The 181,899-nt window shown below is 69.4% G+C and carries 150 protein-coding genes, 11 pseudogenes and 1 riboswitch; of the genes and pseudogenes, 75 read left to right on the forward strand and 86 right to left on the reverse strand.

The annotated features are described in order from the left end of the window. Positions 1 to 178 precede the first annotated feature (178 nt). From ACWD6R_RS03805 to ACWD6R_RS03840, 8 genes are all read left to right on the forward strand, one after another. Entirely contained in the window at positions 179 to 1,165 is a 987-nt protein-coding gene (locus ACWD6R_RS03805) for a S8 family serine peptidase (protein WP_451817219.1), read from the forward strand. A 35-nt stretch (positions 1,166 to 1,200) separates the two neighbouring features. Then, positions 1,201 to 2,115 (forward strand): Kelch repeat-containing protein, encoded by a 915-nt coding sequence (locus tag ACWD6R_RS03810; protein WP_451817220.1) that lies wholly within the window; start codon positions 1,201 to 1,203, stop codon positions 2,113 to 2,115. A gap of 427 nt (positions 2,116 to 2,542) precedes the next feature. Further along, on the forward strand, positions 2,543 to 3,301 hold the full coding sequence (locus tag ACWD6R_RS03815) for a DeoR/GlpR family DNA-binding transcription regulator (protein ID WP_451817221.1): 759 nt from the start codon (positions 2,543 to 2,545) through the stop codon (positions 3,299 to 3,301). Between the two features lie 312 nt (positions 3,302 to 3,613). Then, a complete protein-coding gene (locus ACWD6R_RS03820) occupies positions 3,614 to 4,618 on the forward strand; it encodes an alcohol dehydrogenase catalytic domain-containing protein (RefSeq protein ID WP_451817222.1) in 1,005 nt (334 codons plus the stop codon). Next, entirely contained in the window at positions 4,615 to 5,559 is a 945-nt protein-coding gene (locus tag ACWD6R_RS03825; protein ID WP_451817223.1) for an alpha/beta hydrolase, read from the forward strand. The genes ACWD6R_RS03820 and ACWD6R_RS03825 overlap by 4 nt, the downstream gene beginning before the upstream one ends. 29 nt (positions 5,560 to 5,588) lie before the next feature. Then, positions 5,589 to 6,584 (forward strand): sugar ABC transporter substrate-binding protein, encoded by a 996-nt coding sequence (locus tag ACWD6R_RS03830; RefSeq protein WP_451817224.1) that lies wholly within the window; start codon positions 5,589 to 5,591, stop codon positions 6,582 to 6,584. Then, the gene (locus ACWD6R_RS03835) at positions 6,584 to 7,369 is read left to right on the forward strand and encodes an ATP-binding cassette domain-containing protein (RefSeq protein ID WP_451817225.1); all 786 of its coding nucleotides are present in this window, start codon (positions 6,584 to 6,586) and stop codon (positions 7,367 to 7,369) included. Before ACWD6R_RS03830 ends, ACWD6R_RS03835 begins: the two co-directional genes overlap by 1 nt. 5 nt (positions 7,370 to 7,374) lie before the next feature. Next, on the forward strand, positions 7,375 to 8,388 hold the full coding sequence (locus ACWD6R_RS03840) for an ABC transporter permease (protein ID WP_451817226.1): 1,014 nt from the start codon (positions 7,375 to 7,377) through the stop codon (positions 8,386 to 8,388). Positions 8,389 to 8,714: 326 nt separating this feature from the next. On the opposite strand, the gene ACWD6R_RS03845 is transcribed toward ACWD6R_RS03840, so the two are convergent. Continuing rightward, on the reverse strand, positions 8,715 to 9,263 hold the full coding sequence (locus ACWD6R_RS03845; RefSeq protein ID WP_451817227.1) for a TetR/AcrR family transcriptional regulator: 549 nt from the start codon (positions 9,261 to 9,263) through the stop codon (positions 8,715 to 8,717). 174 nt (positions 9,264 to 9,437) lie between these two features. On the opposite strand from ACWD6R_RS03845, the gene ACWD6R_RS03850 reads away from it, so the two are divergent. Further along, complete coding sequence (locus ACWD6R_RS03850) at positions 9,438 to 10,451, forward strand: zinc-binding dehydrogenase (RefSeq protein WP_451817228.1); 1,014 nt, start codon at positions 9,438 to 9,440, stop codon at positions 10,449 to 10,451. A 425-nt stretch (positions 10,452 to 10,876) separates the two neighbouring features. Then, complete coding sequence (locus ACWD6R_RS03855) at positions 10,877 to 11,776, forward strand: transposase (protein WP_451817229.1); 900 nt, start codon at positions 10,877 to 10,879, stop codon at positions 11,774 to 11,776. A gap of 161 nt (positions 11,777 to 11,937) precedes the next feature. On the opposite strand, the gene ACWD6R_RS03860 is transcribed toward ACWD6R_RS03855, so the two are convergent. Then, entirely contained in the window at positions 11,938 to 12,621 is a 684-nt protein-coding gene (locus ACWD6R_RS03860) for a YoaK family protein (protein WP_451817230.1), read from the reverse strand. Positions 12,622 to 12,651: 30 nt separating this feature from the next. Between ACWD6R_RS03860 and ACWD6R_RS03865 the strand changes: the two genes are divergently transcribed. Next, positions 12,652 to 12,930, forward strand: coding sequence for a hypothetical protein (locus ACWD6R_RS03865; RefSeq protein WP_451817231.1), 279 nt, complete (start codon positions 12,652 to 12,654; stop codon positions 12,928 to 12,930). Between the two features lie 365 nt (positions 12,931 to 13,295). Next, entirely contained in the window at positions 13,296 to 14,270 is a 975-nt protein-coding gene (locus ACWD6R_RS03870; RefSeq protein WP_451817232.1) for an alpha/beta fold hydrolase, read from the forward strand. A 167-nt stretch (positions 14,271 to 14,437) separates the two neighbouring features. Here the strand turns inward: ACWD6R_RS03870 and ACWD6R_RS03875 are convergent, their stop codons facing one another. Together ACWD6R_RS03875 and ACWD6R_RS03880 are read right to left on the reverse strand one after the other, a co-directional pair. After that, complete coding sequence (locus ACWD6R_RS03875) at positions 14,438 to 15,640, reverse strand: alpha/beta hydrolase (RefSeq protein ID WP_451817354.1); 1,203 nt, start codon at positions 15,638 to 15,640, stop codon at positions 14,438 to 14,440. Between the two features lie 490 nt (positions 15,641 to 16,130). Further along, the gene (locus ACWD6R_RS03880; RefSeq protein ID WP_451817233.1) at positions 16,131 to 17,702 is read right to left on the reverse strand and encodes a N,N-dimethylformamidase beta subunit family domain-containing protein; all 1,572 of its coding nucleotides are present in this window, start codon (positions 17,700 to 17,702) and stop codon (positions 16,131 to 16,133) included. Between the two features lie 200 nt (positions 17,703 to 17,902). Here ACWD6R_RS03880 and ACWD6R_RS03885 point away from each other — a divergent pair, with 200 nt between their 5' ends. The 4 genes from ACWD6R_RS03885 to ACWD6R_RS03900 all read left to right on the forward strand — a co-directional run bounded on the left by ACWD6R_RS03885 (position 17,903) and on the right by ACWD6R_RS03900 (position 21,537). Next, on the forward strand, positions 17,903 to 18,358 hold the full coding sequence (locus ACWD6R_RS03885) for a hypothetical protein (RefSeq protein ID WP_451817234.1): 456 nt from the start codon (positions 17,903 to 17,905) through the stop codon (positions 18,356 to 18,358). 313 nt (positions 18,359 to 18,671) lie between these two features. Continuing rightward, positions 18,672 to 19,091, forward strand: a complete 420-nt coding sequence (locus ACWD6R_RS03890; RefSeq protein WP_451817235.1) for a hypothetical protein — start codon at positions 18,672 to 18,674, stop codon at positions 19,089 to 19,091. A gap of 346 nt (positions 19,092 to 19,437) precedes the next feature. Then, positions 19,438 to 21,168, forward strand: a complete 1,731-nt coding sequence (gene ctaD, locus ACWD6R_RS03895; RefSeq protein ID WP_451817236.1) for an aa3-type cytochrome oxidase subunit I — start codon at positions 19,438 to 19,440, stop codon at positions 21,166 to 21,168. Positions 21,169 to 21,207: 39 nt separating this feature from the next. Then, positions 21,208 to 21,537 carry a hypothetical protein gene (locus tag ACWD6R_RS03900; RefSeq protein WP_451817237.1) on the forward strand — a complete coding sequence of 110 codons (330 nt, stop codon included), beginning with the start codon at positions 21,208 to 21,210 and terminating at the stop codon, positions 21,535 to 21,537. 142 nt (positions 21,538 to 21,679) lie between these two features. Here ACWD6R_RS03900 and ACWD6R_RS03905 read toward each other — a convergent pair whose 3' ends face one another. Next, positions 21,680 to 21,865: a zinc ribbon domain-containing protein gene (locus ACWD6R_RS03905; protein ID WP_451817238.1), complete on the reverse strand. Its 186-nt coding sequence runs from the start codon at positions 21,863 to 21,865 to the stop codon at positions 21,680 to 21,682. A gap of 124 nt (positions 21,866 to 21,989) precedes the next feature. Next, positions 21,990 to 23,402 (reverse strand): dihydrolipoyl dehydrogenase, encoded by a 1,413-nt coding sequence (lpdA, locus tag ACWD6R_RS03910; RefSeq protein WP_451817239.1) that lies wholly within the window; start codon positions 23,400 to 23,402, stop codon positions 21,990 to 21,992. 760 nt (positions 23,403 to 24,162) lie between these two features. Here lpdA and ACWD6R_RS03915 point away from each other — a divergent pair. Both ACWD6R_RS03915 and ACWD6R_RS03920 read left to right on the forward strand, forming a co-directional pair. Beyond that, complete coding sequence (locus ACWD6R_RS03915; protein ID WP_451817240.1) at positions 24,163 to 25,185, forward strand: hypothetical protein; 1,023 nt, start codon at positions 24,163 to 24,165, stop codon at positions 25,183 to 25,185. Between the two features lie 151 nt (positions 25,186 to 25,336). Then, complete coding sequence (locus ACWD6R_RS03920) at positions 25,337 to 28,045, forward strand: M4 family metallopeptidase (protein WP_451817241.1); 2,709 nt, start codon at positions 25,337 to 25,339, stop codon at positions 28,043 to 28,045. 366 nt (positions 28,046 to 28,411) lie between these two features. On the opposite strand, the gene ACWD6R_RS03925 is transcribed toward ACWD6R_RS03920, so the two are convergent. The 3 genes from ACWD6R_RS03925 to ACWD6R_RS03935 are packed head-to-tail and all read right to left on the reverse strand — an operon-like array spanning position 28,412 to position 31,239. Further along, positions 28,412 to 29,638, reverse strand: coding sequence for a cytochrome P450 (locus tag ACWD6R_RS03925; protein ID WP_451817242.1), 1,227 nt, complete (start codon positions 29,636 to 29,638; stop codon positions 28,412 to 28,414). A 12-nt stretch (positions 29,639 to 29,650) separates the two neighbouring features. Continuing rightward, positions 29,651 to 31,033, reverse strand: a complete 1,383-nt coding sequence (locus ACWD6R_RS03930) for an NAD(P)/FAD-dependent oxidoreductase (RefSeq protein ID WP_451817243.1) — start codon at positions 31,031 to 31,033, stop codon at positions 29,651 to 29,653. Beyond that, on the reverse strand, positions 31,030 to 31,239 hold the full coding sequence (locus ACWD6R_RS03935; RefSeq protein WP_451817244.1) for a ferredoxin: 210 nt from the start codon (positions 31,237 to 31,239) through the stop codon (positions 31,030 to 31,032). The genes ACWD6R_RS03930 and ACWD6R_RS03935 overlap by 4 nt, the downstream gene beginning before the upstream one ends. Positions 31,240 to 31,714: 475 nt before the next feature. Between ACWD6R_RS03935 and tkt the strand changes: the two genes are divergently transcribed. Beyond that, positions 31,715 to 33,913, forward strand: coding sequence for a transketolase (gene tkt / locus ACWD6R_RS03940; RefSeq protein ID WP_451817245.1), 2,199 nt, complete (start codon positions 31,715 to 31,717; stop codon positions 33,911 to 33,913). Positions 33,914 to 33,997: 84 nt separating this feature from the next. Here the strand turns inward: tkt and ACWD6R_RS03945 are convergent, their stop codons facing one another. The 8 genes and pseudogenes from ACWD6R_RS03945 to dnaK all read right to left on the reverse strand — a co-directional run bounded on the left by ACWD6R_RS03945 (position 33,998) and on the right by dnaK (position 42,863). Continuing rightward, complete coding sequence (locus ACWD6R_RS03945; protein ID WP_451817246.1) at positions 33,998 to 35,701, reverse strand: FAD-dependent oxidoreductase; 1,704 nt, start codon at positions 35,699 to 35,701, stop codon at positions 33,998 to 34,000. Between the two features lie 39 nt (positions 35,702 to 35,740). Then, positions 35,741 to 35,984: pseudogene (locus ACWD6R_RS03950) on the reverse strand (UBP-type zinc finger domain-containing protein). A gap of 18 nt (positions 35,985 to 36,002) precedes the next feature. Then, on the reverse strand, positions 36,003 to 36,458 hold the full coding sequence (gene trxA / locus ACWD6R_RS03955) for a thioredoxin (RefSeq protein ID WP_451817247.1): 456 nt from the start codon (positions 36,456 to 36,458) through the stop codon (positions 36,003 to 36,005). Next, positions 36,455 to 39,088 carry an ATP-dependent chaperone ClpB gene (clpB, locus tag ACWD6R_RS03960; RefSeq protein WP_451817248.1) on the reverse strand — a complete coding sequence of 878 codons (2,634 nt, stop codon included), beginning with the start codon at positions 39,086 to 39,088 and terminating at the stop codon, positions 36,455 to 36,457. Before clpB ends, trxA begins: the two co-directional genes overlap by 4 nt. Further along, the gene (locus ACWD6R_RS03965) at positions 39,079 to 39,462 is read right to left on the reverse strand and encodes a chaperone modulator CbpM (RefSeq protein ID WP_451817249.1); all 384 of its coding nucleotides are present in this window, start codon (positions 39,460 to 39,462) and stop codon (positions 39,079 to 39,081) included. The genes clpB and ACWD6R_RS03965 overlap by 10 nt, the downstream gene beginning before the upstream one ends. Then, the gene (locus ACWD6R_RS03970; protein ID WP_451817250.1) at positions 39,459 to 40,433 is read right to left on the reverse strand and encodes a DnaJ C-terminal domain-containing protein; all 975 of its coding nucleotides are present in this window, start codon (positions 40,431 to 40,433) and stop codon (positions 39,459 to 39,461) included. Before ACWD6R_RS03970 ends, ACWD6R_RS03965 begins: the two co-directional genes overlap by 4 nt. A gap of 6 nt (positions 40,434 to 40,439) precedes the next feature. After that, a complete protein-coding gene (locus ACWD6R_RS03975; RefSeq protein ID WP_451817251.1) occupies positions 40,440 to 40,961 on the reverse strand; it encodes a nucleotide exchange factor GrpE in 522 nt (173 codons plus the stop codon). Between the two features lie 9 nt (positions 40,962 to 40,970). Next, a complete protein-coding gene (dnaK, locus tag ACWD6R_RS03980) occupies positions 40,971 to 42,863 on the reverse strand; it encodes a molecular chaperone DnaK (protein ID WP_451817252.1) in 1,893 nt (630 codons plus the stop codon). Between the two features lie 288 nt (positions 42,864 to 43,151). On the opposite strand from dnaK, the gene ACWD6R_RS03985 reads away from it, so the two are divergent. The 4 genes from ACWD6R_RS03985 to ACWD6R_RS04000 all read left to right on the forward strand — a co-directional run bounded on the left by ACWD6R_RS03985 (position 43,152) and on the right by ACWD6R_RS04000 (position 48,640). Continuing rightward, positions 43,152 to 44,933: a PucR family transcriptional regulator gene (locus ACWD6R_RS03985; RefSeq protein ID WP_451817253.1), complete on the forward strand. Its 1,782-nt coding sequence runs from the start codon at positions 43,152 to 43,154 to the stop codon at positions 44,931 to 44,933. A 455-nt stretch (positions 44,934 to 45,388) separates the two neighbouring features. Further along, positions 45,389 to 46,063: a formylglycine-generating enzyme family protein gene (locus ACWD6R_RS03990; RefSeq protein WP_451817254.1), complete on the forward strand. Its 675-nt coding sequence runs from the start codon at positions 45,389 to 45,391 to the stop codon at positions 46,061 to 46,063. A 343-nt stretch (positions 46,064 to 46,406) separates the two neighbouring features. After that, positions 46,407 to 46,856 carry a DUF2871 domain-containing protein gene (locus tag ACWD6R_RS03995; protein ID WP_451817255.1) on the forward strand — a complete coding sequence of 150 codons (450 nt, stop codon included), beginning with the start codon at positions 46,407 to 46,409 and terminating at the stop codon, positions 46,854 to 46,856. A gap of 284 nt (positions 46,857 to 47,140) precedes the next feature. Then, positions 47,141 to 48,640 (forward strand): glutamate synthase subunit beta, encoded by a 1,500-nt coding sequence (locus ACWD6R_RS04000; RefSeq protein ID WP_451817256.1) that lies wholly within the window; start codon positions 47,141 to 47,143, stop codon positions 48,638 to 48,640. A gap of 140 nt (positions 48,641 to 48,780) precedes the next feature. Here the strand turns inward: ACWD6R_RS04000 and ACWD6R_RS04005 are convergent, their stop codons facing one another. Together ACWD6R_RS04005 and ACWD6R_RS04010 are read right to left on the reverse strand one after the other, a co-directional pair. Continuing rightward, complete coding sequence (locus ACWD6R_RS04005) at positions 48,781 to 50,196, reverse strand: DEAD/DEAH box helicase (protein ID WP_451817257.1); 1,416 nt, start codon at positions 50,194 to 50,196, stop codon at positions 48,781 to 48,783. A 319-nt stretch (positions 50,197 to 50,515) separates the two neighbouring features. After that, a complete protein-coding gene (locus ACWD6R_RS04010) occupies positions 50,516 to 51,079 on the reverse strand; it encodes a PadR family transcriptional regulator (RefSeq protein ID WP_451817258.1) in 564 nt (187 codons plus the stop codon). 56 nt (positions 51,080 to 51,135) lie between these two features. On the opposite strand from ACWD6R_RS04010, the gene ACWD6R_RS04015 reads away from it, so the two are divergent. Together ACWD6R_RS04015 and ACWD6R_RS04020 are read left to right on the forward strand one after the other, a co-directional pair. Beyond that, the gene (locus tag ACWD6R_RS04015) at positions 51,136 to 51,537 is read left to right on the forward strand and encodes a nuclear transport factor 2 family protein (protein ID WP_451817259.1); all 402 of its coding nucleotides are present in this window, start codon (positions 51,136 to 51,138) and stop codon (positions 51,535 to 51,537) included. 87 nt (positions 51,538 to 51,624) lie between these two features. After that, a pseudogene (locus ACWD6R_RS04020) lies at positions 51,625 to 51,969 on the forward strand (HSP18 transcriptional regulator); the annotation flags it as partial. A gap of 34 nt (positions 51,970 to 52,003) precedes the next feature. Here the strand turns inward: ACWD6R_RS04020 and ACWD6R_RS04025 are convergent. Together ACWD6R_RS04025 and ACWD6R_RS04030 are read right to left on the reverse strand one after the other, a co-directional pair. After that, positions 52,004 to 53,224, reverse strand: a complete 1,221-nt coding sequence (locus tag ACWD6R_RS04025; RefSeq protein WP_451817260.1) for a cysteine desulfurase-like protein — start codon at positions 53,222 to 53,224, stop codon at positions 52,004 to 52,006. 213 nt (positions 53,225 to 53,437) lie between these two features. Beyond that, a pseudogene (locus ACWD6R_RS04030) lies at positions 53,438 to 53,608 on the reverse strand (APC family permease); the annotation flags it as partial. A 110-nt stretch (positions 53,609 to 53,718) separates the two neighbouring features. On the opposite strand from ACWD6R_RS04030, the gene ACWD6R_RS04035 reads away from it, so the two are divergent. From ACWD6R_RS04035 to ACWD6R_RS04075, 9 genes are all read left to right on the forward strand, one after another. After that, positions 53,719 to 54,036, forward strand: a complete 318-nt coding sequence (locus tag ACWD6R_RS04035; protein ID WP_451817355.1) for a hypothetical protein — start codon at positions 53,719 to 53,721, stop codon at positions 54,034 to 54,036. A gap of 323 nt (positions 54,037 to 54,359) precedes the next feature. Further along, positions 54,360 to 54,614 carry a hypothetical protein gene (locus ACWD6R_RS04040; RefSeq protein ID WP_451817261.1) on the forward strand — a complete coding sequence of 85 codons (255 nt, stop codon included), beginning with the start codon at positions 54,360 to 54,362 and terminating at the stop codon, positions 54,612 to 54,614. 354 nt (positions 54,615 to 54,968) lie between these two features. Further along, a complete protein-coding gene (locus ACWD6R_RS04045) occupies positions 54,969 to 56,156 on the forward strand; it encodes an ATP-binding protein (RefSeq protein WP_451817262.1) in 1,188 nt (395 codons plus the stop codon). Continuing rightward, positions 56,153 to 56,995, forward strand: coding sequence for a roadblock/LC7 domain-containing protein (locus tag ACWD6R_RS04050; RefSeq protein ID WP_451817263.1), 843 nt, complete (start codon positions 56,153 to 56,155; stop codon positions 56,993 to 56,995). The genes ACWD6R_RS04045 and ACWD6R_RS04050 overlap by 4 nt, the downstream gene beginning before the upstream one ends. Next, entirely contained in the window at positions 56,988 to 57,380 is a 393-nt protein-coding gene (locus ACWD6R_RS04055) for a DUF742 domain-containing protein (protein WP_451817264.1), read from the forward strand. Before ACWD6R_RS04050 ends, ACWD6R_RS04055 begins: the two co-directional genes overlap by 8 nt. A 3-nt stretch (positions 57,381 to 57,383) precedes the next feature. Continuing rightward, positions 57,384 to 57,944, forward strand: a complete 561-nt coding sequence (locus ACWD6R_RS04060) for a GTP-binding protein (RefSeq protein ID WP_037696762.1) — start codon at positions 57,384 to 57,386, stop codon at positions 57,942 to 57,944. A gap of 10 nt (positions 57,945 to 57,954) precedes the next feature. After that, the gene (locus tag ACWD6R_RS04065; RefSeq protein WP_451817265.1) at positions 57,955 to 59,355 is read left to right on the forward strand and encodes a cytochrome P450; all 1,401 of its coding nucleotides are present in this window, start codon (positions 57,955 to 57,957) and stop codon (positions 59,353 to 59,355) included. A 104-nt stretch (positions 59,356 to 59,459) separates the two neighbouring features. Next, complete coding sequence (locus ACWD6R_RS04070; protein WP_451817266.1) at positions 59,460 to 60,707, forward strand: cytochrome P450; 1,248 nt, start codon at positions 59,460 to 59,462, stop codon at positions 60,705 to 60,707. Next, on the forward strand, positions 60,704 to 61,489 hold the full coding sequence (locus tag ACWD6R_RS04075) for an enoyl-CoA hydratase/isomerase family protein (protein ID WP_451817267.1): 786 nt from the start codon (positions 60,704 to 60,706) through the stop codon (positions 61,487 to 61,489). The genes ACWD6R_RS04070 and ACWD6R_RS04075 overlap by 4 nt, the downstream gene beginning before the upstream one ends. A 335-nt stretch (positions 61,490 to 61,824) precedes the next feature. Here the strand turns inward: ACWD6R_RS04075 and ACWD6R_RS04080 are convergent, their stop codons facing one another. The 5 genes and pseudogenes from ACWD6R_RS04080 to ACWD6R_RS04100 form a co-directional block, all read right to left on the reverse strand. Next, positions 61,825 to 62,112: a hypothetical protein gene (locus tag ACWD6R_RS04080; RefSeq protein ID WP_451817268.1), complete on the reverse strand. Its 288-nt coding sequence runs from the start codon at positions 62,110 to 62,112 to the stop codon at positions 61,825 to 61,827. A 38-nt stretch (positions 62,113 to 62,150) separates the two neighbouring features. Beyond that, the gene (gene rbsD, locus ACWD6R_RS04085; protein ID WP_451817269.1) at positions 62,151 to 62,540 is read right to left on the reverse strand and encodes a D-ribose pyranase; all 390 of its coding nucleotides are present in this window, start codon (positions 62,538 to 62,540) and stop codon (positions 62,151 to 62,153) included. Next, positions 62,537 to 62,983, reverse strand: a pseudogene (locus ACWD6R_RS04090) (PfkB family carbohydrate kinase); the annotation flags it as partial. The pseudogene ACWD6R_RS04090 and the gene rbsD, both read right to left, overlap by 4 nt. Positions 62,984 to 62,990: 7 nt before the next feature. After that, a pseudogene (locus tag ACWD6R_RS04095) lies at positions 62,991 to 64,614 on the reverse strand (ABC transporter permease/substrate-binding protein); the annotation flags it as partial. Then, positions 64,604 to 65,218 (reverse strand): annotated as a pseudogene (locus ACWD6R_RS04100) (ATP-binding cassette domain-containing protein); the annotation flags it as partial. The pseudogenes ACWD6R_RS04095 and ACWD6R_RS04100, both read right to left, overlap by 11 nt. A gap of 36 nt (positions 65,219 to 65,254) precedes the next feature. On the opposite strand from ACWD6R_RS04100, the gene ACWD6R_RS04105 reads away from it, so the two are divergent. Together ACWD6R_RS04105 and ACWD6R_RS04110 are read left to right on the forward strand one after the other, a co-directional pair. Next, positions 65,255 to 65,446, forward strand: coding sequence for a hypothetical protein (locus tag ACWD6R_RS04105; protein ID WP_451817356.1), 192 nt, complete (start codon positions 65,255 to 65,257; stop codon positions 65,444 to 65,446). A 372-nt stretch (positions 65,447 to 65,818) separates the two neighbouring features. Continuing rightward, the gene (locus ACWD6R_RS04110; protein WP_451817270.1) at positions 65,819 to 66,157 is read left to right on the forward strand and encodes a DUF779 domain-containing protein; all 339 of its coding nucleotides are present in this window, start codon (positions 65,819 to 65,821) and stop codon (positions 66,155 to 66,157) included. A gap of 266 nt (positions 66,158 to 66,423) precedes the next feature. On the opposite strand, the gene ACWD6R_RS04115 is transcribed toward ACWD6R_RS04110, so the two are convergent. From ACWD6R_RS04115 to ACWD6R_RS04155, 9 genes are all read right to left on the reverse strand, one after another. Next, a complete protein-coding gene (locus ACWD6R_RS04115) occupies positions 66,424 to 66,618 on the reverse strand; it encodes a hypothetical protein (protein ID WP_393305938.1) in 195 nt (64 codons plus the stop codon). A gap of 134 nt (positions 66,619 to 66,752) precedes the next feature. After that, on the reverse strand, positions 66,753 to 67,661 hold the full coding sequence (locus ACWD6R_RS04120) for a phosphatidylinositol-specific phospholipase C/glycerophosphodiester phosphodiesterase family protein (protein WP_451817271.1): 909 nt from the start codon (positions 67,659 to 67,661) through the stop codon (positions 66,753 to 66,755). Between the two features lie 328 nt (positions 67,662 to 67,989). Then, entirely contained in the window at positions 67,990 to 69,105 is a 1,116-nt protein-coding gene (locus ACWD6R_RS04125; protein ID WP_451817272.1) for an acyl-CoA dehydrogenase family protein, read from the reverse strand. Beyond that, entirely contained in the window at positions 69,102 to 70,289 is a 1,188-nt protein-coding gene (locus ACWD6R_RS04130; protein WP_451817273.1) for an acyl-CoA dehydrogenase family protein, read from the reverse strand. Before ACWD6R_RS04130 ends, ACWD6R_RS04125 begins: the two co-directional genes overlap by 4 nt. Further along, the gene (locus ACWD6R_RS04135; RefSeq protein ID WP_451817274.1) at positions 70,286 to 71,251 is read right to left on the reverse strand and encodes an NADPH:quinone oxidoreductase family protein; all 966 of its coding nucleotides are present in this window, start codon (positions 71,249 to 71,251) and stop codon (positions 70,286 to 70,288) included. Before ACWD6R_RS04135 ends, ACWD6R_RS04130 begins: the two co-directional genes overlap by 4 nt. Before the next feature lie 212 nt (positions 71,252 to 71,463). Then, the gene (locus ACWD6R_RS04140; protein WP_451817275.1) at positions 71,464 to 74,139 is read right to left on the reverse strand and encodes a beta-N-acetylglucosaminidase domain-containing protein; all 2,676 of its coding nucleotides are present in this window, start codon (positions 74,137 to 74,139) and stop codon (positions 71,464 to 71,466) included. Between the two features lie 544 nt (positions 74,140 to 74,683). After that, on the reverse strand, positions 74,684 to 74,812 hold the full coding sequence (locus ACWD6R_RS04145; protein ID WP_451817276.1) for a hypothetical protein: 129 nt from the start codon (positions 74,810 to 74,812) through the stop codon (positions 74,684 to 74,686). 85 nt (positions 74,813 to 74,897) lie between these two features. Then, on the reverse strand, positions 74,898 to 75,326 hold the full coding sequence (locus tag ACWD6R_RS04150; RefSeq protein WP_451817277.1) for a TIGR03668 family PPOX class F420-dependent oxidoreductase: 429 nt from the start codon (positions 75,324 to 75,326) through the stop codon (positions 74,898 to 74,900). 88 nt (positions 75,327 to 75,414) lie between these two features. Beyond that, a complete protein-coding gene (locus tag ACWD6R_RS04155; RefSeq protein WP_451817278.1) occupies positions 75,415 to 76,239 on the reverse strand; it encodes an LLM class F420-dependent oxidoreductase in 825 nt (274 codons plus the stop codon). Positions 76,240 to 76,479: 240 nt separating this feature from the next. Between ACWD6R_RS04155 and ACWD6R_RS04160 the strand changes: the two genes are divergently transcribed. The 4 genes from ACWD6R_RS04160 (at position 76,480) to ACWD6R_RS04175 (ending at position 79,805) form a co-directional block, all read left to right on the forward strand. Continuing rightward, positions 76,480 to 76,614, forward strand: coding sequence for a hypothetical protein (locus ACWD6R_RS04160; RefSeq protein WP_451817279.1), 135 nt, complete (start codon positions 76,480 to 76,482; stop codon positions 76,612 to 76,614). A 588-nt stretch (positions 76,615 to 77,202) separates the two neighbouring features. Further along, positions 77,203 to 78,615 (forward strand): rhodanese-like domain-containing protein, encoded by a 1,413-nt coding sequence (locus ACWD6R_RS04165; protein ID WP_451817280.1) that lies wholly within the window; start codon positions 77,203 to 77,205, stop codon positions 78,613 to 78,615. A 51-nt stretch (positions 78,616 to 78,666) separates the two neighbouring features. Continuing rightward, on the forward strand, positions 78,667 to 79,026 hold the full coding sequence (locus ACWD6R_RS04170) for a rhodanese-like domain-containing protein (RefSeq protein WP_451817357.1): 360 nt from the start codon (positions 78,667 to 78,669) through the stop codon (positions 79,024 to 79,026). Further along, on the forward strand, positions 79,023 to 79,805 hold the full coding sequence (locus tag ACWD6R_RS04175; protein ID WP_451817281.1) for a sulfite exporter TauE/SafE family protein: 783 nt from the start codon (positions 79,023 to 79,025) through the stop codon (positions 79,803 to 79,805). Before ACWD6R_RS04170 ends, ACWD6R_RS04175 begins: the two co-directional genes overlap by 4 nt. A 27-nt stretch (positions 79,806 to 79,832) precedes the next feature. Here ACWD6R_RS04175 and ACWD6R_RS04180 read toward each other — a convergent pair whose 3' ends face one another. Beyond that, positions 79,833 to 80,111, reverse strand: a complete 279-nt coding sequence (locus ACWD6R_RS04180; RefSeq protein WP_266978054.1) for a metal-sensitive transcriptional regulator — start codon at positions 80,109 to 80,111, stop codon at positions 79,833 to 79,835. A 76-nt stretch (positions 80,112 to 80,187) separates the two neighbouring features. Here ACWD6R_RS04180 and ACWD6R_RS04185 point away from each other — a divergent pair, with 76 nt between their 5' ends. Next, a complete protein-coding gene (locus tag ACWD6R_RS04185; RefSeq protein ID WP_451817282.1) occupies positions 80,188 to 80,760 on the forward strand; it encodes a rhodanese-like domain-containing protein in 573 nt (190 codons plus the stop codon). 76 nt (positions 80,761 to 80,836) lie between these two features. On the opposite strand, the gene ACWD6R_RS04190 is transcribed toward ACWD6R_RS04185, so the two are convergent. Further along, on the reverse strand, positions 80,837 to 82,132 hold the full coding sequence (locus ACWD6R_RS04190; RefSeq protein WP_451817283.1) for an alpha/beta fold hydrolase: 1,296 nt from the start codon (positions 82,130 to 82,132) through the stop codon (positions 80,837 to 80,839). 106 nt (positions 82,133 to 82,238) lie between these two features. On the opposite strand from ACWD6R_RS04190, the gene ACWD6R_RS04195 reads away from it, so the two are divergent. Beyond that, a complete protein-coding gene (locus ACWD6R_RS04195; protein ID WP_451817284.1) occupies positions 82,239 to 83,402 on the forward strand; it encodes an ABC transporter ATP-binding protein in 1,164 nt (387 codons plus the stop codon). 163 nt (positions 83,403 to 83,565) lie between these two features. Here ACWD6R_RS04195 and ACWD6R_RS04200 read toward each other — a convergent pair whose 3' ends face one another. The 7 genes from ACWD6R_RS04200 to ACWD6R_RS04230 all read right to left on the reverse strand — a co-directional run bounded on the left by ACWD6R_RS04200 (position 83,566) and on the right by ACWD6R_RS04230 (position 90,943). Then, positions 83,566 to 84,519, reverse strand: coding sequence for an ABC transporter substrate-binding protein (locus ACWD6R_RS04200; RefSeq protein WP_451817285.1), 954 nt, complete (start codon positions 84,517 to 84,519; stop codon positions 83,566 to 83,568). Next, positions 84,516 to 85,193, reverse strand: coding sequence for an ABC transporter permease (locus ACWD6R_RS04205; RefSeq protein ID WP_451817286.1), 678 nt, complete (start codon positions 85,191 to 85,193; stop codon positions 84,516 to 84,518). The genes ACWD6R_RS04200 and ACWD6R_RS04205 overlap by 4 nt, the downstream gene beginning before the upstream one ends. Then, positions 85,190 to 85,867 (reverse strand): ABC transporter permease, encoded by a 678-nt coding sequence (locus tag ACWD6R_RS04210; protein ID WP_451817287.1) that lies wholly within the window; start codon positions 85,865 to 85,867, stop codon positions 85,190 to 85,192. The genes ACWD6R_RS04205 and ACWD6R_RS04210 overlap by 4 nt, the downstream gene beginning before the upstream one ends. Before the next feature lie 1,088 nt (positions 85,868 to 86,955). Next, the gene (locus tag ACWD6R_RS04215) at positions 86,956 to 87,618 is read right to left on the reverse strand and encodes a hypothetical protein (protein WP_451817288.1); all 663 of its coding nucleotides are present in this window, start codon (positions 87,616 to 87,618) and stop codon (positions 86,956 to 86,958) included. Positions 87,619 to 88,268: 650 nt separating this feature from the next. Further along, the gene (locus tag ACWD6R_RS04220; RefSeq protein ID WP_451817289.1) at positions 88,269 to 88,712 is read right to left on the reverse strand and encodes an SMI1/KNR4 family protein; all 444 of its coding nucleotides are present in this window, start codon (positions 88,710 to 88,712) and stop codon (positions 88,269 to 88,271) included. Between the two features lie 359 nt (positions 88,713 to 89,071). After that, entirely contained in the window at positions 89,072 to 89,743 is a 672-nt protein-coding gene (locus ACWD6R_RS04225; RefSeq protein ID WP_451817290.1) for a class I SAM-dependent methyltransferase, read from the reverse strand. 198 nt (positions 89,744 to 89,941) lie between these two features. Beyond that, positions 89,942 to 90,943: a PHP domain-containing protein gene (locus ACWD6R_RS04230; protein WP_451817291.1), complete on the reverse strand. Its 1,002-nt coding sequence runs from the start codon at positions 90,941 to 90,943 to the stop codon at positions 89,942 to 89,944. A gap of 406 nt (positions 90,944 to 91,349) precedes the next feature. Between ACWD6R_RS04230 and ACWD6R_RS04235 the strand changes: the two genes are divergently transcribed. Then, a complete protein-coding gene (locus tag ACWD6R_RS04235) occupies positions 91,350 to 92,024 on the forward strand; it encodes a hypothetical protein (RefSeq protein ID WP_451817292.1) in 675 nt (224 codons plus the stop codon). 165 nt (positions 92,025 to 92,189) lie between these two features. On the opposite strand, the gene ACWD6R_RS04240 is transcribed toward ACWD6R_RS04235, so the two are convergent. Then, complete coding sequence (locus ACWD6R_RS04240; RefSeq protein WP_451817293.1) at positions 92,190 to 93,905, reverse strand: CocE/NonD family hydrolase; 1,716 nt, start codon at positions 93,903 to 93,905, stop codon at positions 92,190 to 92,192. A gap of 94 nt (positions 93,906 to 93,999) precedes the next feature. Between ACWD6R_RS04240 and ACWD6R_RS04245 the strand changes: the two genes are divergently transcribed. After that, on the forward strand, positions 94,000 to 94,719 hold the full coding sequence (locus ACWD6R_RS04245) for a TetR/AcrR family transcriptional regulator C-terminal domain-containing protein (RefSeq protein WP_451817358.1): 720 nt from the start codon (positions 94,000 to 94,002) through the stop codon (positions 94,717 to 94,719). A 42-nt stretch (positions 94,720 to 94,761) separates the two neighbouring features. Here ACWD6R_RS04245 and ACWD6R_RS04250 read toward each other — a convergent pair whose 3' ends face one another. Then, positions 94,762 to 96,456: an acetolactate synthase large subunit gene (locus ACWD6R_RS04250; protein WP_451817294.1), complete on the reverse strand. Its 1,695-nt coding sequence runs from the start codon at positions 96,454 to 96,456 to the stop codon at positions 94,762 to 94,764. Positions 96,457 to 96,671: 215 nt separating this feature from the next. On the opposite strand from ACWD6R_RS04250, the gene ACWD6R_RS04255 reads away from it, so the two are divergent. Continuing rightward, positions 96,672 to 97,409, forward strand: a complete 738-nt coding sequence (locus ACWD6R_RS04255; protein ID WP_451817295.1) for a flavodoxin family protein — start codon at positions 96,672 to 96,674, stop codon at positions 97,407 to 97,409. Between the two features lie 350 nt (positions 97,410 to 97,759). Here the strand turns inward: ACWD6R_RS04255 and ACWD6R_RS04260 are convergent, their stop codons facing one another. From ACWD6R_RS04260 to ACWD6R_RS04270, 3 genes are all read right to left on the reverse strand, one after another. Further along, entirely contained in the window at positions 97,760 to 97,981 is a 222-nt protein-coding gene (locus tag ACWD6R_RS04260) for a DUF6381 family protein (protein WP_451817296.1), read from the reverse strand. Between the two features lie 617 nt (positions 97,982 to 98,598). Then, entirely contained in the window at positions 98,599 to 99,045 is a 447-nt protein-coding gene (locus ACWD6R_RS04265) for a nitroreductase family deazaflavin-dependent oxidoreductase (protein WP_451817297.1), read from the reverse strand. A gap of 364 nt (positions 99,046 to 99,409) precedes the next feature. Further along, on the reverse strand, positions 99,410 to 100,168 hold the full coding sequence (locus ACWD6R_RS04270) for a DeoR/GlpR family DNA-binding transcription regulator (protein WP_451817298.1): 759 nt from the start codon (positions 100,166 to 100,168) through the stop codon (positions 99,410 to 99,412). 74 nt (positions 100,169 to 100,242) lie between these two features. Between ACWD6R_RS04270 and ACWD6R_RS04275 the strand changes: the two genes are divergently transcribed. After that, positions 100,243 to 101,439 (forward strand): MFS transporter, encoded by a 1,197-nt coding sequence (locus ACWD6R_RS04275; RefSeq protein WP_451817299.1) that lies wholly within the window; start codon positions 100,243 to 100,245, stop codon positions 101,437 to 101,439. Between the two features lie 5 nt (positions 101,440 to 101,444). Further along, positions 101,445 to 101,639: a hypothetical protein gene (locus ACWD6R_RS04280; RefSeq protein WP_451817300.1), complete on the forward strand. Its 195-nt coding sequence runs from the start codon at positions 101,445 to 101,447 to the stop codon at positions 101,637 to 101,639. A gap of 46 nt (positions 101,640 to 101,685) precedes the next feature. Here the strand turns inward: ACWD6R_RS04280 and ACWD6R_RS04285 are convergent, their stop codons facing one another. Next, positions 101,686 to 102,267 carry a GNAT family N-acetyltransferase gene (locus ACWD6R_RS04285; RefSeq protein ID WP_451817301.1) on the reverse strand — a complete coding sequence of 194 codons (582 nt, stop codon included), beginning with the start codon at positions 102,265 to 102,267 and terminating at the stop codon, positions 101,686 to 101,688. 90 nt (positions 102,268 to 102,357) lie between these two features. Further along, positions 102,358 to 103,077, reverse strand: a complete 720-nt coding sequence (locus tag ACWD6R_RS04290) for a hypothetical protein (RefSeq protein WP_451817302.1) — start codon at positions 103,075 to 103,077, stop codon at positions 102,358 to 102,360. Between the two features lie 167 nt (positions 103,078 to 103,244). On the opposite strand from ACWD6R_RS04290, the gene ACWD6R_RS04295 reads away from it, so the two are divergent. After that, positions 103,245 to 104,324, forward strand: coding sequence for an NAD(P)H-dependent amine dehydrogenase family protein (locus tag ACWD6R_RS04295; RefSeq protein ID WP_451817303.1), 1,080 nt, complete (start codon positions 103,245 to 103,247; stop codon positions 104,322 to 104,324). Continuing rightward, positions 104,321 to 104,800 (forward strand): carboxymuconolactone decarboxylase family protein, encoded by a 480-nt coding sequence (locus ACWD6R_RS04300; RefSeq protein ID WP_451817304.1) that lies wholly within the window; start codon positions 104,321 to 104,323, stop codon positions 104,798 to 104,800. Before ACWD6R_RS04295 ends, ACWD6R_RS04300 begins: the two co-directional genes overlap by 4 nt. Before the next feature lie 3 nt (positions 104,801 to 104,803). Here the strand turns inward: ACWD6R_RS04300 and ACWD6R_RS04305 are convergent, their stop codons facing one another. Further along, a complete protein-coding gene (locus tag ACWD6R_RS04305; RefSeq protein WP_451817305.1) occupies positions 104,804 to 106,447 on the reverse strand; it encodes a GMC oxidoreductase in 1,644 nt (547 codons plus the stop codon). Positions 106,448 to 106,817: 370 nt separating this feature from the next. After that, a complete protein-coding gene (locus ACWD6R_RS04310) occupies positions 106,818 to 107,591 on the reverse strand; it encodes a transglycosylase SLT domain-containing protein (RefSeq protein ID WP_451817306.1) in 774 nt (257 codons plus the stop codon). Between the two features lie 2 nt (positions 107,592 to 107,593). Next, positions 107,594 to 107,781: riboswitch (cyclic di-AMP (ydaO/yuaA leader) on the reverse strand. Positions 107,782 to 108,352: 571 nt separating this feature from the next. Between ACWD6R_RS04310 and ACWD6R_RS04315 the strand changes: the two genes are divergently transcribed. After that, positions 108,353 to 109,306, forward strand: coding sequence for a DUF5996 family protein (locus tag ACWD6R_RS04315; protein WP_451817359.1), 954 nt, complete (start codon positions 108,353 to 108,355; stop codon positions 109,304 to 109,306). Positions 109,307 to 109,317: 11 nt separating this feature from the next. Here the strand turns inward: ACWD6R_RS04315 and ACWD6R_RS04320 are convergent, their stop codons facing one another. Next, positions 109,318 to 109,677 (reverse strand): UBP-type zinc finger domain-containing protein, encoded by a 360-nt coding sequence (locus tag ACWD6R_RS04320; protein WP_398954344.1) that lies wholly within the window; start codon positions 109,675 to 109,677, stop codon positions 109,318 to 109,320. Between the two features lie 256 nt (positions 109,678 to 109,933). Continuing rightward, positions 109,934 to 111,163, reverse strand: coding sequence for an FUSC family protein (locus tag ACWD6R_RS04325; RefSeq protein ID WP_451817307.1), 1,230 nt, complete (start codon positions 111,161 to 111,163; stop codon positions 109,934 to 109,936). Between the two features lie 195 nt (positions 111,164 to 111,358). On the opposite strand from ACWD6R_RS04325, the gene ACWD6R_RS04330 reads away from it, so the two are divergent. Continuing rightward, positions 111,359 to 112,522, forward strand: a complete 1,164-nt coding sequence (locus ACWD6R_RS04330; protein ID WP_451817308.1) for a glycosyltransferase — start codon at positions 111,359 to 111,361, stop codon at positions 112,520 to 112,522. A 356-nt stretch (positions 112,523 to 112,878) separates the two neighbouring features. Here the strand turns inward: ACWD6R_RS04330 and ACWD6R_RS04335 are convergent, their stop codons facing one another. Beyond that, complete coding sequence (locus ACWD6R_RS04335) at positions 112,879 to 113,322, reverse strand: hypothetical protein (RefSeq protein ID WP_451817360.1); 444 nt, start codon at positions 113,320 to 113,322, stop codon at positions 112,879 to 112,881. Between the two features lie 399 nt (positions 113,323 to 113,721). Here ACWD6R_RS04335 and ACWD6R_RS04340 point away from each other — a divergent pair, with 399 nt between their 5' ends. Beyond that, complete coding sequence (locus ACWD6R_RS04340) at positions 113,722 to 114,342, forward strand: L-threonylcarbamoyladenylate synthase (protein WP_266978118.1); 621 nt, start codon at positions 113,722 to 113,724, stop codon at positions 114,340 to 114,342. 268 nt (positions 114,343 to 114,610) lie between these two features. Here the strand turns inward: ACWD6R_RS04340 and ACWD6R_RS04345 are convergent, their stop codons facing one another. Together ACWD6R_RS04345 and ACWD6R_RS04350 are read right to left on the reverse strand one after the other, a co-directional pair. After that, positions 114,611 to 115,078 carry a transglycosylase SLT domain-containing protein gene (locus ACWD6R_RS04345; RefSeq protein WP_451817309.1) on the reverse strand — a complete coding sequence of 156 codons (468 nt, stop codon included), beginning with the start codon at positions 115,076 to 115,078 and terminating at the stop codon, positions 114,611 to 114,613. A 781-nt stretch (positions 115,079 to 115,859) separates the two neighbouring features. Next, positions 115,860 to 116,033, reverse strand: a complete 174-nt coding sequence (locus ACWD6R_RS04350) for a hypothetical protein (protein WP_451817363.1) — start codon at positions 116,031 to 116,033, stop codon at positions 115,860 to 115,862. Here ACWD6R_RS04350 and ACWD6R_RS04355 point away from each other — a divergent pair. Further along, positions 115,992 to 117,215 (forward strand): annotated as a pseudogene (locus ACWD6R_RS04355) (amidohydrolase); the annotation flags it as partial. The gene ACWD6R_RS04350 and the pseudogene ACWD6R_RS04355 overlap by 42 nt on opposite strands. Positions 117,216 to 117,431: 216 nt before the next feature. Here the strand turns inward: ACWD6R_RS04355 and ACWD6R_RS04360 are convergent. The 3 genes and pseudogenes from ACWD6R_RS04360 to ACWD6R_RS04370 all read right to left on the reverse strand — a co-directional run bounded on the left by ACWD6R_RS04360 (position 117,432) and on the right by ACWD6R_RS04370 (position 123,051). Next, positions 117,432 to 121,166 (reverse strand): S8 family serine peptidase, encoded by a 3,735-nt coding sequence (locus ACWD6R_RS04360; RefSeq protein ID WP_451817310.1) that lies wholly within the window; start codon positions 121,164 to 121,166, stop codon positions 117,432 to 117,434. 313 nt (positions 121,167 to 121,479) lie between these two features. Then, positions 121,480 to 122,400: pseudogene (locus tag ACWD6R_RS04365) on the reverse strand (helix-turn-helix domain-containing protein); the annotation flags it as partial. Positions 122,401 to 122,427: 27 nt separating this feature from the next. Further along, positions 122,428 to 123,051, reverse strand: coding sequence for a YcxB family protein (locus ACWD6R_RS04370; protein ID WP_451817311.1), 624 nt, complete (start codon positions 123,049 to 123,051; stop codon positions 122,428 to 122,430). Between the two features lie 703 nt (positions 123,052 to 123,754). On the opposite strand from ACWD6R_RS04370, the gene ACWD6R_RS04375 reads away from it, so the two are divergent. The 4 genes from ACWD6R_RS04375 (at position 123,755) to ACWD6R_RS04390 (ending at position 128,717) form a co-directional block, all read left to right on the forward strand. Then, positions 123,755 to 126,475 (forward strand): SpoIIE family protein phosphatase, encoded by a 2,721-nt coding sequence (locus tag ACWD6R_RS04375; protein WP_451817312.1) that lies wholly within the window; start codon positions 123,755 to 123,757, stop codon positions 126,473 to 126,475. Between the two features lie 297 nt (positions 126,476 to 126,772). Continuing rightward, on the forward strand, positions 126,773 to 127,015 hold the full coding sequence (locus ACWD6R_RS04380; RefSeq protein WP_451817313.1) for a hypothetical protein: 243 nt from the start codon (positions 126,773 to 126,775) through the stop codon (positions 127,013 to 127,015). A 10-nt stretch (positions 127,016 to 127,025) separates the two neighbouring features. After that, on the forward strand, positions 127,026 to 127,682 hold the full coding sequence (locus ACWD6R_RS04385) for a CBS domain-containing protein (RefSeq protein ID WP_451817314.1): 657 nt from the start codon (positions 127,026 to 127,028) through the stop codon (positions 127,680 to 127,682). Between the two features lie 159 nt (positions 127,683 to 127,841). Further along, positions 127,842 to 128,717 carry a universal stress protein gene (locus ACWD6R_RS04390; protein ID WP_451817315.1) on the forward strand — a complete coding sequence of 292 codons (876 nt, stop codon included), beginning with the start codon at positions 127,842 to 127,844 and terminating at the stop codon, positions 128,715 to 128,717. A 45-nt stretch (positions 128,718 to 128,762) separates the two neighbouring features. Here the strand turns inward: ACWD6R_RS04390 and ACWD6R_RS04395 are convergent, their stop codons facing one another. Then, positions 128,763 to 129,641, reverse strand: coding sequence for a universal stress protein (locus tag ACWD6R_RS04395; protein WP_451817316.1), 879 nt, complete (start codon positions 129,639 to 129,641; stop codon positions 128,763 to 128,765). A gap of 640 nt (positions 129,642 to 130,281) precedes the next feature. Here ACWD6R_RS04395 and ACWD6R_RS04400 point away from each other — a divergent pair. Beyond that, positions 130,282 to 130,740 (forward strand): Crp/Fnr family transcriptional regulator, encoded by a 459-nt coding sequence (locus ACWD6R_RS04400; protein WP_451817317.1) that lies wholly within the window; start codon positions 130,282 to 130,284, stop codon positions 130,738 to 130,740. Between the two features lie 41 nt (positions 130,741 to 130,781). Then, positions 130,782 to 131,420, forward strand: coding sequence for a CBS domain-containing protein (locus tag ACWD6R_RS04405; RefSeq protein ID WP_451817318.1), 639 nt, complete (start codon positions 130,782 to 130,784; stop codon positions 131,418 to 131,420). Between the two features lie 122 nt (positions 131,421 to 131,542). Here ACWD6R_RS04405 and ACWD6R_RS04410 read toward each other — a convergent pair whose 3' ends face one another. Together ACWD6R_RS04410 and ACWD6R_RS04415 are read right to left on the reverse strand one after the other, a co-directional pair. Beyond that, entirely contained in the window at positions 131,543 to 133,159 is a 1,617-nt protein-coding gene (locus ACWD6R_RS04410; protein WP_451817319.1) for an MFS transporter, read from the reverse strand. 700 nt (positions 133,160 to 133,859) lie between these two features. After that, positions 133,860 to 134,768 (reverse strand): universal stress protein, encoded by a 909-nt coding sequence (locus ACWD6R_RS04415; RefSeq protein WP_451817320.1) that lies wholly within the window; start codon positions 134,766 to 134,768, stop codon positions 133,860 to 133,862. A 94-nt stretch (positions 134,769 to 134,862) separates the two neighbouring features. On the opposite strand from ACWD6R_RS04415, the gene ACWD6R_RS04420 reads away from it, so the two are divergent. Beyond that, positions 134,863 to 135,081, forward strand: a complete 219-nt coding sequence (locus ACWD6R_RS04420) for a CBS domain-containing protein (RefSeq protein WP_451817321.1) — start codon at positions 134,863 to 134,865, stop codon at positions 135,079 to 135,081. A gap of 499 nt (positions 135,082 to 135,580) precedes the next feature. On the opposite strand, the gene ACWD6R_RS04425 is transcribed toward ACWD6R_RS04420, so the two are convergent. The 4 genes and pseudogenes from ACWD6R_RS04425 to ACWD6R_RS04440 form a co-directional block, all read right to left on the reverse strand. After that, positions 135,581 to 136,513: an Rv1733c family protein gene (locus tag ACWD6R_RS04425; protein WP_451817361.1), complete on the reverse strand. Its 933-nt coding sequence runs from the start codon at positions 136,511 to 136,513 to the stop codon at positions 135,581 to 135,583. Between the two features lie 62 nt (positions 136,514 to 136,575). Further along, positions 136,576 to 136,986, reverse strand: a pseudogene (locus ACWD6R_RS04430) (Hsp20/alpha crystallin family protein); the annotation flags it as partial. Between the two features lie 202 nt (positions 136,987 to 137,188). After that, positions 137,189 to 139,651, reverse strand: a complete 2,463-nt coding sequence (locus ACWD6R_RS04435; protein ID WP_451817322.1) for a glycoside hydrolase family 65 protein — start codon at positions 139,649 to 139,651, stop codon at positions 137,189 to 137,191. After that, on the reverse strand, positions 139,651 to 140,409 hold the full coding sequence (locus tag ACWD6R_RS04440) for an HAD family hydrolase (protein ID WP_451817323.1): 759 nt from the start codon (positions 140,407 to 140,409) through the stop codon (positions 139,651 to 139,653). Before ACWD6R_RS04440 ends, ACWD6R_RS04435 begins: the two co-directional genes overlap by 1 nt. A 503-nt stretch (positions 140,410 to 140,912) precedes the next feature. On the opposite strand from ACWD6R_RS04440, the gene ACWD6R_RS04445 reads away from it, so the two are divergent. Beyond that, the gene (locus ACWD6R_RS04445) at positions 140,913 to 141,371 is read left to right on the forward strand and encodes a cyclic nucleotide-binding domain-containing protein (RefSeq protein ID WP_451817324.1); all 459 of its coding nucleotides are present in this window, start codon (positions 140,913 to 140,915) and stop codon (positions 141,369 to 141,371) included. Between the two features lie 107 nt (positions 141,372 to 141,478). After that, positions 141,479 to 142,186, forward strand: a complete 708-nt coding sequence (locus tag ACWD6R_RS04450; protein WP_451817325.1) for a response regulator — start codon at positions 141,479 to 141,481, stop codon at positions 142,184 to 142,186. A gap of 34 nt (positions 142,187 to 142,220) precedes the next feature. Here ACWD6R_RS04450 and ACWD6R_RS04455 read toward each other — a convergent pair whose 3' ends face one another. The 3 genes from ACWD6R_RS04455 to ACWD6R_RS04465 all read right to left on the reverse strand — a co-directional run bounded on the left by ACWD6R_RS04455 (position 142,221) and on the right by ACWD6R_RS04465 (position 146,323). Next, positions 142,221 to 143,936 (reverse strand): GAF domain-containing protein, encoded by a 1,716-nt coding sequence (locus tag ACWD6R_RS04455; protein WP_451817326.1) that lies wholly within the window; start codon positions 143,934 to 143,936, stop codon positions 142,221 to 142,223. A 613-nt stretch (positions 143,937 to 144,549) separates the two neighbouring features. Beyond that, the gene (locus tag ACWD6R_RS04460) at positions 144,550 to 145,230 is read right to left on the reverse strand and encodes a helix-turn-helix domain-containing protein (RefSeq protein WP_451817327.1); all 681 of its coding nucleotides are present in this window, start codon (positions 145,228 to 145,230) and stop codon (positions 144,550 to 144,552) included. 19 nt (positions 145,231 to 145,249) lie between these two features. Next, positions 145,250 to 146,323, reverse strand: a complete 1,074-nt coding sequence (locus ACWD6R_RS04465; RefSeq protein WP_451817328.1) for a zinc-dependent alcohol dehydrogenase family protein — start codon at positions 146,321 to 146,323, stop codon at positions 145,250 to 145,252. A gap of 234 nt (positions 146,324 to 146,557) precedes the next feature. Between ACWD6R_RS04465 and ACWD6R_RS04470 the strand changes: the two genes are divergently transcribed. Then, positions 146,558 to 147,562 carry a zinc-binding alcohol dehydrogenase family protein gene (locus tag ACWD6R_RS04470; RefSeq protein ID WP_451817362.1) on the forward strand — a complete coding sequence of 335 codons (1,005 nt, stop codon included), beginning with the start codon at positions 146,558 to 146,560 and terminating at the stop codon, positions 147,560 to 147,562. A gap of 388 nt (positions 147,563 to 147,950) precedes the next feature. Here ACWD6R_RS04470 and nhaA read toward each other — a convergent pair whose 3' ends face one another. After that, positions 147,951 to 149,840, reverse strand: a complete 1,890-nt coding sequence (gene nhaA, locus ACWD6R_RS04475) for a Na+/H+ antiporter NhaA (RefSeq protein ID WP_451817329.1) — start codon at positions 149,838 to 149,840, stop codon at positions 147,951 to 147,953. Positions 149,841 to 151,186: 1,346 nt separating this feature from the next. On the opposite strand from nhaA, the gene ACWD6R_RS04480 reads away from it, so the two are divergent. Beyond that, positions 151,187 to 152,632: a glyceraldehyde-3-phosphate dehydrogenase gene (locus ACWD6R_RS04480; RefSeq protein ID WP_451817330.1), complete on the forward strand. Its 1,446-nt coding sequence runs from the start codon at positions 151,187 to 151,189 to the stop codon at positions 152,630 to 152,632. Positions 152,633 to 153,123: 491 nt separating this feature from the next. Here the strand turns inward: ACWD6R_RS04480 and ACWD6R_RS04485 are convergent, their stop codons facing one another. Further along, a complete protein-coding gene (locus ACWD6R_RS04485; protein ID WP_451817331.1) occupies positions 153,124 to 153,543 on the reverse strand; it encodes a PPOX class F420-dependent oxidoreductase in 420 nt (139 codons plus the stop codon). Between the two features lie 391 nt (positions 153,544 to 153,934). Between ACWD6R_RS04485 and ACWD6R_RS04490 the strand changes: the two genes are divergently transcribed. Continuing rightward, a complete protein-coding gene (locus ACWD6R_RS04490) occupies positions 153,935 to 154,834 on the forward strand; it encodes a YihY/virulence factor BrkB family protein (protein WP_451817332.1) in 900 nt (299 codons plus the stop codon). 156 nt (positions 154,835 to 154,990) lie between these two features. Here ACWD6R_RS04490 and ACWD6R_RS04495 read toward each other — a convergent pair. Next, positions 154,991 to 155,388: pseudogene (locus ACWD6R_RS04495) on the reverse strand (hypothetical protein). Between the two features lie 382 nt (positions 155,389 to 155,770). After that, on the reverse strand, positions 155,771 to 156,076 hold the full coding sequence (locus ACWD6R_RS04500; protein ID WP_451817333.1) for a hypothetical protein: 306 nt from the start codon (positions 156,074 to 156,076) through the stop codon (positions 155,771 to 155,773). 23 nt (positions 156,077 to 156,099) lie between these two features. Between ACWD6R_RS04500 and ACWD6R_RS04505 the strand changes: the two are divergent. Continuing rightward, positions 156,100 to 156,225: pseudogene (locus tag ACWD6R_RS04505) on the forward strand (IMP dehydrogenase); the annotation flags it as partial. An 89-nt stretch (positions 156,226 to 156,314) separates the two neighbouring features. Here ACWD6R_RS04505 and ACWD6R_RS04510 read toward each other — a convergent pair. Then, entirely contained in the window at positions 156,315 to 157,424 is a 1,110-nt protein-coding gene (locus ACWD6R_RS04510) for an MGDG synthase family glycosyltransferase (protein WP_451817334.1), read from the reverse strand. 175 nt (positions 157,425 to 157,599) lie between these two features. On the opposite strand from ACWD6R_RS04510, the gene ACWD6R_RS04515 reads away from it, so the two are divergent. The 4 genes from ACWD6R_RS04515 (at position 157,600) to ACWD6R_RS04530 (ending at position 160,734) form a co-directional block, all read left to right on the forward strand. After that, complete coding sequence (locus tag ACWD6R_RS04515; protein WP_451817335.1) at positions 157,600 to 158,433, forward strand: SDR family NAD(P)-dependent oxidoreductase; 834 nt, start codon at positions 157,600 to 157,602, stop codon at positions 158,431 to 158,433. A 42-nt stretch (positions 158,434 to 158,475) separates the two neighbouring features. Next, the gene (locus ACWD6R_RS04520; protein WP_451817336.1) at positions 158,476 to 159,342 is read left to right on the forward strand and encodes a DMT family transporter; all 867 of its coding nucleotides are present in this window, start codon (positions 158,476 to 158,478) and stop codon (positions 159,340 to 159,342) included. Beyond that, positions 159,336 to 160,139: a polysaccharide deacetylase family protein gene (locus tag ACWD6R_RS04525; RefSeq protein WP_451817337.1), complete on the forward strand. Its 804-nt coding sequence runs from the start codon at positions 159,336 to 159,338 to the stop codon at positions 160,137 to 160,139. The genes ACWD6R_RS04520 and ACWD6R_RS04525 overlap by 7 nt, the downstream gene beginning before the upstream one ends. A gap of 139 nt (positions 160,140 to 160,278) precedes the next feature. Continuing rightward, positions 160,279 to 160,734, forward strand: a complete 456-nt coding sequence (locus tag ACWD6R_RS04530; protein ID WP_451817338.1) for a MarR family winged helix-turn-helix transcriptional regulator — start codon at positions 160,279 to 160,281, stop codon at positions 160,732 to 160,734. A 207-nt stretch (positions 160,735 to 160,941) separates the two neighbouring features. On the opposite strand, the gene ACWD6R_RS04535 is transcribed toward ACWD6R_RS04530, so the two are convergent. The 4 genes from ACWD6R_RS04535 to ACWD6R_RS04550 all read right to left on the reverse strand — a co-directional run bounded on the left by ACWD6R_RS04535 (position 160,942) and on the right by ACWD6R_RS04550 (position 169,234). After that, complete coding sequence (locus tag ACWD6R_RS04535) at positions 160,942 to 161,487, reverse strand: DUF1697 domain-containing protein (RefSeq protein ID WP_451817339.1); 546 nt, start codon at positions 161,485 to 161,487, stop codon at positions 160,942 to 160,944. Positions 161,488 to 162,276: 789 nt separating this feature from the next. After that, entirely contained in the window at positions 162,277 to 163,620 is a 1,344-nt protein-coding gene (locus ACWD6R_RS04540) for a nickel/cobalt transporter (protein ID WP_451817340.1), read from the reverse strand. 93 nt (positions 163,621 to 163,713) lie between these two features. Then, a complete protein-coding gene (locus ACWD6R_RS04545) occupies positions 163,714 to 167,115 on the reverse strand; it encodes an outer membrane protein assembly factor BamB family protein (protein ID WP_451817341.1) in 3,402 nt (1,133 codons plus the stop codon). Between the two features lie 313 nt (positions 167,116 to 167,428). Continuing rightward, positions 167,429 to 169,234 carry an ABC transporter ATP-binding protein gene (locus ACWD6R_RS04550; protein ID WP_451817342.1) on the reverse strand — a complete coding sequence of 602 codons (1,806 nt, stop codon included), beginning with the start codon at positions 169,232 to 169,234 and terminating at the stop codon, positions 167,429 to 167,431. Positions 169,235 to 169,622: 388 nt separating this feature from the next. Here ACWD6R_RS04550 and ACWD6R_RS04555 point away from each other — a divergent pair, with 388 nt between their 5' ends. After that, the gene (locus ACWD6R_RS04555; RefSeq protein ID WP_451817343.1) at positions 169,623 to 169,778 is read left to right on the forward strand and encodes a hypothetical protein; all 156 of its coding nucleotides are present in this window, start codon (positions 169,623 to 169,625) and stop codon (positions 169,776 to 169,778) included. 392 nt (positions 169,779 to 170,170) lie between these two features. Here the strand turns inward: ACWD6R_RS04555 and ACWD6R_RS04560 are convergent, their stop codons facing one another. After that, entirely contained in the window at positions 170,171 to 171,025 is an 855-nt protein-coding gene (locus ACWD6R_RS04560) for an ABC transporter permease (protein WP_451817344.1), read from the reverse strand. Next, positions 171,022 to 171,942 (reverse strand): ATP-binding cassette domain-containing protein, encoded by a 921-nt coding sequence (locus ACWD6R_RS04565; RefSeq protein ID WP_451817345.1) that lies wholly within the window; start codon positions 171,940 to 171,942, stop codon positions 171,022 to 171,024. The genes ACWD6R_RS04560 and ACWD6R_RS04565 overlap by 4 nt, the downstream gene beginning before the upstream one ends. Before the next feature lie 225 nt (positions 171,943 to 172,167). Between ACWD6R_RS04565 and ACWD6R_RS04570 the strand changes: the two genes are divergently transcribed. Further along, a complete protein-coding gene (locus ACWD6R_RS04570; protein WP_451817346.1) occupies positions 172,168 to 173,325 on the forward strand; it encodes a sensor histidine kinase in 1,158 nt (385 codons plus the stop codon). Next, positions 173,322 to 173,984, forward strand: coding sequence for a response regulator (locus ACWD6R_RS04575; protein ID WP_451817347.1), 663 nt, complete (start codon positions 173,322 to 173,324; stop codon positions 173,982 to 173,984). Before ACWD6R_RS04570 ends, ACWD6R_RS04575 begins: the two co-directional genes overlap by 4 nt. A 264-nt stretch (positions 173,985 to 174,248) precedes the next feature. On the opposite strand, the gene ACWD6R_RS04580 is transcribed toward ACWD6R_RS04575, so the two are convergent. Next, positions 174,249 to 175,475, reverse strand: a complete 1,227-nt coding sequence (locus ACWD6R_RS04580; RefSeq protein ID WP_451817348.1) for a hypothetical protein — start codon at positions 175,473 to 175,475, stop codon at positions 174,249 to 174,251. Positions 175,476 to 175,771: 296 nt separating this feature from the next. Between ACWD6R_RS04580 and ACWD6R_RS04585 the strand changes: the two genes are divergently transcribed. Next, a complete protein-coding gene (locus ACWD6R_RS04585) occupies positions 175,772 to 176,740 on the forward strand; it encodes a helix-turn-helix transcriptional regulator (RefSeq protein ID WP_451817349.1) in 969 nt (322 codons plus the stop codon). A gap of 89 nt (positions 176,741 to 176,829) precedes the next feature. Here ACWD6R_RS04585 and ACWD6R_RS04590 read toward each other — a convergent pair whose 3' ends face one another. Beyond that, positions 176,830 to 178,317: a carboxylesterase/lipase family protein gene (locus ACWD6R_RS04590; RefSeq protein WP_451817350.1), complete on the reverse strand. Its 1,488-nt coding sequence runs from the start codon at positions 178,315 to 178,317 to the stop codon at positions 176,830 to 176,832. A 161-nt stretch (positions 178,318 to 178,478) separates the two neighbouring features. Here ACWD6R_RS04590 and ACWD6R_RS04595 point away from each other — a divergent pair, with 161 nt between their 5' ends. Continuing rightward, the gene (locus tag ACWD6R_RS04595; protein WP_451817351.1) at positions 178,479 to 178,760 is read left to right on the forward strand and encodes a hypothetical protein; all 282 of its coding nucleotides are present in this window, start codon (positions 178,479 to 178,481) and stop codon (positions 178,758 to 178,760) included. 45 nt (positions 178,761 to 178,805) lie between these two features. Here ACWD6R_RS04595 and ACWD6R_RS04600 read toward each other — a convergent pair whose 3' ends face one another. Together ACWD6R_RS04600 and ACWD6R_RS04605 are read right to left on the reverse strand one after the other, a co-directional pair. Further along, the gene (locus tag ACWD6R_RS04600) at positions 178,806 to 180,587 is read right to left on the reverse strand and encodes a glycoside hydrolase family 3 protein (protein WP_451817352.1); all 1,782 of its coding nucleotides are present in this window, start codon (positions 180,585 to 180,587) and stop codon (positions 178,806 to 178,808) included. 163 nt (positions 180,588 to 180,750) lie between these two features. Next, positions 180,751 to 181,596 carry an MFS transporter gene (locus ACWD6R_RS04605; protein WP_451817353.1) on the reverse strand — a complete coding sequence of 282 codons (846 nt, stop codon included), beginning with the start codon at positions 181,594 to 181,596 and terminating at the stop codon, positions 180,751 to 180,753. Between the last annotated feature and the right edge of the window lie 303 nt (positions 181,597 to 181,899).

Below are 181,899 nucleotides of genomic sequence, written 5' to 3' on the forward strand. Positions count from 1 at the left end.
AGTCCAAGCACACCTGCTCGAACTCCTCGGCATCGACGAAACCCGGCCCCGCTGGCTGGAGACCTAAAACCCCATGTGCGAAGTCACCGACTAGGGCATTTCGGCAACGCGGGAAGCGTGCGTGCCAGGGCGTGGCCGCCCGATATCCTCCAGGTAGTCCAGTCACGCGACCGCGTCGTTGGCCGCTACTTCCTCAACGAAACCGGACTCCGACGTACCTAACCCGAGCGGCGTCTGCGGCTCCCCCTCGCTCGCGCCGTGCGACAACGCCGGACACGGCACCCACACCATCGGCACCATGACCGGCGGCCTGGCCGGCGGCGCCCGTATCGGTGTCGCCCCGGACGCCAAGTGGATCTCCGCCAAGGGCTGCGAGGGCGCGACGTGCTCCGAGTCCGCGCTGCTCGCCGCCGCGCAGTGGATGCTCGCCCCCACGGACCTGGCCGGCAACAATCCGCGCCCCGAGCTGCGGCCCGACATCATCAACAACTCCTGGGGAAGCGACAACGGCATCGCCGTCGAGGACTGGTACCAGGACTCCGTGCAGGCCTGGATCGCCGCCGGCATGTTCCCCGTGTCCTCCAACGGCAACTCCGGACCCGCCTGCAACACCGAAGGCAGCCCCGGCGATTACACCACCTCCTACGCCCTCGGCGCCTTCGACTCCAAGGGCGTCATCGCCTCCTTCTCCTCCCGCGGCCAGGGCGAGAACGGCGTGATCAAGCCCGACATCGCCGCGCCCGGCGTCAACATCCGCTCGGCCTACCCCGGCAACTCGTACGCGAATATGAGCGGCACCTCCATGGCGGCCCCGCACACCGCGGGGGCGGTCGCGCTGCTCTGGTCGGCGGCGCCCGCCCTGGCCGGGGACATCACCGCCACGCGTGAGCTGCTGGACTCCACCGCCGTCGATGTCGACGACACCAGCTGCGGTGGCACCGCGGACGACAACAACGTCTGGGGCGAGGGCAAGCTGGCCCGCAGGTCCGACCGCGACGGCAAGGCCGCCCTGTGGCTGCCCGTCGACGGACAGAGCGACTGGATCACCGTCATCGCGTCCAAGGACGGCCTCAGCTCGGCCACCGACGTGGCCACCGTCAAGCGGTCCGGGTCCGCGCACGTCACGCTGACCCTCAGGCCGGCGGGCGGGTGCCCGGGACAGTGAGACCACCCCACGACGCACACAGCAGGGAGTTTCCCATGCGCCGCAGACCCCTCCTCGGCATCTCGGCGGCGGCCGTCGTACTCGCCGCCGGGCTTGTCACCGGTGCCTCGGTCCAGGCCGACGAGACACCCGATATCACCGTCAGCACCTCGGAGTTGACGGCCACCGCGGAGCTGGGCGGCTCCGCCGAGGCCGCCCTGACCTTCGCCAACCACGGGACACAGGTCCGCAAGGTGATCCTCGGCGAGGCCGCCGGCGACTTCACCAGCCAGCGGGCGGGCGCCGCCCGCAAGGACGTGAAGGGCGCCGCGAACCCGCACCGCCTCACCGCCGACGCCGGCCGGGACGACGGGGGCGACGGGGGCGACAACAAAGGAACGCAGGCTCAACTCGCCGAAGCGCCCTGGGAATCGATCACTGTTCACCCCGAACCCATCATGGACAACCTGGTGTCCGTGGGACCGGGCGGAAAGCTCTACTCGGCGGGCGGCGTCAGCGACTCCACCATGCTGTCGACCATGCGCACCTACGACCCCGTCAGCGGCGCCTGGGACACCGTCGCGCCGATGAGCACGGTCCGTGAGAAGCCCACCGGGGGGTTCGTCGACGGCAAGCTGTATGTCACCGGCGGCTGGGCCAACTCCGGTGACCCCATCGAGACCACCGAGGTCTACGACCCGCAGCAGGACACCTGGAGCGAGGCCGCGGCCAACCCCGAACCGCTGGCCGCCGCCGCACCCGCCGTACTCGACGGCAGGCTGTACGCCATCGGCGGCTGCGACAGCAGCGTCTGCGGACAGACCACCGTCCGGTCCTACGACCCGGCCGCCGACACCTGGAGCGTCCGCGCCCCTACCCGGAGCCGGTGTCCTGGACGTCCTGCGGCGCCATCGCGGGACGGCTTTACTGCGCGGGCGGCTTCACCGACGCGGGCGGGGCGCGGGCCGTGATGGCCGTTGCAGGTCCCGCGTTCGTCGATCATGCGCTGGAGTTTCGCTCGGTTCTCCCCGTACCAGGGCAGCTTCGCCGAGAGCTGCGGGCAGTCCCGGGAGGCGGTGGGGGCGGACGGTGCGGACGTGGCGGCGGCCGCAGGAGTGGTCAGGGTCGCAGCCGCCATGAGTGCGGCGGCTGCGGTCGAAGTCCACGCGAAAACATGTCTGTTACGCATGTGAGTGGACCGTACATCAACCTCCGGGACGTCAGTACCACCGGCTCCAACGCCTCGCCCGCCGGCCTCTTCGAACGCGTACTCTGCTTCACGGTGTTCCTCCCCGGGAGACTCACCAGTCCTAACTGGTGCTCCCTGGCCGGGGGTTACACCACTCTCACCGTACAGACCCTCTTCCCGATCATGGTGGTTGTTTCTAGGCTCGCCGCATGGAGCCCATGGACCGTCAGCGGAGCATCCTCGAACTCGCACGCGCTGAGGGGAAGGTCTTCGTCTCGGACCTGGCGGCGAGGCTCGGTGTGTCAGTGGAGACCGTTCGGCGTGACTTGTCGGTGCTCGAGGCCAACGGCTTCGTCCGGCGGTCGTACGGGCAGGCTTACCCCGTCGAGACGGCGGGGTACGAGTCCAGCCTCCCGACCCGCGAGGTCGCGCACTCCGGGGAGAAGGAGCGGATTGCCGCCGAGGCGGTCCGGCACGTCGGTGGTGCCGAAACAATCTTCATCGACGAGGGATACACGCCCCAGCTCATCGCCCGGGCACTGCCTGAGCGTCGGCTGCGCGTGGTCACGGCGTCACTGCCGATCGCCTCGCTGCTCGGCGGCCGCGACGCTGTGACGGTCTACGTCCTGGGCGGCAGGGTCCGTGGCAACACGCTCGGCACTGTCGACTACTGGGCGACGGAGATGCTCAGCCAGTTCGTGATCGATCTCGCCTTCGTCGGGGCGAACGCGATATCGCGCGAGCACGGGCTCACTACGCCCGATCCGGCCGTCGCGGAGGTGAAGGCCACCGCGATACGGGTTTCCAAGCGTCGCATCTTCACCGGGGTCAGCTCCAAGTTCGGCGCGTCGAGCTTCTGCCGGTTCGCCGAGGTCACCGACTTCGACGCGATCATCAGCGATCGGCGGCTCTCGGCTTCCGAGGCTCAGCGGCTCGCAGCCCTGGGTCCGGTCGTCGCTCGAGTGTGAATCGGTCACACATCGGGCGCCTGAGCTTCCGGATCGGGCGTGTTCCTGGCCCACTGTGACCGATCCGGGCGTGGCTCTCGCGGGCCTGCAGAGCATTAATCAGGTAGCCCTGAGGGTTAAATGTACAGGTCAATGTGCCCTCAGCTCGCATCTCGTTCTTCTGCCGCCCCCCGAAAGCCCCGTGTGACCAATGCTTTTGAATCGGTCATGCGATCCGGCATATCCGGCATTGCTTACTTCGTGTCCAACGCACACGATGTTCAGGCCCAAGTAACCCTGAGCAGCGTCTTGGACACATGAAGCGAGCAGCCCATGCACGCAGTCGTCATCGATCGACCCGGCGCCGTCGATGTCCGGAAGGTGCCCGACCCCACACCCGGCGAAGGCGATCTCGTCGTCGCCGTTCGCGGCGCCGGTATCTGTGGGACCGACATCCACCTCATCGACGGCGAGTTGCCCTACGCCCGGTTCCCGCTGATCCCCGGCCACGAGTTCTACGGTGAGGTCGTCGCCGTGGGGCGCGGCGTCGACGACTCGCGGGTTGGTTCCCTCGTCGCCGTCGACCCGAACATCCCTTGCCACGCCTGCACCGAGTGCCGGCGCGGTCGAAGCAACCTGTGCCTGAACTACGAGGCCCTCGGTATTACTACGGACGGTGCCACCGCCGAACTGGTTCGCGTGCCCGCGCCGCTCGCCTACGACCTGCCCGCCGACATCTCGCATGCCGGAGCGCTGCTCATCGAGCCGTTGTCGTGCGCGATCCACGGGTTCGACGTGTTGCCCCGCAACCTCGGCGACCGTTACCTCGTCTACGGAGCCGGCACCATGGGACTGCTGATGGGTCTACTTGCCGCAGACACCAGCCCCGAGCCGGTCCACATCGTCGAGCCGAACCCTGCCCGCCGAGCGCTCGCCGCGACGCTCGGCCTGATGCCAGTCGCCGGCGCCGAGGAACTCGGCCCGGATGCCCGCTGGGAAACAGTCATCGACTGCACCGGCGTCGTCAGCGCTATCGAGGACGGGCTGACCCGCGTCCGACCGGGCGGCGTCTTCCAGTGCTTCGGCGTGGCCGAGTCCGAGGCGATCGTCAAGATCCGGCCCTTCGACATCTACCGCAACGAGATCTCCATCGTGGGCAGCATGGCCGTGCTCCACAGCTTCGACCGCGCCGTCCGGCTCGCCCAGGCCTGGGGCGAGCGGCTGGCCCCTCTCGTCTCCCACGAGCTGCCGCTTGAGCAGTACGCCGACGCCGACGCCGCGTTCCGCGCCGGCTCAGGACTCAAGATCGCCATTCGACCGAACGGAGCCGTCACGTGACCACGATCGACCCCCACGTGCAGGTTCTCATCGACCAGGCGCCGTTCGGCGTTCCCGCTGCCGGCCAGACCCCCGGTGATCTCCGCGCCCAGATGCGTACCGCCATCCGCACCTTCGAGGGCTCCAGATGCACTCCCGACCTGGTGGACCGCATCGAGGACCGTGTCGTCCAGGGCCAGAACGGCGAGATCCCGTTGCGGGTCTACTCCGCGAGCGACGCTGCGCCGAAGATGGTCATCGTGTACTTCCACGGCGGCGGTTTTGTCGCCGGAGACATTGACACCCACGACAAGATCACGCGCCGCCTGTCCGTCGCGACCGGCGCGGTGGTCGTGTCGGTGGACTACCGGCTGGCACCGGAGCACCCGTTCCCGGCGGGCTTCCAGGACAGCTACGACAGCCTGCTGTGGACGAGTGCGAACTATCCCGACGTGCCGCTGCTCGTCGCGGGCGACAGCGCCGGCGGAACTCTCGCGGCGTGTGTGGCTCTGCGCGCCCGCGACGAGGACGGTCCGGCACTCGCCGGCCAGGTGCTCATCTACCCCGCGATCGACGACGACGTCGACACCGAGACGATGCGCGCGTACTCCACGGGGTTCATGCTGACCCGCGAGGACATGGTGGCGTACGACGACTGGTACCTCAGCCGCAAGGAGGACCGCGCCGACCCCTACGCGATGCCTGGGTTCGCCACGTCCCTTGAGGGCCTCCCGCCAGCCGTGATCGCGACCGCCGGCTTCGATCCGCTCCGCTCGGCGGAGGAGGAGTACGCCGAGCGGCTGCGGCAGGCGGGCGTCCGGGTCATGCTGCAAAGCCACCCCACGCTGATCCACGGGTGGGTCGACTACTTCCCGGTTGTCCCCGCTGCCCAGCGCGCCGTCGACGAGCTGGTCGGCGCTGTCCGCGAGCTTATCGACCCCGCCACCACCACCACGGCATGAGCCGCGTTCGCCATCTCGGAGGAAACCACATGTCAAACACTCCCGCTCCCCTCCGTCGTGTGCGCGTCATCAATGCGCTCTCGATGTCCCTGCTGCTCGTTGGTGGACTCGCCGCTTGCTCCACCGAGGATTCGGCCGCCGGCGGCTCGGCGTCCTCCCATGGCGCCGGCGCGTTGACGATCCAGTTCGTCAACCCGCTGCCCAACTTCCCCGCGTGGCGCAGGATCGGCGACTGCATGAAGGACGAGGCGCACAAGCGCGGCGTCGAGTACACGGAGAGCGGACCGACCGGGCAGGCGCTGGACGCGAACGCGATGATCGGGCAGATCCAGCAGGCGACCGCCAACAAGAAGGGCGCGATCGTCACCTTCCCCGCCAGCACCGCCTTCGCGGCGGTCCTCAAGCAGGCCCAGGCCGATCACATCATCACCGGCACGTTCTACGGTTCCAGCGGGGCGAACAGCGGCGCCGACCTCAACGCCGGTCCGAACTGGACCACGATGGGTGAGAACATGGTCAACGCTGTGGCGGCGCTGCCTGGCAAACACGTCTTCGGCCTGGTGGCGGCCGCTGACACCGGAGTTGGGAAAGCCTGGCTTGACGGGATGAAAGCTGCTGCCAAGAAGACCAACAACGTGACGATCGCGGGCGAGGTCTACACCGGGGACGACGCCGGGCAGGCGCTCCCCCAGGTCAATGCCCTCCTGTCGGCGCACCCCGACATCACCGAGATCGCGAGCCACATGGGCACGACCACTCCGGGGGCCGTGTCGGCCATCAAGTCCAAGGGACTCAAGGGCAAGACCTTCCTGCTCGCCGCCGGCCACGACAACGGGGGCACCGAGGCGTTGAAGGACGGTGAAGCCAACCTCATGTACCTGCAGGACGTCTGCACGCCCGCCAAGGGCATGGTCGACGGCGTCCTGGACGTCCACAAGGGCAAGCCCGCGCCCACCGTCCCATTGCCCATCAAGGTGGTCGGCAAGGACGACTACCAGAGCTACCTCGACAAGGGGTGGAACTGATGAACACCGCCCCGGCCCTCCGGCTGCGCGGAGTGCGAAAGTACTTCGGCTCCGTCTCAGCCCTCGAAAACGTCCGTCTCGACGCGTACGCCGGCGAAGTCCATGCCATCGTCGGAGACAACGGCGCAGGCAAGTCCACGACCATCAAGATCGTCACGGGCATCCACCGGCCTGACGAGGGCGAGGTGGTCGTCAACGGCGAGGAATTCGGCCACGTCCGCTCCGCGGCCGACGCGAAGGACCACGGCATCGCCGTCGTCTATCAGGATCTCGCGCTCGTCGAGTGCCTCGACATCGCGCACAACCTGGCGCTGGGCAACCTGCCGCGCAAGCTGGGCGTCGTGCTGGACCGACGGCGCATGGAACGCGAAGCCGCGCAGGTGCTGAAGGACCTGAAGGTCCGCGTGGGCAACGTGCGCACGCCGGTCGGCCTGCTCTCGGGCGGCCAGCGCCAGGTCGTCGCGATCGCACGTGCCGTTCGCATGGACAAGCCGATCATCCTCCTGGACGAACCGACCGCGGCACTCGGCGTCCAGGAGACCGCACACGTCGGCGAGATCATCGCCGAGCTCCGGGCATCGGGGAAGGCGGTCGTCATCGTCAGCCACGACCTCGACTTCGTCTTCTCGCACGCGGACCGAGTGACCGTACTCCGCCTCGGCCGGACGGTCGGCACCCGGCGGGTCGCCGAGGTACCTCGCGAAGAGGTCATCGGCATGATCACCGGCGCCGTGCCGGCCGACCAGCCCGCAGACGATCCCGGCCACCACTTCGAGGAGGCGTGATGGCCTTGACCACATCAACAAACCCAACGACCCGCGAGCGCCACACCGACCACGGTGATCGAGAGAGCCTGCTGACCAAGATCCTCGTACGTCAGGAGACGACGCTCCTCCTGGTGATCCTCGCCGTCGGCGCTGTGGCGACGTCCCGCAACGGCCTCTTCCTGACCAACGCGAACCTGACCGAGGTCCTCCGCAACAGCGTGATCTACTTCGTGATGGCCTGCGGTGCAGCGCTCCTGATCATCGGAGGCGGCCTGGACTTCTCGGCCGGCGCCATCTTCACGCTCGGTGCGCTGGCGACGTGCAAACTGATGGTCAACGGGACCCCGTGGCCGTTGGCGGTGCTCATAGGGCTGGCGCTCTGCTGCGCGGTCGGTGTCGTGAACTTCGCGATCATCACCTACCTGCACGTACCTCCCATCATCGCGACGCTCGGCACGTCCTACATACTCACCGGCATCGACAACCTCGTGACCGGGGGCAACGACGTGCTGCCGTTGCCGACGGCATTCCAGAGGATCGGACAAGGGAGCATCGCCGGCATCCCGAACATCGTCCTCATCGCGATCGTGGTCGGTGTCGTGTTCTGGTTCCTGCTCGAGCACAGCCGGTTCGGAGTGAACGTCCGCGCCCTGGGCGGCAACCGGCAGGCCGCCGTGGGCAATGGCCTGCGGGTCTTCCGTCTCGACCTGGCGCTCTACGTAGTCGCAGCGGCCACGGCTGCGCTCGCCGGCATGCTCTACTCCGCGCGCGTTGGGGCCGGACAGGTCACCGCGGGCGGGACGTCCACCACTCTCATCGCGATCACCGCGGTCCTCATCGGCGGTGTCAGCCTGATGGGCGGCATGGGCAACATCCAAGGCGTCGCGATCGGCGCCGTCCTGCTCTCGCTCGTCGACAACGCGCTGGTGCTCTCGAAGATCCCTCCGCAGTACAACACCATCGTGGTCGGCGGGATCCTGGTCTGCGCCGTCGCGCTCGACTACCTACGGCGTTCCCGGATCTTCCGCAAGAGGTAGACAGGACGCCCGGCGCAGCGCACGAACCGCGACTGTGAACTCCGGCGGGATCCGCCTGAACCCGGGTCGGATGCCCGGCACCTTCCGCGTCAGGGGCAGCGGCAAGGACCTGCCTGCCAAAGACCTCATGGAGGGCTCCGCCATCGACCTCGGCGGGCTGCCCCAAGGCCGGCGCCGTGGTCCACAGGCTCGAATCCCTCAGTGCTCGCCGGAGCGCTCGCCACCACCCGGCCAGGTGCGCAGCCGCCTACGTCACGCGAGCTGTCCGCCGTTGAGCAGGTTGTCCCGCCGGGCACCTGAGGCCGGGGGCGTCCCCCGGGGCCGGGTCAGGGGCTGGCCGGGGGCCGCGGGAGCGCGCCGGTGAGAGCGAGGGTGACGAGTCGCGCGGCGAGGTCCTCGTCGAGCGGGGCGCCGCTGATGAGGGCGCGGGTGAACAGGGCGCCACTGATGGCCTCGATGACGAGGCCGGGGTCCGTGTCCGGTGCGAGTTCGCCGCGCTCAACGCCCCGGCGGACCATGACGGCGCCGCGTTCGAGGCGCTCGGTCCAGTAGGGGAGGCGGCGGTCCGGCAGGGTGTCGTCGCGTTCGGCGCTCAGCCGGAGCAGCGCCTTGCCCTGCGCCGTCGCGAGCAGCCGCGCCAGCGCGCCGAAGTAGGCGGCGAGGTCGTCGTGGACGTGTCCGGTGTCCGGCACGGGCATCGCCGCGTCGAGCTGTTCGGTCAGCGCTTCCACGATCAGGTTCTCGCGGGTCCCCCACCGCCGGTAGACGGAGGTCTCGTGGACGCCGGCGGCGCGGGCGACGGCACCGACGGTGGTACCGGCGAGCCCGTGTTCTGTCAGGACGTCCACGGTGGCGGCGAGGACGGCGGAGCGCATGCGGGCCCCTCGGCGGCGCAAGGGCGGTGCATTCTGGTCGGACGAGGCCATGGCCCAACCCTAACGCAGGATTACTTGCTTTACCCGGAGGGCGGGCGTACGTTTCTTTGCAAGGTGACTTGCGTTAAGGGGCCCGCGGCCCCGGGGTCGCCGCCGTGTCAAGGAGGCCATGTCATGGAGCAGATGCTCGCCGCCCGGCTGCACATCCCCAGCCACGCTCTGCGGATCGAGGAGGTGGCGAAGCCCGTACCCGGTCCCGGCCAGGTGCTCGTGAAGGTGGAGGCCGCGGGCGTCTGCCTGTCGGACGTCCACCTGATCGACGGCACCCTCACGCCGCTGCTGCTGCGCGGCGACACGGTCACCCTGGGCCACGAGGTGTCCGGCACCATCGCGGAAACCGGGCCGGATGTCACCCGCTGGACCCCGGGGCAGCGGGTCGTGCTGTACGCCGGCGAGGTCCGCGACGGCGTCACGTACACCCGTGGCGTGGACTACGACGGCGGCTGGGCCGAGTACGCGCTCTCCGCCGAGGACGCCCTCACCGAACTGCCCGCAGCCATCCCCTTCGACCAGGGCGCGATCATCCCGGACGCGGTCTCCACACCGTGGGGCGCGATCACCGTCACGGGTGCCGTGAAGCCCGCCGAGGCCGTCGGCGTCTGGGGCGTCGGCGGACTCGGCGTCCACGCCGTCCAGCTGCTGCGGGCCGTCGGCGCGTGCCCCGTCATCGCGGTCGACCCCAATCCCACCGCCCGCGAGCGCGCCCTCGCCCAGGGAGCGGACCTGGCGCTCGACCCCGCCGACCCGGCGCTGCGCGAGCGGATCGGCGAGGTGACCGGTGGGGCCGGTCTCGCCGCCGCCTTCGACTTCGCCGGCGTGCCGGCCGTCCGTGAGCAGGCGCTGTCGGTGCTCGCGCCCAAGGGCCGGCTGGTTCTCGTGGGCCTGACCGACAAGCCGCTGACCGTCGCCGATGGCACCCGCTTCAGCTACCTCCAGCAGCAGATCCTCGGCCACTACGGCTCCGACATGCCGGTCGCGCTGCCGCAGCTGCTGTCCCTGCTCCAGGGCGGCCGACTGGACTTCTCCGGGTCGATCAGCGGTGAACTCCCGCTGGCGAAGGCCGCCGAGGCGGTGGAGCGACTGGAGAACAAGACCGGCGAGCCGATCCGGTTGATCCTGCGTCCCTGACCGGGTGCCGCCGACGCGGGCCCGTGCCGTGGGACAGGGCTGGCTCGGTGCATCGCCCCGCCTCAACTGCAGTCACTCAGCGAGGATCAGCATGACCTGAGCCGTCCACTGCACCACAACAGCGCAGTACCTGACAGCGGTCCACCGGCCTCGAGGCCACAACAGCGCTGTCAGGCCGACGACAACAGCGGTCCAGAAGCAGCCGTAAATGGCCGTACTGGGGACGTGGGCGCAGTTACTGCCGTCCAACCCACTGCTACGGCAACTCGACCGGCCCCTGCTGCAATCGCTGGTCGGCCCGCGCCGGCGCATCCCCGACTTCCTGACGAGCCACCGGCCGGTCACTGAGGGCCGACGGCGTCGAACGCCGGGTGCCGCCCAGCGCGTGCCGTTGCCTCAAGCGCTCCACGCCAGGTGACAAATCGGTGTGCTGGGACGGCACGGCGCTGCGATCATGGAGCGGACACGGATCCGCAACCGATGAGGAATCGCTTCGGGGCAAGGCAGCCGACTCCCGCGGCGCCCCGAAATTCGCTGCCGAGGCCCTGGCCACCGCCGTCGAGGCCGGCTGCACCGGCCTGCGCGTCCTGCGCGTCCTGCGCGCGGACTCCCAGTTCTACAACGCCGGTGTGATCGCCGCCTGCCTCCGCAACGGCGCCCACTTCTCGATCACCACCGGCATGAACCCCTCCATCAAACGTGCCGTTCACGCCATCCCGGACAGGGCCTGGCAGCAGATCAGTTACCCCACCGCCGTGCCCGACCCCACCACCGGCGAGCTCATCTCGGACGCCGAAGTCGCCGAGATACCCGACTACACCGCGTTCGCGAGCCGCAAAAAGAGCGAGCGGGTCACGGCCCGGCTGATCGTGCGCCGTGTCCGTGACCTGGCCAAACCCGCGACCGTCGGCGAGCAGGGAGAACTCTTCCCCGTCTGGCGCTACCACCCCTTCTTCACCGACAACCCCGCCCCGACACTCCAGGCCGAGCGGGAACACCGCCACCACGCGGTCATCGAACAGGTCATCGCCGACAGCAAGAACTCCGCTCTGGCCCACCTGCCCTCCGGGCACTTCCAAGCCAACGCGGCCTGGCTGACCCTGTGGGCCATGACCTACAACCTGCTGCGGGCCGCAGGCGCGCTGACCTCCTCGTTCCACGCCAAAGCCACCACCGCGACCCTCCGGGCCCATCTGGTCCAGGTCCCGGCCCGAATCGCCAGATCCGCACGGCGCATCACCCTGCACCTGCCACACAACTGGCCCTGGCAGCACGCCTGGACACACTTGTTCGATACCGTCCACGGCCCACCCGCACAGGCCTGACCGCCCCTGACCACCCGGCCCGCCAGGGCCCGACCGGAACCGAAACCGTGGAAGAGCTGGGCAGACCAGCAGAAACAACCTGCCCATCCACGGCCACCAACCGAAACCAGCTCAGAAAACGAACAAGAGATCATCTTCAGAGCACGTCGGTGGATCGAGGCTTAGTGGGGCACAGGGCGCCGGAAAGACAGCGTGAGGGCTGCAGTCAGCAGCACCAAGGGCAGGGCCAGAGCAGCCGCCCGTGCGTGGGTGACAAGAAGCGCTCCCAACCCTGCCCCTGTCGGCAGCATCGCGATCACCGCAATGCTGTATCGCTCAACCTCTTTCTTGACGGCGAGTGCAACCAGCGCGCCGGTGAGAGCGCCAGTCATGTAGGTGGTCGAGAGATTCGGCGCGCCGGCGACACGGATCATGCCGCTCTGGCAGCCCATGCACACGACCATGGCCGCCAGGAGGGCCAGTTGGCTGATGCCGGCCGGCTTGCCGTCCAGAGCAGCCCAGGCCGTCAGCGCACCAGTCATGACGATCACCTCTGCGAGCAGTGCGATCCGGGCACCGCTCCATCGCGCGCGGCCCGGAAGGGAAGCAACCCGACTGCCGAGAAGCACGCCGCAGGTGTACCCGATGATCGCCAGTGCTGCGTGACCGGCCAGCAGCACGTTGTGCGTGGCGATGGCGAGACCGAACAGAGCAAGGTTTGCGGTCATCACGCTGGTGAACACACCGCCGAGCGTCATGAAGCTGATCGCGTCGACCGCTCCTGTCGCCATGGCCAAGAGCAGAACGGGAAAAGAGGACTTGAGGCTTCGTGGCTGAGCGAGCCACAGCTCGGGGGCCTGCGTCATGCATCGACTCCACATCGAGGTCGGATTCATGTGTGCACCGCAGAACGTCTGACACTGCACGGCAGGGTCGGCGCGGACGTCATCGGACTGTGCGACAGCAGCGGTCGCGGTGGCCGCTGTCGTAGCGGGCTGGGGGCGCAGTATCCCTACCTGCTGGGGACGCATGTGCCGATCGCGGACGCAGCCGCGCCGGACTCGACGCTCTGGGTTCTTGTCGGCGTCGCATGTGCTGCTGTGGTCCTGATCGTTCCTTCGCTGGTCCTTCTCTTCAGCATGTACGAGCGTGGGCGCCTGGGCACGCGCACGTGAACAGGACTCTCTGCCGTGCAGGGCACTGTGCTCCGACTGGGTCGCCGACATCGTTCCGCACGTGGCCTACGCGCTGGTCACCGTCGCCGTCGTCAGGGGGCTGGGACCTGACCCGGCCGATCACATCGGCGGGCGGGAGCCCAGGTGGCGAGCACGTCGGGCGGTAGGCCGAGCGCTTCCCTGAGTGCGGCGTTGACCGACAACCTGTGCTCCGCCCTGGGGAGCAGCTCCCGGCATGCCTGGCGAGGCCGGCCCTTCACTCCGATGCCTTGCCCCTTTCACCCGGTTGGACGGTGCCGCCGGGCCCGGCGGCACCGATGGGTGAACGCTGAGGTGCTGTTGACCTCAAGGGAAGCGAGAACGGGATGACCGCATGGGCGATCTCCGGCACACGGCGTCGCATACTGCGCGCACACGTCACCGTCGCCGGATGTGCACTGGCCCTGTGCTCGTCCGCGGCGGCTCCGGCTGCCGCGGAAGGCGACACGACCGTCACGAAACCCACCGTGGTCCTGGTGCACGGCGCGTTCGCGGACGGCTCCAGCTGGAACGGGGTCATTTCACGCCTCGAGCGCAGCGGCTACACCGTCATCGCGCCCGCCAACCCGCTGCGCGGCCTGTACAGCGACTCGACCTACATCGCCTCGGTACTGGACAGCATCAAGGGCCCGGTCGTGCTGGTGGGCCACTCCTACGGCGGCTCCGTGATCAGCTCGGCCGCGGCCGGCAACCCCAGGGTGAAGTCGCTCGTGTACGTGTCGGCGCTGATGCCCGACGTGGGCGAGAGCGGCATGTCGCTGGCCGCGCGGTTCCCCACTGAACTGGGCACCGCCACCAGGTCCGTCCCGTACCGGGAGAACGGCCGCAGCGGGACCGACCTGTACCTCAAGCGCGACAAGGTTCACCAGGTCTTCGCAGCCGACCTACCGGTGAGCGAGGCGAATCTGCTGGGGGCCACCCAGCGGCCCGCCGCTACGACCGCGTTCTCCGAGAAGGCCAAGGTCGCGGCCTGGAAGCACATCCCGTCCTGGACGCTCGTCGGCCGGCAGGACAAGACCATCAGCCCGGATCAGGAACGCTTCCAGGCGAAGCGCGCCGGTTCGCACACGGTGGAGATCAACTCCTCCCACGTGTCCTTGATCGCCCATCCCGCGGCGGTCGCCGACCTGATCCTTCAGGCGGCCGGAGCTCCCTCCTCCGCCCGGCCGTCCCGGGCGGTCGCCGGGTCCGCGAATGACGTCCGCGCCAAGGCCGCCCTCGCTGGTTTCGCGGGAGCGTCCCTGGCCGCCGGCGCAGGGGCCGTCCTCCTCGGCCGCCGGCTGCGACGCACCCGCCGCTGACGGCGGGCCGACACGGCGCACCCCTCACGCGTCCTCCTCTTCGGGGCCGACGAGCGGTAGCGCGCCGAGCCGAGCCCTGGCTCGGCTCGGCAGTTCAATCCAACAGTGCTGGATCTCCGTCGTCGCCGCGGCACTCACCGAGCTGACCGCCGCCCACGACGGCGTCCTCACCGCAGATGATCCACGCGCCGCACCCGGGCGCCCCGGTCCGGCTCGCCCCCATCGATCAGATGCGCCTCGCGGGAGCGACGCGGCCCGTGTACGGACGACAGTTCGGCCGTCAGCCAGCGGAAGACCTGCGGCACCTGGCGCTTCCACAGCCCGATGGTGTGCGGCCCGCTCGCCTCGGCCACCACCACCCGTGTCGGGGGCGCTGCCGCCCGCCGCAGCGCGAGGCCGTCGCGGTAGCCGTCGTTGCGCCCGCCCGAGAGGTAGAGCGCGACGCGCGGCGGGGTGGTGGCGTGGCGCAGAATCCACAGCGGGTTGTTGACCCGCCGCAGCTCCGGATCCCCGCCCGTGAGCGAGACCCGCTCGGCAGCCGGGTCGTTGTAGCCGGAGAGGCCCACGGCGGCCCGGTACCGGTCGGGGTGGGCGAGCGCCATCTTCACGGCGCAGTGTGCCCCGGCCGAGTACCCGGCCACCGCCCAGCCACGCGCACGCCTCTGCGCGCGGAAGGTGTCGGTGACCATCTGCCGGACGTCCACACTCAGCCAGGACTCGGCGTCCACGACACCCGGCACATTGGCGCACCCGGTGTCCTGGCCCGCCAGCAGATTGGTGCGCGGCTCCACGAGAATGAACGGGGCGATCTCCCCGCTCCGCATCCCGGCCTCCAGCTGCGACTGCACCCGCAGGCTGCTGAACCACGCCTTCGCCGATCCGGGGAAGCCGCCGAGGAGCTCGACCACGGGGAACTTCCGGTGCCGGAAGGCCGGTTGGTTGTACTGGGGAGGCAGCCATACGTACACCTCGCCGCGCACCCCCGACACCCGACCACTCAGCCGGGTGACGCGGACGCCCCGGCCCATCCGCGCGTCATGCGCCGGACTGAAGTCCTGGACGACCTTCGGCTCGTTCGCCGGTCGTTTGTGGTCCCCGAGTCCGTCGCGCCCGAGGTCCGGCGCGGCGACGATGTGGTGTCCGGTGCCGAGCAGGTCGGCCCAGCTGTCATACAGGCCGTTGGTGTTGTTGACCATCACGAAGACGCTCAGCACGGCCGACGCCTGCGCGAGGACGACCATCGCCAGGCGCGCCGCGCCGCGCACCGGGGCGGGGCCGCGTACCCGGCCCCACAGCAGCAGGGGCAGCAGCACGGTGACCACGGCCAGCGCGATCGTGGCCAGGAAGAAAGGTGTCCCCGTCAGGCTCATCACGCATGGGAGGATGCCGTACGCACTGCGCTGGTTACCCGCTTTTCCACCTTTTTACGTCGAACGCGAGAGATCGGGGAACGCCGTGTTGACGCCAGGAGCTGTCGGCCCGTGTCCTCCTGGCCCGGTCTCCCTGCGCGCGGGAGCACCGACGCGCCGGTGCGCTGCCGTCCCCGGACGAGTCGGCAGGCAGTGGCCCAGCGGGTCAGTTCGTGACGGTTCGAGAGCTGGGCTTGCGCAGGCCGGATGGCCCCGATGACGTTCTCGGCGGCGTCGGAGACCGCGGCGCGAGTACCCGGAAGGGGCGCACAGGTCCTGTCCCGGCCAGTGGCCGCACTGCTCGCCTGCGCCCTCGGCACCTGCATCGGCGTGCGCCCCACCGTCACGGCCGGTGCCGCCCTGCTCCGCTGGGGCCGTTCGTTCGGCACCAGGACCCGGATGCGGAAGACAACGAACGTCTGCGGAACGTCATCGGAGACGGCGGAGAAGTTCAGGGTGGCGGCGACGCGTAGAGGGTGCTCGCGTTGTTCCGGGGCTTCGGCCTGTTCCTGCCGCACGGGCCCTCCGCGAACGCTCGGATCAGGTTCTCCGTCGTGCGGGTGACGAACCGCCCGGTGCGTGCGTCCATTCCATGGTTGCGTCCGTTGTCCTGAGTTCCGGCCATGAGGGCCTCGACCCATCGCATCGTCCCGGAAGCGAAGACGCCCGATCCGCTCGGCACGGTGTAGTACGCGGAGTCGGAATGGCTTGGCATGCCCTTGTAAAAAAGAGGGGAGTGCGCAACGACCTCGAGCGGCGCCGGGGTGGGCATCCCCGGCGTGACCCGGTCGTACTCCACCCCGACCAGATGATCGAAGGAGTCTCCGCGCCTGACCCCGGTCCCTTCGAAGAGCCAGTGGTCGTCGGCATGGACCACATACGGAGCGTCGACCGGATAACCCTCGTAAAGGACGCCGGTGAGGGAGGATTCGGGGTCGGCTCCGGGCGGCTGCCGGAAGTCATGTGTCGGCATGGCCGGATGGTCAGTCAGGTACGGGTCTGCCCGGTAGTCCGATTTGTAACAGACCACCGTGCGTGCGTCGCCGGTCGGTCCCCGCTCCAGCCTGATCCGGCGGAAGCAGGCGTTGGCGCCGAGGAAGGCCACATTGGTACCGGAGTCACGCGCCCGGGTCACGTGGTCCCGTTGCCGGGGGCTCCAGTACTCGTCGTGGCCCAGCGAGAGCGCCGCCCTGGCGCCGTGAAGCACGCCGGGTTCGCGGTGGACGTCCACCCCCGTGGTGTAGGCGAGCGGAATTCCCAGCCGCTCCGCGAGAACGACCACCGCCCTCTCGTAGACCATGAACTTCTCGGCGCCGCTGCGGTCATAGGGCCGGTCGAAGCTGACAGCGAGCGACCGTGTCCCGTACGCACCGTCCTCGCCCTGATAGAGGCTGTACCCGCCCCAGGCGTTGTACGCCTGCCAGGTCGACGCCGCGTGCATCAGCACTGTCCTGCCCGCGCCGGACGCCGAACGGACGATCAACGGCACATAGCGCTGGTGGCCGTTGTCTGCTTCCAGTCGGAGCAGGTACGCACCCTCCGGCCAGCCGTCGGTGCGTACGCCGAGCGTGCGCCTCCAGTCGGCCCGCACTGTACGAGTGACCTCCAGCAGCCGGGGCCGGGCCTGTACCGAGCCGGCGATACGGCGCGAACGCCACACCAGGCACGCCTGCTGCCCCCCGTACCAGCCGACCCGGTAAGCCGAGACCCGGAAGCCGGAAGCGGTCGTGGAGACGTACAGACCGAACTCCTCGCCCGGCAGCACGCTGACTCTGTCGGTGTATCCCTGGACGGCCTCGGGCGTTGCCTCCGAACGGATACGCCAGTCGGGGTCTCCCGCGCGGGTCCGCTCACCGTCCCCGGTGGACCGGGTGGAACCGGGCGGGGTGGTCCCGGTGCTGGGCCCCTTCGCAACGGAGGAGCGGCAGCCGGCCGCCATCGCACCAGCCACGGCAACAGCGAGGAAATGCCTGCGCTCCAGACGACCGGGCGCCCCGTCGTCCTGCCTCTCGGCCCGCTCCATGTGATCCGCCAAGTGTTCCCGCCGCGACACCGTCGCAGCCCATCGTCACCCGGCACGCGCTCGCGGACGAGCCGAATCGGGCACACGGGTCAGCGCCCGTGGTGAGCCCCACCATGCGCAGGGCCGCCTCGGTGACCGAGGGGGTGCGGACGGGCGCATCACGACATGTGGTGCCCCCGCGATGCTCCTACGGTGGAGGCATGCGGGTGCTGGTGGTCGAGGACGAGGTCCGCACGGCGACCGGCGCGACACGATGGGAGGTGCGGCATGGCTGCTGGGACGGCAGTTGTCCCCTGATGCACATGTCCTTCCCCGAATGCGCCGCCGACGAGGGCCACTTCTACGCGGACATGGGGTCGACGGCCAGTGTGCCGCTGCGCAGGGTGCCAGATTGCCATTTGGTCAGTCGGGAGGCCCGTCGAAGCCGATCCGCCCATGGGATCGACTTACGACTCAGCGGGAGCTTCCTGGCCGGGGACGGGGTCGGGCTGTACCTGCCGGCCGGTGACTGCATCGATACGGAGAGCCGCTTGCGCCTCGCCGTTCGTGCCTACGTTGACAAGCCAGAGAGGCCGCCAGGTCCCGTTGACCTTCTCGGCCAGCAGGAAGGTTTCAGCAACGCTGTCCATTTGGTCAACTCTTCGGCGCGGTGCTGAGCCTGGGCACGGCCGAGTACCGACTTGGGAAGGGCGGGGTCATCCGCGGGCCTCACCGTGATTGCCATGATACGGCCCGAAGAGGTAACCGTGATGTCCAATCGCATGGGCATGAGAACACCATCGTGATACCGGCGATAGCTGAGCGCATACGGCCCCTTCCCCCCGCCCAGAGGGTCCCAGGTGACCTTACTGTCCTTCACCTCCTCAGGAAACCAACGCGGCAGCGCGAAGGGAAGGCCCGTCGGGCCGGCCGTGCTCAAGCGGCGCGGCCGAGGTGGCTCGGCTGCTAGGCCTCGAGGACGCGGCCGATGTGACGGAAGACCGACGCGCGCGGCCCCTGGCCCATGCAGCGCGCAAGCCACTGCTCGAACGCGCCAGCCTGCCCGAAGAGTTCTTCGCCCCGTTGATGGCCGCTTCTGTATATGACCCGGAGCCCAGCTTCTGCCGCTGGTTCGTCGAGCCGGCGCTCTACGCATTCGGACGCCGCAGGGTCATGGCGGCCCTGCTCGACTACCTGCGGACGGGCACGGACATGGAGCGAGCAGGCGCCATGCGGGCCTGGTACTGCGCCCACTTGCCGCTCCGCGCGGACCGATCCCCGGCCTACGCACCCGGCGGGAGTCGCGATCCCGTACTGGACGAGTCCCACGACGTGGTGGACGGGTGGCGGGAGGCCTCCGGCGACCAGATGCGTGATTGCGCCGCCTCACTGGACCGCGACGAAGCCTGAGACCGCTCCCGTTGCCTCCCGTTGCCTCCCGTTGCCACAGGGCTGTCGCTTACCTCTTGGAAGTTACGGGACAGCCCTTAATCAGTACTCGGCCGGACACACCGACGAACAGCCCGCGGGAGCGGACGGCGCGGGCAGGGACGGCTTTGGCGGGGCATTTCTGAACAGGAAAACAATTCACTTCTGTTCGCTCCGGTCTTGGGCATATGAAAGCGTAATCACCCCGGGTGCAGCCCTGATCTCTACTCCGATCGGCCGAAAGCCCAGCGACTCATTTCGTCAGCCGGGACCCTCTCGCCTACAGTGCCAGTGTGGCCGGTATGCCGTCGGCCGAAGGAGCGTTGAAGTGGCGAACAGGGTCACCGTCGGACCGGCTGATTCCGACGATTCATACGAGGACGAACTGCCGGCAAAGCAAAAGCGGCCGGGCAGCATCGTCGTGAAATGGGCGAGTACCACCGATCACAAGACCATCGGCACGATGTACCTGGTCACATCGTTCGCGTTCTTCGTCATCGGCGGTGTGCTGGCACTCTTCATGCGCGCCGAGCTGGCCCGTCCCGGCACGCAGATCATGTCGAACGAGCAGTTCAACCAGGCGTTCACGATCCACGGCACGATCATGCTGCTGATGTTCGCGACGCCGCTGTTCGCCGGGTTCGCGAACTGGATCATGCCGCTGCAGATCGGCGCGCCCGACGTGGCGTTCCCGCGGCTGAACATGTTCGCGTACTGGCTGTACCTCTTCGGCTCGATCATCGCCGTCAGCGGCTTCCTCACCCCGCAGGGTGCGGCCGACTTCGGCTGGTTCGCTTACTCCCCGCTGACCGATGCAGTCCATTCGCCCGGCATCGGCGGTGACCTGTGGATCATGGGCCTGGCCTTCTCCGGCTTCGGCACGATCCTCGGTTCGGTCAACTTCATCACCACGATCATCTGCATGCGCGCACCCGGCATGACGATGTTCCGGATGCCGATCTTCGTGTGGAACGTCCTGCTGACCGCCGTGCTGGTCCTGCTGGCCTTCCCGGTGCTTGCCGCCGCGCTCTTCGCGCTGGAGGCGGACCGCAAGTTCGGTGCGCATGTGTTCGACGCGGCCAATGGCGGCGCGCTGCTCTGGCAACACCTCTTCTGGTTCTTCGGCCATCCAGAGGTGTACATCATCGCGTTGCCGTTCTTCGGGATCGCTTCCGAAATCATTCCCGTCTTCAGCCGCAAACCGATTTTCGGTTATGTCGGTCTGATCTCCGCGACGATCGCCATCGCGGGCCTGTCGGTGACCGTGTGGGCGCACCACATGTACGTCACCGGCGGTGTGCTGTTGCCGTTCTTTTCCTTCATGACGTTCCTGATCGCCGTGCCGACCGGGGTGAAGTTCTTCAACTGGATCGGCACGCTGTGGGGCGGTTCGCTGTCCTTCGAGACTCCGATGCTCTGGTCCATCGGTTTTCTGGTGACCTTCCTCTTCGGTGGTCTGACCGGCGTCATCCTGGCGTCGCCGCCGTTGGACTTCCACGTCTCGGACTCGTACTTCGTCGTCGCGCACTTCCACTACGTGGTGTTCGGTACCGTGGTCTTCGCGATGTTCGCCGGATTCCACTTCTGGTGGCCGAAGTTCACCGGCAAGATGCTCGACGAGCGGCTCGGCAAGATGTCGTTCTGGACGCTGTTCGTGGGCTTCCACGGCACGTTCCTGGTGCAGCACTGGCTCGGTGCCGAGGGCATGCCGCGTCGTTACGCGGACTACCTCGCCGCCGACGGCTTCACCGCGCTGAACACGATCTCGACGGTCTCCTCGTTCCTGCTCGGCCTCTCGCTGCTGCCGTTCTTCTACAACGTGTGGAAGACCGCCAAGTACGGGAAACCGGTTGAGGTCGACGATCCGTGGGGTTACGGCCGTTCGCTGGAGTGGGCGACGTCATGCCCGCCGCCGCGGCACAACTTCCTCACGCTGCCACGGATCCGCTCCGAGTCCCCGGCATTCGACCTCCATCACCCGGAGATCAGCACCATCGAGGAGATCGACAGACGTCCGGCCGCCTCGGCGACAGCGTCGCCGAGGGACGAACAGGAGTGAGGACATGTGCCGGAGGACAGCGTGTTCGTAGGGGCTGATATGGAGGACGACGGCCCGCTCGCTCGGCTCAACGACTACCTCCTGTCGAGTGCGGAGGACGAGGAGGCGCGCCGCCGGGCCGTCCGCTTCGCTGAGCGGTTGCCCTGGCTGACGGCTGCTCAGCGGGCCGACATCGAACGTGTCTTCGCTGCCGACTGGGCTGCCGCTTCGCGGGCGATCGACGCCCGGGTCTCCGCTCGGTCGGCAGAACTCGTCATCGAGTACGCCACCCGCTACCGATTTCTCAGAACGCGCTGTCTGTTGGCCGTCACAGCCGGCATCGGCGTGGTGACCGGCGTCCTCGGCGTTGCCCTGCTCGTCGCCCGCTGACGTCCGTCCTCCCCTCGCATCAGCGGAGAAAGGCCGAACCCGCTGACAGGTCCCCGGGTCAGGCGCATCCACGTTCAGTGATCCCGGTGCCGAGCCCGACCGGAGCTGTGACTCCTCCACCCCCTGAGGGGGTGGCTTCTCGCTATGCCGGTTGGGCTTCGCGACGGGCCAGCCCGGCCCGTAGAACGTTCAGGGCGCCCACTGTGTCGGCGTGCGCGGTGTGGCCGCACACGGTGCAGTGGAACTTCTCCTGGGTGGGCCGGTTCTCCTTGGCGGTGTGGCCGCATGTGGGGCACCGCCGGGAGGTGTTGCGGGGGTCCACGGCCATCACTTCCTGGTCCGGCGCTTTCAGCCTTGGCGGGCGAGGTGCCGTCCGGGGCGGTTTCATGGCCTGCCCCGGCCCCCGGGGACGGAGCCGACGGAGTCCGGGGGCAACGTGGGGCGCTGCCTTCTCACATGTTGATCATGTGCCCGGCGAGTCCGTGCACGGCCTCCTTGACCGCCTCGCCGAGCGTCGGGTGGGCGTGGACGTTGCGAGCGACTTCGTGGACCGTCAGGTCCCACTGCTGGGCCAGGGTGAGCTCCGGCAGCAGTTCGGTGACATCCGGGCCGATGAGGTGGGCGCCGATGATCTCGCCGTACTTCGCGTCGCTGATCAGCTTCACGAAGCCGGTCGTGTCGCCCAGGCCGTGCGCCTTGCCGTTCGCGGTGAAGGGGAACTTGGCCACCTTGACGTCGAAGCCCTTCTCGCGCGCCTGCGCCTCGGTCCAGCCGAAGCTCGCGATCTGCGGCTGGCAGTAGGTGGCGCGCGGGATCATCGGGTAGTCGAGCTCCATGGTCTCGGCTCCCGCGATGGTCTCGGCCGCGACCACGCCCATCGCCTCGGCGGCGTGCGCGAGCATCAGCTTCGCGGTGACGTCGCCGATCGCGTAGATGTGCGGAACGGATGTGCGGCAGCGGCCGTCGACATCGATCGCGCCGCGCTCGGTGATGCGGACGCCCGTGCTCTCCAGACCGTAGTCGGTGACGTTCGGTGTGAAGCCGATCGCCTGTAGAACCTTGTCCGCCTCCAGGACCTGCTGTGCGCCGTTCCTGCCGGTGACCGTGACGCGGACCTGCGGGCCGGACTCGTCGATCGAATCGACGCGGGTGGAGGTGAGCACACCAATGCCCAACTTCCGGTACTGCCGAGCCAGTTCGGCAGAGACGTCCGTGTCCTCGAGCGGCGCCATCCGGTCCAGGAACTCAACGACGGTGACCTCGACGCCGTAGTTGTGCAGGACATACGCGAATTCGACGCCGATGGCGCCGGCGCCCGCGATCAGAATGGACTGCGGCAGGTCCTCGGCAAGGATCTGCTCTTCGTACGTCACCACGCGTGAGGTGCGGCGGGTCCCCGGCAGCAGCTTCGGAGTCGCTCCGGCGGCGATGATGCAGTGGTCGAAGCTGACCGTCCGGGTCGAGCCGTCGAAGAGGGCCACGTCGAGCGTGTGCGAGTCCACAAACGTGCCACGGCCGCTGATCTCCGTGATCCCGTTCTTCTTCATCAGGTAGTGGACACCCTTGACCCGGCCGTCCGCGACACGGCGACTGCGCCGGAACGCCTCGCCGTAGTCGAAGGACACCTGCCCTTCGACCTTGATGCCGAAGGTCTTGGCCTCACGTGTGACGATGTGCGCCAGTTCGGCGTTGCGCAGCAAGGCCTTGGTGGGGATGCAACCGACGTTCAGACAGACGCCGCCCCAGTATTTGGCCTCGACGACGGCGACGCGCTTGCCCAGCTGGGCGGCGCGAATGGCGGCGACATATCCGCCTGGGCCTGCTCCGAGTACGACGACGTCGAAGCGCTCACCCTGCTCATCCATGGAAATTTCCTTTCTGATGGGGATCGGCCCGGCCTCCCTTGAGAGCCGGCTCATCCTGGTCGAACAGCCTGTGCACCCAGCTCGGCGGCTGCGGTTTCCGACACCCGTCCGCGGCAGGAATATCACCCGGAAGGCAATGCGGGCGATCGCGTGGCCGGTCACCTCGTCGATCGCCTTTCCGTCTCCAGCAGCATGCTCCATCAGCCACCAGGGCGCGCTCCAGCCCGCACGCCGCTATCGCGAGCTGACCTCTTTGGCCCTTCCCTCGGTCGGCTTCCGAAGCTTCCACGGCACGGTCACGGTTGTCCGTATCCCGCTTCGGCTCGGTGCTGACCCACGGCTGATCGTGACGAGTCCGCCGCCGCGCACGATGGCCCCTGTCGGCGCCATCGCCCTGGCTCGGCAGGTTCTGCGTACACCGACACGGCCGACCCGCGGCATGTGGTGCTGTCCTGCACCACCGCCCGCAGCCGACCGCCCCGAATGGCCTCGTATCACGCACGGAGTCAGCCGGATAATGTGATATCACCGGGCGACGACGGCAGTACGACAAAGGGGCGAGGACAGTGGCCGAGGGTGGGGCAGTGACCGGGGCACTCCGGTGTCGCGGCGTGTGTCCGTTGCGGGCGTCCGGTGTTTCCCGGCGCCACTGCGTCGAAGGACAGCACTGAGCGCCGACGGCCCTCGCCCGTCGGGCGGCGCCCCCGTCGCGCCGGATGCGGCAGAGGCCTCTCTGCTCACGTTCCTCGGCCTGGAGCCGTTGGAGGACGCCGTGTACCGGCTCCTCGTCGACCGGCCCGACAGTGAACCCGCCGCGCTCGCGGGCGAGTCGACCGGGCGTGTCGAGGAGGTCGCGCGCGCCCTCGACGTCCTGGTGGAACGCGGTCTCGCCAGCGCCCAACCCGTCGGCGACGCCGTCGTCCGCTACCGGGCCTCCTCCCCCGTGCTCGCTCTCGGCCCCCTGCTGGAATCCCGGCGGGCGGCCTTGCACCGCGTCGAGTCGCTCGTGACAACCCTTGCCGAACGTCACCGTTCCGCCCAGGCCCATGCCTCGGGAGCGCCCATCGAGGTGCTGTCGGGGGCGGCTGCGATCCGGCGCAGACTCCTGCTGATGCAGAATCAGGCCACCATCGAGGTATGCAGCATGATTCCGCTGCACGATTACCACGCGGTGATCACCTTCGAGGACAACCACGACGAGATCGAGAACGTGCTGATGCGGCGCGGGATCGCCCTCCGGGGGGTCATCGAGCGCGACTGGCTCGAACGTCCCAAAACAGCGGCGACCATGGCCACCTATGCAGCCCAGGGCCAGTACATCTCCGTCGTCGACAAGCTGCCCATCAAACTGATCATCGTCGACCGGCAGATCGCCCTGCTGCCGCTCGCCCCCGGTCGCGAAGGCATCGACCCGGTCGCGCTGGTCGTGCACGGTACCGGACTGCTCACCGCGCTCAGTTCGCTCTTCGAAGCGCATTTCGAGAGGGGCCGGCGCCTGCTTCCCTCCGACACGAATCCCAGGGCCGGGCACGCCGACGGAGCCGAACTCGGCGCCGTGGACCGCCAGATCGTCTCCCTGTTGTACGTGGGACTGACCGACGCGGCCATCGCCCGTCAGCTCGGCATGGGGCACCGTACCGTCCAGCGCCGCCTGCAGTCCCTCATGGTCGAGGTGGGGGCAGCCACACGTTTCCAGCTCGGCTGGCATGCGGCGTGCAGCGGCTGGCTGGACGAGGCGGACTCGCAAATCCCTCCGAACCGGATTGAAAACAACGCTATTTGAGGCGTATTTACGCCGCGGCGTGTTCACGCCAGGGACATCTCTTGTACGCGCCACCGACCGTGCCCAAACATCTAGGCACCGACCGCGTGGGGCTCCCGCACCTCACGCAGCTGGGCGAGTTCACCCATCAGTGCGATAGAGGAGGGTTCACGTGTTTCCGACACGACAAAGACGGCTTCGCCGTGTCCTGGCCGCCGCAGTGGTCGTCGCGGCCACCGGCTCGACACTGCTGACGTCACCGGCCTGGGCCGACGAGGAAGCGCCGCCGGCCACCACCGTGGCCGGCGACCGGGTGCCCGTCGCGCCCGCCATGACTCAGCGTCTCGACGACACGGTCCGTGAGGGCACTCCGGCCCAGGCCGCGCGGGCGCACCTGAAGGCCCACGAGGACACCTACAAGGTTCCGGTCACGGACCTCAAGACCGTGAGCACCAGCAAGGACGGCAAGCAGTCGTCCGTCCGCTTCCAGCAGAAGCACAACGGGGTGCCGGTCTTCGGCGCCGAATACGCCGTGCAGACCGAGGCGGCCGACGGCGGCCAGAGCGTCACCTCCGCCACGGGCACCCTGTACACGGACCTGTCGGTCTCCACCACGCCGAGCGTTTCCGAGGCCGCCGCCGAGAAGCGGATGTTCGCCCTCGACCGGAAGCTGTCGCGGGTCGAGGGCGCGAAGACCGAGGGCCACGGCCTGATCGTCCTGCCGGACGCCCGAGGCGGCAAGCTGGCCTGGCACTTCACCGTCACCGGCGCCGAGGCCGACGGCAGCCCGGTGCGCCAGGAGGTGTACGTCGACGCGAACATCGGCGGCATCGCCCTCTCGTACAACAACATCGACGCCGCGGACGCCGCACCGGCCAAGGGCACGGGCGTGCGCGTGGACGGCTCCGAGGCGGAGCTGGACATCAACAAGGAGACGGGCGGGTCGTACACGCTCGTCGACTCCACCCGGAACATGCACGCGCGGACCGGCGGCCAGATACGCACCTACGACGCCCAGCGCAAGAGCTACTCGCTCGTGGCGGGCGGCCCGGTCACCGAGGACGTTCCCCTGGCGACCTCCGCGAGCGACCGGTTCGACGGCACCAACACCTCATCCGGCGCGGTCGACGCACATGTGAACGCGGCGAAGGTCTACGAATACCTCAAGGACAAGCTCGGCCGTGACGGCGTCGACGGCAAGGGCGGCACGATCTACTCCGTCGTCAACGTCGCGAACAACGGCAAGGACTACGCCAACGCCTTCTGGGACGGCTCCAAGATGGTCTACGGCCACATGGCCGGCGTGCCGCTGTCCGTGGGCCTGGACGTGGTCGGTCACGAGATGACCCACGGCGTCACCGAGCACTCCGCCGGGCTCGTCTACCTGAACCAGTCGGGCGCCCTGAACGAGGCGATCTCCGACTACTTCGGCAACGCCATGGAGACCGCCGACAAGGGCGTCGCGATGAGCGACCCGACGTCCGGCCTCGTCGGCGAGTACCTCTGCAACGGCACCAAGCCGCTGGAGAAGTGCGCGCTGCGCGACCTCAACGACGGCCGCAACGCACAGACCGACTACGAGCCCATCACGCTCGACATCGACAACGGCGGTGTGCACTCCAACTCCACCATCGTCGGTGGGGCGCTGTGGGACATGCGCAAGAACATCGACGCCGGCCTCGCCGACCGGATCACCTACCGAGCAGCCCAGAACTACCTCACCCCGCTGTCCGGCTTCACCGGCATGCGCAACGCGGTCACCCTGGCCGCAAAGTCCCTGAAGGTCTCGGCGGCCGACCTCGACGCCATCGGCCGGGCCTTCGACGACCACGGTATCGAGCAGGGCTGGGAGCAGAAGTCCGGCACCCACGACGGCACCACCATCGGCGCCGACGTCCTGCCCGCCTACGAGGTGTACAGCGGCATCGACGAGCAGGCCGCCCAGATCAACGGCGATGTCTACGCCATCGGCCACGGTGACGCGATCGCCTGGGGCCAGGGCGGCGCCGCCTTCGGCATCACGGTCGGACGATTCGGCAAGAAGCCCCAGCACGAGCTGGCGCAGTCGGACGCCTACCTCATGGACCCGTCCCTCGACGACGAGCGTGTCGTCTTCACCCGGATCTCCGCCGCCGGCGTCGGCATCTACCAGGCCGGCGACAAGGGCCAGGGCGCGATCAAGAAGCTGGTCGACACCCCGGACGCCGACGAGACCGAACCGGTCACGGAGAACGGCGCCCTCGCCTACATCAGCACCACTGCCGACGGCGAGCAGGACGTCATGCTCCTGAAGGCCGACGGCACCACGGTCAACGTGACGCCCGATGCCGGCACCAAGGCCTCGCGCCTCGCCATGAAGAACGGCACCATCGCCTGGGCCGGCGGCGACGGGACGTACCTGTACGTCTACGACATCGCCACGGGAACGACCCAGAACAAGCGGATCCCCGCCTTCCTGTTCAATAGCATCTCGGACATCCAGCTCACCTCAAACCGCGTCTTCTACCGCACCAGCGGCGGGTTCCTGATCCCGAGCACCACCATCGGATCGACGCCGGCCGCCGACGTGACCCAGATGAAGAACCTGACCTACCCGAAGAGTCTGTACGTCGCCCAGTTCTCGGTCAGCGACGAGTACTTCGCCTACTCGACGTACGACATCTGGGGCGCTCTCGGCGCCTGGAACGGCCCGACCAAGGTGAAGGTCTCCACGACGGCGGACGTGCTGGCCGGGCTGAACAACTTCAGCCTCGCCTCCTGCTCCTCCGGTTCGCAGCTGGCCCCGTCGCTCGGTGACGGACAGCGCATCGTCTGGCTGGACACCACGGCCGCTGCGACGGACGTGGTGACGCGCGAGACGTTCGCGGGCACCTGCCAGTAGCATCCGCCACAGGTCTGAGGCGGTCATCGGATCTTCCGGTGACCGCCTCTTCGCGTACGGACCTCGGCCCGCAGCCCCGCTCTGCACATCACCGGCCCCTGCCGGACGTCACGGGGTGAGCTGGTTCCGGGCAGCACGAGGCCGAACTCGGCCGCCCTGGCCGTGGAGGAGGATCGTGCGGGCGAGGCGGCAGCAGGCGCAGTCGTCCGTCCGGTCAGACAGCGGGAGGCCGCCGGAACACCTCGGCGTTGCGCGCGCACCAGTCCGCGGCGTGCGTCCGGGCAGCCGCTCCACGGCGTCGGTCCGGAACCCGACGCACCGATCGGGCAGTCCCCCATCGGTGGCCGGTCGGGCGCGACCGGCAGCCTACGCTCCTGCGGCGCGCTCGATCAGGAGATGGCGGGGACCTCGCAGCACGGGGCTGCGCCGGTACGGAGGCGGGTCCTCGACCAGACGGGGGTCGTCGAGGCGGCGGAGGAGCGCGTCGAGCGCGATCTGCGCCTCGATACGGGCGAGCGGGGCGCCGAAGCAGTTGTGGATGCCGCTGCCGAAGCCGAAGTGCTGATTGTCCTCGCGCATCGGGTCGAACCGGTCGGGGTCATGGAATCGCAGGGGGTCCCGGTTGCCGGAAGCCAGCACGAGGATCAGGGGTGCGCCCTTGGGGACGGTGATGCCCGCGACGTCGATATCGGTGAGCGGTGAGCGCTGTGGCAGAAAGTGGACGGGGGGCTCGTAGCGCAGCAGTTCCTCCACCGCCCTCGGCATGAGTTCGGGCGCGGCGCGCAGCTGCTCGAGGATGTCGGGGTGACGCAGCAGGGTGAGCATCCCGTTGGTGATCAGGTTGACGGTCGTCTCGTGACCGGCGATGAGCAGCAGGACCGCTGTGGCCATCAGTTCCGGATGTGTGAGGCGCCCTTCGGGGCCTTCGTCATTGGTCAGGGCGGAGAGCAGGTCCCCGGACGGGTGGCCGCGCCGCTCTTCGGCGAGTCCGCCCAGATAGTGCGCCATCGCCATCCGTGCCTCCTGGGCCGACCGCCGACGCTGCTCCGGGTCCTCCCCGGGCGTGGGGTCGAAACCGGCGATGATCGCGTTCGTCCAGGCGCGGACACGGGGCACATCCTCCTGGGGCACGCCCAGGAGCCGACAGATCACGGTGACGGGGAGCGGGTAGGCGAAATCGTCGACGAGGTCGATCCGGTCCTTGTCCTGGAACGAGCGGATCAGCTCCTCGGCGATCCGGGTGATGTCGCCGTGCAGGGCGTCGACCCGTCCCGGGGAGTGCGGCGGACCGAAGGGGCGCATGGCGAGGCGGCGGAGCCGGTCGTGTTCGGGGTCGTCGACACCGATGAAGGCCGGCGGCAGTTCGTCCGACCTGGCCAGAGCCGCGTCCGGGTCCGGGTCCTTGCGGTTACGGAGGTCCGAGCTGATCCGTGGGTCATGAAGCAGAGCGGCGATCTCATGGTAGGTGCCCACCAGGTAGCTGCCGTTGTCCTGTCGTACCACCCCGCTCTCGCGCAGTTCCGCGTAGAGCGGATACGGGTCGGCGCGGTTCGCGTAATCGGTGATGCGCTCAAAGAGAGTGTCCGGGGGCATGCGTGGGGCTCCTCATCGACGGTGGGTGGCGGTCGGGGACGGTTCGTTCCGCACCAGAGTCAGGTGCCTGTCCGGCAGATGACCGGTGAGAGCCACGGTCGGGCCGTGCGAGAGCAGCTGTGGGGACGGCACGTCGGAGGGGACGGGACCGGCCGAACCGGGCCGGTCGGCGGCACCGGGCGCGGGGGGAAACGGTGCCGCCGTCTCGATGAGGTACTGGTAGTGCTCCAGCCACTTGGCGCGGTTCACACTGACCGCCGCGGTGATGCGCCCCCGGTAGCCGTAGACGGCGACGAAGCGACCCTCGCGCAACGAGCCCTGGGCGATGACCACTTGGTCGGAGAAGGTCGGTACACCCACGGACTTGATGTTCAGGCCGAACTGGCTGGACCAGAAGGCGGGCACGGTCAGGTGCGGGCGCCTGCGTGGCCCCGGGCTGATCATGTTGTGGGCCGCCACCTCGGCCTGCGCAACCGCATTGCCCCAGTGTTCGAGGGAGAGCATCTGGTACTCGAAGAGCGGGTGCGGGAAGCGTGCCACGTCTCCGGCGACGAAGACATCGTCGGTGACGATCCCGTACATGTCGAAGGCTCGGCACCCCGCGTCGCACGCGACGCCTCGGGGGCCCGCGGCCAGGCCTGATCCGTCAAGCCATTCGGTGTTGCGGAGGGCGCCCAGAGCGACCACGGCGACATCGGCGTCGATCCGGCCGCCGTCGGAGAATTCGGCGCCGGTGAGCCGGCCCTTGCTGCCCTTCAGCGCGGTGACGGTCACGCCGCAGCGCAGGTCGACTCCGTGCGCGCGTTGCAGCTTCCCGGCATAGGTTCCGAGTGTCCCGCCGAGCGCGCCGACGAGGGGCGAGGGTCCGCGTTCGGCGACCGTTACGTCGAGACCGCGCTCCCGGCAGGCGGAGGCGATCTCCGAGCCGATGAATCCGGCGCCGATCACCAGCACCCGGCGCGGTCCGGCGTCGAGGCGTTCGGCGAGGCGGGCCGCATCGTCGTTCGTACGCAGGGTGAGTACGCCGTCCAGGCGGGCTTCGTCGGCGTTCGGCCAGGGTCGGGCCCGGGTTCCGGTGGCGATCAGCAGCCGGTCGTAGGCGAGTTGTTCACCGTCGGCGAGGATCACCCGCTTCTCGATCGGGTCGACCCCAACGGCCCGTACACCGAGCTTCCACCGGGCGTCCACCGCACGACGGCTCGGCAGCGCGACGTCCTGCGCGCGCACCCGCCCGAGCAGCACCTGCTTGGACAGTGGTGGTCTGTCGTACGGGGGGTGCGACTCCTCCCCGACCAGGGTCAGCGATCCCGCGAAGCCTTCCTCGCGCAGCGTCTCGGCGGCGCGCAGACCGGCCAGCGACGCGCCGACGACGACGATCCGGCCCTCGCCGATCATGAGGCGCCGAGGCCTGCCGGCTCGCCGACCAGGATGGCCTGTACCGGACAGGCCGCCGCCGCGCGTCGGACGCGCTCATGCTGATCGTCGGGCACGCTCGGCCTGAACATCAGGGCCTCCTCGCCATGCAGTTCGAACACCTGGGGAGCGAGAAACACGCACTGCGCGTAACCCTGGCACCGATTGAGGTCGACAACGATCTGCATTCCGGTCCACTCCTCCGTGCCACCGTTATCCCTGTCCTATTACCTGCCGGCGTGTGACGCCAACGGTGCTGGGCCGTGCGGGTTCGCACCGGCCGACCGATCAGGAAAGGCAGTGGCTGCAGCAGACCGTGCGCCAGGGAAGCACCGGTGCGATGCGCAACGGCGCACGATGACACTGTCGGCCCGCACACCGCCCGTCGGGCCGGCGCTGCGGTGTCCGAGGGAGTCATCGGCCCAGCCCATCGGTTCGCCGGCCTTCCGCCGCGAGACGTCCGTCAACGGCATGTCGCGGCATTCAGCCACGGCGACGCCTGTTGATAATGACGCGTCACGGCAGAGCGGCGATGGGAGCCCGATGCGGGGCCGACGACTGCGCATCGGACTGCTGGTGCCCCTGCTCGGAACAGTGAGCGCATGCGGCCGTACCGGCGAGCTCACCGAGGACGCTTCAGCCCGTGTCCAGAAAGGCAGTGCCATGGATGAGCGACAGGCAGCCACCGGAATGATTGCGGGTCGTGATACGAAGCTCGCACTTCCGGTCGCGGACACGGTGGGCTGGGGTCCGCTGGATGTACGAGCGGTGGACACCGTACGCGTTCTGGCCGCTGACGCGGTCCAGAAGGTGGGAAACGGTCATCCGGGAACCGCGATGAGCCTGGCCCCGCTGGCCTATCTGCTGTTCCAGCAGGTCATGCGCCACGACCCTGCCGATGACCAATGGCTGGGACGCGATCGATTCGTGCTCTCCTGCGGGCACTCAAGTCTCACTCTGTACATCCAGCTGTACCTCAGCGGGTACGGACTGGAGCTGCAGGATCTCGAGCAGCTCCGTACCTGGGGCTCCGCAACGCCGGGGCATCCGGAATACCGCCACACCCGGGGTGTGGAGGTCACCACGGGTCCGCTGGGCCAGGGGCTGGCCGCCGCGGTGGGGATGGCGCTGGCGGCACGGCGTGAGCGCGGGCTGCTGGATCCCGACGCCCCGCCGGGTGAGAGCCCATTCGACCATCACGTGTACGTCGTCGCCTCGGACGGCGACCTCATGGAAGGAGTCACATCGGAGGCGAGTTCGCTCGCCGGGCACCAGGAACTGGGCAATCTGGTCGTCTTCTACGACTCCAACCACATCTCGATCGAGGACGACACCGAGATCTCGTTCAGCGAGGATGTCGCCGCGCGCTACTCCGCGTACGGATGGCAGGTGCAGACAGTCGACTTCACGCTCACGGGCTCCTATGTCGAGGACGTCGACGCCCTCTCGGCGGCGATCACGGCCGCCAAGCAGGACGCTTCGCGGCCGTCCATGATCGTGCTGCGTACGGTCATCGGCTGGCCCGCCCCCACGAAGCAGAACACCGGAAAGGCCCATGGCGCAGCGCTCGGTGACGAAGAAGTCGCCGCCACCAAGGCCTTGCTGGGCTTCGACCCGGGTCGGAGCTTCGTCGTGGAGGATGAAGTCCTGGCCCACGTCAGGAAGGTGCGGGAGCGGGGCGCTGCTGCACGTCGCCAGTGGGAGGGTGTGTATGAGAGGTGGCGCGCTGCCCATCCTGACCGGGCCGCGCTGCTTGACCGGTTGCGCGACCGGCGTCTGCCCGACGGCTGGGCCGACAAGCTGCCGGCTTTCCCCGCCGACCCTGTCGGAATGGCCACCCGCAAGGCATCCGGCGAGGTACTGACGGCGCTGGCGCCCGTCTTGCCCGAACTGTGGGGCGGGTCCGCCGATCTTGCGGGGAGCAATAACACCACGATGAAGGGGGAACCCTCCTTCATCCCGGTCGCCAAGCAGACGGCCGAGTGGAAGGGCAATCCCTATGGGCGGACGTTGCATTTCGGCATCCGTGAGCACGCCATGGCCGCAATCCTCAACGGCATCGCGTTGCAGAGTCTGACACGTCCCTACGGCGGCACATTCCTCGTCTTCAGCGACTACATGCGTCCGGCTGTCCGTCTGGCAGCGCTCATGCGGCTCCCGGCCACCTACGTCTGGACGCATGACTCCATCGGGTTGGGCGAGGACGGGCCCACCCATCAGCCCGTCGAGCACCTGGCCGCGCTACGGGCGATTCCTGGCCTCGACGTCGTACGGCCGGCCGATGCGAACGAGACCACCGTCTGCTGGCGCACCATCATCGAGCATCAGGACAGGCCCGCCGGTCTCGTGCTCACCCGGCAGCCGCTGCCCGTCCTGGAACGGGGCACCGGCACCCATGCCCCGGCCGAGGAGGCGGCCCGCGGCGCGTACGTCCTCGTGGACCGTGCCGACGGGCAGCCCGACGTCGTCCTTGTCGCGACCGGCTCGGAAGTGCACATCGCTCTGCAGGCGCGTGACCTGCTGGCTGCCGAAGGGTACGAGGCACGCGTGGTGTCCATGCCATGCCGGGAGTGGTTCCACGCTCAGCCCTCTGCCTATCAGAACGCGGTACTGCCGCCCGCTGTGCGCGCCCGCGTGAGCGTCGAGGCAGCCGTCGGTCAGGGCTGGCGCGACATCGTGGGCGACGCGGGCCACATCGTCAGTCTGGAGCACTTCGGCGCCTCCGCCGATTATCAGCGCCTCTACCAGGAATTCGACATCACGCCGCAGGCTGTGGTTGCTGCAGCCCTCAGCAGCATCCGTGCGGCCTCCGGCACGGTGAAGCCGGGTGGAGAGCGGCCCGCCCAGGCCTCCTGGACGTAGGACCTCCTGGACGCCGTGACCGCGGACTCTCCCGGCTGACGACCACCTGCCGGAAGGCATGTCGGAAGAACGTCACCAAGTCATTCACCCTCGGGTCGTCGTGGCCTTCGTCGCGTGTCGACGTATGCCCGGAGAGCCCACCCCCCGGAGGTGCTCGTGCACCAGGCGGACCGCCATCGCGCCCTCGCCCACCGCGGAGGCAACCCGCTTGACCGAGCCGCTGCGGACGTCGCCGACAGCGAAGAGTCCCGGGAGACCGGTCTCCAGGGCGAGTGGGGCACGGGCGAGGTGGCGCCAGAGGTTCGCGGGGACGTCGACCACGTCCTGGCCCGTGCGGATGAAGCCGTGCGGGTCCAGGTCGACGGCCGTGTCGAGCCAGGATGTGGCGGGGCGCGCGCCGATGAAGACGAACAGGGCGCGCGCTGCCAGCACCTGCCGTTCGCCGGTTCTGCTGTCCTGGACGAGAACGGACTCGACCCGGTCGCTGCCGGTGACTTCCCGGACCTCGGTGTGCATCAGCACATCGATCCGGGGGTGCCGTTCTATCCGGTCGATCAGGTAGCGGGACATGCTGTGGGTGAGGTCGCCGCCACGTACGAGCAGATGCACCGCGGGCGACTGACGTGCCAGGAACAGCGCGGCCTGGCCGGCGGGGTTGCCGCCGCCTACGACGGCCACGGGGTCCATACGGCAGTTTCTCGCCTCCCAGAGGGTGGCGGCGTAGTGGACCCCGGCTCCTTCGAGCCGTTCGACGCCGGGCGCGGGCAGACGCCGGTACCGGGCGCCGGTGGCCACCACGACGGTGTGGGCGGAGATCGTGGCACCGTCGGTGAGCGTCACGACGTGGGACCCGTCCCGCTGTTCCAGGACTGCGGCTTCGGCGGGGACGGTGATCCGGGCGCCGAACCGGTCGGCCTGGACGGCGGCGCGTTCGGCGAGTTCGGTGCCGGAGATCCCGGCGGGGAATCCGAGGTAGTTCTCGATCCGGGAGGAGGTTCCGGCCTGACCGCCGGTGGCCACGGCTTCCAGGACGACCGTGGCCAGTCCTTCGGAGGCCCCGTACACGGCCGCGGCCAGACCCGCGGGTCCCGCGCCGACCACCAGCAGATCGCAGACGGCTTCTGTGGGGGTGTCGGAGCGCAGGCCTGTCACCCGTACCAGCTCGGCGTCGGTGGGGTTGCGCAGCACCCGGTCGTCGTGCCAGACCACCACGGGGGTCTCTTCGGGTGTCACTCCCACACGGCGCAGCAGCAACTCGGCCTCGGTGTCCTTCTCCAGATCGATCCAGCGATGCGGGAGCCGGTTACGGGCGGCGAACTCGAGCAGCCTCCGGGTGTCCGGGGAGAACGCGGAGCCGATGATCCTGAAACCGGTGGCCATCCCGGCCGGCAGTGTCCGACGCAGAAGGCAGGCGCGCAGGATGAGGTCGCCGAGCGCGGGTTCGCGGATGAGCAGGTCGCGCAGTTCGGCCGAACCGACCGCCAGGACCTCACCGGGGGCACGGACCACGGCGGTGAGGAAGGCGGCCTGCCCCTCCAGCAGGCCGAGCTCGCCGAGGAAACTCCCGGGGCCATGGAGCTGGTAGGTCCTCTCCCGACCGCCATGGCCTTCTACCACGGCCACCGTGCCGCTGAGGACGACGAAGAACTCCTGACTGGGTCTGCCCGCCTGATAGAGCAGTTCACCTTCGACGGTCGGCCACCGCTGTCCACAGGCGCTGAGCACCTCGATCTGGTCATCCGTCAATTGTGGGTACGCGTCGTACGGCGTGGGCGTTTCAGCGGTCACAGTGCACTTCCCTTGGGGCGGACCTGAGGGCGGGAGAGCTCAGACCATGTCTTCGTGGACGAAACACCAGTGCCAGTCCTCGCCGGGCTCGACCGCACGATGGGATGTCCAGCCGTGGCGGCATGTCCGCGGGCATGGCGCATCGGGGAGGAGTCGCAGCATCCGACGTGACCACAGGTGAGACAGAGCCGCAGATGGACCCAGGAGGAACCTCGCACCTCTGCGGGGTCCTGGCGGTGACGGGTCGGACCAGTGAGATGTGTGGGTCGGGCGGGATGGTCATCGCGGCCTCCAGGGTCGGTCAGGCGGGCCGGGCGCTGTCCGTCAGTGCCTGCTCCACCCACTGGCGCAGCACCGGGGCCGACGCGGCGCCGGCCTGGCGGGCGATGGTCCGGCCCCGGTCGAGGACCAGCAGAGTGGGGACGGCCTGGACCTCGAAGCGCCGGGCGAGCGCCGGTGACTTGTCGATGTCGACCTTCACAAGTTTGATCCGGCCGGCCAGATCGTTGGCGACCTTCTCCAGAGCGGGGCTGACCATCCGGCAGGGGCCGCACCAGGTGGCCCAGAGATCGACGAGGACCGGCAGACCGGCCTGCTCGGCGACGGTACCGAAGTCGGAGTCCCCCGCTTCGGCGATCCAGGGCAGCGGAGCTCGGCAGTTGCCGCACTGGGGGCGGCCCTGTGCGGCGGCGGGGACACGGTTGGTCTTGCCGCAGGTGCCGCAGCGGGCGGTGTGACTGACCGGGGAGGCGCTCATGACGACTCCTGCGGCTCGTCCTGGAGGGTGAAGGCCAGTTCGTCGTCCTGGGCGTCGACCAGGATCGTCACGCCCTCGGTCGCCTCGCCGCTGAGCAGCGCGCGGCCGATCCTGGTCTCGACCTCGTGGGAGATGAAGCGGCGCAGCGGACGGGCGCCGTAGACCGGGTCGTAGCCTTCGGCGGCGATGAGGCGGCGTGCCGGTTCGGTGAGGACGAGGGAGATGCGCTGGTCGGCGAGGCGACGGCGCAGCTCGTCGAGGAGCAGGTCGACGATGCGTTCGATCTGCGCCAGGCCGAGCGGGTGGAACAGGACGATGTCGTCGACACGGTTGAGGAATTCGGGGCGGAAGTGGCTGTTGAGCTCACCCATCACGAGTTCCCGTACCTCGGGCTTGATCTCACCGGCGTCGGTGGCGTCCTCGAGCAGGTACTGGGATCCGAGGTTCGAGGTCATGATGACGACTGTGTTGCGGAAGTCGACGGTTCGACCCTGGGCATCGGTGATCCTGCCGTCGTCCAGGACCTGGAGCAGCATGTTGAAGACGTCGGCGTGGGCCTTCTCGATCTCGTCGAAGAGGACGACGGAGTACGGCTTGCGGCGCACCGCCTCGGTGAGCTGGCCGCCCTCCTCGTAGCCGACGTATCCAGGAGGTGCGCCGACGAGGCGGCTCACGGTGTGCCTCTCCTGGTACTCGCTCATGTCGAGGCGGATCATGTTGCTCTCGCTGTCGAAGAGTGCGGCGGCGAGGGTCTTGGCCAGCTCGGTCTTTCCGACGCCTGTGGGGCCCAGGAAGATGAACGAGCCGATCGGCCGGCGCGGGTCGCGCACTCCGGAGCGGGCCCGGATCACCGCGTCGGCGACCAGCTGTACGGCCTCGTCCTGGCCGATGACCCGCTCGCGCAGGATCTCGTCCAGGCGCAGCAGTTTCTGCCGTTCGCCTTCCTGGAGCCGAGTGACGGGGATACCGGTCCAGGCGGAGACGATCTCGGCGATCTCTTCGGCGGTGACCACCTCGCGCAGCAGCCGTGTCTCGCCCTGTTTGACGGCGAGTTGCTCCTCTTCGGCGGCAAGGCGGCGTTCGAGCTCGCTGATGGTGCCGTAGCGCAGCTGGGCGGCGCGGTTCAGGTCGTAGGCGCGTTCGGCCTCCTCGGCCTCCTGCCGGGCACGTTCCAGTTCCTGACGCAGTTCCTGGACGCGGCGGATGGCCTGTCGTTCGGCCTCCCACTGGGCATGCTTGGCGTCCGCATCGCCCCGCAGGTCGGCCAGTTCACGGCGCAGGTCGTCCAGGCGGGCACGGCTTGCCGGGTCGGTCTCCTCGGCCAGGGCCGCCTCCTCGATCTCCAGCCGGGTCACCCGACGGGTGAGTTCGTCCAGTTCGGCCGGCATCGAGTCGATCTCGGTGCGCAGCCGCGCGCACGCCTCGTCGACCAGGTCGATGGCCTTGTCGGGGAGGAAGCGGTCGCTGATGTAGCGGTGGCTGAGGGTGGCGGCGGCGACCAGCGCGCCGTCCTGGATCTTGACGCCGTGGAAGATCTCCAGGCGCTCGCGGATCCCACGCAGGATGGAGATCGCGTCCTCGACGGTCGGCTCGTCCACGAGGACGGTCTGGAAACGACGTTCCAGGGCGGCATCGGACTCGATGTGCTTGCGGTACTCCTCCAGCGTGGTGGCGCCGATCATGTGCAGTTCGCCGCGGGCCAGCATCGGCTTGAGCATGTTGCCCGCGTCCATGGCGCCCTCGGCGGCGCCGGCACCGACGACGGTGTGCAACTCGTCGACGAAGAGCAGGATCGAGCCCTCGGCACCCTTGACCTCCGCCAGGACGGCCTTGAGGCGTTCCTCGAACTCGCCGCGGTACTTGGCTCCGGCCACCAGCGAGCCCATGTCGAGCGAGAACACCGTCTTGTCCCGCAGCCCCTCCGGTACGTCACCGCGCACGATCCGCTGGGCCAGACCCTCGACGATGGCGGTCTTGCCGACGCCGGGTTCGCCGATCAGAACGGGGTTGTTCTTGGTCTTGCGGCTGAGGATCTGGATCACCCGCCGGATCTCTGCGTCCCGGCCGATCACCGGGTCGAGCCGACCGGTGCGGGCCTCCACGACCAGGTCTCGGCCGTACTTCTCCAGAGCCTCGTAGGCGGCTTCCGGGTTGGCGGAGGTGACCCTCTGGTGGCCACGCACCTGGGTGAGGGCGGCGAGGAAGGTGTCCTTGGTGATGCCTTGTTCGGCGAGCCGTCGGCCGGCGGCGGTGGCCGAGCCCTCGTCCACCAGGGCCACGACCAGGTGCTCGGTCGAGACGTATTCGTCCTTGAGGCGTTTGGCCTCCTGCTCCGCCGTGTCGAGCAATCGGGCGAGGCGCTGGGTGATCATCACCTGGCCGGGGGCGGCGCCCGGTCCCGTGGTGCGCGGGCGCTTGGCGAGATCGGCTTCGACGGCGCCCCGCAGCGCGGCCGGGTCGGCGCCGGCTCCGGCTCTGGCGAGCAGCCGGGTCGTCAGGCCGTCCTGCCGGTCGAGCAACGCCAGCAGCAGATGCTCCCCGTCGACCTCGTTCTGGCCGAGCCGCACCGCCACGCTCTGCGCTTCCTGCAGCGCTTCCTGGGACTTCTGCGTGAGGCGGTTCATGTCCATGACGTTCGCTCCTCGGCGGCTCGTCGGCTGCGCCGCAGCGCCCTCTCCAGATTGTCGATACGGTCGAGCAGGTCCAGTACGACCCCGACGGCCGCGTAGTTGAGCGACAGACCGGTCCGCAGTCGCTGCACGCGGGCGATGGCCGACGGAGCGGTGGTACGGAACCACAGTCGCCCGTGGGCGTCCCGCTCGGCGTCCAGCAGACCAAGGGCTACGAAGCGGCGGACCAGGTCGGGCGAGAGGCCGCTGCGTCGGGCGACACCGGCCAGGGACAGCTCGTAGGGGGTGATCCGGCAGATCCGGACCAGCGGATACCGGGCGACGGCTCGGCCGTGCGCGGCGTCTTCGGCGGGAGAACGCTGATCGTCACTCATGCCTGCTTCCTCGGGTCGAAGGTCGAGACCCCGGCCAGCTCCTCGAACAACTCGCGTTCGCGCGGGCTCGGCGACGAGGGCACGATCACCTGGATCTCGGCGTAGAGGTCACCGGCGGAGCCCTTGGGGTGGGGCATCCCCTCCCCGCGCAGCCGCAGCCGCCGGCCGGTGGAGGTACCCGGGGGGACGTGGACCTTCGCGGTGCCGCCGGGGCCGGTGACCGGCACGGTCGCCCCCAGGACGGCCTCCCAGGGCGTGACCGGCAGATCGACGTGGATGTCGCGACCGGTGAGCCGGTACCGGGGGTGGGGGGCGATACGGACCACGAGGTAGAGGTCCCCCGCGGCGCCTTGACCGCGGCCCCGGCCTCCCTCCCCCGCGAGCCGGATGCGCTGCCCGTCGACGACACCCGCGGGGATGTTCACGTCATAGCTGCGCTCCCCGCCGGGGCCACCCAGGGTGATCTTCCGCCGGCCGCCGCGGTAGGCCTCTTCCACGGTGAGGGTGAACTCGGCCTCCTGGTCGGCGCCGGGTACCGTCCCTGGCCCGCGGCCCGCCCGGCCGCCGAACACACCCCCGAAGAGGTCCTCGAAGTCGAAGCCGGCGGTGGCGAAGTCGCCTTCCGTCCAGACCCGGGCGCCTCCACGGCCCGCGCCCCGGCCCCCCTGGAAGGGTCCGCCGCGGTACGCTCCGGCTCCGGCCCCGCGGAAGCCCTGTGCTGCCGCGACCCGCTCGTCGTAGTCCTCCGGGATCTGCCGGAAGTCGGCGCCGAACCGGTCGTACCTGGCCCGGGTATCGGGGTCGGAGAGGACTCCGTACGCCTCGTTGATCTCCTTGAAGCGCTCCTCGGCGGCCGGATCCTTGTTGACATCCGGGTGGTGACGCCGGGCCAGGGTGCGGAATGCCTGCTGGATCTCGGCCGCGTCGGCGGTCCGGGGGACGCCCAGCACCTCGTAGTAGTCGCGTGCCATGGCGGGTTACTCCTGCTTTCGGCTGACCGCTACCGCCGCCGGTCGCAGTTGGCGGTCGGGGTCGCCGTAGCCGGGGCGCAGCACCTGGACGACGGTTCCCGGGGCGGTGTCCTGGTCCTCGACCACGGAGACCACCTCGTGCAGCACGGGGTCGAAGGGGACACCGGTCTCGTCGTGGCGCGGATAGCCGAGGCTTCTCAGCACGTCCAGGGCCTGATCGCGTACCGCCTGAACACCGCGGACGATCGTTTCGGGGTCCGCGTCGGCATGGGCGAGGGCCAGTTCGAGGTTGTCGACGACCGGGAGCCAGACGGCCGTGGCCCTGGCTCGTTCCGCCTCCAGCTCCCGGGGGCGGTCGCGGGCATACCGCTTGCGGAGGTTGTCCAGATCGGCGAGGGCTCGCCGCCACCGGTCCTCCAGCTCCTCGGCGTCGAGGGCCGACGGGCCCTGCGGTGCGGGTGCCTCTTCCTGCGGATGCTCCGTCCGGGCTGCGTCCTCGGCGGGAGGTGCCTGGTCATGTTCCGACATGACGCCACCTCAGCCCCGGTCGAACTCGGCGTCGATGACGTCGTCGTCGCCACCGGAGGGCCCGCCCGAGGCGGACGTTGCGCCCTGGTCCGCGGTCTGTGCCGCCGCGGCGGAGTGGGTGGCCAGTGCGGCGTAGATCTGCTGGAGTTCGGAGCTGAGGGCGCGGGCGCGGCCCACCGGCGCCTCCTCCTTGACTGCGGTACGCGCCTCCTCGATGACCATTTCGGCGCGGGCGCGCTCGTGCTGCGGCGCGGCGTCACCGAGTTCTCCCAGCCGGCGCTCCACCTGGTACGCGGCGGCGTCGAGTTCGTTACGGGCGTCGACGGCCTGGCGCAGCGCCTGGTCGGCGGTGCGGTTGCGCTCGGCCTCCTCGATCATCCGATCGACCTCGGCCTGGTCGAGGTTGGATCCCTCGCTGATCGTGATCGACTGTTCGGCGCCGGTGTCCTTGTCCTTGGCGCCGACCTTGAGGATGCCGTTGGCGTCGATGTCGAAGGTGACTTCGATCCGGGTCTCCCCGCGGGGGGCGGGCCTGAGGTCCTCCAGCCTGAAGCGGCCCAGCACCCTGTTGTCGGCGGCCAGTTCGCGTTCGCCCTGGAGCACCACGATGTCGACGGCCGGCTGGTTGTCCTCGGCCGTGGAGAAGACCTCGGACCGTCGGGCGGGGATGGTGGTGTTCCGCTCAATGATCTTCGTCATGACGCCGCCCGCGGTCTCCACGCCCAGCGAGAGCGGGGTGACGTCCAGCAGGAGGACGTCCTTGACCTCGCCCTTGAGCACCCCGGCCTGAACGGCGGCGCCCAGCGCCACCACCTCGTCCGGATTGACGCTCATGTTGGGGTCCTTGCCGCCGGTCAGGCGCCGTACCAGAGCCTGTACGGCCGGGATACGCGTCGAGCCGCCGACCAGGATGACCTCGTCGATGTCGTTGTCGCTGATCTTCGCGTCGCCCATCGCCTGCTTGACCGGGGCCAGGCAGCGCTCCACCAGATCCGCAGTGATCTGTTCGAAGGTGGAACGGCGGACGGTCTCGGTGAGGTGTTTGGGCCCGGAGGCATCCGCCGTGACGAACGGCAGACTCACCTGGGTCTGGGTGACCGAACTCAGTTCGGTCTTCGCCTTCTCGGCCGCCTCGAACAGGCGCTGCAGGGCCTGCGGGTCCTTGCGCAGGTCGATGCCCTCGGTCTTCTGGAACGCGTCCGCCAGATAGTCCACCAGCCGGCGGTCGAAGTCGTCGCCGCCCAGATGGGAGTCGCCGGCCGTCGACCGTACCTCCACCACGCCGTCGCCGACGTCGAGGATGCTGACATCGAAGGTGCCGCCGCCGAGGTCGAAGACCAGGACTGTCTCATGGCCCTTCTTGTCCAGACCGTAGGCCAGGGCTGCGGCGGTCGGCTCGTTGATGATCCGCAGAACTTCCAGACCGGCGATCTTTCCCGCGTCCTTCGTGGCCTGTCGCTGAGCGTCGTTGAAGTAGGCGGGTACGGTGATGACAGCCTCTGTCACACGCTCGCCGAGCGACTTCCCCGCGTCCTCGGCCAGCTTGCGCAGCACCTGCGCGCTGATCTCCTCCGGCGCGTACTGCTTGCCGTTCACCTCGAAGCGGGCCACCCCGCCCGGTCCCTCGACCACGTCGAAGGAGACCGCCTTGGCCTCCTCGGGGACCTCGTCGAAGCGACGGCCGATGAACCGCTTCGCGGAGGTGATGGTGCCCTTGGGATTGAGGATCGACTGCCGGCGTGCCAGCTGTCCGACCAGCCGCTCGCCGGTGTCGGAGAAGGCGACCACCGAGGGTGTGGTCCTGGCTCCCTCGGCATTCGGGATCACGGTGGGCTCACCGCCCTCCCAGACCGCGATGACCGAGTTGGTCGTGCCGAGGTCGATACCTACTGCCCTGGCCATGGGATTCTCCTCCGTCGCGGCACTGACCGAACACCGCGGCTGCCGGGATCACGGGCCCGCTCGCGGCCACACAGGGGAAAGGGTGGCGCGGCGGCGCACGCGTTTCCCTGCCCCGGCAGGACCAATCCGGGCTGGCCCGCCCGTCCCGCGAGGTCAGGGCGTCCACCGGGCCAGCTGAGGTGGCCCGGTGCCGGACGGCGTAGCGTGAAAGGCGGAGAGCTGCTGTGTCGAGACACGAATGGATCTCCGATGGATGCTGCCCGCTCCGGATCATCGACGGTGTGTGCTGTGCGCCCGATCCCGCAGCGCTGGGCCGGCCGGCACACGTTCCTCCGTCTCACCACGGCGATGTTCGACGCCACCGACGAACGTGAGGTGGTGTGGGCGGCCATGGCGGCGATCGCCGTCACCGGGCCGTTCGCGGCAGAAGCGGCCTATGCGGCTCACCACGGCGTCGCGCAGCGGTGTCGCCGGTGTTCCACGGCCGGCTCCGGTCATTCCCGGCCGGGCATCGTGGCATCGTCCGTCACGGCGGCCGAGCCCGCCGTGACGGACGACGACCCGACGGCCGCCGACGGCGTCGACCGGTGGGTCGGTGCGCTGGAGGGCCGCAGCGGGCGCTGGGACGACCAGGACGGCCACTGCCTGTGGGCCTTGGCGCTGCGCCACCACGGGCGATGTCTCGGCTACCTCGTCGTTCGCATACTGGACACCCCCTCGGCCGAGGAGACCGCCGACGCCGAGCTGCTCGCCCGGCAGGCCGCAGCCGCACTCGCGGGACTGAGCCGGCCATGGGAGAAGCCCGCCCAGGCCGAGAGGGAACTGTGGCCGACGGCGGAGGAACCCGGACCCGGGGTCGATCTCAGCGCCACCGTGTCCACCCTTTCGTACCAGAACGCCTTTCACCGAGCCCTCACCCGTGTCGGGGCCTCCGGCAAGGGTGAGAAGGGGATGCTCCGGGCCCTGCACGACCACACGGGTTTCTCTGCACTGACCGAGGATCCCTTCGGCAATCTGCGGGCGTGGGCAGGCCCCGGCCGTGGCGGACCGCGCCCCGGATCGGCGAACCGGCCCCGGGACGAGTTGCTGCGGCAGGTGCGGCGCCGGCAGGGCGCCGTCCGCGACCGGGACCGACTGGTCGTCCCCATCGAGGCGGCGGGCGACCTGCTCGGACTGGTCGCCCTGGTGGACCCCGACCGACGTGTGGGGAAGCTGGACACCGCGGCTCTGGAGGAGACGGGCCTGGCCCTGGCCCCCGAGCTCTCCCACGAACGCGCTCTCGCCGAGCTGGAGCCGAGGCTGCGCCACGACCTGGTCGAAAGACTGATCTCCGGTGAGGCGACCGACGGCGTGTTCGTCCATGCCGCCGCCCTCGGTCACGACCTGCACGGGCCGCACCGCATCGCCGTGCTGCAGTGGGACGGAGCAGCGGAGGAGGTGACGCTGGGCGACGCCGTCGCGCGGGCGTCCGAGCGCCTGGGACTGGATGTGCTCATCGGTGCCCGAGAGACCACCACGGTCGTCCTGGTGGCGGGTCCCGATCCCGGCGATGCCCTGTACCGAGCCGTCGCGCAGGACCTCGGCACGGCGACCGGGGCCGTCGGCGTCGGCAGCCGCTGCGACCTCTTCACCGAACTGCCGCACTCCTACGACGAGGCCGTCCGTGCTCTCACCGTACGGCGCAGATCTCCGGAACCGCACGGCAGCACCAGTTTCGAGGACATCGGCATCTGCCGCATGATGGGAACCGGGGACGGCGAACGGGAGACCGACCGCTTCGTCAGGGAATGGCTCGGAGCTCTTCTGGAGTACGACGCCCGACACCACACCGACATGGTCACCACGCTCTCGCACTACCTGGAGAGCGGCGGCAGCTACGACACCACGGCCGACGTTCTGCAGATCCACCGAAGCACCGTGCGCTACCGCCTCCGGCGCATCCGCGAGATCACCGACCACGATCTCGGCGATGTCGAGACCCGGCTCAACCTGCACGTTGCCACTCGCATCCGCAACGTTCTCGGCAAACCAGGAACGGCACGGACATCGCCTCGTTCGACATCCCCTTGACTGCCCTCGGGCGCGAGGAGCACCACCCTGCCGTCGCTTGTCGGGGTGGTGCGCCGTCGTGCGCATGACCGAGAGTCGCGCCGCGAAGTCACGTAAACACAACAGGCCGGGGAAGGAGAAACGCGCCCCCGACGGACGACCGGTGAACTCACACGGCTCCTCCTCCGACGGCGGGCTGGCAGAACGGACCTCCGGCCCGCCGGAGGTGCCGTTCGGTTCGCCGTTCACGGCCGTTCGGTCCGTTCGCCGTCCAACTGAAGTCCCTTACCTGGCAAGGCTGGTGTCGGCCGACACCTGGTTCCGGAAATTCCGCAGCCCAACCCACGGGCAGCTCCGAGACGACGACGATCACGCCTCAGTATGATCGCCTGCTAACTCCGGCGCTCCGCGCCTACGCTCCAAGGATTCGATTCCCCCACCGACTAAAGCCGGTGGCCCCCTCGAAAGAAGGTCTGATGGACGTGAACGCAGGAATCGAGTTGATCGCCACTCCGCCGGGGCGGGTGACGCTGTCGGACCGGCGAACGCAGCGAAGCTGGTCGACCGAGCTCGCGCCCTATCGGTTGGCGGCGTTCCCGATCACTCAGGCGCACTATGCGCAGGTCACCGGTCAGCGCCCGAGCAGCGCCCAAGGCGACCAGTTGCCCGTCGAAGGCGTGTCCTGGTGGGACGCGGTCCGATTCTGCAACACCCTTTCCGAGCAAGAGGGGTTGGCAGCCGCCTATCGCCTCCGCGCTGACGCCGAGGGCATCGAGTGGGACGCATCTGCTGACGGGTACCGGCTGCCGACCGAGGCCGAGTGGGAGCACGCATGTCGTGCCGGTACGGCCGACGCGCGGTACGGGCAGCTCGACGAGATCGCCTGGCACCGCGGCAACTCCCGTGAGCGGATTCACGACGTGGGCGGCAAGCAGCCCAACGCGTGGGGCATGTACGACATGTTGGGCAACGTGTGGGAGTGGTGCTGGGACATCTACGATGCCGAGGTCTACGGCAGCTATCGGGTACTGCGTGGCGGTGGATGGTTTGACGAGCACTGGAGCTGCCGGGCCTCGGTGCGGCGCCGCAGCCACCCGACCTTCCAGATCGACGACGTAGGATTCCGCATCGCGCGTTCCGTGCTGCGCTGACGTGCGTCATGTGCGGCGACTGCTTCGCCCGCAGGACCGGCAGAGTGGTGCATCGGCGCCGATCCATGCGGTAGACCGCCTGCTGCGCCCGGCCGAGGACGGATCGTCCGGGCGTCCGGCAGGGCTCGTCCACAAGAGACGCTTCAGCGCCGGCTGCGGAAGGTACGACGCAGCGGCGACCCAGCCCGTCGGGGATTTCCCAGGGGATGAAGTGGCCGCCGTCGGCGAGAGACGCTCGACCCGGCTTTGTACTTTCTCCCGAACCCGGCAGACAGCTACCACCCGGAATGCTTCAATGGCCCTCGTCGGGGCGGCACTTGATCGGCAGGGAGCTGGCGCGGAGATGCGGAAGTCGTACGTAGCGGCACACGTCTACATGATTCTGGGAGTGATCTCCGGGCTGTTCTACCGGGAGTTCACCAAGGCCCACGATTTTCAGGGCGACACGCAACTGGCAGTCATGCACACCCACTTGCTCGCCCTGGGCATGCTGGGCTTCCTCATCGTCCTCGCCCTCGACAAGCAGTTCCAGCTGTCCGGGACGAAACTCTTCACCGCGTTCTTCTGGTTCTACAACGCGGGCATCGCAATCACCGTCATCATGATGGGCGTCCACGGCACCGAGACAGTGCTCGGCAAGCACGTCCCCGAGGCCGTGCCGGGGATCGCCGGCCTGGGCCACACCCTCCTCACGGTCGGTCTCATCCTGCTGTTCGTCCTGCTCGGCAAGCGCCTCGACAAGCCCACCACGACAGGTACCACGGAGCCGGAGCCCGCGAAGACCTCGACCTGAACCGTCGAGGCCGGGGAGACCCTCGTGGAGGCCCTCGCACGCAAGGTACGAGGTAGCGGACGAGACCGGGTGGCGCCTCCGCCACCCGCGGCAATTCCCTGGCAGCACCCCCCCTGACCGCCTCAAGGGGAACCAGGTGCCCGGAGAGTTCTCGGTCCACGACCTGATCACAGGAGCGGGACCCACCCGGACGGGTCGGAGCCCGCAGGCCGATGAAAGCGGTAGAAAGCAGGCGTAGGCTGGCCGAAACGCCGGTACACCGCAAGGGGCGACGGAGGCGGCGCATGACCGACCCTTTCGGCTTCCTCAAAGTTCCCCGCCGGCCCGCCCCGGCACGCCCCGTCGATGAACGGCTGAGCGACTGGGACGAGGTCTACGCGGGCCAGCCACGCCTTCCGCTCGTGTCCGAGCAAGCGGGACGCTGCATGGACTGCGGCATACCGTTCTGCCACCACGGCTGCCCGCTGGGAAACCTCATACCCGAGTGGAACGCCTACGCGGCACGGGCCGACTGGCGGGCCGCCGCCGAGCGACTGCACGCAACGAACAACTTCCCGGAGTTCACCGGGCGGCTGTGCCCGGCGCCGTGCGAGGACGCGTGCGTGCTCACCATCAATGCCGATCCAGTGACGATCAAGAACGTCGAACAGGCGATCGCCGACCAGATCTGGGCGCGCGGGTACGCGACACCGCAACCGCCCGAGCGGCTCAGCGGGAATACCGTCGCCGTCATCGGCTCCGGACCCGCCGGACTGGCGGCGGCGCAACAGCTCACCCGCATCGGTCACACCGTCGCCGTCTACGAGCGGGCCGACCGCATCGGCGGACTGCTGCGCTACGGGATCCCCGCATTCAAGATGGAGAAGCACCACCTGAACTGCCGCATCGAGCAGATGCGGGCCGAAGGAACCAAGTTCCGCACGGGTGTGGACGTCGGCAGCGATCTCGACGCCACCGAACTCAGAAGACGTCACGACGCGGTGGTCGTCGCCGTAGGAGCCAGGGGACAACGTGAGCTGCCCGTCCCCGGTCGCGAGCTGGACGGCATTCATCAGGCCATGGACTACCTGACCCTCGCCAACCGGGTCAGGGAGGGCGACTACGTCTCGCCTCCCGTCACCGCCGAGGGCAAGCACGTGGTGATCATCGGCGGCGGGGACACCGGCTCGGACTGTCTCGGCACCGCCCTGCGCCAGGGCGCGAGCTCCGTGGTGCAGCTGGATATCAATCCGGAGCCCGGCGAGACCCGGCGGGACACCGAGCCGTGGCCCACGTATCCGAAGGTCTATCGGATCTCCCATGCCCATGAGGAGGCCCGGGGGCGGAAGGGCGCGGATCCGAGAGTCTTCGCCTCCGCCACCCTCCGTTTCGAAGGGGACAAGACCGGCCACTTGCGCGGACTGCGCCTGGCGAAGGTGGAACCCGTGGTCAGAAGGCCGCTGCCGGGCACCGAGCATCTGATGGCGGCGGATCTGGTCCTGCTCGCCCTCGGCTTCTACGGTCCCGAACGGGGCACCGGTCTCATGAAGCAGCTCGGGCTCACCCTGGACGACCGGGGGAACTTCGCCCGGGATGCCGCTTTCGCTGCCGAGACGGTCGAGCAGACGGTCCGCACCAGGACGGACGGGGTCTTCATCGCCGGTGACGCAGGACGTGGCCAGTCCCTCGTGGTGTGGGCCATCGCGGAGGGCCGGTCCGCCGCGGCCGCGACGGACCGGTTCCTGAGTGGCTCCACCGTCCTGCCTGCCCCCATCGCGCCAGGGGACCGGCCTCTGGCGGCATGAGCACCCCCGGCGTGGCCGTGCCCGTCGGGACGGAACGTGGCTCAGGGCCGGCCGGAACGCCTCGATGGTCCGCCCGGCTCGGCACGCGCAGGCAGCCGGTCGCTGTCCACGGTCCGTCCGCTCCCCGGTCCCGGCCCCCGCTACGAGCCCCGGCGCACCCGTGCGGCTTTGCGGGCCTCGGCCAGCTTGCGGGCCTCGCCTCCGCGGCGGGACCCGCCACCGGCGCGCCCGGAATCGCCCCGGGCCGTGCCCATGCCGCGGAACGGGGCGTGGCCGCCGACGGGACGCGCCGCGGCTGGACCGCCGTCGAGAGGAAGGCCGGACGGGACGCGGGCACCGGTGATCCGGCTCAGTTCCGCCTCACCCGAGCGCACCTTGGCGATCTTCGGCGTAATGCCGGCGTCGGCCATCAGCCGGCTCATGTCGCGGCGCTGGTTCGAGAGGACCAGGGTGACGACGCTGCCGGATTCACCGGCACGGGCGGTGCGCCCGGCACGGTGCAGATAGTCCTTGTGGTCGCTGGGCGGATCGACGTTGACCACCAGGTCGAGGTCGTCCACGTGCAGGCCCCGGGCAGCGACATTGGTGGCCACCAGTGCGGTGACCTGACCGTTCTTGAACTGTGCGAGGGTGCGCGTGCGCTGGGGCTGGGACTTGCCGCTGTGCAGCGCGGCGGCGCGGACACCGCTGGCCCGCAGGTGCTTGGTCAACTGGTCGACCGCGTGCTTGGTGTCCAGGAACAGGAGCACCCGTCCGTCCCGGGCCGCGATCTCGGTCGTGACGGCGTACCGGTCGGCGCCATGGACGGTCAGTACATGGTGTTCCATCGTCGTGACCGCCCCTGCCGACGGGTCGACCGAGTGGACCGCCGGGTCGTGGAGGTAGCGGCCGACCAGGAGGTCGACGTCGCGGTCCAAGGTGGCCGAGAACAGCATCCGCTGGCCGTCGGGGTGCACTTGGTCGAGCAGTTCGGTGACCTGGGGCAGGAAGCCCATGTCACACATCTGGTCGGCCTCGTCCAGGACGGTGATGCGCACCCGGTCCAGGCGACAGTCCTTGCGCTCGATGAGGTCGTGCAGGCGTCCGGGCGTCGCAACAACGACCTCGGCCCCGGCCCGCAGTTCGCCGGCCTGCCTGCCGATCGACATGCCGCCGACCACCGTGACCATCCGCAGCTTCAGCTCCCGGGCGTACGGCGTGAGCGCCTCGCCGACCTGCTGGGCCAGCTCCCGGGTCGGTACGAGGATCAGCCCGAGCGGCCGTTTCGGCTCCGCGCGTCGGCCTGCGATCCGCGTGAGCAGCGCCAGACCGAAAGCGAGGGTCTTGCCCGATCCGGTGCGGCCCCGGCCCAGGACGTCCCGGCCCGCGAGGGAATTGGGCAGCGTGGCCGCCTGGATCGGGAACGGGTGGTTCACGCCGAGGCCGGTGAGCGTCTTCAGCAGGGCGGGTGGAAGATCCAGGTCGGCGAACGACGCGGCCGCCGGCAGGGCCGGGGTGATCGTCTCCGACAGGGCGAACTCGTCCTGCGTGGTGTCCGTGCGAGCTGGGTACTTCATGACGAGCCTTCCTCGATGTGCGGCACGTATCGAGGAATTCCCGGCAGGCGGAGAAGCCGGCAAACCGCAAGAACGGGCAAATGGAGATGATGGGATCCGACCAACGGTAACAGCCCGGGCCCACCAGGAGCGCGCCACCTCGATCAGCCGTCGGCGGACCGGCGCGGCGTGGGGAACGACGACGGATCCGGGCCGTCGCGCCGGCCGGGCGAACTCGCGCGTCCCGGCCGCCTGCTCGACGCCGCCGCACAGGGCCTCGGCGCGTGGCGTGCGGTGCGCCCGGGATGACTGCTCCGCCGGTCGTCGCTGACGCCACCACCTAACGGGACACGCCGGTGCGCTGTTCCAGGGCGCGCAGGGCCTGCTCGGCCCATGTGATGTTCTCCTGCTCGAAGGCCCGGCCCCGCATGAGGGTGAGGTAGGGGCCGATGCGCTCGGCGTGGGCCAGGTGCTCCTGCTCCGTCCGCCCGTCGAGCAGGCGGTCACGGAGCCGGTCGTAGCGGGCGAGCTTGGCCCTGGCCGACTCCAGCCGCTCGGCGATGGCCGCGCGCACGGCGTCGGGGTCACCTTCGTCCATGGCATGCACCTTGACCATCAGCTCGTCGCGGATGGCCGTGGGCCTGGGCAGTTCGGCGGTGAAGTCCCGCAGGGCCTGGCGTCCGGCCTCTGTCAGGGAGAACAGCCGCTTGTTGGGGCGCCGTACCTGCTGGACGAGCCGGGCCTCGATCAGGCCGTCGGACTCCATGCGGTCGAGCTCCCGGTACAGCTGCTGTGGGGTCGCCATCCAGAAATTGGCCACCGAGGCGTCGAACCCCTTGGCCAGGTCGTACCCGGAGGCCTCGCCGTCCAGAAGTGCCGCGAGTACCGCATTGCGCAATGCCATGACGGCAGCCTAACATCCGCACCTAGTCAACTATTTGCCTATGAGAGGTGGCCGGGATGCATCCCTTCCGCAAGGCGGTCGAGGCCGAGGACCACGCTGCTATTGAGGCTCTGCTGGCCGAGAACGTCGTGTTCACCAGCCCTGTGGCGTTCAAGCCGTACCAGGGGAAGGCGATCACCGCATCGATCGTGCGCGGCGTCTCGCGCGTCTTCACCGACTTCCATTACGTACGCGAGATAGCGGGAGCGGACGGGCGCGACCACGCCCTCGTCTTCAAGGCGAAGGTCGGCGACCGGGAGATCAACGGCTGCGATTTCCTGCACTTCGACGAGGACGGCAAGATCGACGACTTCATGGTGATGGTTCGCCCCATGTCGGCCGCGCAGGCACTGGCGGCAGCCATGGGCGCCGAGTTCGAGCGGATCACCCGGGAGGCGACGGAGGCGACGGGCGCCTGACGGAGCGCGCCCATGCGCTCGCCGTCGGACCCCCACTCCTGCCCCGGGGTCCGGCTCGGCCCCACCGTTCTTCGCCGACGCCCAGGTCGGCTCGGGGCATGGGAGACGTGCCTCGCCGAGACGGCCCGCGAGGCGGGTGCCGGTTGGGCCGACCTTGCGGGCCCCCTCGGCGTCGCCGGCCGCCCGGCGGCCGAACGCCGCTATCTGCGTCTGCGCCCCGGAGCCGACGGCACCACGGGCGAACAGCGGGGCAAAGCCACCCGGGACCGCCGCGCGGGCGACCGGACCATCACCGCGTGGGCCCGTACCAACACGGCCGACCTGCGCACGCTCGCCGGGCAGATCACCGCCATGACCGATCTTCCCGCTGCTGCCCGCACCTGCCTAGGACACCTCCGCCAGGACAGCACGACCCGGCGCCAGGACACCTGACGCACACCGGCACCTCGCGAGTGGGCCGCCCGCGTCAGCCGGTGGCGGGCGAGGTGCCCAGGAAGCCGGACAGGGCGTCCAGCAGCCGGTCGACGTCCTCGGCGCTGTTGTAGGGGGCCAGGCCGATCCGCAGTCCGCCCTCGTCGCCCAGTCCGAGCCTGCGGGATGCCTCCAGCGCGTAGAACGAGCCGGCCGGAGCATCGACACCGTGCTCCGCCAGGTATCGCGAGGCGGCGGTGGCGCTTCGGTCCGCCAGGGTGAGCATCAGGGTCGGCGTGCGGTGGGCGGCCCGGGAGTGCACGGTGACACCGCCGAGGGCGGCCAGTCCTTGCTCGATACGGGCCCGCAGGGCGTCCTCGTGGGTCTCGATCGCCTCGAAGGCGGCGAGGAGCCGTTCCCGGCGGGTGCCGTCGGTGCTGGGGGCCAGTCCAGCGAGGAAGTCCACCGCCGCGCGGGTACCGGCGAGCAACTCGTAGGGCAACGTGCCCAGTTCGAAGCGCTCGGGAACCGCGTCGGTGGAGGGCAGGAGCTTGTCCGGCCGCAGCGTCTCCAGCAGCTCGGGGCGGCTCGCCAGCACGCCGAGGTGCGGGCCGAGGAATTTGTACGGCGAGCAGACCAGGAAGTCCGCGCCGAGGCCGGGCAGGTCGACGGCGGCGTGCGAGGCGTAGTGCACCGCGTCCACATGCAACAGCGCTCCGGCCCGGTGTACGAGGTCGGCGACAGCCGGGATGTCGGGGCGGGTGCCGATCAGATTGGACGCTGCGGTGACGGCGACCAAGCGGGTGCGCGCGGAGAGCGCCGGTGCGATGTCGTCGGCCGTCAACTCACCGGTGGCCGGGTCGAAGTCTGCCCAGCGGACGGTGGCGCCCACAGTCTCGGCCGCCTGGATCCAGGGGCGGATATTGGAGTCGTGGTCGAGCCGGCTGACGACCACCTCGTCGCCGGGGCCCCAGTTCTTGGCGAGGGTGCGCGACAGGTCGTAGGCGAGCTGGGTGGAGCTGCGGCCGAAGACGATGCCCCGCGGATCGGCGCCCAGCAGGTCGGCCAGCGCGCGGCGGGCGCCGGTCACGACAGCCTCCGCGTTGCGCTCGCCCTCGGTGGTGACGCCCCGGTTGGCCAGCGGGTTGGCCAGTGCGTCCGCGATGGCGTCGATCACCGGTTGCGGCGTCTGGGTGCCGCCGGGGGCGTCGAAGCGGGCGGAGCCCGACTTCAGGGCGGGGAACTGGGCGCGGACGGCGTCGACATCGAAGGTCATGCGGACTCCTCTGGGCGAGATGACGAGGTGGGCGCCACGGTACGGGGAGCGGAAGCACGGCTGCCGGTGGGGGGAGCCCTGCTCTGCACGGGAGTGCTGCATGGTGGTGCGGCGGGTTCGCGCCTGTCCCCCGCCGGCCGGCCGCGTCGTGTCGTCCGTCGCGCGGACAGGGGGAAGGGTGCCCCCTATCACGCGTGCCCCGTCCATTTTCGGTCAGGAAGTGGCCCGCAGATGGTCGACGCCCGAGCGCACCGCCCATACGAACACGATAAGCGCGACGGCGCCCACCGTGACGGAGTCGTACGGCGCCGGCAAGCGCCCGGAACCGCCGAAGGTGCCGAGCCAGGACAGCAGGGTCAGCACGGCCAGATGGCAGACCAGCCAGAGTGGCCGACCACCTGAAGCCGCCCCTCGACGTGGCTCTCGCCAAGACAGTCCGATCGCTGCCGGACGGCCCCGATCTTGCCTTCGAGGCCAAGATGGACGGCCACCGGATGCTCATCTTCCGCGCGGCCGACACCGTTCACTGTCAGTCCCGCTCTGGGCGGATCGTCACCGCGGCTTTCCCCGACCTCGCCGTGGCCGCGACGGACCTGGCACCGTGGTCTGTTCTCGACGGGGAAGCTGCGATTGTTGTCGACGGAACAACCGACTTCGGGGCCGTAGTCCCGTGCGGCAAGCGGTGTCGCCCGAGCCCGCGAGCTCGCCCGCAGGCACCCCGCCTCGTATGTCGCGTGGGACGTCCTGGAGCGATGACAGATTCAGCCGTCACCAGGAGACATACCTGGTCCGTACTGTCCTTGGGGGCGTGAGCTCGATGCCCGCGATGTCCCTTGTTGTAGCTGGTCAGGACCGGCGTGGCGGTGCCGACTTCTTGCGCCGACTGTCGGCCGACAGGGCCCGGGCCCCTGCTTCACTTGCGGTGCAGTGAGTTGAGCCGCGTCCCGCGCGAACTCACACCTGCATCACCCGTTACGGATCTCATGGCATAGATCGTTTAGGCTCTGGTCAGTCTCGGGGTGTACTTAAGTCGTCAACTTCCGGCTCAAAAGGTGCAGTTCAAGACAGTGGGCGTCAATTCCGATCGCCCTTTCGCAGGGGCGGGGGCCTGCGGATCGTCTCAAGAGATGACACAGTGCCGCAATTCACATTCAACCTCCCCTTCAAGGCACCCGTCAGCGAGCACCTCGGGTATGCCCGTGAGCGACACCTGCGCTGGGTATGGGAGATGGGGCTGGTGTGCAGCCAGGCCGGGTTCGAGGAATATCAGTCCTGGGACCTTCCCCAGGCGGCGGCGCGAACCTACCCCCACGCTTCGGCCGACGACATGGTCATCCTCATGAACTGGGCGCCGCCACCTGCCGATGAGGTCCTTCAGGGGTCTGGTTGACGGTGCCGCAGATCGATGTGAGAGATTGTCACTCCTCTTGTGAAGAACCGATTGACGGATCGGTGGCGAGAGGGGTGGCGGATGGCAGATGCGGGGTCGAAAGGTCATGTCAAACCGCTGCTCCGGCAGCTGTGTTGGGCGTATGCGGCGCCATAGCAGGCGTCCGAGGAGGCGAAGATCCGGTGATAGCATCCCGGCATCTGTGATCTTGATCCATTTGACGCAGATGCTGATTTGTGATCGGCGGCAGTCTCTCCGTGTAACAGCAGGTGAACCGTGCCGATCAGCTGTGTTGCGGGTCCTCGCGAGGTGTATCCGCAGCCGTCCGCATGCCATGCGCCGGGAAAGGTTTCCATGAATCGAGACGCACTTGTGTGGTGCTTGGTTGCGGTGGCGGCGATAGCCGTTGTCGCGGTCGTGGCACTCGTCGCCCGCAACAGAGCGCTGGGGGCGAAGAAGCAGCATACCGAGGCCGAACTGAGGCGCCAGCTACTCACGACAGACAGCCACCTGCACTCGTCGCGCGCCGAGCTGCAGAGGTTCCGGAACGAGCAGGACGCCACGCTCCGCGAAGCCAAGGAAGCGGCGGAGGAGAACACCAAGGCCGTCCTCAAGGGTGCCGCCAGCTTCCTGCAGAGCCTCGCGGCCGAGCAGACGACACTTCTGGACGGCATCCAGCGCAAGTACGGCGGAAACGCCGTCCTCAGCGACCTGTTGGACGTCAACCACGCCAACGCCCAGATGGCGCGCAAGGCTCAGGGCATCGCCGTCATGTGCGGTGCGCCGCTCGGCCGTCGCAACAGGCCCGCCAGCGTCTACGACGTGGTGCGCAGTGCCCAGGGCCAGATCCGCAACTTCCACCGGGTCGCCATCATGCAGCAGCCCGGTCTCGCCCTGAAGGCGTCCGCGGTCGCGCCCGTCGCCCTCGCCGTGGCGGAGCTGCTTGACAACGCTGCCAGCTTCTCGCAGCACGACGCGCCGATCGAGGTGACGTTCCAGCGCGTCCAGAACAACCTGTGCATCATCATCGATGACGCCGGTGTCAGCATGAACGACGAAGAGCGGCAGCGGGCGACCGCGCTGCTCTCCGGAGAAGCCGCCCCCCGTCTGTCGCAGCTCGGGACTCAGCCGAAGTTCGGCTTCCCGGTCGTCGGCCTGATCGCGCGTCAGCACGGTTTCAAGGTGGACGTCACCGGAGTCTCCCGATACGGCGGCGTCAGGGCCGTCGTCCTCTTGCCCGAGGAGCTGTGGACCATGGAGGAGATACCGCCCGCCCAGGAGGCTCCGGTCAGCAATATCCGGCGCGCCACCGAGAGCCGGCCCCAGAGCGCGACGTCGCGCACGATGCACGGTCTGCCCAAGCGCGGCGCACGCCAGGCGCCCATCGCGAGCGTCCCCGATCCCGACACCACCTCGCCGGCGCCGCGGACCCCGGGGGAGACAGGCCGCGCTTCCGGGCGCAGCCTGGGGGCCTTCCAGCGCGGCACGCTCTCCGGCCGCAACCTTGACGCCACCTCGCTCGAAGGGTCCGAAGACGCATGACCGCAGACCTGTCGTGGATGCTCGAGGACATCGTGCACAACGTGCCCCGTGCACGGCACGCAGTCCTGCTGTCCGCGGACGGCCTTCCTCGCGGCGCGACGGAAGGCCTGGCCGAGAAGGATGTGCGCACCATCTCCGCCGCCATGGCCGGGATGCAGTCGCTCAGCCGGGCGACGGCCCACTTCGCCGGACCGGAGGAGGACCGGCAGTGGAACCAGACCATCATCGAGTTCTCGCATGGCTGGAGCTTCCTGATCGGGGCAGGGCAGGGCGCCTACCTCGCCGCCGCAGCCGCGCCCGATGTGGACATGCAGCAGATCTCCTTCCGCATGCACCGCCTTGTCGCCCGGCTGGGCAACAACCTCACCTCGCCGCCGAGGGTGAGCGCCGAGGACGCCGGAGGTGCGCGGGGGAGCGCCCCCCGGCAGCAGAGCTCCGGTGACGCGGGATTCGTCCTGGGCGAGCTCGACCAGGTGATGTCCGAGGTCAAGGGTGCCCGCCACGCGGTGCTGCTGGGATCGGACGGCCTTCCCCGCGGGGCGACCAACGGGATGAGCCGCGACCTCGCGGACACGATCTCCGCGGCCATGACGGGCATCCATGCCTACAGCCGGGTCACCTCCCAGTTCGCGGGGGTCCTCGAGGACGCGGAATGGCGTCAGACGGTCATCGAGTTCCAGCACGGCTGGATCTTCCTGATGGCGGCCGGCCCCGGTGCCTTCCTGGCCGCTGCCGCCGAACACGACTGCGACATAGAGGAGTTCACCACGCGTCTGCACGAGGTGGTTCCCAGACTGACCGCGGCGGCGACACCGGGGAAGGGGACAGGCCATGCCTGACGGGCCCGAACAGGATGAAGAGCTGGAACTGACGTCTCCGTTAGTCCCCCTTTTCGTGATCACGAACGGACGAGCGCTGCCCCCGGACCACGAGTACGAGCACACGACGCTCGTGACGGCGGCGGCAGAGGACGGACCGGTCGCGGCGCGCACGCTGTCCCCGGAAGCGGGGCAGGTCATGGACCTGGTCGCGAACGGCTTCCTGTCCGTGGCCGAGGTGGCAGGGCGCACGCACCTGCCCCTGGGCATCGTCCGCATCCTGCTGGCGCAGTTGGAGGAGGACAGACTCATCCTCGTGAGGAGACCGATACCGCGCGCCGAACGTGTCGACAGAGAACTGGTCAGCGCCGTGCTCGAGGGCCTGAAGAATCGATTCGGAGCGTAACGCGTGTACCTGGATCCAGATGTCTCCCACGCGGTGAAGATCCTCATAGTGGGGCACTTCGGGGTCGGCAAGACCACCTGCATCGGCAGTCTCTCCGAGATCGAGCCCCTACGGACCGAGGAAGAGATCACCGAGGCCAGCGTGGGCTTCGATGACCTGTCGGGCACACCCGACAAGAAGACCACCACCGTCGCCATGGACTTCGGCCGGCTCACCCTCAGCGACACCCTGGTGCTCTACCTCTTCGGAACGCCCGGCCAGGAGCGCTTCAAGGAGATGTGGGAGGAGCTCTCCCGGGGCGCCCTGGGCGCGCTGGTCCTAGTCGACCCGGAGCGACTGCACGAGTCCTTCCCCGTCCTGGACCTCGTCGAACGTTTCGGCCTGACGTACGCCATCGCCGTGAACCACTTCGAGGGCACCACGGACTACCCGCTCGACGAGGTGCGCGAGGCCCTGAACCTCACCGCCGAGACCCCTGTCGTGGAGTGCGACGTACGGGACGAGAACTCCTCGGCGCAGGCCCTCATCACCCTCGTGAAACACCTCATGTCCCAACTCGGCTAGGAGCGCAGGAATGCAACAGCCACTTGAACCGCAGGAGATACCCCCCGGCTGCCCCGCGCAGGGGAACGTCCAGATGTACGGCCCCTTGTTCGGAGCCGACCCCGACAGCCACTACGCACAGCTGCGTTCGTTCGGTCTCAGTGCGCCCGTGGACATCGCCCCCGACGTCCAGGCCGAGCTCGTCACCAGCTACGACGCTGCTCTGTACGTCCTGCAGAACCCCGCCTCCTTCGTGCGCGACTCCCGCCGCTGGAACGCCCTCAACGAAGGGCGCGTCCCGGCCGACAGCCCGGCACTGCCCATGATGGGTTACCGCCCCAACGCGCTCTTCAGTGACGGTGCGGCACATGCCCGACTGCGTCAGGCCGTTACCGACAGTCTCGCCACGGTCAACGAGCACCAGCTCATCAGGCAGGCACAGCAGTCCGCCAACTACCTGATCGGCCAGTTCAGTACCGACATCCGCGGCCAGGCGGAGCTGATGGCCGAGTACGCCCAGCCGCTGCCTCTGCTGGTCTTCAGCGACTTGTTCGGCTGCCCGCCCGAGATCGGCGACCGCGTGATCGCCGGGATCAGTGGCATCTTCGAGGGCACACCCGGGGCCGACGAGGTGCTCGGCGGGGCGCTCACCGAGCTGATCGCCCTCAAGCGGCGGCGCCCGGCAGCCGACCTGACGACGCGTCTGATGGAGCACCCGGCCCAGCTGAGCGACGAGGAGGTGCTGCACCAGCTGGTCACCCTGCTCTCCGGTGGCACCGCGCCGCTGGCCGCGGCCATCGGCACCAGTAGCGCCCTGTACCTCGGGGAGGACTGGCAGGTCGGCCTCCCGGTCGAGGACGCGGTCTCCCAGACCCTCTGGAACTACGCGCCGATCGCCAACTACGCGGCCCACTATCCGACTCACGACGTCGAGCTCGGCGGCAGGGTGATCCGGGCCAACGACCCGGTCCTGATCTCATTCGCCGCGGCCAACACCGACCCGAAGCTGACCGAACACCGCGAACAGCTCAGCGCCAAGGCGCACTTGGCGTTCGGAGCGGGCCCGCACGCCTGCCCCGCCAAGGACCCGGCTTTCATGATCGCCGTGACTGCCGTCGAAGCACTGCTCAACCGGCTTCCCGACGTCGAGATGCGTGTCCCGTTCAAGGCGCTCACCTGGGCGCCGAGCCCGTGGAGCCGCTCGCTGGTCACCCTCCCGATCCGCTTCACCCCGAGGGCTGTTTCCCGGGCAGCCGAGTCGGCCGGATCGAACGCGGGCCAGATGCCCCAGCAGCAGACAGCCGCCTCCTCGCCCTCCACCGCCGGACCCTCGCCCTCCACCGCCGGACCCTCGCGCACGAACGCCGGTGTCGCGCCGCAGCCCAAGGGCGGCCTGTTCAGCCGCTTCCTGGCGTGGAGCAGGGGCGAGTGAGGCAAGTGTGATTTTAGTAACCTCCTGAACACTCAGTGGTAGTGGATGCTTTAACGATCATGTGGGTATGCATGGCGGCTGGTTCTCAGAAAGGAGCCGCCATCATGGTGGTTGCCACAACTCCGTCGTACGACCGCCGGGCGTCCGCCTCCCTCTTCTCCCGTCTGCGGACGGCCAGAGGGCAGGCCGACCCCTTCCCGATATACGCCGAACTCCTCTCGCGGGGCGAGGTGGTGCCCGCCCCCTGGGGCGGCTCCGTAGTGACGGGCTTCGCCGCCTGCGACCAGGTTCTGCGCAGCCGTCAATGGCTGGAGCCCGACAGGAAATGGCGGGAGCGTCAGGGGTCCGGGACACGCTGGAACGCGCCCTCCTCACGCGAGATGAGCAACACGCTCGCCGCGCTCAACCCCCCGGACCACGCCAAGGTGCGACGGGCGGCGGGCACCTTCGACCGAGCCACTGTCGAGCGCATCGGCCGCAATGTGAACCGGACCGCGGATCAGCTCCTCGACTCCTTCACGGAGCGAATACGCACCGGCGAGGCGGACTTCTCGGAGCTTGTCTGCGAGGAGCTGCCGGTGGCCACCATAGGTGACTGGCTTGGGCTGCCGCAGGCCGACTGGCCCAGGCTCCGGCAGTTGACACACGATCAGGTCTTCACCCAGGAGCTGCTGCCGTCGGCCAGCCAACTGGCATTGTCCGACGCGGCCACGGCCGAACTCCGCACCTATTTCATGGACCTGGTGCGTGATCGGCGCTCCCACCCCGGTGATGACCCCGTCACCCGGTGGATCCAGACGTGGGACGCGATCGAGCCCGACCAGGACAAGGCCGACGAGGCGGTCTACTTCCTGGTGTTGTTCGTCCTGCTGGCCGCCCTGGAAACCACCGCGACCCTCCTCTCGACGATGACACTCCGGCTCGTCGAAAGCCCGGAACGCTGGGACATGATCGCCGACAACCCGGGCCTCGTACCCGGGTTCGTGGAGGAGACGCTCCGCTACGACCCGCCCACCCACGTGATCAGCAGGGTCGCCTCGCAGGACTCCGTGCTGGGAGGCATCGAGATCCGCCGCGACGAGATGGTCCACCTCATGGTCGGAGCGGCGCACCGAGACCCGGCCAGACACAGCGACCCGGACCGGTTCGACCCCGCACGCACGCCCGGCCACCTCGCATTCAGTGGCGGCATCCACTACTGCCTCGGCGCGCCGCTGGCCCGCCTCGAAGCCCAGACCCTTCTCCGCCAACTGATCCGGCGCCTTCCCCGCCTCACCCTCGTACGCCCCCCGTCGATGGCGCCCCGTGTGGCGTTCCGGCGCCTGCTGAACCTGGACGTAGCCCTCGCATGACCGAATCGACCCCCACCCCCGCACACGCCCGGACGGCTTTCAAGGCGATACGTGCCGAGCAGGACGGCCCCGTACTGCATGTCCGCCTCAACCCCTGGGGGCAGGACGACACGTTGGACGCCGCAGTCCTCGACGACCTCGCCACCCTGCTCGACGACCTCCACGAGAGACCCGACGTCCGGATCCTGACGCTGTCGTCACTGGGTACGGACTTCTGCCTGGGTGCCGACCGCAACGAGTACCAGGAGGCACTGGCCGCCGATCCGTCCGGAGTGGCCCTGCGGCGCATCGTCGACAAGGCGCACCGCCTGTGCCAGGCCCTGGAGAACACTCACGCGGTCACCATCGCCCGGTTGCACGGGCGGGTCATCGGCGCGGGTCTCGCCCTCGCCTCCTTCTGCGATCTGCGCGCCGGTGCCGACACCAGCCGCTTTCGCATGCCGGAGGTCGGCATAGGGCTACCGCCGGCGTGGGGCGGGGCGATGGGACGCCTGGTCTCCGAGGCCGGCACCTCCAGGATTCGCGAGCTCATGCTCACCTGCGACGTCTTCGACGCCGACACGGCCCACCGTATCGGTCTGCTCCACCGGACCGCCCCACTCGACCAGCTGGACAAGGTGATCGATTCCTGGACCAGGCCCCTCGTCCGACGCTCGCCCGAAGCACTCGTCCTGACCAAACGGATGCTGGCCGGCTATGCACGGGCGGACAGGACGGCAGACGTCTCCCTGCTCGACTCCCATCTCCTGGCAGCCACTCTCCACCAGCACGCGAGGGGCTGATCCTCCCAGACTGATGCGAGCGTCCGGCCCGCCACGGGCCGTCGAGGCATGGGGACGGCCGGGTGCCTCGGCGCGTGTGGCGGGCACAGTGCGCGCGGCGAGGTACCTGACCACTCACGATCGGGTCGGGCACCTCGCGCTGCGCTCGCAGCCCCAGCGGATAGTACTCCAGCTGGACTTCGGGGTATGTCCTGGTCAACGGCTTGAGCGTGGGGATTGTAGCGGGATGGTGCCGGGTGCGGGTCGCCCGGCCTGCCCCGTGAACGAGTGACCTCGCCGTGTGTAGTGACAGCGGCGGGCCCGGGCCTGGTGCCGGCGGCGCCATCTCGACCAGTTCATCGCGTGGTTGCCCTGTCGAGCGCGGCGCCCTCTGCTTGCTGTTCGGCCTGCTCCACCACGCCCGTCAGCTGATGGAGTATGGCCTCGTGGGACCGGCCGACCTGCGTTCCTCGCAGGGCCCCGGGAGGCGGCCCCGGTTCCTGGACGGGCTGCCCCGTCAGCAGTGCCTGCACCACGGTGGGCAGTCGGTATTCGGCGAAGTGCAGGACCTCTTGCGTCCTCGGTGTCGGCGGCGCGGGCGCGCTGAGCTGCCGGACCGCCAGGGCATGAGTGAGGCCCGGCACCGCGTCGCGGTGCCGGGCCTCACTTGTATGAACGCGTATCAGAAGAAGAGTCCGCAGCGCAGCAGGACGTTCGCGTAGGGCCGCGCCTCCCCCGCGCGTACGACCAACCGCGCCCCCGCCGACAGCGCCTTGAGCTCGTCGTGCGGAACCAGCCGCAGATCCGGCAGGCATCCTGCCAGCAGCCGGGCGGCCGCCGGATTCGCCTCCTGCACCTCGCGCGCGGCCGTGGCACCCTCGACCACCAGCTCGTCCAACAGCCCTTCGAGTACATCGGCGAACGAAGGTATTCCGGCACGGAAGGCCAGATCGACGACCCGCGGACCGGCCGGGACGGGCATGCCCGCGTCGCAGACGAGGACCCCGTCGCCATGGCCCAGCTCCGCCAGCGCCCCGGCCAGATGACGGTTGAGGATTCCGGCCTTCTTCACAGCGCGGAAACCTCCTCGGCGGTCGGGAAGGACGCCTGCGCGCCTTCCCTGGTGACAGCTGCGGCGCCCACCCGCACGGCGAAGGCGGCAGCCGTCGCGAGGCCCTCGCCCACGCTGAGCCGCCAGGCAAGGGCGGCGGTGAAGGCGTCACCGGCACCGGTGGTGTCCACGGCGTCCACCCGGATGCTCGGGATCCGTACCACGGCGTCCGTACGGCCGTCGGCGACCAGCGCGCCGTCGGCGACCAGCGTGATCACCACCGACTGCGGGCCGAGGGCGAGGAGTGCCCGAGCCCAGTCCTCGGGGCCGGGCCCCGCGGAAGCGCCGAGCACGAACCGGGCCTCGTGCTCGTTGACGACCAGCGGGTCGCAGGCGGCGAGTACATCGTCGGGCAGCGGCGCGGGCGGCGACGGGTTCAGAACGAACCGGGCACCGGGCGGCCGGGTTCGTACTGCGGTCGAAGTCCGCGGGCTGGGAAGCGACCACCTTGATCCCCGGGTACGCCTTGATTCCCTCGGTGAAGCCCTGGCCGCGCTCGCGGCTGGCGGAGGTGCCCGCAGTGCCCTGCAGGACGACGATGTCGCCCTTGCCGCCGAGCTTCTCGGCCAGCGCCTTCGCGGCGAGCCTGCCGCCCGCGACGTTGTCGGAGGCGACGAGCGTCGCGGTGTCCGCCTTGTTGACGCCGCGGTCGGCGGCGATCACCGGGATGTCGGCCTTGTTGGCGGCCCGCACCGCGGGTCCCGCCGCATCCGAGTCCACCGGATTGACAATGATCGACTTCACGCCCTCGCCGGTGAAGTTCTGGAGCTGGTTGGCCTGCTGCGACGCGTCGTTCTGCGCGTCCGTCACCGTGAGGTCGATGCCCGCGTGCTTGGCCTCCGCCTGCGCGCCTGCCTTCATCTGCACGAAGAAGGGGTTGTTGAGCGTCGAGAGCGACATGCCGACCTTGGTCGTCGTACCGGAGGAGCCGGGGTTGAAGAAGGACACGGCCGCGACCACGGCCGCCACGCACACCGCGGCGATCACGAGTTTCGCCGCTCCCTTGCCCCCTGAACCGGATGCACCGGATGCACCGGAGGCTGCCGACGTCGGGGACCCGCCGCCGGCACGCCGACGCACCGTGTCCAGCAGAACCGCCAGCGCGATGACCACACCGATGACGACCTGCTGCCAGAAGGCCGAGACGGACAGCAGGTTGAGGCCGTTGCGGAGCACGGCGAGTATCAGCGCGCCGATCAGCGTCCCGGACGCCTTGCCGACGCCACCCGCGAGGCTGGCGCCGCCGATGACGACCGCGGCGATCGCGTCCAGTTCGTACCCCTGCGCGGCCTGCGGCTGCGCGGAGACCAGGCGGGAGGCGAGGACGATGCCCGCGACGGCGCGAAGAGGCCGGACAGTGCGTAGTGACGAGCTTCTGCCGCTTGACGCGGAGACCCGATAGCCTGGCCGCTTCCTCGTTGCCGCCGATCGCGTACATCGAGCGGCCGATGTACGTGCGCCCGAGGACGAGTGCCGTGACCAGTCCCATCGCGACCATCACGAGGACCGGGACGGGCAGCCATCCGCCGAGCGTGTCGCCGAGCACCGAGACGGAGTCGGGGAAGGCGATCGGGCTGCCCTGAGAGATGACGAGGGACAGGCCACGGCCGATCGAGAGCATCGCCAGCGTGGCGATGAACGGCGGGAGTTTCCCGTACGAGACGAGGGCGCCGTTGACGAGGCCGCAGGCGATGCCGGTGGCCACCGCGAGGATCACCGCGATCCACACGGGCACGCCCTGGGACGTTGCCATCCAGGCGAGTACGGTCGCCGAGAGCGCGGCCACCGAGCCGACGGACAGGTCGATGCCCGCCGAGACGATGACGAAGGTGACGCCGAACGCGAGGATCGCAGTCACGGAGGCCTGCACACCCACGTTGAGCAGGTTCTGAGTGGTCAGGAAGTCGCCGGAGAGCAGCGACATCGCCACCACCAGGACCACCAGGGCGCTCAGTGCACCGTTGTCGAGCAGGATGCGGCGGAGCGCCGAGGCACCACGCGCGCCCGTATTGCTCTTGAGCGTGTCAGTGGCCACAGGAGCCCTCCACTTTATCGTTCACATCTGGGGTGGTTGTCACGGACGGGGCGCTGACGGCGAGCGCCATCACCGCGTCCTGGGTCGCTTCGTGCGCGGGAAGTTCGCCGGCGATCCGGCCCTGCGCCATGACGAGCACGCGGTCGCTCATGCCGAGGACCTCGGGCAGGTCGCTGGAGATCATCAGGACCGCGTGGCCGGAGGCCGTCAGTTCGTTGATGAGCTGGTAGATCTCGACCTTCGCGCCGACGTCGATGCCGCGGGTCGGCTCGTCGAGGATCAGCACCCTGGTGTCGGCGAGCAGCCACTTCCCGATGACGACCTTCTGCTGGTTGCCGCCGGAGAGAGTGCGGACATGCTGGCCGAGGCCCGCCATCCGTACGCCCAGCTGCTCGGCGATCCGGGCGGCGGCCGTGCGCTGCCCCTTGAGGTCCACGAGACCGCCGCGGCTGGCCGAACGCAGCGTGACCAGGCCGAGGTTCTCCTGCACCGAGGCGTCGAGCACCAGTCCCTGGCCCTTGCGGTCCTCGGGTACGCGTCCGATCCCGGCGCCCATGGCGGCGTTCACGTCACCCCTGCCCAGGCGCTGCAGCTGCACGGCGACGCCGCGTACGGGGGTGCGGCGCTCCTCGTCACCGAGCTGCGGGAGCGGTTGCGCGGCATCGAGCACGCGGACTCCCCTGTGGCCGACCTGCACGCGTGGATGTCCGCGCCGCTCGACTGCGGCGCCCCGATCGGCCGCGACCCGAAGCAGGCCCGCGCCGTCCGCATGCGGGCCGCCGCGCGCCTCGCAGGTGGTCCTCATCCGCCGCGCAGGCCGGCAGCCGGATGACTGCTGTGCGCGGTCCAGGCGCCCCTCACGGCGGGCACCGCCTCACCCCGTGCATCCGGGAGGGCGAAACTCGCCCGCCCCACTCGTCAAGCGTCGCAACACCGGGCGTGTTACCGGCCGTGGTCGCCGGAAGCCTCGGTGGCGCCACCTCCGATGCCCAAGTCAGCGGATTCCGGCGACAGGTGAACCGGGGCCAGGCGCGGAACGCGGCCGTCGGTGTGAGCCATACCGCCAGCCGCTGCCTGGACCCCGCGGCCCCCTCGGGAGAATGCCGTGCAACCTTGCCGCAACGTTGCTGGGAGTTGACTGAGTTCACCGCACCGGCGCCGGACAGCGAAAGGCCGACACGTGACACCTTCGGACGCACCACTCGTGGAACTCACGCCCGCAGCCGCCGATCTGGTGCGGCAGCTACGGGAGACCCATGGACCGCTGATGTTCCACCAGTCCGACGGCTGCTGCGACGGCAGTGCGCCCATGTGCTACCAGGACGGCGAATTCCGTACCGGAGACTCCGATGTGCTGCTGGCCTCGCTCGCCGCCGAAGGAGTCGCGGAGCGTGTTCCCTTCTGGATGTCGAAGAGTCAGTTCGAGGCGTGGGCGCACACCCGGCTGATCGTCGATGTGGTGGCGGGGCGGGGCAGCGGGTTCTCGCTGGAGGCTCCGGAGGGGGTGCGGTTCCTGATCCGTTCGCGGCTCGTCGGTGGCTGATCCGCGTGGGCGTGTGGCGGTCTCCGGGCCGTGGACAGGACAGGATCTCGGCGCCCCTGTCCTGGGGACGGCGCCGGGAGCCGTCGGTCCCACATCGCCTCAGACCGTTTCGCGCCCCGGCGGCTGTCGCCCCGGTTGATCGGATCGTGCGCCTCGCCGCCCCGGGTGATCTCTTGCCTGTCGGTACAGGCCTGGATCCGACGTGCTCCGGCCCCCTCTGTGCTCACCCGTGGAATCGGAACGTGCCACAGGCAGGCGGGAGCGCGTCAGGGCTGGAGGCTGCTGACAACATTCGCCGTGGCTGTCAGTCCCTCCTGGATCGTCGGCCCCATGCTCGTACCCGCAAGGAAGAATCCGAGCATCCCACAGACGATCGCATGCGAGGGTTTCAGTCCGCCGTTGCGGAGAAAGAGCACCGCAAGCATCAGCAGAAGCAGCACCAGTGAGATCGAAATGGCCATGGCCAACCTCCTACGCCGCGCCGGAATGCGGCATTCGGCCGCCAGTGTGGCGTAGCGGAGGGACCATCCGGCGGACTGGCATGTCCGCCATCCGGGTGTTGACTGGCTGTCACCACCTCGGGCCGTACGGCCCGTCAGATGCCGCCCCGGGCACCCCTGTCCTTCGCGCGGAGGAAGAGCTTCAGCCCCGCCAGGTCGTCCGTGTTGAGGTGGTCGACCCCGGCGGCCAGCAATTCGGACCAGACGGCGTCCCGTTCGGGGCCCGCCACGTCGGGCGTGGCCCAGAAGCGCACACGCCGGCCCTCGCGATGGGCGGCGGTGACGAGGGCGCGGAGCCTGTCCCGTTCGGCGGTGGGGAAGGCGCCCGCGCCCAGCCAGCTGAAGCTCTGGGTCCAGTTGCTGCTGATGAGCGGGATGAACGAGGCGGTTGCCGCGGTGCCGATGTCGTCCAGCCGGCCGTCGTAGAAAGCGAGGCGGGTGCGCTGCGCCTCCATGGGGACGCGGGCGGCCCGGTCGCCCGATATGACGGGGGTGACTGCGCCTGCGCGGACCCGGCCGTCGTGGTATGAGGTCAGCATCCGGCGGTAGCGCTGGAGCTGCCGGTCGAGTTCGAGGTAGGCGGCGGCGCCGTCCGTCTTGATGTCGATGAGCAGCTGTACGGGGTCGCGGTGGCCTGGGTACACGGCTCCGTGGTTGACCCTGACCCTGGCCAGCAGCGGGTCGAGGTAGAGCGAGGCGAGGGTGCGGGCGGGGTCGAGATCGGAGGCCTCATGGGCGACGAGGAGTTCCCCGTCCACGAGAAAAATGTCCGCTTCGATGCTGGTGAACCCGTGGGAGAGTGCGTCGTGGAGGGGGTGCGTATGCAGGTAGTCGTTGTGCGCGTGGGCCTGCCGGAGGGGGCGGGGGTGGTGGCGGGGGCGGGGGTGGTGGCGGGCGACTGCGGCGGGCTCCGCGGCCGCGGCCGACTGGAGGGGTATGACTGCGCCTGCGGCGACCGTGGCAAGAGCGGTGGTGACGACGCGGCGGCGGGTCGGGAACGCCATGGGTTCTCCCGGAATCAGGGTGCGGACCGGACGGGCGGACCCGACCGAGTATGGGTCCGGGGCACCTCTGTGGGGCAGGTACCTGCCAAGAGTTGATCGGGGCGTCGTCCGCCCGTCGACTGGTGTTCCCCGGCCGGGCCGGGTTCGCCCGGCACGGATTGGCGCCGCCGCGGTTCTGGTTGTCGCCGCTGGTGCAGCTCCACAGGTTCGGCTGCGCCTCGGTGCTGCCACCGGGAAGGGACGACCAGGAACCGCCCGCCGGGAACGACGAAGGGGCGGGGATGCCTGGCAGCCTCGCCCCATGTCCTTTGTTCGCGAGGCAGTTGCTCTACGGTGCGGGCAGCTCCATCAGCTCGGCGATGGCCTCACGGTGGCGCCCCGCCGTGCCGTACGCGATCGAGTCGGCCTTGGCCCGCTTCAGATACAGATGCGCGGGGTGCTCCCACGTCATGCCGATGCCTCCGTGCAGCTGGATGCACTCCTCCGCCGCACGGACCGCGACCCCGGAGCAGTACGCCTGCGCCACGGCCACCGCGAGCGGCGTGTCGGGGCTTTGGGACGCCAGGGCGTCCGCGGCGTTGCGCGCGGCGGCGCGGGCCGAGACGACCTGGAGCCAGAGCTGCGCCATCCGGTGCTTGAGCGCCTGGAACGAGCCGACGGGCCGGTTGAACTGCTGCCGTTCGCGGGTGTACCGGACCGTCTCGGTCAGGCACCATTCGGCGAGACCGAGCTGCTCGGAGGCGAGCAGTCCGGCACCGGCGAGCAGCCCCCGGCGTACGGCGGGGCGCGCGGCCTCCGCGTCCGCGAGGCGGGTGCCGGTGGCTGCGGTGAGGGTGACGGTGGCGAGCGGGCGGGTCAGATCGAGCGCGACGAGCGGCTCGACGGTGACGCCCGTGGCACCGGCCTCGACCGCGTACAGGCCGTCACTGGTCGGCACGAGCAGCAGATCGGCGGCGGCCGCGTCGGCGACCGCCGTGACGGTCCCGTCCAGGGTGCCGGTCACCGTCACGGTCCCGGCCGTTGCGGAGAACGGCACGGCGAGGACCGCGACCTTGCGGCCCGCCGCCAGCTCGCCGAGGAGTTCGCCGACCGGTCCGTCCTCCGTCCCCAGTGCAAGGAGCGTCTCGGTGGCGACGACCGCGCTGGTCAGATAGGGGGCGGGGGCGACGCTGCGGCCCAGCTCTTCCAGGACCACCGCAGCCTCGCGATGGCTTGCACCCTGACCGCCGAGCTTCTCCGGCACGAGCAGCCCCGCGGCGCCAATGTCCGCGCCGAGGGCCTTCCAGAGCTGCGGGTCGTACGGCGTGCCGGACTCGATACGGGCGATCACCGTCGGCGCGTCGGCCCGGTCTGCGAGCAACGACCGTACGGAGGCCCGCAGATCGTCCTCGGCCTCCGAGTACAGCAGAGCGGGTGCCAGGGTCTCTTCGGTCTGTGCTGTCATCGGGACAGGTCCTTCCAGGCGACGTCCTTGTCGTTGCGCGGCTCGGCGGGCAGTCCGAGGACGCGTTCGGCGACGATGTTCAGCAGTACCTCGCTCGTACCGCCCTCGATCGAGTTGCCCTTGGACCGCAGATAGCGGTAGCCCGCATCGCGTCCGGTGAAGTCGACCAGCTCAGGGCGGCGCATGGTCCAGTCGTCATACAACAGCCCCTCATCGCCGCGGAGTTCGACCTCCAGGCCGCTGATCTCCTGGTTGAGACGGGCAAAGGCGAGCTTCATGCCGGAGCCCTCGGGGCCCGGCTGTCCGGCGACGAGTTGCTGGCGCAGCCGCTCACCGGCGAGCCGGGCGACCTCGGCCTCGACCCAGAGGGTGAGCAGGCGCTGGTGGAGATCGTGGGTGCGCAGTTCGGGATGTTCGCGCCAGGTCCTGGCGACGGGGCCGATCATGCCGCCCTCGCGCGGGATGCGGGATCCACCGATCGAGACACGCTCGTTCATCAGGGTGGTCCGGGCGACCTTCCAGCCGTCGCCGACCGGTCCGAGCCGCCTGCTGTCGGGGATGCGTACGCCGGTGAGGAAGACCTCGTTGAACTCGGCCTCGCCGGTGATCTGACGCAGCGGCCGCACCTCGACGCCCGGGTCGGTCATGTCGCAGATGAAGTAGCTGATGCCACGGTGCTTGGGCAGGTCCGGGTCGGTGCGGGCGATGAGGATCGCCCAGCGGGCCACATGGGCGCTGGACGTCCAGACCTTCTGCCCGTCGACCACCCAGTCCTCGCCGTCCCGGACGGCGCGGGTGCCGAGCGCCGCCAGGTCGGACCCGGCGCCCGGCTCACTGAAGAGCTGGCACCACACCTCCTCGCCGACCCACAGGGGTCGCAGGAAGCGCTGCTTCTGCTCGTCGGTGCCGAAACCCAGGATGGTGGGGGCCGCCATGCCCAGGCCGATGCCGATGCGGCGCGGGTCGTTGTCGGGGGCTCCCGCGGCAGCGAGTTCGGCGTCGACGACGGGCTGCAGCGAGCGCGGTGCGTCGAGTCCACCGAGCCTGGCCGGGTAGTGGACCCAGGCGAGTCCGGCGTCGAAGCGGGCCTTCAGGAAGTCGGTCCGGTCGGTGGTGGCCGGGGGGTGGGCGGCGAGCAGTTCGCGGGTGAGGCGGCGGAGTTCGGCCGCGTCGACGGTCGTCATCGGACACCCCCCGGAAGGACGACGATCCGGCCGGTGCTCGTGCCGTCGGCGACACGCTGAACGGCGGCCGCCGCCCCGTCGAGTGCGACACGCTCACTGATCAGTGGCTTGATGACGCCCTGCGAAGCGAGCGCGGTGAGCTCCTCGTGGCAGGCGCGCACCGCGGCCGGGTCCTTGGTGCTGTACAGACCCCAGTGGAGTCCGACGATCGAGTAGTTCTTGACGAGGGCGTGGTTGAGCGCAGGGGTGGGAATGCCGCCGCTCGCGAATCCGACGACGATCACCCGGCCCTCGAAGGCGATGCACTTGACGGACTTGGCGTACGCGTCGCCGCCGACCGGGTCGTAGACGACATCGGCCCCGCGTCCGCCGGTGAACTCCTTGACCGCTGCGACCATGTCCTCGGTGCGCCGGTCGATGACCAGGTCGCAGCCGAGCTCATGCGCGGTCTTGGCCTTCTCGGGGCCGCCGACGACACCGATGACCCTGGCCCCGGCGGCCTTGCCGAGCTGGACGGCCGCACTGCCGACTCCGCCCGCCGCGGCGTGCACGAGAAGAGTCTCGCCCGCCTGGAGGTGCGCCCGGCGGTGCAGTCCGAACCAGCCCGTCTGATAGCCGATGTGCAGGGCAGCCGCCTCGGCGTCGTCCAGGGTCTCCGGGGCCGGCAGGAGCGCCGCCTCTTCCGCGACGACGTACTCGGCGAAGCCGCCGTTCGGCAGGGCGGGGGTGGCGAGCACCCGGCGCCCGTCCGGCGTCTCACCGCAGATCTCCACGCCCGGGGTGAACGGCAGCGGTGGCCGTACCTGGTACTGGCCGCGGCAGAGCAGGGCGTCGGGGAAGTTGATGTTCGCCGCGAGCACCTTGAGGAGCACCTGCCCGTCGCCGGGCATGGGCCGGTCCGTCTCTTCGAGCCGCATCACCTCGTTCGGCTCGCCGTTCCGGTGCACTCGCCATGCCTGCATGAGGGGCCTCCACAACACTGTCGGCATTACCACTGCTCCGGGGCATACTAAGCGGTCGCTTGCCTCTCTGGGAACAACCTGTCCCGGACCGTTTCGACCGGACCGGGACATGACTGCGCGCCCGGCACGCCCCGGAAGGTACGGGGATGCCGGGCGCGCGGCCGGAGCAGGGCCGGCCGGGGTCATGGGCCTCCGGGGCGGCCCCTACCGGTTCAGCCGACCACCAGCTCGGCGATCTGCGGTGCGGCGGACCCGGCGCGCCAGGCGAGACGTACCGCATCGGCCGTCAGGCCTGCCGGATTCACCCTGGTATACGGACCGTCGAGCGCACCGACGGTCCTCCAGGTCCCGTCGGTGCCCCGCAGCTGGATGTCGGCGAGGGCGTCCGAGCCGGCCGGCTGCAGGACGGTGACGGACCCGACGGAGCGCGCGGAGCCGAGCCCCAGCTCCAGCGCCTCACCGGACTCGGGCGCGCGCGCCGCCCGGTAGACGGTGCCGAGGTTGCCGTCGGCCGCCGAACGCAGGGCGGATCCGGCGGCGGCGGGCGGTCCGCCGGCCACCGCACCGTCCTCCGTCTCGATGGCGAACTCGCGTACGACGAGCCAGTTCGTCTGGCCCGCGGTCGCCCGCGCCCGCACATAGCGGACCTTCGTCCCGGCGGGCGCGGTCGCGGTGACGTCCGGCTTTCCGGAGAAGGCGGTGAGCTGCTGCCAGGTCTGCCCGTCGGCGGAGTACTCCAGCACCCCGTCGTGGAGGTAGTCGTCGGTGCTTCCCGGCTTGGCCATGGCCAAGGTGATGCCGCCGATCTCCCTTACGCGGCCCAGGTCGACGGTGACCTGATCACCGGCGGCGGGCGCACCGTCGCTCCAGAAGTACGTCGAGTCGTCGCCGTCGATCATCCGGGCGACGGTGTTGGTCTGGTACGTACCGAGGCTGGTGGATGCCGTGGGCCTGCCGCTCACACCGATGATCCGGTCGTGCTCGGCGGTGGCCTTGTCGAAGAATCCGTCCAGCACCCCGTTGCCGACGGTGACCGGCACCTTGCGGCCGTCAAGTCCCGTGTAGGTGAAAGACTTTGCCTCGGCCACGAGTGCGGGCAGCTGCTGGCGGAGCTCCCACGCCTGCGTACCCTTTCCGGCGCGGGCCGCCTCGACCATGCGCAGTGCCGTCCGGGTCGCGGTCGCCCAGGACTCGGTGGCGTCCAGCCAGGGGCCCGAGTCGTCGATGAAGCCGCGGTCCGGGAGACTGCTGCGCAGGCGGTCCGGGGCGTTGCCCAGGTCGCGGAGCACAGAGGTGAGCCGGTCCGCGTCGCCGGACTGCCAGTAGCGGGCGAACTCGCCCGCCAGGTCGGGTGCTTCCTGCTTGTTCAGGGCCGAGCTGTAGTTGATGTCGGCGAAGGCCCGCAGCGCCTTCTCGGTGCGGCCGTCGCCGCCCGCGTACTCCTTGAGCCCCCGCAGCCACGAGGCACGCTCGTCGTACGCGGCGTCGTTCCAGGAGTAGTCCGCGACCGTGTAGAGCGAAAGCTTGGAGGCGTACGGCTGGATCATCGGGTTGGCGGTGATCCCGGCCAGCTCGCCCGGCAGCCCCTTCTCGCGGCCGTTGAACGGGCCGAGCAGCAGCCGGTTGGTGACATAGTCGTTGACCGGGTAGTTGTCCCAGGTCAGGATCGGGTGGTTGAAAACCGTGCGGGCGGCCTTGGCCTGGGCGACGGTCATCGTCGGCGCGATGACGCCGACACCTGTCCACTCGACAAGGACATTGGGGTCGAGCTGCTCGGCGAGCGCCTTCTTGTAGGCCGTGGCCGAGACGTTGTAGTACTCGGTGGGCACCATCTGAAGCGGCTGGGCACCCGGGTGCGTGGCGATGAACTCCTTGTTCACCTTGTTCAGGAGATACGCCTGCGCGGCGCCCGCCGCACCACCACCGGTCCCCCATTTTGCCTTGTCCGCCGCACAGTTCCAGTCGGTGTAGCTGATGTCGTCGAGCGGGACCGCGAAGGTGCGAACGCCGATGTCCCAGATCGCCTGGAACTTGTCGACGAGCGCCTTGGCGTCGGCGTCGGAGCTGTAGCAGACGGAGAGCCCGGGCGAGAGGGCGTAGGTGAACTCGACGTGCCGCTGCACGGCCCGGTCGGTGAGTTCCTTGATCTGCGCCAACTGCTCCGCAGGGTACTGGTCGCGCCACTTCTCGCGGAGGTACGCGTCGTCCTTCGGCGAGTACACATAGATGTTCATCTTGTGCTCGCCGTAGTAGTCGAGCTGGTCGAGGCGGGCCTTGTGCGACCACGGGGTGCCGTAGAAGCCCTCGATGACGCCGCGCAGCGCGGTGCCCGGCCAGTCGCGTACCGCGAGCCCGTCGACCTCCGCGCCGGGGTGGCTCTGCCGCGGCAGGATCTGACGGAGGGTCTGGGCGGCGTAGTACGTGCCAGTGGTGTCCTTGCCCGCGAGGACGATGCGGTCGGCGCCGACACCGAGGACATATCCGTCGGCGGGCAGCGCGTCGGGGCCCTCGATGTGCTGGTCCGCGAGGGCGGCGGAGACACCGACGTGGACGGTGAGTCCGCTCCTGCCGGGCCTGTCGCTCCGTACGATCCGCTGCGCACCGGCGCGGCGCAGCGCGGCTTCGACAACCTTCACGGAGGGCTCGTCGGAGGTGTCACCCGTCACCAGGGTGACGGTGGGGCTGATCGTGACCCGGTCGGACCGGGTCCTGACCGACTGAGGCGTCGGGGTGATGGCCGGAGTGCGCTGGCCGGTCACGGCGTTCCCCGGGCCGGCCGGCCGGCCGCTGTCGGCGGCCTGGGCGGACGGTGCGGCGGCGAGCAGGCCGCCAACGAGCAGACTCGCGGCCGCGCCGAGCGCGGTGAGACGGGGTGGGCGAGGCGTCACATGTCCTCCATGGGTCACTCGAGTCATCAGAGTCGCGCAACACAACGAGACCGAATTCAACATCATGGCGCCGACATGTCAATGGTCTGGACAACATCAACGCCTGGACCTGGTGTTTTGTCTTTGTGATGGGGTATCGATACGGCATGACGGAGCACTGGTACACCCCGGGACTGGCCGCCCTGCCACCATCCGGCGCGAGTGCGCGGCCGTGGGCACACACGCCTCTACGGTGGTGCCGGTGACCGGTGGCGGCTCAGGGCCCGGGAAGGCGACAGCGGCGGAGTTAGCCCGGCTCGGCGCGGATCTGGTGATCGTGGGCCGCAGGCCGGAGCGACTGTCGGCCGCGCGGGAGGAGCCGGCGGCGCTCGGGGCGGCACGGTGCCGGCCGCGGTCGGCGACATCCGGGAGCCGGTCCCGGCCTCGCCCTACGCCCGATTCATCACCGGTCACTCGCTCGTGGTGGACGGAGCGAACTGGCAACGGCGGTCTCGCGTCGCGCCGCCCATGGTGCCGGTACACGGGCAGCTGCGTCGCGGTCCCTTCACCCGCCCTCCACCTGAAGGGAGTCAGGGTCTTTCGTCCGGATCATGGTGGATCGGGGCCGGACACCCCACAGGGCAGCCCTGTCCACCGTCACGGCGAGCAGCTCGGCGACGTTCTGCGGCTCCACGGCCACGAAACCCTCGCATCGGCAGGTCTCGCACCGTCCTCCGGCGACGTGGGCCGAGAACCGCCCGGTCGTATGGCCGCGCGGCTCAGGACGCGCGCCAGCCGCTCCAACGCAGCACCGAGACTTCGACCATCGGTCCGTCGGGCGGGCGGTCGGCGTACTGCCGGTATTTCGCCGTGAGCAGGCCGACGCGGCGGGCGGCCTCGGGGAAGCGGTCCGGCGGGGGCAGCACGCGGGCCTCACCGTCGGCCCGCACCCACCACAGTCGTTCCCAGTCCTCCTCGTAGTGGTCGGTGAGCAGACAGACCGATGGGTTGGCGGCGATGTTGGCCAGGCGTTTCAGCCGCATCGTCCGTTTCGGTTTGTGGTCCACGGCCAGCATCACCGTGTCGCCGTCCAGGGCGAACACCACCGGCACCAGGTGCGGGCGGCTGTCGGTGCCGATCGTCGCGAGGTGGGCGATGCGCGCCGCGGCGAACCGCTCACGTGCCTCAGCGCTCGTCAGAGTGGGCATCGCACTCCTTACGGCAGTCACGGAAGTTCCGGTGGTCGCGGTTCCCCGGATCGGTCCCTCATCCCTGGGCGCAGTGGTTTCCGGCGTCTCAGCGGTACCGGGCAGCCACTTCGGCCAGCCCGTCGAGGTACCCCAGCGTCTCCCGTTCGGGCATCGTCGGCACGTAGAACAGCAGCCGTTCGACGCCCAGACGGCCGTAGCCCTCGATCTGCTCGGGGTCGTCGGGAGCCGCGTACACCGTCACCGGCACCTCTCGTTCGGCACGTGCGCGCAGCCGCTCGATCTGTGGACCGAGCTCCTGCGGCGACGCGCTGTTGGCCAGCCACGCGTCTCCGAGCTGTGCCACCCGCGGGAACGCGCCCTCGCCGCCACCGACGTAGATCGGCGGATGGGGGCGCTGCACGGGTTTGGGCCACGCGAAGACCGGATCGAAGTTCACGAACTCGCCGTGAAACTCGGCCTTCTCCGAGGTCCATAGCTCTCGCATGGCGCGCAGCCGCTCGTCGGTGAGCCGGCCACGGGTCGAGGGGTCCGTGCCGTGGTTCCTCATCTCCTCACGGTTCCAGCCGACACCGATACCGAAGATCACCCGGCCGCCGGAGATCAGATCGAGCGAAGCGACTTCCTTCGCGGTGATGATCGGGTCGCGCTGCGGGATCAGCGCGATGCCGGTGCCCAGCAGCAGCCGCTCGGTCACCACGCCGATCGCGGTCAGGGCCACGAAGGGGTCGAGGGTGCGGTAGTACATCTCCGGCAGCTCACCACCACCCGGGTAGGGCGTCTGGCGGTCGGCCGGGATATGGGAGTGCTCGGCGATGAACAGCGAGTCGAAAGCACGTTCCTCGAGGGCGGTTCCGAGCGAGGTCGGGCTGATCCCCTGGTCGGTGATGAAGGTTGAGACTCCGAATTTCACGGTGGCTCCGGCGAGGCTTGAATTACGGGAAGGAACGGGTGGTACAGATCTGTTGACTACCCGCCCCGGGCGATCCCGCTCCCATGACCACCCGGGAGAACCATCGCGGAGCACGGTTCCGGGCTCCGCAGTTCGCAAGAACGCGTCACGGGGCCTCCGGATGCGTCTCGGAGGCCCCGCCGGCCCCGGAATCCCCCGGCGTGGAGTCTCCCGAGGGTCCCCGTGCCGACGTCCGCGCGCGTGTGCCCGCGCACACGCGGCAACGAGGTCGAGTGGACGATCAGCCGGCTCAAGATCTACCGCGCGGTCGTCACGCGCCACGACAGGAGGGCCTACGTCCTCCACGGCGCTGCCCCGGCCGCGGAGACCCGGTGATGACTCCGCCCGTGATCCGCCGGACGGGAGCCGAGCCGTTCCCCCCGCGTGGCCCGGGCACGTCCCTTCACCCTCTCCTCACCCTTCGGGATGTCCTCGTCGAGGATGTCGAGCGCGGACGCCCCTGCCCCATGACTGACGGACGGTCAGATGATGGCGCGCGGCCAACCGTACGGTCCGCCACCGGGCGCGGGAAGGGCCGCACCCAGGCGCGGGACGAGCTCGAACACGTACGTGCGGTACACCGGCGACGGCTCCACGGAACACTTCACGCCGGGCGCCCTCGGGACGGCGCCCGCGGATGACCGCGGCGATGGTCCGGCGGCGCCCGGTGCCGCGACGCACGCCCACCGTTCGCACTCCCCCCGGCGGTGCACCCGCCTCCGGGTCGAAGGGTGCCGGTACGCGCCTCACGGCGAGTGGCGAACACGTCGGCGACCTCGCGCCGCCGAGCCGAGCGGGCGGGGCGGGCGACAGCCGCTGTCGTTCCGTACGTCACACCGGGATTCGGAAATACCCCCTGGGGTATAAGTGCTAACCTTGGCGAGAGATACCCCCCGGGGTAAACTGTACGAAAGGAGTCATGCCGTGTTCTTCGTCGACACCCTGGAGACCGCCGGCCTCGGCAACCGCAGCTATCTGGCGGGCGGCCGGTACTCCGCGCTGGTGGTGGACCCGCCGCGCGACATCGACCGGGTCATCGCCGCGGCAGCACGGCGCGGCGTGCGGATCGCCCTGGTCGTGGAGACACATCTGCACAACGACTACGTGACGGGCGGCCTGGAGCTGGCGCGTGTCACCGGGGCCCAGTACCTGGTGCCCGCCGCCGCACTGGTCTCCTTCGACCGGGTTCCGGTCGCCGACGGGGACACCGCCCCGGTCGACGAGGGGCTGACGCTGCACGCGATGGCCACCCCCGGGCACACCCCGCACCACACCTCGTACGTACTGGAGGAGGACGGCCGCGCGGTGGCCGCCTTCACCGGCGGTTCGCTGCTGATCGGCAGCGTGGGCCGGCCCGACCTGGTGGAGCCCCGGCTGACCGCAGCGCTGGCCCGTGCCCAGCACGCCTCCGCGCACCGGCTCGCCGACGAGCTCGACGACGCCGTTCCCGTACTGCCGACCCACGGCTTCGGCAGCTTCTGTTCCTCCGCACAGGCCGACGGGAACACCACGACGATCGGCGCCGAGCGGGCCCGTAACGACGCGCTCGTCAAGGATGTGGACACGTTCGTCGCCGAGCTGCTCGCCGGACTGGACGACGTCCCCGCCTACTACGCGCACATGGGCCCGGCCAACGCCGCGGGTCCCGATCCGGTCGATCTGACCCCGCCCGGCCCGGCCGACGCCGAGCAGATCGCGCGACGGCTGGCCGCAGGTGAGTGGGTGGTGGATCTGCGCAGCCGGGTGGCGTTCGCCGAGGGGCATGTCGCCGGTTCGTTCAACTTCGAGGGCGAGGGGCAGCTCGCCACGTATCTCGCCTGGCTGATCCCGTGGGGCAGGCCCGTCACCCTGCTGGCGAGCAGCGCCGCCGACGTCGCGCACGCCCAGCGCGAGCTGACCCGGGTTGGCCTCGGCCGCCCGGTGGCCGCTGCGACCGGTGACCCGCGGTCCTGGGTCCGCACGGCGGAAGAGCTGCACTCGTTCCGCAGGTCGGACTTCGCGGGGCTGGCCGCGGCACGCGAGCGCGGCGAGCAGCCGGTGGTTCTCGATGTCCGCAGGGACGCCGAGCGCCGCACCGGTGCGATAGCCGGGTCGGTGCACATTCCGGTGCACGAGCTGCCCAAGCGGCTGGCCGAGGTGCCGGGCGGAGTGGTGTGGGTGCACTGCGCAGGCGGGATGCGGGCGGCGATCGCGGCGTCGCTGCTGGACGCCGCCGGGCGCGAGGTCGTGGCAGTCGACAACAGGTTCGGCGCGGCTGAGGCCGCCGGCCTGACGCTCGCGGTTCCGGCAGCCGGTGCCCCCGACGGGACGACCGGCACCGCACCGGCCACCGCCTGACCGTCGGACTCCCGTCCCGTACTTCTGGAGCACTTCCCCATGTTTTCCCTGATGTCCTTCTTCGGGCGCGGCCCCGGCCGTGTCACCCCGGCCGAGGCCCTCCGCCGGACCGCCGATGGTGCGGCGGTTCTGCTCGACGTACGCGAAACCTCCGAGTGGAAGGCCGGACACGCCCCGGGCGCCGTCCATCTGCCGCTCTCCCGGCTAACCGCCGGGCAGTCGCTGCCCGCTTCGGCGGCGGGCCGCCCCGTGGTGGCCATCTGCCGTTCCGGCCACCGGTCCCGGCAGGCCGCCCGCATCCTCGCCGGACGCGGCACCGAGGCCGTCGATGTCACCGGCGGCATGACCGCCTGGGCGGCCGAGGGGCTGCCTGTCCGAAACCGTCACGGAGCGGCGGGCACCGTCGCATGAGCACCCTCATCCTGGCCCTGACCGCCGGTGCCGTGGTCGGTCTGGCACTGGGCGGGCTGGGCGGCGGCGGCAGCGTCCTCGCCGTTCCCGCGCTGATCTATCTGCTCGGATTCACCCCGGCCGCGGCCACCACCGCAGCTCTGCTCATCGTCATCGCGACCTCCCTGACCGGGCTGGTCGCGCACGCCAGGGACGGTCACGTCCGCTGGCGGACCGGCGGCCTCTTCGCGGTGGCCGGCATCGTGCCGGCGGCGGTGGCCGGGGCACTGTCGGTCCGGATTCCGGCGGAGGTACTGACGGCGGCGTTCGCGGTGCTCGCGGTGGTGGCGGCAGTGCGGATGATCCGGCCGCGGGCGCCTGCGCGGTGCGAGGCGGCTTCGGCCAAGCCGAACGCCCCGGGCCCCGCCGACCGTACGGGCGCCGGGCGGGTCGTCCGCGCCGGGGCCGGTCTCGGCGCCGTGACCGGGTTCCTCGGGGTCGGCGGAGGATTTCTCGCCGTGCCCGCGCTGGTCACCGTCCTCGCCGTGCCCATGACGGCGGCGGTCGGCACCAGCCTGCTCGTCATCACGGTGAACTCCATGGCCGCTCTGGCCACCCGCCTCACCACGCCCACCTCGCTGGACTGGGCAGTGATCGTCCCGTTCACGGCGGCGGCGGTCCTCGGTGCGTGGGACGGTAAGCGGCTGGCCACCAAGGTGTCCACAGCCGCGCTCCAGCGGATCTTCGGCGCTGCGCTGCTCGCCGTGGCCCTCTTCATGCTGGTCGATGCCGTGGCCTGAGCCACGGCACCGACCCCGGATCCGGGCTCAGGCCAGCGAGAGGAAGAGCTTCTCCAGCCGGGCGCGCATCTGGTCCCGGTCGGCCGGTTCTGCGCCGTCGTCGGCCATGCAGTGCTGAAGGCCCGTCGCGATGATCGCGAAACCGGCCCGGTCGAGCGCGCGCGAAACGGCTGCCATCTGCGTGATGACGTCCTCGCAGTCCCGGCCCTCCTCGATCATCCTGATGATCGCGGCAAGCTGGCCCTGAGCGCGGCGAAGGCGGTTGAGTACCGACTTCAGTTCGTCGGCCGCCATGTCTATTTCCACACATCCTCCTCCGAATACCCCAAGGGGTATTCTACCTGTCCGGGGTACGCCCCGGCGACGAAAGGAAGCATCCCTCGTGACCAGCCCCGCCTCCCTCTCCCCCGCCCAGGCCGCAGCCCGGATCGCGGAGTTCACCGTCATCGACGTGCGGGCTCCGGGCGAGTACACCTCCGGGCACGTGCCCGGCGCGCTGAACATCCCGCTGGACCGTCTCGAAGAGGCGCTGCCCGCCCTGAAGGCGGCGGCGGCCCGCGGATCCCTGCTCGTGGTGTGCGCCTCCGGCGTGCGTTCCACCCGGGCCTGCGACATTCTCGCCGCGGCGGACATCGACGCCGTCACGCTGTCCGGCGGCACCTCCGCATGGGAGGGCGAGGGCCACGACCTGGACCGTCCCGCCGGCGCCCGGGCCACCTGGCCGATGGAGCGTCAGGTCCGGTTCGCCGCCGGTTCGCTCGTGGTGGCCGGTCTGCTCGCGGGCCGGCGTTTCCCAGCCGCGCGCTGGCTTTCGGCCGGCGTCGGCTCCGGTCTGGTCTTCTCCGCGGTGACCAACACCTGCGGAATGGCCGCTGTCCTGTCGAAGCTGCCGCACAACCGGACCCCGCGCTCGGCTGCGGACTTCGACGCCACGCTGGACGCCCTGCAGGGCTGAAGCGGTCCGGACGTACCCGTACGGCAGGTGCCGGTCACGCTACCCGCGTGACCGGCACCTGCCGTGAACAACCAGGTCAGACCTCGTCCCGGACAAGGGCGAGCAGCCGGTCGAGCACCCGCGGTCCCCCGGCGCGCAGCCCGTCGTGCTCGAACTCGTTCGTCACCCAGGTACGCAGTCCGCGGATCGCCGAGGCGGTGCGCAGCGCGTGCTCGGTGTCGACGTACATGTCGTCGTGATAGACGGCCGCGGCCACCGGTACATCATTGGCGGCGAGCCGCTCGGTGTCGTACAGCTCGGGCCAGTCGGTACGGGAGGCGAGCAGTTCGGCGGTCTCGCGCAGCGGGCGCAGGGCCGGGTCCACGTCGAAGTGCCAGGGGTGGATGCTCTCGCCGGTGAAGAGCACGGGCGCGTCGCCGGCCAGGGCGGTGGCGGCGTCGAATTGCGGGAATTCGGCGCGGACCCGCTCGGCGGACCAGCCGGTGGACTCCTTGCCCTGGCCGTAGATCGCCTCGTGCATCAGGGCGTACAGCGGGTGGCCCGCAAACGAGTTGGCGGTGCGCACGGCCTCCTGGAACGTGTCGGAGAGCTCGGTACCCAGCGGCGTACGGACAAAGGCGTTCTCCAGCAGGTAGTGCAGCTGATGGCTGCCGCTGTCGCCGCCCAGCATGATGCCGAGGGACTGGAACCCCTCGGGCGTCAGGCGGTGTCCGGCGCTCTCCGGGCGGTGCTCCAGGAGATACGCGGCAATCTCGCGGGCGCGCTCGACGTCCTGCGGGTAGCGGGCGTAGTGGGCAGCGACCTTCCGCTCGATCCGCGGGTACGCGGCCCGGTACACGTCGTCGGCGTGGGCGTCGAGCGAGGGCAGTCCGCCGGTGATCAGGACGGCCTCGAGCCCCTCGGGGGCAACCGACAGATAACGGACCGCGCAGAAGCCGCCGAACGACTGGCCGAGCACGGTCCACGGTGCGCCGCCGGTCAGCTGCGGCCGGATCAGCTCGCAGTCGCGCACGATGTTGTCGGACCGGAAGTGGGCGAGATAGTCGGCCTGCTCACGTGGGCCGCCGCGCAGCGGAAGGGTCTGTCGGTTGGCCGGTGTGGACAGCCCGGTGCCGCGCTGGTCGAGCAGCAGCACCCGGAACTCCTTCACCGCCCGCCCCAGCCAGGCCTCCGTACCGACGAAACGACGGGCACCGAAGCCGGGTCCGCCCTCCAGGTACACCAGCCACGGCAGCTCGTCGTCGACCCTGCCGCTCGCGACGGCCTCCCGGCCGAAGATCTCGATCTGCTCGCCGCCCGGATCGGCGTGATCGAGCGGGACGGTGAAACGGCGGTCGGTGAGAACGACGCCGGGCTGCCGGTAACTGGTCATAAGGTGCTCCTGAATCAGACGTATCACCGACAGTTCAGCACACGCCCGTGACTCGGACAGTCCCGGCCCGTGTGCGACGCGCCCGGGGGGCTCCTAGCGTGCAGTCATGATCCGGTTCGAGCAGGTCGGCAAGGTCTATCCGGACGGTACAACCGCGGTCGACAGGCTGTCCTTCGAGGTCGCCGAGGGGGAACTCGTCACCCTCGTCGGGCCGTCGGGCTGCGGCAAGACCACCACGATGATGATGGTGAACCGGCTGATCGAGCCGACCTCGGGCCGGATCCTGGTGGACGGCGAGGACATCGCGGGGATCGACCCGGTGCGGCTGCGCCGCCGGATCGGCTATGTCATCCAGCAGGTCGGCCTCTTCCCGCACCGGACGATCCTCGACAACACCGCGACCGTTCCCTCCCTGGTCGGCTGGAAGCGGGGCAGGGCCCGGGAGCGGGCGGCGGAACTGCTGGATCTGGTGGGGCTCGACCCGAAGACGTACGGCTCCCGGTACCCCGCCCAACTCTCCGGCGGCCAGCGCCAACGGGTGGGTGTCGCACGGGCGCTGGCCGCCGATCCGCCGGTGCTACTGATGGACGAACCGTTCGGTGCGGTCGACCCGGTGGTGCGGGAGCGGTTGCAGAACGAGTTCCTGAGTCTGCAGGCGGCCGTCAGGAAGACGGTCCTGATGGTCACCCATGACATCGAGGAAGCGGTCCGGATGGGCGACCGGATCGCGGTGTACGGGGAGGGGCGCATCGAGCAGTTCGACAAGCCGGCCACCGTGCTCGGCACACCGGCGACGCCGTACGTGGCCCAATTCGTCGGCGCGGACCGTGGTCTGAAACGGCTGTCGGTCACCACCATCGAGCGGGACGACCTGGAGGAGCCGCCGATCGCCCGGCTCGACGAGCCCGCACGCTCGGCGGCGGCCCGGCTGAACGGCGCGGGGGCCCGCTGGGCGGTCGTGCTCGGCGGCGAGGGTGAACTGCACGGCTGGGTGCCGGCGGACGCACTGCGGATCGCCGGGGAACACGGCACGGTCGGCGAACTGGCGCGCCGGATGGATGCGTGGGTACCGGTCGGGGCCCCGCTGAAGCAGGCATTCAGCGAGATGCTGCAGCACGACGCCGGGTGGGTGGCGGTGCTGGACGGGTCGCGTTTCCTCGGCGTACTGACTCCGGCGAAACTCCACGAGGCGCTGCGCCGGTCGGTGGACGCGGACGCGCGGGGAGTGGGGCGCGACGAGGTGCAGTTCGACTCGGTGGCGGACGCCTGACGGACCGATGGGCCGGTGCGACCGATTCGCCGGACCCCGCGTTGATCAGGTACGCCCGACGCCCGGTGCGAAGAACCGGGTGCTGGTCGCGGACGGTGCCGGGGACCGCGAGCGGATCACCGCGCGGATCACGGAACTTCCCTGGTAGGTACGCGCACGCCGCTCAGCTGCCCGGAATGAGCTCCTTGGACTCCAGGTAGTTCCGCGCGACGTCCTCGGGGAGCCGCCGCCAGCTGTCCACCTGCTCGTTCATCCGGGCGAGATCGGCGGTCGTCAGCACGGTGTTGAGCCGGTCCAGTGCGTCGCGTACGCCTGGGCTTCCCGCCCGGGACCGGTTGACGACGGGGACGAGGTAGTCGGCGTTCTGCAGATGCCTGTCGTCGGCGAGCAGAACCAGCCCGAAGGTGTCGAGGGTGGCGTCGGTGGTGGTGGTCAGGACCATCTGGTCCCGACCGCTCCGGACCGCCTGTTTCGCCTGTGTGGTGCCGACGCCCTTGGGATCGACGGCGGCGATGTCGATGCCGTACGTGTTCTTCAGTCCTGGAGCGCAGTAGGGCCGCTGCACGCACTCGTCGCCCGCGGCCAGCCGTACGGGAAGCCCTGACCTGCCCAGGTCGCTGAGCGTCCTCAGCCGGTGCTTCGCCGCGTACGGGGCGGTGACCGCGTACGCGTTCTGGTCGACGGCGCGGCCCGGGGCGAGGACGGTGAGGCCGCGGGGTGCGGCGAGGGCGCGCAGGGCCTTCATGGTGGTGTCGAGGTCGGGTGAGCCGACGGGGGCGGCGTCAGCGCCGTTCTTCTGTGCGTTCAGCCAGTCGGCGAAGGTGGCGGCGTACTCCGGTACGGCGTCGATCTGGCCGCTCTCCAGCGCCGGTTCGTAGATCTCCCGGTTGGTGACGGAGATGACCTTGGTGGAGTAGCCGGCCCGGTCGAGCAGCAGCGCGTACATCTGGGCGAGCAGGTCGCTCTCGGTGAAGCCCGCCGATCCGATGGTGAGGTGTTTGCTGTCGCCCGGCGGGGCGGTGACCTCGCCCTGGTCCTCCAGGGCGGGCCCGGTGGTGCACGCGGCCGCGGTCAGCAGCAGTGTCAGGAGTACGGGCACGGTCCGGCCGTCCCTCATCGGGATTCCTCGCCGCGCACCCAGTCGGGGGCGAGCCGCTGCCCGAGCTCGAAGATCCCTTCGAAGATCAGGGCGAACACGGCGACGAGGATCGCCCCGGCCACCACCTGCGGGGTGGAGGCGAGGTTGAAGCCCGCGGTGATGATGCGACCGAGTCCCCCGCCGCCCGCCAGCGCGGCCAGGGTGGCGGTGGCGACGAGCTGGACGGCCGCGATCCGTACACCGGTGAGGATCAACGGCAGGGCGAGCGGCACTTCGACCCGCAGCAGCAGCTGCCGCCCCGTCATGCCCATGCCGCGGGCGGCCCGTACGACATCGCGGTCGACCTCCCGCATCCCCACGTACGCATTGGTGAGCAGCGGCGGGACGGCGAACAGCACCAGGGCGACGACGGTCGGCCCCTCGCCGTACCTGCCGATCGGGGTGAGGAGCAGCAGGACCAGGACGGCGAAGGTGGGGACGGCGCGGCCGATGTTGGAGATATTGACGGCGAGTGCCCCGCCCTTGCCGAGATGGCCGAGGAAGAGAGCGGCGGGCAGCGCGATGAGGCAGCTGATCAGCAGGCAGACGACGGTGAGGACGAGGTGCTGTTCGAGCCGGTGCCAGATGCCGTTGTCGCCGGTCCAGTGGGCGGAGCTGGTGAGCCAGGACCAGGTGTCGGAGAGGGTGTTCACGACTGCCTACGGGTCCACGGGGTCAGCAGCCGCTGCGCGCCGAGCAGCAGCAGGTCGGCGGCGACGGCGATGACGACGCAGAGTACGGACGCGGTGAGCACCTGGGCCTTGAAGTAGGTGTTCATCCCGGAGTAGATGAGATTGCCGAGCCCGCCGTAGCCGACGATCGCACCGACGGTGACCAGGGAGACCGCGGAGACGGTGGCGATCCTCAGCCCGGCCATGGCGGCGGGCAGAGCGAGCGGCAGTTCCACGGCGACAAGGAGCCGGACGGGCCCGTAGCCCATGCCGCGCGCGGCCTGCCGGGTCTCCTCGGGCACGGCGCGCAGTCCGGCGAGGATGTTCCGTACGAGAAGGGTGAGCGAGTAGAGGACAAGCCCCGCGACGACGAGCGAGGCGGAAAGTCCGTAGACCGGCAGCAGCAGCGAGAACATGGCGAGCGACGGCACGGTGTAGAGGATGGTCGTCACGCCGAGGACGGGTCCGGCCGCCCAGCGCAGGCGACGGGCGGCAAGCGCGAGCGGAAGGGCGAGGAGCAGTCCGAGGCACACGGAGACCGCGGTCAGCTGGAGGTGCTGGAGGACGGCGTCCCAGAGAATGTTGCGACGGCTGGTCAGATAGGCACCGCAGAACCAGTCATTGCGCGCGAGGCAGTCGTCGGGGGGCGCGGTCACGAGTTCATTGGAGCGCGGGAGCCGGGCACCCGCTCGTCTTGATCGACTGTTCGTGGGCCGGGCATGCGGCAGGGCGGAGGCGCGCCCGGAGCGGCGGCCGCCGCCGCTTCCATCGGGTGACCAGGCGGGTCCGGTGCCTTCCGCCTGCCGCCCGCCTCCGCCGGACTTTTAGACCGACCGGCAATTGGGGGCGGCGTCACGGGGCTGGGGCACGCACCTCGCGGCATTGTCGTCAATCACCATGGCTCCGCCATGGCTCAATCCTCCGTCTTGCGATGCACGCACCCCAGCCCCGCTCATCCGTACGACTCAATCGGAGCGGCGGCCGCGGCACATGGGTTCTCGTACTCACCTCGCACGCGAGGCGATGGGTGCGCCGCACTTGCTGCGTACGGGTGGCACCCGCGCGCCCATGGCCGGGTGAGCCCGTGCGTGACGGTAGACCAGGGGCAGGCCTCACAATCTTCCGTACGCACAGAGGAGCCCCCGCATGGTGGCACCGGGCCGTGCCGACGACGCGTACCGCTTCGACGCTCTGCGCCCGATACACATCGACTGCACGCTCCAGCGTTCCCCCCGAGATCAGCAACACGGAGGGGCCGATCGACCGCAGCCGCGCAGTGGGGGCGGAGCGCGGCGTCAGGACCGAACGGGTCCGGGCGATCGACCACGACTGCGCGACCGGCGTGTGACCGGCACATGAGGAAGCACGGCTGGAAGACGGACACCTGGCCCGAGCTGTACGAGAAGGAGATGGCCGCCGACAAACGGCGCGATCCGAGGAGAGCCTCGCGCCGTGGACACAAAGGGTTTCCATGGGGATGTGACGAAGCTCCCGGTGGATGAGTTGCCGAGCAACGTCTTCCACCAGGAGCCTCGAGTGCCTGTCCACCCCTCTGCCATCGACCTGCCCAGCTCTGCCCCGGGGGTTCCTGGCGTCGGAGTTGACGGCGCACCGGCTGCCGGTCGGGACCCGGTGCGCGGCGTCCTTGTCCGACGCGACGCCCCTTGCTGGCCCTGGCCGACTTCCCGGAGACCCCGGACCGATTCCGACGGACCGCGGGTTCCAAGTGATGCGGGTGGCGCTGTTACCACCTGTCGTAGCGGTCACCGATCACCCGAAAGCTGCCCACGACGCCATTGTTGGCGAACAAGCCCCCCTCGACCGTGGGGGTCACGACGCCATGGGTGGCGCCGTGGGGACCGACGGTGGCGACCGGAGAGCCGTTGTCGCAGGTGGACCCGCGGTAGACCTCAACGGTCTTCCAGCTGTCGTTGCTGATGCTGAAGCTGGTTGAGCCCAGTCCGCTGGCCGCGGTGATGCAGCCTTCGGAGGCGGCGGAGTACGTCCGATCGTTGAATTGGATTCTTCCGTCTTCCCCGCGGTCGTAGCCGCGGTCCGAACCGCGGTCGCGACCCTCGTAGCCGCGACCCCCGTCATCACGGCCCCCATCATCGCGACCCCCGTCATCACGGCCCCCATAGTCGCGGCTCCCGTCATCACGGCCGCCGTCATCACGGCCGCCGTCATCACGGCCGCCGTCATCACGGCCGCCGTCCCCCTTCCCGTATCCGCCGTTCCCATCAGGGAGCGTCCCGGCAGGGTCGGCCTTCGGCACGGACGGCACGGACTTCGGGACGGACGGGGCGGCCTGGGTGGATCCGTTGGCCGAGGCATAGGTGATGCCGGTGACGGCAAGGACCGATGCGCCTACTACGGCGGCGGTCACGGCGAAGTTGCGCGCGATCATGTCACTTCTTCCTGTCTCAGAGACGCCGGCCGTGCAGCCGACCTGTGATAAAACGTACTAATACCCCTATTAGCTGTCATATCGGGCATATCAAAGGTGTGACGCCAGGGGGCCGCCCGGGCGTACGCACGAGAAGCGGCAGCCCGAGCTGCTACGTCGGTCGGGTCGACGGATCCGCCGGTGGCGAGAGGACGCGGTGAGCCGTAGCGGTCGGAGAGCGACTCGACGGGCGAAGCAGTGGTCATTCCGGTCGCACCCACGGAAGGGATTGGGCAGCCCGGCGACACCCGCAGATGATCTCTCCACAAGGAGAGCCGACCGTGAGGCGTGCGCCACCCTGCTCACCGTGAAGACGGCCCGCAGGGCCTCCGTCGTCCTGAAGGGGTCGGCGCAGACGAAAGGGCTCGGCCGGGTCACCCGCCGAGCAAGCGCCTCAGAGCCTGTCGGGTGGCCTTCGATCGGAAAGCGGACGCGGTCTGGTGCGTGCGATTCCAAGGCGCCGGAGGGCCCTCGGATGGGGTCTCCCCTGCTCGAACGAAGCTGAGAGCTTGGGGAAGGAGCTACTAGGGCATTTCGGCAACGCAGGAAGCGTGCGTGCCAGGGCGTGGCCGCCCGATCAGAGGTCGCCCGACAGGCTCTCAGCCGGTCGTTCATCCTCCCAGTCGGCCCAGCCCGCCGAGAAGTTCGGGCCATTGCTCCTCCGGTTGGGAGCCGGTGAGGTGCATGTAGCGCGGTCCCGCCACCCACTCCAGGAAGAACGTGGTGAAGTCGTCGGCCGCCCTCTCGAAGACGGCCGACTTCCACCATTCGACCCCGGTGTCGGGGAAGTACCAGACCGCCCCCGTCGATCGGTTGACGAAGAACGGTTCGTCGGAGACCACACCGAGGCAGAACCACTCCTCGCGGCCGAGGTTGACCTCGGCCGCGTCGATCGGGTCCGCGTAGAACTGCATGCTGTCGACCGTCGCGGCGTCGAACACGGTGACGTCTCCGCAGGTGGCGCCGTCGCATACCGCGAGGAACTCCCGGTACCGGTCGGGCAGGTCGGCTCCGATTCTCTCGGGCGGAGCCCCGGCGGGCAGCGAATTCAGCATGCTCCACTCATTTCGCGTGGCGGTCGTGGAGCGCAATTCCTCCACCACCCACCGGAGTTCGGCAGTCACCTCGCATTCCCCAGACCCGTCACGGACAAGATCAACTCCACCGTCTCTCGGGGCAACGGCTGCAGAGGAAGACAATGGATGCCTCTTGCGTCGCCCATGTCCATGTCCAGGCCATCCTCCCCGGTGACGCTGAGGAGGTGCTCCATACGGTGACCGCGGTCGCAGGACGGCCAGTCCGGCGGCTGCATCCAGGCCGGATATCCGCCGACTTTGTTCTGCAGCACGCTGGCCGGCTCCGTGTAAAAAGAGAGAAATTATCAATACCTGTGGATGTGTCTTCCGGCCTCGTGTCAGAGGACAGGTGGCTGGCAAGCCGAGGTCGCCTTGTGAGCCAGGATCTGAATGCCTGCTGATTCATGCCCGTTCATGGTCGTGATGGCGATCCCTCGGGTGTCGGCAGTCGTGAACCCTGCGAGCAGGGAAGCGAACCAGTCGCTCCCATGGTGGCGGCACACCGCGCCGTCGTCGGTCTCGAACACCCCGTAGGTGCCGTAGCGTTCGGCGAACCTGACATAACGGTCGCGATTGCGCTCGTCGTGCTGAAGCAGCATGTCGCTGAGGTAGAGCAACCCGCCGGGCTTGAGCACACGGTCCAGCTCGCCGATCAACCGCCGCTGCGCCTCGCTGCCGGGAATGCAGGTCAGCACCGCGAAGAGCATGATCACATCGACACTGGCGTCCGCACATGCCAGTGTCGGCGGCGCGTCCAGGACGGCGAAGCGCATAGCGGGGTGCAGGCTGCGGGCCTTGGCGATCATTCCGGGCGAGGTATCGACGCCGGTGAGGTTGTCGAAACCCTGCTCTGCGAGGACGTCCATGGTCCGGCCGTATCCACAGCCGTAGTCGAGGACTGCGGCATGTCGGCTGATGCCGTCCAGCCACGGTGTGTGCAGTGGGTGCGTGAACTGCTTCGTGGCCGCCGCGGCGTCCCAGTAGGCGGTCTGGCGGTCAAGAGCGGACATGGCGGATGCCTCCATCGGTGCCTCAGTAACGAGGATCAGGCTGCCACGGCCTCGGGGCGCTCGACGAGATGGCCGCGGTCGAAGCGAGCTCCGGCACGGACGAGATCCGTCACTCTGCCCACGGGGCCCCGCTACATGGGCGCGAAGTCACCGGCCCTCCATGTCTTCGCCCTCGCCACGGACCGACCGGGCTCGGCGTCATGACCAGGCCAGCAGTTCGTCCACCGGCCACGACGTGATGACGCGTTCGGCGGGCACACCACACTCCTCTGCCCGGGCGCAGCCGAAGATCTGCCAGTCGAGCTGTCCCGGCGCGTGCGCGTCGGTATCGATCGCGAACAGCACACCTGCGTCGACGGCCCGCCGCAGCAGACGCCGCGGCGGATCGAGCCGCTCCGGACGGCTGTTGATCTCCACCGCGGTGCCCGCCTCGGCACACGCGACGAAGACCTCGTCCGCGTCGAACTCCGACTCCGGGCGTCCCCGGCCGGTGATCAGACGGCCCGTGCAGTGCCCCAGTACATCCGCCTGCGGATGGCGAACGGCCGCGACCAGCCGGCGCGTCATGGCCCGCCCGTCCATCCGCAGCTTGGAGTGCACGGACACGACCACCACGTCGAGCTGCTCCAGCAGTCGGTCCTCCTGGTCGAGGGAGCCGTCCGGAAGGATGTCGCACTCGATGCCGGTGAGCAGCCGGAAGGGTGCCCACTGCTCGTTGAGTGCGGCTACGACCTCCAATTGGCGGCGCAGCCGTTCGAGCGACAGTCCGTTCGCCACAGTCAGCCGGGGCGAGTGGTCGGTGAGGACCGCCCACTCGTGCCCCAGTTCGATCGCCGTCCGTCCCATCTCCTCGATCGGACTTCCGCCGTCCGACCAGTCGGAGTGCAGATGGCAGTCGCCACGCAGCAGGGCGAGCAGCGTTTCACCCCCTTCCGCGAGGGGAGCCGCGGCGGCGTCCTCCAGCCGCTGGAGGTAGCCCGGGGCTTCCCCGGCCAGCGCTTCCCGTACCACCTGTGCCGTCTTCGGCCCGATGCCCTTGACCGACTCCAGCGACCCCGACGCCACTCGTTCCGCGATCTCGTCGCCCGTCATCGCCCCCACCGTGGCGGCGGCCTTACGGAACGCCTGGACGCGGTACGGGGCAGCCTGATCGCGTTCCAGCAGGAAGGCGATCCGCCGCAGGGCATCGACCGGATCCATCGGCACCTCATTTCCGGCCCCGGCACGACGGGGCTGCGCCGCTGCTCCCTCCACGTTGGCACAGCCCGGCAGCAGGCGGCATCTTGTGCACGGACGGTGGCCCGAGTCCGGTGAGGTACCTCTCATGAGGTGCGCATTCCGCCGAATTCGCCCCCTCGGGCAAACCGATCACCAAGCGGGTCGGTCACAGGAACAGTTCCACGGTCACGGCGTCCGGCGATGACGTTCCCGCCTTGCCAGGCCACGACGAAGGCAGTATTGAGGCCACGTAGAGTAGGAATCTTCGGCTGACGGAAGCCCTCTGAAGTACCTGAAGGACGTGCGCCCCCCGATGAATCGTGACGTGGCTCCCGCTCGACTCCGTCTCCACGCTGCACTGGACGGCCTCGCCGTCACCTTCCGTGGCATGACCGCCCGTTCCGACGAGTACAACTGCCCGTGTCACTGGGGCAGCGCAGAGGAACTCGCGCAGTTGAAGGTGCCGGGCCTGGAGTTGGACCCCGATCTCCTGCGTCGCACCTGGGATGCCCCGGACTGGACCGACCACGCGGCCGTGCTGCGTCGCATCCTGCCTCAGTTCGCCGCGGCACTTGTCCGTGGCCTCGTCGAACCATTCGGTATGGAGGAGGCCGGACGGTCATTCGCCCGAGGCCACTGGCAGCGGTGGCCTGTCGGGCAAGCCGCAGCGGTGCGGGAGTTCCTGCACGCCTGGTGGGCTCTCAGTCTCACCGACCCGGATCCCGCCGTGCCCGCGTACGAGGTCCTGGCCCTGTGCGCCGAGGCGTCCGCCGAGCTCAGTCCGTGGCTCACCGTCTGGGCGGAACTGCGTCATCCCGTGGCCGACCAGAACCTGGCCGAGGCGGTAAGGCAGTGGGAGTTCGACCTGCTGGGGGATCAACTCCCGTGGCACAGTCGTGAGAACGGGGATGAGATGTGCGCCGAGCTCGCCGCCTGGCTCATCCGCCACGCCCCTGACCGGCTGCGAGCCCACGGCGATTCCGAGGAATTACTCCATCTGATACGGCTGCTCGGCCTACCGGGCCCCGCCCGCTGGGAGGACCCGCACGCGCCCGGCTGTTGAGGCCCGGACCTGCGGCGCCGGTGACACCGAGGCGCTGTGGACGACGCCCTCCCCGGACGCCATGGTGGCCCGCCCGCGGCAGAACCCGTCGGAGGGCCACCAGGTGGTGGACGAGGACGTCGTGCGCCAGGACTGTATCCCTTTTTCCCGGTGGCGCCCCGCTGTCTATGCGTCGGGCTGTTCACCTTCGAAGGGCTGCGCAGCCTCGGTGCTCCCGGGAAGCATCAGTGCGGAGTCCGCGTGGAGCATGAGGCGTACCGGTGTGAAGTCGGTGGCGTCGACCGACGACTCCCCGGTGCCGGGATTACGGGCGTAGCGCGGATGGGCACCTCCGCTGATCTGCCAGCGGATACGGTGACCGGCGGCGAAGCGGTGGGCGGTCGAACTCATCGGTACGGTGACCATCGAGGGCGCCTGCTCAACCGTCCGCAGCTGAGCCAGTCCGTCACAGACGTTGATGGAACGGCCCTGTGCGTCCACGTCGCACAGTCGGGTGAAGACGTCGGCGTATCCGGTGTCCGTGGAAATGCTCAGCCGCGCGAAGACCGGGCCGAGGACGTCCACGGGCTCGGCCAGCGGCGGGCCCGTGAATGTCAGGACGTCTTCCCGGGCTTCCAGGGCGCTGTTGTCGCGGGGTCCGGCGGAGCGGGAGAGCAGAGGGCCGCCGATGGACGGGGTGGGGTCGGCCGGGTCGTAGCGGATGGACGTCAGCGGTGTGCTGTCCGTGGGTGCCTGCTGGGTGAGATACCCGTCCGGGGCGGGGAACCATGACGTCGCGGCCGGGGACAGCGGCCAGTCGTCGAGGTCACGCCACTCGCTTGCACCGCCGACGTGTACGCGCACTCCGGTGGGGCGCAGGCCGGAGGGGTCGGCGCACAGGTGCGCGCGCAGCCAGGCGAGGCTCTCGGCGAACACCTCGGGCCAGCCCTGTTGAAGTGCGGAGGTGTGTGTCCAGGGGCCGACGAGCAGGGCGGTCTCGCACCCGGCCCGACGCAGCCGGCCGTACTGCTCGAAGGTCTGGTCGGCCAGCGCGTCGTGCCATCCGGTGATCAGGCCGGTGGGCACGCTCAGCCGCTCCGCCGCTTCTCCCGGGGACGCGCCCAGCCAGTACGGGTCGTTGGCGTCCGGGTGCGTCATCACGTCGTCCAGCCAGGGCGCTTCACCCCCCAGGGCGGACACGTGGGCCCCACGCAGCGGCTGCGCGGTGGTGATGGCGCGCAGTCGGCGCTGCAGGCGCAGCGTCGCCCTCACGAAAGGGCCGATCCCCCGATGCTGGTATGTCATGCCGAGACCGACAGCGAGGGCGTTCTCCAGTCGGAGTGCACCGTCGGTGTGAAACAGGGCGTAGGGATCGTGCAGACCCACCTGTACCACCATCGCCTTCAGCTCCGGTGGCGGGTCCAGGGCGAGCGCCCACTGCACGTAACCCAGGTAACTGGGGCCGACCGTGCCCAGAATTCCGTTGAACCAGGGCTGCTCTCGCAGCCAGGTCACCGTGGCCTGGCCGTCGTCGGCCTCGTTGCGCCACAGATCGAACCGGCCGCCCGAGCCCCCGGTGCCGCGGCAGCTTTGCAGGACCACGTGGAAGCCCTGTTCGGCGAAGAGCATGCCGTACATGGGTGACCACGGCACGCCCCTGCCGTACGGCGAGCGCACGACAAGGGTGGGGAAGTCCCCCTCTCCGCGCGGAAAGTAGTGATCCGTACGCAACGGGCTGCCGTCGGCGGCCGGAACCACCAATCCCGGCTCCCACCCGGCTTCGTGCCGCTTGGCCGGGAGATTGCGCCAGGTCGCTCTCATCATCCGTGCGGACAGGGGCGGCTTCCCGGACGGCGGCGTCCAGGCCGGCCTCGGCACGGCGTCGTGCGTGCGTGATGTCATCGTTGCCCTCCACTATTCTCGTACTACGTACGAGAATAGTGGATGCTTGGATGGCTTCCACACGAGAGGCAGCGGCGAGGAAAGGAAAACGGAGATCGGTACCCCTGACGGCGGGTCCGGCGCCACGAGCGTCGACCCCCAAGAACTCTGGCTCGGCCCCACCCGGCCCCGCAGGGGGCGCAGGCCCACCTTCAGCCGCGAGGCGATCACAGCGGCAGCCGTCGCCCTCGCAGACGCGGAAGGGCTCGACGCGGTCACCATCCGACGGGTCGCCTCACAGGTCGGAGCCGGCGCCATGTCGCTCTACAGCTACGCTCCCGACAAGGAGACGCTGCTGGAACTGATGGTCGACCACGTCAGCGGCGAACTGCCGAGGGCGGACGACCGCACCGGCGACTGGCGCACCGGCCTCAAGGCCATCGCCCACCTCCAGCGCGCTCACATGCTCCGGCATCCCTGGCTGCCCACTGCCCTGTCGGCCCACCGGACACCCGGCCCCAACACCCTGGCCTTCCTGGAACGCGCCCTTGCCACCCTGCGGCCCACCGGGCTGGACGGCGCAGCGAAGCTGGAGGTCTTCGCCCAGCTCACCGGATTCGTAGCCGGGCACGTCGCCCACGAGATCGCGCAGGCCGCAGCCGCGGGATCACCCGACCGGGCCGCAGCCGAGGCCCGCTACCTCGCCGCTGTCGCCGCGGACGGCCACCATCCGGAGCTCGCCGAGGCCCTCGCCGCACCCGGGCGTCCGCTCACCCCGGAAGCCACGTTCACCCGGTTCCTCAACCGCCTGGTCGACGGCCTCGACACCGACTGATCCCCAAAGTGTATTGATGACGAGCGTTGTTGACACGTGGAGTCAGAACGGGCCGTGGAGCGCGCCGAGCCGCTCGGTGAGCCGCAGGTTCTCGGAGTAATCGACGGGGCAGGCGATCACCGACACCCCGTCACCGGCCAGCGAACGCTGCAGCACCGGCAGTAGCTGATCGGCCGTCTCGATGCGGTAGCCGTGGGCGCCGAAGCTCTCGGCGTAGGCGACGAAGTCCGGATTGGTGAAGCGGGTGTGGCTGTGGCGTTCGAGTTCGAGCTCCATCTTCCAGGTGATCAGGCCGTATTCCTCGTCGACCAGTACGAGGACCACCAGCGGGATGTGTTCGCGAACGGCAGTCTCCAGTTCCTGGGAGTTCATCAGGAAAGAGCCGTCGCCCATCACGGCCAGCACACGCCGCTCCGGACGGGCGAGTTTCGCGGCGATGGCACCGGGCAGCGCGAAGCCCATGGTGGACAGTCCGTTGGAGACCAGGCAGGTGTCCCGCTCGTACGCCGGATACAGGCGGGCCATCCACATCTTTCCGGCGCCGGTGTCGGCGAGCACGATGTCGTCGCGACCCAGTGCCGCTCGCACGTCGGCGACCACGCGCTGCGGCACGAGCGGGCATGCGTCGCTCCGTCGTCCGTACTCCAGCTCCTCGTTGAGCAGGGCCCGGATGTGCGCACCGGTCCCTGACTCGTAGTCGAGGCTGTCCGGCAGCGCAGCCGCCAGTGCGTCCAGTGCCTGCGAAAGATCGCCCTCGACGCCGACAGTGACCGGGTAGTGCGCATCTACCTCGGCGGGAAACCGGTGCAGGTGAACGATGTGCTTGTCACCGTCCGGATTGATCTTCACCGGGTCGAACTCCTGGACTTCGTAGCCGACGCAGATGAGGACGTCTGCGGTGTCGAAACCGAAGTTGGAATAGTCGTGGCGCATAAAGCCGACCGCCCCGAGCGCGTTCGGGTGGTCGTCGGGGAAGACGCCCTTCCCGTGGAAGGTGGTCGCCACAGGCACGTTCAGCCGCTCGGCAAAACGCATGAGAGCCTCTGACGCCTTGCCCCTCGCGGCGCCGTGGCCGGCTAGCACGACCGGTCGGCGCGCCGTCGCGAGAACCTCCGCTGCCCGGGCGATCTGGGAGGGCGACGGCGCGTCGGCATGGACCGTGTCGACCTGCAAGGGGTTGAGCGGCTCGGTGATCCGTGAGGCTTCGATGTCCTCGGGGACTGCTACGAAGACCGCTCCCGGACGCTCGCTCTGCGCGGTCTTGAACGCCTTCCGTACCATCTCGGGCACCGCGGCAGGGCTGTCCACGCGAGCGGACCACTGGGTGACCGGCGCGAACATCGACACCAGATCGATGACCTGATGGGACTCCTTGTGTACCCGGCCCAGCGATCCCTGCGCGGCAAGAGCCACGAACGGTGTGCTGTTGGTCGTCGCGTCCGCGGCACCCAGCAGGAGATTGATCGCACCGGGCCCCAGCGTGGCCGAGCACACCCCGGCCCGCCCGGTCAGGCGTCCGTAGATCTCGGCCATGAACGAGGCGCCCTGCTCGTGGCGGACCAGGACGTAGCGGATGCGCGAGCCGTCCAGGGCATCGATGAAGCGGATATTCTCTTCGCCCGGGATCCCGAAGATGTACTCCACGCCCTCGGCCTCAAGACAGCGGACCATCAGGTTCGCGACGTCCTCGGTCCCCGTCTCGGAGTTCTGCGGACCGGAGGTGGGGTGGGTTTCCATGGGCCGAACGTATGCACATGCCGGAGGGCGAACCACGCACCGACCCCCGGTCGGGTGAAGGGCACGCCCGTCAAGGGCCGGCCTGCCGGATGTTCGGCTGTCGGAGTGATCACCGGTGCTCGACTGTGCCATAACAGTCGTATCCAGATCCCTGCCAGCACGATGGTCGGTGTTGCACCGCCGTGACGGCACGGCGGCGGAAGCCAGGAGGACCTGTGACCACCCAGTCGCCCGCTGCCGACTCATCGTCCGCTCGCTACGACGACCTGCGCGCCCTTGTCGTCAACTGCACACTCAAACGCTCACCCGAAGTCAGCAATACACAAGGGCTGATCGACAGGAGCCGGGACGTGATGGAGGCGCAGGGCGTAAGCGTCGACGTCGTACGGGCTGTCGACCACGACATCGCGACCGGCGTATGGCCGGACATGACGGAACACGGCTGGTCCAGTGACGAGTGGCCCGCACTGTACGACCAGGTGATGGCGGCCGACATCCTCGTGCTGGCCGGCCCCATCTGGCTGGGAGACAACTCGTCGGTCATGAAAAAGGTGATCGAGCGGCTCTATGCCTGTTCCAGCCTGCTCAACGAGAAGGGTCAGTACGCCTACTACGGCAGGGCCGGCGGCTGCCTGATCACCGGCAATGAAGACGGCGTGAAGCACTGCGCGATGAATGTGCTCTACAGCCTCCAGCACCTCGGGTACACCATCCCGCCGCAGGCCGACGCGGGCTGGATCGGGGAGGCGGGCCCAGGACCGTCGTATCTCGATCCCGGATCCGGCGGACCCGACAACGAGTTCACCAATCGCAACACCACCTTCATGACGTGGAACCTGTTGCACCTGGCGGCCATGCTCAAGCGGGCGGGCGGGATTCCGGCGCACGGCAACCAGCGATCCGAATGGGACGCGGGCTGCCGCTTCGACTTCGAGAACCCCGAACACCGCTGAAGACCGCGTCGGCGACGGCCTTCGCGCTGCCGGGGTTCTGTCCGGTGATCAGGCGGCCGTCTTCCACGACGTAGGAGTCGAAGGGCTTGTCCGCGGTGCTGTAGTCGGCTCCCAGCTTCGTCAGCCCGTCCTGCAGGCTGTAGGGCACTGCCTTGTCCCGCTGGGCAAGCTCCTCCTCCGGCCAGGAGAACCCGGTGACCCTCTTGCCCTTCACCAGGGGTTCGCCGCTCTCGAGAGTGACGTCGAGCAGGCCGCACGGCCGGATCGGCCGGGAGTCCCTTTGCCAGGCACGAATGGCCTCCCCTGCAGTTCGGGGGAGGCCATCGGTACCGCTGGACGCGAACGGTGCGTCACCGGGGCGGGAACTCGTCCTTCCGGCTGCCGGCACGGCGTCCGGGCCTGTCCTCGGCCGCGCGTCCGCCCTGCTGTATGGGCTCGAGCAGGCGTCGGACCTCGTCGTGCAGCCTACGGCGTTCCATGGGATCGCTCGTGTGCTCGGCACGCTCGTTCAGCTCACGGACCTTGTCCTGCATCTGCTGCGCACGACTGGCGGACTCGCCTGCAACGCTCATCATCACTCCTGGGGACGGGAGGGGTCGGGGACACGTCGCAGCCAATCAGTGCCCTCTCACTGCCGCACCCCGGAGGGTGACCGTGCGCAATCACTGCAGGTGGGTGTGTGTACAGCATGGCGAACCAGAGCGGTGCCTCGTCCGCGAGTGTCCTGTCCGGATTCCTTCTACAAGGGCCACAAGTACGCCGGTTCGCACGGTGTGCGCTCGCCCCAGGTCGCCTCGCGGTCCTGACCCATGGAGTCCCTTCGCCGCTGCCTTCGCGACGCAACACATCCAACAGCTCGGTGATACGACGCTCAGTGGCGTCGTGCCCGGTTGCGGCATCGCCGCGAACACTCTGGCGGCCGGATCCGTCGTCGCCGCCGAAGGGGCCGCCACGCACGGCGCAGTGCGCCGTGCGTGGCGGCCCCTGCCCGCATCCGACGCCAGGACGGCCCGCTCACCCCCGGGAGAGCGGAGTTTCGCCACCGTATCGAGCCCCAGGAGAGATTCCGTTCCGCCTCAGCGAGCAGGAACTGGACCATCCGAACGATCAGGATCACGTCGTAGCACCAACGGCTGTCTCCTTGGTCCCGGGGGCCGGATACCCGGATGGTGCCTCCTCCTGGCCGTGGTCAGTGGCTCTGAGCCGCAGGCTCCAGGACGAAGACGGGAATCTGCCGGTCGGTCTTCAGCTGGTAGTCCGCGTAGTCGGGAAACGCCTGGACCGCGCGCTCCCACCACACGGCCTTCTCCTCACCGGAGACCTCACGGGCCTTCATGTCCTGCCGGACCGGGCCGTCCTGGAGTTCCACCCGGGGGTCCGCCGTGATGTTGTGGTACCAGACGGGGTGCTGGGGAGCGCCGCCCTGCGAGGCGACCACGGCATACGTTCCGTCGTGCTCGACCCGCATCAGCGGTGTCTTGCGGATCTTGCCGCTCTTGGCTCCGCACGTGGTCAGGATAATGACCGGCAGACCACGCATCGTGGTCCCCTCCGTGCCGCCCGAGCTCTCGAACAGCTCGACCTGATCGCGGACCCACTGTGCGGGGCTCGGCTCGTACTCACCCTTGAGAGGCATGGAATCTGTCCCATCGTCGGCATACGGACATTCGGATACGCGGAGATCGGCGTGTCCCACTGCACCGAGAACTCTGTCATCATTCCGCCGTCGCGAGGGCGCGGACCGTACGCGTGTCACGGCGGCATCCTGGCCGCTGAGCCCGCAGCCCCCTGTACTGGCGGATGCCGGATGCGCTCGCCTATGCACCGGATGCGGAGAAGGTCGCCGGGCCTGGCGCGAACTGGGGCGGAACGACCTCACCCAGGCACTGCTCACCAGCAGGCTGGAGGAGTACCTCCAGAGACTCTTCGACCGTTACGGCGGAGTCGCCCCGGAGCGTGAGACGGAGTGACGTGCGCGTGCTGTTCAACTGACGTGCAGGTCATACCTGTCGCACGTGCACGCCCGCCGCAGCGAGTGCGCCGGCCTCTGCCTCGGGCGCGGCCTCGTCGGTGACAACGGCGTGCAGTGCGGTGGCGGGCGCGACGAAAGCGAGGGCGGTACGGGAGAGCTTCGCGCCGTCCGTGACCGCGATGACGCGGCGGGCCGATGCGATCGCGGCCCGCTTGACGGCGGCGTCGTCCAAGTCGTACGCGGTCAGGCCGTTCGCCGCGTTCAGTCCGCAGCAGCCGATGACCGCGGTGTCGAAACGCAGGGCGGCCAGCGATGCCTCGGCGAGCGGGCCGGTGAGTGCGAGCTCGCCCGCCCGGGGGCGGCCACCGGGCACCAGCAGCGTGAGGTCCGGCGCTCCGGTGAGTGCGTTCACCGCGTGCAGGGACAGTGGCATGACCGTCAGGCGGCGGTGCTCCAGCGCGCGGGCCACTTCCAGGCAGGTGGTGCCGCTGTCGAGGACGACGGATTCCCCGTCGGCGATCAGCCCGGCAACCTCGGAGGCGATGCGTCGCTTGGCCTCCAGCCCCTCCGTCGCCCGCAGCCCGAAGGGGGGTTCGTCGCCGCGCAGCAGCAGGCTCCTCGCTCCTCCGCGGTAGCGCTCCAGAATGCCCTGCTCGGCCAGGGTCTCCAGGTCACGGCGGATGGTCATCTCCGACGCGCCGGTCAGGGCGGCCAGCTCCGCGACGCCGGCACTGCCCGCGTCGCGTACCGCCTCGGTGATCCTTCTCAGTCGATCTGTGCTCGCCACATCAGTAATAGAACACCATTGATGTTCGCAATGGAAGCTTTCGAACATCAGAGATGTTCGATATGTTCATCGGCATGGAGAGATCGCTGCGGACCGGCCGGCTGGTCACGACCGCCTACTTCGCCCTGAACGGCTTCGTCCTGGGGATGTGGGTCGTCCACATCCCTGCTGTCGAGCGCCACGTGGGCATCAGTCATGCCGTGCTCGGCTGGCTGCTGCTGCTCCTCGGCGCGGGAGCCTTCGCGGGGATGCGGATCACGGGTCCGCTCACCGACCGGTGGGGTGCCCGCATCGTCGTACCGCTGGGCGCGGCTCTGTGCAGCGCGGCGGTGGTCCTTCCGGGCCTGGCCACGGACGCGTGGACGCTGGGGGCCGCACTCGCACTGCTCGGACTCGGCAACGGCTGTCTGGACGTCAGCATGAACGCCCACGCCATCCAGGTCGAGCGGGGCTACCGACGCCCCGTCATGTCCGCCTTCCACGCCATGTTCTCCATCGGCGGCGTCCTTGCCGCGCTGGTGGGCGCGCGCACGCTCAGCTGGGAGTGGAGCCCGGCGGTGGCCCTCGGCTCGGTGGCCGTCCTCGGCCTCGCCGTCGCCGCACTCGCCGCCCGCGGGCTCCTGCCGGCCGAACACACCCCCTCCCCCGCCGCGGAGGCTCCCGCCGGTGTGACGCAACCGGCGCCCCGCACATCCCGTCGCATCTGGGCGCTTGCCGCGCTCGCGCTGATGCTCATGCTCTGCGAAGGAGTGGCCAACGACTGGAGCACTCTGCATCTGCGGGACGTCCTGAACGCCCCCGCCGCCACCGCCGCTCTCGCCTACGGTGCGTTCTCGACCGCCATGACCATCGGCCGGCTGCTGACCGACCGGGTGTCCATGCGCTTCGGGCCGGTCGCCATCCTCCGCTACGGGGCGGCCCTGGCAGCGATCGGCCTGACGACGGCTACGTTCTCCACCTGGATCCCGCTGGCTCTGGTCGGCTGGGCCGTGTTCGGGGCCGGGCTGTCCGGATGCATCCCCCAGCTCTTCAGCGCCGCGGGCCACGCCGACCCGAGCGCCGCCGGGACGAATGTCTCGCGTGTCGCCGGTCTGGGCTATCTCGGCATGCTTGCCGGCCCCGCCGTCATCGGACCACTGACGCACTTCTTCCCGCTCAACCTGACCTTTCTGCTGCCCCTTGGGTTCTGCGTCGTGGCCGCGTGCGCAGCCGGCATACTCCGCTCGCCGCGCAACGCCGCTCCCAGCCGTCTGGAGGCCGAGGCAGCATGACCGGCATGGACCGCACGACCCCGGGAGGCAGCACGCTGCGGCACTTCACCGTGAAGTGCGACGGCGAGACTCTGAGTTGCGCGGCAGCAGTCCCGCATACGTCACACCCGACCCCGCCCACTCGCCCCGCAGCGGTACTCCTGCACGGAGCCGGTACCGTGCTCAGCGACACCGTGCTGAGCGAGGCCCGCCCGACGTAGAGGCCATCCGCGGGGCGAACCGGACCCCGACCGCACGGCGTCCCCCTCAGCCTTGGCGGACGCGGGCATGGACGTGCATGTCGTGCCAGCCGTCCGCATGCAGCGCCGCCCCGCGACGGACGCCCTCCTCCTCGAACCCGGCCTTGACCGCGACTCGGCAGGATGCGCGATTGGCGGTCGAGTGCTCGAGTTCGAGGCGGTGAAAGCCTCCCGGACCCAGCGCCCAGCGCGCCAGCGTCCTGACCGCGCGAGGGCAGACGCCATTGCCGCGTGCTGACGGCACCATCCAGTAGGCGACGTCGGCCGTGCCGTCCGCAAGGTCGAACGACTTCAAGGACATCCTGCCCAGCAACGTGTCACCTCCGGCGTCGACGACCGCCCAGTGACCGCCCGTCTCCTCCCGCCACCCGCGCTGCCAGGCCGCGATCCAGTCCCGTGTCTCCTCCACGGAGTCAGCCGTACGCACATGCCAACGCTGAATCGCGGGATCCTGGAACGCCTCCATCACGGCCGGGGCGTCGTCAAGCGTCCAGGGGCGCAGCAACGCATCACTCTCGACCGGCAGAACCGGCTGATCGGACGTGGCAAGAGCGCCGACGGAAATCGCGGGAGCAACCAGGGAGGGCATGACCGGCATTATTCAGGGCTGGGGACGTGACGTGCGTCAGATGCGAGAGCTCGGCGGGCCTGCCCTCCGCAGTGAGCCGTCCGCCCCGGCTCATCCTCGGGTTGCGCCTGCAAGCCACGTGCGCCAGACATGGCGAGTGCCGGGGACCTCGGGGTGGTCGAGGAGCCAGAGAACGTATCCGGCGTGGCACCGCGCCCATGGACGGTCCGATCGGGCCGCGGTGTCGAGTCTGCCGCGCAGATCCTCGCAGTCCACGGCCCGGGCAACGCGCACGTACTCACGGTCCTTGCAGCGATGGGCCCGCTGGACGACGACCTCGACCAGGTCGATGAGTTTCGTCCTGACCGTCTCGTCGTGACCGACGACAGCCACATCCCGTATGAGGCTCTGCTTGGTGCCCCAGGCCTTGGCGTGGCGCGTCCACTCCTGCGGGTATCGGGCCTCCCATTCAAGGAAGAGCAGCGCGTACGGAAGCCCCGGCCAGGTTCTGATGTCCGCACCGATCGGGAGGTTCCACAAGCCCTCGGGGATCGAATGGTTGCAGACGTCGTGGTACCTCTCGCGCGCCTGCCGGAAGGCCGGTTCCCGGTACTGCTCCTCCGTCCCCAGCGGAAGCGTCAGCCGCCACAACTCGTTGGACCGGTCGAGAGCGTCCCGGGCGTTCTTCCTGGCAACGGCCAGAGCCGCAAGCGCCGTTGCCCGTTCCTCGGGATCGTCCGAGATCAATCCGAACGCCCAGCCCAGCCGCTCGTCCCAGGCGCGTGCGTCGTCTCCGCCCGCGCTCGCTCCTGCATCCCGTTCCTCGGTCACACCGGGATCATCCCCAGGCGCCGACCCGGGGTGTACCCCATTCGGTAACGACGTAGCGGGCGCGGCCCGAGCGGTGTCGCGGTGGCGGCCGACTCCTCCGCCCGGCCCGGCAAACTCGTCGCGTCGCGGCACTAGGAAGTGACAGGCCCTCTCGCTACCCTCCGCGCATGATTTCCACGGTTGTCTGGGGCACGGGCAACGTCGGCCGCGCCGCGATCCGCGCTGTCGAGGCCCATCCGGCGCTAGAGCTCACTGCCGTGCTCGTCCACAACCCCGACAAGGTGGGACGCGACGCGGGCGAACTCGGTGGGCTCGGTCGTCCGCTGGGGGTCGTGGCGGGCGACGACGTCGATGCCGTGCTGGCCACCGGTCCCCGGGCCGTCGTGTACGCCGCGTCCGGCGACATCCGCCCCGACGAGGCCCTCGCCGACATCAGCAGGGCGATCCGGGCCGGGGCCGTGGTCGTCACCCCCGCGCTGTACGCACTGTACGACCAGTTGGGCGCCCCGTCGGAGCTGCGGGATCCGGTGCTGGCCGCCATCGCGGACGGTGGCGGCTCGCTGTTCGTCTCCGGTGTCGACCCCGGCTGGGGCAATGACGTCCTCCCGTTGCTGATCAGCGGACTCGGCACCTCCGTGGACGTGATCCGCTGTCAGGAGATCTTCGACTACTCCACCTACGACCAGGAGGAATCGGTCCGGTACCTGGTCGGCATGGGCCAGCCGATGGAGTACGAGCCGCTGATGCTCGCACCGACCGTCCCGACCATGGTGTGGGGTGGGCAGATACGGCTGATGGCCAGGGCTCTGGGAGCCGAACTCGACGACATTCGCGAGACGTTGGACCGGCGCCCGCTCAACGCCACGGTGAGCACCAGGACGATGGGCACGTTCGAGGCCGGCACCCAGGGCGCCGTGCGGTTCGAAGTGCAGGGCATCGTCGGGGGCGAACCCCGCATCGTCATCGAGCACATCACGCGCATCCACCCCTCCTGCGCACCGGACTGGCCGACGCCGCCCGACGGGGACGGCGCACATCGAGTGATCATCGAGGGCCGCCCGCGCATCGAGGTCACGGTCGAGGCCACCGACGAGGGCGAGAACAGGTCCGCGGGCGGGAACGCCACCGCGGTCGGCCGGCTCGTGAGCGCCATCGACTGGCTCGTGGACGCGGAACCAGGACTCTACGACGCGCTCGACGTCCCGCTGCGCCCCGCAGTCGGCAGGCTCGGAAGGAGACAGCCATGAACATCGACATCCCCGAGGGCAAGGACGCGATCGAGTACGTGTGGGGCGAGATGGTGCCCGGGATCGGGATCGCCGCATCGAACTTCTCGCTGTCGGTGTACGCCCACACGACCCTGGGACTGCGCGAGTTCGAAGCCGCGCGGTTGCGGATCGCCCAGATCAACGGGTGCGCCTTCTGCCTCGACTGGCGGACCGAACGGGACGGCGTGAAGGTCGAGGAGGAATTCGCCGACGCGGTGACCCAGTGGCGTACCACCGGCGTGTTCGACGACCGGACCCGGTTGGCCGCCGAATACGCCGAGCGGTACGCCCTGGATCACCACAACCTCGACGACGCGTTCTGGTCCCGGATGACCGCGCACTACAGCCAGCTGGAGATCGTGGAGCTGAGCATGAGCATCGGATCATGGCTGGCGTTCGGCCGGCTCAACCATGTGCTGGGCCTCGACACCGTGTGCGCGCTGCCCGGCCGTTGAGTGTCACAGGTCGGTGGCGATGATCTTCTCGATGTTCCGTTCGGCAAGCGCGGTGATGGTGACGAACGGATTGACGCTGGTGTTGCCGGGGATCAGCGAGCCGTCGATGACGTACAGGCCCGAGTAACCGTGCAGGCGGCCGTAGTTGTCGGTCGCCCGGTTCAGCACCGCGCCGCCGAGCGGGTGGTACGTGAGGTGGTCGCCCCAGATCTTGTAGGTGCCGAAGAGATCGGTCCGGTAGATCGTCCCCTCCTTCTGGTTGATCCTGTCGAAGATCGTCCTGGCGGCGTCGATGGACGGCTGCTTCCAGGCGGTCTGCCAGTTCAGGTCGACCGTGCCCGTCGCGGCGTTCCACGAGAACTCGGCCCGGTTCGGGTTCTTGGTGATGGACAGGTAGAACGAGGCGTACGTCTCGATCCCGGTGGGCAGCGGCGCGACCTCGGCGAACGCGCCACCGGCGGCCCAGTTGTCGATGCCGCCCGTGGGAATGGACGCCTGAAGGCTGCCGGTCGGGTCCCACAGGTGGTTGGCCCGGCCGCACATGACGTTGCCGTTGTCGCCCCACCCTTTGCCGATCTCGTTGTTCAGGCCGGGGAGCGCGCCGGTGGCTTTCAGCTTGACCAGCAACTTGCTGGTGCCCACGCTGCCGGCCGCGAAGAACACCCGGTCCGCGGTCACCGTCTTGGTGGCCGTGGTGGCGCCGCCGGTGTCGATCTGGTCGATGACGACCGTGTAGCCGCCACCTGCCGCCGGGGCGACCGAAGTGACCTTGTGGAGCGGCGCGATGGCGACCCTGCCGGTGGCCCTGATCCGGTCGATGTACGTCTTCTGCAGCGACTTCTTGCCATAGTTGTTGCCGTAGAGGATCTCACCGGCCAGCGCCGACCTGGGGACGGTTCCGGCCTCTTCCTGCTTCATGTAGTCCCAGTCGTACACGGTGGGCACGAAGACGAACGGGAAGCCGGCGCGCTCGGCCTGTTTGCGGCCGACCCGGGCGTACTGGTAGCACGCGGCGGTGTCGAACCAGGCCGGATCGCCAATGCCGGCCCCGAGCCCGGCATTGGCGCGCGGGTAGTAGATGCCGTACATCTCGTCGGCGTCCACCGACGGGAGCACGGCTCCGAAGTTCTCGCGCTTGGGGGTGACCGCCATCCCACCGTTGACCAGCGAGCCGCCACCGACGCCGCGGCCCTGGTAGACGGTGATCCCGCTGAACTCCTCGGCGTCGAGGATCCCTGTGCTGCGGGTGATGTTCTTGTCGATGGGGAAGCCGAGGAAGTTGCTGAGGGGCTGCTTGGTCCTGGTGCGGAGCCAGTACGACCGGCTGTCCGGGGAGGTCGTGTTGGCGAAGATCCTGCCATCGGGGCCGGGGGTGTCCCAGGCCATACCCATTTCGATCATGTGCACGTCGACGCCCGCTTGGGCGAGACGCAGTGCGGCGACGGAGCCGCCGTATCCGGTGCCGATCACCAGGGCCGGAACATGGGCCCCGGAGTCGATCGGAGCGGCTGCGGATCCGACCCCGGCCTGGGCCGGAGTGGTGTGACCCGCGAGGGCCACGGCTCCTAAAATAGAACCAGTTCCTGTGATGAATCTTCGACGCGAAACGTCCTTGGGGCCTGCATTGTGCATGGTAGAGTCACTCATGTGACACGCCTCACTCTCTAAAGAGTGAAACTGGTTCTACTGCCGTTCGCGCGTTAAGTCACTATATACCGGTGGGTAACATGCGCCCGATCGAGGCACCCCGGATACGCAACGTCGTGCGTCAGGCGGGCCGACCCCGGTGGCCTTCCTCGCTCGGCCGGGTGCCCGCATCCCCTGGGGCGAGCTCCATGTCGGCAGCCGTGACGTTTTCGCCGACGCAGGGTTCGTCGAGTCGGCAGGCCCACACTCAGGCGGGCCGTCATGCGGATCGACTTCTGAATCGTCTCCCGTGCGCGACACCGACGGGAACGGGTGGCGAGCCCCATCGGACCTTCGCCACCCGTCATACCTGAATCAATGCAACCGGGCCTCAGTAGGCCCCGAACACGTTGTCGATCGAGCCGTACTTGGCGGCGGCGTAGTTGCACGCGGCCGTGATGTTGGCGACCGGGTCGTAAGGGTCCATCGACGTACCGGGCACGTGGTAGGCCCGGAACGTGGGGTCGATGACCTGCAGGAGACCCTTGGACGGCGTGCCCGCGGCGGCGTTCGAGTCCCAGTTGTTGATGGCCCGGGGGTTGCCCGAGGACTCGCGCATGATGTTGCGGTGGATGCCGTCGTAGCTGCCGGGGATGCCGTGCTGGGCCATGACGGCCAGCGACTCCTTGATCCAGCCGTCGAGGTCGTTCGTGTACGTCGCGGGCTTCGCGGTGACAGCAGCGGCGGTGCTCGCGGCCGTCGTGGACTCGACTGCCGCGGGCGCGGCCTTGGCGCCGATGGTGAGCTTCTGGCCCGCGTGAATTACGCCGGGGTCGGCTCCGATGACCGCTCGATTGTCCTTGTACAGCTGCTGCCAACCGCCACTCACGGAATGACTCAGGGCGATCTTGTAAAGGGTGTCACCGGATATCACGGAATAGATGGAGGGCGTGGCTGCCCGCACGGCAGCCGGCTTGGCGGGGGCGGCAGCGGGCGCCACCGTCTTGGAGACGGCGACGGCGGTGACAGGCTGCGCCGGCGCTGCCGAGGCAACGGTTGCCCCGATCATCGGAAGCGCGAGAGCGGCTCCGCCTGTGCTCACGGCGATGAATCCGCGAGTCAGCGAAATGGACTTACGACGACGGTGGTTAACCTGTGCGGGCATGGCGCATTCCTCTCCGTCGCCTACGAGGTGAGCTGTCGGGTTGAGGCTGGAGTTGCCTGGCCGTATGGGAATACGACTTCACCCCTAGCCGTTCCGGATACCGGATCGGCGGCTTACGTGGGTCCCCCGCTCCTGCCGTACGTGAGTGGTCGGGTTCCCGGACGGCGGCAGGATTCGGCGTTCCATCCGGATTGACGGTGACCGTAGGCGAGAAACTCCGACCTGAACAAGCCCCCATTTTTCGATCACAATTCATTTACAAGATCGAGTCGCGGAAATTTTCGCATTCCACCCCGGTCCGCGAAGTCAACTTTCTTGGCGCAGAAGGGAACCGGGCGGCACGTCGCTGCGACCGCGGGCCCGGAAGGTGACTCTCACCACTCAGCCCGAAAAGGGCGATTTGCCCGGCACGCAAGGCCTCGGCCCGTGCGGGTTGCGCATTCACCAGAACGGCGAGCGGCTTCCCTTCATCGTCAAAATTGCGACATTTAGGAGATTTTGACGTCGGCGGACAGACACCGGCCTCCGACTCGTCGGGAAGGGCGTCCCCGGGGAGACGACCGGGAGCAGCCGCGCGTCACGCGTCTGCGCCGACTGCGGCGCACGAGTGGCCGCCCACCGGCCAGGCCGTGCCGGTTCACGCGAACGACACCACGGCGGCCGCACGAGGTGCCGTACACCTTCGGCGTGGCCATGATGGTGCGGAAGAACGCCCTGCCCGCCCGCCGGGACCGTCCGGCAGCACGAGAGAAGTGATGGCGATGGAGCTGTTCCCGCCCATGCCGCTCGCCGAGTGGCGTGACACCAAAGAGACGCTCCACCGCTTCGCGCAGGTCGTCGGAAAGATCCGTCTCGCGGCCAGTGTCCGGCGCAATCACTGGTGGAACGTTCCGTTTCACCTCACTGGCCGCGGTATCACCACCCGCCCCATGGGGCAGATCGACGGCAACCCGATTTTCACGGTGGACTTCGACTTCGTCGGCCATCGACTCGTCATCACAAGACTGGACGGCGTGTCGGTCTCGTTCCCGCTTTCGGGCCAGTCTGTGGCGTCCTTCCACAAGAAGGTCATGGCCGCCCTGGACACGCTGGGCATCGAGGTGGATATCAACGTGCCCAAGCCATTCGATCTGCCCGACACCGACCGGCCGTTCGCCGAGGACACCGAGCACGCGGCATACGATCCCGAACTGGCCAACCGGTATTGGCAGGTCCTCAGTCAAGTGGCGCTGGTCCTGGAGGAATTCGCGGCGCGGTTTTCGGGGAAAGTCAGCCCCGTGCACCATTTCTGGCACACCTTCGACATCGCTCACACCCGCTTTTCGGAGCGTCAGATCGACCAGCCCCGGCAGATCGACCCGGTGACGCGGGAGGCCTACTCCCGGGAAGTGATCAGCTTCGGTTTCTGGTTCGGTGACGACAAGTTCGCCGCGCCCGCGTTCTACTCGTACACCGCTCCCGAACCGGCGCGGCTGGCGGAGGAACCGCTCACTCCGGTGTCGGCGCAATGGGTGGATCGTGGCGGCAGCCACCTGGCGGTGCTGCCGTACGACGCGGCCCGCACCGAGAGCGATCCCCGTGCGGCCGTACTCGCCTTCTACGAAAGCGCCTATCAGGCCGGAGCGGGGCGCGCCGGCTGGGACATCGACCGACTCGCCTGTCCCGGCGGGATGACCGATCCGTGCCTGAGGACCCGTACGTCTGCCGGTGGATGAGGAGCGCGGCTTCAGTGCAGCTGCCGCTCCCAGTCCGCGGGGACCTTGCCCTGGGGACCCGGAGTCGGCTGGGCGACCGGGTGCGAGGTGGGCGGGAGCAGCTCCAATCCCTCGTAATATTCCTCGGTCTCGATGTTCCAGAGCCAGTTCTCCCCCGGCTCGAAGCTGGCCAGGAACGGATGTCCTGCCTCGCGTGCGTGCTTCGTACCGTGCTGCGAGGGGGAGGAGTCGCAGCAGCCGATGTGTCCGCACGCGGCGCAGCGGCGCAGGTGCATCCACCATCCCGGTCCGTCGCCCGCCAGGCAGTCCGCACATCCCGCCCCGCTGGGAGCCGCGGTGAGATCGATGCCTGGGATCTGGTCAGGTGCCATGTGACGTGCCTCCGTGATCAGGCGCGAGACCGCGGACCCTGCGGGTCCCGTCCCGGCGCTCTGAGGCTTCCGGTTCCCCTCCTGCATCGTAAGGCCGGGCTACCGGGTCCGCCTGCGTCGAACAGCCGTGCCGGACTCCGGGCGCTGCTCGATGATGTGAAGTGCCCGCCCTGCGGGGGGCGTTCGCGTGCGCCGACGACAGCAGAGCCAGGGCATACGGGCGTCGCAGGGCGCGCGGTCTCCCATCGCCTCGCCCTCATCCTCCCGGGACTGTCGGCTGCGTGGCCCGGTGGCTGCCGAGCCGCCGCCGCAGTGCGGCGAGCCGGGGATGGCGTTCGTGCAGTTCAGCAGAGTGGCGGTCGAGTTCCTCGCCAAGGCGTTCGGCGCGTTTGCCGATGTCCAGCTCATCCAGAATGCGGTCGACCTCGGCGAGCAGCGCACCGTGCAGTTGCCACTGTCGAGGGTGCTCCTGGACGTCCTCCAGCAGGAGGTCGGCCACCACGTCCCGAGTGGCGCGGCTGGCGGCCAGTGCGGCGGCAAGTCGCGACTCCGCCTCCTCGGCATTGGCGGACACCGGGGTGGTGATCAGCGTGGAGAAGCTCTCGATGGCGTCGGCCATCTGCGCGAAGAGTTCCCGGAGCGAGGCGGCCACGTCCTCCGGGAACATGGTTTCCTCGGTCCGGGCTTTGGCCAGGTCCGTCAGCGTGCGGGCCAGCACACGGAGAACAACGGCACAGATCTCCAGTGTGTCGAGTCCGGTACGCAGGACGATTCGGTACAGAAGACCTTGACGGACTCGGGGGTTGAGCATCAGGCTCTCCTCGGCCTGCCGCAGCGAGGCGTCGACGGCGACGATGTCGTGGTCCAGCCTGCGGGCGTCGTGCAGTCTGGTCGCCGCCTGCTGGACGGAGATGTGGCCGCCGATCTCCTCGCCCATGGTCCGGAACATCTGTCCCATCTCCCGCGCCAGTTCGTCGATGGACACGCCTGCGTTCTGCACCCAGACGGGCGGTGCGAAGAGCAGGTTGAACAACAGACCGACGCCCGCGCCGATCAGGGTCTCGAGAATGCGGTCCCATGCGGTGGCGGCGAGCTGGGAGACGCCGAGGACGAGCATCGCGCTGATGGCCACCTCGGGCACGAACTCGTCCACCCGCACCATCCGTCCGATGATCAGCGAGCTGAAGATCGTCAGACCCAGGCTCCACCAGCTCAGACCCACCAGGGCGCTGAAGCCGATGGCGATGAGCACCCCGACGACGACGGAGTTGACGCGCCGGATGCCCGTGGTGAGTGTCGCGTACAGGGTGACCTGGACGACGAGGAGCGCGGTCAGTGGAGCCGTCAGCGGTGCAGGCTGCGGAAGGGTCCACACCGCGACGACATAGGAGATGACCGCGGCCGCCGTCGAGCGCAGGGTCTGCGCCGCGACAGGCTCGGTGGTCTGCCGTACGAGCTTGATCACAGGTGCGGAGAGTTCAGGCATTTCACTCTCCTTCCCTCGTACGTCTGCTTGCAGCACCACGAATCCACCGGACGGGTTGCGCGTCGGCCCTGTCGATGGGTCCGTACCGCCGCCTGGGATCAGTGGGCGGGCAGCAGGGCGGGACGGCGGCGGAGTGCCGGAAGTCGGCGCAATGCGGTCCTGTGGGTGTGGGGCGCCGATCCCTAGGCTCGTGCCATGCGTGTACTTTTCGCCTCGACCAGCGGATCGGGCCACTTCAACCCGCTTGTCCCGTTCATCGACGCCTGCACGGCGCGTGGGGACGATGTCCTCGTCGTCGCACCGCCGAAGCTCGAACCGTTACTGGCGGCCCGGGAACAGCCCTACCGCATCGGCGGGGAGCCGCCGGAGGCCGAGCTCGTGCCGCTGATGATGCGGGTGTTGGGGCTGCCTGCGGACGAGGGCGTGTCCCTGATGACCAGGGAGGTGTTCGGCAGGGTGTGCACCACCGCCATGCTGCCGACGCTGGAGGAGCTCTGCCGGGAGTGGCGGCCGGATCTCGTCCTGCACGAGATGTACGAGCTCGCATCGGTGGTGGCGGCCGAGCGCCACGGTGTCCCACATGCCCAGGTCGCCGTTTCTGCCGCGCAGTTCGCCGAGTCCACCGACGAACTGCTCCGCCCGGTACTCGATTCGTACGGTGCGGGCATTGCGGAACGGCTCCGGGCCTCCCCCTATCTGACCCGGCTCCCCGCTTCCCTGGACCCCTCGCCGTACGCGGTGACCCGGCGCTACCATCAGCCACCCGCCCCGAACGCTCTGCCGGACCGGTGGCACGGCGGCGAAGAACCGCTCGTCTACGTCACGCTCGGCACCGAGGTTAGCGGCATGCCGAACGCCTCCGCCCTGTACCGGGCGGTACTGGCGTCCGTGAGCGGGCTGCCGGTGCGCGTCCTGCTGACCACGGGTCCCCTCACCGATGTGTCGGACTTCGGGGCGATCCCCCGCAATGTCCATGTGGACAAGTGGGTCCCCCAGGCCGACGTACTGGGCAGCGCCTCCCTCGTACTCTGCCACGGCGGTTCGGGCACGGTCTACGGCGCCCTCGCCGCCGGTGTCCCGCTGGTCTGCGTGCCCCTCTTCGCCGACCAGCCGACGAACGCAGGGCTGGTCACCGGGGCGGGCGCAAGTCTGACCGTCACGGCAGACGGACCGGGTCAGGAGACGGCGGGGTTCGGTCCGGACGGTGTCGCCCGCATGCGGTCGGCCGTCGAACTGGTACTCAAGGAACCGTCGTACCGGGCGGGTGCCGAGCGCCTGGCGGCCGAGATGTGTGCCACGCCGACAGCCGGCGAACTGCTCGGCAGTCTCGGGGCCGGTCCGGCGCCCGGTCTTCGCTGAGACCGGGGCAGGGGACAAGCGGCGGTCAGTGCCGGAACCAGGAACTGGGCGTGGTCCGGCTTTGCCGGCTGTACCGGGCGGCGGCGGAGGCCCAGTCGTCGGCGGGCGCCTGAAAAGGACGGTCCTGGCAACGGCCCGGTGCGTGGCCTCGCTGCCGTCGCACATGACGCGTGGCCACCCGATGTCCGCGGTACGGCATCGGGTGGCCACGCGTCGTCAAGGGCACTCCCCGGGCAGCAGGCCGGGAGGCCGACGAGCGAGGCGCTGCCGGTCAGCAGGACCTGAGGGCTTCCGCCGTTCTGCCCACCGAGATCGAGGCCATGGACGTACCGCGGGATCTGCAGGTGAGAGCCTCGTCATGATGGACTCCGGTTCCCTTCCGTGGAGCCTCGAAGGTCGCCTATGGCGTCGGCGTAGTAGATCGACTCGGTCAGATGGAAGGCGAGCTGGCGGAAGGTCCAGCCGTCGCCAGGTGAGTTGTCGAGCTGTTCCGGTGTCAGGGAGTTGAGGCGGGCCACCCAGATCCGGGTGAGCCGGGTGAGGCGGCTGCGCGCCTCGTCGAGGTCTTCCTCGGTGAACGGGGCACGATCCGCCTCGGTGGTGGACATCGAGGCGTGCCAGTGGTCCGGCTGCGGCTCCTCGCCGACCATGCGGGCCTCCAACTCGGCCAGATGGTCGACCAGATGGTCGGCAATGCGGCGGATGGACTTGTGTGGGGTATAGACGCGGTCGTCGATCCGTGCGGGCTTCCCGTCCCAGGCCGTCCAGGTCTCCGCGAGGGCCAGGAAGCGGTCCATCATGGCGGCGATCAGCTCCGCCGGGTCACGGTCATCGGTGGCAGGGCTGTCGTCGTCGGTCCCGTCCGCAGCCGGTACAGGGATCGGCTGCGGCTCGGCGAGGGTGGCCGGGACATCGGCGTACTGATGGAATTCGTGCGTGGAGGAGGTCATACCGCCACCGTAGGCACGGAAGAGTTCGGCAGCCGCCGAACCATGCCCGGGGCAGGGCGGTCGTACGTCGTCGCTCCCTTGCGCCGGACTCGCCGGGATTCTCGCCGACCCGACGTGGGCGGCCCGGTGTTCCCTCCCCGTCCCGACAATCTGTGCAGCGCGGCGCAGGCGTCGTCAGCTCGGGTGTCCCGGCGTACCTGTCGTACCAGGTTCCTCACCACGGCAGTCCGGATCACATAAGCTCGAAGAATGGCGAAGTACTTCGACGTACACCCCGAAAATCCTCAGCGACGCACCATCAGCACGGTGGCTGACACCATCCGCTCCGGCGCTCTCGTCGCTTACCCGACGGACTCCTGTTACGCACTGGGATGCCAGCTGGGCAATCGTGACGGCATCGGCCGGATCCGCTCGATCCGGAACCTCGACGATCGTCACCACTTCACCCTCGTGTGCCAGGACTTCGCGCAGCTGGGTCAGTTCGTACACGTCGACAACGACGTGTTCCGCGCGATCAAGGCAGCCACGCCCGGGAGCTACACCTTCATCCTCCCGGCGACGAAGGAGGTGCCGCGTCAGCTGCTGCACCCGAAGAAGAAGACGGTCGGAGTCCGCATTCCCGATCATGTGGTGACCCAGGCCCTGGTCGCCGAGCTCGGTGAGCCGCTGCTCTCCAGCACCCTGCTCCTGCCCGACGAGGACGAGCCGATGACACAGGGCTGGGAAATCAAGGAGCGGCTCGACCACGAGGTGGACGCGGTGGTCGACTCGGGTGACTGCGGCACCGAACCGACGACGGTCATCGACTTCTCCGAAGGCGAAGCCACGATCGTGCGCCGAGGAGCAGGCGACACCACACGGTTCGAATAGCCATACACCGATGGCATCACCACGTGCGAGGCATGGGACCGCGTGCCCCTGCCTCGGATGCCACTTGGTCGGCCTCCACGCGCTCAGCTGTCTCCGCCCTCAGGGTCCGGGCCCAACAGGTGTGCGTGGACCGGGATGAACCTGCCTGCCGAGCGGGCCTGTTCGAGGGCGGGGAGCCCGGGAAGGCACCATGCTTACGTCTCGGTCACGACGTCAGGACAGGCCCTGGGCATGTTCTGGCCGGGTTCGGCCACACCGGCACGACCGGTCAGTAGGCCGAGTTGACGTGGTCGATGGAGCCGTAGCGGTGGGCGGCGTAGTTGGCGGCGGCGGTGATGTTGGCGACCGGGTCGTAGATGTTCTTGGAGGTGCCGTTCACGTGGTACGTGTTGAACGTGGGGTCGATGACCTGGAGCAGGCCCTTGGACGGGATGCCCTTGGTGGCGTTGGAGTCCCAGTTGTTGATGGCGTGGGGGTTGCCGGCGGACTCGCGCATCAGGTTGCGGTGGATCCCCTCGTACGTGCCCGGGATGCCCTTCGCATGCATGACCTTCAGCGACTCCTTGATCCAGGTGTCGACGTTGCCGCCGGACTGGGCGGGGGTGGCGGCCGAGGCGGCCGGGGCGCCTGCGACGGTGCCGGCCACGACCGCGGCACCGGCTGCGAACATACCCAGCGAGATCTTCTTGGTCCTGGCCATGCGGGCGAACTTCGTGGACATCGCGTTGAACTGCATTCGGTAATTCCTCATCTGTTGTCGGGCGATGCCAAGAATTATTAAGCGAAGGAGAAATGCGGGTCAATGGGCCCCTTTTACTATTCGAATTCGTACCGGCTGAACGGAATGGTTGAGGAATCGCCGTAAAGGCTGCGGAACGTGCCGCGAGGGTCTACTAACCGGCTTCATAGTGACGTCCGTCATATGGCCCACTCCACACGGCAAATGCCTCAAATCGGCACAAGAGTGGCGTAAGTCATGTGGCCTGCGACACATTAAGGGCGCTCTATTCGCTCACCGTAATTCCGAATGACCACACTGTATTGGCGGCGTGGTGGCGATTATCGGCACGCATCGGTGGGAAGTATCGACCGATGGCCGATGACCGGTGCGTGACCGGTCCGGTGACGCCGCACGACGTCGTTACACAGCGCGTGTCGCCGTCGGGCGACAGAGCTGATTCTGCATCGCGCGGCGGATCAGCGGGTGAGGGAAGGCTGTACCTGCGGGGTCTGCTGCTGAACGGGCGGCGGAGGTCGATGCAGCCGATGGGTGGGCGCCTCGGTGCGGTGCCGTCTCCGACACCGCGTCGTGTCCGGTGTCGTGGCGAACGGCGCCGCCCGCGTACCCGCAGACCGGCGAAGCGTTTCCCGGCCCTGGCACCGAGCCGTCACCGCCGGCACCTGGTCCATGCCGTCATCCAGGTGCTCAAAGCGTTCGATGCGCCACAAGGCTCTCGGTCCGCGCGCGTTGAGCGGCGACGATGCACGTCAGCAACCCGGCTCCCCAAACCGCCGGCTCATGCCCGCGTCTCCGTGCCGAGCGCGGAGCGGGACCGTCGCATCGTGCCCGCGTAGATCGCCGCCGCCACAGCGATGCCGACGGGCAGAGCGAGGTCCACTCCGTCCAGGGCGCGGGCGAGCGGGCCGGCGTAGACGGTGCTCCGGCCCCCCTCCAGCTCTTCGATGCCCATTCCATGCTGGCCAGCCCCCGCGCGCTCGAAATCGCCGGCGTCGACGGGCCACGCCGGTTCGCTCAGGCCGCCGAGGTCGTCTGCGACGAGGCGGGCCGGCCGACGGGCCTGCTCCTCGAGGACGCCGCCTGTGAACTCGTCGAGCGCGCGGCCCCCCAGCCCACGCACGCGGAGCGCCGGGCCCGCCTCGCCGCCGCGCTGCGGAGCATGGCCGCCGCCGGTCTCACCGGCGGTCACGCCATGGACGCCAACGGCGAGAGCCTCGCGCTCTACACCGAACTCGACGCGGCCGGCGAGCTGCCGCTGCGGCTGCGGATCGCGCCCTGGTGTCAGCCCGGTACCGACGCCGACGCGCTGCGCGCCCTCATCGAGGAGCAGGGCACCGGGGGCGGGCTCTGGCGCACCGAGGGCGTCAAGCTCTTCATGGACGGCACCATCGACAACGGCACCGCCTGGCTGGAGCGCCCGGACTGCCACGGCGAGTCCACGCACGCCTTCTGGCCCGACCCCGCCTACACCCGCATCGTCGGCGAGCTCCACCGGGCCGGGGTCCCCACCGCGACCCACGCCATCGGTGACGCGGCCGTCCGGCACGTCCTCGACTCCGTCGACAAGGCCCTGGCCACAGGCGATCGCGTGGTTCGGCACCGGATCGAGCACATCGAGACCGTGCCCGACGACACCCTGCGCCGCTTTGCCGAGCTCGGCGTCGTGGCCTCCATGCAGCCCAGCCACTGCTGCGACTTCACCCGGGCCGACCACACCGACAACTGGTCCCGCCGCCTCGGCGAGGAGCGCGCCTCTAGCGCCTGGCGCTGTCGGGATCTCTGGGACTCCGGCGCCACCGTCGTCCTCGGCTCCGACTGGCCGATCGCCCCCTATCCCCCGCTGGCCGTCATGGCGGGAGCCCGCCACCGCCGCCCCAGCCGCGATCTCACCCAGCCCCCGCACGGCCCCGACCAGGCGCTGACCGCCCTGGAAGCCCTCCAGGCCATGACCATCAACCCCGCCTACGCGGCGGGCGAGGAACACGAGGCCGACCGGCTCGCCGTCGGCCACCGCGCCGACCTCACGGCCTTCGCGAACAACCCCCTCACTGCTCCCGCCACCGATCTGCCCGAACTCCCTGTGGTGCTCACCGTCCTCGACGGCCACCCCACCCATCGCAGCCCGAGCCTCTGACCCGTCATGTCAGCTGACCGAAACGCATCTGACGGTTCGGGAGGCTGGTTCCGCAGGCCCGGACGACGCGGCACGGGAACACCGGCCAACCGCACGGGCGTCGGTCCGCACACCAGCTGACCACGGCAGCGAGGGCTGCCGCGGTCAGCTCCATGTGCTCAGCACATGCGGCAGGTGGGAGCCGTGCCGCCGACTGCGCGGCTCCCACCCGGTCGGCTACTTCCGCACACCCACCGCGCGGATGATCTCCTGCTTGACCGAGCCGCCCTTGTCGTCGGCGGCCGAGGCCCGCACGGACATGTACTGCGCGCCGTCCGGCACCCACACCGAGCCGGCCCAGGCGGCGGACTTGCCGCGTACGCCGTCGAGTTCGACGGACGTCCACGTCGCGCCGTCGTCGAAGGAGACCTCCAGCGTGGAGCCGGTGATCCTCCCGGTGTCCGGCGCGCCCTTGACGTACTCGGAGAAGATCCCGAGATCCAGGCGCTTTCCGGCCCGCACATCACCGTGCAGGTCCGTGTCGACGTCGAACCCGAGGTTGAGCATCGGCAGATACGTATACCGGTCGGCCGGCGTGGCGGACGACTTGAAGGTCCATTCGGAGTGGCCCTTCGTGGAGAGCCGCCAGACCTCCGGGTCCAGGGTGGTGTCGGTGACCACCTTGAAGTCCTGCTCGGTCGGCTTGACGTTCCGGGCGTACGCCCCCGAGCTGGTCCTCCGGTCGACCCGCACCCCGTCCACGTACACCTCGGTGAACTGAGTCATCGAGCTCTCGTGCCACACATCACCGAAGCCGGTGTGGTCCGGTCCCGAGTCGCCCCAGCCCGGCGTGTTGAACTCCAGGTCGTTGCCCGCGCGCTGCTGGCCCCAACCGAGGCCGGTACCCAGCCACGGGTGCCAGACCGGCTTGAACCAGTCAGTCCCGGAGCGGGTGCCGCCGCGGTAGTGCACGATGCCGCTGCGCTCCTCGAGGGCGCCCGGGCCGCTGGACATGGACTCGTGCCAGCCCTGGTCGGGGCCGGCGCTGATGTAGTCGGTGCGCTCCGCGGGGAACTTGATCTTCTCCTGCAATCCGATGCCGTAGGGGAAGCTGTCGGTGATCGAGTAGCGGAACTCGCCGCCGTCGGCGGACTTCGGCGCGTGGAACTTGTTGTTGACCACGGCCAGTTCGCTCTTGCCCGGCCGGTACGTCAGATCAGCGGGGATCGCCCCCGGGTATCCCTCGGTGAGGTCGTACACAAACGGCGTGAACTGGGTGCCGGTCAGTTCCACGCCCCGGTCGAGTCGAGCGGCCTCGATCAGTCGCGCCCCGTCCGCCGCGTTCACCGTCGCGATGTACAGCGGACGTGTCGCCCCGCCGACCCCGCTGAAGTTGGCCATCAGCCGCCCGGGAACCTCGTCGGTGACGAACAGGGCCTTGGCGCCCGCGTCCTGCGCGTTCTGGGCCAGTTCGGCGGGCGTGATCGCGTCGGTGCGGCGCACGACCACCGCGTTGCCCGTCACGTCCTTGCCGGCGTAGTCGGCGGGGCTTCCGGTGCCCGCGTCCACCAGGGACATCCGCTTCCGCCCGGTGAACAGGTCCGATCCGTACTGGACGGCCGTCTCGCCGAGCCGCCGGCCACCTGCTTCGACATCGAGTTGCGGCTTGCCGAGCCGCCAGACGGTCCGGTACTCGAAGGTGCCCGTGGCGGGCTTGCGGGTCGGCGCGGCGAAGATGCTGTCGTACTTCGGCGGGACCTGTACGGCCGGCGCGAAGGACGCGCCGTTCGCGGACCGGTTGAACCTCATAATCAGCTGACGGGTCTGGGTCCGCCGGTCCACCTCGGCCCGGATCTCCCGCAACTTCGTCCCGTCGAGGGTGACTTCACGATCACGGTCCATGGTGACCTCGGGCTCGGTGAGCAGACCGAGGCCGAGCGAGTCCTTGCCCTTGCTGCCACGCACGTCGAGGAAGCTGGACAGGGTGTACATGCCCGGCTCCAGGCGCAGCTTGAGCGTGCCGGAGTCATCGACCGCGGCCGGGAAGGGATCTGTGTCCTTGGCCAGCTTCTTGACAGCCAGGTATGCGGCGGACGCCGCGCCCTCGCGGTCCTTGACGTGGACGGTAAGGGTGTAGCGCTCGTTCTCCTTGGTCAGGCCGAAGGCCGTGTGCGCCACCACGGTGTCGCCGTCCTTGGCGACGATCCGGCCGGAGGTGGCGCCGACGGGCGCGGCGGTGCCGTCACCGGTGACCGTGGTCTGCGCGGTGCCGTGTGCGGGCACGGTGAGGGTGGAGTCGGCGAGGGTGACCACGCCGGCGGGAGCGCCCTCGGCGGTCAGCGCCAGGGTGACCGGCCGGTCGGAGGCGTTGGTGTAGGTCAGCGTCTTCGTGACCGGCTTGTTCCCCTCGTACGGCCAGCTGGTGAAGCCGAGGTCGGCGCTGCCGGTCGCGGTGATCTGCGCGGCGATCGCGGACGGGACGTCCACCCGGCCCGCACCCACCTCGTACGACGTGCCGCTGATCTGCTTGGACGTGCTCATCAGCCCGTCCTTGAGCTGCTGTCCGCTCCAGTCGGGGTGCTTCTCGGCGAGCAGCGCCGCCACACCCGCGACGTGAGGGGTGGCCATGGATGTGCCGCTCTTCGATGTGTACGGGCCGCTGCCGCTCACGAGCTGCGAGCGCGCTGCGAGGATGTTCACGCCCGGCGCGGACAGGTCGGGCTTCAGCGCGTTGTCGCCGAAACGCGGGCCCTGGCTGGAGAAGGGGGCACGCCTGTCGACGGAGTCGACCGCGCCGATCGTCAGCGCGGAGTCGGCCGCGCCGGGGGAGCCGATGGTGCCGGGGGAGTATGCGTTGCCGGCCGCGATCACGAACAGGGCGCCCGTGTCCTTGGAGAGGGTGTTCACCGCCTGGGCCATCGGGTCGGTGCCGTCACTGCCCTGCGACGATCCGAGGCTCATGGAGACGATCTTGGCCTGGACGTCCTTGGCCGCCCACTCCATACCGGCGATGATCTGCGACTCGGATCCGAAACCCTGGTCGGTGAGAACCTTGCCGACGGCGAGCGTGGCGCCGGGCGCGACGCCCTTCTCCTTGCCGTCGGACGCCGCACCGCTGCCACCGACGGTGGACGAGACATGCGTGCCGTGGCCGTTCCGGTCGGCGACCTCCTGGCCGTCGATGAAGCTCTTGGTCTCGCTCACCCGGTCCTTGAGATCGGGATGGGTCAGGTCCGCGCCCGTGTCGAGGACGGCGACCTTGACACCCTTGCCGGTCAGCCCGGCCTCCCAGGCCGCGGGGGTGCCGATCTGGGCGTTGCTGGTCTCCATCGCGGTCTTGACGCGGGCGTCCAGCCAGATTTTTTCGACGCCGCCCGACAGATGCACACGGCCCGAAGTCGCGCTGCGCGCCCCCGAGGTGACGTCCGGTGCGACCGTGCGCCAGAACTCCCCGGACTTCGACGCCTCCAGGGCCGCACCGCCCACGCTCGGCAGCCCACGGACCTGGCGGGCTCCGTGGGGCGTCGCGCTCCGGGCGTTCTTCGTGTACGTCACGATGAGCGGCAGGCCGTCGGAGGACGAGTCGCCGAGCCCCTGCTCGATCAGAGCGGTGACGTCGAAGAGCTCGGCGTCGAGGACGCCCGCCTGGAGGTAGGGCCGGGCCTCGTCAGGTACGACGTTGATCCGGCCGTCGGATATCTCGCTGCGAACCGCTCCGGTCGCGCCCTTGGGACGCTCCACGGCGACCGACTTCCGGCCCGCGCCGAGGTCGGTCACGGTCACCTGGTCACCGGTGATCAGGGTGACGGTTCTCGCGGTGCTGGGTGCGTGTACCGGTAACGTGGCACGGTCGGTGCCCGCCCTCGCCGTCCCCAACGCCCCGGCTGCGACGGCCTGCCCGGCCGGCAGCAGTACGAGCGACAGCCCGGCTGCCAGCAGCTGGGACCTCCGTCTCGCGGATGCTCTGGTCATGGATGTCTCTCCTCCGCGCACCCGGTGAATGGGTGGTTCCGGGTGCTGCGAAGAATTTATGCGGCAGCAACTTGCTTGTCGCCGTTCGGTGTTGGCGCATATGCGCGTGGCGCAGACTCGCCAGCAACGGCCGCGGAGCACGGACTCGCCTTACGGCCTCCCCCACGGCAGGGAGTGGATCAGCGAGCGGCGTCGTGCGGCTTCGATGGCAAGGCGGAGGACGGAGTCGACGCGGAGCGTCGGTGACCGACGACAACGCCGCAAGCAAAGTCGCAGGGCGCCGGGAGCCCACTCCCTGTCGCGGGGCAGGCCGTTACGCCCAGCCGTGGTGGCGGGCGTACCAGCCGAGCTGGATGCGGGTGGTCGCCCCGGCCTGGACCATCAGCCCCTGGATGCGCCGCTGCACGGTGCGCGCCAACATGTCCACCTGCGCGGCCACCGCGTGGTCGGTGAGACCGGCGAGCAGCAGACGCAGTATGCGGGTGTCCATGACATCGATCCCGTGGTGCGGTTCGCCGTAGGGGCGGGCCCGTTCCCACACGGCGTCGAAGAGTGCCTGGGCAACGTTGGCGAGTCCGCCGCGCAGGACGAGGCTGGGGTCGACCTCGCTGCCGGAGCCACGCAGCGGGAGCATCGCCGTCTCGCCGTCGCAGACGATGAGCTTGAGCGGTACGCCATCGACCGTCCGGATCCGCATGCCCCGGGCGAGCGACTCGTCCACGTTGTCGGCCGCGCTCGGTTCGCCCAGGAACGATTGGTCAATGACGGCGCGTACCTGCAGGCCGCGCGACAGCACGGTCGGCTCCTCGGTGTTCTCCGGACCGACCACCTGGACGTCGCCGGTGACGAACGTGTCGATGGCGTGCCGGGAGGAGAGCGGGAGCTGGAGGTACCGCTGGCGCACGGCATCCCGCCCCTCGATGACCTCCACGAGATCGCGCTGCGCGCGTCCCATGGACCCGGTCCGGTAGGTCTCGACCAGCTCGGCAAGCGCGAGTTCTGCACGATGGAGGCGGATGCGGCGCTCGGTCAGTTCCGTGCCGAGCGCGACCGACGGTGGCGCGGCGACATAATGACCGCTTCCGGGCCGCCTGTTGACCAGGGCGCGAGCCGCGAGGGAGTTCAATGCGTCCGCGACTTCCGCGTCGGGGACGGCCGCCGCCGCGGCCACCTCTGCGAGCGAGGCCGAGGGCCGCTCGATCAGTACCCTGTATACGGACTCCTCGCAGGCGCCGAGCCCGAGATCCTCCCGGCGATCCGACTATGGCTCCGACAGTGATCCGCCGCAAAGAACCTGGAGACGCTTCAGGTTCCGGTCCAGGATCGCCCGGAGCCGGTCCACGTCCGCGGGGTCCTGGGCCCCTCGCTTGGGCAGCACCGCGACTCCGGCCGCGCGCTCGCCGCCCAGCAGCACGAAGAGCCCAGGCGTCTCCAGGTAGTCCCGGAACACCGTCCAGTCGGTGGTGAAGGACACCCGCTCGCCGGTGCTGACCGCGCCGCGGTCGTCGGCCACCATGCGGCACTGCCCGTACGGCTCCACGATGCTGAACATCCGGCGGGCCATGGTGCGCAGCCCACGTACGGTGCCCCAGGACGCGATTCCCACGGAGAGCACCAGCGAGATACCCCACACGGGCAGCGCGGCATCGCGGAGCGCCGCGACGACGACCACAGCGGCCGCCGCCACCACCGGTGCCAGCAGCGCCTGGGCCCGGCCCGCGGGTGTCCGGCGGGCTCGCGCACGGAGCGCCTCCTCGAAGTCCGCGGCCGTCGGATGAACTCCGCGGCCGTGCCGCGGTCGGTGTCCTGATGCGAGAAATCCCCGTCCATGGTGTCCATGGACGGGGATCCTGGCTAGTGCCGTGACCGGCAGTTTTTGCCCCATGAGGAGCGTCGTCCAGTGCGTGCGATCGCAAGGCGGCCGGAAGTCCCCCAGTGGGGTCTCCCCTGCTCGAACGAAGTTGAGAGCTTGGGGAAGGAGCTACCAGGGCTTGTCGCCAACGCGGCGAGCGGGCGTGCTGGGCGGCGCGACGGGGCAGAGCTTGCCGGGAGGGGCACAAGGGGGTGTCCGTGGACGGACCGTACCGCAAGGCCCAGATCACCCGCGGGCGGCATGGGCGGCGGTGTGCCCGCGATGGCCCGGTCGGCGAAGCCGGTGCGGCGGGGGGCGGAGCCGTGGCGGTCGGCCGCCTGTGCCGGCCGCTGTTCGTCGCGGCTGGCACAGGGAAAGCGACGCTCCCCGGTCGGGCAGGCGCCCGGCCAGGCCCTGCCCGATGACGCCGGTGGCCCCTGCGACCAGGACGCGGGCTCCTGACAATTCCATCCGGCACTCCGTTCCGAAGGACGGTGGTTCTTTGCCGATGTACGCGCGACGTGTCGCGCCGGTCCGCGCGGGGCATCCCTGTGGCGCACGATTGAATCAGTGGCCTGAGGTAGATCTCATCGTCGCCGACCGGAGCATTTCCATGTCCCCTGCACCCCATGGCATCCACCGGGCGAAGCCGAGGCTGTGGTGAGTCGGTCGACGGCAAGCGGACGATGAGTGACCCAATGGGCATACATTGCTAGAAAATGTTAGGAATGTCGACATGGTCGACCATTCCGACCGATCCCGGAGCGGGTCGGCTCGGTCACTGAGCGGCAAGGGTCCGCGAAGCGTAGCCGGGCAGGTATTCATCCTGCAGGCGGTGGTCATTGTCCTGCTTGTCGCGGGCGCGGTTCTGGCGCTGGTCCTCCAATCGTTGCACGACGCCCAGACGGAGGCGGAGCGCCGCTCGGTGGCTACAGCACAGACGTTCGCACACTCTCCGGGGATTGTGGCGGCGCTCAAATCTCCCGATCCCTCCAAGGTGCTGCAGCCGCTCACCGAGGAGGCGCGGAAGCTGGCCGGCGTCGACTTCATCGTGGTGACGGACACACACGGGACTCGCTACACACACCCCCGTCCGGAGTTCATCGGGAAGACATTCGTCGGCACCATCGAACCGTCGCTGGCGGGCCGGGTCCACGTGGAAAACGTCCAGGGGCCCCTTGGCCATGAAGTCCAGGCGGTGGTCCCCGTCAACGCTCCCGACAACTCCGTCGTGGGCCTGGTGGCCGCCGGTCTCAGGGTCGAGAACGTCGCCAACGTGGTCGACAGGCAGCTGTTGGTCATCTTTGCCAGCGGGGCCGCTGCGCTCGTCCTGGCCACGGGCGGGGCCGCCCTGGTGGCCAAGCGGCTGCGAAGGCAGACCCGCGGGCTCGATCCCGCCCAGATGACCCGCATGTACGAGCACCATGACGCGGTGCTGCACTCCGTCCGCGAAGGAGTCCTCATCGTCGGACACGACGGTCGGCTGCTGCTGGCGAACGACGAGGCCGAACGGCTTCTTGATCTGCCGCCCGACGCCCAGGGACGCCCCGTCAAGGAACTGGAGAGCCTCGACCCGGCCACTGCGGAGCTGCTTGTCTCCGGCCGTGTGGCCACGGACGAGGTGTACTTGGCCGGGGATCGCATGCTGGTGGTGAACCAGCGGCGCACGGCCCGCAACGGAAGCCACCTGGGAACGGTGGCGACCCTGCGCGACTCCACCCAGCTCCTGGCACTGTCGGGCAAGGTGGAATCGACGAACGAACGCCTCAGGCTGCTGTACGACGCGGGGGTGGGCATCGGCACCACCCTGGACGTGACGCGCACGGCCGAGGAACTGGCCGAGGTGACCGTCCCCCGGTTCGCGGACTTCGTCACGGTCGACCTCGCCGCCCCCGTCCTGCTCGGGGAGGAGCCGACCGGCACGGCTGCCGACATGCGCCGCACCGCCGTCAGCGGCATCCGGGACGACCATCCCCTCCACCCGTGCGGCGAGCTCATCACTTTTCTTCCCTCCACGCCTCAGGCACGCGGATTCGCCACCGGCCGGTCGGTGATGGTTCCCGATCTGTCCTCCGCACCCGAATGGCACGCTCAGGACCCGGAACGGACAGGAAACATCGTCGACTACGGAATCCACTCACTCCTCACGACGCCGCTGCAGGCGCGGGGCGTGGTTCTGGGCATGGCCAACTTCTGGCGCTCGCGGGAGGCCGGAGCGTTCGACGAGGAGGACCGGTCACTCGCCGAGGAGCTGGTCGCCCGTGCCGCGGTCAGCATCGACAACGCACGCCGGTACACCCGCGAACACGCCCTGGCGGTGATGTTGCAGCGCAGCCTGCTGCCGCGCGCGCTGCCCGAACAGAACGCCCTGGATGTCGCCCACCGCTATCTGCCCGCACAGTCCGGAGTCAGCGGTGACTGGTTCGATGTGATTCCGCTGTCGGGCAACCGCGTCGCGTTGGTCGTCGGCGACGTCGTCGGCCATGGGCTGCACGCCGCCGCCACCATGGGGCGGCTACGCACCGCTGTGCACAACTTCTCCACGCTCGATCTGCCGCCCGATGAGCTCCTCGGCCACCTCGACGAGCTCGTGGACCGCATCGACAAGGAAGAGGGGAGCACGGACGTCGGTGCGGGCATCGTGGGAGCCACGTGCCTGTACGCGATCTACGATCCGGTCTCCCGGCACTGCACCATGGCCCGCGCCGGGCATCATCTCCCCGCGCTGGTCCACCCCGACGGCAGCGTGGAGTTCCCCGAGCTTCCTGCCGGGCCACCGCTGGGGCTCGGCGGCATGCCGTTCAAGACCGCCGAACTGGATCTGGCCGTGGGTGCTCAGCTGGTCCTCTACACCGACGGGCTGATCGAGGACCGCACCCGGGACATCGATGTGGGGACGGAGCTGCTCCGCCAGGCCCTTTCCCACCCCGGCCGTTCGCCGGAACAGCACTGCCGGGCGGTGCTCGACGCACTCCTTCCCACCCAGGCCAAGGACGACGTAGCACTGCTCATCGCCCGCACCCGCGCGCTTTCCGCCGACCAGATCGCCGAATGGGACGTTCCACTCGACCCCGCCGCCGTAGCCGGGATACGCGCTGCCGTCGCGGAGAAACTGGACGACTGGGGCCTGTCGGAACTGGCATTCACCACCGAGTTGATACTCAGCGAGCTGATCACCAACGCCATCCGGCACGCCTCCGCGCCGGTCCGGGTGCGGCTCCTGCGTGACCGCAGCCTGATCTGCGAGGTATCCGACGGCAGCAGCACCTCACCCCATCTGAGGTACGCGGCCACTATGGACGAGGGAGGCCGCGGACTGTTCCTCGTCTCGCAGATCGCCGAGGACTGGGGCACGCGATATACCCATGAAGGCAAGGTCATCTGGGCACAGCTGCCGCTGTCCGAATCCGCCGCGGGCGCGAACGACAGGGACCCGTCGCCGACGTCGTCGTCCTGATCAACCCCCGGCGGCGGATCCCGACCCGGCCCGCGATCGTGGCCACCGGTGAGCCGCCGCTCCACGCAAGGGCGGAAAGAGCCCATCCGCTTCTCGCGGATCCCGATTGTGCGGTGCACGGCCGCCAGCCGCTTCTCCGCATCCTGGTAAGGACTCTTTCCGTCAATTTCATGAAAGCACCCCGAGTGGCAGGCGGCCACCAGGGCCGAACAGCTTCCACCCGACCCCGGACGACCCTACCCGGCGCGTTTCCCGGCCCGCAGACTCGGAGATGCGGATCACTGTTCCGGAGGAGTCATGAAGCATCTGCGCACAGTCGACGATGTGATGACGCACGCCGCCCCTTCGGTCGACCGCCAAGCACCGTTCAAGGACATCGAAGGGGTGTTGCCCCTCAACGGCACCGTGCCCCGGTCGAGCCTCGCCCTCCGTCGTCCTGCGGTCGTGCCGGAGCGTCGACGGAGTGGTGAACGTGCCAATCGGCTCACGTACGAGCAGGACGACATGTCGGTCGACGCCCGAGAAGCCGCAGGGCGATAGGAGTGGACGGGTGAGACATCGAGACGTTGGCGAGCTGATGACCCGCGAGGTCGTCACGGTCCCGGGGAATGCGGCGTTCAAGGACATCGTGCGCACACTCACTGAGCACCAGGTGTCGGCCGTCGCGGTCGTCGACGACGTGGGGCACCCGCTCGGAGTGGTATCGGAAGGCGACCTTCTGCCGAAGTCGGCCGATCAGGGGGACTTCCTCCGGTCCCTGCCCGCTCCCGAGCCGCGCAAGCGGGAGAAAGCGGAGGGCACGCGGGCCGAGGAACTGATGTCTGCGCCCGCCGTGTGCGCCAGGGCGGACTGGACCGTGGCCGAGGCGGCCCGGCTCATGGAGGCGCAGAGCGTCAGAAGATTGCTGGTCGTGGACGAGGCGGACACATTGGTGGGCATCGTCAGCCGGCGCGATCTGCTCAAGATCTTCCTGCGCGACGACGAAACCATCCGCCACGAGATCACCGGCGACGTACTCGACCTGACCTTGCACCAGGACCCCGGCGTCATCACCGTCGAAGTGACCGACGGCCGTGTCGAACTGAACGGCTCGGTGCGGTTCAAGAGCCTGATCCCAGTGATCGAACGGCTGTGCCGCACCGTCGACGGAGTGGTTCATGTGGCACAGCACCTCGGATACGCCGTCGACGACGCATCCGACCGCTGACGTACGGCCTTCTCGCGGCACCGGCCGTCTGCGTCCGGTGCCGCGGACCGCGACCTGCGCCGGTCCGATGACCGACGGATGCCCGCCGTTCCACTCCGGCATGGGCGAGGACGAGCCCTTCGGTACACCCCACAGCACCGCACTCGTGAGGAGGGCGCCTTGGACCGCCACATCACCGTCGGCCTCGACGGATTCCCTGAAAGCGCAGCCGCTGCCCGCTGGGCGGCGCGCGAGGCCCGTCTGCGGGATGCGGCCCTGCACCTCGTCCATGCCGAGCCATGGTCGTTGCCGCTCGGCATTCCCGCAGCGGCCTCCGATGCACGGCGTGGCTGGGCCGAAGCCGTCCTGCAGGAATTGGCTGACGAACTGCGCCGCGCTCACCCGGAACTCGACATCGTCACGCAGTCGATCGACGGCCCGCCCGCAGCCTCGCTCGCCACAGCCGCGACAACTGCCGACATGCTCGTCATGGGATCCCGCGGGCTCGGCAGCGTGACCGGCTTCGTGCTCGGCTCCGTCGGCATGGCCGTCCTGCACACCACCGAGCGGCCGGTGGTACTCGTACGCAGCGGAGAGGACGCGCTGCCTCACGAGACCGAGCAGCACACCCCGCGCGACGTAGTCGTCGGCGTCGACATCAGCCGGCCCTGTGACGCCCTGCTCGCGTTCGCGTTCGAGGAGGCGTCGCGCCGGTCCTGCCCGCTGCATGCCCTGCACAGTTGGCCGCCCCCGCTGTTCTACGGGTACGGATCGGCCTACGATCCCGGAATACTTGCGCGCATCAACCAGAGCGTGACCACCGGCCTGGACCAGGCTCTCAGGCCTTGGCGGGACACGTTCCCCACGGTCGAGGTGACCGCCCGTACCCCGATGGGACACGCCGCGCAGCAACTCCTGGACGCCGGTGCCGACGCCGGTCTGATCGTCGTCGGTCGCCGGATCCGCCGCTCATTGCTGGGTGCTCACATCGGCTCCACCACGCATGCCGTGATCCACCACGCGACCTCTCCGGTCGCCGTCGTCGCCCACGGCTGAGCGGGCCTGCCCACTGTCCGTCCACCTCCTTGACTCGGCGGTGGTTCATGGATGGTCGGGTACCACTGCGACAGGACAGCTGGAGTGATGGAGCGCCGTGTGGGCTGTCCGGCCGAGTTGCAGACCCACGTGCCCCTTGCGCCGCGATGCACCCACGACAAGGAGGTCGGCGGCGGCGGACCGCCGGACGAGAACTTGATGGGCCGGCCCCTCGACAGTGGAGCGGGAGACGACAACGGCCGGGTTCTCCTCGATCGAGGCCTCAAGCGCTTGGTCAAGCTCTGTCGCCGCCCGCATCTCCCAGGTGAGGGGCGGCGGAGAGTCCTTGGTGTGCGACCGGCCGACCGCTTCGGACGCGGGGCAACGCCAGGCGTGTACTGCGTCGATCTCACAGTGCCGGGTGGCAGCCTCACGGAAAGCGAACCTCACGGCAGCCGACCCGTGGGCCACGTCCGCGACGCCGAGCAGGATGCGGCCGTGTGCTCCGGCTGTTCCTGCCGCGTCGCCACGTACCACGATGACAGGGCACTGGGCCCGGGACGCCAGGGCCAGACTTACGGAACCCAGCAGGAGCTCCTTGAACTGGCCCCGGCCCCTGGATCCGACAACCAGCATCGCAGCCTCGTGCGCCTCGTCGAGCAGCGCGTTGACCGTGTCCTCCGCCAGAACCTCGGTGGTGATCTTCAGATCGGGATTACGGGCGCTGGCGCGCGTGACCGCGGTGGCCACGATGGTGTCGGCCAGAATCTGCTCGGAGGGGCGCTCGGCGCTCCGATACAGCCCTGCCCCCTCGTAGCGTCCCCATCGGGAGGCGTACACAACTCTCAGAGGAAGGCCGTGACGGGCAGCCTCCTCCACGGCCCAGTCGACCGCCCGGAAGCTCGAATCCGATCCATCCACGCCCACGACCAGGGGCTGCTCCATGGTCCCCATCGCCTTTCGTCCCGTTGTCGTCGGATGCCCACGTCGCCACCGTGCCACCCCCCTGAACTTCCCAGGAGTAATGATCAGGACCCAATCCGGGACATTCGACCTAATATTCGTAATAAACGACGCGATCGATATATACCCCTCAGAAGGATCTGGCGTATGTGTCCGGTGTGGATCCATCCCGCTGCCCCGGCCCCTGTGCGTTGCTGACTCTTCCCCTCCGGCTCGGGTCCCGCCGTGCAGCGCGGCGGGACGACAACCCGAATGCCCTGCTCGCTCCCTCAGCAGGGCGCAGACTCCTCATGCGGGCAGTCGGCGGCCCGCGCGGGCGACGGTCGAAGCCAGGCTCACATATAGGGCCGATTGGTCCCCGGGTCACCCCCGTAGAGCCCTTGGGGACCGCAGTGCATTCGGCGCAGGCTGTTCTCACGTTCCGTCGGAGGAAGCATCGACATGACCGGAACCGAGTCACGACGGCAGCCTCGGCCCGCGGATGGCACGAACATGTGGATCCCCACGGGTAGGACCCGCACGCAGTACAAGGATGCACAGTGCCGAGAGGAGCACAGCTCCGGCTCAGGCACTGCCAACAACGATCTCAAGATCCGTGCCGCCCTGTGGAGGAGACCAGATCATGACCACTCCAACCATCCGGTCGCTGGGCGTCAAGCATCGGGACCGGCTCATGCAGTTCACCCGGGAAGTGTCGTTCCCGGAGGGGACACGCATCTTTGAGGAAGGGCAGCGTGCCGACCACTTCTGGATCGTGCGGACCGGCACCGTCAGCCTCGACTTTCACGTGCCGAAAGGACCGCCGGCGGTCATCGAGTCGCTCGGGCACGGAGAGCTGATCGGCTGGTCATGGTTGTTCAGCCCCTATGTGTGGCAGCTCGGAGCAGAGGCGATGACGCCCGTGCGTGCCTACGAACTCGATGCCGCGCAGGTGCGCCACGCATGCGACTTGGACCCGGAACTGGCCGCCGCCGTGGCCCTGTGGGTAGGCCGGGTGATAGCCCACCGGCTCCAGTCCACCAGGGCCCGTCTGCTGGACCTGTACGCACCGCACGGAAGTGGGCTGCCCCATGTCACCTGATCCGCCGTCCCGGTCGGACGGGCCCCGGTGAGGAGATCACCATGCCTGATTCACCGCACACGGTCAGCGATGTCATGACCCACACCGCCATCGCGGTGGGAGGACAGGCCAGTTACAAGCAAATCGTCGAGCTGATGAAAGAGTGGAGGGTGAGCGCCCTTCCCGTACTCGAGGGCGAGGGACGAGTGATCGGCGTGGTCTCGGAGGCCGATCTGCTCCCCAAGGAGGAGTCCCGGATCGACGACCCGACCCGGCCGGAGCTGCCTCTGACCGACAGACTGAAGGCGGGCGCCGTGAGCGCAAAGGAGCTGATGTCGAGCCCGGCAGTGACGGTCCATCCTGACGCCCCTATAGCAGAGGCAGCACGCATCATGGCCCAGCGCCACGTGAAGCGGCTGCCAGTGGTCGACGCGGCCGGACTGCTGGAGGGAGTCGTCAGCCGCAGTGATCTGTTGAAGGTCTTTCTCCGCTCGGACGAAGACCTTGCCGACGAGATCCGACGCACCGTCACAGACTTGTCCCACCCCGGAGGAGCGGTGACCGTATCCGTCGTGGACGGAGTGGTCACGCTCGGAGGTGCGGTACGCGACCGGACGCTCATCCCGTTGCTCGCCCGAGCCACCCGGGCGGTCGAGGGCGTTGTGGACATCCACCTGGACCTGAACCGGACCACGGGTTAGGAACCTGGGGGGCCGTTCACGAGGCGGACGCCCCGGCGGGCGGGTGGGCGGTGGCGCGATCACCGGCAGGTGATCGATGGGACCGCCCGGAAGTTCCCGACCGGATCGCAGTGGGTCAACCCTTACGTCTGACGACTGCGGGGTTGGGTCGCGGGGATGCGATGAGTGAAGAACAAAGCGATCAGCCCGGCAAGAGCAAGGATGGCGAGAGCGGCGCGCAGAGCGTCGACCCTCGCGTCGGCATTGGCATCGAGAGCGGCCTGGGCCGCATCCGTACGTGCACCCGCCTCGTCGAGTTGCTTCTTGAGCTGAGCGTCCGACAGAAACGGTACGCCACCTGAGAGCTCGATGTTCGCCCGTGCCTTGATTTCAGCCGGGATCGCTGGGCTCCGTTCAATGTTGGCGAGAAAGGAAGACGTCAGGGCGGCGATGAGAATCGACCCGGCCAGCGCGGTGCCGATCGATGCGCCGAGGTTGGTGACGGTGTTCTGGACGCCACCCACGTCGGCGCTCTGTTCGTCGGGCACCGCCGACACGGTGACCGACCCGAGCTGCGACGCCAGCGCCCCCATCCCGTATCCGATGAACAGGAGGGGAATAGTGACAATCTCCGCGCCCGACTCCGTATCGAGCGCCGCCAGGAGGACAATCGCCCCCACGAGAAGCGCGAAGATCCCCTGGCGCACCACGCGCCGCGGCGAAGCGTGCGGGAGAAAGCGTGGAATCGCGGTGGCGGCTGCGAGCAGCGTCAAAGACAACGGAAGGATGCGGACGCCGGTATCGACTGCCGGGAGGCCAAGCGCGACCGACAGATACAGCGGGACAATGAAGAACACACCCATCTGCACCAGATATTGAAAGAAGAACATCGTCAGGCCACCGGTGAGTTGCCGGTTTTTCAGGAATTCAGGGTCGATGAGCGGCTCCTTGCCGTGGTCCGAGAGTCGGACCTCCCAACGGAAGAAGAGCCAGACCAGGAACAGCCCTGCCAGCATCAACCAGACAACCAGGGAGATGCCGAGCATGGACGGGGTTCCGGCCTTGGGTACGAACCAACCCCATTCGGCCGAGCGGAGTACACCGAAGACGAAGATTCCAACGCCCAGGCCGGAAAGCAGCGCGCCAGGAATGTCGATGTGCGGTCGCCTGCCGAGGGGCGCGTCGGCAATACGGCGGGTGAACAGGAGGATCCCGACGACCACCACCACCTCGCCGGCGAACACCCAACGCCAGGAAAAATAGGTCGTCGCGATGCCGCCGATGATCGGCCCGAGTGCAATGGCCACCGCTCCTGCAGCGGTGACGATCCCGTAGGCGGCAGGACGCCGTTCCACAGTGAAGTTCCCCGCTACGAGCGACACAATCGCGGGCAGGATCAGCGCCGCCCCGATTCCCTCAAGGAACGACCATCCAACCAGTAGTACGGTGAGGTTCGGAGCGAGCGCGGTGGTGAGAGACCCGCAGCCGTAGACGACGCAGCCGGCCATGAAGGCGCGCTTACGGCCGACGAGCGCACCCACCTTTCCCCCGCAGATCATAAACATCGCCATCACGAGCGTGTAGGCGGTGATCGCACCCTGGACCCCGGTCACCGTCGTCCCCACGTCGGCGGCGACACTGGCGATGGAGACATTCATGACCGAGCTGTCGAGAGCCATCAGGAACTGACCCGCCGCCAATGTGATGAGAACAGTCCTTGCGGCTGGCATCCCTTCGGAGGTATCTGCTGCGACTGTCATGGGCGGAGCCTCGCACAGCTGCCGGCAGGCACATGGTCAGCGCTACATCAGATCAGTCAGTTGGCCGAGTGCGGAGAGCCGCACTGCCGGGCCGGCACAGCGGTCGGAAGTAAGACCGACCGGCAATTGGGGGGTGGGGGAAGGAGCGGGGCTGGGGTGCGTGCATCGCAAGGGGAGGATTGAGCCATGGCGGAGCCATGGTGATGGACGACAACGCCGCGAGGTGCGTGTCCCAGCCCCGTGACGCCGCCCCCCAATTGCCGGTCGGTCTAAAGGCTGCTGCAGCCGAGCCTCACCGGCGGGGAAGGCGCACAGCACCTACTCCGTCGACGGCACCGACGCCGCCCCTTGAATGGCGTTCCGCTCCCGGCACGCACGGTTTGCGGCCGCCCTCCCCCGTCAACGGGAGCTGACCATCATGACCTGCACGACCTCTGCCTCGTCATGCTCCGCAGCGGGTACCGGTGTCCGGCGGCTTGCGCGGGCGCAACAGAACGCCTGACGGTCACCTCCTCGCCGACGCAGCCTGTCCCGATGAAGGCCCGGTTCCCGGCGAGGAACCGGCCCCAATCCGGTCCCCGAAGAGCCGGCGCCGCCTTTGAGGACTCGCTACCGTCCACCCCCGCAACCAGGTTGGGGAGCTCCTGGGTGACATGTTCGGCATCGCCCACGACGGCAACCGGACAGCGCGCCTCACTGTTCATTGCCGCTCACTCGTCGTCCGCTTGCCATGCCGCGGGATCAGCTCGACCGGGCAGTTCGCATGGTGCAGCAGGCTGTGGGTGACCCGGCCGAGCGTCGGGCCGAAGTTCCCGGGCGAGCGTCGCCCGCCCATGATCAGCAGATCCGCGTGCCGACTCGCCTCAACCAGGATACCGGCGGCGGACATGCCCTTCTCCGCATCCGCCTCCACGGTGAGTCCCGGGAAGTCGGCACGGATACGGTCCGCCACTCCCGTCAACGTGCGAACGTGGTTGCGAGCCATCTCGTCCACGGCGTCGAGCATCGTCACGACATTCCCGACCGACCCCAGCACGTTCCATACGTGCAGAAGCCGCAACGACGCCTTGCGCAGCTCCGCCTCACTCGCCGCGTGACGTGCGCATTCCAGGTCGTGCTCGTCGTGGACGGCGGCCAACACGACATCTGCCGCGGGAGCGCCTTCGGTGCCGCGCACCACGACCACCGGCGTCCTGGCACCCGCAGCAACCTTCAGACCGACCGAGCCGAGCAACAGTGAGTTGAAACCTCCGCGACCACGGTTGCCCACCACGATCGTGCCGTGGTTTCCCGCCGCGGTGTGCAGGCTCACCACCGGTTCACGGCGGCTCAGCTCCTTCGTCACGCTCAGGCCGGGGTAACGCTCGGACACCATGGCTGCGGTCTCCTCGAGAAGATCTCGACCCGCGTGCCGAACCTGCTCGATGGTTTCCATGGACGCGTAGATCATCCGGCTGTCCGTGTCGGCCGCGTAGACGAGGTGCAGAGGACGATCACGCCGTAGTGCTTCCTCGGAGGCCCACAGCACTGCCCGCTTGGCGGGCTCGGAGCCGTCCACCCCGGCCACGAGCGCTCCGAGTACCGGGCCACCCTTGTCGCTGGTATTCATGGTTCCTCCTCACCGAAGGCTGCCGGTGCAGCTCCCACCCTGGCACCGCGCCCCCGCGCTGCGAGAGGGCCGCTCAGGACCCCGCGGGGGCCGAATGTCCCTGTCGGTTCCGCCGCCGCCAACTCCTTCTAAGGATGTCGCGAAGTTGCTCGCACAGCACAACATGAGCGGACTCCCTGTGCTCGACAGCGAAGACCGGGTGGTCGGTGTCGTCTGCGAGGGTGACCTGCTGGTAAGACGGACGGGCAGCGAGCCGGCGACTGGCGCCGCTCCCGATGGCGCGGGCCGACGGCCACCACCGCGGGAGCCGTGACAAGGCCCTACCCCCTGCGCCGGTGCCCACGCTCGGAGTATGGACATCCCCTCCCCGGGAGGAATCGTGCAGCACCTGCGCACCGTCAACGACGTGATGACCCACGCCGCGATCCCCGTCGACCGCGGAGCGGTCCTCCAGGACATCATGGAGTCCATCCGGTCGTGGCGGACGACGGGCGGGTCGCCGGTGTGGTCTCCGAGGCGGACCTGCTACCCAAAGCGCAGGGGGTGGACGTGCCGCGCTCCGTTACCGCCGGACATCTCATGACCGCGCCGGCGGTGCCCGTCGCTGTCGTCGCCCACCGGTGAGGAGCGGCGGCTCCTGCCCTTCACCGACCTGGATGCGCGGCATCGGATCACGCCGCCGCCGCGCCGCCTCTCGCGCAGAGAGGCCGCGCGGGCCGGTGCCGAGTTCCCGGCGCAGTAGTGGAAGCGGCTCCAGCGGGTCCGGGCTCGGCATCGAAGCAGATGCGGTGGTCCTGGCGCCGGTGGATCCGTCAGTCGTCATCGGCCCCCGAGTCCCGGCGCAGCCGGCCGGACCAGCGCGGCTCCACGCGCTCCCACTCCTGGTCCCATTGGGCGAGGCTGCGCGTCTCGACGCGACGGAGCCTGAGGCGGACAACCAATCCGGCGGACAGGGCAACCACGCCCATGGCACAGGCCCCTGCTGCGGCGGCCTGCACGGCGCGTTCTCCACGGGAAGGCGGGGCAGCCGAAATCCTGCCCGAGTCATCCACCCACAGCGTGACCGTCCGGCCCACCGGCGTATGGGGGGTGACTGCGATGGTGTCCGTATGAGGCTGGGAGGCGGGATACTCCCAGAAGGCCCGAGCCGTTGCTTCCGAAGCCCCCGCAAACCGGGCAGGGAGTCTGTCTTCGGCCTTGCTGACTGTTGTCGCCGCCACCTGGTGGCGGTGTCGGGCCTCGTGCTGTGCGGTCACGCTGTCGGCGTCCCAGACTTTGATTCCGACAGCAACACCGCAGAACACTGCCACGAGCACACAGAGCACGGAAGCGGCGAGCCAGCGGCTGCGTACACGGTCGGCAGCCCGCTGCAGCGGATTCGGGCGGCGCTCGAACGGTCGTCGCATTCGGCTTCCGTGCCGCTTCCGGGGCCATATGGACTCGGGTCCGGGCGAGTCGGACTGGAACATGTCACGCCTCCGCCCTGTGCCGTCGCCGTACCCGCACGCAGCGGTGGGTTCGGCACCTGGGAGATGAGCTCGGGTCCGGCCCCCCGGAAGAGTGCGGAAGTCTTCACCCCGGCCCGCTCCTGTGCGGGGCGGACACCGCCACCAGCGGTATGCCGCGCGACGCTGCACCGGCGTCGACCGGGCTCCTGCCGCACGGACCGGGGTGGCCGTTGCGTCAGGCCGTGGGGCGTTCCCGTCGGCGCAGCACCCTGCGTCGCCACCGCCCGGCCCCGGCATATCGGCCACCGCCGTCCTGACGGCTTTCCGCCGCCGTCCGCCGTCCGCGCAACGGGGATCCCGTGCACCGTTTGTCGCGGCTCGGGTTGCAGGGGCACCCACACGGTGAGGATGCCGTCCTCGTACGCCGCCTCGACGCCTTCCGTCGGAATCTCGGCCGGCAGGCGGACGCTGCGCCGGAACGAGCGGTAGCGGAACTCCGAGTGTTCCTTCTCCCGCCTGCTCTCGGTGTGCTCGGCGCCGATGGTGGGGGTGTCGCCCTCGACCGAGATCCGGATGTCTTTCTCGGGGTCCGTCCCGGGAAGTCCGGCTCGCGGCACGTACTGCCCGTCCTGGTCGCTCACCTCGATCGGGATCGGGTGAACGTCGATGGTCGGCCGCCCCACCGGGAACCGGGGGAAGCCGGCGCCGAACCAGTCCATGAGGTCGGGGAAGAGGCGGCCGTGCCTCCGCTCCATCTGCGTTCCTGACATCGTGTGCTCCACTTCCGGCGCCCGGGGGCGCCATCATCGATGTCCTTCTTCAATTTCGTCCTGCAGAGGACACTTCCGCTTGGGGCCAACGGGCCCCTGCGGGGGCCGTCCGGCCCCTCTCTGCCGGCTCGCCTCGGCGGGTGTATCGAGGACACCTCGCTCGTTCCGGTCGCAACCCCGCCGGTGCGTGCTGTGGAGGCCGTCAGTCCTGACGGCCCTTCCTGTGACGGCGGGCGGGGCGTCGGTCCGACGGCAGATCGAGCCATCGCACCGTGCCGGGGACGATCACGTGGGTGCGGCCGCCCAGGACCAGCCGGACGGCCGGGTGGTGGGAGTCCGGTACCGCGATCCGGAGCCGCTGTGCCCGTATCCGCAGGTCCACCTCGTGTCCGCGGAATCCGATGCGTACCCCGAATTTCGAGAGCTGGGGAAGCGGGGCCGGGGAGAGCCAGAGTGCGTCGTCACGGGTCTCCAGCCCGGCCATCACGCGCTGCACGAAATCGAGGGTGCCGGCCATCGCCCCCAGATGGATGCCTTCCGCCGTGGTGCCGCCCTGGATGTCGACCACGTCACCGGTCAGCGCCTCCTTGCAGTACGCCCACGCCTCCTCGCGGTGCGCCCGTGCCAGCACCCAGGCATGAACCAGGGAGCTGAGGGTGGAACCGTGGCTCGTACGCGCGAGGTAGTAGTCGACGGTGGCGCGCCAGGTGTCGTCGTCCAGCACATGTCCGAGACGCCGGAACAGGCCGCCGAGTTCTCCGGGTGAGAACAGGTAGCCGAGCATCAGCACATCGGCCTGTTTGGATGCCTGGTAGCGGTTGACCGTGTCGCCCTCCGCCTCAAGGATGCGGTCGAGCCGCCGGATGTCGCCGTAGCGCTTCCGGTAAGCGGCCCAGTCGAGTTCGTCGAGTTCTCCGTAACCGGCGAACTGGCTGATGACACCACGGTGATACGGCACATGCAGCCGACGGGAGACGTCCTCCCAACGCTCCAGCTCCGCGGGGTCGAGGCGTATGCGCTCCAGGAGGAGCTTGCGCCGGGGCTCGGGCAGGTCGCGGTACAGCTCCGTGGCCCGTGCCAGCACCCAGGCCGCCGTCACGTTCGTGTACGTGTTGTCATCTATGCCTGCAGTCCCGGCTCCCGGATAGGCGTCGTGGTACTCGTCGGGGCCGACCACACCGCGGATGCGGTACCGGGACAGCGGCGCGTCCCATACGGCACTGTCCGCCCAGAACCGGGCGATCTGCAGCAGCATCTCCGCGCCTTTGGAATGGAGGTAGTCCGTGTCCGCGGTGGCCTGGCAGTACTGCCACACGTTGTAGGCGACGGCCGAACCGACGTGATGCTGCAGATGGGAATGGTCGGGCAGCCAGCGCCCCGAACGTGGGTTGAGATGGAGTTCCTGGGTCTCCTCCCGGCCGTCGTCGGCACTCTGCCAGGGGTACATGGCCCCGGCCCGCCCCACCTGTTGTGCCGCGCGGCAGGCCGCGGGCAGCCTCCGGTGGCGGTAATCCAGAAGTTCCCGGGAGACCTCCGGGAATTGCAGACTCAGGAACCTCAGCACGAAGAGCTCGTCCCAGAAGACATGGCCCCGGTACGCCTCCCCGTGCAGCCCTCTCGCCGGTACGCCCACATCGAGCTCTGCCGTGTGCGGGGACAGCGTCTGCAGCACGTGGAAGAGGTGAAGTCGCAGAATCCTGCCCGCTTCGCCCGGAACCTCGATTCGGCTCCGCTGCCACAGGCCGGCCCACGCCCGATGGTGCGAGGCCAGCAGCTCGGTGAACTCCGGGGCCGTCCGCACACCGGCCACAGCAGCCCGCAGCGGGCTGCCGATCGCCGGGTCACGCGACGTGTGCAGCGCCACCGTCTTGTCCACGACGGCGTCGCATTCCGGATCCAGCGGCAGCACCAGTGTCTGGAAGATCTTCCGTGGGATCTGCCGGGGACGGGGACGCCGGCCGGACTCATCCGGCTGCCGCCCATGACCGCCCGACGTGGCCACGATGCGGGAGGCCAGCGCGAAGGCGATGTCCGACTCCACGGTGCGACATCTGAGCCACACCACGTCGTCCTGTTCCGTTCCGGTCGACCAGCCGGTCAGATGACAGTCCGACAGATCCCGGTACCGCGCGACACCGGCGTTCCGGATGTCGCCATCGATCGCCGCCTCCACCTCGATCGCCCCCACCCACCCGGTCGCGGTGAAGGCCGTGTGGAGGGCGGCGAGATGCGGGTTGCCCATGTGCACCAGACGGCACTGCTCGACATACAGGCGACGGCCTGCCTCGTCCTGGTAGACGGACCGGCGGGTCAGCGTGCCGCGGCGCAGATCGAGCGTCTGCCGGTGTTCCGCGAGATGTTCGTGGTCCGGTGACAGCCACGGTCCGGGGGCCGTACCGGCGGGGCGGATGCGGTAGCGCAGCGGCAGCCAGTTCGGCAGGTTGACCAAGTCGGCGTTCTCCACCTGCCGGCCCTGGACCGATGAGGTCAGCCGGTCGTAGCAACCCGCCATGTAGGTGCCCGGGTAGTGGGACCTGCTTGTGATGGTCTCGGATGCGGCTCCACGGGTGGCGAAGTACCCGTTGCCGAGCGTGCACAGCGCCTCGCGCAGCCGCTCCTCCTCCGGCTCGTACCCCTCGTACGACCACTCCCAGGCCCCCGCCATCAGTCGTCGCCGATCAGCAGTTCACCGGGATCGGACACCACGATGTCGGCGCCACGGCGCCGCAGGTCCGCGGCCTCGCCGGGACCGCCTGTCCGGTCCACGCCGACCACAAGTCCGAATCCGCCGCGGCGGCCCGCCTCGACACCGGCCAGGGAGTCCTCCACCACAGCGGTTTCCGAAACGGGAACCCCGAGGCGCCGCGCCGCCTCGACGAAGAGCGCGGGATCCGGCTTTCCCGCGAGCCCGAGCCGCCGCGCCTCATTTCCGTCGACCACGGCACCGAACTGCCCGATGAGGCCGGCCCGCGACAGGAGTTCCGTCGCGTGGCGGGAGGCGGACACGGCAGCACAGGGGATCCGCTCACTGCGCAGCGCGTGAAGGAGACAGACCGTGCCGGGCCAGACATCGACCCGGTGGGTGCGCAGCATTTCCGTGAACAGCTCGTCCTTGCGTGCGGCGACCGCCCCTACCGTCGCGGTACCGGGCGGGTCGTCCGGACTGCCTTCGGGAAGGTCCAGGCCTCGCGACGCGAGGAAGGCCGCCGCGCCGTCCTGCCGTGAACGGCCGTCGACGTGGCGGAGATAGTCGTCGACCGGATCGAAGGGCCGCTGTCCCTCCCGCTCCGACAGACAGGCGTCGAATGCCTTCTTCCAGGCCGCGGCGTGGCTCCGGGCGGAGTCGGTGATCACTCCGTCGGTGTCGAAGACCACGGCCCGCACGGAGTGCAGGCACGGGGCAAGAGACGGTACAGCTGCCATGAGCGGGGCGGTCCCTTCGCCAGGGGTTCCTTTCATGGCATCACGGTTCCGGGACACTGGCGCGTCGTGGACCTCAGTAGGGCAGCGGCCGCCCGGACGGAGTTCGCAGGTCGAGGGGCGGAGGCCCCGAGGGAGACGGTGGGCGACGGACGATTCTGATGCGGCTCACTGCCACCACCTCCTGGCGCTCACCGGGTATGTGCCCAGGTGCGTCCTCCACAATCCTGCGGCGTGAGATCCGAGCCCATGGGCCGATCGGTCCCGGACCGCCCCCCGTACGGCCCAAGCGGGCGGGTCGCTGAGCGGATCACCGTGAAAATGCACGTGGAATGCCGGTCAACGGGCTGATGCCGTTCAGCGGGTTCGGGTACGGCAGACCCCGGGGGTGCCCGATGACCGAGCCTCCCCCCGGAGCCCCGCCTATCGTTCATACCGAACGGTCGGGCACGCGGCCGGGCTGCCACGCGCGGAGCCGCCATCGCCCGCCAGGGACGGAGGACCCCATGTCGACGCACAGTCTGCTCGACACGCTCCCGCCCGAGAGCCGGCAGCTCCTTCTCGACACGGCGGCACACGAAGTGCCGCTGGTCCTCGACTCACGCGTCTTCGAGGAGGGCAGGCGGGCCGACCGTTTCTGGATCATCCGCTCCGGCCGGGTCGAGGTCGACCTCCATGTGCCCGGCCGCCGCCCGGCGGTCGTCGAGACCCTGGGCCAGGACGACCTGCTGGGCTGGTCCTGGCTCTGCTCCCCGCACGTGTGGCACATGGGCGCACACGTGGTCCACGCGGGTCAGGCCCTGGAGTTCGACGCCGCGACCGTCCGCGCGCTGTGCGCGGCCGATGCGGTGCTGGGCCGGGCGGTGTACAAGTACGTGGCCGAGACAGTGGCGGAGCGGTTGTACGGAACGCGGACGAGGTTGCTCCAGCTGTACGGTCCCCAGGCCGACATCGCCGAGGACTGAACGGCCCGGGTGGCACAGGGGCCGATCGGCTCTGGTGCACCGTCGGTGTGCGGGCCACGATGAACATGGGGCCGGTGGCAGAGCCCTGCAGAAGCGAGGTGAGCGCCATGAGCGGCGAAGCCGCGTTCTCCGCACAGCATCCGATCCGCGTGTTCCTGCTCGACGACCATGAGGTGGTCAGGCGCGGGGTACAGGATCTGCTCGACGCGGAACCCGACATCGAGGTCGTCGGCGATGCCGGTACGGCCGATCACGCGCTGGCCCGTGGCCCTGCGCTGCGCCCGGATGTCGCAATCCTCGATGTGCGGCTCCCGGACGGCGACGGGATCAGCGTCTGTCGTGAACTGCGTTCACGGATGCCGGAACTGGCCTGCCTGATGCTCACCTCGTTCGACGACGACGAAGCACTGCTCGACGCCATCATGGCGGGCGCAGCAGGCTACGTGCTCAAGGAGATCAAGGGATCCGACCTCGTCACAGCCGTCCGCACGCTGGCTTCCGGGCGCTCCACCCTCGATCCGGCGACCACCGCACGGCTGATGGACAGCCTGCGCGGAGAGGGTTCCGGCACCGAGGCCGAGGATGCGCTCTCCGTACTGTCTCCACGGGAGAAGGACGTTCTTGCTCTGATCGGTGAAGGACTGACCAACAGTCAGATCGGCAAACGCCTCTATCTGTCCGAGAAAACGGTCAAGAACCACATTTCCCGCCTCCTGGCGAAGCTCGGCGTGGAGCGCCGTATTCAGGCAGCCGTGATCGCCGCGCACAGACCGGCACCGTCCTCGCCGCCCTCGGCGAGCGGTCGCGAGTACTGACGCCGACGCCGCAGCCTGCCGCGCGGTCCACGGATCACGTCAGCCGCAGAGGCACGCGCCACCTCACCCGGGTGCCGCCCTCCGCCGATGGCTCGACCGTCATGTCACCGCCGAGGTTCTTGGCGCGCTGCGCAAGGTTGTCCAGCCCACTGTGTGCGCCGTCGTGTTCCGGCATGCCCACTCCGTTGTCGGACACGACCAACGTCAGTGCTCCCTCACCGACCACCATCGAGACGTCCACCGAGGTCGCCCGGGCATGGCGTGCGACATTGCTGAGCGCTTCGCCGAGCACCGCGATCACCTGGTCCGCGGTCTCAGCCGGCACATCTGTGTCGATGAGCCCTCCCATGCGGAGAGACGGCTGGAAGCCCAGGGCACGTGCGGCCTGCTCCACCGCGGTCAGCGTGCGGACGCGCAGCCCTTGTCCGGCACGGCCCGATTCGCGTGCGCGGAGGCCGAAGATGGTGGACCGGATGATCTTGATGGTCTCGTCGAGATCGTCCACGGCCCGCAGCAGCCGTTCACTGGCCTGGGGGTGGTCCACGAACCGCACCACGCTCTGCAGGGTCATACCGGTGGCGAACAGTCTCTGAATGGCGAGGTCGTGCAGGTCCCGGGCGATCCGGTCCCGGTCCTCCAGCAGGGCGATCTGCTCGGCGGACTCGCGCCGTTCCGTGAGTTCCATCGCCAGCGCCGCCTGCCCGGCGAACGTCAGCAGGGGCGCGGTCTCCCACTCGGTGAATGCGGGACGCTCCCGTACACGGGCCAGCAGCAGCACCCCCAGGACCCGTCCCCCCGTCTTCATCGGCACCGCGACGGCCGGACCGAGCCCTGCCCATCGCGGGGGCCCGGCGGTGATCCTCGGATCACACTCGATATCGAGGCTGATGATCGGCTCGCCCGCGTGGAGAGCTGTGCCGACGAACGAACCTTCGCGTGGCAGGACCAGTCCGCGGTGCGTGTCGGCGTCCACGCCGGCGGCTATCGCCACCCGCAGGGCGCCCTCCCCCTCGGGGAGCGCCAGAACACCCAGGTCGGCGGAGAGGATACGCGAGGCATGGTCGACGATCATCTGCAGGACGTACGCCTCGTCCACCCCGCTCAGCAGACCCTCGACGATCTCGCTGTTGGCCTCCTGCCAACGCTGCCGGTCGCGCGTCTCCGAGTACAGGCGTGCGTTCTCGATGGCGACCCCGGCTGCCACGGAAAGGGTGGAGAGCACCGTCTCGTCCTCGGCGTCGAAGGCGCGGCCGCCCCGTTTCTCGGTCAGGTACAGGTTGCCGAACACCTCGTCGCGGACCCGGATGGGCACCCCCAGAAACGAGTGCATGGGGGGATGGTTCGGCGGAAACCCGTGGGACGACCGGTGGTCGGCGAGTTCCTTGAGCCTCAGTGGCACGGGGTGGCGGATCAGCTCGCCGAGGATGCCGTGCCCCTCGGGCAGCGAGCCGATGGCTTCCCTCTGTTCGTCCGTGATGCCCACGGGCAGGAACTGCGCAAGGCGGGTTTCCTCGCCGAGCACCCCGAGGGCTCCGTACTCGGCATCGACCACGACGACCGCGGCTTCGACGATCTGGCGCAGCACCCGCGGCAGATCGAGCCCCCTTCCCACCGACATGACGGCGTCCAGCAGCAGCGCCGCCTCGGCGGGGCCGCGCTTCGAAAGATCGAGGCGTTCCTGGAGGTCGCCGGGGAGTGTGCCGAGCCGACGGCGTTGCTCGCCGTTGCGGTCAGTGCCCTTGTCGCCCACGGTGCCTCCGCCGTGGCCCGCGCGTCACGGGCGGGCCATATGTCCACGGTAGCGGCCGAACACCACGCGGCACCCGGTGGAGCGCACCCGGGGGAACGCGTCCTGGTACGGAAACCTCCTGGCCGACGCGTCCTGAACGGGCCCGCCGAGGAGCCCGTCCGGCCCGACCGAGGGATGAATGACCCATATCCCCGGGGAGGACGCCCACTCCATCCTCAAGACGTTCCGACCGATATCCGCTTCCGGAGGCCCCCGATGCTCGCGCAGACGCTCGACGACACGATGGCGTCGGGCCTCGTCTCCGATGCGCACCACAGCTCCGTCCATGCACAATGCCCAGCCCTGGCAGTTCCACTACGGACGTTCCCGTCGCGCCCTTACTCTTCGGGCGGATTCCAGCCGTGCCATGCCGGACCGTCGTCCCCCCGCTCGCCTTCGTCCCCGGCCATGTCTCACCCCATCCCGGTGGCTCCGCGACTACGGCCATGTCCTGGCCGGTCCGCGGGTTCCGCCTGCGCGCCCCGGCACCGGGCAGTCGCAGCCCGCTCGAACTCCCGCCCGCTGCACACCGTTTGCGGCGCGAGTGGCGTGCCGGCGACGACAGGCAGCTCTCTCACTTCTGCACCACGCGACGCCCGGTGATACGAGTGGGGGTGACCACCATCCAGTGGGTGCGGGGGCCACCCGCCCAGGGAAGGGAGGGGGCAACATGGTCCAGTCTCTGAATGGCCTGGGCAGCGGTGACACCTGATGCATCGCCCACCACCAGCACACTCCAGCCCTGGCTCATCACGTCGTCGATGTGATCGGCCTCGAAGGCCACCTCGGTTCCCGCGGACGCGGCCAGAAGTCCATCGCCGGTGGTCCGGAACGCGATCTCGTTGCCCGCCAGCACGTAGTTGACCGGGAAGACGGCCGGCCCGTCCGCCGTGACGATCGCGATCCTTCCCACACCGTGGCTGGAAAGCAGTCGAAGGCACTCGGTGTCACTGAGCGCGACGAGTTCGGCGCCCGGCAGTGCCGCTGCCCTGCCGGGGGGACGTTCCACCGCCATACCGGTCAGCTCGGCCACAGTCGTCTCCAACGCATCGGCGAGGCGCACGAGAACGCTGACGGCCGGTACAGCAGCCCGGTCCTCCACATAGGCGATGTACGAAGGAGCGGAGCCGCAGCGTTCGGCCACCTCCTCACGGGTGAGACCGAGTTCCTCACGGCGCGCTGCCACGCGCCGCCCGAGGTCGCTGCGGCCGGTCGGGGACTCGCTGGAAGCGGATGGAGGCGTGCCCTCGCTCATGGTCTTCACGTCCTTCGGGTCACGGCAGGTCGGGGACGGAGACGGCGTTGTGCTGCGGGCCGCCCAGTGCCACCTTGAGGGCACCGGTTTCGGCGGCGCGGGAGAAGATGTCGTACGCCTCCTCCATCTGGCCCAGCTCGAAGCGGTGGGTGATCAGCGAAGCCGACGGGAGGCGCCCTGCGGCCATCATGCCCAGCAGCATGGGCGTCGAGTGGGTGTCCACCAGCCCGGTGGTGATCGTGATGTCCTTGATCCAGAGGTCTTCGAGGTGCAGGACCGCAGGCTTGCCGTGGACCCCGATGTTCGCGACCCGGCCGCCCGGGCGGACCATCCGGGTGCACATCTCGAATGTCTCCGGTATGCCGACGGCCTCCATGACGACATCGGCACCGAGTCCATCGGTGAGGTCCTCGACGAGGCGCTCGGGTTCCTCGCTCGCGCTGACGGTCGCGTCCGCACCGAGTGCGCGCGCGGTAGCCAGCCGGGACTCCGCGAGGTCCACCGCGATGATGCGGCCGGGGCTGTACAGACGCGCGGTGATGATGGCCGCCAGACCGATCGGCCCCGCACCGACCACGACGACCGTGTCGCCGGGCCGCACGTTGCCGTTCAGCACCCCGACCTCGTACGAGGTCGGGAAGATATCGGCCAACAGGACCGCGTCGTCACTGTCGACGGCGCCCGGCAGCGGATGTACGGACAGGTCGGCGAACGGCACCCGCACATATTCGGCCTGGGTGCCATCGATCGTGTGGCCCAGCACCCAGCCGCCGCCCCCGCGGCACTGACCGTACTGACCGCCGCGGCAGAACCGGCAGCGTCCGCAGGCGGAGATGCACGAGATCAGCACGCGGTCACCGGGCCGCACCGTCCGGACATCGCCGCCGGTCTCGACCACGGTGCCCACCGCTTCGTGCCCGAGCACACGACCCGGAACCACCTCGGGCACATCACCCTTGACGATGTGCAGATCGGTGCCGCAGATAGTGACGGTGTCGACGCGGACGATCACATCCGCGGCGTCCTTGATGCCGGGATCCGGTACGTCCCCCCACGCGGTCCGGCCGGGGCCCTGGAAGACGAGTGCCTTCATGACATCGCCCTTCTTCCTGTCAGGTCCAGTACGGGGCACTGCCAGGCTGACTCGGCAGGAGCTCGGTGCGCATGGGCCGGATGGTCCCCGGGCGAGGACCCGGCGGGCCATCCACTCCCGCCGACGCAGCAGCGGCCCCGATCTGCGATTCCCGAGGCGCATGCGGAAACCGGCCGGTTTGCCGGACCCACCCAGCGGCCGCAGGCTGGAGGTATGGGGCTCCCCCACTCACAGATGCTCAGCGGCTGGGCCGTCGGGACACCCGGACCGATCGGTACCGGTCCCCTGATACGGAGACACCGCCAAGTGAGCGCGCCCGCCCCGGATGAACTCCTGCTGCGGGTGGAAGCCTGCGGTGTCTGCCGCACGGACCTGCATCTCGCCGAGGGGGACCTCACTCCCCACCGTCCGTCGACGATTCCCGGGCACGAGATCGTAGGCCGCGTGGCAGCAGTCGGCGAGGCGACCGGCGTGTTCCGTGTGGGCGACCGGATCGGCGGTGCCTGGTTGCGCCGTACCTGCGGGTCCTGCCGCTACTGCCGCTCCGGACGGGAGAACCTGTGCCCCCGGTCCACGTACACGGGGTGGGATGCGGACGGAGGCTTCGCCGACCTGGTACTTGTTCCCGAGGCGTTCGCCTACCGGCTCCCCGAGTCCCAGGACGCGGCCCTGCTCGCCCCTCTCCTGTGCGCGGGAATCATCGGCTACCGGTCGCTGCGCCGCAGTGCGTTGCCGAAGGGTGGCAGGCTCGGAATCTACGGTTTCGGCGCGTCGGCCCATCTGGCCGCTCAGGTGGCTCTGGCCGACGGCGCGACCGTCCATGTGATGACGCGTTCCGCGCAGGCGCGTGAACTCGCTCTGTCCCTGGGTGTTTCATCGGTCGGCGGCGCCTACGACAGCCCACCGGAGCCGCTGGACTCGGCGATCCTGTTCGCTCCGGTGGGTGATCTGGTGCCGGTGGCCCTGGAGGGACTCGACCGGTCGGGCACCCTCGCGATCGCCGGTATCCACCTCTCCGACATTCCCGCGCTGAACTACCAGCGACATCTCTTCCAGGAGCGGAATCTGCGGAGCGTCACCTCCAACACCCGCGAGGACGGCCGCGACTTTCTCGAACTCGCCGAACGCATCGGTATCCAGGTCAGCGTCAGCCGCTATCCCATGAACCGGGCTGATCAAGCACTGGCCGACCTGGCCGCGGACCGCGTGAACGGCGCCGCGGTGCTCACGCCGGACTGACAGGAATCCGGCCCGGCGCCACTCAGACCGACCGGCAGCACGCTGCGTGCAGCATCGTCAGCCCGGAGGAATGACGGCAACCAAGCCATGCGCGTGCGACCGTCCGAGTGCCGAGCCGTGTGTCGAACACGGTGCCATCCATGGCGTCCTCCCGATGCAGTGGACCTGCTGAGCGCTCTTCTCTCACCATTGCCACGGAGCCCGAGTGGCGAGGAGGGCCAACGGCATCGATCCGGGGGCCCGGAAGTCCCGGAAGCGACCTCCGCCCGGCTCCAACGGCTTCAGACGCCTCCGTACCCGCCGGAAACGCAGAGCCGACATCCACGAAGCCTTCCCCGGACTCGCCTGCTGCCGGAACGCCGTGCCGTCACCGACTGCATCCGGCGGATCACCCCGTCAGTCCTGCGCGCGCACGGGCTGTTCGCACCGCGGCGGACAGCGCGTCGATGTCGTAGGCGCCGCGGTGCAGCAGGCCGTTGATGAAGAATGTGGGGGTTCCTGTCACCCCGCTCAGATCGGCCGATTCCCCGTCCTCGGCGACCCGGCCGGCCCCCGCGTGGGTGCGCAGACTGCGACGGAAGCGCTCGGCATCCAAGTGAAGTTCGTCCGCGTAGCGCATCAGGTCGGGCACCCGGAGCGCGCCTTGGTGCTCCAGGAGAAGGTCGTGCATCTGCCAGAAGGCCCCCTGATCCGCCGCGGCCTCGGCGGCCTCGGCGGCGAGTTGCGCGCCGGGATGGACATCGGTGAGCGGCAGGTGCCGCCACACGTAGCGCAGATCGCCGAAGTCGGCGAGAAGGTCACGGACCACGGGTTCGGCCTGGCCGCAGTAAGGGCATTCGAAATCGGCGTACTCGACCAGCGTCACCGGAGCGGTCATCGGGCCCCGGACGTGGTCACGATCGGGGTCGACCGGGACCGCGAGATCGATCACCCTCTCGGCCGTGCCGAGCAGTACCCGTGCACGCCGCTGCGGCGGCAGGAGCCTGATCGCCATCGCCACGGCGCAGGTCGCGAGGAAGGAACAGGCCACCGCGCCCAGGATGCCCACCTTCGCCTCTTCGAGCCGGTCTCCGTCGAAGGCGAGCGTGGAGATCAGCAGGGCGACGGTGAACCCGACCCCGGCGATCGTGCCGCCCCCGGCGAGGGCGCCCCAACCGACCGGAGGCCTCAGCCGATTGCGGCTCAGCCGGGCAAGCAGCCAGGAGGCACTGGTGATGCCCACCGGCTTGCCGACCAGATAGCCGAGCAGGATGCCCAAGGTGACCGGGGACGTTGCCGCCCGCGACACCAGTCCCGCGTCGATGGTGATGCCGGCATTGGCGAGGGCGAACAGCGGCACGATCACATAACTCGTCCACGGGTGGTACATCCGTTGCAGCCGCTCATTGAGCGACAGCGCCGACGCCAGTCCCTGGCGTGCCGAGCGCTCGAGCTCAGGTGTGGGCTGCTCGCGGAATGAGATGAACAGATCGCTCGCGCGTTCCAGGTCGCTGCGCGCCGCCGGGTAGGCGTAGGTCAGCAGTCCCATGGCCAGACCCACGACCACCGGATCGACACCGGACTTGAGCAGGGCGACCCAGGTCGCGGCCCCCATCAGCAGGTACGTCAGTCCGTGGCGCACGCCCGCCGCCCTGACCAGCAGGATCAGGCCGAACAGGGTCACGGCGGAAAGCAGGGCGGGCACGGTGATGTGCTCGCTGTAGACGAGGGCGATGACCACCAGAGCCAGCAGGTCGTCGACGACGGTCACCGTGAGGATGAACGTGCGCAGCGCGTCGGGGAACCGTCGTCCCAGAATCGCCAGCATGCCCAGGGCGAACGCGGTGTCCGTGGACATGGCCGCCCCCCAACCGTGGGCCGAGGCACCGCCCGAGTTGAACGCGAGGTAGACCCCGACGGGGACGATCATGCCGGCGAGCCCTGCGGCCAGGGGCAGCATGACCCGCTGCCGCTCCCGGAGCTCGCCCATGTCGAACTCCCGGCGCGCCTCCAGCCCGATGACGAAGAAGAAGAACGTCATCAGGCCGCTGTTCACCCACTCACGCAGATCCAGCGATACCCCTGCCGATCCCACGGTCACCGACAGATGCACCTCCCAGAAGGATGCGTACGCCCCGGGAGCCGCGTTCGCCCACACCAGTGCCGCCACCGTGGCGGCCGGCAGCACCGCCGCGCTGCCGGCCTCGGTCCTGAGGAACGCGCGCAGCGGGGTCCGGGTCTCCGGGGCACGTGTGCTCTGCTCCCGGAAGGGAGAAGAGGAGGAGGGATCATGTGTCACGGGGGCATCACCGTGTGCCGTGGCCTTGTCGGCGGCGCAATGGACCACCGGCGGCCGCACGGCGCTCAACCGCCTCATGCTTCCGGGTTCCTCCCGGGACAGGCTGCGGGTGTGATCGAGCGCGGCGTCGAGCACCATGGTGAGGGGAGCGGGAGAGCGCCGTGACCGAGCCGGTAACGGCCGTCCTTCGAAGGCCGCCTGCTAGGCACCCCCCGGAGTCTTCCGCCCCGGGCCGACCACTCGGCACACCGGCTGAGGCCGCTCCGCCTGCAGCCCGGCGGGCGAGACGGTCCCCGCCGCAGCGACTGGTGCAGGCCCGCACGATGTCTGCTGTCACCTTCACCAGTGAAGATCCCCTCGAAGTCCTTACCGTCGACAGCCCGCCACTGAACCTCGTGTCCCATAAGACCATGTGCGCGCCGGAGAACGCGATCATTGCCGCCGCGACGCGAGGGCGAGGGCACAGCTCATGGGCGCCGAGGGCGAGAATGTCGTGGCCCGCGCAGACGTCCGCGGCTTCCACGAGAAGTCCGCGGCCCGGGCCCGCGTCATGTCCGGCCGAAGCCTCCCGGTGCTGACCCGGCTCGAAGAACTCGCCCTGCCGACGGTCGCTGCAGTTCAGGGATGTTTGCCGGGCCCCCGGCCGGATGACCCGCCTCGACACGCCTCTCGCCGACCGGACCGTCCGCGCGGTCGCTGATCTCCATGAGCACCCGGGCGTTCTGCCCGCGGCCATCGGCACCCACGGGCAAGCACTCAGCGCCTGACGGCTGCATTCTGCACCCTCGTTCGGCTCAGGCACCGGCCCGTCGGCAGCGCGGGCGGACACGTTCAGGGCAGCGTGGACGACGTAGCCCGCCCGGGAGTCCTTCGCACGTCGACCGGGCGGGCCGCTTCCCCCACCGGCTCTTCTCCGTGCGCCGTTGTGCTGCGGGAGCGCGACGGGCGGTCCGGGTGCGTTCCTGGTGCGGGATCGACGGCCTCCGGTCCCTTCCCTGGATCGTGCGAACCCTGCACCGGGCGCCGGGGCCCGCCCGGCAGCGAAGGCAACTGATCGTCACCCCAACACATCCGGGACCGAGCGCGTCGAGGTTCTTTTCCTGTACGGGCGGCCACTGCCCCCTCGACGGATGGCGTCGGCACCGAGGCCGACGAGGATCACCTCGGGGGGCAAGCCGGGATAGATCCTCGCAAATCGAGCGCCATTACCCGGCACGGCAGCCCATTCCCTGTCCTGATGTGGCCATGGGGCCCGATCACGGGATCCCGCTCAGGTGGCACCGGGTGAATGATCGAATCGGCGGGCGGTTAGCATATGAGCACCGCCTAGCTCGAAAGATAAACCTGTGACTGTCAACGAGGACTCGTTCACCAACTGGAAGAACCGCGAGGAGATCACGGAGTCGATGATCCCGATCATCGGGAAGCTGCATCGGGAGCGGGACGTCACAGTCCTGCTTCACAGCCGCTCCTTGGTGAACAAGTCGGTGGTCAGCATCCTCAAGACCCACCGATTCGCCCGGCAGATCGCCGGTGAGGAACTCTCGGTCACCGAGACGCTTCCGTTCCTGCAGGCTCTCACCACGCTCGATCTCGGCCCTTCCCAGATCGACATCGGCATGCTCGCCGCGACGTACAAGACCGACGACCGCGGTCTCTCGGTGGAGGAGTTCACCGCCGGGGCCGTCGCCGGGGCCATGGGTGCCAACAAGATCGAGCGCCGCGAGCCGCGCGACGTCGTCCTCTACGGCTTCGGCCGCATCGGCCGCCTCGTCGCCCGCCTGCTCATCGAGAAGGCCGGCTCCGGCAACGGCCTGCGGCTGCGCGCCATCGTCGTCCGCCGGGGCGGCGACCAGGACATCGTCAAGCGCGCCTCGCTGCTGCGCCGCGACTCCATCCACGGCCAGTTCCAGGGCACGATCACCGTCGATGAGGCGAACAGCACGATCGTCGCCAACGGCAACGAGATCAAGGTGATCTACGCCAACGACCCGTCGGAGGTCGACTACACGGCGTACGGCATCAAGGACGCCATCCTCGTCGACAACACCGGCAAGTGGCGCGACCGCGAGGGCCTGTCGAAGCACCTCCGCCCCGGCGTCGCCAAGGTCGTGCTGACCGCGCCGGGCAAGGGCGACGTCCCCAACATCGTCCATGGTGTCAACCAGGACATGATCAAGCCGGACGAGCAGATCCTGTCCTGCGCGTCCTGCACCACCAACGCGATCGTCCCGCCACTGAAGGCGATGGAGGACGAGTACGGCGTCCTGCGCGGCCACGTGGAGACCGTCCACTCGTTCACCAACGACCAGAACCTGCTGGACAATTACCACAGCTCCGACCGCCGCGGCCGCTCGGCGCCGCTCAACATGGTCATCACCGAGACCGGTGCCGCGTCCGCCGTCACCAAGGCGCTGCCCGACCTTCAGGCGAAGATCACCGGCAGCTCGATCCGCGTCCCGGTGCCGGATGTCTCGATCGCGATCCTCAACCTGCAGCTCGCGCGCGAGACCACCCGCGAGGAAGTCCTCGACTACCTCCGCAACGTGTCGCTGACCTCGCCGCTCAGGCGCCAGATCGACTTCATCAGCGCCCCCGACGCGGTCTCGAGCGACTTCATCGGCTCGCGCCATGCCTCGATCGTCGACGCCGGGGCCACCAAGGTCGAGGGCGACAACGCGATCCTCTACCTGTGGTACGACAACGAGTTCGGCTACTCCTGCCAGGTCATCCGCGTCGTCCAGCACGTCTCCGGAGTCGAGTACCCGACCTTCCCGGCCCCGGCGGTCTGATCTCAGCGGACTGTCCGGTCCGGTGCCTCGGCAGGCGGGGCGGCGGTGGGGCGGCAACCTGATACCGATCGGCATCAGGTTGCTCTCCCACCGCCGGCCGCCACCGGCAGCGGAGTGGGCCGTACGCCCGGCTACCCCCGGGTGGCCTCTGGTCACGACGTACGCCCCTCCGCGCAGCCCGCTGACAGTCGGCAGACTCCCCTCGCCCGGACAGCCGCCGCCTGCCTCGGGTCGGGGATGTGCGGATCCGGGCTGGAGTGCTGGTCCGGACAGGGGCAGGCCGGGCCCCTGTGCGACTGATGTCGGTACGGGCGGCAAAGCCCCGCCTGGGTGACGAGGCGTTGGTTGCGCCCGGCTCGGCGGCGACTGCCACCCCCCGCTCGGCGTCTGGCGCGTACAATCGCCAGGCGCAGAGTCGCCCTTGTAGAGGTCGTGCGCGGGTGATCCCGACAAGGCGGAGAGCGTGCGTGCCGGACACCGCGGCGCGCAGGTCAGCCGGGCTGGCTGTTCTCCTTGAGCGTGCCCCAGCCGTGCCAGCGGTCGATCTCGATCCAGGCGCTGACCCGGCCGCGGTCCCGCTGCGGGTACGGCGTGCCGAGGTACTGCTGGGCCAGGCGGTCGATGTCGGTGAGGTCCTTGTCGTCACGTACGTCGGCGACGTGCCCGATGATGCTGAGGTGGGTGTACCAGTTCCCCTCGTCGAGCACGGTGAGCGTGACCCGGGGGTCGTTGCGGATGTGTTCGAGCCGCTTGCGGCCCTCATCCATGTTGACCAGGATCCGGCCGTCGCACCAGAGGTACCAGGTGGCCGTGGACACTGGCTGACCGTCGGCCCGAAGCGTCGCGATGACAGCCGGGTTGGGCTTCTTCAGCATGGCGATCGCGGTCTCGGGAAGCGGTGGATTCGACACGGAATCTCCTCCTCGGTGATCCATTCTCGGTGATCCATTGGGCTGCATGTTCACCGTGCCACATCCCGGCGTGCCGAAGGCCTCACGGCCCGTCGGACCGGACCGCGCGCCGCAGCTTCGGGTCAACGGATGGCATCGCGTCCCGTGCGGCCCGTGCCGAGTACACGAATGGGCTGGTGGCGGAGAGGGCGAGGCGCGCGCGTCCCGCATCTGGGCAGCCAGGACGGACTCGTCCGGTAGTGCATGGCCCTGGACACGGCAGGAGTACGACCCATGATCGGAGGCACGAGGAAAGGTGGTAGCAAAGGACGTCCGTACCCCGGGGGATCCACTGCCTCCCCCGGCGCCGCCAGGCCGCGCCGTGCCTGACCACGTCCCCCCGGAGACCAGCGTGCCCAGCAAGACCACACCCACCGCCTCAGGACCCGTCCCTCGCCAGGGCGCGCCCTCGGGGCGGGCGGCCCACTACCGGGCCGCCCTGCGCCGCACCCCCGTCTCCCTGTGGAACGACGACCTCTCGGACTGGGCCGCCGCCCTGACGTACTACGCCATCCTCGCCCTTCTCCCGGCGCTCCTGGTCACCGTTGCCCTCATCGGCCTGGCCAACCCCCGAGCAACCGACGCGCTGATCGCCGACATCACGGCCTTCGCTCCCGCGGAGTCCGGCGCCGCGCTGCGCGAACCCCTGGAGGCCGCGACCCAGGAACGTGGCGCCGTGTGGCTGCTGGTCGCGACGGGGACCATCAGCGCCGTGTGGTCCGCCTCCAGCTATCTGGCCGTCTTCCGCCGTGCTCTGCACGCCCTGTACGGCGTCCGCGACACACGGCCCGCACTGCGCAAGGCGCACATCATCGTGACCACCGCCGTCGGACTGCTCCTGCTGATGATGACCAGCGCGTTCGCGCTGGTGCTGACCGGGCCGCTGGCCCACTGGCTGGGACACCGGATGGGCCTCGCACACGCGAGTGACACGGTCTGGACGCTGCTGAAGTGGCCCATCCTGATATTTCTCGTCGCCTGTCTGATCACGGTGCTGTTCCGTACCGGCCCGGCGGCGGCCAAGGGGCAGCGGCGAGGGCTGCCCGGCGGAGTGCTCGCCGCGACCCTGTGGCTCGTGGCATCGGCCGGGTTCACCTTGTACGCCACCCACATCGGTTCCTACAGCCGGCTGTACGGATCGCTCGCCGGGCTCGTCGTCTTCCTGATCTGGGTCTGGTTCACCAATCTCGCTCTGCTGGCCGGGGCCCAGTTCAATGTCGAGCTGGCACGGCCAGTGCAGGGAGCTCGGTAACAGCGTCACCGCGCCGGTGCGTCGGTGGCGGCGTCGCGGGGCCGCTGTTCCGGGGCAGGCGGCGAAGGCGGCGTCCATGAGAGGCGGGCACGTTTCTGTTCGACGCCCGCGCCTCCGCATCTGACCACCGTGCTGATTGCGGCGCCGGACGAGTGGCTATGCCGTTCCGCTCTCCCCCTGCGGGTCCGCATTCCACGTCAGCGGAAGATGGCTGCCGCAGAAGACACAGACGAAGTCGTCCTCCCGCACGATGTTCTGTTCCTGGCATCGTTCGCACGCCCCGACTCGTGGGTGAAGCCCATTTCACCGGCGCCAAGAACCCGCTCGCCGCCGGCGCACGCCACGTGTTCACTACGACGTGGTGCAAGGCGCAGCAGACCGTCCGGACCGACGACGAAGGTGAATGGTTCTTCCAGCTCCCCCTGCGCGCGCTCAGAAGCCCAGCCTTCGAGGTCGGCCATCGACCTGATGATCTGCCCCTCGTCGCCAGGGCGGACCGCGTCCCGCAACTCAACAGGTCCCACATACCGGTAAGTCCGCCCCCGCGCATTCACGCGGACCAACCTGGACCACGTCCACAACACGCCCTCGCCCCGATTCTCGGGATCCACATCCGCGGGCGGTCAGTGGCGGAAGGCGGCCGTCGGGGACTGGGCTGCCCACGCCCGCCAGACGTCAGCCGTCGATCAACCACGGGACCGGCGCCCCCTCTCAACACCGACGAGCCGCGAGTTCCTACTCCGGTTCAGCGTCCGAAAATGCGTCGCCGTGCGGTGTGAGCTCCCAGCCAGCAAGAAAATCGTCGCGGACCCGGACTCCGAGCAAGAACGCGCCAACTGCAGGGCCGGGGTGCGCCGGTTGGCGCGCAGCCGGCCCAGGAGCGGTTTCTCAGCATGTGATCAGAGTCTAAGCGATCCGATCATGCCAAGCCGGTGGTCACTGCTTCCGCTTTACCGGCGTGAACGGGCCGGTCTCGGGGGCTCCGAATGCTTCGACGACGGCCTTTGTGCCGGTCACTGAGCCGTCCAGGCAGAGCGAGCTGCCCATAAAACGCAGGTCGAGGAAGAACCGCGTGGTCGCGCCGGACTGCTTGAGGTCGTGGATGCGCTCGTTGATGTAGCCGAGATCGTTCAGGACCGTCCTGACCTGGGCGGGCATGGGGTCTGCTATGACGCTGAGCGCCTTGGTGATGCGTTCGACATGGAGGCGACCCTCGCACTTCTCAATAGCGCCCAGCTCCACTTCCTGCGGCGTTGCGGGGGCGTCGGGTCCGGGACGGCCGTATCGACCCGGGCAACGTATTCGATCTGACGCTGTCCCTCGACGAGGTCGCCGAGGGATACCGCGCCATGGACGAGCGCCGCGCCATCAAGGCACTGCTGCGTCCCTGACGCGGCCCCGTGCCGCTGACGCGAGCGTGGCCCGCGTCGGCGGCACACCGCCCGGGTACAAGCGTCCGTACGTTCCCGCTGTACGCCGCTCACCAGGCAACCAGTTCGGCCGCGTCTGCGGTGAAGACAGCCTGCCCGGCGGCGATCCGTCGGTCCCGGTCGGGGCCGGGGCGCAGCAGCCGGTCCAGTGAGCTGAGCAGCCCGATCGTGTCGGCAGCGTGTTCGGTGAGGCCTGCGGCGGCCATCTCACCGACGCCCTCGGCGCCGTGGCCGGGGATCGGCCGGTATCCGACGACCGGTACGCCGGCGGCGAGGGCCTGCACGGCTGTCTGCCCCGCGGCGTTGTCCACCAGGGCGCTCGATGCCGCCATGAGCTCAGGCAGGTCCTCGACCCAGCCCAGCGCCAGGACGCCGGGAAGCATCGCAGCGCGGGTCCGCAGTCGTTCGTCCTTGCCGCACAGCAGCACCGGAAGGTGGCCTGCGCCGGCGAGCAGGAGCGCGGTGGCGGTCAGCCCCTGCCCCACGCCCCAGGCACCGGCCGAAAGCAGCACGGCAGGCCGGCCGGGGCCGCGCCGCGCGAACTCCCGCGCCCAGCGCGACGGCCGCTCGCCCGCATTCTCGTGGGCCGCCGCGGCGAAGGCCGGAGGCACGACCGGGCCGCACACCTCGGCCGGGCGTCCGGTCCTGGCACGGATGCGTGCCGCGGCGGCCTCGGTCAGGCACAGGTGCAGGTCGTTGCCGGGATGGAGCCACTGCCGGTGTACGGCGAAGTCGGTGACCACGACCGTGCTGGGCGGGCAGTCACCGCTCTGAGCCCGCAGCCGCCCCGTGACCTGAGCAGCCTGGTGGAAGGTGGAGACGAGCGCATCCGGGCGCCAGCGCTCGACGACATCGCGCAGGCGTGGCTCCAGGGCTGCGGCCAGCGGCCCGGTGCTCGGCGCCCAGCCGTTCCGGTCGCGCTGGTCTCCGCGGTCGCAGAAGAATGCCGAGTAGACCGCCGCGTAGGTCCCTGGGCAGTGGCGGAGCGCCGTGCGGTATGCGGCGCGCAGCCCACGCCCGGCGCCGGGGGGCAGCATGTCGAGGAGGTCCACACGCGCGGTCAGATGGCCGCCGGCCCGCAGCCGCCCGGCCAGTTCGGCGGCCACGGCGTCGTGTCCGGCGCCCATGCTCGCGCTGACGATCAGAATCCGGCGTCCCATTCTTGGATATTCCTCGCATCGCGGCCGGTGCGCCAACCCCGGACGGGCGGGCCGTTAGCCCAGGTGCGGACGAGCGCGTTTGCCGGTGCGCTGGTTGCATGAAGGATGACTCGGTAGGGGCCGCTACAGGCTGGTGCTTCACCAGGATGTCGGCGGCCCCGGAGGACGGAAACCCATGCGCAAGAGCCACCCAGCCCGCGGCACCCCGGCAACCGGGACCGACGCGACGCAGTCGGTTGCGGCCGGTCCGCCCGCCCCCGGCCCGCGGCCTGTCGTGTTGATCACCGGGGCCTCCTCCGGTATCGGCGCCGAAATCGCGTCACGGCTCGCGGCCGGCGGGCGATGGGAGCTGCTGCTCAACGGGCGGGACGAGGGCCGGCTCGGCAGTGTCGCCGCCCGCACCGCCGGTGCCGCGCTGCCGATGGACCTGGCCTCCGAGGAGGGCTGCCGCAAACTGGCCGAGGCGGCACTGGCGCACAGCGGAAGAGTCGACGCGCTCGTCGCCGGTGCGGGGCTCGGCTGGGCGGGCGCGTACACCGACATGCCGCCCGCCACGGTGGACCGTCTGGTGAGTGTCAACATTTGCGCCGTACTCCACCTCGTCCGCCTGGTGCTGCCGCAGATGGTGTCCCGCGGGTCGGGCCGGCTGGTACTGATCGGCTCTGTCGCCGGCCGGTTCGGTGTACGGGACGAGGCGGTCTACGCGGCAACGAAGGGCGCGCTGATCGCGTTCGCGGAGAGCCTGCGCTACGAACTCCGGGGCACGGGCGTCCAGGTCTGCCTGGTGCTGCCAGGTCCCGTGGACACGCCGTTCTTCACCCGCCGTGGCACCCCGTACACACGGTCCTGGCCACGGCCGGTACCCGCCGGGCGGGTCGCGGCGGCGGTCGAGAAGGCGCTCGCCGGTGGCCGGGACGAGATCACCGTGCCGCGCTGGCTGGGCGTGCCGGGGCGGCTGCAGGGCGTGGCTCCGCAGCTCTTCCGCAAGCTGGCCATGCGGTTCGGCTGAGCGGGCCCCCGGCAATGGACACGCGCGCAGGGTGGGTGACACGTGATCATCGTCTCCGTGATGCTGGCGCTGTTCGCCGCGCTCGGGAACGCGGCAGCCTCCGTGCTGCAGCGCCGCGCTGCGGCAGCGGACCTGCCCGGCCTCACGGGCAGCCATCGCCTCGGGAGCCTGAGCTTCGTCCGCCGACCGGCCTGGCGCTGGGGTGCGGGACTGCTGCTCGTCTCGGGGCTGGCGCAGGCCCTCGCCCTGGCGACCGGGCCACTGGCTGTGGTGCAGCCGGTGATGACGACGGAGCTCCTGTTCACGTCGGTGCTGGCTGCGGCCGTCTTCCGGCGGCCGCCCGGGGCGCGGACCTGGGGGGCGTTCATCGGTATGGCGCTGGGCCTGGCGGCCTTCCTCCTGCTGGCCAGTCCGACGGGCGGCGTGGAGACCGTGCCGCCGAGGAGGTGGCTGCTCAGTGCTGTGCCCGCCGTCGCCGTGTCACTCGTGCTGATCATGGTGGGAATGGGGTTGCGGGGCTCCGCCCGTGCGGCGGCGCTGGGGTCTGCGACCGCCATCGGCTTCTCCTTCACCGCGGCGCTGATCAAGGACACGCTCGGTTTGCTGTCCGGCGGAGTCGGGGTGCTGTTCACAACGTGGCAGATCTACGCGGCCGCGGCCGTCGGCCTGGGCTCGTTCCTGATGCTGCAAGCCACGTTGCGGGCGGGCTCGCTGGCCGCCTCGCAGCCCGCGCTCACTCTCGGCGACTCATTGCTGAGCGTCATTCTGGGCGTCCTGCTGTTCGAGGAGCGGATCGAACTGGGCTGGCGGGTGCTGCCCGAGGCTGCGGCGCTCGGGCTCATCGCGTTCGCCAGCGTGCATCTGAGCAGTTCCCCCGTGGTCTCCGGAAAGGACGAACAGCGATGGTAAGACGCTCCGCCGCAGGGCGGACGGCGGTGTCGTCCGGCGCGGTGGCCGGCGCTCTGGGTGTGGCCGCCGGGGTGGCTGCCGCGTGGCACATGGGGCCCGCCGCCACCTGGCTGCCGCCCGTACGGAGGATCCTCAGCCCCGCGCTGGACGGCCGCGGTCATCCCTCTCACGTGGCACTGACCTTCGACGACGGGCCGGACCCGGTCAGCACCCCGCACGTCCTGCACGTCCTGGACAAGTACCGGGTGCGGGCCACCTTCTTCGTCGTCGGCGACTCGCTGGAACGTCATCCCGCCCTCGGCCGGGCGCTTGTGGCGGGTGGCCACGAGGTCGCGGTGCACGGCTGGCATCACGAGCGCCCCTGGTTCCCCACACCGCTGCGCGACGTACGGGAGGTGAAGCGAACCGCCGCCGCGGTACAGCAGATCTGTGGGACCGTCCCGCAGTGGTACCGGCCGCCCTACGGCATCCTCACCGGCGGCCGCCTGGCTGCTGCCCGCCGCGCCGGGCTGCGACCGGTGCTGTGGTCGGCATGGGGCCGGGACTGGACGGCGGACGCCGATGCCCGCTCCGTAAGGGCATCGGTCCTCGCAGGTCTGACCGGCGGTGGCACCGTGCTGCTGCACGACGCGGACGGATGGAGCGCGCCGGGCGCGTGGCGAGCCACGCTGAATGCGTTGCCCGGCCTGCTCGCCGAGTGCCGTCGACTCGGTCTGAGCGTCGGCCCGCTGGCCGAGCACGGCATCGGACACGTCGAAACCGGCACACGCCCTCGCCGGACGCAACGCCACGGGTGACCAATCACTGGATGTGCACCAGGCACTTTCTATGCATCGAGCACTTTACATGCATGATGCACGCCTATGAGAGAATGGAGAGCGGGCCGCCCGGACGAGAGCGAGAGTGGCCCGACAACAGGCAGGAGGCGACAGGCGCATGGCCCGGGCAACACACGAGGTTGAGTACGAGCAGATGCTGCTCAGTCGCCACACGTTCTTGAACCAGCGAGGCAAACACCGCAGGGACGGGGCCCTGGAGCGCAGCGCCTACATCCTGCTCAGCCGTATTCGCGTGCAGGGACCGATGTCGATCGGCGAACTGAGCGACGCCTTCGGACTGGACGCCTCCACCCTGAACCGGCAGACGGCTGCGATTATGCGCACCGGACTCGTGGAGCGCATTCCGGACCCTGACGGCGGCATGGCCCGCAAGTTCCGCATCACTGACGAGGGCGCACGCGTACTCGACATGGAAAGGGAGGGCATCGTCCGCTCCCTGGACCGGGTCATGGCCGATTGGCCGGAAGAAGACATCGCCGCCTTCGCTTCCTGTCTGAGGCGCTTCAACACCGACATCGAACGCCTCGGGGCCCGGCCGTGGCCGCGCCTGTAGACGCGGGCGCCTTGAGACAGATGTGGGCGGCGAGGGTCGAAGGGCGATGCCGGCGAGGCTGCCGATCGGGCCCGGGCTCACGCGAGAAGGGGCGATCGTGAACAGCTCCAGCGAATCCCGGCGATTTCACCATGCGTCGCCCACCCGCGATTCCCCGTCCGGAATCAGATAGGGGATGCCGGCCTTGGCCAAGCCCGGAATTGAGCGTCAGTGCGCGCCCTTCTTGGCCGCGTCGAGAATCTTCACCACGGTGTGGAAGTAGCGCGTCGTCGCGTCGCGGCCCAGCGCGCGTTCCTGAAAGCCCTTGGCCGCGGGCGCCTTGCCGTTGATCAGATACCAGACGACAAAGGCGTCGTACTCGGTGCTGCCTATGATCTCCATGTCCTTCTTCGGGGAGATCAGCGGCAGAGCCAGGTCCGCATCGATCCGCTCGGTCGTGAACACCACGCAGCAGCGCATGTCGTGGGTGACCGTGACGTCCTTGAACGGGTCGAGCGCGATCAGCGCCTCCAGTTCCGGGACCGTACGCAGGCAGACCGCGACCTCGTAGCCGAGCGTCTCTCCGAGATGGTCACCGATCCGGTCACTGAGCACGGCACGGTCGGTCTCGCCGGACTCGAAGAAGACGTTCCCGCTCTGGATGTAGCTGCGCACGGAGTCGAATCCCATGTCCGTGAACAGGCCGCGCAAGTACTCCATCTTCACCGAACGGCCCGGCACATTCATCCCGCGCAGGAACGCGATGTACAGCAAATCCAACCACCTGTCCGCAAGAAAGAGGGGAACCTCGGCGTGCGCCCGACAGCGTAGCGGTGCCGGACCGGCCCCGCCCGGGAGACGCGAGCGCGGGTCGGTGATCCTGCGCATCTCCTACTCTCCCTGGCTGCAGGCCGACACCGGATGTCTGGAACGGGCGGGCGAGTGGACACGGCTGAAGGTGTCGGCGGCCGGTGAATACCGGATCGGCTCCTCTTACCGACCCCTCCGGCAGGGAAAGTGCTGAGCGAGTACGCATCGCACATGCCGAGGGGCCGGGGGTCCGGGCCGAGGCCGGACCACTCGGTCGTCTCCCGCTCGTCGGTGGTGTGACCAACTCCGCCGCGACCGAGCCATGGTGCAGCTGGCTGCACCATGGCTTCGGGGCCCTCGTGGCGGCCTGTCCCGGCCGGGAGGATGGAGACATCACCGAGGAGCAGGAGTTCCGCCGCCATGAACAGGGCGTTGTTGTAGCCGAGGCCGCGCCGGGTCCACTCGTCGGACGCGGCGAACAGGGTCAGCTCCAGCCGTTCCAGCGCACGGGCCGACGTGGCGTCGCCCGCCACCCCGAATCTTTCCGCGCAGTACGTCGGTACCGATCGAGAACTTCCGCAGGTAGGCGCTGTTGATGTCATCGCGTGCCGCGGCGACAGCGGCGTTCTCCGCGATGTGGTGCTCCGCGCGTCGCAGAATCCCGACGAGCGTCGACGCCCTGTCAGCGCCCACGTCGAAGTCGTCCCTTCCCTGGTCCTTCATCGCGCAGTAGCCGGCGAGATCTGCAAGCCCTTAGGGAGCAAGGACGCGTCCTGCGGCGAGTAGGGAGGACAAGCCACCACCGACGACTACGGCCGAGGCGGCGACGATCGGTGCCCGCCGGGTCCATGCACGCAGCTTCGGCGAGTTGGAGGCGCGGGTCAACAGCGCATCGCGTCCCCGGAGCACGATCAGACCGACGCCGGTCAGGGTCAGCGCCATTCCGCATCCGAACGCCACCACCATCAGCAGCGCAGCCCAGACCTGGCCGGTCAGCAGCCCGCTGAGCAGGACGAGGAAGGCCGACGGCGAGGGGAGCAGACCGCCGGAGGTGCCGAGCAGCACAATGCCGCGCCAGCTGAGCAGGGATTCGCCGGGGAGGGTGTGGGGGTGGCTGTGGCTGTGGCCGTGCCCATGACTGTGGCTGTGTCCGTGGTGGTGGTCATGGCTGTGCTCAAGGTCGTGGCTGTGTCCGTGTGCGTGGCCTCGGTTACCCAGGTGGCGCCGGAGCAGTCCCACCCCGACGCCCACCACGATCAGGGCGGCGATCAGCTGCAGCCAGCCTGTCAGCGCCGCGACGTCGGGGACGTTCTCCGCGGCGAGCCAGAATCCGACGGCGAGCACGGCGACGGACGCGGTGTGCATCACGGCGACGATGACGCCCAGCGATACCGCGTCCCGGGGCCTCCCTCGGCCGCCCACGAGGAAGCCGGCCGCGAGCGTCTTCCCGTGTCCCGGGGCGCAGGCGTGAAAGGCTCCCACCGCAGCCGCGACGAGCAGCGCCAGGGGCAGTACGACACGGTGTTCCAGCAGTCCGGAAAGGTCCGTGGTCCAGATGCTGAATGCGCCCTGCGCCCCGGCCGCCGCATCCGGCTTGCCGCTCCCGGACGAGCCGAGTGCGAGCGTTCGGGTCGGCTCAGTGGTGGTGTGCAGACCGCCGTCGCCCGACTCCGTGACGGAGATCGTGCGGTACTTCGGGTCGACGTCGTTCAGTGCGGTGACGGTCATGGCGACCGTGGCCACCGCATTCGGGCAGAGATAGCGGAGGTGGGCGCCGTCGTCGACGAGGCGCGCGGTGTCCGCGTGGTCCAGCGGGCATGACCGGCCATTCTGGCTCAGCCGGATGTGCGAGCCGAGGTACTGCGCCTCGGACATGCCGGCCGCGTCGGACACTTTGCGGAGGACGGCCAGGTCGTCCTTCGCGGCCGACCAGATGACCTCGACCGCCTTCCCGTCGGCCTTGATCCTGGCGACCGGAGGCGAACCGAAAGGGTGCGCGTCCGCCGTGCCCGCGAGGCCGAGCAGCGCCAGCGCCGTGAGCACGCCGACGAGAAGAAGGCGGGCCGCCTTGGAGCAGGCGTGGCTGAGGGTGTGCACAGGGGTGCTCCGATCAGGAGTGCCCTGTGGGCCGCCTCCCCTGGCCGGGGAGGCAGCTCACAGGGCGAGAGAGGTGTACTACCGGGTTACCGGTCAGCCGTGGCGGGGCTGACGGGCCGCCAGGGCATGGATCGACCCGTCGTCGGTGAGGGCGATCACCCAGTCACCGCTGACGGACAGGGCCGAAGCGACTCCGCCACCCAGGTTGTACTCGGTCAGCCGCTTGCCGGTGGCGCGGTCCAGGACGAGCAGACGGCCGTCCCAGGTGCCCGCGTACACCAGATCCTTGGTCACCAGGGCGTGCATCGCCGGGGATCCGGGCCCCTCGGTGCAGCCGGCGGCCACCCGCCACTTGTCATCCAGGGGGCTCTCCCCGGGCAGGTAGCCGACGGGGGTCTCCCACAGCGGCTTGCTCGGGTCGGCCGCGCTGGTGTCGTAGGCGCGGACGACACCGTCACGGCCGGCGACGTAGGCGATGTCGCCCCAGACGGCGGCGCTCGTCAGCGGAGCCTTGCCGGGCTCGCAGGTCCAGGGGTCGTTCGCCGCGGACTTCCACAGGACCTTGCCGGTCTTGAGGTCGTGCCCGCGAACACCGCTCTGGGTCACCGTCACCACCTGCGGGTCACCGCCGGCCGGATCGGTGAGGGCCGGGGAGGAGTGGCTGTCGATGCCGCCGTCGGTGTCCTGCACCCACAGCTGCTTGCAGGTCGCGAGGTCCATGGCGACCAGCGTGTTGCTGGAGCCTGTCTGCAGGTAGGCGGTGTTGGAGCCGGGCCGGCGGACCGCCGTGCTGTGGAACTGACCCCAGGAGGCCGCTCCGTTGAAGCCGCCGAGCAGGTCACCGCTCTTGGCGTCACGGCACTGGATCTTGCTCCAGTTCTGGTAGACCGCGACGGTGCGGTCCTCGCCCTCCAGGTCGAAGACGCTGACCGGACCACCGGCCCGGCCGTAGCGGCGCACGGTGTCGCCGTGCTGCTGCTCGTCCTCGATCGTCTGCCAGACGACGTGGCCGTCCTCGGCGTCGAGAGCGTAGATCCGGCCGACGGCGGTGGTCAGGTAGACCTTGCCGTCGTGGAGGGTGGGCACCGACTCTGCGTCGCCGTCCAGGTAGGTGCGCCAGATCTCGCGGCCGGACTTGATGTCGTAGGCGAGCATCATGCTGTACGGGGAGTCGAACGCCCGCGAGGAGACGATCACCTTGTCGCCGGCGATCACCGATCCGTTGAGGTTGAACTGCTCACCGGTGTTGGCGGCCCAGCGCAGGTCGAGCTCGGCGCCGGGATTGTCCGTGCTCGCGGAGCGTCCCGCCTCGTCGCGGCCCTGACGAGTCCAGTCCTGGCCGCTCTTCGGCTTGGCCAGCTGGCTGTCGGGCACCACCCGGAAGGTGTTTTCGATGGTGGGCCACGCCTTGCCCTTGGTGTCGACGGCGGTCATCTCCGCCGTGTACGTACCCGGGCCAAGACCCTTGATGCGGTCACTGACCCGGGTCCAAGAGGTCCGGGCGTCCGGGCAGGGCTCCGGCTTGCCGCCGGGCGCCGTATAGCAGTTCTCGATGCCCGTCCGGTTGCGGCCGGCGCCGAACTTCAGTCCGCTCTCCTGCTTGACCGTACGGCCGCGGCCGTCGCGGATGGTGAGGGTCGCCGTGTCCGGGGTACGGCCGTCGTCCTCGGCGTACAGCTCGACCGGGATCTTGGCGCTGGCGGGGTGGACGCTGTCGTGTGCGGGGCTGACCAGCGCGGCATCGTCATCGACGTTGAACTGCCGGTGCGTGCCCGTCACATAGCCGGTGTCCTCGTTCTGCTTGGTACTCGGGTCGTCGGTGATGGAGGAGAAGTCGAGGATCTTGTAGTCCGGGTGGGAGCCGTCGATGCCGTACTTGCCCTGGTTGTTGACCTCGACCGAGCGCTGGAAGGCACCACGGCGGTATTCGGCCTGCTGGTTGTGACCCGCGGCGAACATCCGCACGTCGTACTTCGCCAGCTCGTCGATGGTCGGCTGCATACCCGCGCCGGGTCCCCATACGGTGAACAGGGACCGGTGCGCGAAGACGAGCACCTGCTTGCCCACGGCGTGGCGCTTGAGGTCCTCATGCAGCCACTCCAGCTGCGGCTTCAGGCCGCTGGAGTCGTAGTTGTCCTCGAGGACGACGATGTGACGGCCGTTGCGGTCGAAGCTGTACCACTCCGGGCCCATGTTCCGGCGCCAGTACTCCATGCTGCCGGCATAGCCCTGGGAGGTGGCGGTGCCGCCGAAGTCATGGTTGCCGATCGTCGGGTAGAAGGGCATACCGAGCTTGCCGTCGGTCAGGCCCTTGCGCAGGATGTCGTAGCCACCCTGCCGACGGGGCTCGGAGGCGTAGTCGGTGACCGTGAGGTCGCCGGTCGTGATCACCATCGACGCCTTGTCGACCTCGGACATCGCCTCGACCTGGCCGGTCCACTCCGGCAGCGTGCCGCGTGCCGCGGCGTCGGAGGTGTTGGACACCTCGCCGTCGGAGTCCATGATCCACTTCTCGGTGGGTTTCGCGGCGTTCGGGTCCGGCACGAGGGCGAAGTCGATACCGGTGCGCGGACCGCTCTCGGGCACCCTGTGGAAGTACTGCGGGACGGAGTCCTCCCGAAGGACAGGGGTGTAGCCGTTGGGAGAGACGATGTTGACCAGGTCGGTCTCCCGACGGGTCAGGTCCATCTGCAGGGTGTACGAGCCGTCAGCGCCGGTCGTCGTCCAGACGGATCCGTCGGTGACATCGACGCCGGCCATGGGGGCCTCACCCGCGTCCCGTACGCCATTGGCGTTGGTGTCCTCGAAGACCGCGCCCTGGACGGACACCCAGTCGCCGGCCGGCGCCGCGTCGGCGGCGAACGCCGTGCCGGACGGCACCAGACCCGCCACCACGGCGGCACCGGCTGCGACCAGCTGCTTACGACGGCGGCTGCCCGCCTGGCGCAGCTGCGGGAACTGGGACTGCGAGCGGCGCTGGAGCGCCCAACGCAGGGCCACCAGCGCGATGACGGCGAGGACCGTGCCGAGCACCACGGGGCGCCACGGGAAGCCGGGGCCCGCCTCATGAGCGCCCGTCGCGTCGACGACCGGGGTGGCCGCGGTCGCATCGACCGTATTGCCGTCGAACTCGACGACGGCCTGGGTCAGTCCGCCCTCCTTCAGCATCGCGGTCAGATCGAGCTGGTCGACGTGGCAGCCCCACGCCAGCTCGACGACCACACCGCCGGGGACTCCGCCGCTGTCGCCCGCGACGCCGGAGCCGCTGGCCGGGCAGGAAGCAGACAGAAGGCGCGACGCCCAAGCGCCTGCCTCGTCGGGCGACACCACGTCGCGGTGAACGATGAGTCGCCCGCTGGTGACGTTCTCCTTGGTGGAGACAACGAGTTCGGCGTGCTGTGGCGACACATGCGCGAATGCAGGCTGGGCACCGAAGCCCAGTGCGAAGAACAGCAGGACAAGAGTGGCTCTTGCTGCTGCACGGATTGGTTTCATGAGCAAGAAGCGTGCAGGGGGAAAGAGTTCAATGATGAAACGCGAAGCGAAGGTTCCGCTTCGCGAGATAGAACAAGTTGTACAGACAACATCCATGACGAGCAGCGCGGCGAAGGCCCGACAGATGCCGGATGCCGGATGCCGGAGCTTTCCTGACATTCAGCCAGTTATCCCTGGCAAACCATCGCCCCGCGCCTGCGTTTGTCGGAACACCCGAATACACCCAGTATGTGGACACCCCTCCGCCTTGCGATGCACCGCGTCCGACGCCGCGCGCTGGTCCACTCCCTATCGCGGGGGAGGCCGTTAGCGTTCAGTGCAGGCCGGCCTGCGGCGCGGGAGTGTCGTCGAGGAAGCCGCCCGACTGGTGCTGCCACAGTTTCGCGTAGGCGCCGTCCGACGCGAGCAGCTCCTGGTGCGTGCCCTGCTCGACAATCCGACCGCGGTCCAGGACTACGAGCCGGTCCATCGTGGCGACCGTGCTCAGCCGGTGCGCCACCACGAGCGCCGTCCGCCCGTCCATGAGCTGCCACAGCGCCTCCTGGACGAGGATCTCGCTCTCGGAGTCCAGGGCGCTGGTCGCCTCGTCGAGCAGCAGGATCGGCGCGTCGCGCAGGATCGCCCTGGCGAGGGCGACCCGCTGGCGCTGTCCGCCGGACAGCTTGAGACCGCGCTCGCCCACCATGGTGTCGAAGCCGTCCGGCAGCGCGTCGGCGAACTCCGTGACATGCGCCGCCTCGGCCGCGCGGCGGATCTGGGCGTCGGTGGCGTCCGGCCGGGCGAACGCGATGTTGTCCCGGAGCGTGCGGTGGAACATCGCCGGGTCCTGCGGCACGTAGGCGATCAGGCTGCGCACATCGGCCTGACGCAGCGTGCTGATGTCCTGACCCCCGATCAGGATCCGGCCGGCGTCGATGTCCGTCATCCGCAGCAGCAGCCGGGTGAGCGTGGTCTTGCCCCCGCCGGACCGGCCGACGAGGCCGATCTTCGCCCCGCTGTGCACGGCCAGGTCGAGGCACTCGAAGAGCGGCTCCGCACCCGCGTGGGCGAAGGTCACCTGCTCGAAGCGGACATCGGCGGCCCGGGACAGCAGCGGCTCCGGCGACGCCGGGTCGAGCACGGTCGGCGGCGTCAGGAGCAGTTCGGTGAACTGCGCGGCCTCCGTCATCGAGCTCTCCAGGCGGCGGTAGATCTGGTTGAACTCGAACATGATCCGCGTCGCGTTGGTGTAGTACGTGAAGGCGACAACGACCGCCTCCACGCCGTGCCCACCACCGCCGAGAGTAACCGCGAGCAGCAGGCCCATCGCGTTGGTCAGCACGGACATCGGCGCGACCAGCGTGTCGATGCGCAGGTTGCCGTAGTCCCACGACCTCAGCGTGAGCCGCCGTGACTCCGCGACGCGGGACCGGTGCTCGGCGGCCTCGCGTTTCTCAGCGGCGAACGCCCGGACCGTGTCCATGTTCATCAGGCTGTCGGCGACGTGGCCCGACACCCGGGCGATCGCCTCCTCGCGCTGGCCGACGAGCGACTGGCGGCGACGGATGAGGGGCGTCGCACACAGCGCGGTCATCGCCAACAGCCCGACAACGAGCAGCGGTTCGTAGTGCCACAGCACCACGGACCCGAATACCAGCGGCACGAAGCTGCCCACGACCGAGAACGTCAGCGTGTCGACGAACTCCTCGAAGCGGGAGGCGAAGCTCAGGACCCGTTTGGTCAGCGAGCCGGCAAAGTTGTCGTGGAAGAACGCGGCGTCCTTGGCGAACAGTTCGTCCATGCCGATCACGTAAAGGTGCTCGATGCCGAGGGCGTCGAGACGGTTCAGGAAGTGAAGGCCGATACGCCACAGCGTCTCCGCGAGGAGCAGCACGCCGGCGAACGCAAGGACGTAGGGCAGCGTCGAGCCGATGGAGGTACCGGCGTCGCCGGCGATTCGGCCGACGAGCTTCGCGACGACCAGCGGCGCGATGTAGGCAATGCCGATGTTGCCGAGCGCCGGCAACAGCATCGCGGGCACCGTCAGCCGCCGAAGCCTGGCCAACTCCCGTCCATAGTAACGAAGTGCGAGGAGCACCGAGCTCCTGCCCGGCGCTTCGCGCGATTCAGGCGATCCCATACCAACCCTGTGTGGTCGTGCGGCAGCCCGCCTCGTACTTCTGCGAGGTGAAGCCGTTGCCTCAGTGGCCGCGCGGAGCTTCAGTTCGAGTGAGTGCGTCGCTCGGGTCGTCGTGCGACAGGCGGGGCACGGCGGCAGAGCCCCCGCGCAGCTCGTGGCGACGCAGATGTGCGAGTACGGGGAGGCCAGGCCCGGAACCTCAGTGTCCCGCGACAGCGCCCGCGGAGTCCAAGCGTTTTTCTCAGCCGGCGGCAACCCCGCATACAGGTAAGACCCCGCCCACAGCGCCTCGCCGAGAACATCGCCGCCGCATCGAGACGGCTGATCCGAGCCGCCCCGGCACAGCAGGACGGTCACCGCCCCGAACGCATCGAAGGTCTCCCGCCTCTTGTACGACGGAAAGGTCAAGGCATCCCTCGACAAGAGCGTGCCGCAGATCGGCGCCCCCGAGGTCTGGGCGAAGGGCGTGGACGGCAAGTGCGTCAAGGCCGCCTCCTCGACACCGGCGTGGACCTCAACAACGCGGACGTCAAGGACCGGCTGACAGCCACTCGGAGCTTTGTGCGGGCGCCGCCACGGTCCAGGACGGATCGGGCCACGGCACCCATGTCGCCTCCACCATCGTGGGCAGCGGCGCCAACTCGGGCGCGTGCAGCAGCCGCCCGGATCCTTGCCGAGTCGCCGCACAGGACCGATCCCGGCAGGGCTAGGTCGACGACGGCTGCGTCCTGGCCGAGCCAGGACAGAACCTGTCCTATGAGGGCCATGAGAACCGCGCCGACGATACCGGCGAGCGTGGCCACGGCCAGGCTCGCCCGAACGATCGCCTTCACAGATGACCATTGATGAGAGACCCTCATCGAGGGTGCGACAAGCTTCCGGAGCCTCGCCCTGGCATGTGCCTCGGGGCGCGATATCCGCTCCCCGGAGGCACGTTCACACGTCGCGGCGCCGCACGACGACCACCGCGAGCACGACCGCGACGAGCGGCCAGAGCGTGTACACGATCCAGGCCCCGGGGACCGTGGCGGTGAACATCTGGGAGTCGGGCGACGGCCCCCAGTTCTGGACCAGGCGCCTCCAGGCGCTGACCACCATCGTGTGGTTGATGTCGGCGGACCAGCGCTCGCTCTGCGAGAAGAGCTGGGGCAGCATCAGAAGCGTGAAGGTACTGGTGACCATGGTCGCGGCGCTGTGCCGGATCAGAACCCCGAGGCCCAGGCCGATCAGTGCGCAGACCGGGGCCAGCAGCGCGGATGCCACCAGCGCCCTGAGCGCCCCGGGGTGGGTGATCGTGACCCCGGCGTGCCGCCCGTTCAGGATGGCCTGGGAGACCAGGAAGGAACCGGTGGAGATGACCGTGCCGACCACGGTCCAGAGCGCTGCGGTGACGACCGCCTTGGCCAGTACAACCGAGCTGCGGGCAGGTACGGCCACGGTGGTGGTGCGGATCAGGCCGCTGCTGTACTCGCTCACGACGGTGAAGGCGCCGATGCTGCCGGCGACGAGCATCAGCGTCCAGTAGCCGGCCGGCGGATAGGCGTCGAAGGGCAGGAAGTCGGGGGGCTGCCGCGTGCTCGGGCCGGCGCCGGCGAGGTTGTTGTAGTCCGCCAATGCCGCCGCAGCGGCTGATCCGATGACGAACAGGGTGGTGAGTGTGATCGTCCACGGAGTGGAGCGCAGCGACCGCATCTTGATCCACTCGGAGGCGAGCAGGTCGCGGAAGCGGGCGGGCGGCTCGGCGACGGGCGCGGCCGAGGTGGTCATGGGGGCGGAGGCGAGTGGGGTCATCGGGGCTGTCCTGCCAGGTATTCGACGCTGTCGGCGGTGAGTTCCATGAATGCCTCCTCCAGAGAGGCGGTTCGGGTGGTCAGCTCGTTCAGCAGAATCCGGTTCTCGAAGGCGAGTGCTCCGATCCGGTCCGCCGGCAGCCCGGTCACGACGAGCTTCTCGGCGCCCGCCGAGCCCTCCGGCTCGACCGACGCGCCTGCGGCGGTCAGCACCGCTGCCAGCTCGGCGGCCTGCGGTGTGCCCACCACGACGCTGAGGCGGGTGCTGCGGGCCGCGAAGTCCCGTACCGACTCGGCGGCGATGAGCCGGCCCCGGCCGATGACGACGAGCTGGTCGGCGGTGTTCTCCATCTCCGACATCAGATGGCTGGAGAGGAAGACCGTACGCCCCTCGGCCGCCAGACGCCGGAAGAGGCGGCGCACCCAGAGCACGCCCTCCGGGTCCATGCCGTTGATCGGCTCGTCGAACATCAGCACGGGCGGATCGCCGAGCAGGGCTGTGGCGATACCGAGCCGCTGCTTCATGCCGAGCGAGAACCCGCCGATGCGGCGGGTCGCCGCCTCGGCCAGCCCCACCTCCTGCAGCACCTCCTCCACCCGACGCAGCGGGATGCCGTTGCTGCGGGCCAGGGCGGACAGGTGGGCCGCCGCGCTGCGTCCGCCGTGCACCTGGCCGGCGTCGAGGAGGGCGCCGACGTGCCGCAGTCCGCGTGGGTGGTGGTGGAAGGGAACGCCGCTGACGGTGGCGGCGCCGCCGGTGGGCGCGTCCAGGCCGAGGATCACCCGCAGGGTGGTGGTCTTGCCGGCTCCGTTGGGGCCGAGGAATCCGGTGACCTGGCCCGGCCGCACGGTGAAGGACAGATGGTCGACGGCGGTCTTGCCGCCGTATCGCTTGGTGAGTTCATTGACCTCGATCACAGGAGCAACCCTGCCGGGAGGTCTTCGTCCGGGCATGGGGCCGGGGGCGGCAATCGCGCGGCCGGGTTAGCCCGCGGGCGTACATCCCCGGGCCGATGCCGCGCGGGCAGCGGCTGAATAAGCTCGCGGCATGGACGCCACACCGACCACCCCGTTGCCCGCGTGCGTTTCGCATCGCAACCTCCCTCTCGAAAGGGCACACCGCCGATGACCAGAACGAAGGTCATGGCCTGGGCGGGGGGTGTCCTGTACCTCTTCATGCTGGTTCTGCTGGTGGGGGGCGCGCCGCGGGCTTCGGGCACGGTCCACGCTGTCGGGTCGCTGCTGGCTGTGAGCCTGCTCGTCGGTGTGCTGCGACGGATGCCGTTGCTGGCCCTGGCCTTGACGCTCTTCGGATCCACCGCCGTGGTGGTGTTCACTCCCGGCTCCGTCCATGCGAGCCTGGCGGTGTCGTTCCAGGGCCAGTTTCTGTCGTTTCTGGCGGTGGACCTCGTCCTGGGATTCATTGTCGCCACCCGCACGCGGCGAGCTTCGATCGTTGCCGTGGCCGTATCTTTCACCGTGCAGGCCTTGCTGATCGGCGGCTTCGCGCACGGGGACAACCTGAGCGTCAACGGCGTGATCGCCCTCTTGGCGCTGGCCGCATCCTGCATGGTCGGTCTGCTGAGTCGCGAGCGCCGCGAGCACGCGGTGGCGCTGCGTTCGCAGGAGGTGGCCGAGGCCGTTACCGCCGAACGGCTGCGAATCGCACGGGAGTTGCACGACATGGTCGCGCACAGTATCGGCATCATCGCCATCCAGGCCGGGGTGGGGAGCCGGGTCATCCAGACACAGCCCGCGGAGGCCCGCGAAGCGCTGCGCGCCATCGAGGCCACCAGCAGAGAGACTCTGTCGGGCCTTCGGCGCACGCTGGTGGCGCTCCGTCAGGCCGACCCGGGTGAGGCGGCCTCGGGGCGGGCACCGCTCGCGCCCTCGCCGGGGCTTGATGACGTCGAACAGTTGGCGGCGGCGACCGCGGACGCGGGCGTACGCGTCTACGTAGGCCGCAGTGGGGAGCAGCGTCCTTTGCCGGCCGACATCGACCTGTCCGCCTACCGTATCGTGCAGGAGGCGCTGACCAACGTGGTCCGCCACGCAGGCACCGGGCGTTGCCGGGTGGCCATCGACTACGGGGACGAGGAGCTGTCCGTGGAGGTCGTCGACGACGGGTGCGGCGCCACCGAGAACGGCTCGGCCCATGGCTTCGGCATCGTAGGCATGCGGGAGCGGGTCGGCCTGCTGCACGGCCACCTCAGCGCCGGGCCGCGTCCCGAGGGCGGCTTCCGCGTGGCGGCCAGGTTGCCGCTGCCCGAACCCGTCGGAGTTCCGGTGGAGGCCCGATGACCGTCCGCGTCGTGCTCGCCGACGACCAGCCGTTGGTACGGTCCGGACTGCGCGTGCTCATGGCCGATCACCCCGACCTGGAGATCGTCGGTGAAGCCTCCACCGGCGCCGAAGCGGTCCAACTCGTCAGGGATGTCAGCCCCGACGTCGTGGTGATGGACATCCGGATGCCCGGCATCGACGGGATCGAGGCTACTCGCCTGATCACGGCCGGTCCGGCAACGACCCGTATCCTCGTTCTGACCACCTTCGACGAGGATGACCACGTCTACGGCGCGCTCCGGGCCGGCGCGAGCGGCTTCGTGGTCAAGGACATGGCGCTGGACGACATCCTCGCGGCGGTCCGCGTGGTCGCGGCCGGCGACGCACTGATCGCGCCGGGTGTGATGCGCCGTCTGATCGCGGACTTCGTCGGGCGCCCCGGGGCCGCCCCGGAGCGCTCCCCACGGCCGGTCGAGGGCATCACCGAGCGGGAACGGGAAGTGCTGACCCTGGTCGGACGCGGCCGGTCGAACACCGAGATCGCGGAGGATCTCTTCATCACGGTGGCCACTGCGAAGTCGCACGTGTCACGGCTGTTCACCAAACTGGGCGCCCGGGACCGGGTTCAGCTCGTGATCACCGCCTATGAGATGGGGCTGGTCACACCGGCGCGCTGAGCGCGCCTCGGGTGGCATCGGTCACCAGGCCGCCTACCGGGCCCGACGCGCCGAGCGGGTACGCGAAGTCGTCCCCAGCCCGACGGGTGAGGATGCGCGCTGGTCCGGCTCCGCGACGCCGCGTCCGGACCGGCGACCAGACGTAGTGCGTCTCGTCGTGGTGGACACGCACGCCGGCGGCCCGGGTGCGCGGCCATGGGGCGGCCGGTGCGCGGCCATGGGGCCGCGCACCGGCACCGGGCCGCTCACCCGGGGTGACGTTCCTCAGTTCGTCGCGTCCGGCTTCACGAAGTCGGGGAGCTTCGCCTCGAAGAGCTCGTCGAGCTTCATCGAGGGCAGGATGTGGCCCTGATTGGCGGCGTCGTTGGCGACACTCGCGCCCCACGTGGACGCCGCGAGCCGCTGGTTGGGCGTGCCGTGGTGTCCGTTGCTGCGGAAGCTGCAGTCGCCGACCTGGTAGAAGGACTGGGCTGAGCCCAGCAGCCGCTTGGTGTTGAGGGCTTCGCCGCGCGCGTGCGTGAGGAAGTAGGTGCCGAACGCGTCCGCCATCAGCTCGGTACGGCGGGTGGCCTCCGGCCCGGTCAGCGTGGTGTTGTCGAACAGGTTGTTCTCGTACTGCACGTGGTGGCCGAACTCGTGGCCGAGGATGGCGCGCGGGGCTGTGTCGCCCAGGCCGATGGCCTGCATGGCCTCCAGGATGCCGTCGCCCATGACGATGCGGTCGGAGATGCCCAGAGGCTGCGGGTCGCCCTTCTCGGAGAAGGCGAACGCGTTGAACGTGAAGATCGGGTTGGCGCCGCCCTTCAGTACGGGCTCGAGGTTGATCAGCTCGATGAGCGTTTCGGCGAAGTCGAGGTTGCTCTCGGGCGTGCCGCCGTACAGCACGGCCAGGGTGCGGGCAGCGCGCTCGGGGGAGGAGAAGACGTCGGCGCCGTGCATCGGCATGAGCTGGATGTCGTCGGAGTAGACGTCCCAGAACTTCTTCAGGTCCTTGGATTCCGACGTCAGCTTGTTGGTGTATTCGCCGTTGACACCGAATGTGTTGGACTTGGACTCGCTGCCGAACAGCAGCGCATCGTACGTGGGGAGGTCGAACGCACCGACCAGGGAGAGGATGAAGATCAGGAAGGGGTCCTCGGCGTCCTTGAGCAGACCCTGGGCGTAGGCCGTCAGCTCCGTGCTCTGGCACTTGTAGTCGCCCGGGTTGATGACGCTGTCGCGGATCTCCGTCCACTGCGCGTCGCCTATGCCGTACTTGGCGTTGGCTGCCTGGAGGCGCTCCTGCCAGTCGGCCGGCAGCTTGGCGAGGAGCTCGTCGACGAGGGCCTTCGTCTTCGGGTCGAGCCGGGAGGTGTCGATCGCGGAGCCGTTGGCCGCGGCGGTGACGGCGGTGGCCGTCGTGTCGTTCGCGGCCGCCGCCGGCAGGGCGGCACCGAGGGTGCAGGTGGCCGCGGTCACGAGGGTGACGGCCCAGGCGAGGGTCTTCTTCACAGGAATCTCCTTGGTCTGCGGAGCCGACGCGCCGGCCGTCCTTGTGGGACGGGTGAGGCGGTTGACTATGCCGTGGCCAAGAGTCTGCAAAGAAAGCACCTCCTGGAGAAGCCGTCGGTGCTGTCGGAATCCGGCATGGCAGGAAAGTGACAGACGCCATGCACCCATGTGAACGCTCGGTGTGACCATCCCTCACCTGACGAAACGTCATCCCGCGCATCGTCCTACCCGGCGGTAATCACCATGTGGACGATCTTGACATGGAGTGAGTCGCATATGCGTGCAATGATTCGAATATGCATCCACTCCGTGCCATCGGCCTCACCGCGACCGCTGAGGACGTCTACCTCGCGCTCGTTCAGCGTGGCCCGACGACGTCGGCCGCGCTGGCGGGCATCCTGCGCGTGCCCCCGGGCGCTGTCGGCGCGGCGGCCGGCGAACTGTCCGGCCTGGGCCTGGTGGAACCGGACGGCGGACGGTTCGTCGCCCGCCCCCCGCGTGCCGCGCTCGACGCCCTCGCGGAGATCCGCGCCAAGGAACTCGGTGCCCTGCGGGACAGCGCCGACGAACTCTCCCGGTTCTGGCGCGACCACCACGCCGAAGGCCCTGGATACATCGAGATTGTCCGGACGGAGGAGGCCCGTGAAGCGCTTGCCCGGCGTGTGCAGGACGAAGCGGTGCACCAGGTCCGCGCTCTGTCCATCGGTCCCTCCGGCCGTCTCGCCGCGCCCCCGAAGGTGGCCCCCGGCTGTCTGGAGGCGCTCGCGCGTGGCGTCGCGTACTCAGTGGTCTACAGCGCCCGGGTACTGCGTGACCCGATAGGCCGGGAGGCCATTCAGACCTGCGTCAACGTCGGTGAACGTGCCCGCGTCTTCCCCAACGTCGCACTGAACCTGATGATCTGTGACGACCGCTTCGCCGTTGTCGCCGCACCCGCGCGCGACGCCCAGCGGCGCCACCACATCGCCGTGCAGCGATCGGCCCTGCTCGACGGCCTCATCGGCGTGTTCGAGGCGTACTGGCAGATGGCCGTTCCGCTCCCCGCCGGCGACGAGTCCATGGACGACGTCGGCGCCGCGCCCACCGACGACGCCCGGCAGGTCCTCACCTACCTCAGCGGCGGACTCACCGACGAGTCCATCGCCCGCGAGCTCGGCGTCAGCGAACGGACAGTGGCGCGCCGCATCGCCCGCCTCCAGGAAGTCCTGGGCGCGCAGACCCGCTTCCAGCTCGGCGTCCAGGCCAGCCGCCGCGGCTGGATCTGAGGCTTGACCTGCATGCGCCGACGCGGTCGGCCGACTCCCGCACCACCACACCTGTCCGCGAGGTCAAACGGACCCCCGGTTCCCCGTGGTCAGGGGAGCCAGATGTCCCGGACGGTGCGCAGCGGGTCGCGCTCCGCCCGGGGTTCGCTGTCCCAGAGCATCGTGGTGCGCCGGGTGTCGTAGGGCGGCCAGGAGGCTCCCGGGTCGAGGTCGCGGACGAAGGCGACCCAGGCAGCGTGCAGGGTGTCGGCGAGCGCCTGTGGTGGGTGGTCGCCGAGGGCAGCGGTCGCGCCGTCGGCGTCCAGCAGGTCGAAGGCGAACGGGAGGTCGATGCAGTGGTAGGCCTGCCCGGCGCGGCCGGGAGCGGTGCCGGACCATTCGAACTGGTAGAGCCAGGTGGGCAGTCCGCGGGCGGCGCGGGCCTCGGCGAGCGCCACGGCGGGCGCGCGGAAGAGCCAGTCGGTGATCGCCTGTCCGTCGGTCGCCGGGTGGCGGTCGAGGAAGCGGGCGGCGCGGGCCTCGTCCAGACCCAGTGCGGCCAGCAGGCCCCGCAGCGCCTCACCGCCGTCGGACTCCCTAGCGACGTCCCCGGCGTCCTCACCTGCGTCCGCCTCGCCGACCGGCGCGGCGAACTCGTGCGCGGTGAAGCCGAGCATCAGCGGCACGTTCGCGCCCGCGTGCCCGCCGGCAAGGGCTTCGTGGACCGGAACGGGGATGAGCTCGCCGTCCGCGAAGGGGGCGAGGAGCAGCGGCGGGAGTTCGTCGCGGCCGGGACCCGGTGTGTCCAGGGCGTCCTGGTAGGCGAGCAGCTCCTCGTCGGTGGCGTGGCGCAGTGCGGCCGCGGTGGCGGGCACGCCGGTCCGTTCGGCGAACAGGGCGGTCACCGTTCGCGCGTTCGCCGGGTCCTGCGGCCGCATCACCGCGCCGGAGGCCGAGACTGCCGCGCGGAACAGCCCTTGTGCGGCCGGGGTGGCGAGCAGGGTCTGGACGGCGCCGCCGCCCGCCGACTGGCCGGCGACGGTCACCTTGGCCGGGTCGCCGCCGAAGGCGCGGATGTTGTCGCGCACCCATTCCAGGGCGGCGATCCAGTCCCGGACGCCGCGGTTGTCGGGAGCGTCCGGGAGATGCAGGAAGCCCTCCACCCCGAGCCGGTAGCCGACCGAGACCACGACCACGCCGTCCCGGTTGAACGCCGCGCCGTCGTACCAGGGGCTGGCGGAGCAGCCGGCGACGAAGCCGCCTCCGTGGATCCAGACCAGGACCGGCAGGCCCGCCGGCGGGGCGAGGTCCGGGGTGAAGACGTTGAGGTTGAGGGTGGAGTCGCCGGGGATGACCGGCTCGGGGATGACGGTGACGTCCGCGAAGGGGCGGCGCTGGGCGGTCGGCCCGTACGCGGTCGCGTCGAGAACCTCGGTCCACGGCCGGGGCGGCACCGGCGCGGCGAAGCGGAGATCGCCGACCGGCGGCTGGGCGTAGGGGATGCCGAGGAAGCGGATGCTCCCGTCGCGGCGTTCGCCGCGCACTGGGCCCGGGCGGGTCGGGGCGACGGGGTGGTCCTGCGGTGCTGAGGTGGTCATGGTGTGCTCGTTCTGTTCTTTCCGCTGGGGGTTGACGGGCCGCCGGGTGCTCACGGGCGGGGAGCCTCGTGCTCGACGAAGTGGCGGAGCCGGTTCAGTTCCTTGCCGGTGGCCGTCTGGGCACCGAAGGTGCGGTCGGCCGTCACGGGGGTGACCGAGATGTGGCCGTCGCGCAGCAGGGCCGTGGAGTCGGCGTCCGGGACGGTCTCGGTGCAGTCGTCGCCGGGGTTCTCCTCGCAGAAGCCGAGCGTGATGTCGAAGCTGTCGCCGCCGCCCGCACGGGCCTCGTACTCGTGCCAGACGACTCGGCCGTGGCCGACGCGCGTGAGGCGTGGGGCCTTGGCGGGGCGGCGGCCGCGGTGGCGACGGTTACCAGTACGGCGGTGGTGGTGGCGGCGAGGTTACGGGCCAGGGGTCTCACGCGGGGCTTCCTTTCACGGTGACGAGGCGAAGCGCAGGCTGGGCGGAACGCGGCGGGGCGGGCGCACTCACACCTCCAGGCCGGCGCCGAACGGGAAGACCGGGTCGGCCGTGTCGTGGGGCACGTCTGGCCGGGAGGACTCGACGGCGGCCATCGAGCGCGGGAGTTCGAACGGCAGCCGCCCCTCGGCCCGGGCGCGACCGAAGGCGACATCCAGCATCGCCTCGTCGCTCGCACCGTAGTCGGCGACCAGAGCTGCGGCGCGTTCGGCGATCTCCGGGACGACGGCGGGCCGTTCGAGATTGAGCAGAACGATCGTCGGCACCGCGTCGAGCACCCGCAGAATCGGCGCCAGCTCGCTCTCGGTGAAGTCCAGGCGGCCGGAGTGGAACATCGACTCGAAGCGGTTCGCCCGGTACTCGTACGGGGTGAACAGGCGGAGCACCGCGAGGTCGGCCTCGGCCGGGGTGGCGACCGGCTCTCCGTACCGGGCGACGACGGCGTGGTCGAGGCCCTCGGTGTAGAGCCTCGGTCGGGGGTGGGTGACCGGAAGAGTGCGCTCGTGGTTGACGAGAACGGTGAGCGAACGGCGCTGGGCCTCGGCGCCGACGGCACGGAACTCACTGTTGCCGACGATCTCCTCGGCGGCGTCCGGGTCGACGTAGCGGTGGTCGAAGAGCCCGAGGACGAACTTCTCGCGCAGCAGGCGGCCCACCGAGTCGTCGAGCCGCCGCTCGTCGATGCGGCCGGAGCGGACCAGTTCGACGACCACCTCGGGGCACTCCTCGCCGCCGAACTGGTCCACGCCGGCGTCGAGCGACCTGGCCGCGCGTTCCGGCACGGTGAGGTGCTCGACGCCCCAGGCCCGGGCCTGGTGCAGCTCTCCGAAGATCGGGGCGTCGGTGAGCAGGCCCCAGTCGGTGCAGACGATGCCTCGGAAGCCGAGCTCCTTGCGGAGCAGGCCGGTGACGACGCCCTTGTTGAAACCGAAGCCGACCTCCTCCCAGTCGGTGCCGATCGGCTGGCCGTAGTAGGGCATCATCTGCGCGGCGCCGGCCGCGATCGCCGCCCGGAACGGCGCCAGGTGGTAGTCGCGCATCCCGCCCGGGTAGACCTGCTCCTTGCCGTGCGGAAAGTGCGGGTCCTCGCCGTCCTTCTGCGGGCCGCCGCCGGGGAAGTGTTTGACCATCGTGGCCACGCTCCGCGGCCCGAGGCTCTCGCCCTGGAAGCCGCGGACGTATGCCTGGACGAGTTCCGAGGTGAGCCCGGCGTCGGCTCCGAACGTACCGACCTGGCGGGCCCAGCGAGGCTCCGTGGCGAGGTCGATCTGAGGGTGGAGGGCGACCCGCAGGCCGACCGCCAGGTATTCGCGGCGGGCGATGTCGGCGAAGCGGTGGACCAGTTCGGGGTCACGGACGGCGGCCAGGCCGATCGCCTCGGGCCAGGCGGAGAAGTCCCCGGCGTGGATGGAGGCGCCGATGTTGAGGGTGAAGGAGTGGCGGGGGTCGGTGGAGACGGTGACCGGGATACCCAGCCGGGTCCCGGCGGCGATCTCCTGGACGGCGTTGTGCCACTCGGCGAGCTGCCGGGGGCCGGCAGTCCCGACGAGATTGAAGTGGTTCATCGCCTGGTCGCGGATCATCCCCGTTGTGTCACTGGGGATCACCGACTCGTCGCCGTCCTCGACCGGGCGCCCGTCGGGGTGCATCGGCAGGATGGTGTGGAAGAGCAGGCCGGCCTTCTCCTCCAAGGTCATCCGGGCGAGCAGGTCGGCGACGCGCTCGTCGACGGACCGGGCCGGATCCTGGTACGGGTGGCCGTCCGGACGGGGGGCGGGGGCGGTGTGCACGGGCAGATCTCCAGGGTAGAGCGGGTCGGTACGGAGCCGGCCGCCCGGTGGCGGCCGACGGGCACGGGACTTCAGCGACGGGCGGCGGACGCGGCCGTCGGCGGGCGCCTTCGTCAGCGGACGCCCTTGATCGGGGCCACCGCGAGCGCCCCGAGCGCGATGATCAGGGCGCCCACCACGTACAGGGCGTTGTAACCGAGCGAGCCGACGACGAGGGCCGCCACGAAGGGGGCGACGATCTGCGGACCGGCGTTGGCCATGGGAACCGGCCGATGAACGCCCAGCGGAAGTCCGCCACCCGGAGGGTGCTGAGGAAGGCGGCGAGCTGACGGCCAAGCGGTGGGCTCGCCGCCGCGGACAGCCGGTCGTCCCGCACCAGTACGGTGAACAGCAGCGCCACGACGGCGATCACCGCCCCGAGCACCAGGTAGCCGGTCGCCAGGTCGTCCGGAACGAAGCGGGTGGCCAGAATGACTCCGATGACCGAGCCGATCGGCGTGCCGATGCCGACCATCGCCGAAGCGAGTCCGCGGCGTGCGTGCGCCACACGGTCGGGGACGATGGCGGTGAGGGCGGCCTGGTAGACGTTCATGGCGGCCTGGACAAGGCACCAGACCACTGCGACCAGCAGAATCGTCCGTACCGCGCCGAGCAGAGCGAGGGTGGCGAAGGCGGCGAGGCCGCCGCCGAGGATCCACGGGTCGCGGCGGCGGGAGCGGTCGGAGAGCAGACCGGCCAGCGGGTTGAAGAGAGTCGCGAAGACGGCGGCGATGCCGGAGACCAGTCCGAGGCTGCCGACCTTGCCTCCGGGGTCGAGTGCCTTGATCTGGGTCGGCAGCAGGACCTGGCCGACGCCCATGTAGACCATGAACATGGCGGTGTGACCGAGTGTCAGCATCGGCAACAGCTGGGCGAGCCGACCAGGAGCGGCCTCCGCCGGGCCTCCGGCACCGGGCTCCGGCGACGACGCGGCTCGCGGAGCTTCGACGGCAGGGTCGGGTCTGCTCATGACAGGTCTCCTGGGCGGCTACTGGTCTCGCGGTCGAGAAGGCGGAGGATGGGCGCGGGACGGCACGGCTCGGCACTGGCCGGGGGAAAGCGGGGTCGGCCGACGGGGCGGCTCAGGGCGCCGTTCGCGAAGTGACCAAAGAAAATCACGAAAACCGAGCAGGCAGTAGGTATTCATTATGTGACGCAGATCACATAGGGCCTGGCTGAGAGCCTGTCGGGTGGCCGGTTGATTACGCTGCGATGTAGTCCTCGACGGTGTTGGCTCGTGCGGTCTTGCGGTGGGATTCATGGCTCCACCGCA

This window comes from Streptomyces sp. NPDC005151 (genome assembly GCF_053599875.1).

Bases quoted from the DNA above. Each gene is read 5' to 3' on its own strand.
- ACWD6R_RS03810 (WP_451817220.1), top strand. From the start codon at position 1,201: ATGCGCCGCAGACCCCTCCTCGGCATCTCGGCGGCGGCCGTCGTACTC.
- ACWD6R_RS03815 (WP_451817221.1), top strand. From the start codon at position 2,543: ATGGAGCCCATGGACCGTCAGCGGAGCATCCTCGAACTCGCACGCGCT.
- ACWD6R_RS03820 (WP_451817222.1), top strand. From the start codon at position 3,614: ATGCACGCAGTCGTCATCGATCGACCCGGCGCCGTCGATGTCCGGAAG.
- ACWD6R_RS03830 (WP_451817224.1), top strand. From the start codon at position 5,589: ATGTCAAACACTCCCGCTCCCCTCCGTCGTGTGCGCGTCATCAATGCG.
- ACWD6R_RS03835 (WP_451817225.1), top strand. From the start codon at position 6,584: ATGAACACCGCCCCGGCCCTCCGGCTGCGCGGAGTGCGAAAGTACTTC.
- ACWD6R_RS03845 (WP_451817227.1), bottom strand. From the start codon at position 9,263: ATGCGCTCCGCCGTCCTCGCCGCCACCGTGGACGTCCTGACAGAACAC.
- ACWD6R_RS03850 (WP_451817228.1), top strand. From the start codon at position 9,438: ATGGAGCAGATGCTCGCCGCCCGGCTGCACATCCCCAGCCACGCTCTG.
- ACWD6R_RS03860 (WP_451817230.1), bottom strand. From the start codon at position 12,621: ATGACGCAGGCCCCCGAGCTGTGGCTCGCTCAGCCACGAAGCCTCAAG.
- ACWD6R_RS03870 (WP_451817232.1), top strand. From the start codon at position 13,296: ATGACCGCATGGGCGATCTCCGGCACACGGCGTCGCATACTGCGCGCA.
- ACWD6R_RS03875 (WP_451817354.1), bottom strand. From the start codon at position 15,640: ATGAGCCTGACGGGGACACCTTTCTTCCTGGCCACGATCGCGCTGGCC.
- ACWD6R_RS03880 (WP_451817233.1), bottom strand. From the start codon at position 17,702: ATGGAGCGGGCCGAGAGGCAGGACGACGGGGCGCCCGGTCGTCTGGAG.
- ACWD6R_RS03885 (WP_451817234.1), top strand. From the start codon at position 17,903: ATGCGGGTGCTGGTGGTCGAGGACGAGGTCCGCACGGCGACCGGCGCG.
- ACWD6R_RS03900 (WP_451817237.1), top strand. From the start codon at position 21,208: ATGGAGGACGACGGCCCGCTCGCTCGGCTCAACGACTACCTCCTGTCG.
- ACWD6R_RS03905 (WP_451817238.1), bottom strand. From the start codon at position 21,865: ATGGCCGTGGACCCCCGCAACACCTCCCGGCGGTGCCCCACATGCGGC.
- lpdA (WP_451817239.1), bottom strand. From the start codon at position 23,402: ATGGATGAGCAGGGTGAGCGCTTCGACGTCGTCGTACTCGGAGCAGGC.
- ACWD6R_RS03925 (WP_451817242.1), bottom strand. From the start codon at position 29,638: ATGCCCCCGGACACTCTCTTTGAGCGCATCACCGATTACGCGAACCGC.
- ACWD6R_RS03930 (WP_451817243.1), bottom strand. From the start codon at position 31,033: ATGATCGGCGAGGGCCGGATCGTCGTCGTCGGCGCGTCGCTGGCCGGT.
- ACWD6R_RS03935 (WP_451817244.1), bottom strand. From the start codon at position 31,239: ATGCAGATCGTTGTCGACCTCAATCGGTGCCAGGGTTACGCGCAGTGC.
- tkt (WP_451817245.1), top strand. From the start codon at position 31,715: ATGGATGAGCGACAGGCAGCCACCGGAATGATTGCGGGTCGTGATACG.
- trxA (WP_451817247.1), bottom strand. From the start codon at position 36,458: ATGAGCGCCTCCCCGGTCAGTCACACCGCCCGCTGCGGCACCTGCGGC.
- clpB (WP_451817248.1), bottom strand. From the start codon at position 39,088: ATGGACATGAACCGCCTCACGCAGAAGTCCCAGGAAGCGCTGCAGGAA.
- ACWD6R_RS03965 (WP_451817249.1), bottom strand. From the start codon at position 39,462: ATGAGTGACGATCAGCGTTCTCCCGCCGAAGACGCCGCGCACGGCCGA.
- ACWD6R_RS03970 (WP_451817250.1), bottom strand. From the start codon at position 40,433: ATGGCACGCGACTACTACGAGGTGCTGGGCGTCCCCCGGACCGCCGAC.
- ACWD6R_RS03975 (WP_451817251.1), bottom strand. From the start codon at position 40,961: ATGTCGGAACATGACCAGGCACCTCCCGCCGAGGACGCAGCCCGGACG.
- dnaK (WP_451817252.1), bottom strand. From the start codon at position 42,863: ATGGCCAGGGCAGTAGGTATCGACCTCGGCACGACCAACTCGGTCATC.
- ACWD6R_RS03990 (WP_451817254.1), top strand. From the start codon at position 45,389: ATGGACGTGAACGCAGGAATCGAGTTGATCGCCACTCCGCCGGGGCGG.
- ACWD6R_RS03995 (WP_451817255.1), top strand. From the start codon at position 46,407: ATGCGGAAGTCGTACGTAGCGGCACACGTCTACATGATTCTGGGAGTG.
- ACWD6R_RS04000 (WP_451817256.1), top strand. From the start codon at position 47,141: ATGACCGACCCTTTCGGCTTCCTCAAAGTTCCCCGCCGGCCCGCCCCG.
- ACWD6R_RS04005 (WP_451817257.1), bottom strand. From the start codon at position 50,196: ATGAAGTACCCAGCTCGCACGGACACCACGCAGGACGAGTTCGCCCTG.
- ACWD6R_RS04010 (WP_451817258.1), bottom strand. From the start codon at position 51,079: ATGGCATTGCGCAATGCGGTACTCGCGGCACTTCTGGACGGCGAGGCC.
- ACWD6R_RS04015 (WP_451817259.1), top strand. From the start codon at position 51,136: ATGCATCCCTTCCGCAAGGCGGTCGAGGCCGAGGACCACGCTGCTATT.
- ACWD6R_RS04025 (WP_451817260.1), bottom strand. From the start codon at position 53,224: ATGACCTTCGATGTCGACGCCGTCCGCGCCCAGTTCCCCGCCCTGAAG.
- ACWD6R_RS04035 (WP_451817355.1), top strand. From the start codon at position 53,719: ATGCTCATCTTCCGCGCGGCCGACACCGTTCACTGTCAGTCCCGCTCT.
- ACWD6R_RS04045 (WP_451817262.1), top strand. From the start codon at position 54,969: ATGAATCGAGACGCACTTGTGTGGTGCTTGGTTGCGGTGGCGGCGATA.
- ACWD6R_RS04050 (WP_451817263.1), top strand. From the start codon at position 56,153: ATGACCGCAGACCTGTCGTGGATGCTCGAGGACATCGTGCACAACGTG.
- ACWD6R_RS04055 (WP_451817264.1), top strand. From the start codon at position 56,988: ATGCCTGACGGGCCCGAACAGGATGAAGAGCTGGAACTGACGTCTCCG.
- ACWD6R_RS04065 (WP_451817265.1), top strand. From the start codon at position 57,955: ATGCAACAGCCACTTGAACCGCAGGAGATACCCCCCGGCTGCCCCGCG.
- ACWD6R_RS04070 (WP_451817266.1), top strand. From the start codon at position 59,460: ATGGTGGTTGCCACAACTCCGTCGTACGACCGCCGGGCGTCCGCCTCC.
- ACWD6R_RS04075 (WP_451817267.1), top strand. From the start codon at position 60,704: ATGACCGAATCGACCCCCACCCCCGCACACGCCCGGACGGCTTTCAAG.
- ACWD6R_RS04115 (WP_393305938.1), bottom strand. From the start codon at position 66,618: ATGGCCATTTCGATCTCACTGGTGCTGCTTCTGCTGATGCTTGCGGTG.
- ACWD6R_RS04120 (WP_451817271.1), bottom strand. From the start codon at position 67,661: ATGGCGTTCCCGACCCGCCGCCGCGTCGTCACCACCGCTCTTGCCACG.
- ACWD6R_RS04125 (WP_451817272.1), bottom strand. From the start codon at position 69,105: ATGACAGCACAGACCGAAGAGACCCTGGCACCCGCTCTGCTGTACTCG.
- ACWD6R_RS04130 (WP_451817273.1), bottom strand. From the start codon at position 70,289: ATGACGACCGTCGACGCGGCCGAACTCCGCCGCCTCACCCGCGAACTG.
- ACWD6R_RS04135 (WP_451817274.1), bottom strand. From the start codon at position 71,251: ATGCAGGCATGGCGAGTGCACCGGAACGGCGAGCCGAACGAGGTGATG.
- ACWD6R_RS04150 (WP_451817277.1), bottom strand. From the start codon at position 75,326: ATGCCCACTCTGACGAGCGCTGAGGCACGTGAGCGGTTCGCCGCGGCG.
- ACWD6R_RS04170 (WP_451817357.1), top strand. From the start codon at position 78,667: ATGTCCTTCTTCGGGCGCGGCCCCGGCCGTGTCACCCCGGCCGAGGCC.
- ACWD6R_RS04175 (WP_451817281.1), top strand. From the start codon at position 79,023: ATGAGCACCCTCATCCTGGCCCTGACCGCCGGTGCCGTGGTCGGTCTG.
- ACWD6R_RS04190 (WP_451817283.1), bottom strand. From the start codon at position 82,132: ATGACCAGTTACCGGCAGCCCGGCGTCGTTCTCACCGACCGCCGTTTC.
- ACWD6R_RS04195 (WP_451817284.1), top strand. From the start codon at position 82,239: ATGATCCGGTTCGAGCAGGTCGGCAAGGTCTATCCGGACGGTACAACC.
- ACWD6R_RS04200 (WP_451817285.1), bottom strand. From the start codon at position 84,519: ATGAGGGACGGCCGGACCGTGCCCGTACTCCTGACACTGCTGCTGACC.
- ACWD6R_RS04215 (WP_451817288.1), bottom strand. From the start codon at position 87,618: ATGATCGCGCGCAACTTCGCCGTGACCGCCGCCGTAGTAGGCGCATCG.
- ACWD6R_RS04220 (WP_451817289.1), bottom strand. From the start codon at position 88,712: ATGCTGAATTCGCTGCCCGCCGGGGCTCCGCCCGAGAGAATCGGAGCC.
- ACWD6R_RS04225 (WP_451817290.1), bottom strand. From the start codon at position 89,743: ATGTCCGCTCTTGACCGCCAGACCGCCTACTGGGACGCCGCGGCGGCC.
- ACWD6R_RS04230 (WP_451817291.1), bottom strand. From the start codon at position 90,943: ATGGATCCGGTCGATGCCCTGCGGCGGATCGCCTTCCTGCTGGAACGC.
- ACWD6R_RS04235 (WP_451817292.1), top strand. From the start codon at position 91,350: ATGACCGCCCGTTCCGACGAGTACAACTGCCCGTGTCACTGGGGCAGC.
- ACWD6R_RS04240 (WP_451817293.1), bottom strand. From the start codon at position 93,905: ATGACATCACGCACGCACGACGCCGTGCCGAGGCCGGCCTGGACGCCG.
- ACWD6R_RS04250 (WP_451817294.1), bottom strand. From the start codon at position 96,456: ATGGAAACCCACCCCACCTCCGGTCCGCAGAACTCCGAGACGGGGACC.
- ACWD6R_RS04260 (WP_451817296.1), bottom strand. From the start codon at position 97,981: ATGAGCGTTGCAGGCGAGTCCGCCAGTCGTGCGCAGCAGATGCAGGAC.
- ACWD6R_RS04265 (WP_451817297.1), bottom strand. From the start codon at position 99,045: ATGCCTCTCAAGGGTGAGTACGAGCCGAGCCCCGCACAGTGGGTCCGC.
- ACWD6R_RS04275 (WP_451817299.1), top strand. From the start codon at position 100,243: ATGGAGAGATCGCTGCGGACCGGCCGGCTGGTCACGACCGCCTACTTC.
- ACWD6R_RS04280 (WP_451817300.1), top strand. From the start codon at position 101,445: ATGGACCGCACGACCCCGGGAGGCAGCACGCTGCGGCACTTCACCGTG.
- ACWD6R_RS04285 (WP_451817301.1), bottom strand. From the start codon at position 102,267: ATGCCCTCCCTGGTTGCTCCCGCGATTTCCGTCGGCGCTCTTGCCACG.
- ACWD6R_RS04295 (WP_451817303.1), top strand. From the start codon at position 103,245: ATGATTTCCACGGTTGTCTGGGGCACGGGCAACGTCGGCCGCGCCGCG.
- ACWD6R_RS04300 (WP_451817304.1), top strand. From the start codon at position 104,321: ATGAACATCGACATCCCCGAGGGCAAGGACGCGATCGAGTACGTGTGG.
- ACWD6R_RS04305 (WP_451817305.1), bottom strand. From the start codon at position 106,447: ATGAGTGACTCTACCATGCACAATGCAGGCCCCAAGGACGTTTCGCGT.
- ACWD6R_RS04310 (WP_451817306.1), bottom strand. From the start codon at position 107,591: ATGCCCGCACAGGTTAACCACCGTCGTCGTAAGTCCATTTCGCTGACT.
- ACWD6R_RS04315 (WP_451817359.1), top strand. From the start codon at position 108,353: ATGGAGCTGTTCCCGCCCATGCCGCTCGCCGAGTGGCGTGACACCAAA.
- ACWD6R_RS04320 (WP_398954344.1), bottom strand. From the start codon at position 109,677: ATGGCACCTGACCAGATCCCAGGCATCGATCTCACCGCGGCTCCCAGC.
- ACWD6R_RS04325 (WP_451817307.1), bottom strand. From the start codon at position 111,163: ATGCCTGAACTCTCCGCACCTGTGATCAAGCTCGTACGGCAGACCACC.
- ACWD6R_RS04330 (WP_451817308.1), top strand. From the start codon at position 111,359: ATGCGTGTACTTTTCGCCTCGACCAGCGGATCGGGCCACTTCAACCCG.
- ACWD6R_RS04335 (WP_451817360.1), bottom strand. From the start codon at position 113,322: ATGATGGACCGCTTCCTGGCCCTCGCGGAGACCTGGACGGCCTGGGAC.
- ACWD6R_RS04340 (WP_266978118.1), top strand. From the start codon at position 113,722: ATGGCGAAGTACTTCGACGTACACCCCGAAAATCCTCAGCGACGCACC.
- ACWD6R_RS04345 (WP_451817309.1), bottom strand. From the start codon at position 115,078: ATGCAGTTCAACGCGATGTCCACGAAGTTCGCCCGCATGGCCAGGACC.
- ACWD6R_RS04350 (WP_451817363.1), bottom strand. From the start codon at position 116,033: ATGGGCATCGAAGAGCTGGAGGGGGGCCGGAGCACCGTCTACGCCGGC.
- ACWD6R_RS04360 (WP_451817310.1), bottom strand. From the start codon at position 121,166: ATGACCAGAGCATCCGCGAGACGGAGGTCCCAGCTGCTGGCAGCCGGG.
- ACWD6R_RS04370 (WP_451817311.1), bottom strand. From the start codon at position 123,051: ATGGGGCAAAAACTGCCGGTCACGGCACTAGCCAGGATCCCCGTCCAT.
- ACWD6R_RS04375 (WP_451817312.1), top strand. From the start codon at position 123,755: ATGGTCGACCATTCCGACCGATCCCGGAGCGGGTCGGCTCGGTCACTG.
- ACWD6R_RS04380 (WP_451817313.1), top strand. From the start codon at position 126,773: ATGAAGCATCTGCGCACAGTCGACGATGTGATGACGCACGCCGCCCCT.
- ACWD6R_RS04395 (WP_451817316.1), bottom strand. From the start codon at position 129,641: ATGGAGCAGCCCCTGGTCGTGGGCGTGGATGGATCGGATTCGAGCTTC.
- ACWD6R_RS04400 (WP_451817317.1), top strand. From the start codon at position 130,282: ATGACCACTCCAACCATCCGGTCGCTGGGCGTCAAGCATCGGGACCGG.
- ACWD6R_RS04405 (WP_451817318.1), top strand. From the start codon at position 130,782: ATGCCTGATTCACCGCACACGGTCAGCGATGTCATGACCCACACCGCC.
- ACWD6R_RS04410 (WP_451817319.1), bottom strand. From the start codon at position 133,159: ATGACAGTCGCAGCAGATACCTCCGAAGGGATGCCAGCCGCAAGGACT.
- ACWD6R_RS04415 (WP_451817320.1), bottom strand. From the start codon at position 134,768: ATGAATACCAGCGACAAGGGTGGCCCGGTACTCGGAGCGCTCGTGGCC.
- ACWD6R_RS04420 (WP_451817321.1), top strand. From the start codon at position 134,863: ATGTCCCTGTCGGTTCCGCCGCCGCCAACTCCTTCTAAGGATGTCGCG.
- ACWD6R_RS04425 (WP_451817361.1), bottom strand. From the start codon at position 136,513: ATGCCGGGGCCGGGCGGTGGCGACGCAGGGTGCTGCGCCGACGGGAAC.
- ACWD6R_RS04435 (WP_451817322.1), bottom strand. From the start codon at position 139,651: ATGGCGGGGGCCTGGGAGTGGTCGTACGAGGGGTACGAGCCGGAGGAG.
- ACWD6R_RS04440 (WP_451817323.1), bottom strand. From the start codon at position 140,409: ATGGCAGCTGTACCGTCTCTTGCCCCGTGCCTGCACTCCGTGCGGGCC.
- ACWD6R_RS04445 (WP_451817324.1), top strand. From the start codon at position 140,913: ATGTCGACGCACAGTCTGCTCGACACGCTCCCGCCCGAGAGCCGGCAG.
- ACWD6R_RS04450 (WP_451817325.1), top strand. From the start codon at position 141,479: ATGAGCGGCGAAGCCGCGTTCTCCGCACAGCATCCGATCCGCGTGTTC.
- ACWD6R_RS04460 (WP_451817327.1), bottom strand. From the start codon at position 145,230: ATGAGCGAGGGCACGCCTCCATCCGCTTCCAGCGAGTCCCCGACCGGC.
- ACWD6R_RS04465 (WP_451817328.1), bottom strand. From the start codon at position 146,323: ATGAAGGCACTCGTCTTCCAGGGCCCCGGCCGGACCGCGTGGGGGGAC.
- ACWD6R_RS04470 (WP_451817362.1), top strand. From the start codon at position 146,558: ATGCTCAGCGGCTGGGCCGTCGGGACACCCGGACCGATCGGTACCGGT.
- ACWD6R_RS04510 (WP_451817334.1), bottom strand. From the start codon at position 157,424: ATGGGACGCCGGATTCTGATCGTCAGCGCGAGCATGGGCGCCGGACAC.
- ACWD6R_RS04515 (WP_451817335.1), top strand. From the start codon at position 157,600: ATGCGCAAGAGCCACCCAGCCCGCGGCACCCCGGCAACCGGGACCGAC.
- ACWD6R_RS04525 (WP_451817337.1), top strand. From the start codon at position 159,336: ATGGTAAGACGCTCCGCCGCAGGGCGGACGGCGGTGTCGTCCGGCGCG.
- ACWD6R_RS04530 (WP_451817338.1), top strand. From the start codon at position 160,279: ATGGCCCGGGCAACACACGAGGTTGAGTACGAGCAGATGCTGCTCAGT.
- ACWD6R_RS04545 (WP_451817341.1), bottom strand. From the start codon at position 167,115: ATGAAACCAATCCGTGCAGCAGCAAGAGCCACTCTTGTCCTGCTGTTC.
- ACWD6R_RS04550 (WP_451817342.1), bottom strand. From the start codon at position 169,234: ATGGGATCGCCTGAATCGCGCGAAGCGCCGGGCAGGAGCTCGGTGCTC.
- ACWD6R_RS04560 (WP_451817344.1), bottom strand. From the start codon at position 171,025: ATGACCCCACTCGCCTCCGCCCCCATGACCACCTCGGCCGCGCCCGTC.
- ACWD6R_RS04570 (WP_451817346.1), top strand. From the start codon at position 172,168: ATGGCCTGGGCGGGGGGTGTCCTGTACCTCTTCATGCTGGTTCTGCTG.
- ACWD6R_RS04575 (WP_451817347.1), top strand. From the start codon at position 173,322: ATGACCGTCCGCGTCGTGCTCGCCGACGACCAGCCGTTGGTACGGTCC.
- ACWD6R_RS04585 (WP_451817349.1), top strand. From the start codon at position 175,772: ATGCATCCACTCCGTGCCATCGGCCTCACCGCGACCGCTGAGGACGTC.
- ACWD6R_RS04590 (WP_451817350.1), bottom strand. From the start codon at position 178,317: ATGACCACCTCAGCACCGCAGGACCACCCCGTCGCCCCGACCCGCCCG.
- ACWD6R_RS04605 (WP_451817353.1), bottom strand. From the start codon at position 181,596: ATGAGCAGACCCGACCCTGCCGTCGAAGCTCCGCGAGCCGCGTCGTCG.